We start from the raw sequence: 230686 nt of genomic DNA on the forward strand, positions 1-230686 counted from the left end.
TTTCCGGTCAAATCTTCCAGATCAGCCTCTGTTGAATTATAAAGTATGGATTCTGATAAAGCTGTTGATTCGGAAAAATCGATTACTATGATGCTGAGAACTTAATTCCTCTGTTTTGTACCGAAATGTCAAGGATAAAGTGACGCACAATGTAACCGTTCAGTCACGCGGGGTAGACAAGATCTTCTCCTGTAACCATGATATCACTGACTTCCAAAATCCCCCTAACCCCCATATGCTAACTTATCGTGTTTTTGGTCGTTTGTTCCGGAGGAACAGTCTGACAATAGGCCGGCGATTCATCGCCGGTTAAGGAAAAACCTAATGATTTTCGAGTCCCGGAGGGACGGCTGATACACAAATTCCCGGCAATGAATTACCGGGCTATTTTCTTTAGTCCCTACGGGTCAAAGAATTACGACAAAGTTAGCGCCTATAAGGGAAGGGGGGATTTTTCCCACGCATAACTAAATGGAGACGATCGTCACGTTTATCGTCTTCAGGTTCGCGAGATATTTTGGTATTATTCCATGGACGACTGATCCTGTGACCCTCTCTAGGACGGAGCCCTCAAATTATGACGAAGGCATCCGGAAACGACCAAATTCCTGCAGAAATTTTGCGAATAATCCCTCCGGCATTCCGGCTGTTGGTCCAGGAAAAGAACGGCCTACGGGATTTTCCGGCTGGCGAGACCATTCTTGGCCCTGGGAAGCACAATCACGAAATTCTCTTGTTGCTTTCAGGGGAGGCGAGTGTCGTCTTACGCGATGACGATGGTCAGCGCATCTCTGTAGACACATTGGGACCCGGAGATGTATTCGGGGAGATTCACTTCTTCACCGGTATTCCCTGGAACTCGGATTCGGAGCTCGTTGCGGATGAATTCTGCCGTGCTCTGGTGATAAGTGAGCAGGATTTCGAGCAGACAATGCGAACAGATCCGGATTTTTCGGTATCGCTTGTTAAGAATCTGGTTCGCAAGGTCATGCGGCTCGACCGTTCTATTTTGAAGATGAAATTGAGAAGGCGCGCTTTACAGAATCTTATTAGTCAAAGAGATCATATATTTCAGGATTTTGTGACGGGCAATTACATTCAGAAGCGACTGGCATCTCGTGCAGAGGAATTTGCGCATTCAGACGGTCCTGTAATAATTATCGGCGAGACAGGCGTAGGAAAAGAGGTGCTCGCGTACAACATTTTCAGCTTAAGCCATCACTGTAAGGAGGTTTTTCTCAAAGTCGACTTGCTCTCGACCCTGGACAGTCGATCCGCGGACGTAACAAACGAATCGAATAAATCCGAACAAGAGATGACTGAAGCACAAATCAGACTCTTTTTCGGATACGAAGAACCTAGCGGAGATGGGGGCACGAAGGAGATCCCCGGATATTTTGAGCTTTCCGAAGATGGCACCCTGCTGGTACGGGGAATCGAACGGCTTACCGCGGTGACGCAGATGAAACTGTTGGAATCCGTCGCCACAGAGACTTTCCGTCGTCACGGAAGCATGCGCCTGCAAAAAGCAAAGGTCAGGTTGATCGCGACAACGAGGCTCGATCCGTCTCAGATCACCCTTGAAAGGCATCCGCTTATTTACGCGTTATTGGATCGCGCACTTACCATTTCTCCACTGCGCACCAGGCGCAAAGAGATCCCGGAGCTGGTAAATCATTACATCAAAAAATACAGCCTGGAAATTGGTAAAGAGCGTCCGAAGCTTCCAAAAGAGACTCTGAAAGCCCTGGTGAATTACTCCTGGCCCGGAAACCATCTGGAACTGGCCACGACTTTGAAACGGGCAATCCTGGTCGCCGCGGGCGGTATCATTCATCCTCATGACATCTATTTCCATCTGAAGAAGATTGAGGGGAGTGGGCGGTTCAATCTTCTGAGATTCCCCCGAATTCGCCAGACGCTTACCAGTCCTTTGTTTCCTGCTGTTTTACAGAGTGCTGCAACCCCGCTGTTCTGCATTCTGCTGATAATGCTTTTTCTCGGCCCCAGCGATCCGCTCAAAAATCCTGCTGCACTGTTCAGTTGGGCTCTGGGATGGCCCATTCTCATGATCGCGGCCTTTCTCTTCGCGCGCTTCTGGTGCTCGGTTTGTCCCATAGGTACCGTAGGCGAACTTGCCAAGAAGGTGTTCTCCCTGGAAAAACCGTTTCCTGTTTTCCTGAAACATCACAGTGATTTCTTAATGGCAGGGGCTGCTCTTGCAGTAATTTGGTTCGAGGCTGTGACGGACATCAGGAATTCTCCACTAATTCTTGCACTCCTTCTCGTTACCATGTTGGCCTCTGCAGTAGTAATCTCGATGATTTTCGAACGACAGTCGTGGTGTCTCTATTTGTGCGGACTGGGTGGAATGGCCGGAATTTTTGCCAAAATATCTATGGTGGAGCTGAGAGCCGATCGAAACGTCTGTATTTCGCAATGCGTGACGAACGAATGTTTTGTAGGGACCAGCACTTCGGAAGGGTGCCCATTTGGACAAGCCGGCCCGAGATTGCATTCAAACAGATTGTGCAAACTCTGTGCTTCATGCCTCAAGAATTGCCCTCATGGTGGAATAAATTTGAATCTGCGGATACCGGGTCAGGAACTCTGGGAAGAACGAAATTCAAATACCGGCACGTCGTTTCTGGTAGTAGGACTCATTGGCGGCCTCTTTAGTGAGATGGGTCGTAGAATGCCGTTATACGACTGGTTTGCAGGCTTCGTTCCGGGTCCCGATATTCTTCATTTCACTATCTTCTTTATAGCAAGCCTGATTTTTGTAAACCTCGTGGTAATCGCTGCATCTCTGGCCTCGAGCCGGGTATACCGAGAGACTCTGACGGAGAATTACACTCGCTTCGGACTTGCATTGTTGCCACTGGCATTTGCATGCTTCTTGGCATTCCATATCTACTATTTGCTGAATTTGGGAGTTCAACTCCCCATCCTGGTGAGCACCTATCTGGACTTTTCGGTTTTCAGGCAATTGGTCATTAAAGTTGTTCCAGAGACTACGTTTCTCATTCAGCAGATTCTCATCTGGTGTGGTTTCGCAGGGACCCTCGTTGTTGCATTCAAGTTGGGGAACGGAATGCCACAGGAAAACACAAAGAAGATGTTTGGATCGGTTCCTCACATGCTGGCGGCATTGATCTTTGCGTTACTCCAGATCCAGGCCATATGGTTTTACTTCTTTGGGACCCAATAGCCGGCATGCGCAGAAAGTATGGGTTGGAATACCGATTCGTCTTTCTTCTCATAATCTGAGGGCTGGAGGTATCCTTCGCTCCGGAAGCAAAGCCGTCTAATCACTCCGCTCAGGACACCCCAGCCTTTGCTATCTTGCGTGCACAACTGCGAAATGGCATTACAGCAGTTGACATAATCTCTGACCTTTTGAACACGCTTCTTTTAAAAAGGAACGGTAGGGTCCGGCGTCTCTGCCGGACCGAACTGGTGGATTTATCATGAAAAATGTGCCGGCACGGAGGCACGGCACCCACCGATCTTCGAGAAGCGCCTTTCGCAATCGGACAAAAGTTCTGACATTTACCATTAAACGAGCGGAAGGTATCCATTCAGTTACGTATGGGAGAGGTTTCTTCAGCCCCGAAGAGGCTATCCAACAGTAGCCGTGGGTGCAAACCCACGGAAGCGATACGACAAATCCTTTTGTCTTCAGGACCCTGGAAGGGTCCACCAATGACATTTGGGAATCATTGCCTGTTGGTCGACCCTTTCAGGGTCGTTGGACCATGCTTATGGACATGGCGCTGTCCACGGGTTGACGAAACTGTCTCAAAACTCCATTTTGGGCTCGCGATTTGCCAAGAGATGTACTAGAAAGGAGAGGAATTCAACAACCACGAGGCTGTCATGGGCAAACAGATCCGGGCCGATTACGAACAGATCTTGATGTTTCCGCCGTCAGTGGAAGACTGGGTGGCTAAGGATCACCCGGCGCGCTTTATCCGAGATTTCGTGGATTCCTTGGATCTGTCCGAGTTGGGAATCGAGGTTCCCGACAGCGATACAGGACGTCCTCCGTATGCGCCAGATCTTCTGTTGAAGGTGTGGCTTTTCGGATACTTCAATCGGATCAGGAGTACCCGTAAGCTTGAGAAGGGTTGCCTTGAGAATATGGGGCTGATTTGGCTGACGGGGATGAATGCTCCGGATCATAATTCCTTATGGCGATTCTTCAAGGCGAACAGGAAATCATTGAGGCATCTGTTCAGACAGTCGATTCGTGTTGCTCTGAAGGCCGATCTGATCGGTCTAGCTCTTCATGCCGTGGACGGGACCAAGATCCAAGCCGTCTCATCCAACGACAAGGCTCGGGGTCGTGAGCACCTGGAGAGGTTCTGGAAAGTGTTTCGGAGAGATTGGACCGCACGATTGCCGATGCGATGACTGAGATAGAGAGAGCCGAGCGGGAAGAGACCGGTGAGTATCGCCTTCCGCAGTCCATGCAAGACGGATTGAAACGGAAACAGCGGATACAAGAGGCTCTGAAGGAGTTGGATGAATCGGACAAGAAGTCAGTTCACCCTTCGGAACCGGAAGCTCGCTTTATGAAGAATCGCCGGACCAAAGACTTGTCGTACAACGCTCAGGCGGTTGCCGACCAAAAGAGCGGCCTTATCGTGGCCGCAGATGTGGTCACGGATGGGGCCGACAACGGGCAATTGGTCCCCATGCTCGACAAGGTGAAAGAGAATCTGGGCGCTGTGGCAGAGGAAAATGTGGCGGACGGGGGATATTTTTCCTCAGGGCAGATAGGTCTGGCCCATGAGCGAGAATACGGCATTCTTATCGGGAAATCGTCAGGGGAAATTGTTTCCGAGAGAGGTGCGGATGAGGATCTCTATCACCGATCCCGGTTCGTCTTTGATCAGGAGCGTGATTGCTTCATATGCCCTGAAGGGCGCTTGTTGCCTTTTCATCAGCGGAAAATTAACGGCAAGAACCACAATGAGGTTCGCAGGTATCACTGCAAGGATTTTCTAACGTGTCCCAATCGCTGGAAATGCTCCAAGAGCAAGAACGGACGCCTCATAGACCTCAGCGTTTACGAGGCGGCCCTAGAACGACACCGCAGCAAGAGGGAAAACCAGAGAACAAAGAGCGCCTGAAGACTCGAAAGAAGATTATCGAGCCACCGTTTGCCTGGATCAAGAGCGCATTAAGCTTTCGGCGATGGACCGTGGCCGGAATCGACAACGTAAAGGCCCAGTGGGACCTTATTTGCACGACCATAAATCTCAGGAAGCTCTACCACCATTGGGTATCCGGCGAGGTGGCATTCACGTAAGCAGCCGGAGGGAGACCATGACCTTATAACGGACAGTACACTCGGATCGAACCTCGCCTGATCTTCACTTGACGGGACTGCTTTTTTCCCAGAAGCAGGTCCTCCCGTCCGGCTTGCGTGATTCGCCGCAGTGCGCAGGTTTTGAGACGCTTTCTGACACCCATGGCTACTATTGGGCCGCCCTTTCAGGGCGCAGAATCCTTACTGCCCGCTCGTAACTGAACGGTTGCAGCGGAAGGCTTCAGAAGTGCCTTTACGTCTCATGAAGTCCCGAAGGTGCCTTCCATAAATCTTTGTATCGGATGATCGGGATCTTTTCTAATTTCCGAAGGCTTACCATGAGCAACAATCTGTCCCCCGTAAAGCATCATAACTTCCTGAGAAAACTCCAGTGCCCTCTGTACGTCATGGCTCACGAGAACATAGGTAACCGGTCGTTCAGAATGCGTCTTGAGAATAAGATTGAATATTACCGTGCTGGTGACCGGATCGAGACCTGTAGTGGGTTCGTCGAAGAATACTATGTCAGGATCGAGCGCTAGAGCCCGGGCCAATGCAACACGTTTTCGCATGCCTCCCGAGAGTTGTTCCGGGGTTTTGTCCTCTTCTCCCGAAAGGCCGACTCCGGCGAGCTTATCCTGTACTATGTTCTGAATCTCTTGTTCGGAGAGTTTCAGATGTTCTCGAACCGGAAAAGCTACATTCTCTCCCACGGTAAGAAAATCGAAGAGAGCTGAATCCTGAAAAAGCACTCCGAAGCGTCTGCGAATTCTGTTCAACTCGGATTCCCGCATGCCGACGATGTTATCGCCGTCAATGAGAATTTCTCCGGAATCGGGTGGTTCCAAGCCGATCATTAATCTGAGGAGAACGCTCTTGCCCTCTCCGGATCCGCCGATTATGGTGCTGACCGAATTCTTCTTGATCTCCAAGTTGACCCTGTCCAGGACAACTTCTTCACCATATTGTTTTCGTACATCCTTTATGCTGATCATGAGTGCCAACCATCCTTTACGTGCTTGGCGCAAACATGAGCGCAGTCATAAAGTAATCGATAATCAGAACCATGACGGACGATGTCACAACGGATGTAGTGGTCGCGCGAGCCACTCCCCGTGCTCCAAGGGGAGAATAATAGCCCTCACTGCACCCTATAAGCGAAATAACCAGACCGAACACGAGAGATTTGAAGAGTCCGTGGGTAATGTCCTCGAGGGAGAGATAGGCCTTTATTCCGGTCATAAATGTGCTTTCATCGATTCCCAGGGAGTGCATGCTCATGAAATAGGCGCCCACCATACCGGAAAAAGAGAAGAAAATCGATAAAACCGGCAGCACGAGAATCATGGCTATAACCCGAGGTACGATCAAGTAATGCACAGGGTTGATGGCCATGCTCCGGAGAGCGTCAATCTGCTGAGTGGTGCGCATGGTGCCGATTTCTGCCGCCATTGACGAGACCGTACGCCCGATGATCATAAGACTGCTCAATACCGGACCCAGCTCACGGGTAAGTCCCAGGGCAACGGTAGCTCCTACCATGGAATGCGCACCGAATCTGCTCACGCCGTTGTACGTCTGAAGAGCGCTTACCATTCCTGTGAAAGCTCCCGTAAATACAATGAGCGCGACCGATTGTACCCCCAGAAAGTCCAACTGCCGCATTAGTTCACCAAAGCGGAAAGGGGGCCTGAAAGCAAGAGTAACCACTTGCCAAAACAGGATAAGCACTCTTCCCAGATCCGCGGCTATTGATAAGGCGCTGGAAAGAATTTCCGAAAACGTGGCTTTAACTATCTGCGAAGGTTTCAATGCGACTCATCCTCTGCAATTCTCAGAGATTATGGGAAAGCAGCGAAAATGGTGCGACCGAAAGTCGTTTGCTCGGACCGTCTTACACCGGCTCAACGTCTGCTCTTCCGTTGCGCTTCAAAGAGCAGCTTAAGAACTGTCGCCCCGATAACAGACTGAAATCTATCGGCGGGCCGGACAAAAGTCAACCTAAGAACCCGGGGCCAAAGAGGTGTGAAGGAAATTTGAGTTTCGGCGAATGTTGCGAGCAACCCCGACCGCAACATTCAAGGCAGGAAATTGGGGCGGTTCATAGGGTTTGGTGAATTCCTTCTTCGGCTTTACGCACGGACTCGTGCGGATCGGAAACATTTTGAGTTTCTCTTTCGAAGTGATCTGGTTCTCCTGTCCATTGAATCAGCTACATCCACACGGGGAAGACAATTCCGAGGTAAAATTCGATTCGGGAATGGTCCACCAGAGACAATTCATGTACGGGGAGACCCCTGACGGTTGGTGATCGTGAGTAGGGCACGAACACTGAGACTCTGAAGGGTAGAGTACTGTCACGCCCGGCGTTGGTGGATCGTTTCTGAAAATCGCCTCGCTCGTACCCTGTCCGGGGGATTCGCCGAAAAGCACGCTCAAGGACCTGATTTCTCTGTCTGGACTTTCCTGGCAGGACCATTCACCGGAATCCGTGTACACGTGCTCGAATCCGAACGATCTCTCAAGAACCACTTTTGAAGGCGATTTCTTCCCGAAATGTGCCCACAGCGATACGATTCTATCAAACAAGAGATAGCTTACGTCCCAGGCCTGTATGGACCTGCCCACATCACCCGAGCAGTAAAACCGGCTCAAATCGATGAGAGGGTAGTCTTCCAGGATTTCAGCCTCATATCGCGCTCGCATCAAATCCTGACTTTCCAGAGTAAATAGAGACCATCGATTTTCCCGATCGAGCACGCATTCTACCGCACCGATCACGAAAAGAGAGGAGGGGATTGAAGCTCTGTGTTCAAATTGAGGCGTATTTGTTGCATCGAAAAATTTGCTCGTGACTAGCTCGCGCTCGACAAAGGAAAATCCTGCAAATTCTTCGCGTCCTGAAAACGGATAGCATTTCAAAGAAAACAGGCCGTGAAGAGTGGAGGCATTCTCCGTTTTCTCAAATGCTTCTTCCAGAACCAGGGCGTAAACTCCCGGAGCTCCGTCGATCCAGAAGTACCATGCGGGCACATCGTCCCACACAGGGCTCACTCCTGTTATCCCAAGCAGTTGTTTGAGTTCCTCGGTCCACGATGCCGTGGTGAGCAGGCTGTCGATCTTGTTCCTGAAGACAGATTGTATATCTATGTCAAAAACCACCTTTCTTCTGAAATAACTCCTTTACAATATCGATTTTCTCACGACCTTCGCAAGCAATACCTTCGAGTCTGGCTGTTTCAAGCAGGATATCATCCGGATAACAGAGAGTTAAAGCATAACTGGATTCATACGATTCAAAGAATCGGTCCACGTCTTCAGCGGGTTTGGCTTCCTCAGCTTTGAACGCTGTGGTTGCATTTTGCACCACTTCACGGAAGAGACTCTTGAAGAAACCTCGTTTGGCTTCATCTACCATGTGTCACCTCTGACACTTCGAATGTTAAGACCAGGAGGAGTCTTCTGTGTGTGCAGAAGTCTCCTCTCGGTATCCTCCCTATAAACCTGAGGCACCTGCAACTCTCATCTTGGCTTTCGGAATTTCATTCGTCCGAGCAGTTTTTCTCGGCAGCGGCCAATATTGGAAGAAGTCCGCCTGAATCATTATGACGGTCAGGTAGAGCAGTGTCCACACCAGGGGAGTGTCATCGGGCTGTGCAATTCCGGGCACTTTTCCCAGCAGGAATGTTGTCGCGGACGAATAATAGAAAAGGTAGATGCAAAGTCCGCCGGCAATCGCTATCAAGGTCCTCAACAAAGCTCTTACGAACAAGCTCCCGAGATTGGGGAAGTTGTTGAAATAGACCGCCAGGATAAATGCTGCAAGGACGACGAATCCACCGATCTCCCCTGTATGCAGATAACGAAAATATGGAGCATCCGTGTACTGGCCGCCTTCAAACGGTTCCATCCAGTAGACGCTCATAACCTTTAGCAGGATTACGAACGTAATTGCTCCCAGGATCAGGGTCCCGACAATGGCTGCAATGCCTCTCCCCAAAGAGCCTTCTCCATCCCGGTCGAGAGACTTCCAGGGGTAGCCTTCCCACAGTAGATCCGAAATGATGATCCAGGCTACCGTACACAATATCAACCCGAGGCTGAAATAAGCGCTTGCGGTCCCCGCAAAAGAAGACCACCACGGTTCCACTCCTGCCTTATTCTGCGGAGGATAGAACAGATAGCAGACATGAGGATGGAACAGCACTGCAAAGGTGACAGTTGTAAGAACAATTACTGCGAGCATTCTGGACCATGATACGACTGACGCTGTATCACGATTCCAGGGCCATCGACCGAAGCCGACATTCCATGCCAACGCCCACCAGAGGAATGCCGTGAAGAAATAGATGAGCGCTGTGGATGCGTTTTCTCTGGCATTGAAAGGTTCAGCACCGGTGCCTCCGGAGGCGACTATTGAATCGGGACTGAAGTACGCAATTCCGAATGTTCCCAGGAATCCTCGGAATATGACAAACACCGTGATCAGCATCAATAGTACTGCAACCACAGTGAGGATTATTCCTCTGGTGAGACGAGAGGAATCTTCCGGAGGAGGCGCAGCATTGATATCCCAGACTTTGGTCAACATGACAACACTGGAGAGAAAAGCGACCACAAGCGAAAAACCGTACATGGGCGTGTAAAGCTTCATTACTCCGTTTGGATGCATGAACACGTACCATAGCAGCCAAACGACGAAGAAAATAACAATGAAGTTTATTAGCCCGAGAACATAGCTGAAGTGTTCACCCGGTCGAGAAGGCTCCGCCATTGTCCTGACCTCCGGAAGCAGAAGATTCGAACCAGTTTCATGAAGTACGAATAGTGTCTCGAGAGAAATCAGAACGTGACACTATCCCCGTTCGTCAGAAACACGTTGCTGGCCTTTGCAACTGAAGAAAACTTCTTGTACTCCTTGTATTTGTTGGTGCCTTTCACTACGGGGACACCGGCTTCGGCAGCTTTTTCCGCCCATATCCAGCCCGTGCAGTGGTTGCAGCCCACTTTCTGGAGCTGGAATGACTTCACCCCTTTGATGATGTCGTCGAATTTGGGCTCCCAGTTCTCGAATAGCGTGATATGGAGCCCGCCGTAGCATCCGTACGGCTTGTATCCCTCGAAATTCGATCGCGCGTAAGAGAACAGGGAAAGAATACCTGGATGACAACATCCTGTTACCGTCACGATTCCCTTATCTTTTACATTGAAATACAGAACGTTCTCCCCGCGGACCCTCAGCAGAATGGGCACATCAAACATTCTTATGGCAACACCCGGCATGACGCGGTAAATACCGTCCCCTTTATCCCCGCTGGGGGTGCATTCAACGAGTTTTCCGGTATGCGGAACGTCGTTTTTACAGATGGGGATTTCCTTGCCGCTTTTGTCTTTGGCTTTGTGATGGGCCTTTTCTCGCAGCAATGCGATATCTTCGGGATAATGCGTCTGGGGAGCATAAATGGTGATGTCGGGCTTGTTCTTGAGGGTGGATTCAATGCCCCAGAGATGATCGAGATGCCAGTGAGAAAGCATCATAAATTCGATTTCACCGCTTTTCAGCATTGATGCCACGTTGCTTTTTTCGTTGAAGATATAATCCATCCATTCCGTATTCCATCCCGTATCCATGAGGAATTTTCGTTCCTTATCGTCCAGCCCGGTGACGGTAATCAGAGCGGAATAACCTCCGGCGTTATCCCATTCCCAAGGAATAGTGTACTGATTTGTCATGGCCCCGCCGTAGTCCATGAGCGTCTTCTTAAAGATGTCATTGTCAAACCAGCTCGTCTCCGTCAGCACGTCCACCTTTACGCTTTTCACTTGTCCAAAATCGACTTTGCCTGCAGCATGGGCCGGTTTCGGAATTACTCCGGTTCCAGCCACAGATGCAGCCGCTCCCGCCGCTGCCATGGATTTGAGAAACGATCTCCTGTCCATTGCTTCCTCCTGTGATGTATTCGCGATGGGCCTGTCGTAGCCGTAGTATGGACTGTGCTGCTACCGAGATGAGGGGATTCTCGGGGCCACACGCTTGAGGGAATGGATCGGGATATGACGGTCAGAGCACCACGGCAATTATCCCGGATCTTTTTCCATGCCTCTTCGCAGATTATAGAGAAGACCGCCTACGAGTTCGGTTTCTTTGGGAGTGAGTCCTAACCCGTAGCCATGCATTGTCTCGATGACAAGGAGCCATTCGTCCCGAGTACGACCGGGCTTCTCGGGATCTGCAACCGAATCGTGACATTGCAGGCACTTTTGTTTGTAAATCGCGTACGCCTTCTTGTGATCGATTTTCTTTTTGTCGTCGGCAGAAGGTTTTTTCGTCTCGGCGAGAGCGAATATGCCGCCGAATGCGAGGAACAGGACGCAAAGCATCACGAAACAAATCTTCCGAACAAATAGGGATTTGTCCATGATTTTGTGCACCTCCTCCCAGGCAAAGCATGAGGTCGGTTGAAAACTAAGAGGTTTGCACCGCTTTAAGCAATTTTCGTGCTAACGCAGTGCTACGCCGTCGCTTCTTATAACGGAGAGGGATGATTGATCTTTTAGGATAGCTTTGCACTACAGAAACTCAGTTGCTCTCTGGTAAGAGCTGCAAAATGCAATATCGAGAAGTGCGCAAATATGCAAAATGCAACTACAGGAGCCCGGGTTATGTCAACTCTTATCGTAAAGCCGCCAGGAAGAATCCGCAGTGACGGCCGGTCCAGACAAAGACCCGAGAGAATGAGTCCGATTTATGGAAGAAATGTGTTGACTCCTTACTTTTCAACATACCTTACCGCATGCTCCGCGGTCAAGCTTGATCTCGAAGATTGAGGAGCCTCCATCGATTAGAAAAAGTTTAATCGCCGGAATCAATGGGAGGAGCAGAACGAAAAACAATATTCATGAACGGTGCCCCGCCTTCCAGGTTAAAGACAGGTAAGAAGAATCCCTTGTATCATGATTCACCGATGATCTGCCCGTGAAAGCATCGGCAGAGATTTTCTAGGCAGTCATTGGACGGTGAAGCAAAATAATGGGGGGTCGTGACGGGAATGATCGGAAGGCTTCCATCTATACCGTCGAGTCCTATTTCGCCTTGCCGAATCGAGGTGTTCATGGTATTTCCACCTCGTGCCGAAAGGCTATCCTCATCGTCACTGCGATGAATTCTCTTTTCGATGGAACTTTTGGAATGTGAACGGCGCCGAAAGGCGCTGTCATTGCGATAAAAACATCAGTAGGGAAAGAGGCTATCATAGAAGCCGGCTACATCGGTTTACCGCCAGTGGGTTGTCATTGAATGTTGCTTAACATTATGTTTCGAACAAGAATTGGAGGTCGCCATGCCTTCTTATGGGCCTAAGATAATTCGAGACCCAGTCCACGACATCATACCATTCGCGAATGACGAGACCGACCAGCTTCTCTTGCGTGTGATTAACACCAAGGAGTTTCAGCGGCTGCGCCGAATTAAACAGCTAGGGATGTGTGATATAGTCTTTCCTGGAGCTAGTCATAGCCGTCTAGCTCACTCGCTAGGAGTTATGCATCTTGCGAGAAGAGTCCTCGACCAGATTAAGCGTGTTTACCAAAAAATGGATGAAATACAGCGACGTGTGGTTCTTTTGGCAGCACTTCTACACGATATTGGACATGGACCCTTCTCTCATGCATTTGAGAGAGTGTCAGACTCAAGCCACGAATCTTGGACGGGACGGATTATTTTAGACGAAACGACAGAGGTCCACCAGAAACTTAAAGAGCTAGATCCGACACTACCTAAACAAGTTGCTGACTTTCTTCAAAGCAAACCTGTTGACGGAGTGCCGACAGTTTTCTCACATATCGTCAGCAGCCAGCTTGATGTAGATCGATTCGATTATCTGTTGAGAGACAGTCATGCGACCGGAACCAATTATGGTGCTTTCGATTTGAACTGGTTAATTCAACATCTTTTTTTGACGGACACGGGTGATCGTTTCTACCTCGATCGGAAAGCTTATTGGGTTGCAAAGGCTTACATATTTGCTCGTCACAATATGTATCAAACAGTATATTTTCACAAGGCAGTGCGGGCCACTGAAGTCATGTTTGTTGAACTCTGCAGTCTATACAGGAACCTTGTCAAAGAAGCGGCTGATCTTAAGCAGAAGAAAGCTATTGCGCCGAACGTTTCCCCGGTGATTGTGTCTATCTTTTCCGAAGACGCCATTTCATTAGACGATTATCTGACTCTGGATGATAGTACATTGATAGAGTTTTTTAAGTGTTGCGCCCATTCAAGCCATCTTGCTCTTGCAGCGCTTGGATTGGGGCTGATTAACCGTAAGCTATATAAATGCATTGACATTACTATGGAAGACAAGGGCCGCGATCGGAACTTCGTAGCTGACGTCTCATCCTGGTTGACAGAGAATCACATGGATTGGAGACATGAGTTCATCTCCGATTCTCCAGCGAACACACCCTATCAGCGCTATATGCCTGAGAAGGAAAAGCCAGCTCAAGCAATCTATATAGAAAGACCTGATGGCAATCAGGTCGAGATTACTGAATATAGGCTTCAGAGCCCTATAGCAGCTCTTGCAAAAGAAAACATTTTAGCACGTTACTATTTTAAAGAAGCAATCCGTGATAAGGTGGACGAACTGGCAAAAGCCCATGGATTGAGGAGGGCATAATGAGCTATGAGACAGATCAAGTTATGAATTATCAATGGCTAGCGAGTGTGATTGCAGAACATCCTGACGCAACGGTTCGAGGCAGCGTTCGTCTGCAAAACACAATATGGTTGCTTCAGCATGTCGGATTTCCTTCTCGCTATAATTATAGGAAGTTTTTCGACGGGCCCTACAGTGAAGCAGTTCGAGCAGACATCGAATTACTGTCGAGCTTGGGCCTGATAGAAGTGGAAAGCAGTCCTGAAGGAATGGAACCAGGCTATACTTTCCGTGCTATCGAGAAATTGCAGATCAAAGAACTCGAAAAGTTTATTGAGCAGATACGAATCATCAGTGAAATGGAAACTTTTGTTCTCGACTGTGCAGCTACATATGAAGCATTTAGGGACCTCGGGTTACCTGATGAAGAAGCCTGGGTTTCCGTTTGCCTTAAAAAGGGGAATCTCTGCGATGAGATTACTACAGAGCACGCCAAGAAATTCTTGGAAAAGCTTGGGCTACTCCCGTGATCTGTTAGGAAGGCAGTATGAAAAAAAAAAAGGTACCAGCACTGACTTCGACCAATCTCGCTCCACGGACACAAACTTGAGCATATGATCCGAGCATTCATGTAGGTCGATTTCAACGGATCAAGGAAATCGAGGAGCGAGAGCATTGTCAAATAGAACGTGTGGGAAAAAACAACGAAGACTGAGCCCACATGAGAGAAGGCTAGAAAAAATCGATGAACATCTCCTTGTCAAGAATCACTCCAGACTGTGATATAGGATTGATCCTTAATCGAGATTCGCTCAGTTTGTTGAAAAACAGTCCTTAATTCCTTTTGCCATAACAAACCGAAATACGAAAATACCATTAACTCAACGCATGAAGAACCAGCCTCTGCAAATCGGCGCATCCATCCCACGTCAAGACGCTTATTCCAAGGTTACCGGGCAGGAGAAATTTGCAGCAGATTATTACGGAGAAAACCTCGTCTGGGCCGGAGTGAAAAGAGCGGGAATAGCTCACGGGATTCTCAGGAAAATTGATTGCGAAAAAGCACTCCATGTTCCTGGTGTCGTTTGCGTGCTCACCCATGAGCACGTTTCAGGCACAAATCGGCAAGGGGTAGTCAGAAAAGACCAGCCTGTGCTCGTCAATGACAAAGTTCGCCACTGTGGCGATGCTGTAGCCCTGGTTCTGGCCGATTCCGAAGAAGCTCTTAAGAATAGTCTAGCCCTTATCCAATGCACCTTTGATGAATTGCCGGGCGTCTTCGATCCTGAAGAAGCAATGAAATCTGGCGCACCTCTCATTCATGACGATATTGCTCAGAACGTGCTACTCCACGGTGAAATCAAGACCGGCTCTGGAGTTGATGCAGAAAAAGAGTGCGACATCATTCTGGAAGCTTGCTTCGCTACTCCTCATCAGGAACACGCGTACTTGGAAACAGAGGTTGGATGGGCTTGCGTTGAAGCGGACGGTAAGCTGAAAATCGTATGCTCGACGCAAACGCCGTTTCGTGACCGCATGGAAGTTGCGGAAGCTCTCGGATTGGAATTCTCCGGTATCCGCATTGTTGCGCCCTATGCAGGCGGCGCTTTCGGAGGAAAAGACGGAGTCACTGTTCAGACGCTTTTGGGATTGGCGGCACTCAATGCCGGCGGTCGGCCTGTGAAGATGCACTGGAATAGAGAGGAATCCTTCATTTCGGGCACAAAGCGCCATTCTGCTCGAATGTATTACAGGCTCGGGGCCAAAGCTGACGGAACACTGCACTGTCTTTCCGTCAGGCTTTACTACGATACCGGTCCTTACGATCATCTGGGCGGGGTGGTTCTCACGCTGGGGCTCGAACACTCGGGTGGAGCGTACCGCATTCCGCACGTTTATCTTCGCGGCTGGGCGGTTTACACGAATAATCCCATTGGAGGCGCTTTTCGGGGGTTCGGAGTTCCCCAGGTAAACGCTGCAATGGAACAGATGATGGATACGCTTGCAGCGAAGCTGAATGTAGATCCGCTCGCTCTACGAATAAAAAACGCTTTGCGAAGGGGCGACAAGACCTCTGTTGGGAAAACGCTGGTGTGTTCGACCGGCCTTATCGACTGCCTGCAAACCGTGTCCGGCCATCCTCTCTGGAAGAATCGGAATGCATGGAAATCCGAAGCTCCCCATTTCAAGCGTCGTGGGATAGGCATAGCCGCCGTAATGCAGGGTTCGGGTTATGGCCCGGTGGTGCCCGATTACGCGAATGCAAAGGTGGAGTTGACCGTTGAAGGTACCTTCCGTGTGTATTGCGGCGTAGTTGACATGGGGCAGGGCAACGCCTCCACGAATGCTCAGATTGCGGGAAGCATCCTGGGGCAAAATGCAACATCGATTGAGCCGGTGCTTCCCGACACGGATCGAACTTTGCCCAGTGGTTCGGCTTCTGCGAGCAGGTGCACGTATACCTTTGGAAACGCTCTCATTGGAGCTGCAGAAGCGTTGCGCAAGCGAATTCTCCAGCGAGCAGCGGATCTCCTCATGATTCCGGGAATTGAAGAAATGGTGCTTGTGAACGGGGCTGTCAAGCATCTGACCACAGGTCGGGAAATTAAACTGTCACAGATTGCGCAGTTCCTGAACGACTCGGAGCGCATCTCAGTTCATCATTTCAGAGCACCGGTAGCACAAGAGGATCTAGGCATCGCCGCAAATTTGAGGCTTCACGGCATGCCGCACACTCTTTTCTCCTTTGGCGCACACCTTGCGGCAGTAGAAATCGACGAGTTGACAGGAATTCTTCGGATTGAGCGCTACATGTGTGCAAGCGATTGCGGTAAGGTGATAAACCCTCAGATCTATGCACAGCAGATCCACGGCGGAGTGGGGCAGGGAATCGGGTACGCAATTTCCGAGGAACTCAACCTGAAAAACGGTACAATTCTGAACCCGGACCTGTCTACGTACCTCATTCCCACAACCGAGGACATTCCTGACATTGAATCTCATGCTGTCGAGTTATACGAGCCCACCGGACCCTTCGGGTTGAAAGGAGTCGGTGAAGTCGCAGTGAACGGTCCTTTACCTGCAATTGCCAATGCTGTGGCGGATGCGTGCGGGGTACGTATTCACGAATCACCTCTCACGGCTGAACGTATTCTGAAGGCTCTTCACAGCAAGAATCGAGAGAACACCGAGTGAACATACAATTCACGCTGAATGGAAAGACTGTGGAAATCGAAGCTCCTCCCGACCGCCGGGTTGTAGATGTGCTCCGGAAAGATCTTGGACTCACTGGCACCAAAGAATCATGTTCAGCCGGAGATTGCGGAGCATGTACCATACTGGTGAACGGTGAGACTCGTCTCTCGTGCCTCATGCTGGCAGCTCAGTTGCAAGATCGGGATATTACGACTGTCGAGGGGCTCTCCGATCCGGATTCTCTTCATCCGGTGCAAGTTGCTTTCGTCGAAAACGGTGCAGTTCAATGCGGTTTCTGCACTTCGGGAATGGTCCTCGCTACAGTCGATCTATTAAAGAGGAATCCCCATCCGACCAGGTCGGAGATTCGTGCGGGACTTGCTGGAAACTTGTGCCGATGTACAGGATATCACATGATTGTCGATGCTGTTGAAAAAGCCGTGGAAACTCTGGCATCCGGAGAGGAATCGTGAGGCAGGTCTTCCTTCCCCGAAGCCTGGAGCATCTCTGGGAGCTGCTGGATCGAGAGCCTGAATCGGCATTGTATGCAGGTGGAACCGATTTTCTCGTTCACATGAGATCCGGGAAAGTGAACCCATCACACCTTATTTGTCTGGAGCGAATTCAGGAACTCCAGGGTATACGGAATGACGGTTCTGAAATTTTTATAGCAGCCGCAACAACTCACGCGACAATCCTGGACAATCTTTTCATCAAGACACACTTTCCCGTCTTGAACCGGGCGATTGCCGTGCTTGGCTCTCCTCCGATTCGGCATATGGGAACTATCGGCGGGAATATCGTGACCGCATCGCCTGCGGGAGATTCATTGCCTGCTCTGTATGCTCTTTCTGCAGAGGTTGAAGTTCGCTCATGCTCTGGTCCGAGACGTATCGCTCTTTCGGATTTTATCCGGGGACCGGGCAAAGTTGCCCTCTCTCATGGAGAAATAGTCTCGGGAATATGGTTGCAGAAAGACGCTGATTGGACTGTCCAGCATTACGAAAAAGTCGGAAAACGGCAGGCTCAGGCATGCTCTGTCGCAAGTCTCGCAGCGCTGCTTCGTGTGGAAGCAGGTATCGTGAAACGTGCAAGACTGGCTTGGGGCAGTGTGGGACCGACTGTCGTGAGATCGGACAAGGTGGATGACTATCTTGCAGGAAAGCCTCTGAACCTGGAAGTGCTGCAATCCATGGGAGAGATCATCGAAGAAATCGTTTCTCCAATCAGTGACATACGTGCATCCGCGGATTATCGCCGTATGGTCTCCAAATCGCTTGTACTGAGACTCTCTCTTTACAACCAAACCAAATAACATGGCTCATGCCGATGCGTTTTCAAAGCAGTAAGACTCGGGGAACCATTTTCTGTAAATGGATTATGCACTTAGCTCAGGTCCGAATTGAAAGCATTGCCTTCATCAACTGACAAATATGGTCTGGGTATTGCGAGCGCAGCCGCTGTAGGGGTCCCGCGAACACGCGGGATGCCTGCCTTTCTCGGAATGACCGGCACGGAGGCCGGCCACTACCGGGCACCCACAAGGAAAGTGTCTCAAAATTCATGAATAGACAAAGAATCGTGGCACGATTCTCCATCCGGGTAGGGGCAGACCAATGTGTCTGCCCTGATTTGGGCGGACGCTCTGGTCCGCCCCTACAGTCAGGCCGGAACGATGATGAGAATTTCGTGCCACGATCCAGGGTAAATTTTGACTTTTGAGACACTTTCCAAGGGGCGCCCTTACTGATCCGCATTGACCGTGATCCGCGGGATAATCCATTTGCGAAAAAGGTTTCCCGAGTCTTCCTTCTTTGATTGCGAATCGTTACAAAATCACATCCGATCATAAGAGAGGCAATAGTTTGGGTGTCCCAGAAAAAACCAATTTCTTGTTTTCAAGAGAATTTATCACGCTGAATGCAATCACGTTTCTGACCTACTGCAACATTGCCGTCTTTTTTCAGTTTCATGAATATCTCGGCACGCTTCCTATCGCCCGGGACCGCTTCGGAATACTCATCTCGTTATTCGCACTTTCCGCGGTAATAGCACGTCCGCTGGTGAGCCCGTTTCTTAATCCTTCTAATTCCGGCAAATGGATAGGAATAAGCTCTGTACTCGTAATAGGCTCTCTCTGGCTGTACTCGTTTGCTGATGATTTCTTCACAATGGCCTGCGTCCGTTTATTACATGGAGCAGTTCATACGATACTTGCCGTTGCGGTGCTCAGTCGTATGGTGGGATTTATTCCCAGAGAGCGCAGCGGTCAGGCGTTCGGTTTGCTTTTCGTAGTCGTGCTTCTGCCGTATGCAGTCGTTCCGCCAGTACTGGAACCACTCACGCGTGGGCTTGGCGGATTTGGGCACGTGCTGGAATTTTCCGCTGCCTGCATGGCTCTCGTATTTCCTTTGCTCTGGTTGGGAAATCGGAAAAGTCCGATTACGACTCTTCCTGCCGCGGAGTCAATCAGTCTTCGGGAAACGCTGCACAACCTGAAAGACTTCAGGCTCCTGATGGTATTTTTGATTGCGGTGATTGTATGGACCGCATTCACGCCGGTTTTTTATTTTCTCAAAGGCTTTGGAGAGAAACTTGGAATCGATAATCCGGGCTGGTTTTTCACGTTATCGACACTAACGGAAATTTTCGTTCGCATTACGGCGGGTTCCGTTTTCGATAAATTTGATAAGGTGAAATTGCTCCTCGGATCGCTTCTCTGGACCGGACTGGGGTATGCCGTTCTATCTCAGGTATCGGGAGAATGGGGCTTGTATGCGCTTGGTCTCGCTCTTGGCATTGGCTGGGGAATTTCCATGCCCTTGCTGAGCAGCCTGACGTTCGATTATTCGCAACCTCGATTTCGAGCGGTGAATTCTAATCTCACCATGCAAATGTTTCAGCTTGGGTTCTTCTTGGGGCCGGCGCTGGGCGATGCAACCCTTGTGCACTGGGGATATGAAACGCTTTATCTCGTATGCTCGGGAGTTATGATTATCGGAACGGTGGCGGGCTTGATGCTCATTTGGCATCCGAAAAGGTTCGCATTGGAGAACCGATAAACAATCGATTTCTTCAAGTGTCGAAAAAGAGAGAAGACTGTATCCGATGATCGATACCATTTCGCAGTTATGCGTATAAGATAGCGAAGGCTGGGGTGTTTTGAGCGGAGTGATGAGACGGCTTTGCGTCGTCCGGAGCGACGGATACCCCCAGCCTCTCAGATTATGAAAAGAAAAGCGAATCGGAATGAGATCGGATCTGACGGAGTCGCCATGAAATCAACAACGATTACTCTGGGGATCAGGAAATTCCGGGTGCCTGAGGAGAATGCACGGCTCATCAATCTCATTACTTCGCGGTACGAGTCGGCAGGGATAGGTTCATGGTTGATTGTACGTCATTTGATCGGGTTCAGTCTTTCAGATTTGCTTGCGTTCTTGAATTGGCAGGCAACCGGTCAGAAAGATCGGACCCGACGATTCGAAAGCTCCAAAGACTTTGAACACTGGAACGAAAAATTTCATAGGATAGCAGCGGAAATCAAGACCGAATCCAAGCTCGGAGTAACCGACATGAACCATTGAGCCTTTACGGACGCTTGCTTTGTGCTTTCAGCCGCAAATCCTCATCAATGTGCTATTATTCCAAAACGAAATCGGCGTTCGTGTCGGCCGGGGTCAAAGTTATTGGCTTCAGGAAAGGACTTTGGTCGACAGCCGCGGTCGCAAATACCAAATTTCAGGAATCGTCAGTGTTTCTTCAAACCATCCTGGGACGTTATGTATTCCGGGAAATCTCGGTATCGTTCCTGTTCTGTTTTTTGGTCTTTCTCGTTACGGGATTGATAGCAGGTTTTCTGCCTCTGCTTCAAAAAGGTTTGGAAGCAGGGATGGAATTGACGCTGATCCTGTTTCAGGTGCTTATTCACGCATTACCCGGAACACTCGTGTCGGTCCTCCCTCTCTCGCTTACCGTAGGAATACTTCTGGCGCTCGGAAGGTTGACAGCGGATAACGAAGTAGCCGCGATAAAATCAGCCGGAATTTCGGTATCCAAACTTTTTCCACCTGTGCTGTTTCTCGCGTGCATAGGGTTCAGCCTCAGTCTCTTGTGCACGCTCGTGCTTATCCCAAGCGGGATAACTGCCGGCAAAACACTTATGCAGGAAGCGGCCAAGAAACGACTCGATGCAGGAATAGAAGAACGTATCTTCTTTGATTCACTGAAGAACCTCATCCTTTATGTTGAGGAAAAGGACGGGGCTACAGGAGTGATGAGTCGGGTGTTCATCAGAGAATCATCCGATCCTGACGACATAAAAACGATTATTGCGCAAAAAGGAAAAATGGCCCCTGATCCGGAAGGAAAAGCGCTCATCCTTGAGCTGCGCGACGGAACGATCATAAAAGAAAATCAGAACGGAGATTCAACTGGAAGCCTTGCTTTTGAAAGCTACGTATTCAAGTACAATCTAGACAAGAATCCCGGAAATGAAAGTCACAAGACTTTTGAAGAATTGCCGATTTCCGCTATTCGGAAAGAAGTGAATCTGGCTGAAGAGCGCAAACCGACTGCAGACCCGGTAACGGCGGGGTATTACAAGAGAGTTATGCTCATGGGCCATATACTCATTACTCAGCGATTCACTCATCCCCTGGCGTGTCTTGCCCTTGCACTCGTTGCGTTTCCCATAGGGTTGCTCAATCTCGGCAAAAGCAGGTTAAACAACGTGTCTCTCGGGCTGGTTATCATTTTTGCTTACTACGCTGCAACCCTGGCCACGGAAAGAATGGCCCGGTCCGGAATCGTTCCTCCAGAAATCATTATGCCGCTCCCAGGCGTTTTTTTTGTAAGTACCGGATTTCTTCTTACGCGTTACGTGCGGTTGGAACGAGTACCAGATCTTTTGCACCTTACTCGGCGATTGGCATTTGGTATTCAACGAACCAAATCCTGATTCAATGAGACGCGAACTGATTCGCAGCCCTTTTCTGTCCCGCGATGCTCGCAGATTAGAGGAATTGCTAAAATTAGTGTCCGATTGAGGATGTAGGAGTATTGGTGGGTGCCGGCCTCCGTGCCGGGCACATCTTCAATATTATCAATGATATGTACAAAATGGGCTGGCAGGTAGAGATTGTCTCAAAAGTCGAAATTTGTCTCAGATCGTGGCACGAAGTTCTCATCGTCCTGATGGGCTGATTGTAGGGGCGGGCCTAGTGTCCGCCCAAATAAAGGGTAGGCACTAGGCCTACCCAACAAAGATGGCGAATCGTGGCACGAAGTTTTGTGGATTTATGAATTTTGAAACAGTTTCGGGGCGCCGGTCCCCACTGATATCTTGTATGCGAGCGGAGGATAAACGTTAGAACTTCTTGGCAATGGCTCTTAAGACATTCTGCTCTTTCCGAGTAGCCCTTGTTACCGGGAAAATCCTGGGTCAACAACCGATCCCGAGTACTCGTGCTGTAATTGTATTCTGTAATAGAAAAAGAATTCGGAACATTATGAGGAAAATAGCACAATCATAATGAACAACATCGTTTTGATCTTTGTGAAATGATTCTCAACGAGTCTTAATTATTAGTTAACTCAACTATCCTTAATTGTCGCCAAACGAAATTCCGCTAATTGCTTTTCGCGATTTCCTCAAGGCCAAAGATGTTTAGACTGCACAAACCATCGTTCAACGCGCATCAGTAAAGGGAAAAGGTGATTTGAATACCAAAAGTTGTCGCCATTATTCTTGATTTCAGCCGCTTAGCTATGCTATACTCCGTAGCGAACACCTTTGAGAATAAAACGGTAGCAGTCCTTAATAGAAAGGCCTTTTTATTAAGGAACTCTTCATGAATTTGGTCGCCAAATTCATGGTTTTGCATTTTTTGACCATGCAGAAGTGACGTTTGATGGCTGAACAGAACCCCATACAGCCTTCGTGAAATTTTGAGAGAGGCGGTCTCCACTCATACAATGTTATGCAATGCGCACGATGATCTCACGGCCAACAATGTGAGAATCCCGGGCGGGACCGAGAGGAAGAACACTGAAGACGAAAGATTTCTCAAGTTCTGCAGAAACGCCCGGATCTGATTATTCGGAAAACAATCATCCGGAAGACCTTTCGGAAGTGATGGATTTTTCCAGTTACGACCTGCGAACAACCATCCGTCTGATCGTGCTCAGCGGTGAATCAAGAAGAATAGACGTGAAGAAAGGTAGCCGAGAAGGCGCCATTTATGTACGAGAGGGCGAGATATCCAGGGCCGTTGCCGGAACTCTCCTTGGTGACGAGGCGTTCTTCGAGATTTTATCCTGGAAGAACGAGACTCATACCGATTCTCTTAATACAGAGGATATGGGCAAAAATGTCCGAATACCGACCACAATCTTGGTCGACCTGCTGAAAGGTCGATCTATAAGCACGGATCGTGATTAGAGTGCCTGTTTCTCCACGTAGTAGAAATATGCCGTACCCGCAATGCCTCTTTGTGAAGGAGTTTCCTGTTGACGGAGCGCAGGGTCCTCATAATAGAACCTGAAGACACCCTCCTGAAAATATTCCAGGAATATTTTTCACAATTAGGGGGTGGCTACCTGATTCAACAGGTTCATACTGTTTCAGCCGCACTGGATCTGGTTCATCAGAATTCGATCGAGGTGGCTGTTCTGGATCATCAGGGGCCTGGGCGGCTTGATTGTATAGAGTTCCTCCGCGTTTTGAGAGACCACAAATGTTACACGCAAGTTATTGTCATAGCTGACGAACAGTTCAAGCCTCTCATGCTTCCGGTATTGTCACTCGGCGCTACCAATTTCCTTTTGAAGCCCCCCGACGCGAGCCTGTGTGAATTGGTGTTTCACATGCTTCAACCGCAGCAGGGATTCATCGGCCGAGTTGTGTCGATGAAACTCGAAGATGTGATTCAAATGTTCTGTTATCGAAAGGAAAGCACACTTCTTTGGGTATTCCATGAACGCGCGAAAGGAATGATATACGTTCACGACGGAGGCATCATTCACGCGGAGTGTGACAGTCTCAGTGGAGTAGAGGCATTTTATGAGATTCTCGGTTGGGAGGGTGGAGAGTTTCTATCCCAGGTGGCTCTTTCCGTACCCGAGAGAACTCTCTTCATGGATTGGCAGAGTCTGCTCATGGAGGGCATGCGACAAAAAGATGAGATTCGTCATGCCCTTGGCCCTATTTCGGAGATACCCGGTTCGGCCGCAAAAGGGAACAACTCCCGCCCGGGTGCTATGGAATCTGTTCAAGAAAGCACCGGACCTGCCAAGCGGGTCATGATCGTCGATGACTCTCGGTTCATTCGGAAAATAGTGCAAGAAATACTGCAGTCGGATCCAGGGGTAATCGTGGCTGGATATGCGACGAATGGACAGGAAGCTCTCGCCAAAATTGACGAGTTGAAACCCGATTTGATTCTCCTGGACTGGGACATGCCGGTCATGAAGGGAAGCACCACATTGATGCACATCATGATCCGCAGCCCTTGTCCCGTCGTTATATTGAGCGGGTTCGTCGGCGGAGTGGGTGCCAATCCGTTCGACTTATTATGTCTGGGAGGAGTGGATTTCCTGAGAAAACCTCAGAACAACTGGCGAATGGATGGGCGTGCCGACGATCTTGTACGACGCATAAAAGAGGCAAGCCTGATCAAGTTTGAACGCATACGGCGTGTGAAAATCCCGCCGGCGATCCAGAAAGAGGTGTCTGAAGAAGCCAAAGGAAATCCCAGCAATTTCTTGACAATTGTATGGGCTTCTACGGGAGGCTCAACCGATTTGATCCGAACCATACCTCTGTTACCGGAAGATCTACCGACATGTTTAGTGGTTTTGCATGATATGCAGCAAGAGGCAATAGGCGCATTTATCGATTACCTCCAAAGACGGAGCAGAATAAGAGTTCGGCCTCTTGTATCGGGTTTAAGCCTGCTAGACGGGACCTGTTACATACATCCGTCTACAGTTCCGGTGGAACTTATGAAGAACGGAAATCAATTTGTCTTGAAAGTCGTTCCGGAACTCAGGGGCATACCTGTGCTCGATCATTTCATGGTTTCAGCATCCAAAAGTTTGGGTGGTAATCTTGTGTCGGTAATGCTATCAGGCGGCTCGGACAACGGAATTGAAGGTTTGCGAGCCGTGAAACAGGTACAAGGAATTACCGTGGTCCAGGATCCCATGTCCAGCATGGACCCGAGAATGGCCGAAGCAGTCCTCCAGGAAGGGCTTGCGGACTACTCGTGCCCGGCGGATTCTCTGGTAGAGACACTGACGAATATAATCCGGCTGGCGGTGACGTCCTGACGAGGTACTCACGAGGAGGAAAATTCCCATGAACGGTAGGGACCAGTATAGAAAGACAGCTCCGGAATCAGAGGAAAACGTTCAGATGATCAGTTTTTCCATTGGATCTGAACGTTTTGGTGTACCCATTCTGGTGGTTCAAGAGATCATCATGATGTCGACAATTACGGAAATTCCCAATTCCCCGGACTTTGTCGAGGGCGTTATCAATCTCCGGGGAAATATCATCCCGGTAATTGATCTGAGAAAACGACTTCGCCTGAGAGGATATGCTAAAGAAGTTTCAGCCACCCCGAAACCGGGAACCCGTATACTTGTGGTGGAGATAGAAGGCAATGTCACGGGTTTTATAGTGGACTCGGTTGCCAAAGTGATCACGATTCCCGCTTCCAGGATTGCCCCTCCGCCGGACATAATCGTTGCAGGGGTCCAAAGCCTGTACATCAGTGGCGTGGTCCACCTGGATCAAGGGATTCTTGTCATACTCGATTTCAGAAGAATTCTTTCCATGGAGGAAAGGGATGCGCTGGAAGGTGTAGCGCGAGCCGTTCCTCAAGCAGTGGAAAGCATAACACGATAAAGAGACTGCCGTTTGTCATGATAATCGGTTTTCCCGGTGATCGAGATCACCCCTAGGAGGAAGGGACATGAAGGTATTAAGATCATTTTCTCTCGGAGGGAGCCTCAGGAACAAACTTCTGATTTGGTTCCTTTTGATTGCTATTGTACCTTTTACTGTATCCGGCTTGATTGGTTACTGGACCATTACTACTGAAGCGGAGAATTCGGCCAAACGCGAGCTGAAAGCTATTGCCGAGTCTGCCGCAACATCACTGAACGTTTTCATGAACGACCGCGTCACGGACGTGTTGGTCTGGGCCGACCAGAGGCTTATGAAAGAGGCGCTCGAGGTTGCTGAAGTCCGGGAGGACGCCTCGGAAACAATGCGTGAAATGGTCAAGCTCTATGGATCGTATATAGCGCTGTTCCTTGTCGACACACGGGGTAACTGTATCGCATCGAGTTGGCCGGCTTCCGTCGGATCGGACTTGTCCGGTCTGGAAACCTTCAAGAAAGCTAAGACGGGCAAGCTGGATATTACTGATGCACATTTCGACAAACTGGCAGAACAGATAGATCCGAAATCCAAAGGGTGGACACTCGGAATCGCTGCTCCCGTTAAAATCGGTGGCAATGTAACAGGGGTTGTTTTGGCGTTTCTGAATTGGGCACCGATCGAGCAAATCGTTCTCAGTACAAAAGTGGGAGGCTCCGGTTACATTTGGGTTACCGACAAGAAACCTACCCCTATAGTTCACCCGTCTCGAGATATTTACGGCTTGCCTGTCGGAGGGCCGAAAATCGGTCTCCCGACACTTGAAAAGGCAATAAAGAGTAAAGAGACTGAGCACACGTATTCGTTCACAAACGTCAAAACCGGCAAATTGGACGATAAATTTGTCGGTGTAGCGTATCCGGGAGCATATGGAAACTTTCCCGGCCTGGGGTGGATAATCGGAGCCGGCGCTGATAAATCGGAACTTATGTACTATTTGCCGATCATCGTAAGAAATAACACCATCATTGCCGTCATCGTTCTCATCGCGGTCTTCATGATGGCCCTTTTCGTTGCGGCTACAATTTCCCGGCCGATCACCAGATTGGCGGGTACTATGGCCCAGGTAGGCGACAATCTCGATTTGACCTTGCGTGCTCCCGTGGGATCGAAAGATGAAACGGGTAGAGCCGCCGAGACGTTCAACGGACTGCTGGAACGGCTTCAAGGAGCATTTTCCACGGTGCTTGACGGTGTCTCCAGGGTGCGGCAATCGGCCGGAAACGTGAACCAGATCACGCAAAACATCGTGGTGAACGCAACCGCTCAGGCCGAACGAGCTCGAAACGTTCTCGACAGAATCGCGTCCATGGGAGAAACCGCGGCGCAGGTTTCGACGAATGCTCAAGATACCCTGCGTTCTGCAACAGTCACGCATGATTCGCTCCAGAAGATGTCAGGCGAAATGGAAGGCATGGCACAAAGTGCCGGTGAGCAGGACCTTCAGAGCCGTGAAGGTGAGAACATCGTTGATGCTATGGGCGCAACTGCACGTGAGGTTGCCGGAAAGGCCGGCGAGCAGTATTCCGCAGCTCAGGAGACAGCCGAAGCCGTCAAGCGTATGGTGCAAACCATCGATGAAATGGCCAAAAGCGCAGTTGAAGCAGCACGTCAATCTGATATCACTGACCGATATGCCCGTGAAGGAGGTCTGGCCGTCGACAAAGTGGTCGAAGGTATGAAGGCCATTGCAGAGAGCTCCGAGCAGATCAACGAAATCATGGTCGTTATTTCGTCCATTGCAGAACAGACCAACCTTCTCGCTTTGAACGCTGCAATCGAAGCTGCTCGTGCAGGTGAACACGGAAAAGGTTTTGCCGTCGTTGCGGATGAAGTCCGAAAGCTCGCAGAAAGAACGGCTGAATCTACCAACGAAATCGCAGACCTCATTAAAGCCAGTAATAAGAGAGTCGAGGAAGGAGAGCGGCTGTCCGCCACAAGTCGTGAAGCTCTGAACCAGATTCAGGACGCTGTGGCCAGAACCAATACGCTCATTTCGGGTATTACAGAAGGTACACTTCGAGAAGCGGACGATGCGGCCGGCGTTCAAAAAGCTATGGAACGACTGACAGGTCTGGCCCAGGACATTCTCGGACTCACAGGAGAGCAGGGCAAACGTAGAGAGCGCGCTGCTTCCATTATGGGTGAAATTCGTCAACTCAGCCGAAACGTTCTGGAACGTGCCGGAAGCCAGGTGGAAGCATCTACTTCAGTTACGCAGGAAATGGAAGGTGTTACGTCCCGAGCTGAAAACATTACCAAGTTGACCGGTCTTCAGACGGAGCGTGCTGCGGTGCTGAAACAGATCATGGCCGATATGTCAGACGTTGCAACCATGAACGCGAAAGGAGCGGCTGGCGCATCTCAGACAACTGAGGAACTCGCCCGAGTTGCAGAAGAACTGGGGCAATTGGTTGAACAGTTCCGAATTAGCAGAGAAATTTAACTGACATCTTTGTTATTTTTGACACGCGGGTGTTTTGAGAGGTGAGGAATGTCTATGCGGGTCCTAGTAGTCGATGACTCCGGATTCATGCGAAAGAGAATAATTGAAGAGTTGCGTTCTCACGGTCACGCGATAGTAGGAGAGGCAAAGAGCGGTGATGAGGCGGTCGAGCTCTACAGGACCCTTAAGCCCGATCTGGTGACGATGGACATCACAATGAGGGAAAAGGACGGGATAACCGCGGCCAAAGAAATTCTTGGAGAAGATCCCAAGGCCAATATCCTGTTCTTGACCATTCTGAATGACGACAAGTACAAATCGGAAGCTGAGAGACTGGGTGCCAAAGGGTTCGTCAACAAGACCGACACGCCTTCTATCACCAAAGCGATCAAGGAAATCGAAGAGAAGCAGTAGACTCTATGGCAATCCATCAACTCAGATCCGGGGCATCTTCCGCGAAAAACGTGGATGAAGCAGGCGTAAAATCGCCCTTTCGTGTAATAAGCCGATATAAGCTACTGGCGTTGTTTTGCCTCTTGGCTTTGTTGGCTATGGGACTAAATGTGGGGCTTATCGTGGATTTGAACGGAGAAATAGGGAGAATCCAGGAGTTGCTCGGACCCAATGCCGGCGATACTTCGGGAGGAAACCTGCTTCGGGAGATCGAATCCTTGAGAGCGCACAAAATACGGATGATAGTGCTCCTGGGAGCACTCGTCATATGCTTCGGGACCATCATCTATCTTTTCTATAAAAGAATAGCCGCTCCGCTGCAAGAGCTCACCGGAGCAGCAAGACGCATATCGCGTGGAGATCTGAGTGCATCCGCTCTGGTACATTCGAAGGACGATTTTACCGAAGTGGCACAGGTCATCAATGACATGGCGGCAAACTTCCAGGAAGTCCTTCTGTTGCTGGGCACGACAGTAGGCCATTCGCAAGTCGTTCTCGAGAACATGGAATTGCGCTTGGGTCAAGAGCACACGGCAGACAATTTGGACGAACTCCGCAACCATATCCGCATTATTAAGAAGGATCTTGAACTGCTTAGTGGTGTAGTGCGGGAATTCGAGTACTATCAGACGAGATTTGACGGACGTAAAGTGGTCCCGACAATCCCCCTGACGGACTGAGTGATTTGAGACGTCCTCTCGTGGCGAGAGCCACTGTGCCGGGTGGAAAGGAAAAAAGATGATCGACACTGAAATTCTTCAGGATTACAGCAGTGAGGCACGCGAGCTTCTGGACGAGATGGAGAACAGTCTCATGCGTCTCGAGAAAGAAGGAGCCAGTCCCGAGCTGCTGAACAATATCTTTCGCGCCGTGCATTGTATCAAAGGTTCTGCCGAGTATATCGGGCTTGAACGGAGCAGCACCCTTACTCATGGTGTGGAAAATTTGCTGGATCGCATGCGGGAAGGCCTTCTCAGTCCGACACCTGAAATCCTGGAATTCTTGTTCAGGGCAAAAGACCTGATTCTGACTTTGATCGGTGAGGTCTCCGAGACGCAGGAGGAGAAAACCCCTATTTCCTCGGTCATGAGTGAGCTGGAATCGTTTCTCGAGGGCAAACCCGCGCCCATTCCTTCAATATCTGAACCTGCTCCGCAAGAGGAAGAAGCCCCCCCTGCAGAGACGACTCTATCTCAAGAACCTGAAGAGTTGAGTCCCGTGGCAGCCGCAGAAGAACTCGATTCCGCTCCGGAAGAAGAGTTTATAGAACCGTTCGAAGCTCAGGAAGACCAGACGATTCACCAGTTCGAGCCTACGGAAGAACTTGCGCAGAAGATGGCAAGTGAGATAGACGAAGAAGAAGATTGGGAAGTGGCGCCGGACTCATTCCCTGAAAACGTATCTGAAATCGTAGATGAAAACGCTGAAGAACGACTCGCTGCAGCTCTCGAAGAGCCGGAGCAGCCCACTGCGGATATTGAAAGCACTGTTCCACATCTCCTGAACATTTCTTTGTATCTTGACGATCTCCAGGATGGGCTGAGCCCTGATAACGTGGTTTCGTCACTGTTGGAAACGCTTGAAATTCTATCGGAATCTTACCGTGCGTTACAGCTATCCGAGGCTGTTGAGACTCTTCAGTCGCTGGAAGCAGCGGTTCTCGCCATCGATCTGGACAAAGACGCATTGAGCCACGAGGAAATCGATTCGCTGCGCAACATTCTTTACAGCTTAAGATCCATTTATCCGGAAGATTTGATGGTCCCCATTCGTGAATCTCTGGGACGAACAGAAAAACCCGAAGCGGATTCAGCTCCTCCTGTCACTGAAAAGCCTGTGACTCCGCCTACTTATCCGCTTGCAGCGGAACTGGAAAACGTTCCGGGAATCACTCATGAAGCCATCGCGTCCCTCTGCGAGGCAGGATATTCCACTGTAAGTCACTTGTATCAAGCGGATAGGGATAAGCTGCAAAATCTGCCTGCAATGACAGCGGAGTTGGCAACTTCCATTCTCATTCATATAGGCAGAGAAACCATTATCGCGCAACCCAAAGACATACAGAGGAAGAAAGATTCTCTCCTGGCGGATATTGATGACGAATTGTTGAGTGAATTCCAAGGATTATTTGCCGATTCAGGGCAGACAATCCTCCAGAGCACGAACAAATTTTATCCATACGGTGGAAAAGCCGCCGATTTGCTTCAGGAGTTGGATTCCATCGGAGAAGAAGCAGATCGAGAGATTATGGAGATATTTCTCTCTTACGGCTGGGAAATTCTCGATAAGCTGAAACCCTATGTAGCGAAGGTGAAGAGCGGGAAAGTCACGGGTGCGGATTTGGATGCCTGTGCCGAGTTGATCAAAGCGATCAAATCTTCATCGACTTACATGGATTACCAGAGTCTCGCTGGATTCCTGGACGAATGGTACGAATGGACGATCTATAACGTGCAGAAAGTAGACGCGGAACCGCTGGAAGATCTCGATTTCATGGATGAAAGCCTTTCAAAATTCGAGGATTTCCTTGGCGGCTTGGACATGATCCTCCATCCTCCATCGTCACCGGAGTTGGTTCAGCCAAGAGCCGTACCGGAACCGATTCCAGAACCCTGGGCCACGAGAATTCCCGAGGTAGCCACAGAACCTGTAGTCACTCAAACGTCTTTTTCACCTCCGGCAAGAACCGATCAATCCGGGCAGTTGATGAGCGATCCGGTCGCAGAAGTAGAGACAACAGCACCGGAACCGGTAATTACGGCAGAATTGGAAGGTCCGGTAGACGAAGCCCTGGTGCGAACAGGTCAGGATGCTCAGGCAGGTCCGCTCGTCAGGACCATGCGAGTGGATTCAGCTAAGGTAGACGTTCTCCTCAATCAAGTGGGGGAACTGGTCGTCAACCGTTCTTACGTAGAGCAACTCGCTACGGAATTGAAAAATTTCCAGCGAGAAATTGCTTCGAGAGGGGATTTCGGTAAAAAAGCGATTCAGCAGATCAAGGACCTGACGCTGAAGGTGGGCGAGGCAAGCATCTCGTTAGGACGTGTTGCCACTGAGATTCAAGAAGGGGTCATGAAGCTGAGAATGCTTCCGGTCGGTCAGTTATTCAACCGAATGCCCAGACTGATTCGCGATCTTTCCCGAAGGGTGGGAAAGACGATTGATCTGGAAGTCCACGGCGGAGATACGGAAGTCGATAAGCGTGTTATAGAACAGATATACAATCCTCTTGTTCACCTTATCAGAAACGCCGTCGATCACGGCATCGAGGATTCGGATACGCGAAAGAAGTTGGGAAAGAAAGAGCAGGGCTCTATCGTTCTAAGCGCGTATTCTCAAGGAAACCAGGTCGTGATTGATGTGGAAGATGACGGAAGTGGCATCAATGCCGATTCGGTCCTGAAAAAAGCCCTGGAGAGCAAATTGATCAATCCTCAGGATGCGGAAAGCGTTTCATCGCAGGAGGTCTACAATTTGCTTTTTGTTCCGGGTTTTTCCACGAGCACAAAAGTGACGCGGACATCGGGTCGCGGCGTGGGAATGGACGTCGTGAAAAAAGATGTGGAAAAGATCAACGGACATGTGGAGATCGATTCCTGGAAAAATCGAGGCACTCGCATTTCGCTAAAAATTCCGCTCACACTGGCAATCATTCAGACGCTCTTGATACGTTCCGGAATGCATGTATTTGCAATTCCTTTGACGGCTGTTCGCGAAATCATTCAAGTTGCGTCTCACGAAATAACCACCATCGAAGGATTTGAAGTCATCAAATTCAGACACGAGACCATTCCTGTGTTACGGGTAGACGAAATCTTTAAACTTAAAGAACCGCAACCTGCCAACAATCCGAAGTTCCTCGTGCTTGCTTCTGCAGGATTGAAGTCGGTAGGATTTCTCGTTGAAGAGTTGATCGGCGAACAGGATGTTGTGATAAAGCCTCTCGCGGATCACGTCTTCAAGAGCCGCGGGCTTGCTGGGTCCACTATTCTGGGTGACGGCACTATAGCGCTGGTACTCGACGTCCTGGAAGTAATAGAGGATGTCATTACCAAACAGCGCCAGTTGGCCCAAGCCCATGCAGCAGCCAGAAACGCAAAACTCGAACGTCGCGGCACACATTTTACCGTTCGAGATACCGCCATAAGAATGGACGTATAAAGGGAGTCCAAATTCATGGGCCAGCTCATAGCGATCGTCAGCCAAAAAGGCGGGGTCGGCAAAACCACTACTGCAGTGAATCTCGGAGCGTGTTTATCGGCTATCAAACGGAAAGTTTTGCTGATCGGCCTTGATCCGCAATGCGGGCTGGACAAATGCTTCGGGCTTGACCCTGCAGATACTTCCGTAGGAGTGTTCGAACTACTTCAGAATGGTGCGTCGGCAATTGGAGCCACCTATCGCGCCCATCCCCGTTTGCCGCGGCTCGACCTGATGCCGACGAATATTCGCTCCATGGCTGATGAGGCTCTCTATGCTGAACTTCTCCAGAAAAACGTTCAGTGCCTCAATCAGTTTCTCAGTCATATCAAAGATAAATACGATTATATATTCGTGGATTGCCCCCCAAGACTGGATAATCCAACCTTTGCAGCGCTAATAGCATGTGATTCATATCTCGTCCCTATTCAGTGCGAATATGCTTCCATGGCTACTGTAGGCAGAGTGCTCCGAACTGCCTTGGAGGTAAGAAGATTTCATAACACCAAGCTGGGTATTTTCGGCTTTCTCCTCACGATGGCCGACAAACGGGCAGGCTTTACAGTGAAAGTTGTCCAAGAGGTGAGGCAATACTTGAAAGAGCACGTGTTTAGAACCATTATTCCGCGAGACCCGAAACTCGCCGAAGTGCCTTCCCGCCAGCAGCCCGTAATTGCATATGATTTGGAATCACCCGGAGCCAGAGCTTACATTCAGCTTGCCAGAGAAATTTTGGCGAGAGAGGCAGGCCTCAAGGGCAAATAACTATGACTCGCGACGGACAGGACAAAATCCGAGTGCTTGTGGTGGACGACTCTGCGCTGATGAGTCGTCAGATAGCAAGCATTCTCAGTGAGGATGACAGTCTTCACGTAGTAGGACGTGCCAAGGACGGCCTTGAAGCGCTCACCATGGTCAAGGAGCTTAGTCCGGATGTAGTTACCATGGACGTTGAGATGCCGAGAATGAACGGAATTACGGCTTTGAAACACATTATGGTCAAGTATTCCGTTCCGACGGTCATGATCAGCGCACTTACAAAAGAAGGGGCCAGGACTACATTCGACGCCCTGAAATATGGCGCGATCGATGTGATCGCAAAACCGTCCCGGAGAGAAGACGAAAACCTGGACGCTCAAAAAGCCGACATAATCGGCAAGGTGAAACGCGCGGCAGCTATTCGTTCGGGTCGGTCCAAGTACATCAAGATGTCTGCTCCCATACGCCGAGACGAGAAGGTCCCCAAAGGCAGCATTCTCGATTCGACTCGTTTTGTGATCATCGGTGCCGGAACAGGCGGTTATTACAGCCTTCTGCGCATTATTCCCGGCCTGACTTCGGAATTTTCGGACGTGCTCATAGCCGTAATTCTTGTTTCCGACCGCTATTTGGAACCGTTTGCAGTGTACCTGGATGCGCACAGTGTTGTCCCGGTACAGGCAATCACCGGGCCTTTCATACCTGAAAGAGGGGCTTGCTATTTGTGCTCGCGAGATCGACTCTTGGAAATCCAGAGCACTGACGGAACTCTAAGTCTTGCACCCTCTTCCGCGAACGGAGATGAAGGAGCAATCGATCACGTGATGAAATCCGCTGCCCACAACCTGGGGGAGCGTGTCATCGGCGTTGTGATGAGTGGAGCCGGAAACGACGGAGCGGAAGGAATCGCGGCAATTCACGAGGCCAAAGGAACGACAATGGTACAGGATATCAACAGTTGCATGGATCCATCTATGCCGATAGCCGTACTGGAAAAATGTTCCGTACATAGAATTCTTGCGGATTACTGTATCGCAGATTACCTGTCGAAACGACCGCCATCGGAACAATCTGAATCTGACACGTGATAAAGACGTGCTCTGCTCAACCCGACGAATCTCATAACCAAACAAGATCTGGCATACTGGTCCAGAGGATTGATCTGCCTTGCGGGAGGGCGAAAATCCCGCATCCGATCGGCTCTCATGCAGAAGCAGTCCGATTTGGCAGGAATTGCTCTCCTGGAATTATAGCGGTTATCGAAAGTCTTGACGGAATCCAATGCCTGCAATGAGAAGAATCAGTAGCGCCGGCGTCCCTGTCGGCGAGAACTTATTGATTTGTTTGGTGAATTGTTCGCCGGCACGGAGGCCGGCGCTACCAATTGCTGGGAACTGCTCTTCACAATCCGTGATTACTTTCGAGAATCGGTATAAGAGAGGTCGCTACCGGGCACCACAAGGAATGTCCCTACCTGATCCGCCGGACCAGGAACAGCCATCACCAGAATTTCTGACTATAGCGGTTCTCGAAAATAATCACGAGTTGATTGCGGGTGCTACGTAATCGCTTAGTTGCGCCTGGCTCAACAGATTTTGCACCCTGAAAGGGTCGACCAACAGGCAATGATTGCCGAATGTTGTTGGTGAACCCCTTCAGGGTCCTGAAACAGAGGATTTGGTGTGTCTCTTTCCGTGGGTTTACCAAACTGTCTCAAAATTCTCGAATGCACAACACATCGTGCCACGATTCATCATCCTTGTAGGGGCAGGTCTCGTGCCTGCCCTTCCGCAATGACCGGCACGGAGGCCGGTCACTACCGGGCACCCACGAGGGGCGCCCCTACAATCAGGCCGTGAAGATGATGAGAATTTCGTGCCACGATTTGGGATGAATTTCGACTTTTGAGACAGCTTCTGACACCCACGGCTACTGTTAGGCCGCCCCCTTCGGGGCATAGAGGCCGCGCCGCCGCGTGAGTGAAATTGCAGGGCACTTCCATATTGTCCGATTTCAATCGCAAAACGTCAGAACTTTTGAGAACATCTATAACTCTCAGATGAACTAGCATCAAGATGAGATTTTCATGAACACAAAGACAATCTATCCTTTCGCAGCCATTGTCGGTCAACAAAGAATGAAGCTCGGGCTCATTCTCAATGTTATCAACCCTGCAATCGGTGGTGTGCTCATACGCGGCGAAAAGGGCACAGCCAAATCAACGGCCGTACGAGCTTTGGCAGATCTGCTGCCACTGATCGAAGTTGTTCGGGAGTGTCCTTTTCAGTTGTCTCCTGAAGCAGCTCACGAAGTATGCCTGGAATGTTGGAAGCACGATTGCCGCCGCATTCGCCTGGACGGCGGGCGTCCTGATTCAGATCTTCGCAAAACGAGAGTGATCGAACTCCCTGTCGGAGCCACAGAAGACAGGCTTATCGGCACTCTGGACCTGGAGCATGCGTTAAAGAAAGGCGAAAAACGTATCGAACCGGGAATTCTGGCGGAAGCTCATCGGGGAATTCTCTATGTGGACGAGGTGAACTTACTGGACGATCACCTCGTGGATGTCCTGCTGGATTCCGCAGCAATGGGAATCAACACAGTTGAACGAGAGGGCGTCTCTTTTACCCATCCGGCACAATTCACGCTCGTGGGCACAATGAATCCTGAAGAAGGGGAACTCCGGCCGCAACTATTGGACCGCTTCGGCCTGTGCGTTACCATCGAAGGAATTCGCGACAGCTCGTCCCGCGTGGAAATCATGGAAAGGCGTCTCAGATTTGAGGAAGATCCGACAGGATTCGCACAAGAATGGGACAACGAATCTGCCGCTGTTGTGGAAAAAATCCGGAATGCTGTGGATCTGTATTCCCGAATAACCGTCGATCGATCCATCCTCATGGAGATTGCACGCTATTGCCTGGATGTAGGAGTTGACGGTCATCGTGGCGACATAGTCACTTTGAAAGCCGCTAAAGCACTGGCAGCGTACGACAACCGTACAGACGTTACCGTGGAAGACGTGAATGCGGCAGCAGAGCTCGCTCTTCCACACCGGGTTCGCAGACAGCCGCTCCAGGATGTTGCTGTCGATGTGAAGGTGCTGAGAGACTCTCTGAGCAAACAACATTCATGAAATTGTCGCTTCAACTAAGGAATATCGATTATGTATCTATGCACCGGTAGCAAGTGTGCCGCCGTCCACATAGATAGTCTGTCCTGTGATGAAACTCGCTGCATCTGAGCACAGAAAGAGGACTGCACCCACGATATCCTCGGGTTCCGCAATCCTGCCCTGAGGGATATGACTGACGAGTTGACGCTCCAATTCAGGATTGGTCCAGATCGGCTGACTGAAATGGGTTCTCGTTATACCGGGGCCGACTGCATTCACAAGAATATTCATGGATGCCCACTCCGTAGCCATGCACATGGTGAGCATCTTCACGGCGGCTTTACTGGCAAAATATGCGCCCATCATAGGACCGCCACGTTCAGCGCCGACAGTAGTAACATTCACTATCCGCCCGCCTCCGCGCTGCATCATAATCTTTGCTGCCGCCCTGCTGAGCAGAAATGTACCCTTTACATTCGTATCGAAAATCTTATCGAATCCATCTTCCCTGAGGTCGATCAACGGTCTCAAAAAACTCCTGGCTGCATTGTTGACCAAAATATCCACACCTCCGAAGACGTTGACTGCCTCCTGGACAAGTGCGTCTATCTGATCGCTCTGCGTAAGATCCGTCATTTTCGCGTGAGCCGATCCCCCTGTAGACCTGATTTCGTCTGCTACCGCTTCGATTTCCGGGACGGTTCTTGCCGCAATGACCACCTTTGCCCCGCATTTGGCTAATCCCAGAGCAATTGCCTTGCCGATACCTTTTCCTCCGCCTGTTACGATAGCGATCTTCTCTGTAAGATCAGGTACATACGACATTCGATACCTCCCTCGAGCGTGGTTATATTTCACCTGATTTATTTGCCAGTATGTGCCGGAATTCGTTCTCTGCCTCCAGGAAGATTTCCACCAATTCGGGATCGAAACGGATACCTTTATTTTCGATGATAGACTCCACAGCCTCTGCGTGAGAAAGCGGCTTTTTTTCGCCGGAGTTCGAGGTCATATGCTCGTACGCATCTGCAATCGCAAAAATTCGGGCTGCAAACGGTATTTCACGATCGCGTAATCCAAACGGATACCCGGATCCATCCCAGTGCTCATGGTGGTAGTAGGCGATTTCCATTCCGACCGAAAGAAAACTGTCCCTGCCGAGCCGGTTTACTGCTTCCTCGAGGGCGCGTCCGCCGAATACCGGATGCTGTTTCAACACTTCACGATCCGACCATTCAGTCCCATAAAGTGCCGCATCCGACATGGTCGCCTTTCCCACATCGTGAAGAATGCTCGCGCGTACCAAATCCTCAATGTACTCTGCCGTCAAAAGATCCCGAAATGATTCCTGTTCTGACGCACATACGCAAAGAACACGACAATAATTGCGAATCCGTTGCAAATGAGACCCCCGGCCTTCCCTGGATTCCATCAACTTGGCAAGAGCGAGAATGGCGTTATCCTGTGCTTCTCTTATCTGTTCAAAGGCTCTTACGGTCTTATCATGTGCAGCAATCAGAGCTGCCCCCGGTTTGGAATGCATGAGCTCGGCATGTGTGAGAGCTCTGCGGACAGCAAAGACAAACAGTCCCGCGTCGACGGGTTTATCGAGTAAATCGAAAATTCCTTTGGGAATTCCCTGTAATGCACGTTCTCTCGCTGAACTGACCACAGCGAGGACAGGCACAAAACGCCTCAAGCGCCTCAGGCTCGAAAAAATGTCCTGCAAATCGCTCTGGCCCGGATCCAAATCTGCAACGACGACCTGCGGTTGAGCCCGCTCAAAAAAATCAGAATCGGGATCGATACTTCCGAAAACTTGTATAACTTCTATTTCCAGCAACTCCCGTACGTTTATGAGCAAGGAAGGGTCTCTGGAAATAACCATGACAGCCAACTCGCGAGCAAATGTTTCCGATTTTTCGGGCCTTACAGGAATGGAGAGATCCAGGACGATAGACGTATCGGTCTCCGACATTCTCGTGTCGAGTTCGCGTTGTGTCAGGATGCCCGCTGAGATCAGTTTTCGAAAAAGACTCTGAAGCCCTCTGGCCGATAGAGCATATTTCTTCATAAGCGCCGCGTCATCGAGACCGGCTCTCACATCATCTGCAGCACTTTGGGCGTCAATAGCTGCTTTCGCCATATGGATTCTCTACCTTCAGGTGTGAATGTACATGAAAAAGAGCCACCTGGAAACTTGTTTGTTGCACGGTTTCCGGGCAATACCGACAATTCGTGTTCCTCTTGTCATTTAACCGGCCCACAGAGTGAAGATCTTCCTGAACATTGCTAAAATGTTTCTGTGTGATACAGATAAGATCTTCAGTGAACAAGGAGGCACGATTCTCCATATGACGATACACGCAACCGATTTGATTGAGGATACCCTCGCGGACAGTGGAGGAGTCAGAGAATACACCCTATCTGACAGCAGTACACGAATTGTCAGGATCAAGACTTTTTGCCCTGACTTGATCGGTCCCGGCCCGACAAACGTGTACCTTATTAAGAACGAGACCACGGTCATGGTGGATGCGGGAATCCCGACGAAATTTGCAAAGGCGTTCTTCTATAATTTGCGAAATCAGCCTATGCCCGGTGAAGTCGAGGGCCTGGAACCGAATCACAGCGAAAACGAGTTGACTGACGGGCTGGAGGCAGCAGGAATATCGTTCTCGGATATCAAGAGCCTGCTCTTTACTCACGGGCATCCGGATCATTTTCTCCTTGCGCGGTTCTTGCTCGATCGCACGTCTGCATCCATTTCTGCCCATATTCTCGATACACCGAACATATGTAATCCCTGGAGCATGCTTTACAATTGGGTTTCTCGTCAGGAGCAAATGGAAGCCACCGGAATGCCAAGAGCGATTTCAGCACAGCCGGGAAACAGGGACCGGATTTTTGCAGGGCTCGACTTGGAATCCCACGGATTATCAGTTCCGGTGGATGAACCCATTTTCCGGAATCAGTATCTCGAGGTACAAGGGAAAAAGATTCCCGATATCCGAATACAACACCTGCCGGGTCACTCTCCCGGAAGCATTGGAGCGATCGTCGGACCTGAGCACGGAAAAAAAGTGCTTCTGTGCGGAGACGTTTTGCTCAATCCCATAACCCCGCATCCCGATGACCTGCTCGTTTATCTTCAGACACTGGAAGAGCTTGCGACATACGATGACATTGAACTCGTGCTACCTGCGCACGGGGAAGAAATTACGGACCTGAAGTCCCGAGTAGCTTTTCTGCGGGAACACCATAGAGATCGTCTCGCATTCACTTGGGAAGCGTGTTCTACTCCGAAGAGCGTCTGGGATATTGCCACTACGCCGGGATATTTCGATACGTATGTAGACCCGGAAAAATTTAACTTCCTTGCCGGAACAGAAGCATTGGTTCATATGCAACTGCTGTTCATGGTCGATGGGCTGCAACGCTTCCGTATCGAGGATGGAGTGCATTACTTTATGAGAAATCGGGAAGATTTCGATCGGGTGTACGACAGGATCTGCCAACTTATTGCAGACAAAAAGAACAAACCCATCATGAAGTATTAGCAGATCCGTTCGCGGGCAGGTCTCAGCAGTATCCGAAAACACTGTGAACTGGGTGCACCGAGAACGAGCGATCGAATCGTGTCTCTGTGCTCGCTCTAAGTTGCGAGAATTTTCTGGACGTATCTCCAATTTGCGGCTCACTTGACCGTGGATCGGGCATGACAACGGGGAGGGTTAACGAATGACGGATTTTAAAGAAGTTCTGTGCAAAGTATGTTCTGCCTGCAAAGGAGTAAATCCCGAAATATTGGAGCGTGTTCTGCTGCTTGCCGTGGAGATTGCTCGGGAAGGTCGCGAAGGCAGACGCATCGGTACTATCTTCGTCGTAGCCGATACTCAAGAAGTTCTGAAGAACTCGAGAAGTCTTATTCTGGATCCTCTTTTCGGGCATGATCCCGAATTGAAGCAGATACACGATCCTAACGTGAGAGAGACCATAAAGGAACTCGCTCAACTTGATGGCGCTTTCGTTATTTCCGACCAGGGCATTGTGGTCTCTGCGTGCAGGTATCTCAACGCTTCCGCTGATGACATCCGGATGCCTTTGGGTTTGGGTGCGCGACATATGGCGGCGGCATCCATCAGCCGGGCTACGAAAGCTGTAAGTGTTGTAGTCTCGGAAAGCTCGATTGTGCGGGTTTTTGATAACGGCGAGATGGTTTCAGAAATAATTCCTGAGTTGTGGCTGTTCAGCCATTACAGCCGTAATGCACAAATAGCCAATCTGGGCACGCAGATTTCTGACTTTTCTTCTTTGTCGTGCACATGACTCAGTCGGTATGTATCGGGCTATCGATTGATGTTACCGTGAATTCCGCGGAATACTGACTTGCCGATTCGGCGATCGCAAAAAGCCAACGACCATCGGTTTGCCAATTTGAAACCGAGTCGAACGCCAGACAAACGCAGTGTTGAGATCAAACCGCTCTCCAGAGCATTCCGCACGTACTTTCTGGGGAAATAGCCTTCGTGCGACCATGTAACAATACGATTTTGATTCGACTTGATTGCCCGCGTGTCTTTCCATAGTATTCCGGTAGGTGAAATTCCGTCGGGCGAGTTGATGCCGTCCAACAAGGTAAAACTTGAACCCTCTTTCTTCAGAATAACAAGGCTGTCGAGGGAAACGGGCTGGTTGATTTTCATCCCGCGGGTTACGAAGCCCTTTTGAGTGACGATTGCTTGCTGGAACACCGTGTTAGGCCAGATGCACCTGGTGGGGTACAGAAACCAGGCATTAATCGCTTTTTCTCCGTACAACATTCGAACCAGTTCCCGCAGTCCTCCCCAGCCTCGAAAAACAGCAGCACGTCGATGGCTGCTATCCAAATTGAGGAACAGAAGGTTTGTCCCGGGTTTCACTTCGGGCACTTCACTGATAAGGCTTTTCACGAGATTATTTCTGATCTGGGCAGCTTCCTGCCAATCCTTTCGAAGGCCTGCGTGGAACAATACCGCCAATCCAACGAACACTACCACTGCGAGACCGGCGACTCGTTTGAGCAGCAGGTTACGCGGCAAGGTAGCCAATAAGGCGATGAGAATTGCCAGTCCGAAGCTCGCGGAAGAATAAATCCTGCTGGACCAGTTAAAATTGAACCATGCTGTATTGCCGTTAGGAATGAACCCCCATTTAGCCAATACCGTCTCTTCCAATCGCGGGATAACGCTTCCATAGCCCGCGAGTTGGTACGGCATCATTCCCAGCAGCAAAATTACAATTCCCACCAGCGCGATGTAACCGTTTCCATCCACCCAGGAACATGAACTTCGAGACACTGAAGCGGACCGGAGTCCAGAATAGACTGCAATGAGAGCCAATCCCATGATAGCCGCAGCCAGGATGAACTCAGTCATGGAAACGGGCAGACTGGCGAAAGGGGCTGCGAGATAATATGGCAGCAATGCAAGATAGGACCACAGAAGATCCACAGGGGGCAAGAGATGTCTGTGTCCGACAGCGCCACCGCTCAAGATGGTGAACCTGATACTAATTGCTATAACCAAGGCCATACAGACTGCAGTGCCGAGTTTAAGGGCAAAATCTCGGTTCGACGATTCCGATGCAGAGCGAGTATGTACGGGCAAAACCAACAGCGGAATCGCAAAAATCAGGAGAGTCGGAGCTTCATACGTGAGAAATGCCGCAACGTAAATAGCCACTGGAGGCAGAAGTCGCGGCCAGGACTGCGGGCCTTCGGCCCATTTCTGAAAAGCCAGAACGCATGCCCAGAAAAGCAGCATACTGAGGCGCCCGTTATCTGTGGCCAATACGTATGTCAGGCAAGACAAGGTGGGAAGGAAAAAGGCTATTAAAACAGCCAGCGTTGAGAAATTCTTACGATTCGGAAATGCTTTCGCAAGTGCGAACCCCATCAACAGGGAAGCACCCGCCAAAAGCAAAAGTGAAAATAGATGAAACACTATCTTGTTAAAGCCGAACAGCTCAAAAAGTCCGATCCAGTAAACGCCCTCAAGTGGTCGAAGCGATTCTCTCGCGTAGATCCAGACCGATTTGGGAAACTCATTCCAATATGGCCAACTGAGTATCCACCAATCGTCTCCTTCGAATCCTATATCTCCTGTTATCGCCGTAAGAACAAAACAGTAGACGACGAGGCCCGTTCCAGTTATCCACAAGAGATCGTATTTTCGAACATGCATGTTCTTCTAACCATACCGAATAGCAGCGGTTAAGCCGATCTTAATCGTATAGAATACCAGAAACCGTTCTTAAAAGAAATAGTAAAAGACAGAAGAACCGAGCAATCAATCAATTCTAGAGCCGTTTTGTCAATTCCTCATCATTTCTTCGAAGCGACTTTGTTTCCACGCGCGCTCACAATAAGAAGACCCATGGTTTCGATCTCTTGAAACGACAGGTCTTAAGCACGACACACCAATTTGCATTCACTCCCTTTCAGCCTATGGCCGGTGAGCATCCGTCAACGCACCGATCTGCAGATGATGCCCGATCTCCCGATTCAATATTTCAGCAACAATTTTATTCCCTGCCGGAGTCGCATGCCCCCCGTACCATGCTTCGAGTTGCTCCTGATTCGGATTCATCTCCCACATGCAGCGAATGGCATCAATGCAATGATAATTTCTTCTATCGAGATACTGTATAAATTGGGCCATTCTACTGATTTTACAGTCTTTCAGTTCATTCACATAATCCTTGTGCGGCATGAGTACGATTATCGGTTCTTCACCCCGTTCCTTCGCAATCGCTACGAAACGATCGGCTATATAGCACATGATTGACAGAGGACCCGCTTGATTGAAGAGATCCCAGACATGCGGTTGATGATACTCGGCAAGCCAGGAAACTCGTGAGCTAAGCTGACTGAATACGGACTCGCTCCATTCAAAAAATGCAAGGGAATAGGGAAACCTGAACCGAGGCAAGTTTCGATCGAGCTGGTACCAGTAATCCAGTTTTCCGAGAGCCTGGAGAAACGAATCCTGGTCCAGCTTGGATAATTCAGCTATGCTGGTTACGGGATTGGGGACCAGGGTTATTCCCTGAGCATCCGCCATGAACCTTGGTTTCGTGAGCTTCAAAGGATCGTGGTAGGTGTAGAAGGGCCTGTAGATGTTCACTACCCTGTTGATATTTTCAGGGAAGATGCAGAGAAGTACTATCTTCGTTGCGTATTGCCCGTTGTTTTCATATTTCAGTAAAGCCTGATCCGTACCGTAACCTCCTACACCAAAATTGAGCACGTTTGTGCCGAGCTTCCTGGCGAGATGAGTCTGCCACGTATCTTCATCGCCCGCCTCGGCACAATAGGTGAAGGAATCGCCATATGTAGCTATCATTGTGGAATCGAAATTGGTGCAGGTCCTGCGTTCGCCCATTTTTCCATGAGTATAAACAACAGCCTGCGCGTCTGCATGTACCAGCTCCGGGGGATAATCCCAGCCCAAAATCGGATGAAACAGGAGAAGTCCGGACGATTCTCTTGCAGGGGCCGCAGCTTGAACAAATTTGGGTCGGTTCTGCGAGTAGTCAGGAGTGCCGGGCTGGATCCGCCGGCTTAACTCCGCTCTATAGAGAATTCGCGTGGGCACACTTTCCTTGACGGATATGTAGGAGGCCAACTCTATTACGCAGAAGACAGGTAATAGTAAGAGAATCCAGAAAAAGAGTCGTTTTGCAAGATCGGCACAGCAATGACAGGATGCATGCAGAAGAGAATGGTAATCACTTCCTTGTTGATAGGATTCGCAATGCTGCAATTCTGCCCCCTTACCCTGAAAGGCCTGTCACGAGCCCGAACAACAGTTCGCGCTACGGACGTGCAGGGCGATGTATCAATTCTTTTTCGTATGGCAACTATTTTCTACAATAATGCCTTTTAATGGCACGATTACCGACTATTATATCCAAAAAATCAGGTATTACCTTTCATCACAACACAATTTACGGTCAACCATTCACGTTATCGCCAAAATTCTTCGGTTTAGAGGCATACCACTACCACATTATATCGAATATGACATATTTCTAGGGGGGATTGAAACCATTTTTTTTGCCGGAATGTAGGGCTTCAGTCTCGGGCGGTGGTTTGAGAGTATTTTGTTTGAGTACGTAGGATGCCGGTGAGCGAAGCGAACCGCATCATTGATGCCAGAGCGTTCGAATGCCTGTCATTGCGAGCGTAGCGAAGCAATCCCCTGAAGGTGCAGGCAAGTATCAGGAGATTGCCACGTCGCTCCGCTCCTCGCAATGACATGGCCTCCAGCTTCTCACCTCCGTGGGTAACTGAAGGAACACGCCGGATGAAACTTCATGTGATTGCAATCAGAAAAAATACCAGAAAAGAATCCCGCGCCATCTAACCGGCAGCGAGGGAGATTCTCCGAATACGATCAGCTTCCAAGATTCACGACAGTGCGGCCGATCTGCTTTCCCTGGAGAATCATGTCTATGCGTTCCCCCAGATTCTCGAGAGAAACCTCTGTGGCAATCTTTTCCAGTTGGGGCAGCTTCCATTCACCGGCAAATCTGTTCCAGATTTCCAGCCGCAGGCCCTTGGGACAATTTACCGAATCAATCCCGAGAAGGCTCACCCCTCTGAGAATGAAAGGATACACCGTCAATGAGAGTACAGGAGAAGCAGCATTGCCGCAGGAGGTCACGGTTCCTCCGTAGTGGGTCGAGCGCAGGGCCGTGGACAAGATCGGCCCTCCCACCGTGTCGATGACTCCTGCCCAGCGCGCCTTAAGCAACGGCTTTTCAGAGGTATCTGTTGCATCCTCGATGCTGAGGACCTCTTTCGCTCCCAGCTCCATGAGGTATTCGCGGGCATCCTGCTTTCCATTCACTGCAGCTACCTGGAAACCCGTTTTGGCCAGGATGCTGAGAGCAATACTTCCTACACCTCCAGGCGCTCCGGTTACGAGAACCGTTCCTTGATCGGCCGAAACTCCATTTCCCAGGAGTTTGAACACGGACAGGCCCGCAGCAAATCCGGCAGTTCCATAGATCATGCTTTCTCTGAGGGAAAGGTTCGGAGATTTTCTCACCACCCACTCTGCCGGGACGCGAACGTATTGTCCGAAACCGCCGGAGGTGTTCATTCCCAGATCGAATCCCGTTACGATAACTTCGTCACCGGCGCTGAATTCCTTCACTGCGCTCGTTTCGACAATTCCGGCTGCATCCACGCCAGGCGTGTGGGGATACTGCCTGGTCACTCCTCGATTCCCGATAGAGGAAAGCGCGTCTTTGTAATTGAGGGATGAATAACGCACTCTTATCAGAACATCGCCTGCCGGCAATTCAGAGACGGAACGATCCACAATTTCTCGCGTGAACAAGTTTTCGGAAGATTCAGTGACCAACAGTGCGCGAAACGTTTCTTGGTTCATACCATTCCCTTTTATGAAATGAGATGCTGCTCTCCATAATATGACAGCTCAGATGCAAAAAACGTGACCGGCGGAAGACCAATAGTATAAGAATGGGCAAGATTAGTGTCCGATAGAAGATTAGGAGTATTGGTGGGTGCCGTGCCTCCGTGCCGGCACATCTTTAATATGATCAATGATATCGATAGAATGGACTGGCAGGGACGCCGGTCCCCACTAATATCTTGTATTCGATTGTGGGATGAACTTCAGAATTCTGCTCTCATTTGCTTTTATCAATCTAATTCGGCCGGCACGGAGGCCGACCGCTACTGGCTCGTGTTTAGGCCGGCGTCCGTGCCGTGCCACTCGGTTACCCGGTGTGTTGGCGAAGTCGTTGGAATCTCGATCAATAAGGTTCCCCGGAAACTCTCTTTCATATGCTCACATTTATCTCAGGAATACTTTTCCCGATAGCGCCCCAATGCTGCCACATGCTGCTTTTCCTGTTGTCCTATTTTAAACAGGACGTCTTTTGTTCGGTTGTCCTCGGCTTTATCCGCAAACCGGAGGTATAGATCGAGCGCCTGTGTTTCCAGCATCATGGCCATGTCCAGAAGTGAAGAAACCTGTGTCAAAAAGCGCTCGTTTTGTTTGAGGAAGTCGTCCATGCGAAATCCTCCCTCAAGGATTTGAGATTCCGGACGCTGGGCAGTCAATTCTTCTCGAGCAGCAGGCTCGGCCTCTTGGAGCAGGTCAATGAGGTAATCTTTGTGCTTCTCTTCAATTGACGCCAGATTATCGAGAATGCCAATTATCTCTTTGTCTTCGGTTTTCGTTTTCGCAATCCTGTAAAAAGTTCCGAGACTCTCTTCCATTGAATAAGCAAGTTTGATTATCTGCGCGGGAGTCTCGTCACCCTTTATCAAATCCATGTTTAACTCGACAGGTCCTTCGGCCTCGAGACCGTTCCACGCGTGAATTCCTCCAGAAAGGTTATAAACATTCTTGAAACCTTTTCCGACCAGCATCTGAGCCGCAACTCGGCTCCTTCCGCCTATCGCTCAATACACAATGACGGGCTTCTCGGGATCGAGTTGGTCGATGGAATCTGATAACTCTGCTACAGGAACCAGTTTGGCCCCCGGAATGTGTGTTTTCTCGTACTCTCCCGGCTGTCGGACATCGAGAAGAGTGAACGAGCCTTCCTCGTGGCTGTTGACGTAGTCTTTTGCTTCATCCGCGGTCATGGATTCCGCGGGAGTAAAATACTGTTTCAGCTTTTCAAACATGTGATCCCCCTTTTACCAATTTTCCGCATCTTCGGCCAAACGCGTGCCAAAGCTTACTATATGGATGCGTACTTTTTGACTGGGCCGATTCCCACCAGGTAAAGTAGCTTCGAGACAGAATTCAGGCCGAGCAATTCCGATGCTTCATAATCATAGAAGGCTCCGATTCCGCAACAACCGATTCTCATGGATGCAGCGCCGACGTACAGCCTCTGGCCTAAACGGCCTGACGCCAGGAATGCGTGTCTGTACCCGCGAGGACCCCGCGTTGCATTGAGTACCTGGAGATTGGCCATGAAAAGCACATGAATTGAGCAATTCGCGAGCCACTCCTGATCCACGCAGACGTGAGCCATGCGTTCCATGAACAATCCGGGCGCAACCAGGGAAACAGCCGCCGCCTTTCGATCCAGAAGATAGAATCCCGGTTCCAGCCCAGTCGATTCATTGGCCAGAAAACCTACCGCGATTGACCGGCTGAGTCCTGACGGCGCATCTTCACGCGAGCTGTCTTCAGAGCACAAGATCTTCAAGAATCCCGTGAATATTTCGGCCTTGAATTCCCCTTGAACAAAATTGCGCAACGATCGTCGTCTGAACACTGCCTCCGGATACGTGACCAGCTCGGGCCATTTCTCAGGAAGCATGATCTTTGTTTGCTGTAGAGGTTTCAATCCGAGGTGATCGATCATTTCAGGCTGCTCCATCGTGTCGAGAATTGGCGTGGACAACCTGTGCAGTTTTCTGATCGCGGGATAATCGGTCTCAACATGCGCGACCTGACTGGCCCGCATGGCTTCGTGCGGAATTCTGGCCGGCTCTTCTTGCGTCTCGGATTCATATTCTTTGCCGAGAGTACAGGCGATTGCCAGGCACACCTCACGTTTTGGATTAAGCCCGAGCAACTGATTGATCACCGTATCGTCGAAATCATAGTACAGCGTGTACGGCGCTCGCATGGCTTTGAGCGCAAGAGTGAGATTCTCGAGCATATGTCCGCTGTCCAACAGATGATAACGGTACGCGCGGGTACGATATTTCCAGGCGCTACGGAAAAAGATCGCGGTGATAAAGAAAACCGCCGTAGGTCTGGTCGCTTCCGAGAGTTGAACCCCGCGGGCGAGTTCCGGCAAAATACTACCCTTCCCCAGTACTGCCAGACTTTGCAGTCCTATCGCATGGTGGTAAATGCCGTCATCCAGACCGGCAATATTTGTGGCTCCCACATAGAGTTCAAAAGGATACAGAGCGCCTGCAGATGCGATACTGCGGTAGAAGAAATCTTTATCCTTATACCGTGCTTTGGCGGTCATTGCGTGGGTATTATTGAGAATAGTCGACAGCTTGGTAAAGTCCATCTCGAAATGATGGTCAAACTGGAGGTTTTCTCCTAATAGATCGGAAACATAGTCTTCCGGGCCGTTTGCTGGATGAATCAACGAAATGGTTTCCAGCCCGGGATAAATTTTGAATGCATCAGGTTCATTGGCCCAGTCCAATGGCGGCCCTGCTATCTTGCCGCGCTCATAACTCGTGCGGCGATGGAATTCCTGTACATGATCCGTCATTACTTGCTCCGTCTCCTTTTGAACGCAAACTGTTCGCTAAAAATTGCGCTCCGACGAACGAGACTGGCCCTATTTTCGGAATATCGTGGCAATTTCACGCCAATTGCCGCAAAAGAGGCAGGATTTTTGAGTGGTCTTCTCGAAGGCCTGTTCTTGTTCGAGAAAGGGGACTTACCGGTGAACTGCGTGCACAGACCATATACAATCGGACACTCTTCAGATTTCAGCCGCCCCAGGGCATGTTCGCGTAGACTTCCGATAATTTGTCGCGGAACTGCCGGAAAAATCTCTCATGCTCCTGCTCCCATCTTGCCAGGAGTTCGAGAGCCTGTCGAGCTTTGCCATCCGTCTTTTCAGCCATTCGTCCATAGAATTCGCTAAGATCTCTTTCGATCAGCCATGCTGTGTAGAATACCGTCACGTTGGGAACCATCGATCCCTGAACACACTGACCGGCGAAACAAAACGTTACCTGCGAATTTCAAATGCTGATGCAATGCGATTACTATAATGCGGGACTTCTATTGGTCAAGAAAATACGACTTTGCCCTGGTTGAAACGGGTCCAAATCTTGAACAAGACGGCTAATCATAAGCTCTCTTCACGAGTCTCGGCCCGTCTCCGTATCGGGATCCTGTCGTGATGTACAAGCGTTTTCCGTCTGATTGCACAGTAATAGCGCCGTCCCGCCCTGTGATAAAAACGTGTGCTCCTGCGGACTGGAGTCTCTCTATGATTTCGTGATGCGGGCCGGTTCGTGTCATCGGCGATTCCCCGGATATAATGGCGATCCTTGGCTTGACGGCTTCTACAAACTGTCGCGAAGTAGACGTTCGTCCTCCATGATGCGCAACCTTCAAAACTGAGGCGCAGAGATTGAGGTCGGACGACAGGAGCTCTTCTTCCCCTTCCCGCTCCAGGTCTCCTGTAAAAAGAAACGAAATTTCCCCATAGTCCAGTCTGGCGACGACAGACGCGTTATTCAATTCTTTTCCGGACATTCGGGTTTTCTGCGATTGAGCCGGATTGAGAAACGTCAATACCGCCCTTCCGACCTGCACTCCGGGGTGTTCTCTGTTTGCGCTCAAAACCCGATCGGAGGGAAAATGGCCGATAATGTCTGCCAGGTGTCTCGGCCTATCTCCGACAGGGTTCCAGAAGAGCGATCCCACCGGTATGAGCTTCACAACCGTGAGCAAGCCCCCCATGTGATCCATTTGAGGATGACTGATTAGCACCGCGTCAACGCGCCTGGTTCCCTGCCACTGGAAAAAAGGCAAGACTATGCTCCTGCCGGCATCGAAGTATGAAGTTTTGAGTCCACCATCCACAAGCATTCCCCCGGATCCGGGGGGTTGAACGAATGCAGCATCCGCTTTGCCTACGTTCAGGAATACTGCTTTGAGTTCCGGGTCTTCTGGGCTGAACAGTATGGAGCCTCCCAAGATCAAGAAAGAGGCCACTCCTGCCAAAGCAATGCGTACGCGGCGTTTCGAGGGATTTCTCAAGAACCAGAGAAAGAATAAACACATAGCCCAGCACAGTATCAGTTGATTCAGGGAAAGGTGCGGTACGTAAAGCGGGCTCCCCGGTATGTAAGCGAAAAATTCAGCGACTCCGATCACAAACCACGAAAATACATCAGCAACTGCAATAAAACAGGCCCCCACAGATGAACTCAGAAGGGCCGCTCCTGGCGCCACAAGGCCGCAACCGAGGATGGGAAGCAGGGCAAAGTCTGTGATGAGATTTGCAGCTAAGGTCCAAACGGGAAATGAGTGAAAAAGCTGTAGCAAGATCGGAGTGATCGCCAATGTTGCCGCCAAAGACGTCACCATTATCAGGACGAAATACCAGCATACTCTTCGGATAGCTCGAGCAGACCACGATCTCTCGGAATCGAAAGGACCCTGCATTGCCGTGAGGTTCCGCGTGAACTCCGGCACAATCAGAATTATCCCTCCCACGGCCAAAAAGGACAGTTGAAATCCCGGAGTGAACAGGGCCAGCGGATTGCCCAACAATATGATGAGAGCAGCGACTGCAAGCGTATTCAGGGAGTTCCAGCGCTTGCTCATCAGGATCCCTGCTGCAACCACCAGAGCCATAATGCCGGATCGTACCGCAGGAACCCGAGCTCCAATTAACGAGCAATAAAAGATGACTGCAGGAATTGAGAAAATTGCCCCGGCAACCCGATATGGCATCCAAAGAAGTGCTTCAGGCCATAGATGAAAACAGATTTTCACGAACAAAAAGGAAATCGCCACAACAATCCCCACATGGAGACCGGATGCGGAGAGTACGTGCACAAGTCCCGATGAGGAAAAACTCTGCTGTACAGAGTAGTCGATTTCACCTTGATCTCCGAGGAGTATGCCTTTTACAAAACCGTGAACTTTGGCTTGTGTGGCTGACGAAAAATAGTTTGGCAAGCACGCTGAGAGGATTTTTCCGCTGTGAAGGTCGAGGAATTGCGCAACGTAGTCACGAGTCTTAAATACCGCCGCGCTCGGGCTCAAGCCGGAGGCACGACTTATTATGGCCAAGGAATCGGGTCCATCGGCCGATGCGAGCCACACGATATTGTTGTGCTTGCATTCAATTTCCCAGTCGTATTCTCCGGGGTTTCCTCTGTTCAGCGGCTTACGAAGCCGAGAACGGAATGCTATGCGATCGCCGGAACAAAGGGGAATGTCATTATTCCTCACGACCAGCCTACCTCTTCCCGGAAGGTCGATTCCGCGCTCTGCATCGAAGCCATTGTCCACGAAAAATGTCCTGAATCTCTCACCTGAAGCCCAGAGCATTCCCACTGAAGCATGGATGACTGTTTTACTTGCAGGAGCGGTAAAATCGCGGCCGAGTTCCAGTTGCTTGTGAGTAATTTCTCGTCCAATCAGGAAGAATATGAGTGCAGCCGCGATCCAGGCAAGTACGACACGATCGGTTCTCACAATGGCAAACACGAGTACAAGACCGGGGACGAAAGCAATGAGCGTCCAGTTTTCCATTCCCACTGCGTACGAGGATTCGCATATAATACCGGCCATGAGAGCGGCTACCCCGAACACTGCGGGAAATGCCAAAGCCCCCAATCGAATTCTCTTGAGAAATGAATCACACATCGCCAATTAAAACTTGATCATCTATGCCCGTGGTGGTAATCCGATTCAGTGTTTGGTACAAGTGACCCGTGGAACATCAATGGGACGCTCATGCGATAAATCCTGATGGAGCCTGCTTCTTTTTCCCACAGGTTCGTGAGGTCGACAAGAAAAATGAGCGGAACTGCTAAGGAAAGCTGAATCGAAAAATGGAATCTTTCGGAAGGTACTTGAAGGGTCTTCGAGAAGACAAGGGTAAAACTATTGAACAAATTGCCGAAAGCACCAAAATTGCTGTGGCGAATTTGGAATCTCTCGAAAGGGATCGGTTCGATTTGCTTCCGCCGCGCGTTTTCGTAAAGGGATTTATAAGATCCTATGTCCAAGAGCTTGGCCTCAATGCTGACGAAGCAATCAATCGTTTCGAAGAATTCAGCAAACAAGGCGAGCTACCGGATTACGGATCGGAAGATCACCCGGTTTTTCATGCAAAACCGGCGAATCGTTCGTTCATCTCGAGTCCCGTGTTCACAATAATCTTAACCGCTGCCGGGGCAGTTTCTCTTGCGATTCTTTTACTAACCGCGGGCAGTCGGCTGTTCTTCAACTTCGATCTTCATACAACCTCCGGCGGTCCTTCCGTCAGTACCGTGCAGCCGGTATCAAGAACCAGCAACGGTGTATCCGATACTATTGTTTCCACAGATTCGAATCGGCCCAGCTCCGGAAAACGGACCCTGGAGATCAGAGCGCTCGACAGCACCTGGATCAGAATAGAACCGGACACCGGTCCCGCAGAAGAGTTGATGATGTCAGCCGGGGATGTTCAGGTGTTCACTGCAAAACGAAGCTTCTATCTGCAAACCGGAAATGCGGGGGGAATTCGTCTGACTTTTGATGGCAAAACGTTACCCGTTTTGGGGAAAGCGAAGCAAACGCTGTCTTTGACTTTGGACTGATTCGGTCCGAAAAAATTAGATGGCAGCCTCAATCAGTTCGGGTCTTTATTGCCAACGCTAATTGTCGTAGACTGATGGGGGTATCTCGGAAGCGACCCCAAAATGATGAACCAGTGATGATATGTATTGAGGAGCTATGATGAAGGAATTCGTGACAAAACTCTTACTTGTGATCCCAATCCGTAATCCGGAAGATCTCCTTCCTGTTGTGGAATCGGAGGGTTGGCATACGGTAAAGGACCTGTTCAGAAAGACAAACACTTCGTATAACAGCCATTGGAACGGGAATTACGTTTTGGATCAGGATGAGATTCCCTGGAAAGCTTCCCCGGAAGAAATTGATGCACTTCAGCAATCCAAGGGAAGAGTGGTGGTTCTTTCCGGAACCAAGTACGCGATATCTGACAAAATAACTCTGTTTTCCGACACCGACGGTTCCGTGTACGTTCAAGAAGAGGATTTAGAGCAGTTTTTCGTCTAACCGGTGCTTTCAACGAGAAGGGCGGCCTTGCGCGCCCACGAGCAGGGATCATGAGGCACAACAAACCGCGATTTCGCTTATCAAGGGTAATTCACGCTCTGCGACGTCGCAGGAGAGCCGTAGAATTTACCGCCGGGTTTTCGGCCGAGCCTTTTTACTATTTGAGAAACAAATCGCCCCTCAAGAGGACGTCGGAAAATACGCAGCAGCAGTCTCAACGAGAGACCGACCTTGCAACCGACTAATAGGATTTCCGCCACTCACTTTCCTTACAAGCCCCATCCTTCTCCAGATGCAGCGCTCTTTGCAGCCGCGGCTTTGGCTCACGACAAACATCTGGATCACCATGCTCGAATTCACATTATTGCGAATCTGCAAGAATCCCCACCAGACCGGAGCTTTGATGCCTTACATCTTGTCCGTACTCTCGGGGAATCGGCAAAGAGCATCGGTTTCTCTCCTAATATTTCAAGGTATTTGGACAACGAGAAAATGGAGTCATGCGCCCTGCAGGCTCAGGATTGGATACAGCAGGGCGTTACGGTCTTCGTAAAGAATCAAAGCGAGGTCACGGAATTTGCGGAATCCCTTCCGGCATTATTGTTCGCTTGCGGCGATCTCGCACTGTTGCAGGGCACTCGAACCGCAGTTTTAAATTCGAGAACCGGTCGTTCGCCCGACGATCTCTGGATACGCTCTCTGAAATCGGCTCTTGAAAATGCAATGACAGAAGACCCTGTTTTCGTGTCCAGTTATGGAACATGTACCTATGAACTTGTATGCGTTATAGCAAGGAACGCAAAATTAATCATCGTCTGTCCGGACCTGCTCCCGTGCATGATGGAGGAATCCTGTCGAGCATCTTTCGACGCAAAATTCGGGGATCTTCTTGACGCCGACCAGGCCCTTATGATTTCTCCCTATGCACCCGGATCGTTGCCCGATTCACGCACTTGTCGCATCCATCGCGATTTCACGGTTGCCGGTATTTCGGATGCTCTTTTGGCTGGAAATATACGACGCGGGGGCACTATGGATTTCATTCTGAGAAAGGCCCAGGCAGAGGGTGTACCTGTGTCGCGTTTTGGAATTGACGATTCGGGCGCACGGCCGATTCCAATGAAACCGGCTCTCCCCCGGCATGATGAACCTGCGCCCGCGCCTGTTTTCGACACGTGTCTTGGAAAAGGGTCTTATCTGATTCATTACACACGATCTTGCCCTGGACCGTGGCCCGGCCAATCCAGGAAAGCCTATTATGAATCGCTCATTGCTGAAGAGCCGACTGCAAAGCATACGGGTTTTGACACGCTTTGCAGAATTCTGTCCGAGCGCAAGATCAGAGCAAGCGGGAGACTCATCCGCGGAGGATACCAGGTGGTTTCGTTTACAGATTGTGCTCCCCCGGAAATCTCTCACATCGCGCAATGGAGGCCGGGTCTCCTCAGGTGGTCATTTGAGCCTTACGGCCTGGCATTCGGAAGAGACGACCTCTTCAACAGGGGCGCACGGCCGGTCATCTATTCGGTAGAATCAGCCTACGATGACTTGTCACCGGAACTGCAACATCTGTTTCAGATTCAGGAATGTACCGGAAAAGAGTGGTACCGGGAAAGAGAATGGCGAATGAGCGGCGATCTTCAGATAACGCCTCAGTTAGAAGCTGGTATGACAGTGATTGTCCCCACAGCGCAAGAGGCATGCCGTATACGAGAAACTTACGGGGTGAAATGTGCTCTTGCCGAAGTCCGGCCGTTGTGGGAGAATGCCTCGAAAAAAGTTTTACCGGTGGATTCAGAGACATAGCGCATGGAATTTGAAGTAGACCTGATTTTGGTCGCAGCAGCTTTCGCGTTTGGCGCTTGCGTGGGAAGCTTTTTGAATGTCATTATCTTTCGACTACCCGAAAATCGTTCTATAGTGTTTCCCTCATCCCGGTGCCCTCAATGTGAGCAGGAGATCGGTGCCTTCGATAACATTCCGATCCTCAGTTACTTTATACTCAGGGGAAAATGCAGGAACTGTAATAATCCAATTCCCTTCAGGTATCCGCTCGTTGAATTCACCACAGCCATACTCTGTACGGCGCTCTTTCTGAAATTCGGACTGACTACTGAATTTGGCGTCTTGTTCGTTTTTTGTGCCGCGCTGGAAGCAGTCTTTTGGATCGATCTGGATCATATGATTATCCCGGATGCTATTTCTCTTTACGGACTGGTCCTTGGTATTCTCGTGGTTTCCGCGGGTTTCGTCCCGGGGCTGCAGTGGGTTCAATCTGTGAGTGGCGCGATTTTGGGAGGACTTATACTTTATGTTCCTGCTTACATTTATGAAAAAGTCAGGCACGCTGAAGGACTTGGAGCCGGAGACATCAAACTATTGGCGATGATCGGTGCATTTACCGGTCCCTATGGAGTTATATTCGTGCTTTTCTTCTCGTCACTGGTGGGATCGCTCACTGCGATTGCCGGGATGTTCCTGCGTAATGTCAATTCTGGCACGCCCATACCGTTTGGACCTTTCTTAACTGCCGCGGCAATTGGGTACGTATTCTTCGGAGCGGACATTCTAGACAAATTTTTTGAATTGAGCTCCCTCATAGGTGATTAGAAACCTCATTTTTGAAGCATTCTAGAGCATCTGAACGAAGACCTCATTAATTTCTATTTAAGATCTAACCGATTCCTAACACCAAACCATCATACGTACGAGTACACTGAACTGTAGATTGGCGGGGCGACATCGGTTTTGTACCAATTTGCATTCAAAATCCCCCCATTCCCCCCTTTATAGGAGGTTAGAGGCATAGACGTTAAAATAAGAATTCGGCGTAGCGATGTGATGATCAAAGCGAAGAGCATCTTTTTTTGCCAATGTGTCTGAATGACTGTCATTGCGAGCGAAGCGAAGCAATCGCCTGAAATTAAGCGCCTGAGTGCCAGGCGATTGCCACGTCGCTGCGCTCCTCGCAATGACAACGATTAAGTTAGTTGCTGAATGGTGGATTCCTAGCTGTTCGCGGACGTTTTCCGTCAACATGGGTCGGCAGAGACGCCGACCTCCACCAGGAAAGTTGAAAGTGGATGCTCTTATTTTAACGCCTATCGGGGTTAGAGGGGATTTTCGTCAAACTTTGAAAGCAAATCGGTATTATGCATGTATAAAGTGCATAATATCCGGAATTCTTGTTCCTCTCGATCGGGGAAGGGATTGCTCGATTCGGAGATTCGTGAGCTATGAATCCCGTAGGCGGTGTGCGTGCTACGCAAGAAAGTTCTGTTAGAGTAGAAACAGGTGAAATCGGCTCTGTAAAACAACCACACGATCATGCTCCAGCACTTGCCTTGTGAATCCTGACAAACGTATTCGCTAAAAGTGGGTGAGAAGCAACATACAGAGGACCAGTCTCGGAGAATTGCCATCTTTTCCATCAATATACAGAGATAAAAAAATGAATGAACTTGCCGATCCAAAGCAACGGGGTCCCAAAAAGACCAGAAAATGGGTGCTCATTGCAGACAAAGTCTCGGACAGAGTCATAACCGTCGGGGGCATCCTGGTAATTGGCGCTGTTTTAGGGATGATGGTGTTCCTCGTTTGGGAGGTATTACCGCTGTTTAAGAAAGGGACTATTGAGTCCCAGACGTTCTTCAAGCCATCGGCAGATCCGAACCCAACTCTCGCTGCCGCGATTGATGATTATGACACCATAGCCGTTTCCATAGATAACGACGGCAAACTGGCCGTTTGGCATCCTACAACAGGAACTCCCCTCCAAGGACGTGCGTTTGATTTCAATGGTAAGAAACTCTCTTCTTTTGCCACAACACTGGACAATGTTCATTTTGCTTTCGGGTTCTCGGACGGAACCGTGCGGTTCGGGCGTATTTGGTTCAAGAATGACATAATTGCTAATGACGATGTACCGAAGGACCTCAAAAAACTTGACGAATTCAGCCGTACGGATGGAAATGCCGTTTTCACGAAGATTTCCGCCGGTCAGTCTCGTAAAGTCTCTCTTCAGACTGAACTGGAAGAAGAGATAAAAGTTTCCGAAGACGGGAAACCGATTTCGCACCTTGATTACGACCTGAGCACAGTGGGGGAGCGCCCGAAAAAAGTCGTAGCTACTCTGGATGCAGATGGAAACGCGACTGTAAGCATCTCAGAGACCAAAATGAATCTTTTTACTCAAACGACTTCCGTCAAAACGGATAAGATCGTTTTACCGTCACTTCCACAGGGTACCGAGATTACCAATGTCCTCACGAACGAACGAGGCGATCAGGCTTTCTTCATTGATAAGAAAGGAAAGATTCTACGCTATAACATCCAGGATTCCGACAAACCTTTTTTGGCCGAGACAGTGCAGATAGGTAAGGAAATCACTGCCAGCACTTTTTTAATGGGTGATACATCACTGGTCATTGGCGGATCGGACGGTTCTGTTTCCATATACTTTGTGCTGCAAAGGGATGTATCAGGCAGCCGCGATGGGATGACCCTCGTCAAGGCTCGCGAATTCTCTCCCCATACATCGGCTGTTACCCGGATTGCAGTGAGTCAGAGAGGTAAGACGTTTGCCACCTGTGATGCACGCGGAGAAATCTGGCTCAGGCATGGCACGAGCATGAAAACCATTTTGAAGGTACCGCCCAGGACCGGCGATGTGTTGTGGGAAGCTTTGACTCTGGCTCCCAGGATGAACGGATTGCTGGCAGTCGCGAGTGACGGAGTGGCGGGCTTCTGGCAATTGGATGCAGCCCACCCGGAAGTATCGCTGCATACCTTGTTCGGAAAAGTGTGGTACGAAGGATATCCGGAGCCCAGTTACACGTGGCAGTCCAGTGGTGCAACCGATGCATTCGAGCCCAAGTTGTCTCTGGTTCCTTTGATTTTCGGTACGCTGAAAGCTACCCTGTATTCACTTTTGTTTGCCATACCTATAGCGTTGCTGGGGGCAATCTATACGTCCGAATTCCTTCCCAGTAATGTTCGGGGCAAAGTGAAACCCGTTATGGAGATCATGGCGAGCATCCCTTCGGTCGTTCTGGGATTTGTGGCGGCTCTCGTCCTGGCTCCAATTGTGGAAAACTGGATTGCAGCAGTACTGTTATCTTTTCTCGTGCTCCCGATGATGCTCGTGCTCGCAGCATTTTTGTGGCAATTGGCTCCCACCTGGATTGCTGTGAGACTCGATGGATTACCGAAATTCGGTGTAATGTTTCTTGTGGTGGGACTCGGTCTATACGTCACGTATCTGATGGGACCGGTCATGGAGAACCTTTTCTTTGACGGGAGTTTTAAATTGTGGCTCAACGGATCGGGCAGCCCGGTTCCGATTCTTTTTGTTCTGTGTCTTCCGTTCACATCGGTTTTCATAAGCTGGTCTTTTTCCCGGTTTTTCGGATTTCGCTTCAGCGGCTATATGCGGACTCTTGTGGAGTATAAGGCTGCTCTTTTGGATCTTTTTCGGTGGTTGGGTATCGCCTTTCTTTCTGCAGCCCTGGCGTACACTGCTGCGCTCATTCTGACTGCACTGGGAGCGGATCCTCGTCCCGGACTGCTCGGCACATACGTCCAGAGAAATACGCTGATTATCGGTTTTGCCATGGGATTCACCGTGATTCCCATTATCTACACACTTGCCGAAGATGCGTTGAATGCTGTGCCCGACCATCTGCGTTCTGCGAGTTTCGGGTGTGGTGCCACTCCGTGGCAAACAGCCCTGTGGATAATCCTCCCCACTGCTTTAAGCGGAGTTTTCTCCGCCATCATGATTGGGATGGGCCGTGCTGTGGGCGAGACGATGATTGTCGTCATGGCTGCCGGGAACACGCCACTTATCGACATGAATATCTTCAGCGGCTTGAGAGCACTTTCTGCCAATATTGCCGTTGAATTACCCGAAGCCCCCAAGGACGGCACTCTGTACAGAGTTCTTTTCTTAACAGCGCTCGTGCTATTTGCCATGACATCGGTCATCAACACGGCTGCAGAGTTGGTACGGCTCCGATTCAGAAAGCGAGCCATGTCGCTTTGAGGAAGAATGCATGAACATCATAAAATCTGCCACGGCATTTGAGGACCGAAACACCAGTGCCGTGACCGAACATGCGGGTCCGGAGACTCGGAAAGTATCGATTCCCACAACGACAACGAAAGACGGCGGCTCTGAGGATCGTATCGAACCGAGAGTCCCGAAGCGATCGCTGATATGGGATTTCAAGGCCCGAGGAGAACCGTTCCTTTGGGGACTGGGTGGGGCGCTCGCTATCGGCATGCTTATGATTGTCGGCTTCATCAGTCTGATTCTCTATAACGGGGTGCCGACTTTCTACCCGAAGCCGATTGAGGCCGTAAGACTCAAGGATGGCACAGCAGTAGCAGGAGAAATTACCCGCTGGGAAACCTTTAAACCGGAACCCGAGTTTCTGGCTAAGCTGGACGAAGAAGCAAAAGCAAAGATCGCCGCGTCCGGCGGTATGATGAAGCGGATTCTCTTCAGGACCGGCAACTTTGATCTGTACAACGAAGATTTCAGGTGGGTTCTTCAGCAGGATATTGCCGAAAAAAGCAATCCTTCAGACATCTTCTTTGTAGAGCGGGTCGAATGGGGGCCTTTTATCGGCACCGTGGAATCCATGAACCTCAATGGCAATGAAATTGACAAGCCCAACATTACGAGAGAATTACTGAATGAGCAGCAGGCCTTAGCAGCAGGCCGTCGTGACCGCATTCGAGATATCGAAAGAAACGAAATCGGCTCCATCAACACTTTGCTCGAAAAAGAAAGACTCAAGCTCAGAAAAGCCGAGTTACGATTCGGTAAGGAAAGTCCCGAATACCATAGGGCGCGAGACGTCTATCAAAGGGAGGCGCAAAAGCTTGAGACTCAATACAGGGATTTGTCCAAAGAAGCTGTAGTAGTAAAAGAGAAAGATGCCAAATTCACGATTACGTTCGCCGATGTTTCCGGAAAGAAAGTTACCATGCGTCTGTCGCAAATCGTGAATTTGTACCCGGCTAATATTCTGACGACAGGCGAAAAACTCAAAGTATACTTTGCCAGATGGTGGGAATTTCTGACTCAAGAGCCTCGGGAAGCAAACACGGAAGGCGGAGTCATGCCGGCAATTTTCGGGACTTTCTGCATGACCGTGCTCATGGCCTTGGCCGTTGCTCCCTTTGGAGTTATTGCCGCCCTATATCTGAGAGAATACGCAAAACAGGGACGTCTGGTATCTATTGTGCGTATCTCCGTTAATAATCTCGCCGGAGTACCATCCATTGTGTATGGCGTGTTCGGGCTCGGATTTTTTGCATATCTGGTTGGAGGATCGTTAGACAATCTTTTCTACCCCGAAAGACTCCCTTCACCCACGTATGGCACGGGAGGACTCCTTTGGGCGTCACTTACTCTCGCTCTCCTTACGGTTCCTGTTGTCATCGTCGCCACAGAGGAAGCACTGGCCGCAGTGCCGCAATCCATGCGAGAGGGCTCACTGGCTTGTGGAGCTTCCAAATGGCAGACGATCAAATGGATCGTCCTGCCGAGAGCTATGCCGGGAATTATGACCGGTCTCATCCTGGCCATGGCAAGGGGGGCCGGTGAAGTCGCCCCATTGATGCTGATCGGAGTCGTCAAAATGGCCCCTGAATTGCCGATCGATCACTTCTTCCCATACATACACCTGGAGAGAAGCTTTATGCATCTCGGCTTCCACATCTATGACGTGGGCTTTCAATCCAGGAACTCTGAAGCGGCAAAACCAATGGTGTTTGTGACCACGTTGCTGCTTATAGCTCTGGTATTTGCGATGAATGCGGCCAGTATCATGATCAGAAACAGGTTGAAACGAAAATTCTACGCGGGACATTTTTAGGAGACATTCATGATGGGACGATCGGACGATAGCAACGGGACTGTGTACCATGTTCGTCCCGGACCTCAAGGGTCGTTGCTGTCAATTGAGGATTTCTCACTGTGGTACGGCCAGGCGCAGGCTCTTTTCGACATAAACATGAAGGTTGAAAAGGGTTTGGTAACTGCTTTGATCGGACCTTCCGGATGCGGAAAATCAACCCTGCTTCGCGCGATAAACCGGATGAACGACCTTATTGCAGGACTCAGCACCGGGGGCAACATTTATCTGGATTCTCTTGATATCTACGGCAGGGACGTGGACGTGATCGGTCTGCGCAAAGTAATGGGGATGGTTTTTCAGAAACCGAACCCGTTTCCCATGTCTATTGCCGATAATGTTTCGTATCCATTGAGAGTGGATGGTATTCGAGACAGAAGAACTCTCCTGGAAACCGTGGAAAAAGCCCTCAAAGGAGCGGCTCTCTGGGACGAAGTCAAAGATCGACTGCATGAAAACGCTTTGGGGCTGTCAGGCGGACAACAGCAACGCTTGTGCATAGCTCGGGCCATTGCCGGAGATCCCGAGGTTCTGCTCATGGATGAACCATGCTCTGCACTGGACCCGGTGGCTACGTCAAAGATCGAAGATCTTATCGATGAACTCAGGGGCCGTTATTCCATAGTGATTGTCACGCACAACATGCAGCAAGCTGCGAGAGTATCAGATAATACAGCATTTATGTACCTCGGGAAATTGATCGAATACGGGGAAACTTCCGTTATTTTCACAAATCCCAAGGTCGAAAAAACCATGGAGTACGTTACCGGCCGTTTCGGTTAATCGGGAGCGGCTCGATCAAGTTATAGCAGTGCCAAAATTAGTGTCCGATTGAAGATAAGGGATATTGGTGGGTGCCGTGCCTCCGTGCCGGCACACATTCAATATAATCAATGATATCAATAGAATGGATCGGCAGAGAGAGACTGTCTCAAAATTCTCGAATGCACAAAAGGCGTGCCACGATTCATCATCCTTGTAGGGGCAGGTCTCGTACCTGCCCTCCCGCAATGACCGGCACGGAGGCCGGTCACTACCGGGCACCCACGAGAGGCGCCCCTACAATCAGGCCGTGAAGATGATGAGAACTTCGTGCCACGATTTGGGAGAAATTTCGACTTTTGAGACACTCTCGGGACGCTGGGACGCCGGTCCCCACTAGTATCTTGTCTTGGAGCATGGGATAAACGTCAGAATTTTCGGCAACCCCCACAGCTATAAAGCTACAACGAAACATAAGAATCCTCTGCAACCTCGCCCGTGGCTTCGCCTCGGGTGAAGTAGAGGCTCCGAGCACATGTTTTTGTCTATTGGAGTGGGCGACTTATCTCCCCCTCCAAGCCTCCCTCATCGTGTCCCGAGAGATACCAATGCGCTTTCATACGCGTAACATCGGGAAGCCGATCAGTCGCCCACTCCGATGGATCTCCTCCGCTACGCACGGCGTAGCCTGACTTCGCTGAGGAGACCCGCCGGAGCGGGCTTCAGCATTGTGGTATGAAGTAGGCGCAGGCCGGCCCCCTCTACTTGTCGTGACCGATGATCTTGCTCAGGCTTTTATCCAGGATGACTACTGCCGTTTGCTCCCAGGAGTCCTCGCCGGGCTAAAGCGCGCCGCACATTGTTCCCATGGGTCCCGACCAAATCCCCAATTTCTTTCCAACGGAACCCTTTTTGCCAGAGGTTTATGGCTCTATCCAGGTCCCATCGCATGTTTGGAGTGGGTCTCGGGTTGTGCAATTTATGGCGCACAAAATGATGCCTGACGGTTCCCGGAGACAACCCCAATTTCTTGTCAATTTCGACCCATTTGAGTCCTTGCTGCCGGAGTTGCTTGGCAGTCCCCACATCCCAGGTCACATGCCGACCGCTTCTTGTGTTTAACGGCCGCCAGCCCCTGTTCTTGAATCCCGAGCGGATGAGGTCTTGTGGCAAGTTCATAATTTGCGCTATTTCGTAAATAGCCTTGCCCTGATCTGCCAAGCTCTTGGCGCGATCCATATCCCAGCGCGGTCTGAAGCCACGCCTGTCAGGAATAATTTTGAAACCACGGCAACGAAGAGCATCATATACCTGCTCACGTTTGAGATGCATGATTTCCGCGATTTCACGACATGTTTTGCCTTGGTTGAGCAGTTCCAAAGCGCGATTCAGATCCCACTGGAGTTTTCTACCAAAGGTCATGACTAATAACTCCATTCCGTTTAGTTTTTCGTGAATACACGAATAGAAATGACAGTAGACATTATGTTAGCCCACCAAAGACGTCGATAAGTCTTCTTCCCCAAGCAGTCGATTCAATAAAATAAATGCGAAATTGCACATTAGTCGTAAATTCAGTGTGGTTGCTCTCACCACAAATATGAAATTAAAAGTTAGCGTATCTTGAAATGTTCTGTCAACAGGAACTTTTGGGTTAATTAACAAGTGAAAACAGTAAACTGCTGCATAATAATCCGCTCATAAAGTCGGGAGGCGTATTTCCGGATGCATTTTTTTTGTAACTCCTATAAGATCGTTTTTCTACATTAATTATTGCACAAGCTGCGTCTCTGTTAATCCTCCTTTATCTGAGATTACCTTAGGTTACAGTTCAGTTTCCCCAGGGCGATGCTGTTCGGAATGGTTGCTGTGTTGCTTCAAAAATCTATGCACGTCCCAGGATTTTCCTGCAGCAGCCCAATCGACAGCACTTTTTCCTTTGTTATCCGTTAGATTGAGGTCTGCCCCATGATGTATAAGCAGATTCACAACGCGTGCATGACCTCTGTAAGCAGCCTTCATAAGTGCAGTGTTTCCGAAGATATTCTTTTGATTTACGTCAGCTCCCGATTCCAGCAATATTCTGCTCAATTCAAATTCCGAGATGAAAGACGTTTTCATGAGCGCCGTGTTACCATATTTGTTCCCTGCATTCGGATCCGCCTTCCAGCGTAGCAGGAGTTTGCACATACCTACATTGCCCTTATTTGCTGCTTTCAAGAGCGGGGTGTCACCGACACTATTCTTTTGATTAACATTGGCGCCGCTCATAAGCAGAATCTTGGCAATAGACTTGTTTCCCAGATCGGCTGCAATCAGGAGCGCACAATTTGAATCAATGTTCGCGGAATTCAAACTGGCTCCTTTTTTTATGAGGAAATCCACCATGTCGATTTGTCCGGCGATAACGGCCCCAAGGAGGGCGGTATTGCCATGAGCATTTTCAGCATTGATATCAGCACCCATCTTCAGGAGCAATGCAGTGATCTTCAAATGTCCTTTGAAAGCAGCTCGCATCAAAGGAGTATTCCCGTATTTGCTGCGCGTATTTACATCCACTCCGGCCTTGAGTAGCAGTTCAACCGCATCCAATTTGCCTTTACTGGCAGCTTTGAGCAGCGCGATGCTCCTGGAATTCGCCTTTATCGTCAAGTCCCCCGATACGAATTCAAATAATCGAGTACTCTCGGCAGACGGTTCACGAAGCAAGTTCGTCACAACAGGAGCATCGATCTCCACGGTTCCTATTCGATATGAACCGCCGGTATCAGGAGAACCGGAGTTTCCGTTTTCCTTCTTGTTCAAGAGAAGTTTTACAATCTCTTGATGACCTCTTTCTAACGCTTTCGTAAGAGCCGTGATCCCTTCCCCATCACGAGCGTCAGGATCGGCACCTCGTTCAAGCAATAACTTGACTAATTCGGTTCGTCCTTCCCGAGCAGCAACCATCAGCGGAGTAGTTCCGTCGGCATCAGCCCCATTTACATCGATTCCTTTTTCCAGCATATTCTCGACGTCTTGAAGAGAGCCTTTGTTACAGTAAACGAGGAGGTCGTCGACACTGATGGATCGAATCGAAGTGAAAGGTTCATCGACTTGAGTCTCGTCGACAATCTCGGAAACAATTTCGAGGGATTCTATAATTACTTGATTATCGACTTGCTGATTTATGACTTCACAATTTGTGCATTCGTCCGCATGAGCAGGAATCGTCTTGCCGCATATGGGGCATTTGAAAACGTGGTCGTGCTCCTCGAAAGCACGGTGCATATCGCTATCCGAAAGGGTCGTTCGCTCGTACAACTCCAATTGGGTTATAACATCCGCTTCACAAAGCCTTCTCAATATATACTGGAGTGCATCGGAGCTGAGTCCGTATTTCTGCTCCAGTTCTAAATCAGTCATTCCCGAGCGGATATCGTCTACAATGCTTCGGGCGCTGATCTTGAGTTTTTGCATTGAAAATCTCCGGACCGATTCTCTAAAAATCGGCATCAGGTCAAACTGCTCGTCGTAACCTCGTACTATTCCCCTCCAGGGGTGAGAACTGCGTTCAATGCTTTCGATAATTCTTCAGCATTATAGGGCTTTTCCAGAACCCCTTTAAAACCGTAGAATGCGAATTCCGCCATAACGGGATCGTTAGAATATCCGCTTGAAACAATTGCCTTCACCTGCGGATCGATTCTCAATAACCTGCGAATTGTCTCTTTTCCTCCCATGCCCCCCGGAATTGTGAGATCCATGATGACCGCGGCGAATGGTTGTCCAGACCTCAGGGCATTCTCAAATATAGCAATTGCCTCCGTGCCGTCCTTTGCCGGCACGACTTCGTATCCTGCCACCATTAGGATCTGGATGGCCAAATCTCGAATGAGTTCCTCATCATCCATGATGAGGATTTTGCCTTTTGTATTCTTGACGGATTTTTCGTCTTCACTGTTAGTTTCAGAGACTCTGCCGGATACCGGCAAATAGAGATCGAACGTCGTGCCTGCTCCCACCTCGGATTTCACATTGATATAGCCGTCATGCTTCTTTATCACCGAGTAACAAGTGGCCAGGCCCAGACCGCTTCCTCTCTTTTTTGTAGTGAAATAGGGATCGAAAATCTTATCGATATGCTCCTCGGGAATACCCGTGCCTTCATCCACAATGGAGATTTTCACGTACTTCCCGGATTTCAGCGGTAATCCCTGCCCATCGCTTACTACGGTGTTCATGGCACGAACCTGCATGGTTCCGCCATCAGGCATCGCCTGAACGGCATTTATCACTATGTTGTTCACTACCTGATTTATCTGCCCCTCATCCACTTCGACGGACCAAACGTCCAGAGGCAGATAAAACTCGCAATCGACATTCGACCCCCTCAGTGCAAAACCGACTGATTCCTGTAAAAGCTCGGGCACACACGTAGGTTTTTTGATTGGAGCGCCCCCCCGGGAAAACGTCAGGAGCTGTCGCGTCAAATCTTGCGCCCGGACCGAAGCTTTCGCTGCATAATCGAGTCGTTTGTGTGAAGTGTGGTCCGGATCGATGAGCTTCTGCGCAAGAGTGATGTTTCCCAGTATACCGGTTAATAAATTGTTGAAATCGTGAGCAATACCTCCTGCTAATATACCGAGAGAGTCTATTTTCTGAGCCTTTATGATTTCTTCTTCATTTCGTTTCTTCTCGGAGATATCCTTCTTCAACCACCAGAAACCGTAGAGTAGGCCATTATTGATGTTCCCGATCAGGGTATTCTCGAAATAATGGATTCCTCCCATGAGCATGGTTTCTCTTGTTTCAAAAGATCGAACCGGGAATCCTGCGGCTATCCACTTCTGGTACAGCGATTTACTCTTGCCGCGGGAAGGAAAGATCATATCGAGTCGAACGCCCTTGAGTTCTTTGAAATCACGGCGCTGGTACATATGGGCAAATTCGTTATTTCCATCTACCACGCGTGAATTAAGAATGGATTTCAGTAGAACGTCCGTCGAAAGACCGCACGAAAGCGGCGAAGGAGTCGCCAATTCGACTATCCCAAGTGGAAATACATTCACGAGTTTCTTGTACTTCTGTACAGTGAGGAGTTCTTTTTGCGCGGTTAAGTTTTCTATCTGCACGAGAACGAGTTCTTCGTCATCATTACGGACAGTAAGCAGATGAATACGCGCCCAAATTCGCGTACGGTGAATTTGAAGCACTTTTTCTCGGATCTCTTGTTTTCGTTCGTTGAATACTTTTTCAAGAAGTAACTGAGCCTGGCGTGCATCCAGAGGATTTGAAAAGAGTGAGGAGAAAGTCAAATTCTTCGTATGCAAACGACCGTTGGTGAGTTTCGCAAAGGCTGGATTAGCGAATTTGATTGCATGAGATCTGGAGATAAGCAGCGTTGGAACGGACAGAGCACTGAGCAACTTGATGAACGCGGATTTCTCATGCTTCCATGCCGAATCCATTTCCTCGCATGCAGGGCACGGGAAGATCATCTTCAGGTCAATAGTATCTGTCGGGCTGTCGTCTTGTATCAATTCGAATACTTCCCCAGAGGTTCCCTCAAATGTTTCTTTGTCCATCGCCCCCCCATTCAGGCGATTTGCCTCTCAACCACTTCCCCTTTGATTTATCAATTAATGTGACCTTTGGGGATAGCGGTAATCTACAGTATACTTTACATTCATTAGGCACAACGGTCAATAAAAAAGAAAGTGAAAATCATGCCGGCCGCACAGTACGAATTCGATTAGTCAGTTTGCGTAAGCTGAGTTGGTCTCACAATTCCCTGGCGAACGATCGTTTGGGCCGGAAGTTGCGTGTCTCATTTCTTTTCTCCTTCAGAGGTAGTGCTCCGCAAATAGCTGGTGAGGTCTCCTTTGTTTCCGGAGAGCCCGAGTTTTCTCCTGATCTTGGCTCGATAAAGAAATACCGTGTGCGGAGAAATATTTAATATACATGCTATTTCCTTGGAGCTGAGCCCCGAACCGATCATTTCGCAGACTCGCAGCTCTCGAAACGTCAGGAGATTTCCATTGTCAATGGCAACATCTCTGGACATAGCAAGCTTTAAGTTATCGATGTTGTGGCGGAGTAACAGTGTGAGTTCTCGCACCTGATCCGGAAGATTCTCTATTTCCAGCCGGTTGATCAGGGGGCTGAGCTTTGACGAAATATCCTGCACTATTTTTTCCCGGATCTTAGCCTTCTGTTCCTGAACACCCGCTATAAGCATACTGAGTGCTTCTTCCACCTTCTGCAGGTTGCTTTTACATTTCTTCACTTCCTCTTTGGATTCCTGATGTTTCCGGGTTGATTCGCGGAGCAATTCTTCCAGTGAATTCACGCGCTCCCGAAGCCGATCGTTCGCTGAAATCAGTTTGTCTTGTGCCGCCTTGAATTCCGATAGATTGGTAACCGTATGGAGTACTGCCTCCGGATTGCCCGAACGATCGCTAATAAGAGAACTCAGTAAGAGAGCCGGAAATGTTTCCCCGCTCTTTGTAACGTGCAAGACCTCTCCCTCAAAGCTGCCGAATTGCAGCACCTGGCGCGTCGCACTTACAAGAGTGAACATGTCCTTGGGAGAATGAAAAAACGATTGATGCTTGCCGAGAATTTCATGTTCCCTGTAACCGTGCATGCGGAGAAAGGCCGAATTTATGTAAAGCACTCGACTGTTCAGGTCCGTGACGTACATTCCTTCACAACTTTGTTGGAATGCGTCAGAGAAAAAAGAGAGTCCCGGATATCCATCCGACACCCGCGGCGATTGCACGACCATGGTGAATCCCGTTTCTCCCGAAGCCAACAGCATGGGAATCAGCGTTATCATCATGGGAACCAGGCCGGTGCCGGTCTTCAACTTGGCTTTGAGATGAAGTGGACCGCGTTCGGAAATCGGCAGATCATCAATTGATAAGGAAGCTCCATCTTCGGAGTAAACAAAATCGTCGAATTGTCCACCAGACACATAATCGGAGAATTGTCCCAAAATACGATGGAAACCATCATTTGCAGCTATCACGGTTCCATGACGGGAAAAAATCACGATAGCGCCATGTTCGAGCACAGTTTCCATGGATGTTCTCTTACTCATTTCCGTGTCCCGGACAGGAGATGAAGAAACATTGCGAGTAAGCTCATTTTCAATCTGTTCCTACCCTGAACCGGCTCTTCGTATGCAATGTTCCCACATTGCTATCAAGCAATTTGGATTGCCGGCTCCGCATACTCTAATTGTAATCGTCATATTACAGTCGAGTAACCATCATTGAACTAACTTTTTAACCTTGTTTCTTTTGGTCGATTGCAGTCTCTGAAAGCCCATTTTTTAGATTATAATATGGACTTGATATTTGTAAAGCTTAAATTCCTTGAATTCAATCTCATGAGGTTTATCAACTATTTGACTTCATTCAAAAAAGCCTCTCTTCCTGTTGCCGTAATTGTCTTGACAACATCTGCAAGCCTGATTATGGTAGATCATTTCCTGACAGTCAGAAAACACCACATAACCATGCGTGCTCATTTATGATCTCGACTTCGATTCGGCTAAACCGAATTGGATTTTCATAGCAAATGTCCTCAAGAATGCACGAGATACTGTTTTGCATCAGTATGTAACTGGTTGCCTGAGTGTACCGTAGGCTTTGTTTCTAAACATGAGGTTTGGGGAAGAAAATGGTCTGTAGAACGTGCGGGCGATCTATTGCAAGGAATTTGTCTGTTTGTTTGCACTGTGGTTCGGCAGTCTTCGTGGAATGCGAACACTGTGGACATCGCAGTTTGCCTCAACATTCGCAATGTCCGCAGTGTGGAAAGAGCATATTTCAGCGCCCTACAGCTTTCGGTCAGGTAAATCCTGTGGGACGACAATTCTTTAGACTGATCGCTGGCCGTATTTTCGACCAGAAAGGACCTACACAATCTGAGAAGAAACTGGTGACTCTCCTCTTTGCAGATATTTCCGGTTATGAGGAGCTTTCCAAAATGCTTGCACCGGAACAAGTATTCGCTCTTTGCGAAATGTGTTTCGCAGAAATGACGAATCATGTTGTCTTTTATGGAGGAACGGTCGGCCATCTCGAGGGAAAGGGTTTTTGCGCTGTATTCGGAGCGCCTCTGGCTTTCGAGGATCATGCACAAAGAGCCTGCTGCGCAGCTCTGGCGATTCAGAATCCGGTTGGGCGGAAGGAAAACCCGGTTGCTGCACAGTACGGACTCTCGGTTGAGATCAGTCTAGGCCTGCACTCGGGACTTATGTTGATGGAAGCGTCAGCGCACGATCCCGTGAATGAACTGTCGGATATTGAGAGTACGTGTGACATTGCGTATCAGGCCAGATGTTTGGCATCTCCCGGTAAGATTGTGGTTTCCGAAAATACTCGGCGGCTCGCTGAAGGATTTTTCATATTTTCGGATATAGGAACGGAATGTTCCGCAGGTTCTCTTCAAGTCCCTTTTTACGAGCTGGCCGAACAGGTTCCTATTTCAAATGCTTTTGACGCGAGAATTCAGAGAGGCCTCACCAAATTTGTGAATCGGAACGAAGAGCTCCAGTTTCTTCAGGAAGCGTACGAGACATCAACGCAAGGTATGCTGTTCTGTCTGTCTATTGTTGCCGATGCGGGTGTCGGAAAATCCAGGCTGTTATACGAGTTCAGGAAGAGATTGGAAAACGGCAATCCAAGGTACCTGGAGCTGAAATGTCAATCTCAGGGCAAAGAGACTCCCTACTATCCATTTATACCGTTTGTCAGGCAAAGCTTCAGTATCTCAGGAAATGATGAGAGTAATGTCATCAGAGCAAAGGTGACACAAGGGTTGGCACCGACACTCGATAACGATGCTTCCGTAGTACCCTGGATCCTCGAACTGCTTTCCGTGACGGAGAGCGGCATTGAAACGGTCCCGGTGAGTCCCGAGTCAAGAAAATACCGAATAATGGACATTCTGAAGCGTCTTATCCTGTGGTACTCGGGTTCGGGTCCTATGGTTTTTGCTTTAGAAGATCTCCATTGGATCGATGCGGGATCGAAAGAGTTTTTGAATTACCTGATGCAGGTTGCGCACGATTCCAGAATATTTATGATCCTGACGTATAGACCTGAGTTTATCGCGTATTCGAATGGGCTTGTCTGCAAGCAGCGTATCGATCTCAAACCTCTTCTTGAAAAAGATAGTAGAAAGATGACGCGAATATTGTTGAATACCGATTCTATCGACCCAAATCTCGAGGACTTGATAATTGACAAGACAGAGGGAGTTCCGTTCTTCTTGGAAGAATTTCTGACTTCTGCAAAAGACCTCAAATTTATCAAGAAAGATCGCGGTTCGTACAAATTGGCCCCGGATTTTTCGGGTGTCTCATTACCTCTGACAGTGAACTCGGCAATTATGGCAAGAGTCGACAAGCTTCCCAGGAAAGCGAAAAAGGTTTTGCGAGCGGCGTCTGCAATTGAAAGGGAGTTCTCCTACGATCTGATGCAAAAGGTGACGAGGTTCTCTGATAACGACCTGGAGCACTGTTTCGGCGCACTTCAGGATTCCAATTTGATCTACGGCGATACTTCGGGACAAGAATGCGTGTACGTGTTCCGACACGCTCTCACTCGTGACGTGGTGTACGATTCCATTTCCGGATCTGAAAAAAGCAATTTGCATGTGAAGATCGGTGTGGCAATTGAAGAAGTGTACGCATCAAAACCGGCCGAAGTGTATGCCGTGCTGACTCACCATTACTTTCTCGGAAGGCAGTACGAAAAAGCTGCAGAGTTTGCCGGGAAGGCCGGCAAAAAGGCCAGACGAACTGCATCCTTTGCGGAAGCCATAGCGTACACCAGGAAGAGAGTGGAATGTCTCGAGAAGCTTACTCCGGATCCTCACGTTCAGGCGCAGTTGATAGATTCCAGGACATCTTTAGGGATCTATTTGACTCAGATGAATAACCATCTCGAAGCCAAGAAAGTCGTGGATCCGATCTTACACGTGTTGGAATCGAATGGTGTCGACCGGAAAACGGCTCAGATGAAAATTGTGATTGGAACGTACTATTGTTTTGTCGAAGAGGACTTTTCCCGAGGACTGAAGAACCTGGAGGAGGCGATTGAGATATCGGAAAACAATGGTGACATTGTTTCAGCAGTAAGTGCCTATGGCTGGATGGGAATAGCGCTTTCCGCTCATGGCGAATTTTTTCGGTCCCTTGTATTCCTCGAAAAAGCACTGCATACGAACCAGTCGCTCCAGGTGTTATGGGGTGTTTCTATGGTCAAGAGCCTCATCAGTTCCCTCGTGTACAATTTTACCGGTGAGTTGAATCTCGGTATTCGCGCTTGCCGGGAGGCTGCGCGTATCGCCGAGGAAAGCGGTGATAAGCTATCCAAAGGTATGGCTTTCGGGAGCCTCGGTATGGCTTACTATTATAAAGGGGACCTTGGGGCGGCGAAAGAGATGCTCTCGCTTGCTGCCTCGTCATTGGAAAGAGCAGACTACTATTACTGGGAGGCATGGGCTCATTTCTTCCTCGGCTCGGTTCATTCCGAATTGGAAACCTATGACACCGCTGCTCATCACCACGAGCGCAGCATCTCAATAATGAAGGCAGTACAGATAATGCCGTCATGCGTAAAGCTCAACCAACTGGCCCTCGAGCTTATTAAGGTAAGATCCGGCCATACGACTGTCGATGTAAAAGAATTATCGCGCCTTTTCTATGAGAATAGGTTCAGAGCTTTGCAAGGCTGGATGGCCAGGATCATAGCGGAAATCCTCTTGGAAGCCGATACCCCCAAGGTCCAGGAAGCCGAAATGTGGATCAGAACCGCTATTATTGCCGATAGTGCTACAGGCATGAAGCTCCACCATGGTCGAGACTATGTCGTTTTCGGAAGAATCTGTTCCCGAAGCAACAGGCTGGCCGAAGCTCGCGACTATTTTCACAAAGCCGCAATCATCTTTGGTCACTGCGAAGCTACAGGCGACCTGAAGAGATTGCCCACGGTGTGAATATCAGAAAGGAAATCGGGGGAAACGTTTTACATCTATTTGCTTTCAGAGTTAGACGAAAATCCCATCTAACCCCCCTTTATTAAAGGAGGAATGGAGGGATTTTGAACGCAAATTGGCATCAAAAGCGAAGGGGCCCTGGATACCACAAACGTGGTTCCCAGGTCTGTGCAGATCTCGAAGCGATCTTTATTGTCCGAACGCGAGCCGGAATCCCCCATCGAGAAGTCATCAAGGATTGGAACATCTTCTGAGAACGATCACCCTCCCTCTAGGGGAGAAATTTCAGAAAACCGTTAGAGAAATAGAATACTCCCACCAGCCCCACGAGAGATCCTACGAGCCAAAGAAGTTTTCTCCTCATGAGAGCAGACAGTGAGCACAAAAGTATCGACATCTGCAGAAAAATAACCGCCATACCAAACGTATCCGCTCTCCATTGGGCTTCGTCCCGCATTTTTTCATACTTCCGCGCCTCCGCGGATATCTCCTTTTTCTCCGCATCGTAACGCGCAATGTCTTTCGCGTACGATTGTATCAGCTCATCATATCGAGCTGCCTGAATTCCACCGGAAGCGTTCTGCCGGGCTTCACGATCCAGGGTGAGTTTCTCCTTCTGCATTTCATACAGGTAAGTTTTGATACTCTTTGCCTGATAGTACGACCATTGATTCGCAGCTTGTGTCTGATTCAGAACCGAATCAACCGAGTTGTTGCCTTCCTTGAAAGACGACAATGTGGCACATACCGCAAACAATACTGTGGTGAGCGCCAGGAATGATAACCACTTTTCATTTTTGTTCTTGGAAAGAAGTTCTTCTGCTACCTCTTCCCTGACTTCCTCCAGTTCCACAGAGACCTCCGCATTCAGCGATTCACTATGTTTTGATTTCGGCGGTCGGATTCTATTGAAGGAAGTTGTGTCCGGCAAGTTAAATTAGAGTCATAATCCAGATATTTGAATGGATCTAAAGTTTTCTCATGGAAACATTTCCCTGTCAGATTTTCCGCTCGTCACACGATGTATCATTGTGGGACAATGAATAATCGCGAATGATGGAAACAGCAAAAATTTTTCGCATAATCGGTGCTTGACCTGAGACTCTGTGAGGTGTAAACAAGGAAAGTTTAGCGATAAGCTATTCGGTGACAAGCAGGCAGTCTGGAAAGCCGCTCTGTCGTCCGATGTTTATCCCAGTCCGATACATTGGGGGACGGAATATGATTCCTGTCTGCGAGCCTGTGCTTGATGGCCGAGAGTTAAAGTATGTGACTGAATGCCTGGAGACCAATTGGATCTCCTCCGCTGGTAAATACATTTCACTTTTTGAAGAGAAATTCAGCGCCTATGTAGGGATGCCGTACGGCATAGCCTGTACGAATTGCACAACTGCTCTCCATATGGCGATGGTCGCGATGAATATCGGGAGTGGTGATGAGGTCATTATTCCTGATTTCACACTTATCGTGTCTGCTAATACTGTTATTCAAACCGGAGCAAAACCGGTGCTGGTGGATGTGGACCCCAGAACCTGGTGCATTGACGCACAGCGTATTGAAGAGAGAATTACACCGCGGACCAAGGCTATTATGGTCGTGCACATGTACGGGCATCCCTGCGACATGGAAGCGATCGTGAAGATAGCGGCTAAACACAATTTGTATGTGATCGAAGACTGCGCCCAGGCCCACGGTGCTGAAGTGAACGGCAAGAAAGCCGGAAGTTTCGGAGACGCCTCGTGCTTCAGTTTTTACGGCAACAAGATACTCACAACCGGCGAAGGCGGTATGGTTCTCTGTCGCGACCGCGGACTTGCGGAAAAAATGCAGCTTTTGCGCAATCAGGGATTCACCGAGCCTCGCTTTGTCCATGATGTCGTTGCTTTCAACTATCGCATGACCAACGTACAGGCTGCTATCGGTGTAGCGCAGACGGAAATGGTGGAAGAGAAGATTGCAGCCAAGCGCCGGATTGGCGAGACGTATAACGAGTTGCTCGCGAATGCCAAGGATTTGACACTGCCGTATGAAGAGCCCTGGGCCAAGAACGTGTACTGGATGTATGGGATTCTCGTGGGCGATGGATTCGGGTTGAGCAAGGACGATCTCATGAAGAAGCTTCGGGAAAAGGGGGTGGATACCCGATCCTTTTTCTGTCCCATGAGCATACAGCCTGTATTCATGAACGGGAACAATCCGGCATACCCTGACGTTTCCGTCAATAATCCCGTATCGGTGGACTTGTGGAACCGAGGACTTTACCTGCCATCCGGCCTGGGATTAACCCGTGCTCAAATGGAAGAAGTCGCAACCAAGCTCATGGAATGTCACACCTCTTAGCCAGGGTGGATATCAACGCGATTTCGCAGCCGTAAAACTGGGGAGACCCTTCTTTTAAGAAGCGTTTCCCTGACCTTCCAAGAGGCTCGATGCTTGATCGAATTCTGCTTTTTTCGTGAGAAAGATTCAGAATTCGATCAAATATCAAAAGTTTCTTGGGAGGGCTTGGGGACCTTTTGACAAATGGATTGTTGACTTAGCTCAGATCTCAATCGAAGCAATAGCTGCATGTGTCCTCGGTATTGCGAGCGCAGCCACGGTAGGGGCAGGCACGAGACCTGCTCTTTCTGGACGGCCGGCTGGAAGCCGGTCGCTAATGGGCACCCACAAGGGATGCCCCTACGATCGCATAGGCCATGATCCACCGGACCAGAACAGCCATTATCAGCTCACGTAGGATGTGATGAGCGCAGCGAATCCTACGCTGGCTGAGCTAGCGACGTAATCCATTATAAAAAAGGATCCCCTAAATCTTGCTTTTTTGGTTCCGATTATGCGGATAAGAACTGTTTTTGGGAGGTATTTCCTTGAACCAAGATGCGCAGGTTTCCATTGTTCTGGCCACATATAACGAGCGTGAAAACATTCTCGACACCATCAACAGCATTTTTGAACATGTCAAAGATCCGGTGGAAATTATCGTTGTAGACGATAATTCTGCGGATGAGACCTGGAAGTTGGTGGAAGACCTGAACGACCCGCGGGTCGTGCTCATTCGGCGGGTGGATACTCGTGGACTCGCGTCTGCATTCAACAGAGGCATTATTGAATCCAGAGGCCGGATTGTGGGATGGATGGATGCGGATATGTGTATGCCGCCTTCCATGTTGCCCGCGATGATCAAAGAGCTTGATGAATACGATATTGTTGTCGGTTCTCGCTATGCTCCGGGAGGTCTTGACGACCGGACTCCATTGCGAGTGATCTCGAGCCGTCTCATCAACGGTCTGGCAACCCTGGTCCTCGGATATGGGATTAAGGATTATGACAGCGGGTTCGTGGTTCTCCGGAGACGGGTATTCGATAAGGTATCCATTATTCCCACCGGGTACGGCGCATATTTTATGGAATTCCTGTATACTTGCCGCAAAAAGGGTCTGACAGTGCTCGAAATGCCTTACGTGTTCAGGGATCGAGCCAAAGGGATATCCAAATCAGCGCCGAGCATCCTAAAGTTCTTTAAAACGGGAATGCAGTACGTACTCCGAATCTTTACGGCCAGATTACGCAGGATTGACTGATGTCTCACGAAATACTGAAACCGTCGTTCGAGAGAAACGACGAGCGCGGGCACTTCCAGGAAGTACTCAATGACGGACACTGGGAAAACCTGATCCGGGGCAGCATGAAAGCCGACGCGGTAATGGGGAATCATTACCACAAAAAGACGGTGATTTTCTTTTATATCAGCCGCGGGTCAGCAACGATCAAAACAGTGAACGTGGAAAACGGAGAGCGCGACGAATTCCGCGTGGGAACCAGCCAGGGTGTAATTCTCAAAACGAATGAATCCCACGCCATAAAATTCCTGGAAGAATCCGACTTCATCATGCTCAAATCTCTCCGCTACGATGCGGCGGATTCGGATACGTTCAGCTTTCCCGTTGAGGATTGACGCTTGGAGTCTCACGAATACCAGACTCTTTTCGATCTCGAGCCGACATACTGGTGGTTTAGAGGACTCCACTCGATACTGCTGGACGCGTTGCAGGGGTTGAATATCAGGCGTGACGCAAGGGTACTGGATGCAGGGTGCGGAACAGGCCAGAATCTCTGGAATATTACCCAACATCTCACTTCCGATGCGTACGGATTCGATTTATCGCCTGAAGCCGCGGCATTTTCCAGGAAACGCGGCCTGGAAAGAACCTGCAGGGCTTCGATCAACGAAATACCATTCGGTTCCAATACATTCGATGCAGTCACTTCGATAGATGTGCTGGAGTGCACCGCTGTTTCAGAAGACGCTGCGTACTCGGAATTGCTGCGGGTGCTGAAACCCGGCGGTCACTTGATACTGATCGTACCGGCATATGATTGGCTGATGACCCCTGAACACCATAAGGCAGTCGGTGCATGCCGCCGGTACACGCGAGCACGGGTACGAAAGCTCCTCTCCCGGGGAAATGCTGAGATCCTTCGCATAACCCACGTGTTCGGATCGGTATTTCCTGCGGTAGCCGCATATCGGCTCGCTCTGCAGGGCGGTGGACACGTTGAAAACGATACCCCTAAATCCGAGCTGAAAGAAATGCATCCTGCTGTAAACGGATTTCTGTTTCAGGTCATGAACCTAGAACGGAAATTTCTCCGCCGATGGGATGTTCCCTTTGGGAGTTCCATCATGGCAATTGTTCGGAAGGCCGGCTGAAATATGGCAACAAAAGCATGGCAGCTCGGCTCTCCGGAGACTCTCGTGTATCGGTTTTTCGACTGGCTCAGAAACGGCCTGAATTCGAAACTTGCGGAGTACTTTGTGACCCGCGGCATACATGGTTCAGATGCGGTGGTGTTGGAAGCCGGATCGGGACCTGCTTTTGCTTCATCCATACTGGCGCGTCATCCGAAAATCGCGTTGAGTGTCGCTGCGGATATCGATCTGGAGGCGCTGGAACAGGCGAGGCTCAGGGACCCGGCACTCTCTCTGGTGGTCGCGGATTTGAATCATCTGCCGTTCCGGGACGAAGCTGTGGATCTGTGCTGGAACAGCAGCACGCTCGAACATTTGCCTGACCCGTCAAACGCATTGTCCGAAATGGCACGTGTCGTGAGAAAAGGCGGGAATATTTTCGTCGGCGTTCCCTATCTCTTCGGGCCGCTTGGGTTTCAACGGCTCATCCGCAACACCTCGCCCGGCATATGGATCGGCGAGACTTTCAGCTTGAAAGCCCTTCGAAATATGATGATCGGGGCTCGTCTCGTTCCTGCCCACCAAATCTTCTATTTCTTTCGTTTTTTCGTCGGTGTCTTGGCGAAAAAAGAAAAGTAGGATGCGGTGAATGAAATGAACCGCATCGGTCGCGAAACCAACAGATGACTCGATTGATGCGGTTCGCTGCGCTCACCAGCATCCTACGTAAGTCCCTTCGACAAAGAGGGAGAGCAGCCGCAAGCTTTGATCAAAGAATCTTCAAAGCTCTCTCTTTTTCGCTGAAAACACACCCGCAGTACTTCTGTCTGTAGAGTCCCAATTTTCGGTATTTCTTCACGCCGTCATTCCAGCCGGTGCGCCAATCAGCGTAGTGAAAAGGAATCCCGTGTTTCTCCGAAACCGCTTCACAGATCTGTTTCAGAAGATCGTGTTTCTGGAAACGGCTGTAAAGCAGTGTCGTTGAGAACGCATCGAATCCTTTGGCTTCGGCAAAAGCGGCAATAGCATCCATACGCAGGTGGAAACACACACGGCAGCGCTGAGCCTCACGGAAACTGACTTCTCTGAACCACTCTTCCATTCCGGCATCGAAATCTGCGGTTACGGTTTTTACCTGATTCTCCTGGGTGAAAACCGTGAATGCATCCAGTCTCCGCAAATATTCGGTGTACGGATGGATGTTCGGATTGAAGAATATCGCTGTGACATCATGACCTTGTGAGCGCAGATCTTCCAGAGGATGAACCAGGCAGGGTGCGCAGCACGCGTGTAACAGTATTTTCATGAAAAAGGTTGTCTCCTTTCCAGCGTCATGGTAAGACTTTTGGGCATTGCGGAACGATTCCGCACCGGTTTCGTGTCAATCAGGCAAAAGGACATCTTACTACAATTATCACTTAAACCGAATTGCTCATGAAAAATCTCATTCTTTTTTTCAGTTTAGGTCTTTTCATCATAGCAGGACCGGCCCAGGGCTCTGATCAGGCTGTGTTTCTCAACGCTTTCGGCGAAACTGCAACCGCATACCTGAACGATTCTTTCCTCCTCCTGGGAACTACTGCCGATGGATTTGTGGCAAATATCGTGTCCAAGGAAACCGCGAATGAGATAGTCAAGAACGTGCAGAAACGGGTCCGTGTTATCAGGGCCAAACTCAAGGCAGTATCCAACACCCGCATTTCCGATGTGGACCGGAGACTGATAGGTCTCCTCGAACAATCGTACGCGTGCATGGATCATCAAGCTTGGGCATTGATGAAATACCTTGCAGAAAAGAGCCCCGATTCCGCCAGACGTTTTGAAAGCCAGCGGACTGAATGTCTTCAAAAATTGAAACGAGTCGCAGAATTCTATTCCACCTTGCCGCCTTCACCGGAGCTTCCCGAACCTCTCAGCACTCGCTGATCGCCCACTCGCATGGTGAATCGCTGCCTGTCCAAATACTCCAGGAGCGGAATGTTAAATTTTCGCGAAGACTTCGTTATTTCGGCGAATTGAGATGGAGTGATCCCGCCCTCACGCTTGATGAAGTCAGTGAGTTTCCTTTTGATGTCGTCTACGAAATCTTTAGAAAAATAGAAATCTTCACTAATCCGAACCACTCGACCTTCTTTTTCCAAGATGCTCATAAGATTGCGCGTTTGCTTCTGGTCCACTTTCGCAGCGGCTACAACTTCCTTGAAAAGAGGAGGCGCGTTGCCGGCCTTTACTATCAGCGCCGCAAGCCTGTCTTTGATGTCCTTTTCATTCTCGTTGAGTTGGACTTTATGAGAACTCAGGCGAAGGAGATTTCCTTCATCCGCTATTTCAGCTTTTGAAACGAGAAAATCCATAACAGCTTTAATGAGTTTTTCCGAACCGGGCAATGACGAACGCACTTCCTGCTTTGACATGCCTTCTTTGAGGGGATGTTCGGCATGAAAAGCAGTCAGGCGCTTCAGAATTCTAGTTCGAACTATTTCAAAAAAGTCCTTGTGGACCATGCGGTTTTCTGTGGGATCGAAACGGATTATCGTCCTTGAATTACGCAGCGTTTCCAGTGTCTTATCAAGACGTTTAACAGAAAAACCCGAGAGGCCGAGCAGCTCGTTTCGTCCGATGCCCATTATGCCTGCGCTGCGAACCAGGGAGATGATAATGCTGACGTCGTCCCCACGGTCCAGTTCCAGAAAAGTTTTCGCGGACCTCGCCCGCAGCTTTGCCGCACGGGGGTTCATGACCACCCCGCCGCCAAGGGTAATGGACGGAGAGAGCGCTCTCACAACGAACCGGTCGCCTGCAGCAGGCACCACCGGCTCTGACGCCCGCAGTTGTGCGAGCACTTCGTGACCCGGCTCAAGGACATCCATATCGGGCAAAATAATACGCGCCTCAACTTCCGACGTATAATGGTGAAATCTGACTTTTCTTCGATTATTCAAGGGAATGGGTGACCGCGCCAGAGACCTGAGTTTCACGTCAACAATGTAAGAAGGCTTGAACTGGCCCGGATGAGTGAGGACTTCGCCACGGTGCACCTGCGCCTGTTCCAATCCCCGGAGATTGACTGCCACTCGCTCTCCGGGAAAGGCCTTTTCCTCCTGACGGTTGTGGGATTCAAGCGAGCGTACCGTTGTTCTCAAGCCGCTGGGAAGAATCTCGATTTCGTCGCCAACGGACATGGTCCCGGAAATCAGTGTGCCGGTCACTATCGTTCCGTGCCCCTTCAGGGTGAATACTCTGTCTACCGGCAATCTCATGAGACCGTGAACCGGCTTTTCCGTAATCTTGGTTGCCATGTCCGTCAGGACTTCGCGAAGGTTGTCCAACCCCTCGCCGGTTTTGGAAGAGACTTTGACAAAGGGAGCCTTTTCGAGAAAAGTTCCCTTTACCGAATCCCGAGCATCCTCCTCCACAAGGAGAGCCAATTCTTCGTCAACCAGGTCCGCCTTTGTGAGCACAACCAGTCCCATACGAACATCCAGCAGGTTCAGAATGTCCAGATGCTCCACGGTCTGCGGCATTACTCCTTCGTCCAGAGCCACAATCAGCGCTGCGATATCAATTCCGCCCGAGCCCGCCACCATCTGTCGGACAAATTTCTCGTGTCCCGGAACATCCACGATGCCCATCCGGATATCATTGCCGAGTTCGAGAAACGCGAAGCCCAACTCTATGCTAATGCCGCGTTGCTTCTCTTCTTTCAGACGGTCCGTATCGATTCCGGTCAGCGCGCGTACAAGTTGTGTCTTGCCGTGATCGATATGTCCGGCGGTTCCTAAAATTACTCTTTTCATTCAATGCTCTTTGATGACGGACTATTCCGGCCAGATTTCTATCGTTCTCTTCGCAGGTAGCGGATGTGGTGCATCCGGCCCGAACCATTTATCGTAAATCCTCTTCCAGGTTCCGTCTGCAGCCATATCTTGCAGAGCAAAATTGACCAGATCTCGCCAGGCGGAATCATTGGACGGGAGCGCTATGGCGACGACTTCCACCGAATCCCCTGCAGGGATGAGTTCGAAGCGACCGGGACTCTTTGCAGAGTATTCCATCAGTGTCATACCGGAATCCAGCCAGCCGCCAATCTTGTCTTTGCCGAGAGCCATGAAACAAGCAGGTCTATCGGGGTACGAGACCACGTTCTTCTGCGCAGCATCGTCACCCGTCTGTCTCAACAGGCTCATAGCCGTTTTCTCGAAAATCGATCCCTGGACTGCCGCAATCTTCTGACCTTTCAGATCCGAGACTGCTTTGGAGGAACCTTTAAGTACCAGAACTTGTGGTGAGTCAAAAAAGTACGGGACCGAGAAGTCGAATTCGTTTTCCAGCGATCTGCGATGAACTATTCTGCACAAAGCCGCATCTATTTGCCCTTTCGACAGCATAGAGCGCCAGGTCTTCTCATTCACTTTGACCAGATCGAGTTTAAGATTCATGTGTCTGGCCAATTCCGCGGCAAGGTCCACTTCAAAGCCTGCCCATTCACCCGAAGAATTGAGAAACCCATGTGGAATAATGTTGTAGGGCGCTCCCAATCGTACAGTGTTGCTCCCCACCACTCGATCGAATGTTGCTCCGCTCCAGGCATTCGAATGGGGGATCAACAACACGATCAGAAAAAAGACTATCCCGATGCGGCGATTCACTGCACTTCCTCCTCGAAACGGACAACATTCGCGGACTTACCAATCCAGTTCCGACCCGGTTTCGCCTTTGTGTGCGATATTTTCAGCCTCGTTACTGCCGTCCGGGTCAGTTTCCCCCTTCTTCGAGCTGGATGAACCGACTTTTACAATTTCGCTTTTGTTAACTTCAACTATCGTCTCGTCCTGCAACTTAACGAATACCGTCTCTGCGAGAGGATTGTGTTTCAAAACCAATCCTTCCCCCTGAGAGGTCGTTACAGCTTTACCCACCCGCGGCAGACCTTTCTTAAACTCTTCGTACACATCGTGTTCGTATGCGAGACAGCACATCAATCTACCGCACACTCCCGATATCTTGGTCGGATTGAGCGACAGATTCTGGGTTTTCGCCATTCGCACCGAGACCGGCCTGAAATCGGTCAAAAACCGGGCACAACAGAGCTCCTGGCCGCAGCAGGCGAGGCCACCCGTCATTTTAGCTTCGTGCCGGACTCCGATCTGGCGCATCTCAATTCGCACAGGGAAACGGGCAACCAACAGCTTGACCAGCTCGCGAAAGTCTACACGACCTTCAGCCGTAAAGTAGAAGACGTACTTGGAGCAATCGAAGAAGCATTCAACTGATACGAGCTTCATGGGAAGATCTAAAGTCTCTATTTTCTCGAGACAATACATGTACGCTTCGTACTCTTTTTCCCTGCATCGATCTTTTTGCTCGAAATCAGACGGACAGGCTTTTCGCAATATTTTCCGCAAACCTTCGAGTTGAACCGCGTCAAATTCCCGCTCGAACGGGGGCAAAGCGATGAGCCCGAGTCCCAACCCTTTTTCGGTCTTGACTACCACCCAATCGCCTGCACTCAGATTCATGTCGCCGCAATCGAAATGGTAGATTTTTGACGCGTACCCAAAGCGTACCCCCACGATCCGAACCAGTGTCTTGGTTGGATCGGATTGTTCCCAGGCCCCTGTCGGGTGGGGCTCTTCAAAATCTTCCTCTAACTGGTCGGGAACAGCGCCCATTCGAGGACATCTGCGATCTGCGCAACACCTCTTGGCCTCTGTCGATTCCGAAATTGTTTCCTCGGTTTTCTCGATTTCTTCCGATTCAGAGACTTTGTAGTCTACATGCTCTTCAATTTTGGGCTCTTCGATTGCAGGCTCTTCGACTTCTTTATGGTTTTTTTCCTTAAAACCTGCCGAACCCCACGATCTCGGTAAGTACGAAATATCTTTTTTAGATTTATCAGTGGACATGCAATTATCCGTTCGCGGGGACCACTCCAAAGTGAGGCCCCTCAAGAATACGCAAGGTTTTCAGCATCATCGTGTCTGTGACAAGATTCGGGTTTACGTTGATCTCCGCTTCAATCAGTTCCGCTGCTCTCACAAGCTGATCGTACAGAGAAATGAGTCGATCGCTATCCTGACGATGGGCTGTGTCGGAAATTTTGTCAAGAAAATCCACATGAATCATCTCCGAGGAATGCGTGCCGATCTGTTCGAGGAGAAGATCGCGAATCCACGTTGATGCAATCTCGATCGCCTGTATGGCTGTTGCGCGATCCGATGAAATTGTCGCGGAAAATTCAAGTGCTCCACGCAAACCAACAGAATCTGAATGGGAAAGCACAGCAATGACTTTTTCCCTGAGCTTCATGTATTGTGAACTTTCCATTTTCAAGGCACGTCCTGCGCTGCCTGACGCAAGTCGCGCCAATACTCCCGCCTCACCGGGCGCAATACCGTTATCTCGTAAAATACGGACAACCGATTCTGTGGACAAAGAGCCGAATCTCACTTTCCGACAACGAGAGCGTACGGTAGGTAACATCAAGGAAGGCCTTGAGCTGATCAGAATCAGAATCGAATAATTCGGAGGTTCCTCAAGGGTCTTGAGCAACGCATTCTGAGCAGATCGATTCATCAGGTGTGCGTCATCGATAATAACGACCCTGTACCGGCATTCAACAGGAGCATACCGCAATACAGACTGGATCTCCCTCACCTTGTCTATCCGGATCATGTTCTTTTCCGGAAGAGTTATCCGAATATCCGGATGTTTTCCTTCCACCATTCTTGTGCAGGTTGAGCAGGAATAATCCGCATCCGTAGGCGAGGGGCAGTTCAAAAAGCAAGCAAACCGCAAAGCAACCAGCTTCTTGCCCACACCTTCTCTTCCTGAAAAGAGATATGCATGGGCAGGCCGGTCATTCTGAGCGGTCAGTGCAAGAAACGAGAGGATTTTCTCATGTCCTTCAAGGACGTGCATAAGTTCCAGTCGCCCGGATCAGCCGCGTTTTACAGGCAAGAACCGATCCAGTTCCAAAACAAGAGCTAAAGCCACGAATATGGAAGAATACGTTCCGAATATTATACCCACAATAAGAGCCAAAGCAAAGTCCTGCAAAACGGGAGTCCCGAAGAAAAGCAGAGCAATTACCGAAAGAGTGGTAAAGCCGCTGGTGAGAATTGTCCTGGACAGGGTCTGATTTATGGAAACGTTGAAGATATCTATCAAGGGTTGTTTCTTCATGGTCTTCAGGTTCTCTCGGACCCTGTCGCATACCACGATGGTATCGTTTATATCATACCCGACTACGGTGAGGAATGCTGCCAGAATAGTCAGATTGAACTCCAATCCGGTCCACACAAAGAATCCATAGACCATTGCCAGATCGTGCAAGAGGCAAGCAATGGCACCCAACCCCATAGTGAAGGTAAACCGAAACGCCATGTAGACAAGAAGCATTCCAAGCGCTATAACAGTAGCCCAGATTGCCGACTGCTGAAGATCTTTCCCCACCTTGGGACCGACCATCTCAAGGCTGCGGATTTCAAAATTACCCTTGCCGAACTTCGCCTCCAGCAATTGGGAAATCTGTTTATTAAGCTGATCCGAGCCCTCCTCACCTGTTTCGAATCGAATGATGAATTCTTCCACACCAACCAGCTTTTGCACAACCAAACCTTCGCCATATTGTTTGAGAGCATCCCTGATCTCATCGGTATGGACGGGTTTGTTGAACTTCACCTGCACCAGTGCGCCCCCGCTGAAGTCGATTCCGAGGCGGATGTGGCCTTTAATGGGGATCGATATGAGAGCCGCCACAAATAAGAGGAGAGAAAAAAGATAGGCATAATGACGTTTGCCCATGAAATCAATGTTCGTGTTCGGTTTTATGAGTTCCACGCTGAAATCCTCTTTAAATCGAAGGAGGCGTTCACGTATGACCGCCTCCCTGTTTCATCAGATGTCATATGCTTATTTTCTTGATGCCTTTGACCTGGAAGCCATAATCAAAGATCGTGCGGGTCACGAAAAAGGCAGTGAAAAGCGAAATGATGAGACCGACACACAAAGTGACAGCAAACCCTTTCACCGGCCCGGTCCCGAACTGGATGAGCGGCAGTGCCGCAAGGATGTTCGTCAAGTGCGTATCGATGATGGTCAGGAAAGCTTTGTTATAACCTGTCTCCATTGCCGCTCGGGGTGATTTTCCTGCTCGCAATTCTTCACGAACTCTCTCGAAAATCAGGATGTTCGCGTCAATGGCCATACCCATGGTCAAGGCGACTCCCGCGAGACCCGGCAGAGTCAGGGTAGCCCGCAGACCGGGAGAAACCATTACTGCAAACAACAGGAGCGGGTTCAGCACCAGAGCAATGTCGGCCACGACTCCGGACCATTTATAATAAACGGCCATGCCGATTACGATGAGCACGATTCCGACGAGAATCGCGTTGCGGCCGGACCGAATGGAATCCTCTCCCAGGGACGGTCCGACAGTCCTGTTTTCCAGTATCTTCACCGGAGCGGGAAGCGAGCCGGCTCGAAGAACCAGAGCCAGGTCGTGCGCCTCATCCGGAGTAAATGCACCTTCAATGATTGCCGAGCCTCCGGAAATGCGGTCTTTTATTACCGGAGCAGAGTAAACCCGATTGTCCAGAATGATCGCGAGTCGTTCCCGAACGTGTTCGCCGGTTATACGCTCGAATTGTCTGGCGCCGATACTGTTGAACTCCATGGCAATGATCATTCTGCCCATCTGGTCAGGCTGTACCCTGGCATCGGTAATGACGTCTCCGGTCATGAGCGTCTGTTTCTTCACCAGGTATGGCGTCCGGGTCACAGCATTCGTTCTCGGGTTTTTGTCTATTTTGTAGAGAACTTCGTCGCCTTGCGGGACATCGCCTTTGAGGGCGGCAGTGAGATCTCCCTTTTCGTCTATGAGTTTAAATTCCAAGCGGGCAGTTTGCTTGATAATATCGATCGCGCGGTTGATATCCTCTTTGAGGCCAGGCAACTGAACAATAATCCTGTCCTGGCCATGGATAACCACGTCAGGCTCCGCAACACCGAATGCGTCTACCCTATTGCGGATGGTGTCCACGGCCTGGCGAACCGCCTTCTGTTTGATAGATTCTGCCACCTTGGGATCGACTTGGAGTTGAATTTCATATCCCTTGTCTGTGGTGCCGGACGAGACTTTTCTGAAGCTCGGAAGCTTGTCGAGAATCTTTGCATCAAACAGCGATGCCTGGTCTGCATCTTTCAGAATTACCGCCAGAGAATTGGGCGAAGTCCGAATAGCGTCATTGTAGCGAATCTTCTCGTCCTTCATGAGAGACAGCACTTCAGAAATGGTCTGATCGACCATAGTTTCTACAGCCGCCTCAGCCTGAACCTCGAGTACGAGATGCAGACCGCCCTGAAGATCCAACCCTAACCGAACAGGGCTGTTCGGAAGGTACTTCTGCCAGAATTCCGGGACTGGGCCAACGGAGGGGTACAGGAGAAAAACACATGCGACAAGTACTATGGCTACAGTAACTATTCGCCACCTGAGGCTCTGGTTCATTTATTCGCTCCTTACGGATTTTGGTCGATGCCTGCAGGAGCCAAACCGGCAATATGGGCTCTGGAAATCTTTACCCGGACTTTGTCCGCAACCTCCAGGGTTACCACATTGTCCGAGACACTGACTATCTTCCCGTACAAGCCACCCTGCGTGATAATGGCGTCGCCCTTCTTGAGTTCGTCGAGCATGGATTTATGCTCTTTAGCTTTCTTCTGTTGCGGCCTGATCAGCAGAAAATAGAAGACCGCAAAAATGAGAATCATGGGCAAGAATGCGATCAAAGCGTTGTCACCGCCACCTTGCCCTGAGGGCGGGGCCATTGCATAAGCGATATCAATCATCGGTCTCCTCCATTTGTACCGAGAAATCTCGTGCGAGAGAGTGTAAACGATTTTGCGTAATTGCTATCCTTATATTTTCCATCATATGATAATAAAAGCTCAGATTGTGCAAAGTCGCAAGCCGGAGACCGAAGATCTCTCGTTCCTGAAAAAGATGCCTTAAATAGGCTCTGGAATAACTACTGCACAACAGGCATTGGCACTGGGGATCTATCGGGCGGGGATCGTCACGATATCGGGAATTTCTGATGTTAACCGATCCGTGCGAGGTGTAGAGCGTACCGTTTCGGGCATTTCGCGTGGGGAGCACACAATCGAACAGGTCGGCCCCCCGCAGGACCCCATCTATAATGTCCTGAGGCTTTCCGACACCCATAACGTATCGAGGAACCGCTTCAAAAATCAGAGGCAACGTCACCTCAAACATTTCCACCATAAGCTCACGGGGTTCCCCGACGCTCAATCCGCCGACGGCATATCCATCCAGATTCAGGTCGGCCAAGCTCTCGGCGCTCAACCTCCTGAGGTCCGGGTACATCGCCCCTTGTACTATGCCGAATAAGGCAGGGTCAACCCTTTTTTTGGCTCCTAAGCACAATGCCGCCCAGCGGGTCGTCCTGAGAAGCGCTTCAAGGGCTTCTTCTCGAGTTGCCGGATATCCCCGTACATCGTCAAGGCACATAATAATGTCGGATCCCAGAGCCTCCTGCACCTCAATGCATAGTTCCGGGGTGAAAAGGTGAGAGCTGCCGTCTATGTGCGATTGAAAAAGCACCCCCTCGTCCGTGAGTTTCCTCAACCGCGCAAGGCTGAACACCTGAAACCCGCCGCTATCCGTGAGAATCAAACCGTCCCAATTCATGAAGCGATGCAATCCCCCAAGCTGCTCCACCAGTTTGTGACCCGGACGAAGGTAGAGGTGGTATGCATTGCTCAGAATTATCTTGTATCCGAAATCCTTAATTTCCTGAGAAGAAAGGGTCTTCACTACGCCCCGGGTACCAACCGGCATGAAAGCAGGAGTCGGTACCTCGATGCCGCGGATCGTCATTCGACCCAGCCGAGCCGCACTGCCCGCGTCACGATGAAGCACTTCAAAAGCAAAGCTCATTTGACTTCCTATTCAGTTTTCTCAATCAAGAAAGGAAAATCGGGGGGGAACTTCTTCTAATACCGTTTCGCCAATAAAAGAACAAAACAGAGAGGTCCGGCAGGGACGCCGGACTCTACCAGAGCCGGTAGCGGCCGGCGTCCCTGCCGGCCATATTATGTTCATAAAAGCGAATAGGTATAAGAAGTTCCCCCCCAATATTATCTTGATTGGGAAATCGCATGAGAACAGAAAACGCGAGAGCCGGAGGTGTTCCGATTCTCGCGTGTTGCTATTGTTGAACTATCTATTTGCCTTCTTCAGGTTGAGCGCATCCTGGGCGATGATCATTTTCATGATATTTGTAGCGCCTTCAAGGATTTTGTACACTTTTCCATCTCGAAGTATGCGCGCTATGGGGTATTCATTGGAATATCCGTAGGCGCTCAGTACTTCCAACCCGAGATTTGGCACTTCATCTGCTGCTCTGCATGCGTAGTATTTCGCCAGGACGGTCTCTCGCATATTGTTGACGAGGCCGCGATCTTTTTGCATTGCGCACCGCCACACAAGAGCACGGGCAGCTTCGGTTTCGGCTACCATGCGTGCGACGACTTCCTGAACCATCTGAAATTGTGCGATGGGTTGTCCGAATTGCTGACGTTCGGTGGCATACTTCACTGCTTCGTCCAGCGCTGCCTGACACGTTCCGACTGCTCCTGCGGCCGCACTCAGCCTTGTGCTGATCAGTTCCTGCATGAGCATCCCGAATCCTTTGCCTTCCTCTCCCAGGAGGTAGCCGGCAGGGACACGGACGTCTTCCATGATGATTTCGCCGGTCGGGCAGGCCCAAAGCCCAAGCTTTTCTTTAATGCTCAGGGTGGATACTCCCGGCATATCCATATCCATGACAAAGGCGCTCATACCTTTGTGCTTGGCCTTCTTGTCAGTCATGGCGAATACCACTGCCATGTCTGCTACAGGAGCCCAGGTTATCCACATCTTGCGACCGTTTAATACGTACTCGTTTCCGTCTTTCACGGCAGTTGTCGTCATAGCTGCGGTATCGGATCCCGCGTCCGGTTCGGTGATTCCGAAGCATCCCAGAAGACGCGCCGCCATAAGTTCAGGAATGTACTTGCGTTTTATCTCTTCACTGCCCCATTTCAGAATCGAAACCGATGTCCCCATGGTTTGCATATTGAACGCCACGCGAAGAGAGCCGGAAGCGCGACCGATTTCTTCGGTTACAATTGCATGGGCAAGGTACCCCATGTTGTTTCCGCCGTATTCCTCAGGAACAGGACATCCGAAAAGCCCCAGTTCGGCCATTTGATTGACCAATTCCCTCTGGAAGCGATGCTCGTTTTCATCTTTATCCACCACAGGCGCAATTTCTTTTTCCGCAAACTTACGCACCATGTCTCGGAGCATTATGTGCTCTTCGGTAAGTTCAATATCGTATTCGCTCATGGACTCATCTCCTCCAATAAAATGTCCGGAACCGGCTGGTCCGGTGAGGCGAGGAACCGCGCAGCCGTTCAGGGTCGGGGTTCTGCACTCGGATGGCGCAAGGACGTGACATAAATAGCAAAAGGCTGAACAACACGTCAAGCAATCATGCAGCAGAATCCGGGTTATGTCGAGGTTTTTCAGAAAATGCACCGATACAAGAGTTCAGTACACCGATTTCATGTTCATCGGGAAGCGCCTCTACCATTTTGCCTTCAAGATACTATAGCAACTCCCAAAATTAGTTTCCGATTCAAGATGTAGGAACATTGGTGGGTGCCGTGCCTCCGTGCCGGCACATCTTCAATATGCTCAATGATATCGATAGAATGACCGGCAGGGAGGCCGGTCCCCACCAGTATCTCATATTGGAGCATTGGATAAACGTCAGAATTTGTAGCAATCGGTTTAACTGCATTGACCTGGCTTCGCAGGTCAGTTGCACCCTCGTATTCCCGGACCTGCCCAGTAGGTTCGTGTTACCGCTTCAATGCAATCGAACGATTTTTCGCCGTCACGTTCTCCCGGATCTTAACCTTACTGCTGATACGGAATCCGGTGCACAGCGTTTTTCAGACGATCCACAACCCGATCTTTCCCGATGGCTTCAAGCATCTCGAAAAGGCCGGGTCCCACTGAGGTGCCGGACACTGCGGTCCGGGCGGCATTGATAAGGAGTCCGGCTTTCACGTTTTTCTGTTCGGAGTACGAGCGGAAGACGTCCTCGACAGAATGTGTATCGTATGTTTGCAGCTTTTCTATGAGCGATGCCATCTCGGGCAGATATTCCGCAAGTTGGGGATCTTTCCCCAGATTCTTCTTCACCGCGGCTTCGTCGAACTCGAATTCGTCAGCAAAATAGCACCTGCCACGAGTGGAAAAGTCTTTGAGTGTCAGGTATCTGGCTCGGATCAGGTCAACGGTGTTCTCGAACCATTGCTTGTCGCTGTTCTCGAAAGAATCGTGCCAGAGCCCGGCTTCAACGAGTTCCTGTTTCACGTAGGGAATCAGCTCCTGAAGCGGCAGAGTCCGAATGTACGTAGCATTGAAATGAATGGCTTTCGGGTCTGTCCAATTACGAGGATCTCCGGGAACATAGTTGAATGTGGAATTGGAACGGTTGATCTTGGAAAGCTCGAATGTTTCGATCATCTCTTCCGGAGAGAAGAATTCACGTCCATCACCGGGAGACCAGCCGAGCAAGGCCATGAAATTACAAAGCGCCCAGGGGAGAAATCCTTGCTTGCGATAATAGGATACGGTAACCACCTCGCCGTGACTTCGTTTGGAGAGTTTGGCTTTCTTATTATCCAGAGTGAGAGGTATGTGGGCAAACGCGGGTGGCTCGATTCCCAAAGCTCGGTATATGAGCACCTGCTTGGGAGTATTGGCGAGATGATCCGCACCGCGTATCACATGCGTGATGCGATCCAATGCATCATCGACTGCATTGCTCAATATGTATAATGGGCGTCCGTCCGATCTGAGAATGACAAAGTCCTCTAAATCCTGCCCCCTTTTTTCGATTCTGCCGTACACGAAATCTTGAAATGCCACTATCGCGGACGGATCTCTGGGCACTCGAAAACGGATTACGTACGGCATTCCCTGAGATACTCTGCTGTCTATCTCTTCGGGTGTAAGCCTTTTACACCGTCCATCGTACATAAACGCGACTTTCCGTGCCTCTGCATCGTTTCTCTGAGCATCCAGCTCTTCTTTTGTGCAGAAGCACCTGTACGCGTGACCGGATTCGAGAAGTTTGTGTGCAGCCTCCACGTGTTTTGAAAAATTATGGGTCTGAAAGAAGGGACCTTCATTCCAATCAAGCCCGAGCCATGTGAGTCCGTCAAAAATCTCCTGCACGGACTCCTGGGTAGACCGTTCGGTGTCGGTATCTTCTATCCGGAGGATGAATACGCCCCCGGTTTTCTTGGCCCAGAGCCAATTGTACAGAGCAGTGCGGGCACCGCCCAGATGCAAATATCCTGTGGGTGAAGGCGCGAAGCGCACCCTCACCTGATCTGTTGTCGATCTTGATTCGTTCATAAATGCTTTGTCACCTTACCTACTGTGTAATCTCCAGAACCACTACCGGCGATTTTGCAGAAGTTGCAAAAGCTTTAGAGTCCTTCTCCGAGCCCACAATATCGCCCCAGTGCATGGGAACTGCAACTCTCGGGTTTATCTTGGATGTGGCTTCCCCAGCCTGAGCTGCTGTCATCGTGTATGTGCCTCCAACCGGCAAGAGAGCTACATCCGCACATACTTTACTCATTTCAGGAATAACATCGCAGTCTCCCGCATGGTATACCCGAACACCGTCAATTGTAATGACGTACCCTACCCAGCCGTTCTTTTTGGGATGAAATTCCTTGTCCGTATTGTACGCGGGAACCGCTTCCACCATGACGTCTCCCACTTCCACGCTCTGACCTGGAGCAATGGATTTGAACGCGTCGCCGAAACTTGCTTTGCAGTCAGGCGGCCCGATAATTACGGTCGAGGGCTTTCTGATTTTTTGCACATCTTCTTCCGAAAGATGGTCATAGTGGCTATGCGTGATACAGATCACATCCGCGGGTTTCGGCTCTGCCAGTTTCCAGGGATCGATATACACCGTGGTTTGCGATCCTTCTATACGGAATGTAGCGTGACCTAACCATCGAATTTTGTCTCTTACGAAAGCTTCTGCATCCATGATCTCCCCTCCGGGTGTTTGAATAAGCTATTCGCGATGGTTCCCGTGAGACCGACGATCATCGGCAAACGGGACAGAATTCCTCTGTGCTTTCCGATGCGGGCACAAACTTTCATACAAACCTGTGGTACCGTTATATCTTAAAGATCGAGCCGGGGGGCAAACCGTTCCCCTTTTCTTGTTCATGTGACGATGCCCGGCGAAATTTCATTGACCGGTTTTCACATTTGCATTGCCTTTCGTGTTCATTCACTTGAGCCTGCCTTCAACAATTGAGTCCTCATCTTATACTACACTCGGGGCGAAAAATGCATTGGCTCCCATGACACACGCCACAGTTTCCTGTATAATCCTCTTTTCCGGGAGGATGAAACAACAATGCCTTTGCAATCGAGAGCGAAAAGAAGTCCGGAACTCAGCAAAACGAGAACGAATAGTGATTGGATTATGATTATTCTCGGCATTTTTCTCGTGCTCTTCTTTTCGATGGCCGGTTACTTCTCTTTCGTCGAGACCCCATCCGAGGTTCAGTCCAAGGCAAGGGGGCCTGTGAAAGATCCAAAGGCTGTGCGACCGGAAGCTTCAGTTCAGGGCAAGTCAGCACCTGATTCGGCACCTGAGCAGACAGTGTGGCATGGAATTGGCGGAGCCCAATAGCCTCGATAACTCTTGAAATATAAGTCTGTTCCGAAAATATAGCGCGCAAAATCCCTCCAGACGGGCTTACGGGTTAATCCACGCCGTTTCCTGAAGGGATTTTTAAGAAACTCCAATGCCTCATCTTATATCATTGCAACGAGAGCGTGCAAAACAATTCGACAGGATGTGCCGATTAGAATCGTGGAAAATCGGGCGTCCACATATGATACCGATTCGCTTTTCTTCTGATAATCTGGGAGGCTGGAGGTATCCTTCGCTCCGGACGACGCAAAGCCGTCTAATCACTCCGCTCAGAACACCTCAGCCTGCGCCATCTTATATGTATAATTGCGAAATGGTATGGGAACCGGAACCTGACGGGAGAGGGATGAATGCGACAAGCAGCTAGCACATTCGTGCGGTTTCTTTTGACAGGTTTGGCAACTCTGCTGCCCTTCATTGTGACAGTCTTCGTGGTCGGCTGGATAGTCAGAATTGCCGACGCGTATATAGGGCCGAGCAGCAGTTTCGGGCTTTTCATCCTCCAGATAGTAGGAGACGCAAACAAATATTCAGGATACCTGGCCGGGTATCTTGTAGTTGTGTGCTTGTTGGTCCTCCTCGGGTTCCTCGTTACACGCGCCACAGTCGCGAAAATTCACGAAGCCATAAACGGCATGGTGGCAAGAATACCCCTATTCGGAAAGATTTACGCGGGGGTCGAACAGGTAGTGGAGATTTTCGGGAACAACAGAGGTGAAGGCCTGGACCGGTTCGGTGGAGTCGGATACGTGAAGTTGGGCAACGTGAAAATGTTGGTTTTCTTGACCTCCGGTCAAAGCTATACGCTGATTGACGGAGTGAAACACTACATGGTGTTCGTTCCGAACTCTCCGATTCCTGCCACGGGGTTCAACGCGTTAGTCCCTGAGGAAGATTTCGTGCGGCTGGACATGCCTCTGGAGGATATGGCCAAGCTGTTGATGTCCTTCGGCCTCTTGGGTGGACAGGTACTCAGCCGACCATTGGAATTGTCTCAAATAGTGCGGGAGAACCATGAAAGAAAAATTGCACCGTGAGCTGATAGAGCTGTCAAAGTCCGAGCCGTACGGTCGGCTGCTGGGAATGGAAGTGACAGACGTCGGGTCTGGGACCGCGACTGTGCGAATGAGAGTGAATTCCGACATCCGGAACATGTTCGGTTTCACTCATGGGGGAGCCCTGTTTTCCCTGATAGACGAGGCCTTCCAGCTTGCATGCAATACACATGGGGTACTATCTGTTGCACTTAACGTCAGCATAACGTACGTATCTGCGCCAGAATCCGGCTGCATGCTCGAAGCGAAGGCGACAGAAATGCACAAGACCCGCCGCACATCGAGTTATCTCTGCGAGATACGAGACCTTGACGGTAAGCTGATAGCCACTGCCCAAGCGCTTGCCTATCGCACGGGAAAAGAAATCGACAAGTTGTGATGCCAATTTGCATTCAAAATCCCCCCATTCCCCCCTTTAATAAAGGGGGGTTAGAGGCATAGGCGCTAACTTATGGCGTTTCGGTCGTTTGTTCCGGAGGAACATCTGACAATAGGCCGGCGATTCATCGCCGGATAAGGAAAAACCTAATGATTTTAGAGTCCCGGAGGGACGGCTGATACACAAAATCCCGGCAATGAATTACCGGGCTATTTTCTTTAGTCCCTGCGGGACAGAGAATTGCAGAAGAGTTGACGCCTATGGAGGTTGGAGGGGGATCTTCCTCTCACTTTAAAAGCAAATTGCTGTGATGTCTCCTCTTTGTGTGGTCCGTGAGATGCCAGAATGCTGTTCGATTCCGATTCTCATTCATTTTCTTCAGGGGGTATCGCTTGGCTCCGAAAAAGATCTCTGCAAAAGAAGTTATGCTTGATATTAGGGCGGGATTGTCGAATCACGAGATCGGAAAGAAATATGGGCTTTCCGAAAAGGGCATTCAGAGCTTATTTGACAAACTTTACGGCGCAAACCTGTTGACCGAAGAAGAGCACTCCCGACGACTGGTGTCTCAAATTCGGGACACTGGCAGCGAAGGCGATAACGGTGGACCTGCAGTTGCCGAGCCAACGATCACCCGCGCCGAGGCACCTTTGACTAAACCTCAACCTCTCAGAACATCAGGAAGTAGCGATAAGGCTTTGCACACCGAATTAAACGGTGAAAAATTCGAAGAAGCTGTTCCCCAGCCGGGTGCGCACGAATTCCAGAGTATGGCAGATGGGAGCAACGGTTTCATGCATGCAGTTCAAATACGCTCTGTCGGCAAAGCGCAACGCCTGCTTTTGTGGGCTGTTCTTGCGTCTTTTTTGTGTTTTTTTGTACCTTTCTCATTTGTCCTGCTGGCTCCTTTTCAACTCTACTGCGTCTGGAATCTTGCAAAGTCGCTCGACTTGAGTACCGGAATCAGCGTTCTTTACCTTCTTCTCATGTTCATTCCTATTATTAACACGATCGCTTTGCTGATGCTGAACAACAAGGCGACACAGACTCTGAGAAAAGCAGGAATCAGGGTTGGATTAATGGGAGCCCGTCCGTCCGACCTTCCGGCACACGAGATTAACCCGTGGGGAGAAGAAGTAGAAGAGCCTCCCACACCTATTCCCACTGACTTTATTGACGTGTCAAATTACGGGAAGAACCAGTGGTGGCGTTACCTGGTGAGTATAGTTTTCATAGTGGTTTTTTCCGTCTCCCTGTGGGGCATACTAGTAGTGGTATGGGCACCACAGGCAAGCTTCGATAAGGCAACATCCGATTTCATCGGAATCAGTCCGTTGAAGAATTACGTCCTGCAGAATGTGCTTTTTGTGTTCATTCTCTTCACCCTTTTCTTGGCCATACGATATGAGCACAAGCGTCCGTTTCTTAGCCTAATTTCTCCAAATCCATCTGTCGACTGGCTGAAACTGGCAAAAAGTTTCGGCCTTTTTTTCTTCCTTATTCTAATTAGTCTGACTCTGGGATATGCTTCGGAGCCTGCCGGCTACAGGTTCAATTCCGACTTAAGCCATTTTTTCGCTTTCCTTCCGGTAGTGCTCGTCTTAACCCCGATTCAGACAACGGTTGAGGAACTCTTATTTCGCGGCTACTTCCTTCAAATGATAGGGTTGCTTATCAAGAATCGCTATCTGCTCATAGTGGTTTGCGGTGTGTTATTCATGTTGCTGCACCTGGGGAACCCGGAAATGGCAGTAGGCCCGATAATCATGGCATTGAACTACTTTGTAGTCGGGGCATTCCTCACGTTTGTCACCTGGAAAAGCAACAGCTTAGAAGTGGCAATGGGCATTCATGCAGCAACAAATTTGTCTGCCGGGTTGATTGTGAACTACGAGAATTCAGCTCTGAAGACTGAATCCCTGTTTTTTTGCACTACTTTGGATCCTGTGGCTAGCCTCGTGAGTTTTTTCGTTATAGCAGCGATTTTCTACTTCTTCATGTTTGGGGGACGGATAACGATGCAAAAGCCGTGGCTTGTCTGGGCAAGGACGGGATAAGGCGCGGGTACGGGGCACAGGCATCAGCTTACCAGCACGCATCCTTCTTTTTTAGAAGGGGCAAGGGGGATTTTGACTTAACACATTGAAAATCCCCCTCAATCCCCCTTTAGAAAAGGGGGACTTCATGCAACATCCGGGCTAATTTTAAATGTATCGAAAATGATGTTGGTTGCGACTGCCCTCGCACCGTGAGCTACTGCATCGAAGATGTCAGCATCGGCCCATCCCAAAGAGCGAAGGTTATCCACATCGGATGAAGTGACTGCCTGCGGTTCGTCAGTAGCTTTCAGAACGAACAATAGTAACGCCTTGTCTTTTGCATCCAGCGGAGCTTTCTCCGGATCGGTACGTGCATCTTGAATTTGCTCGGGATTGAAGCCGAATTTTGATAGCAGACCTACGTTGAACGAATCGCAGTATTCAGATTTGCAGGCTCTTGAAACCAACATCCTGATCATTGAGAGCAAAGGAGCACTCAGGCTTGGATGCTTCATAAAATATTGAGCAAAGTACAACTGATTTTCCAGCACTTCCGGGCTGACTCCCAATAACTGAACATTATTGGGGACCATTCCGAAGAACTGCTCGGCAGACGCGTACAGCTCTGCAAGCTTTCCTTCTGCCTTTTCAGGCGGTGTAATCGAGACGATAGCCATTACAAAAACCTCCTTGCGTTGCGATGCGTGGAATCTGTGCCGATTCCGTGGAATAGACCGGTCTACTAGTTAAACCGGCAAAAAAATTATGGCTTCAACAGACTGTTGAAAACCATGTTCTCGAAAACCAGCAAGGGCTCCAGGCTGTTTTCAGCCTTCATGCGGAGCAGCGCCCCCTCCCAACTGTTCAGCAGGAAGTCGGCAGTTTCCTGAGGATCGAGCGATTGCCTCACTTGCTTCAATTCCCTTGCTTCTTTCAGGCATTGCGCTATGTTCCTGCTCATTCGCCTGAACGCTTCCTGCATTTTGGTGCGAAACGCTTCATTCTGATCTGCCATTTCCTGGGCGAGATTTCCGATAGGGCAGCCTCCTTTGAATCCCTGTTCTTCCGCTGCGCTCATCATGCTTCTGAAAAAGCCTCTGAGCCGTTCGATGGGACTTTTCCCGGTTAACGACAGTTGAGATTGCGCCATGGAGTCTATGAATTGCGTGTAGAAATCGATCAACTGCAATCCGAAATCGTCTTTGTTTTTGAAATAGAAATAGAATGAGCCCTTCGGAACTTCAGCCGCGTCGAGAATTTCCTGTATGCCTGTGTGGTTGAATCCTTTCTGATGAATGATTCTGGCACCTTCGGTCAATATTCGAAATTTCGTAGTCTCTTTCGCCATTTTAGATCAAAAATTCCTTAGAATCACAGTAGACCGGTCGTCTAGTTTTGTCAAGGCTCTTTTGATACCCGGAAATTCTAAAATTTTATGGCAAATGTCAGAATCTTTGTCCAATTGGGAAAGCGCTTCTCGAAAATCGGTGGGTGCCGTGCCTCCGTGCCGACACATTTTTGATCAACAAATCGACCAGTTCGGCACATACAAGAGACGCCGTGCCCTACCGTTTCTTATAAAGGATCCGGTGTTCAAGAGGTAAGAGATTATGTCACTACTATGAATGAGTTGCAGATCACGTGCCCACGGGCAGCAGAACGGTCTCACCGTAAACCGGCAGTCAGGCGAGCATCATTTCTTCTTGAACATTCCGGTGATACTGAACTTTGATCTCTTTTCGGTCGCGACTTCCTCGGGAGACTGGGGCGGTTCGTCTTTGCGCTCGACCTTCGGGGCGGCTGGAGTGTCCGATGGTGCCGGCTGAAATGCGGTGAACATTCCCGCCAATTCGATGGTATCCAGGAATTCTCCGTCTTCACTTTCTATCCTCGGTTTTGGCGCGGGTGGAGGAGCGGGTTCGGGTGGTTTTTCCACTGGTTTCTTGATTCGATATTTTAACCCGCGTCGAGCCATGTCACTTTCGGAAATCAGCTTTCGTTCATAGAGCTGTCTGATAAGATCCGCGAACCCGAGCGCGCTAATTTTGAACCGAGCCATAATCTCGGCATTGGTCATAGGTCCGCGTATTGCCTCGATGGCAGCTCTTGCGCCTACATCTCTGCTTGAAGTTTCTTGTGTCATGATGAGAAAAACCCTGGTCCTATTATACTGCACACCGAACTGGAGGGAGAACTTTTTGGCTCTAAAAAACTCATTTTTGACTCTGTTAAGAATCGGCATGGATTCGTACCACCCAGATTAGCAATCTGTTTGGAAAAAATAAGAGGTGCTTCTGATTGCCGGCGGTTTCCATTCTTCGGGTATTCGGGTACATTTTTGCGGTTTTTTGATTCGATAGTCTTGGGTTTGATACGGGCTTGCGCTCAAGATGATCTGTGGTGCCGCTGGCACCACAGATCATCGGCACGGACCTGCCTTGCAGGTCAGTGGCACCCAAAATCGACCTTAATCCCTGGGTACAGGGGGTGCCACTGACTTGGCTCCGCAGGTCAGTGGAGCAAGCATCTTGAATCCAAAATCGTATGACACACCACGGGAGATCGTTTGAAGCTCAACAAAAAACTCATTCTCGTTTCTCTGTTGTATTTTGCCGAAGGCTTTCCCTTTGGGATCATTGAACAATCGTTTCCGGTTTATTTTCGGCTACATGGAATGTCACTCGGTCATCTGGGACTCTTGAGCCTTGTCAGTCTGCCGTACGCGCTGAAATTCCTGTGGGCGCCTGCGGTGGATCTCATAGGAATGAGACGTCAATGGATTGCTACAGCACAGTACTTGATGGCCGCTTTGCTAGTTCTGCTCCTGCCGCTGGATCCTGCACAACCCGGTTTCTTGTTGTGGGCCTGTATCGCTGCCATGGCGATCGCGTCAGCAACTCAGGATATAGCCATAGATGCATATTCGATAGAATTGTTGAAACCTTCTGAAATGGGGATTGCAAACGGATTCCGGCTGGCCGCGTACAGAGTTGCGATGGTCGTGGCAGGAGGTCTGTTCGTTGCAATAGGGGGCTGGATAAGCTGGCAATTCACTTATATCGTTGCAGCGGCAGTCCTTCTCGTCTGCGGCCTGGTATCATCCCGACTTCCGCCAATCGATGTACAAAGACCGGAAGTCTCGGCAAAAGCGCTCTTTGCACCGGTTCTGGATATTCTTGCGCGGCCCGGTCTCATTCACGTTATCCTTTTTATTTTGCTCTACAAACTGGGTGACTTGGCTATGGGGCCCATGGTTCGTCCTTTCTGGCTGGACCGCGGCCTTTCAACAACGGAAATAGGACTTATCACGGGGAGTCTGGGAATAATCGCCTCAATCATAGGCGGACTTGCCGGCGGGCTATTCATGGTTCGCTACGGTATCTTCCATGGAGTGTGGTTCTTGGGCCTCTGGCAATCCGTAAGCAACCTGACATACGTCTGGGTCGCAGCATATCCGGAGTCCGGACACTGGGGCATCTATGTTGCGTCTTTTGTCGAATCATTCTGTGCCGGGCTGGGAACATCGGCATTCCTGGCTTTCCTCATGAGCATCTCGAAAAAGCAGTTTTCTGCAACACAATACGCCATCTTTTCAGCATTGTTCAGAGTAACCGGAATTCTCGCAGGCTCCTCCAGCGGATGGATCACTGAAGGCCTGGGGTACTCACAATACTTCCTGATTACGTTCTTCCTCTCGCTTCCCGCATTCCTCTTCATCTTCCATGCACGAAGATGGATTCCCTCGGACAATGCAACCCCTGACCTCAAATCGTAAAGGCTTCTTTTGCCTGTTCGCAATCCAAGAAGTATACCGATTCTCGAAAGTAATCACGGATTGTGAAGAGCAGTTCCCAGCAATTGGTAGCGCCGGCCTCCCAATGCTGTTGAATTAAGGAAAGGGTTCTTGATTTTTCACGTTTAACCTCCGAGAATTCAGAAGGAATTGTGTTGACATGCGGGTAGTTACGCGCGATAAATTCTTTCAAAACAAGCTGCTGAAAGGATTTTATTATGGCACGCATTATGCTTTGAAGAACCATGCCAACTTAGCGCGTACGCTGAAAAATTTCTTCACATTATTCCCGGACAAATCGACCCTTCCAAGAAACGCTCGCCTCAGGACTTTACTCGAAACAGAAAACTCGCCTTTGGAAAGCTTATCACCTTCATCTTGTCCATTGCCGCCAGTGGAAAGGGTAAAGGAGTGGACATGAAATCCGGTGAATTCTTTCGACATGCCAGAATTCTTGGCCTTTGGCCTGACGCCGAGGCGATCCATCGAAGCGCGCTCACCAAGGCGCGCAAAAAGGTGGATTGGAGGATCTTTCGGCAAATACTCGATGATGCGGTTGGTCTGGCTTATGAGTGTTGGCCTAAGAGCCCGAAGGACGAGTGGCATGGTATGTCCACTCATGCGATAGATGGCTCCGACTATACGCTTCCAGCCGCCGATGAGCTCAGGGCCGAGTTTGATCCTGAGAGCGGACTTGGGCAAGCGGGCAAAGGACATTATCCTCAGTGTCTTGTATGCACGCTCTATGACGTCTTCAGACGTCTGCCCATCGCAAGAACTGTGGTCCCGGTGAATTCTTCGGAGCGGGACCAAGCCAAACATCTCCTGCCCCTCGTGCCTGAGGGAAGTGTCTTGCTCCTGGATCGAGGTTACCCAGGATATGAATTTCTCAGCTACCTTTTGGACAAGTTCAAAGGCTATTTCGTGATACGTTGCCCCGCAACGTCCACCTTCGCCACAGTAAAGGAATTCATTCGGAGCGGGAAGAGCGAAGCCGAAATCGTGATTCCTCCGACATCGAACTATCTCAGCCAGGTGACGGCTGAACAACGAAAGGCCGCCAAGCCCATCAGAGTGAGAGTCATCAGACTGTCCAATCCTGACGGAACCCTCTCGGTTCTCCTGACGAATCTTTACGACAAGGTGGAGTTTCCGAGACAGGAGATCACTGACCTCTATTTCAGGCGATGGGAAATCGAGAGCTATTTCCGGGATGAAAAGATTGGGCTCGAAATCGAAAAATTTCATGGCAAAACCTGCAACAGCGTCCTGCAAGAACTCTTTGCAGCTGCGATCATGGCTGTGATCTCAAGAACTCTCATGGCCATTTCCACCCAGTTACTCGGTGGAGAGCTCGGAGAACCTCAGTTCAAGAATGCGGTCATGACGCTCGCGTCTGAAGCCGCCGTGCTCGCCGCAGACGATCCTGAAAGAGCCATCGAAATCTTTCAGGATATTCTCAAAGAAATCTATCGTGTCAAATACTATCGACCAAACAGTCAGCGACCACCCCAACCAAGGGTGAACAAGCAAAGCAAAAACAAATGGCTTTACCGCAGGTACAAAAATGTCCCCGCAGCTTAAGTCAACAGCATTGCGCCGGCCTCCGTGCCGGCGAACAATTCACCAAACAAAGCAATAAGTTATCGCCGGCAGGGACGCCGGCGCTACTGATTCTTCCCATTGCAGGCATTGGATTCCGTCAAGACTTTCGATAACAGCTATAAAATCGGGAAAACCCTTCTTGTAAGAAGTGTTTCCCCGAACCCCTTCCCAAAAACTTTTAACACTGGTCTAATGCACTGTTTTTTTTTGACCAAAAAAAACAGTGCATTAGACCAGTGTTAAAAGTTTTTGGAAGGGTTTGGGGAACCTTTTTACAAAAAGGTTCCCCAGATCTTACTGCTTTGAAAGCGCAACAGGTAAAAGAAACCTTCAGGATTCATCTACCCGATATGTCGGAGGCCTTCGGCTATTCCCATACGTCCGACCCTGATAGCTGGAATCAGTGCTGCAATGAATCCAACGGCCAGGGATACAATCAGTATGATGAGAATTGTGGAGTAATTGACTTCAAAAACCGGCAGAAACGATTCGAGCTGTTTTTGGAACATTCTGCCTCCAGGAAAGCTCAATGCTGCTCCGAGCATGCCCCCGATCAGTGAGATGGCCACGGATTCTCCTGCAATCAGCAGAAAGAGAAAGCGCGGTCTGAATCCCAGTGTTTTGAATACTGCGTATTCAGCCCAGCGTTCACGGGTCGTCATTGCCATGGTATTCGCGAGAACAATGAGAATGATAGCGATCACCACCATGGAAATAATCCTCACTGCGGCAACGATGGCTTCAGTCATTGCCACAAACCCCATCTGGAACGCTTTCTCGGTTTCCGTGAGGGTCTCCGCAAGGGAGTTTTTGAAGAGAGAGTCGATTTCTTCCGTTATTTCCGCGGATCTCTGGGGATCGTTTATCTTGACGAGGTACCATCCCACCTTGTCGGCCCGGTCAGGGTTGGTTTTCTTCAGCACTTCGTTCAGGTATTCGTAACGGAAGAAGAAAGCGGTCTGATCCACACTTTTCCGTGCCCCCGTGTAGATGCCTTTGAGGACTAATTCAATACTCCCCGGGTATATCGTTCCTTGGAGGGGAATCACGTCACCAATCTTCCAACCGAAGCGCTCTGCAATGGTTTTTCCTGCTATGGCTCCGTTTCGGTCCCGATCGAAAGCTTTCTTCTCGTCCTCGGTAAGCAGGAACTCAGGATAGAGGTTAAAATAGCCGGATCCACTTACTGCAAATTGCGCGAAGAAATTCTTTTTTTCCTTGTAAACGCCCCCATACCAGCTTCCGTATTCGACTCCCGTTACTCCGGGCACTTGCGCGATACGATTCTTGTACGAGATGGGCAGCGCATAAATTAACGAAATTTTGTTCCTGGTGATAAGACGGTCAGGTGAGGATGACTCCACTCCTATGTACCATGCATCGACCAGAGTGCGTAGGATGGCGAATGCAAGCATTGCCACTGCCACGCCGAGTATGGTCAATATCGAACGTAAACGGTGCCGAAACACATTCCTGATTATCAGTTTCAGCACTTCCATGACTAAAGCGCGCCTTTGAGTTGATGGGAAAAATAGGTATGTAGCTCATCCAACTTGTGGATGCTGTGGTCAATCCGCTCCAGGAGAGCCGTCGTGTTTGACGTGACCTGCGTTACGGCTGCGTCGAATTGTTCGTCTATGAGATCGATCGCCCGGGATGCGAGGCGCCGCGTTATCCTTTTCAGGCTCTTCAGTCTCCGTGAAGCCAAATACCAGATCAGGAACAATTCACATAGCATCAGAGCTGCTAGGCCGGTCAATCCTTCGGGACCGAAGATATTCGTCAAGAAAGCCAAGACGATCTGAACAGCGCCATTGACGGTGGGATAATCAAGCCAGAGTGAGATTTTTTCGGGTCCGGCCAGTCTGATCGCAAGTATGAACGCCGGAAACCACAGAACTGCCTTTTGCCAAGATTTGCGCCATGTGGCCTTGAAACCTGTCAATGCAGAACGCGTGGAATTCACCTCACCGGCAAACGTTGCAGATGCCCGAGCAGCACTATCGTCCATTACAACAGACGGTTCGATTACCATGTCGCCACTCGTGTGGGTTAAGGAAAGCAGAAGCTCCGAGCGCACGTTTGCGGAAATCTTTTCCAGAAGCATTTTTCGGCTCTTGCCTACATTCCGGGCTGCTTCCTCGAACGTTCTGTCCAATTCGACTTGAACGGACTCTCCCTTAAATGAGCGACCCACGGTCAAGAGCCTCATGCCCCATGTCACCGGGACAATAGAGTCATCTTCCCTTACAAAAAGAGCAAAAAGCGATTCGGCTATTCTCTCTTCGTGCTCAATAGATAAGAGACCTTTCTGTGTCGGTTTGCTTAAATTCTCTCCGGCAAGGCTCCTCAATGCACCGCTTAAGACCAGCTTCTCGACAGGATTTGCTGCCGAATCGATTTCACGAGTGATCTGGCGCAGTTCCTCAAGGAGATTGATCGTTTTTACCGATGCGATTTCTTTCGCATCGCGTTCGGCCATAAGATAATCACGAAATTTACTGAATTCCTGCAATAAGATGGGATCGGAATCCCCCGCGAATTTCTGAGCTGCTGAGACACTGAACAACCGAGGCAGCTCTATGTTTGCATCATGTTTCAGACGAAATGCCAGATCGCCGAGCACTTCTTTGAGCTTTTCGTATGGCCGTGCGGAATCGTCATGGATCAATTCGTCAGATTTGTTCAAGATGAAGGTGAAATTCTCGCGGTGAATGACTGTACGGTTCAAAAACCTGTAAAAAGCAGAATCCGCATACTTTTCCGGAGTCACGACCCAGATTGCGGCATCCAGGAATGGCAAGATCTTTTCTACAACGATGCGATTTCGCTCTTCAGTGCTATCAAAATCGGGCAGATCCAGAAGAATGAGATCCCGTACGGATTCGGAATCGTGAAGCGCGTCGGGATCGCGCACGAGCCCTGCTATTTCGTCCAACCCTCGTGCAGTGTTACGGTGTCTATAGACTACAGCGCGGTCAGTATAGGGTCTTCTGTCTGAAGACTGAGAAATCTGTTTCCCTGCAAGAGCATTAATCAGTGTGGATTTTCCCACTCCTGTACCGCCAAGAATCCCGACATACAGTGCTTCGCCCGGTTTTTCTGCTTTTTCCCTGAGCTTTTCCGTTTTTTCAAGGAGAGACTCGCGGGTAGGCCGGTCGATGAGTATGGCCCCGTCCTCTGAAAGGAAGCGGGTAATGTGCCCTAACGCGTCCAGAATTGAGGTACGGTTCATGCCGCCTCACGCTAAGATTCGTTCATTGCAGTTCCGACAATTTTTCGGAACCGCTCGGACAATCATAACAGATCTCTTGCGTGCGGGCCTTTTGTAAGTGAGCTTCCGGCACAAACAGTTGTTCTTTTTCGTTATGGAACAACTTTGGCAGGTTCGCAGTTGCCGCATTCCGCGTCAATAGGCCTGAGCCACGGAAACCACACCGGAATGGGCTTCAGCGAAAAGCATGGGGCAGTAAACTGAATCGCTTTACCTGTCCACGGGATGCACACTTGCGATTTCCCCAGACTTACCCACGGAAGGATATGGAATTCAGTCTTAACCAATGTAGGCCAGATGGGAACATCAAAAGGGAGAGACATTGAGCCCACGGTCTCGGGAGGAATAGGCCGGTCGGGGAGGCATTGACTGGGGCCTTCACCACTCAGGCATGCAGATCCTGAAACCAAAAGCATAAACGCAGCCACTAGTATCACAACGATATTCCGTGTTTTCATAGTCTTCCTCAAAAGAATAAAAAATACCCGATTCAGATTGCAGCATATGACGCATCGATCCTATCATCCGCTTCTTTTGACTGTCAAGAAATGAGTAATGAAGGCGGGACCGCCAAAGAGAATCGGCGGCCCCCAACGGTGTGACATGACTACTTGTCGTAGCTCTTCTCGAGCATAGTCGCATGTGCTGCAGCGAGCCTGGCTATGGGGACCCGAGGACCGGAGCAAGAGACATAGTCCAGCCCTGCATGATGGCAAAAACGGATTGACGCGGGATGGCCACCGTGCTCGCCGCATATCCCGATTTTGAGATCGGGACGCACGCTGCGACCACCCTTTACGGCCAATTTCATGAGATTGCCGACCCCTTTGACATCCAGGGACTCGAACGGATTTTCCGGGAGAATATTTTGTTGCTGGTAGTACGGGAGGAATTTGTTTTCAGCATCTTCCCGACTGAATGAGAATGTCGCCTGTGTCAGATCGTTGGTTCCGAAAGAGAAGAATTCTGATGCGCCGGCCAGTTCGTCTGCGGTTATACACGCTCGAACAACCTCCACCATGGATCCGAATTTAAAGTTGACCTCAACTCCGTGAGATTCTTCCACTTCTTTTTTGACTTGATCTATGATCTTCTGGACGTATTCGAGCTCGAGAACCGAACAAACCTGAGGAACCATTATCTCCGGATGAACCTCAATCCCCTCCTTTATGCAATCCGCTGCGGCCTCCAGTATGGCTCGTATCTGCATCTCGTAAATTTCCGGAAACGAGACGGCAAGCCGCACTCCGCGATGGCCGAGCATGGGGTTGACTTCCTTGAGGATTCTTGCCCTCTGGAGCATCAATTCTTTCTTCGCCAGTGCGGCATCGATCAAAGTCAGATCGAGACTGGCAAAGAATGCGGGGAGACCCTGCCGTTGGGCCATATAGTTGCTGTGCAGCATAGGATCGATCAACTTGAGACTTTCGACGTTCTTCTCGGTGAGTCGCGCAGTGTCATGCAAACGCCGAAGATCCTCTATTTGTACCTCCAGTTCGCCTTCCGAGGGGAGGAATTCATGAATCGGCGGATCGAGAAGTCTGACGGTAACCGGATACGGCGCCATTGCTTTGAGAATACCGGAAAAATCAGACCTTTGAATGGGAAGGAGCCTATTAAGAGCTTCCTTCCGCTGCTCCACCGTATCGGCAAGAATCATGTCAATGACAAGGGGCAGTCGATCCACGGCATTGAACATTCTTTCAGTCCGGCACAGCCCTATGCCTACCGCTCCGTAATTACGAGCCTTTTCCGCAGCTTCCGGAGTATCTGCATTGGCCATGACACCGAGCTTTGCAGATTCATCGGCCCAGTCCAGAAGAGTATGCAAATATGAGCTGAATTCCGGTTCGATGGTGGGGATTTCACCGAGATATACATTTCCTGTGCCACCGTCTATGGTAATGATGTCGCCTTCGTGAAGCACTCGGTCACCGACTATCGCAAGCCGATGCTCCGTATCCACGTGGATTCCTTCAGCTCCGGCGACACACGGTTTACCCATGCCTCGGGCGACGACAGCAGCATGTGAGGTCTTCCCGCCTCGACTGGTCAATATACCTTGAGAGGCAAAGAACCCGTGAATGTCTTCCGGTTTGGTCTCTTCACGGACGAGGATGACTTTTTGGCCGGCTCTTCCAATTCTTTCGGCACTGTCTGCATCGAAAATACATTTTCCTGAAGCCGCTCCGGGAGAAGCGGGGAGCCCCTGAGACAGCGGTTCAGCTTTGAAATTAGGATCGAGTCCGGGATAGAGCAGTTGCTCCAGGTGCTCCGGGTTGATTCGCAGGAGACCTTCCGGCTTGGTGAGCAATCCCTCGTTGACCATTTCAACAGAGGTCCTCACCATTGCTGTCGCGTTCATCTTGCCGTTGCGCGTCTGCAAGCAATAGAGAATACCTTTTTCAATGGTGAACTCGAAATCCTGGACTTCACGGTAATGCTTTTCCAGACGATCCCGGAGTTCCTCGAGTTGGTGGTAGAGATCCGGCATTTCCTGAGCCATGGCTTGGATCGGTCTGGGTGTCCGAATACCTGCCACCACATCTTCACCCTGGGCATTGACCAGGTATTCTCCGAACATTTTGTTCTCGCCGGTCGCCGGATCGCGTGTGAACCCTACTCCGGTTCCGCTATCATTACCCATGTTTCCGAAAACCATGGCAACAATGCTCACAGCGGTTCCGTTTGCCTGGTCAAGAGTGATGTTGAATTGTTTGCGGTAGTCCACCGCGCGCTTACCCGACCAGGAGTTGAATACCGCTTTTATTGCGATATTCAGTTGTTCCCAGACATCTTCGGGAAACGGCCTGAATTTCTGTTCTTCCACCACATTATGGAAGAGCTCCACTATTTCTTTGAGGTCTTCAATGGTAAGGTCCACATCAGAAATGGCTCCCGCCCGGACCTTGATGGCATCCAGTGTTTCGTCGAAATACTGGTCAGGAATTCCCATAGCGACCTTGCCGAAAATCTGGATGAATCTGCGGTATGCGTCGTAAGCGAAACGCTCGTTGGATGTCTGTCTTATAAGTCCGTGAAGCGTCTGGGAATTCAGTCCCAAGTTAAGGACAGTGTCCATCATACCGGGCATGGACATGGCAGACCCTGAACGAACAGAGACAAGGAGCGGGTTGTCGGGGTCACCAAATTTTTTTCCGGTTGCACGTTCAATATCAGCCATATGGACCTTCACGGCATCCAAAAGACCTTCAGGAAGCTCGCCGTTCGGCGCTTCCAAATACTGGACGCAGGCTTCAGTAGAGATAACAAAACCGGGCGGCACATTGAGGCCGATCTGCGTCATTTCGCATAAATTAGCCCCTTTTCCTCCCAGAAGTTTCTTATTCTTGCCGTCACCTTCGAGAAATGAAAAAACATGTTTTACCATCATGCCGGTCTCCTCAAATAAAAGTCATTAACAGTCCCAAACTGAAAGCAGCCTTTCCTTGTGGCGGACAAGAAAACCCTCTCATGGAATACCCCCGCTTTTCATGCGTAAGGGGGTGAAGCAGGACAAGGTCAATTTCGGCTGCAATTCAGGGCTGATATGCACCAGAAAGGCCGTCAACCGCTTTTTGGGCGTAATTATACATTTTACAGAAAGAGTTCTTATAACGCAATATTCAGCCCAAGGAATTCCGGTGTCCGTCCAGGTTTCGCAATTTGAGCTTTGCCGGTCCATTCTATCGATATCATTGATCATATTGAAGATGTGCCGGCGCGGAGGCCGGCACCCACCAATACTCCTATCCTCAATCGGACATCAATTTTGGCAATTGCTAATACTGATTCGCTTTTCTTTTTATAATCTGGCAGGCTGGAGGTATTCTTCGCTCCGGACGACGCAAAGCCGTCTGATCGCTCCGCTTAGAACACCTCAGCCTGCGCCATCTTATGTGCATAATTGCGAAATGGTATAACATGTCATTTGCCATCATGCCCCGACACCCATGACCGGTCGAACCGGCTTAACAAAGCGGATGATATGCTTCGTGTCAGCTTGACGTGGTTGAACGCTACCGATAATTTAACGGCTCACGTTTTTTCTCTCCGGACATGATTCAAGTGCCGAAAGCATGAAGAGAGAATTTGTTCCGTCATGTGTGAAGCTGTTTTTGCAGCACTGCATAATTCAAATGTGGATTGGATCGCCCATGAAAAAACGCGTCGTGAACAGGGAAAGAGTCGATTTCTTGAAAATGGATTACGAGCGAGGATTCATACAGTTCTGCGGATATGAAGCAGTACACGCGGAATGGGGGAGATTTCAGGCACGTGTGCAAATACATGAACATCACAGACAGCAAGACGGATTCATCCACGCAGGCGTCATGGCTACCATGGCGGACCATACCGCCGGCTATTCGGCCTTTACCACTGTTCCAGCGAGCATGCAGATACTTACTATCGAGTTCAAGATAAACTTCTTGCGCCCGGCATTCGGTTCCATTCTCCTTTGCTCTGCACAGGTAATCAGGGAAGGAAAGCAGGTGATCGTGTCGGAATCGGAGGTGTACGATGTTCGGGAAGATGCGGAAGTCCTCGTAGCAAAAGCAATGGTCACGCTTATGGCAGTTCCGAAAGAGAAGCTAACCGCGAAGTGAAATCCCCGAGATAATCGTTATATTCCAAGACACGAAAATTACAGGATGATTCGAATCCAGTCAGTTGACTCTTTCAGCCCGGAGTGGTACCTTAAAGACCGACTGTAAGAACTCTGAATGGAGACTACCCATGTTAGGCCCGCAGGAATTAATCGTGATCCTCCTCATCGCCGTCCTGATTTTCGGAGGAAAAAAGATACCCGAAATTATGGAAGGAGTAGGAAAAGGAATAAGGACTTTCAAAAAGGCGATGGATGGTGAAGACCAAACCGTTCCAGCTCAGCAGGCGCCTCAAATCGAGACCCCACCGAAAAAAATTGAAGGTCCTGTGGAAAAAAAGGCCTGATTCGCATACGGTTGTAAGCTACCGTTAGGCGATTCCACTCTTACATATTACTAGCCCGATCTTCCCGATTACGTGAAGAAGCCCTTTTTCACGCTCTTGACATGCCGCGCCCCAGTATCCATATTGGGGCGACGGATTCGCTTTCAGCAGCACAGACTCGATCACCTAAAGGATGCAATGTGAAACCCTCTTCGCGGGACAAACTCGATCTCGCTAATAAGAATTTTCTGGATATAATCGTTGACCGACGCAGATTGTTGGTCACCCTTATTACTGTAGCCACAATCATACTTGTGTGGTTCGTGCCCCAAATACAGACCGACCCCACCCTAGAGTCAGGGGTGGATAAGTCCACACCGGCGTATTTGGATCACCGTGAATTTACCCGAATCTTCGGGAATGAAGAGTTTATTCTGATGGCCTTGAAGAGTCCCGGAGGGGCCGGGGATCCCGAAACTCTCAAGGCTCTCGACAGAATCACCACCACACTTCAATCCTTGGACAAGATCCAGGAAGTCGTCTCCCTTTCAACCATCAAGCTTTTCCAAAAGAAGGGTGAGCTTTTCGGGAATTACCCGATTTTACGAAAGAACGGCGACAATCTCGCCTTGCCTGCGGAACCGGAACTTGAACAGATAAAGAAAGCTCTCCCGGTGACAGATCTTCTCATTTCCCCGGACCGGAAGACTATCGGCATCCTCCTCAGAATGCAGGACAAATGGAAATTCGATGTAGATGCGGCAAAAGTACTGCGCCGAGAGCTGAATGAGATCATCAAGAAAGAAGCCCCCGCGAATACGCAGTTCAGGATGGTAGGGCCTCCCTTCATCAGGCAGGCAATAGTCCGGTACAATATTCAAACCGGCATTATCTTCGGCGTGCTCTGTTTACTTATCGGCACAGTCGTATCGGCCTACGTTTTCAGAAGCATCCGAGTAACAGCTATCACCAATGCGATTCTTTCCCTCTGTGTGCTCTGGATACTTGGATTCATGTCCCTGTTGGGGATTCCTCTTAATTCTACCACTGTTCTTTCCTTCGGCTTCATCCCTATAGCGACGATTGAAATCGTCATTCATATGGTCGTCCGGTATCACTTTTTTCACCAATGTACAAATGAGAAAGAGGGAGCAATCAAGCAGGCGGTTCGTTGGCTTGCACGCCCTTGCTTCGTGTGCTGCGCCACTACTTCGATCGGGTTCGGAACACTGATGGTCAGTTCCATTCCCATGGTGAGACAACTCGGGTTCATCATGTCTGTGGGAATCATGATTGCGTACGGTCTGGCCATTATCCTGACACCTGCGTTTTTCATGCGTTTGAAGCAACTGGATGCTTCCGAGCAAAATACCGTAATTAGAGGCTGGCTTGACAATTCTCTCGATAAACTCGAGGGGTCTATCTTCAAGCATTCTCGTTTGTATGTGATGTTCGGGCTTCTTTCGGCAGCGATTTTGCTTTGTGGTGCGCCTCTGATACGCAGTGACACGCAAATTCTGCGGATGCTCAGCTCAAATACTCCTGAGGTCCAGGATCTGCATTTTGTGGAAAGCAATCTGACTGCCGTGAATTCTGTCGAGCTTATGCTGTTGGGACAACCCGGCGAGTTCAAGAGTGCAGCCGCGTGGTCGAAAATAGCCGAGCTGGAGAACAAACTGAAGAGTATTCCCGAAGTGGCGGGAGTTGATTCGTTGCTCCCTCTCCTGGATTATCTCAATACCCTGCTCAGCGATTCCGAGACGAGAGAAGAGCTCCTCGCGAACCATTCAAAAGTTCCGCAATTCCTAGCGCTCGTGAACATGGGAACTGAAGGAAAACGTGTGAGCAGGCGCTTTGTCAATGATGCTTACGACGTCGTCCATATATCGGTACGGATAGTGAATTCGCCGGATCACCCCATTGGAGAAGTCATCGACAAAATTCAGGCAGCCGCTGATTCGGTGATGCAAGATAAAATCAAAGCGGTAGTGACCGGGGACCTGGTGGTAGTAGCGAAGCAGACTTCGGAACTGATAAGGGACCAGATCAGATCGATGTTTTTGGCGGGATTGCTCATCACGATTGTCATGATGATCCAGATGGGCTCGGTCGTCCTTGGTCTGGTGAGCCTTATACCGAATATTCCACCGGTTGCTGCAGTATTCGGTATCATGGGATGGTTCGGAATCGCACTGGACGCGGTAACCATCTTTGCAGCCACCGTAGCCGTCGGCCTTGCCGTGGACAATACTATACATTTCCTCACACAGTTGAAACGGGAAATTATCCTGGATCCCGATCGAAGCGTGGAAGAATCGGTAAGAAGCGCATACCGGTTTACCTCGAAACAGATTTCCTCCTGGTCCACGATCACCCTGCTCGGTTTTCTCGCGCTTATCATCTCGCCATTCCGGCCGGTAGTATTTTTCGGCATCCTGGGATGTGCATCTCTGTGCCTCGGGCTGTACGGCGACCTTATCTTTGTTCAGTCCTTAATCCTGTCCTCAAAGTGGTTGAAATCTGCTGTTCGCAAAGTCGCGGAAGCCGAGAATGGTAAGATAACGAGCAGCGTGGTAGAAATTGTGCAGGTTGGATCGTCGATCGAAGCTTCGTGCCGAGACAGCTCCGAAACGAGACGAAAAATCGGTTAAGTAAACAAAAACTAAATGGTTTTCTGTATGAGAGATCACATTACTTCTTTGATCCCGAAGTTGCAGAGGGAAAACCAGTTTCCCAAACAGACCCTTCAGAAATCTGTTTGTTGCGTCTGAACAACCATGGAGGAGTAGGTTTGGGGACTGACCAAATCCCCAGCTTTTGGCGGCGTGCCATAATTTCGAATGTATATAGATCGTAGCGTTTTCTCGCGTACGATCTGTACCACCAGGCAAGGCCTGCTTTGACCAGTTCCTTGTTCAGGCTTCTTCCATCCACTGATACCCAGGCGACAGCCCTGCCGTATCTGTCCTTAGCCGCTGGAGCGACATCGACGATTTTTCCGAACACCATTTCTGAAGTAAAGTCTTTTGCGGCTGCGAAAAAATCCTGACCGTGTTCCGGAGCATCCACTCCGTAGAGGCGAATTTTCTCCGGTTTGGATTCTCTGAGCACTGTAATGGTGTCTCCATCACTGACGCTGATGACCTTTGCCGTCCAGGCACAACACGTTTCTATGAAGATAAAAGGAATAATACACGCGAGTGTAATTGCGTACGTAGTCCGTGCGACCCCATGGACGTATATCCATCTGTTATGCGGCACTTGCGAAGTTGCTGCCGAAAGATGTGCCGGCAGTGAATTGCGCCTCATGCGCTTCGTTTCTGATGATAGCGATTATATCCGTAGTAATAATGGTACCGGGAGCCCAGACTTTTGTGCTCCGACATGTTCACCACGATGCCAAGAAGCCGTCCCCTGCCCCTGAAGACGGATTCTTTAGCCTGGACAAGCACGTCCATGGGAGTATGACCTGATTTGGTCACCAGGATGAGGCCATCTGAATAACCCGAGATGATAGATGCATCCACCAACCCTATAATGGGAGGAGCGTCCAAGATGACAAAATCGAATTCTCGCTTACATTCCTCAATGATATTCTGCATTCTCTCCGACTTGAGCAATGCGACGGGATTGTCGGAACGCGATCCGGAAGTCATGTAGAAAACCCCAGGAACATGGGATCTCCGGACAGCTTCCCGCAAATCGACGCATTTCCCTGTGATCAAATCCGCAAGACCGGGACTTTCGTTCTTGCACTTGAAGACTTCATGTATTCTGGGTCGCCGCATATCGCCATCGATAACGAGGACTCTTTTCAATTCCGAGGCGATAACTGTGGCCATGACAACGGAAATAACAGTCTTACCTTCGAGAGGAAGAGCGCTTGAGACGCACATGCTCACCCCGGTGTCCGTCAAAACCGAAGAGGAGACGCTATTCTGCACGATACGTATTGAATCCGTGAATGGAGACGTGGGAAACCGATGCGCCAGGAACTCCAAAGAAGCCTGGGGTTCGTCTTCGCCATAGTCTTTCTGAGCGACTCGGGGCACCTCCCCAAGGATAGGTATATTGAGATGCCGTTCGATTTCCTTAGGACTATGAACGGAGCGGTCGAATGCTTCGAGAAAAATCGCTAAACCTATGCCTCCGATGAGGCCTATTACGGCCCCCAGCAGAATAATCTTGCTCTTTACCGGATATACAGGCGAAAGTGGCAATGAAGGGGGATTTGCAATGAGAATGTTGTGTCCCATCACCCCGTTATCCAGCTCGGCCTGCTTGGATTTCTGAAGCAACATCACATAAAGCTGGCTATTGGCATCCACCATCTTTCGCAAGATTTCATACTGGACCGCCAGCGCGCTCATGTTCATTGCTTCTTCTTTGGACTTCTCGTACGCCTCATTGGAAACAGCTTCCCTCTTCTTCGCAGATTCCAATGCCGAATCGAGAGTGCTCTGCTCTACCTGATTTATAGCTTCCTCAAGTGAATGAATCTTGTTTCGCAACAAGTTCATTTTGAAATAATCAGGTGAATAAATCGCCTTAAGACCGGTATATTCCGATTTGAGCGAGGCAAGCTGAGTTCTCAAATTCTGAAGGTACTCATTCGACATTTGAGGCGGCAAAGGGTCCTTTTCACTCCGGAGCGCCTCAATATTCTGGCGTGCATCTTTTGATCTGTGAAATGTTTCCCCGGCCTTTTGCAGAAATGACAAAGACTGATTAGGCCCCTTGTCCAGAAACACCACGCCGTGGGTTTTGCTGAACTCCAGGAGGTTGTTCTCGGATTCCTTTAACTGCTTCTCGGTTTCAGTAAGCTCTTTCTGAAGCCATTCACGGACCTTGTGGCCGACCTCCATCCTTTTTCGGCGATTCTCCTCGCTGAACGCTTCCAGGTATTTTTCCAGCATCTGCTTTGCGAGAACAGGAGTTTCAGCACCCATGTCCACTTGAATGAGCTGAGTTCCTTTAACAGGAGCTATGGTTATTCTCGAGAGAATCGAATCCGTAGCTGCAGCAATTCGCTTTTCCTCTTCAAGATTGCTTTCGCCGGTTTTGCCGATTTCCTGACTGCCATCTTTTTGTGTAGATTTATCCGATGAACCGGATTTGTCCCACACCTTCAGAAAACTCTCGGCCAGTCGCCTGCTCTTAAGAAATTCAATCTGTGTTTGGTAATAAAGATCGAATTGTCCGAAGAAGCTGAACAGATCATTCATATTGGCAGCGCCGGGATACATTTTTTCTACTTCTATTGTGGCTGTGGAACGGTAGAACGGAGTGGCCAAATAGGAGTACAGCCCGGCTGCGGCAACGGCAAGCACAAAAAAACCTGCTACGATCCATTTGCGATTGAGGACTGCATAAAAATATTCAAGGAATGTATCTTTGTCGAATCGTGATTGATAGTCGTTCAGAGAATCGTCGGGATTCAAATACTGCGGACGCAAAACTCGGGCGTCAACAGGCACACTGCTTGCGTCGTAACGGGTAACGGCTCCGGGACCGCTTTCCTTTTCCATATAAAACCTCTCAGACCAGCCCGGGAAAATCTCGTTGTTTCATTCTAATCATAAAACCGCGAGATTACAACCTTGCCACACCGGTCTATGCCTTTGGTTTCCGACGCGTAATTTTGCGTGCTATAATTCTATATGGACATTCGTTAGCTTTCAAGGCATTTTTTACAAAAAACGAGCCTTTCACGAAAACAGTTCACATCTTTATTCCATAAATCAGGCTAAGAACTGTCCGGTGCAGTATATCCGTTAAGTTGCCTCGATTAATGCCGATTCGCTTTTCTTTTCATAATCTGGGAGGCTGAAGTATCCTTCGCTATCTTATGTGCATGCGAAATGTTACAAGATTTGTTCGACCCAGCCATGACAAGCCTTTCTGTCACGGATCTTTTGGATCTATCCCGGGTGGGATGCTGCGAGCCCGGGTGGCAGCAGGCACGTGCTAGAGATAAAGAAAAATGCTTGTCCGATCGGCACGTGTTATTTTCTCATTTGATGAAGACGTCTTCTCATTCTAGCTTGCCTCATGTTGGGTTTTGTGGAATCCGCCAGTGGCAAGCAGGACGTTCTCGGAAGGTTGAGAGCGTTCTTGAGCCGCACCTGTTACCGGGGTTTGAGGTGCGCTTCTGAAGAATCGTACGAGACGAAATGCCTGATCCACCCCATATTTCCAGAGCACCACGAGGAAAATTCCCGTGCACCCGACTGCGAACAGAGCCACGATGAGAAGAATATAGCCGATCCATCGGGAGGCGATACTTTCGGGACTCAGTGGTATTACGAGGAGAAGTATCAGGAAAAAAGATTTGGGCAAAGGAGCTAGAACGGTAAAAAGGGTCTGAACACAGTCAAGAAATTTTAGGGTGATCTTCAAAGTTATCCACAGTGCTCCACAACCGAACACAACAAAGACAAACAACCGAGCTATCAATATGACCGTGGTAGAAGTCTCCATTCCGCTGAACAAGAAATTGAGCTGAAAGAAACTTTGCACATAAGGAAGAGCAAGTGCGAGTGTATCCATATTTCTCTCCTGAAAATGCCTGGATTGCAGTGGCCGGAAAGGGGCTTGGGAGCAATCCATACACAATTCGTATTCTTATCTTAGCGAGTTATGTAGAAATTCTCAACCGAATTCTTAGACGGTAGTGGCTGTCATTTCGCAAGACCAAGAATGCGGATATGGTTAGCATCGGAATTGTCCTCTCAGCATTGCTTTCAAATAGTGTCATTGCGAGAGCTGCAGCGATCCCGCGTTTGCGGACAATCACCTGACTCAAGCGGACTAATTTCAGGAGATTACTTCGCTTCACTCGCAATGACAATTATCAAACTCATCCTGAACAGTTTGTCTATTGCTGTTCGTGCACGTGTTCAGTTAACCATGTTCGGCAGGGACGCCGACCGCTACCAAGAAAGTTGTAACTTGTGTGCCTATTTTGACACCTTGTACCGCGGTCAGCCGATTTCAGGCATCAGGATCGAACTGAGGTAGAACTTAGAGGTGCTGGAACGACCGAAAATATTCGCTGCTTGCAAAGCCGCTCGAGCCATGGGATATTGTTCATGAAATTCTTTGCAAGGTTTTCCGCATGCGCTTGCTGCGAGACAAAATTTCGGGCGCCATCGACCATCCGGTCAAATTAGGGGTTGTGCTGAGCCTCATTTGTCTGTCCGTAGCACTGTATTGGTTTTTCGGGCGCTCGCCAGACCCTCTGGATCATGCCCGAGAGTTGATCAACAAGGGCGAAACCGGACAGGCAGTTGCGATCCTTGACGGGATCATGCTGAAGAATCCGAAAGAGGTTTCGGCTCTGGTTCTCAGAGGATGGGCGAAAGAGAGACAGGATGAGTACGATTTGGCGCTTCACGATTATACTGCGGCAATCGATCTCGATCCTGATTACGGTTCCGCATGGGAGATGCGAGGCCGTCTTCTCGCACGAATGGAAGATCATGAAGGCGCTTTACGCGATCTCAAGAGAGCAGCGGAACTCCAGCCTCATGCTGCAGCAATCGTTGCTTCCATGGGATTGATGCGTTTTTTCGAGCAAGACTATGACGGAGCCCGAACGTATTTTGATAAAAGCTCCCAACTGGACCCGAAGGAAGAATCTGCCTATTTCGGACGGACGGCCATTTACCTTGAAAAGAATGACTTTACTTCCGCAATAGCCGAAATGGACAAATTGTTGCAGTTCCAACCGCAAAGTGCTCAGGCTTTGTTCCGTAGAGGCTTCGCTTATCTGAAGTCCGGTCAACCACAGAAATCACTGGAGGATTTCGACAAAGCACTTGAGCTGGACCCTGAGATGAAAGAGATCTACTGGTACAGAGCAGATGCGCACCGCGCGATCAATGCCCTGGACAAAGCTCTCAAAGATTATCAAAAAGCAGCATCTATAGACCCTGAGGATTCCATACTTCTCTTGAACCAGGCCACCATTCTCATGATGATGGGCAGGTACGACGAAGCTCTGGAAATGCTCCGTCAGTCCATTCTCCTGGAACCGGACAACCCGTTGCCTTACACAAACCGTGCTCTATTGTACCTCGGCACGGGAAACTACCTCGGCGCCCTCAAGGACCTCAATAAGGCTCTGCAGGTTCAACCGGACGATGTATGGTTGCTCATCAAGCGTGCACATGTTTTCAAAATGATTGCCAGAGGTGATAAGGCGTTGGCTGACTTGGACAGCGTTATCGAACTCGATCCTGAAAATCATGAAGCCCGATTGATGCGAGGAAGCCTCTATTTTAATGACAAACAGTTGGAGCGGGCTATTCAGGACCTCAAGATAGCCATCGATCTCCTCCCTGAAGATGCAGCAGCATATCAACTTCTGGCGGAAGCGTTTCTTAAGAAAGGTGACACACCTGAAGCTCTGAAGATGATCGGTCAAGCTTTGAAGAAAGAATCTTCATTTCCGGCGGCATTCGTCACGCTTGGTGAGATTCATATGGCCGATTCCCACATGGATCAGGCCCTTGAGGCATATTCTAGAGCTTTGACAATAGACCCGAACAGCTTTGAAGCACGAATGAGAAGAGCCGAACTCTTCATTGAGTTGAACAATTATCAAAACGCTGTTCAGGATCTGGAACACGCTGCAAAATCAAATCCCTACAGCGGCAAAGTGTACCAGCTTCGGGCAATGTGTTACGAGACTCTCGGTGATAAAGAAAAAGCACGGCAAGATCTCTGGAAAGCTCGAGTATTCGCCCACAGGTGATCTGCACTAATACTATTTTAAGATCAAAGAAGTAAGATCGGGGGGACATTCTTTACAATACAAAAAAGATTCCTCAACCAACACGCAATTTTAACCTGCGACTTTCAGGAAAGACCGATCCTTACAATGAAAAGTTTGAAGTGACCATAGGAATGGGAAATTTCCCAACTGGAGGGTATGGTTACAGACTTGTGACTTTCTATCCACACTATAGTGTTTCTCAAAAGTTTTGAAGCAATCCGATACCAGCACTGAAGAGTATCAGTAGCGCCCGGCGTCCCTGCCGGGCAAAACTAGTTGATTTGTTTGCATATTGTCCACCGGCACGGAGGCCGGTGGCTACCAAATTCGAGGAATCGCTCTTCGCAATTCGCGATTACTTTTGAGAATCAGTATAAAAACTATAGTTTCGCCCTTTTTGTATTCTGGACGGTTAGATGGTGAGATAATCCTTGAAAAAATAAGGCGTTCCGCACATACCCGGTTTTGTGAAAGATTCTGGGAAGGAGGAACGCCAGTTGAAGAGATCTATACCAGATCCGTTCGGGATTGACGAGATTCATTTCAGAGCGTGTTTCAGCGCACCGAGTTTCCGTATCTTCGTTGCGCTGGTGGTCGGTTGGGTGCTCACTATGGGCAAGCACACTATCAGCCAGGTGATTCTGACCATGAGACTCCATGAATCCAAGCACTTCGCCAGCATCTACCGATTCCTCGGCAAGGGACGATGGGAGACTGACTTTGTCTCCTATTTCGTCTTCAGAATGTTGGTAGAAACGCTGATTGCAGAAGGGATCGAGATCCTTGTGGTGATTGACGACACCTTGAACAAGCACACTGGCAAGAAGATCTGTGGCGCGGGCTGGCAGCATGATGGTTCACTCCCAAAGCATACTAAGCAAAAGGGGTATGGAGTGTGCTTTGTCATCATAGGACTGGCGATTCGCCTTCCCGGCATCAGCGATCGCATGTTTTGTCTGCCATACGCTGCCCGCCTTTGGTGGCCGCCAAAGGCCAAGTTTAATCCCAAGAGCCTGCCCTACAAGACAAAACCCGAACTTGGATTGGATCTTATAAATCTGACTCATTCATGGCTCCAAGAGGGAGAAAGACTGAGAATTGTGTTCGACCTGGGATACTGCTGCGATACCATCCTCAAAGCACGACCCAAGAATGTGCACATTACAGGGAGGCTGAGAAAGGATGCAGCTTTGTTCGCTGTGCTGGAACCTGCTCCATTTACAGTGATGGGCAGACCTCGCAAGAGAGGCGCTCGACTGCCCTCCCTGGAAACGATGTTCCAGGACCCCAATCTGGGGTGGAATGAGATTAGGGTCTTCTGCTATGGAAAACAAACTAAGCTCCTGATACATCAGTTCACGGCGCTATGGTATCATAGCGCAGGGCAACAGCCTCTTTCGATCGTGTTGTGCCATGACCCGGCCGGCCACCATGCCAATATGGTGTTTTTCGATACGGACCCTCAGGCTGCACCACAGCAGATTATCGAGCGCTACGCTGCACGCTTTAGCATTGAGATGACCAATCGAGAGACCAAGAACCTCCTGGGTGCGGCTGAACCTCAGTGTCGGAAAGAGACCTCGGTAACCCGTGCCCCTATGTTTGCTTACTGGGCCTACTGCTTTGTAGTGCTTTGGTTCGTTGGGCAATTCGTCACTGCAAAGAACCTCGTTGCCGACCCGGCTCCCTGGTACTGCCGGAAAAAGTCGTTCACCTTTTCAGACATGCTGGCAGCAGCTCGAAGGAGTCATTTCTCGCTGAGAATTTATTCGAAAGCCAGCCGAATCAATAAGTTCGAAAAACTCAACGGCCCGCGCTCCACGCGCGGACTCGACCATGCAAGAATCGCGAAACTATAGATAAAAAAGAAAAAGTCCATGCTCATCGCAGCTCCCTACAGGACCCGCAGCTTGCGTCGCATATGTCCGCTTGCATGGACTTCCACTTCTTGTGAGCATCGATTCTTGGATCGATGCCCTCCGTACATGACACACTTTATCAGACAATATTTCGTTCAATATTTCGTTGTCAAGGTTTCAAAGAAAATTTATCGAGTTTCTGCTGGATCTATCCGTAATGAAAACCAACGTTACCTAATGATTTCTTGTTGCTCTACAATATCACCTTCTTTCTCTCTATCTCTATCGCATCTCGCACTTTGCACGTTGGAGAATGTGCCGACCGACCGAACAACTATTTCCTAATGCTTCCCAAATAGTTATTGCACAGTCCAAAATGCCTTGGTAACATGCATCTAACATGCAAAGAAATCGTGAGCAATAGCAAACGTACTCACTGAGGAGGGGGTTATGAGAAAGCTTGCCAAAAGCCTGCTTTTAATTTGTTTAATCAGTGCCCTGAGCGGAACTTCATGGGGGGAAGTCAAACTCGGAATGCTGGCCCAGAGAGGGGCGGAAACCGCTCTCAAGGAGTGGGGCGGTATTGCGGCCTATCTCAGCGAGCAGTTGGGCGAGCAAGTCACTATAGTACCTCTTCCGTTCAGCGAATTCATGGATTTCTGCGATGTAGAGCGTTCTGCCTTCATTTTTACCAACCCCTGGTTCTACGTGAAAGCCAAAGTGAAAAAGGATGCAAAGGCGCTGGTCACAGTGAAGTATCAGAAATCCGGCAGCATGATGGGCGGAGTAATCTTTACACGGCGGGACAGCGGAATCAAAAACCTTGCCGACTTAAAGGGAAAGATCTTGATGTGTCCCAAATTGTCTTCACCCGGCGGGTGGCTGTTCGCTAAAGGGGAAATCGTGAAATCCGGAATAATACCGGAGAAGGATCTCAAGCTCCTGCTCGAAACGCCTAAGGAATCGCACGACGAAGTAGTTTATGCCGTACGAGACAGAAAAGCGGATGTGGGAACCGTCCGCACAAATTTGTTGGAAGCCATGAACCGGGAGGGAAAGATCAATATTGACGATTTCCTGGTGCTCAATGAAACCCGCCATGAAGGACTCAATGAACGATGTAGCACTCCTCTCTACCCTGATTGGCCGGTAGCATCCCTCGGCAACACCCCTCCGGAGCTCGCCGTAAAAATGAAAGCGGCGTTGCTCGGTATGCAGCCGGGCAACCCCGCCCTGGAGCAAGCGCGAAAGATTGAACGATTCGTAGAAGCTCTCAACTACGGACCTATGGAAGAGCTCTGCCGTAGGCTCAATGTAGAGCCTTTCAGGAAAATGCACTAGATGGTAGTCAGAATGTTTTCAAACCTCGCTTGATCACATATCTTATACCATTGCGCAGTTATGCACATAAGACAGCAGAGGATACCTCCAGCCTCCCAGATTATGAAAAGAAAAGAATCGGTATTAGTAATAAAACACGTATTCTGCGAAAACACCGGAGAGAGTGACATCAGCGGTCTGACCGGCGGAACTGAATTCTGTAGCCGTATGACGCCATCCTGCCCTGACTGCGGAACATCCCAGTATGGTGTCCGGCAACTTGAGTCCCCCGGCAACTTCGAATTCATACATTTTGGTCCCGGTTTGGATCGGCCATCGGTATCGCGCTTCTACTACTGGTGAAATACCACAGGTGAAACGAGGATTGTACCAGCCATGAACGCCGAATGTTACAGGTCGCTGCCCGACAACTTGAAAAGGGCCCAGTATCGGATCAGTCACACTCAAAGTCGGATAGTTGGTCGTGAAGTCCAAGTTCACTCCGAGCCGCCATGTATCTCTCTTGAACACATCGACATCTGCACCGATTCGGAGTTCCGGCCAATATAAGTAGCCCGACCCCCTGTAGGCTCTCATATAAGCATCGTACACTGCGCGAAGGGAGTAGCGTGCCAATTGGAGTCGTCCGGCAAATTCAACAGCGGATACGTTATGCGGAAACAGAAGATCGTCTTTCAGATCCAGCGCGATTCCACGTTCAGGAAAGAGGAATTTCCCGTTTATCATGTTGTAAGAAAGCCAGGTGACTCTGACTTCTCCTCCTATTTGAGGCATGTGAAGAAAGGGATATTTTGAAAGCGTAGCTCCCGGAAAATCCGATTCAACAGCACGTCCCAGCAAGGGAACCGACTGGAATAACTGAGCGAATGGATCGGCCTGTGCTTCTCGATCGACCGCAAGCATGTGAAAACAAAGAATGAGGAAGAATAGTAAATATATTTTCTGTACGGAACGGAAGCGCATCATGTTTTGGGGGCCTCTTCTACTTTAACAACTGACGATATCTTACTAGTATTAAAGATCAAAATCAAGAGAATTATGGGTGGGTGATGTAATCATTTCGTAACTGAACGATGGTGATTCTTCCGAAAACTGGCGGAATAGTACCATTCCGCCATCGAGCAGCGGTGGGTAAGTCACATGCACATTTCAAATCAAAAAACTGCGCAAAAGTCGAATATCATTCACTGTGAAACTTCAGAATTTTCCACCGGACTCGGGTGAGTTCCTTTCCAGGGATTTCCGATCCCAGTTTCCGAGATCTGCTGCAGCTTCGTACGTACTCTGTGAAAATTTCAGGAGCATATCGTCCGGGTTTTGCGACTGACGCACGGCGTCGTAGGGTAGGATGAATTCGCTCATTTCTGCGCTGTAGAACGCTTGTTCAGGAATGATTGAAACTTCTTTGAACCCGGTCGGTTCGGGATAAGCATACGCGTAGAAGGCGGGCTCCAGGACTGCCCCACCTCCAGGCCAGAATCCGCAACTGCTCACTTCATGAGAATACGCTTCTTGCACCACGAAATCGGCTAAAGCAGGGACTCCACCGGGATGCATCGGAGCTGCACGCCCTGAAAAGCGGGTTACTGCCATGTCGAAGGCGCCCCAGAAAAAATGAACCGGGCTGCACTTTCCGATAAAACCCGACCGAAACTGCTTCAATACGCGATCTGTTTGTACCAAGATCTGCCACAGTCGTTGCACATGTTGTGAATCGTAGGATGCGTGCGTGTGATCCTCTTCAAACAGAATACGTTCCGGCACTTCCACCGGTTTCGTCCATATCTTCACATAAATTTCAAGGGAATGGAGAACGTCCATGAGCTTTCGATAAAAATCAGCGACTGAATTTCCGGCCAGAGCAAATGTCCGTTGACCGCCGTCGTTAGTTCGAACGATGAGCACATGATCCATGAAATCAAAGTCGATCTCAAAGGTTCTCGTACCGTACGGGATTGGAGACGTAGTCAACCCCCGAGCGTTCACGTACAGCACTACCTGCCACCAGTGGTTCACATGCGGGCTTTGCATCAGTTTTATTTTGCCGACAACCTGAGTGCACATGTGAAGCGTAGTATATGTATTCTGCCATTCCGCCAAAGGCAATTCGGGCCAGAATGGATTGCCCGTATTTGACATGGAATCCTCCTCTTATCAATTTTCTGTGGATAGCGATTCCGATGGATCCGCATTTTCAAACAAAACATGATAAAAACAATTGAGCGTGTGCATTTCAAACACTGTTAAATTACTTCTCTTATACTCACTCTGCACTTCATTATTCTGAATCAACTTGCCCTGGAGGTCAACAGCATGAAAACTGCAGACTTACCCCAGGACAAGATCTGAAATCACAATTTTCATGTCAACAATAAGTATTGATGCGTTGTGGGGCCAGTGAAGTAGAGACCCCTTGAGTTAATGTTCTCAGCATTGGTGAACAACAGTCCGCACCAATCAGGTCCGAAGGGAACTGAATACCCGTTTTCGCAAGTATTTTCTCCTGATCGGTATGGTTTGCGCAACCACTTCAGAAAAGGTTCTCCATGTGTTCTCTTGGGCAAATTGGATTCTTCCTATCTCATCCATCACGGGACTCGGAGAAGACGACGGCAATCGCTCAAATTCAATGGGAGAAATGCTGTTATTTTTTGTTTCCTTGTACATGTTTATTGCTGCCACGTTGAGTCGATCGTCTACTAGAACGATAGATCCACCGTGTAAAGGATTGGGGTCGAGTGTGTCCACTACCCATCCGCCTGAATTGTACACATCTACTCCATCTTTATATCCGGCAAAGGCTTCATGATGCATATATGGTTTGTGCGTGTGGCCGAAAATGAAGGTAGTCGGCGGGGCAACTTCTCCTTTGAAGAAATCCGGTTTGTCATCTTTGTCCTTGAGCTCGTTTTTCTTCTCTCGAATAGCGAGGATCTCATAACGAATCTGTGCGTGCAGCGGGCCTTCCATATAGCGGAAAAGTTGCTTCAGACCATCCGGGCTCAGAGGTGCATCGCTGTGGCCTTTTTCAGCACCTCCAAAACCACGGTAGATGAGACTCAGAAACTTATCGATAACAGCCCCTTCGAACCAGTCGAACGTCCGTGTGCCGACCTCCTTTGCCAGTCCTGCCGAGAAATTAGCGATTACCTGCCCAAATTCACGATTATCGAGCGCTTTCTCGTAGACAGTCTCTAGACCGGGCCCGCTCTGACCCAGAGCAGACCAGGCGAAGTCTATCCAGGCGAAATTTCCTTTTTCGATGTCCCAGGGATACTGACTCATGTCTTCACGTTCAAAAATCCATCCGTTTACCGTGCTCATTGCAGAATAGATCCATTCAGTGAAATGCCCGTGATGAAACACGACACACTTCTTCGGGTCTTTATTCCGTCCGAGTGTTTTTTCTGTTATGAGCCCATAATTCGGGTATGCGACCTCCAGTTTCATGTCCATTTTTAACGGAGGGCGCTGAATCATATCCGTGAGGTAATGACTGATCGGATTGTCGTCAGGTCCTGCGAACATTTTGGTTGAATGCCATTGTTCGGGCAGTTTGACGACTTCAGGATGTCGCTGCAGGTAATCTCTGTACTGATCTTCACGAGTCATCTCCCACAAATGATGGTCATGGTTGCCTGGAACCATCACGATTTTATCGAATGGAAATCCCTTGTCCCCGTGAAGCTCACTGATAAAACACTGGAAAGCCATGGTAGCCTGATGAATGGGGCACAGTGCCAGTTCGAGAGTGTCGCCGTTCAAGACAAGGATGGGCTTGCGTGTACTCCCACAAAACTTACCTATGAGATCTTTGATGCAGGCTGCCAATTCCTTCAAAACCGGGCCTGGTACGCATGGATCACCGTCAACTCCGTCCTCTTTCATACTCGAGAGAATGCTATCCTCCTCACCAAGGTGAAGATCCGACAAGCAAATGTACTGGATTTCCGACATGAGCAACCCCCTTCGTTATCATTGTTGTACGGACAAACGTCCTTCGACGTGCAAAGAATTAGTTTTGAACCGAGACAATTTGATCGGCGTACGTTTTGTTCCCCCCCTTTTTTCCTGGACGAGAAATTCTATCCGAGATCTAACTCAAAGTTCAGGGTCTCGCAGCCAACCTTATTCAGGTGAACTCATCGGAAGAGGGACTATTTGAAATAGCTGGCACCAATGTACATGTCTTGTCCATGTACTTTTTTAACGTAAGCTGATTTAGGAAATTCTCCCTGTTCTCCAGGTTTTGGCCAGGTATAGTCCACCCATCCTTCACCTTTTCCATTGACGACTTTCTTGAATTCCTGAAAGACGAATTTCCCATTACTGTCCTTATGATCGGAAAAATTCTTTCCTATAAGGCCGGGATTAAAAGGGTGTGCCAGCATGACATTGTCCATAGACAGAACAAAAATGTACAAATCTTTATCCACAAAAGGGCTGTTGCGGGTAGAAAAGACTTTAAGAGCGTATTCCACGCCTTTTTCCCGAATGAATGCCTCGGCATTCGACACCATCATAATACAATCGTTTGCCTGGTTGGCTGCTGCAACCCCTGCCAGGAGGCAGACGGCAACTGAGGCGACGAATACTAAGCAAATTACGCGTGCTTTCATCGTGTTCTCTCCTGATTCAGATCGATGTTCAGAAATGCAGTTATGAAAGAACCAGTCGAAAATCCGCCGCGTTATATAAAGACTGACTCAGAGCACGTCAGGTCAGAGGATGCTTACGTTTGAAGGCAAGCCAGCGCGTGAGCGAGTAACCATCGATATTGTAGCTGAATATTGATTAAGAAGGCATCACCACTAGGACCTCAATATACAGCATTGATGGCTTGTAAAGCAATCAGAAACTATTTTAATTTCGACGCAGAACGAAATTGTCAGGTAAGAAATGTTGAGAATAAATCATATCATCGCATAGATTTTGTACTCTGTTGAGAAGAAGTATACGGTTTGTGGCAGAACGCCAATAATTTTACAAATGGAGTTCGGGGGAAAACCTCTCGCATGAAGTTTTCCCCCGAATTTCGTTGTTTTTCATGAGACAGCACAAGCGTTTGCATCTTCTGTGATCATATTTCTGTTTGCAGCACCCGGAGGTACCATAGGATAGACCTTTGCGCCGCTATGAATAGGTGCATGGATGAGACAGGGGCCTCGCTCCTTCAGGGCAGAGCAGAGCATTGATAACGGATCGTCCGCGGTGGCCAGATCCCGGGCTTGCATGCCGAAACCTTCGGCAATCCGGATGAAATCCACCTGTCTCTGATACCTCGAGGCATAAATCCTGCCGCCGTAAAACAGATCCTGTTGCTGACAGACCAACCCCAGAGAACTGTTGTTCATGAGGATTATCTTGATATTCAAATTCTGATCCACAGCAGTGGCCAGTTCCTGAATATTCATCATTATGCTGCCATCACCGCTGAAGCAGACCACTCGCTGGTCCGGGCAGGCAAGGGCCGCTCCGATAGCCGCAGGCAAACCAAAGCCCATGGTGCCCAGCCCGCCTGATGTGAGCCATCGCCGGGGGCGACGGAATGGATAGGTTTGTGCCACCCACATCTGGTGTTGACCGACATCGGTGACAATGACCGTATCGGGGTCGAGCACTTCGGCTGCCTGCGTGATGAGACTGACAGGATTGCGCAAATCTCCCGAATTAGGCTTTCGCGGGGGATGCTTCTCCCGAAGATCCGATATGAATGACAACCATTCGGCACGAGGATTTTCGTCAACCATGGGAAAAAGAGCTTTGAGCACATCTCCGATGTCGCCCCGGATTCCCACATGAGCTGTCTTGATCTTGTGGAGTTCGCATTCATCTATGTCGATATGAATGATGTCGGCTGTCGGGCAAAAAAGCGTCGGGTTTCCCGTGGCACGGTCGTCAAAACGCACTCCGGCGCCGATCAGTAGATCGCACTCTTCCAGGACCATATTTGTGTATCGAGCTGCATGCATCCCCAACATACCAATCGATCGAGGATGCTCAATGGGCACTGCTCCCAATCCCATTAAGGTCATGGTTACTGGAATCGAAGCTTTCTCCGCGAGGAGCGTTGCAATGGCGGCAGCTTCGGAATGTATTACGCCTCCGCCAAGATACAGCACCGGTCGCCGCGATGAATTGATGAGCTCTGCTGCCTGTGAAATATCGTTGTCATTGACAGTCGGAGCAGGATCCGCTCTGCCGGGTTCGGGCCATTCCGAGAATTCAACACTTTCGGTCTGAACGTCTTTCGGTATATCGATGAGTACCGGGCCGGGCCGGCCTGAGGTGGCTATGCGAAACGCGTCGGGGATCACCTGAAGCAGTTCGGCAGCCGATTGCACAAGGAAATTGTGTTTCGTAATGGGAATGGTCAGGCCGTACGTGTCCACTTCCTGGAACGCGTCAGTGCCGATGAGAGATCGAGCAACTTGACCGGTAAAACATATGACGGGAATCGAATCCAGCTTTGCGTCTGCAAGAGCGGTCAAGATGTTGGTCGCCCCCGGTCCTGAGGTTGCAAAACACACCTGAGCGCGGCCGCTCACGCGGGCCATCCCCTGCGCGATAAAACCTGCTCCTTGTTCGTGGCGTGCCAGGACGTGAGAAATTTGAGTGCTTTGGGAAAGGGCGTCATACAAAGGCAGGTTCGCGCCGCCAGGTATTCCGGTTATAAGATGGATATCCTGACGTTCAAGTAATCGGATGGCTATCTCTGCGCCGGTCATTTTCATTTTGAGGGTACTCTCCTTTCATTCTCTTCCCCTTGCTGTTGGACCGACGTGGATGCTTAAAAATAGCAACCCCCGCCGGTGCCTTGCTCCAGCGGGGGTGTATGTGCTTTCAGATTGGCAGATCCCGCTAGGGCGCACCGACGACGAGGCCTAGAACGACGACGACAACATTAAGGAGGACTTTGCCAATCTCAAATTCTCTGGTTGTAGTGCCGTCGTGCTTCATAGCGGAATACCAAACTCTGAATTACAGAACTGACTTATCCTAGCGTCTGTCTACAGAGCTGTCAAGATATAAACGAAACACATTGCATGTCCATGTCATTGTCTTCGATTCCGAAAGCCCTGCAAATAAATGGAGGAAGCCTTCATGAGAAAGACTTCCTCCATAAATTCATCCTATATTCTCGAACATGTTAACGACGGTGACCGCCACCTCCACGATGTCCGCCGCCGCCATGAAAACGATGATGTCCACCGCCACCATGCCAGCCGCCATGCCACCGTCGGCCGCCACCCCATCCGAATCCTATACTCGGGCCATAGCCATAGTAATAATCAGGGCCGTAATAAGAGGTAGCAGGCTCCTGCCAGAGCGAGGAGTCATCGAATTCTTCGGACGAATACGTTCCTCCGCCCGTGCTTCTTCGTGCCTGACTCTGCACTCGCGGCTTATTGGGCGCATCTATCTGGTTGCTGAACACCCAGCCTTCGTCCGCAAGTTTCGCCCAACGACCGTCACTGCTGTACCTGCCGCTGAGCTGCAATTTTTCTCCCATTTTGACGCATCCGATGATGTCGGAAGAACTCGTTGCGTCCGCTCGAATACGCAAACATCCATCCGGCTTATCTATTCCGGTAACCGTGCCCTGGATGGTTTGGGGTTGCGTGCTCCGGGATGCCGGATCTTTGGTGGTAGAACCCGCAGCCGCTCTATCCATAGAACGGGCTGGTTCTCGCTGTGTATCCTGACGGCCTGCTTGAGCAGGAACCGAAAAATCATAGTCCTCTTCTAAGGCCTGGTCCAGGACCGCACCAGGACTTGTCATCCGGGTCGAATCGCCACGGTCTCCCATCTGGGCCATGACTTTAGCCGGCATAAATGCCAGCATCGCAATAAAGAACACTGCTAGTCCAAAGAACAATTTCCTACACATAAGTTGTCACCTCATTGCCATTTCCCGCGATCGAATTACGCGGCTGATTATGGATAATCTGTATCAATTACTCCATCCGGCTTATTAAAAGGTTGAGCACAGTTCAATAACTTGTCAAATTAAGGAACAAAGCTCACCGGGCGGGCATAGGCCTAATTTAGAGTCATGGCTGCCCGAATGGGCAGCTCCGAGAGTCAAGAAGGCCATTAATGTCCCCCTTTTCTAAAGGGGGATTCAGGGATTTCAGGGGCTTAGATCAAAATCCCCCCTTGCCCCCCTTTATGAAAGGGGGGAATACTCTGGTGAGTTTGCGCCTATGCCTCGAGCGTGAGTAGTCACTCCTCTCCATGGAGCGAGCTGTAGCTTCAGCCGGCATTCGATAAGAGGTGATTGGTGGAAACATATTGCGCCCACCGGCTTTGTTCATTTCATTCTACAATCTTGTAACCTGCCGATTGCAGGGAGGGTCTGGTGTAAATGAAGATCATCTCAACCGGTTCGTCAAAGGGATTATAGAACCAGTGAACTGCACCGCGCGGGACAAACATGGTGTCTCCCGGCTGCATCTCTACCTCTTTGTTTCCGATGCCACTCAAACCTTTGCCGGACAAAATGTATATGACTTCTTCAGCATCCTTATGGACATGCCTCTTGTGTGTAGATGTTTTAGCCTCAAATCTGCAGTAGGCAAAGGTTATGTCTTCTGCACCGACCGTATCTTTATCAACGAGAACCACTCGTTTCGCGTTGTCGAGATCTTTGATCGGTTCATTTCGTCCTTCTTCGAGTTTTATGACATACTTGCTATCTAGAGCCATTTTGCTATCTCCTGTGGAAAATTCGGGGTCTGCCCTTAGATACCTTTATACCTCCTATGAGTCAGTTGATGGTATACCGAAAAGATCGGCGGATCTTCCAGAACCCAATTTTCAAACCCCGAAGTGGAATTGGCATGTTTCTCTATTTGAGATTATTTTTTCCGCACGTCAACTGTCGCGGAGAATACAGGCAGACCCGAATTTGAATTGACCCAGGCGCATGAGGCAGGGTATGTACCACCTGGAGATTTTATCAGTCTAGGTACCGCTGTTTCTTGCGGCGCGTGTGCTGCGCTATATTGCTGCAATTTCAAGTATGATTGGAAGAAACTCGCCAACAAACCGCTGAAAAAGTCTGTGACTGGCTCGCTTGAACTCCACAGGCTGAAGGGATCCTTTGATGCTTGCTGAAGAACATTTCCGAGACCTTGTTGATGATATCAAACCGGTCATTCCATGTGACTTGAATGATTTGCAATCTTTATACGCCCATTACAATCTGCCAAGTGATGGTTACTTTTCTACCAGCGTAGTTTCGGATCATTTGTCCCAGAAAATTAGCCAAATCCTGTTGGGGGCTGTCAATGGGAGCATGAAAGGGCAAGTAAGCATAGAATTATCCTTCCTGAAGAAACAAATCGTCATGCGCTATTTCCTTGACGAGGTGGATTACCAGCCATATTGGGCAGTGCTCAACTTTATTTCGAGTTCCTTATTTTCCCTCTCAGACGATACCCTTTTGACAGATGATGAAACTGCGTGGAGGTCGGCGATTGAATTTGCACGGGAAAAGGCTTTGCTCAATCCTTCTATCTTCGATGATCCTCCCGACAGGCTGACCCGACTGCATTCCCGGGAACGTGCAGTGGCCGAAGCGGCACGGTATTTTCGGAACCGCAAGTGCCAGCTGCATTTGGACATGGGAAAAATAGTTATGGATGACAATGAACTGGAGCGGATCACTCAGGAATTGGATTCGAAGATAAGAATTTACGGAGGACGACGATTTGCGGAATACTTGTTTGACAAAATGAAACCGATTTTTTGTCCGTCGCAAGAACGGTACCATCTTATACGGCGTCCGACAACTGCCCCATCACCTAGCCAAAGACAGACGCCGTTCGGGTATCTGATCAACCTTAGCGTCAAACATCTGGAGAGCCGGCGCATAGTGCTTCCAAATCAAGCTAAAATCTTGAATGAAATTCTTGAGACGGCAACCATGCTAGCAGGACTCTTTGACGTTCAGCCCTACCATTTTGCGGAGAACATCCAGATTCCGCCCCATCGGTTTATTAGCGCTGTGAGCGAACACGCGTTATTTGATCGTATATTTGCCTTCCCTCAATGGAGACCATCCGACCTGACAGGGATTCTACGCGGATTGTTCAAATGGGTTGAGGCAGATCCAGGAAGTGCTGTCCTTGATTGGACAATAGAGGATGCTGCAACCTTAGTGGAAAGCATTATCCGACTCTGCAAGGGCAACAACGAGCCCCACTTTTTCCATGTTTCTCTCTTGCGTAGAGAACTTGCGAACATGCCCGAACAAACCCTTCAGGCTTTGTTAACTGTCTTCTCACACGACGCGTCAGAAGTAAACCACGGATTCCTAAGCCCTGTATGTGTCCCTCAACGATGTCGAGATTTCATGTTCAAACCGCTTGTCAAGCTCAATGCCGGAGAATATTGCCTAATGAGTTCTTCAGGGTGTGCACCGGCATTTTATGAGGCAATAGCAATGGCTTTGCGCGACATATGCGGCCAGTCTACTGACAAGAAGATTGGGGATTCTTTGGAGCAGTATGTTAGGCAAGTTCTCGTGAAGAAAGGAATTACCCTTGTACACGGAGAATACCAGTTTCGGAGCATTCCAGATGGCCGTTGCGCCAAAGATAAGCACTTGAGGGGTGATTGCGATTTAGCGGTTGAGACTGCAGACACAATCATACTTTTTGAGGTTAAGAAACAGCCCTTTACGAGGCCATCGCGAGCAGGGAAGAGTGGTGAACTCCTTCATGATCTAGCCAAGGGTTTCGTTCGCGGACACAAGCAACTGGTCAGGCAAGCGATAATTCTGAAAGAAAGTGGGAGCTTGGTGTTGCAGAGCGACCAGGGGGAATACGAACTCCAATCAAATGGAAGAGCAGTCGAACGCGTATTCGTCACGCTTGATGATTATGGCGCTTTTCAGGATCAAGTTCTTGCGAATGGTCTCTTGGAGTTCATGACTTTTGTGGGAATTTCGTCAGAGGATCAGGGCTTGCAAAAGAAACTAGAAAAGGTCAGGTCCGAATGTCTCGAGTTGAGAGAATGCCTTATGCGATTGCTTGGCCCAAGCGAGCGTCCGTTCGATCGCCCTTTTTTCAACTGCAGGTTCATTTCGCTGCCTCAGTTGCTTGTCATGCTTGATGAAGTAACCTGCAACGAATCTCTCCGACAATCGCTGTGGCGTACTCGGTCCGTTTCCTATGGCACTCGTGATTTCTACGCGGAACATTTTTATAACCAGCAACTTCGAAGACAGCATGATAATCGTATGCGACCCTCCCTATCTAGCAAGATATCTGATCCCCATGCTCCATGAGCAGTTACGATGACGGCTTTAGAGGCACTCTTTGTTGCAAGGGATTCCGAGAATTCTCCCGGGAATTCTCGGAATTCCCCGTACACCATAGTCATTTATGCATGAACTGCAGGAAAGCATCGTTTGCTCTGCGCTGCGACAGCTTCCCTACAATCATTGGAAACAGTCGAGAAAAGCTGTGTTAAGCTATATTCGCCAAGTGCCTAACACTAGACAGCTTCCCTCAATCTGTTGAATTTTTCGACCTCCAGGCGTTTGAGTTCTCGCTTCAAGATCTTGCCTGTTGCGGTTTTGGGTAATTCGTCAATCGTGGTGAATTCCACCTGACGGGGTGCTTTGTATGCAGCCATATTGCCTTTGGCCCACTGAATGATTTCTTCTTCCCCCGCGGTCTGACCTGGAGACAGAACAATAAACGCTTTCGGTATCTCTCCTTTTACTCTGTCAGGTACACCGATCACAATTGCCTGCAAGACTTTAGGATGTTGACTCAAGTAGCTTTCAACTTCACTGGGATAGATGTTGTATCCGCCACAAACCAACATATCGTCCTTGCGATCCACAATGAACAGCAGACTGTCAGCGTGATCTTTCCCGCGCACGTAACCCAAATCGCCGGACTTCCACCAGCCGTCACGAATCTTGTTTGCGGTCATCTCAGGATCGTTCCAGTATTCTTTTATTATTCCCGGCCCCTTACAGCACAATTCGCCTATTTCGCCCTCGGGCAGTTCTTTGCCGTCGTCATCCACGATCTTGATTTTCCAGCCGGGAGCAGCCCAGCCGGGAGTTCCCGGAATGAAATGGTTGAAACGTGTGTGCGTCACAGTGCTCGATGTCTCTGTGGAGCCATAACATTCTACGAGTCCGATTCCGAAAACCTCCTGGATTTGCTTTGCCAAATCCGACGGCAACAGAGACCCCGCACATTGGCCGAACCAAAAGCTGGAAATATCGTATTGCTGGCTGTTCTTCAGGTATTCCTCGATAAGATAAGCCCACATGGTAGGCGTGCCCATGAAGTGTGTTCCCTGATACTTGGTTATCAATTCCAAAGTCTGTTTGGGAAAAAACCTCTGAAGCGTGACAACGGCAGCTCCCGCATAGAGTGTAGGTAAGACCGTAAACACTACGTACACGTGAAAGTAAGGTGCGCCGGTAAGTATACGGTCTTCCTCAGTCATCGGTACCACATGCGAGGCATTCATAGACGCCTGAGCAAGCCAGCTTCCATGTGTCGAAAGCGCGCCCTTCGGCTTACCCGTAGTTCCGGACGTATAGAGCAGACAGAGTCCATCGTTCTCATCCATGTCCATTGCGGCAAATTCCGTTCCATTGCTTGAGATAAGATTCTCGTACTCCAGCACTTTCGGATGAGTTCCACCTCCTGCCACTCCATGGACGGAAATTATTTTTTCCAGTGATGGAAGATTGTCCCATATGGGCATTACGTTTTGGTCGGTTTCTTCGGTCATCCCGAAGAGAATTCTGGCTTGACTGTGGTTCAGGATGTACTCGATTTCCATTTTTTTCAGCATGATGTTGAACGGAACAGAAATCGCTCCAACTTTGGCGATAGCAAGAAACGCCACAATGAACTCGGGCACATTCCGCATGTAAAGAGCAACTCGATCGCCTTTGTCTATGCCTAAGGATCGTAAGGCATTGGCCATGGAGTTAACTTTTTCGTTTAATTCCGCGTAGGTGTAAATAACACCACTGTGTCCGTCGATAATCGCGGGTCGGGTTGGGATGCGGCGAGCGTTTTTTTCAATGCATTCTTGACTCAAGTTCATCACAGTGCTCCTTTGCTCCACAGACGATAGGCCTTCATGGATCTCTGAACGAGAGGTTGAGGCGTGTCGGTCAGACTGAGCAAAGTTCATGCCCAAGTAAGTTTGCATCTGAAGTAAGTAAAGAAACGCTGCATCAGCAGGCGAGAAGGATTATCCCCGTCACGTGTTAGGAGTACAAAGGTTATTAGATGGGAAGTTTCTTTCCAGGACTGGAAACTTTCTTACCGCTCGGTCAGTCGGACGGTTGAATTATCTCATGCCATATTGTTTCAGACGCTTGCGCAGTGTGGGACGGGAGACTCCCAGAATTCGAGCGGCAGCAGACAAGTTACCGTCTGTTTCAGACATGGTCTTCAAAATATGTTTTTTCTCAAGCTCATCCAGAGAAGTACTTGCATCAGTTTCCGGAGAATCCAAAGGAAAAATACCGATGGCAGTTTCCACTGCATCCGTAAGTAAGACCGCTCCCCTGGATTCCAGAACCGCTTTCGTGAGCACATTTTTCAACTCTCTCACGTTTCCGGGCCAGGTATAGCCTTTCAGGATGTTCATTACTTCTCGTTCGATGCGGTTTATCCTGGAACCCAAATCTCTATTGATGCCTGCAATGAAGAAATCTACCAGGGCCTGCAAATCGTCCATACGTTCACGCAATGGCGGCAGCGTTATAGTAACCACTTTCAGGCGAAAGAGAAGATCGCGTCTGAAGAGACCTTTTGTAACCAGATCGCTCAAGTTGTGATTGGTTGCAGCAATGATGCGTGCTTTCGAACAAAGAGTCTGGGTGCCTCCGACTCTCGTGAACTCCCGATACTCGAGGAAGCGCAGAAGCTTCGCCTGTAAAGAAAGCGGCAAGTCGCCAACCTCGTCCAAAAAGATGGTGCCCTCACCGGCTAATTCCAGCCGGCCTCTCTTCATTTCGCCCGCACCGGTAAACGCGCCTCGTTCATGGCCGAAGAGTTCGGATTCGAAAAGGCTGTCCACCAGCGTGGTGCAATCAACCGTGATAAAGGGCTCATCATTGGAACTGGAAGATTCGTGTATTACTCGCGCGATAAGCTCTTTACCGCTGCCTGTTTCTCCTTCAATGAGAACAGTCGCCCGATTCCGAGACAAGAGTCCAATTGTCTTGAAGAGGCCTCGCATGACAGGAGTATGCCCGATTATCTGGTGACGACCCGCTGCATGGATAGCTCTTCGGATTACCTGACGACTGGATGTGGCAGTCTCCGCGATCCGGAGACTTTTGGTAACTGCGTAGTCCAGTTCGTCCACATCAAGCGGTTTGTGAATATAGTCGTAAGCACCGTTACGCATCGCCTCGATAGTTGTCTCCATATCGTGGTAAGCCGTAATCATGATCACTTTGGCATCTGCATCCACAGCCATTATTTGTTTGAGGACCTCAAGGCCGGAGATATCAGGCAAGCGAATATCGAGAACGATTACTTGCGGTTGAAATACGAGGTACTGCTCCAAACCCTCCGATCCGGTACCCGCAACGCAAACTGCGAGACCTTTTTCACGCAGAAACATTTCGAGAGATTCTTGAATCGCGGTCTCATCATCAATGATGAGGATTCTCTTCACGCCATGCATGGTAACCTCAGGACAAAGATCGCTCCTTTTCCTTTCTTACTGTGGACTTCAATTTCACCGGAATGCGCATCGACAATGCGTTTGACGTTACTGAGACCGAGCCCGCACCCGAGACTTTTCGTAGTATGAAAGGGGGTAAATATATGCTTCATGTGATGCTGTTCGATTCCGGTTCCGGTATCTTTTACAGCAAGTTCCAATACACAGGCACCATTAGTCTTCGCAAGGCTTGTCCATACTTTGATATTGCCGTACTCGGGAGTAGCCTCTATTGCATTCAACAAGAGATTTATAACCGCTTGTTCCAATCTACCGGCATCGATTTTGGCGAAAGGTAATCCGGGGGAATAATGCTCGGCTATCCGTATTTGCTTTTCCTGAGCTTTTGGTCTGAGCAAATCCACACAGCCTTGTGCGAGAGCCGATAAATCCGTGGGTGCTGTTTCAATGGTTAACGGACGCGCCAGATCGAGCAGTTGTCGAAGGATGTTCTCCAGGCGGGAAACTTCATGCACGGTTATCTCGAGTCGCCGTTGATCGTATCCATCCAGATCGAGTTTTCTCGAGAGAATTTGCAGGTTCATCTTAATCGATGAGAGGGGATTTCTTATCTCATGAGACAACGAAGCCGATAGATGCCCCAAATAAGCCATTCGCTCATGTTCCCGCATCTTGGATTCCATGGCGAGACGTTCACTGATGTCGCGACAGATCCCTATGATGACAGGCCCTTCACCCAAATCCACGGATCTGGCTCTGACTTCCGTGGCTGCTTCGTTTTCCGGGACACCGATTCTGGTGTATTGTAACGGCCCCTGAGGAGGACGATCTTCCAACACGCTCGCGTAAGCAGCTTGCAGGCTTTCGCGATGATCCTGAGACACGAAATCCAAGAAATGGCGTCCAATGATATTGTCCAGGAGAGTGCCGTGCATTCTACAGAATGCCTGGTTCGCAAAAATAATGCGCTCGTTCTGGACCACGAAATAGCCGTCATTAATCTCTTCAACCAAAGTCTTGTATTTGCGTTCGCTCCTGCGGAGCGCTTCTTCGGATTCAAGCCTGTGAGTGATGTCTATGAGAGACCCTATTACTGAAGGAGCGCCTTGATATTCCATGCGAGACCCGTACGCCTCGATGTAAATCACGGTTCCGTCTTTCTTGATGCCTCGAAATTGATAGTTCATCGCATCAATTTCACCGGACAGACGCTTCGTCAAGTTCTCCTCCAACAAAGGCCTGTCCTCATCAAATACCAGGCTTGAAGCTGTCGCTTTGCCGATAAGCTCATGCGATTCGTACCCGAAAATTTCCGCTAATTTAGGGTTGACGTACTGAAACACCCCATCCTGAATGAGGTAAACCCCGACTACGGATTTCTCGGTGAGGGTTCTGAATTTGTTCTCTGATTTGTCGAGAGCCTGTTCTAAAATCTTGCGATGTACTTCTGCAAGCTCGAATTCAGCAATCCTGCATTTTAATTCCAGAATCTCTTGTTCCAGGTCTCTTTTGGTTTTAGCGCGAATCATCATCCGGATTGTATCCATCTTCCTGGAGAGGAAAGCCAAAGGAACCTATCTAAATTTTCACATCGGTTGGATTATATTATCATAAAGTTGATGAGCAAAACAGATGTCGTCGACAAATACCCGTGGCGAATTCTCTGCAAATTATTTCCGATAGAATGAAAAGAGTGTTAACATACCAGCGGTTACGCTGCCGCACGCGGGAACGTGAGGCAGCTCGCGATGTACCGTGGATCGTTCAGAAAAAGAGATAGGGCTCCTTTATGTTCACGTGTGAAGCCGACGGCAGCGTTGTTGGATGTGCAGGCTGTCTTGTTTTCGGTAAGTATGATGACAAATTTGAGGCCATCCGATGGACAAAATGAAATACGTGGAGAAAGTCTCCCCGGGTGATATCTGGCGCTCATGTCTGGGGGCATTTCTTGGAATAGCCGGTTTGGCACTGGTGGACCCCGGTATCCCCAACGGTCAAGACGCCTGGGTGCTCATAAGCGCCTTTGGTGCTTCGGCCGTTCTCGTGTTCGGCAACAGACGGCATTCCTTTGCACAACCCCGCAGTCTTATTGGAGGACACCTGCTCTCAGCTCTGGCCGGGGTTGCATCGTTCAAGATGTTTCAGGGGTATCCCTGGCTCGCTGCCGGGATTGGAACTGCCGCAGCACTTGCGATTATGCAGGTGACAAATACTCTCCATCCTCCCGGCGGAGGCACAGCACTCTTCGCAGTCATAGGTCCCGATCGAATCCACGATCTGGGATTCCTCTACATCATTGCTCCAGTGGGATTTGGAGCTCTGTTTCTTTTAGTTGTTGCACTTGCAGTGAACAATATCGCGAGCAGCAGGCGTTACCCGGAATTCTGGTTTCATCGAGAGTAAATATTAGATGAGCGTCACCTCAGCCGTCGCCATCTTATATGCATAATTGTGAAATGGTATCATTGATCATTGAGGCAGATGAACTCTACGAGAGTCCCTTTAGAAATATGTTCCACTCCTTCAGGTATCAGGAAAAGGCCGTCAGCAGTAGCCATGGAACGCAACCGTTGCGTTGAAGCGAGAGGTACTAAACGAATCGAGAAGTCTTGCTTCTCTGCTCGACAATGAACTACCTGCGTCCAGTCTTTCTGACCTCTTACCTCTTCTGTCAAAATCCCTGTGAGTCGACGATACGGAGACCCGGTGTACCCGGCCAGTTGAAGCACCAAAGGCAGCGCTATCAGGAGAAACGCCGCCTCATTCGATGGTGGACCTCCAGGCAAACAGACTACAGGCTTTCCCTGGAGGAATCCCAGAGCCACAGCTTTTCCGGGCCCGAGCCTGATCCTGTGAAAGAGCATATTCCATCCAAGTCCGTCGAGAACCTTCACGATCAGGTCGCGATCTCCTTTCCAGGCCCCGCCTGAAGTGAGAATGATGTCACATTCATCGACAATCGACTCAAGTGCGGTCTTTAAGCCCGGAAAAGAGTCTTCCGCTTTTTCGATAACGCTGGAAATGGACCATGATCGAAGCCATGCATCCTGGAGCGCCAGGTTGCTCGCGAAAAGCTTCCCTGTCTCCGGCGGTTGGCCAGGCAGGAGCACTTCATTTCCGGTGGCCAGAAGACCCACTTTAGGGCGACGAAAGACCCACGCTTCCTGAATGCCTCCTGCGACTATTAAACCGATTTTTGCTGGAGTGAACACCTCACCCGTCCGGACGAGGATCTCTCCCTCTTTCACTTCGGAACCTTTTGCAAGGATATTTCTTCCCTGCTCCGAGCACGCCAAGGCTCTGATATGACCGTCTCTCTTTTCAGCGAATTCTTCTGCAAGAACAGCTTCAGCTCCCTCGGGAATAGAGGCACCGCTGAGGACTCGAACGGTTTTTCCAGTGCTCACCGACATAGTGCAGGGATCGCCTGCGCCAAGGGTTCCGACCACCTGGAGTAAGACCGGATTCTGCCGGTCCGCACGTGCTATGTCCCGAGAAATTACTGCATATCCATCTTTGAGAGATGAATCGGCTGACGGGTAGTCGATCAGAGCAATCGCCTCCCGTGCGCAGACTCGGCCCGAGAGGCCCGAGACCGGTATCTTCTCCGCTCCCAAAGGTGTGATATTGTTCCTTGCCAATTCGCAGGCCTGTTGAAATCCTATATCGTACATGAACTTAAGCACCTGACATAAGTATGATTAATGATACGGATGACAGATCACGCAAAACTCTTCCGCTATATCCATTCACTTACCCGTGGAAGAGCTTTCTACAGCCCCATAGGGGCTGCCCAAGAGTAGCCGTGGGTGCAAAACCCACGGAAGCGATATGGAAGTCCCTTGTCTTCAAGACCCTGAAGGGGTCTGCCAACGCCATTTGAGCGTTATTGTCTTGTTGGTCGACCCCTTTCAGGGTCGTTGAACTATGCTTATGGGCCGGCCGCTCCACGGGTTGACGAAACTGTCTCAAAATTCTCGAATACACAAAAATCGTGCCACGATTCATCCTCCTTGTAGGGGGCAGATCTCGTGCCTGCCCTCCTGCAATGACCGGCACGGAGGTCGGTCACTACCGGGCACCCACGAGGGGCGCCCCTACAATCAGGGCCGTGAAGATCATGAGAACTTCGTGCCACGATCTGGGATAAATTTTGATTCCTGAGACACTTTCTGACACCTGTGGCTATTGCTGGGTCGCCCTTCCAGGGCTCAGAATTCCTAGTGCCCGCCTACAACTGAATGGTTACCTTCCGCCTCACTGGACTACTTTAGCAGAAATTGTGAGATCTTGACCGCATATTCTCCATGACCCTGTACAAAGATTTCAGTTCCGGTCGACGTGTTCCTTCAGTTACCCACGGAGGTGAGGTGCTGGGGGACATGTCATTGCGAGGAGCGGAGCGATCCCGCGTCTCGCGGGACAATCTCCTGATACTTGCCTGCACCTTCAGGGGATTGCTTCGCTTCGCTCACAATGACAATTCAAATAATCAATTTGCTGAATTTCAGGAGGGCAGTCGTTCCGGTACTAAATTCTCATACTTCGTCAAGATGCTTTTCCCACGAGACTTGCATCAATGATTCGAGGCACAACATCCGACCATCCAAGTGGCATGAAATGTACTCCCTGAGTCATTGGAGCTACCTCTTTGAAGAATTCGGATGTCATCTCCACGCACAAATCTTTTGCTTTTTCTGTGGGAACATCCCCGAGCCTTTTTACCCACCTGTCGGGAACCGTGATGCCCGCGATGTTGCGATTCATAAACTCAGCCATTTTGGCGGACTTAATGAGAACAATGCCTATCTGAATCGGCACTCCGAAGCCTTCGGTCTTCCGAATGAACTTCTCGAACAAAGCCGCATCGTACACTGTTTGCGTCTGGAAAAACTGTGCTCCTGCAGCTATCTTCTTCTCCATCTTGATCAATTGCAGATCCAACGGCTCGAAATTCGGATTGACAACCGCGCCCAGCGCAAAATCAGTGGCTTGAGTGAGTTGGTTTCCGGCCATGTCGTATCCGTTTTTCATCTGTGTTGCAATGCGCAGAAGTTGAACTGAATCCAGATCGAACACGGGTTTTGCAGAGCGATGGTCTCCAAGAGTGGTATGATCTCCGGTTATGACCAGCACGTTGTCGATTCCCAGAGAACAGGCATTCAGGAGTTCCGATTGCAGCGCGATTCGGTTCCGGTCGCGGCAGGTTATCTGGTAAATGGGTTCGACGCCGCGTTCTTTCAATCTCACCGAAGCCGCCAGAGAACCCAGGCGCATGACGGCACTCTGATTGTCCGTCACATTGATTGCGTGAACATGGTTTTTCAGGATGTCCGCTTCTTCGAGACAACGAGGCACCTTGCCGTCCCCGAGATCTCGCATGCATCCCTTTACGGGACCGACTTCACTGGTAATGACGTATGTTCCACCGGCAAAAAGTTCGGTTATTTTCATGACAGTTTCCTCATCAGGCTAATTTCAGAGATCGCGGTTTGTTGAATTTGGCGTAGTCTTTCGGTTCCCTGTATATGGACAATGAACCCAGTTCACCAAGTGCTGCCAATCGATTGTAGATAAGTACCCAGGCACAATCACGATCGCGATCCACCTCGCATTTGCCGTTTTCTGCCCCGCCACAAGGACCGTTCAACAGATTCTTCGCACATTTTGTAAACGGGCAAATGCCGCCGGTTTCGTTGAGCACGCAATCACCGCATTCCTGACACTGCTCGAGTGCAAACGCTCCGGCTATGGTCGTGTCCATATGTCCGACCGAGTTCAGTCCGATCTTTACCGGAACAGTCATTCCCAATTGTTCCGTCGCTTGCCGCACAATCTGCACTGCTCCGCCACACCCGAGCACGAGAATTGCGTCGCTTTCCCGGAGTTGCTCTTCTTTTCCTTCGAATGCTGCCATGGTGTGATTGATGTAGCAGGTACGCTCCGGGACAACCTCGAGGACGACTTCTTTGCCGTTCTTGCGCAGTTGTTCGGCCATTACGGGGACTTGCGCTTCGCCGCCTGTCTTGCAAGCTTTCGCACAGCCATTGCAACCGGTCACGATAATTTTACGGTATTTGCTCAATGCTTCCAAAATCTCAGAATCCGACTTTCTTGCGGTCCCGATCATCAGTTCCTCCTTCTGTTGTGCTTCGATACGAGCCGAAACGAAGTAGTGATTCTCACAGATGATTCTTCTTTCTTATGAAAATACGATCACACCCTTGCGAAGTTATAAATCCGAGAAACTCGTGTCCCGTCTTCCTGGCCCAGGCTGAGATGTCCCCTGGAGCCCCCGGATCATGGGATCGGATTTCCAGTACATCTCCCTCCTTCAGGTGGCCGATGCCGTCCTTTGCCTCCAGAAGCGGGCCCGGACATGGAGTCCATCGGGCGTCGATCACTCTTTTTGGTTTCAATGCTGTCAATCCCGCTTTGTCCATGTCGGTACCCTCGGGTTCGTCCTTTTCCGGCTGTGATGAAGCAACGCCTGTGCCAAAGTTCGTCAAATCCGTAGCCACTGAACAATAGATTCTCGTTGCTATTGAGAGGCATCTTCTTCTCGTCAACGTCAACCCTGGAACCGTAAACCGGTTGACAATTGTTAAGTGATTGGTTAACCTTCAGTTGACGTCTTATACGAATGTGCGTTCAAAGAAGTAAAGTCTGGCAAATCCGGTCCCGGCATGTCTCCGAAGCGAAGTCAGGCCGTGCCGTTCGTAACGGAGAAGATTTGGCGGGACGGGCCAAGAACAGATCTCTCAATATTCCCTCTATGGAAGCACATTGGTATTGCCCCGGAGGTCGCGGCAAATGCATCGCGAAAATATGGTGAACTTCTGGAAAACCATTGTAGAAACCATGATGGACGGCTTGATGGTCGTGGATGCGGATGGGATGATCGTCTCCGTGAACAAAGCTACAGAAGCGCTGACCGGCTATACGAGAGAGGAACTTATCGGAAGTCCCTGCACGATTCTTAACTGTGACAACTGCTCTGCACGTTGCGGAGAAGACAATGGTTTTTCCTGCGATCTATTCGAGACGAAGAAGGTAGAACGACGAAAATGCAACATGAAAAGGAAGGATGGAGCAATCGTACCAATCATGAAAAATGCTTCGGCGCTTGTGTCCCATGACGGTAGGCTTATGGGCGCTGTAGAGACGCTTATGGACCTGAGCGAAATTGTTGAACGAGACCGGCGAATTGCGAGACTCAGCTCCATTCTGAAAGGTAAGGACCGCTTCCAGGGCATGATCGGAAAATGCCGTGCAATGCGAGATGTCTTTGACCTGATCACCGATGCTGCTCAGTCGGAAGCACCTATCATCATCCATGGAGAAAGCGGCACCGGTAAGGAACTCGTGGCTTCCGCGATTCACAATCTGGGAAATCGCAAATTCGGTCCTTTCGTCAAAGTCAACTGCGCTGCTCTGAGCGAATCGCTTTTGGAAAGCGAACTCTTCGGACATGTGAAAGGAGCGTACACAGGCGCGGACAAAATGAGAAAAGGTCGATTCGAGATGGCCCACAAAGGGGACATCTTTCTCGACGAGATCGGTGATATCCCGCTCTCCATGCAAGTGAAGATCCTCAGAGTGCTTCAAGAAAAAGAAATAGAGCGGGTAGGGGACAGTGTCCCGATCAGAATCGATGCAAGGATAATCTCGGCGACCCACAGGGATTTGACTGATATGATTGCAAAGGATCTATTCCGAGAAGACCTGTTCTATCGCCTCAATGTCATACCTATACGGCTCCCTCCGTTGAGAGAACGAATGGAAGATCTGCCTTTGCTCGTGGAACATCTCATAGAAGAAAACCGACTCAAAACAGGTAAACGTATTCGTGACATAAGCGGTGAGGCCATGGAGACGCTGATGCATTATCAGTGGCCGGGAAATATTAGAGAACTCATCAATGCATTCGATTACGCGTTTGTGGTCTGTAGAACTCAGTGCATCGAGCTTTCCCACTTGCCCGACACATTAACCGGAGTAGAAAAGATCCTGTCAAAGCCGTCGCCGAGCACTCGGGATGAGGTAACGTCGGTTTTGCACGCATTGAGCCGCTCCGGCGGCAGCAAGAGTGAGGCGGCGAAAATCCTGGGAATCAGCCGGCAAGCGCTCTGGAAGAAAATGGCTAAGCTTGGGATCAAGAACAATTTTCATGTCATCCGCTAGGGTTCCATCGTATTTTGTATGCTTCAGTCATGCGTGGGAAAAATCAGCGGTATCATGATCACAGGAGAAGATCTTCTCTACCCAGCGTAACTGAACGATTACCGCATTTCGTAACCATTCAGTTACACGGGGTAGAGATTTCTACAGCCCCATAGGGGGCTACCCAACAGTAGCCGTGGGTGCAAACCCACGGAAGCGATACGGGAAGTCTTTTGTTTTCAAGACCCTGAAGGGGTCGACCAACGACATTTGAAAATTATTGCCTATCGGTGGACCCTTTCAGGATCATTCAATTATGCATAGGGGCGTGCGGCTGTCCACGGGTTGACGAGACTGTCTCAAAATTCTCGAATCCACAGAACATCGTGCCACGATTCGCCATCGTGGTAGGGGCAGGTCTCGTGCCTGCCCTCCCGCAATGACCGGCACGGAGGCCGGTCACTACCGGGCACCCACGGGGGGCGCTCCTACAGTCAGTCTGGAGAGATGATGAGAAATTCGTGGCACGATCCGGGATAAATTTTGACTTTTGAGACAGTTTCTGACACCCGTGGCTACTATTGGGGCCGCCCTTCCAGGGCGTGCCCGGCTATGACTAAATGGTTACGCATTTGTAACGATTCAGTTACGCGGGGTAGAGAGAATCTTTTCTCGGATCACAGTCCTTCCAACTTTCCAAATCCCCCCAAACCCCCCTTTACTAAGGGGGGAATTTCGGGTTGCTTCTTTACCCCCCTTTTATAAAGGGGGGGGGAGGGGGGATTTTCCCCACGTATAACTGAATGGATACACGCATTTCACCGTTTTTGCTTGACAAGGCTCGCTGTTGCGGGCACTCTAAAGAAAAAAGTTGTGCTCTTGAAGACATGATACTGACGGAACACGGTGCAATTCCGTGGCGGACCCGCCGCTGTAATCGGTGACGAAGCTCGCATAGCCACTGTTCGGTTCCAACTGAATGGGAAGGGCGAGCGGAGGAAGACCCGAAAGCCAGAAGACGAGTGTCAGGTCTTGGGAAAGCTGATGGTAAAAGCAACCCCTACCTTTGAGGTAGGGGTTTTTTATTGAGCAATCACAGGGAGGACGCAATGAACACAGCAAAAGCACTCACACAGGATGGTCGTTCGCTAACGTTTACGCGGGTAGATACTGAATCTCTCGTTGGCGCGGTGCTGTTCGGTCTCGTCTTTGTGCTCGTGCAACAAGTCGCACATCGCATCGATGCTGTCATCAACCCGGCATGCGTCATCGTTGGTGGAGTGACTTGGGCAACCATGACAGCGCTTGTCGCGCTCCTGTATCGCCAACCTGCAGGATTTATCACTGGCGAAGTCGCTGCTCTCGTGGCTCTCGCGACGGGATTGTCACCATTGGCGCTTTTCTTCATCCCCGCAAATGGCCTGGGCTCACTGGTTTTTTCGCTGGCTGTTCGTAATTGCACCGACATGACGTGGTCAAGGATTCTCCTGGCCCAAGTATCCGCAAATGTGGTGGGAAACCTTTGTGTCGCTGTCGGTCTCAGGACGATTTTGAATCTGCCTTACCCTGTCATTGGAATTGCTGCGGCTATAACCTGCGTTGCCGGCATAATCGGAGGGACGATCCTCACAAAATTGATCTATGGAAACCTTGTACGATCCGGACTGACAAAATAGTGTTCGCCTGTATTTGTAGAGAACATCGGGAAGACTGTCTGTAGCGTAGAAGATTCATCGACTTTTGCCCGGGTCCGTACCGCGGCAGGTTAGGATAATGTATGAGTCAAGATTGGCGCGATTTCATCAGATTGTACGAGCAGAACAATCCTCGCGATGTTCTGCGTATTACGGAAGAGCTGAATGCCGTATGGGAACCGACTGCGATCATAATGGAGTTAGAACGTATGCGGCGATATCCTCTGGTGATTTTCGAGAAGATTTCAGGGCGGGATTTTCCGGTGGTGGCAAATCTCCTGGCTGGCAGGGAACGGCTTGCACGTGCTCTGGGGGTAACTGCAGAAGAGATAGGGTCTTCTTTCGCAGATCGCATTCAACGGTCAATACCCGTCGAGATCGTCGAAGCGCCGGCTTTCCTGCAAAACCAATTTGTAGGTGCAGAGCTGGATTTGACCAAATTACCCATCCTCACGCATTTTCCTATCGATGCAGGTCCGTACATAACTGCAGGGCTAGTAGTAGCTCGAGACCCGTACACAGGGGCGGAAACCTGCGGTTACCATCGGATGCAGCTAAAAGGAAGAGATAAGCTTGCCGTCAGTCTCCATTCCCGGCAGCGTCTATGGGAATATTTCCGGAGGGCAGAGGAGCAAGGGAGAAATCTGGAAGCAGCCGTTGTTCTCGGTGTACATCCAGCCATCTCATTGGGATCGATGGCGCTTGTTCCCTACGATGAAAGCAAGTACCCGAGAATAGGGGCGCTCCTGGGACAACCCATGCAGGTCGGCAGATGCAGCCACATAGACCTTACAGTTCCGGCATGGTCCGAGATAGTGATCGAAGGGGAAATTCTTGCAGGCGTAAGGGAACCGGAAGGACCCTTTGCGGAGTTCACGAACTATTCCTGTCACAGAAGCACCGAAAACGTGTTTGCGGCCAAATCGCTTTCTCACAGAAATGGAGCGCTCTACCAGTGCATTACACCGGGAATGTGTTCAGAGCACGTCACTATCGTTGCGATTCAACGGGAAGGCGACGTGATGCAGGCACTCAAGCAGTCTCTACCGAATGTTTCTAAAGTGCATGCTCCGTTGTCTGCGTGCGGACTCTTTCACTGCTATATATCCATGAAGAAGATAGCGGAAGGTCAACCCATGCAAGCGATAATGCGCGCGTTTTCGGTGGATCACAATCTGAAAATGGTCGTAGTCGTGGACGATGACGTGGACGTATTCGATGAAACGCAGGTCTTGTGGGCTATTGCCACTCGTGTGCAAGCAGATCGGGATGTCCATATCATTCCTCAACACCTCGGAATGGGCTGCACTCTCGATCCATCCACCGACGAACTGAGCCGAACTGCAAGAATGGGAATTGACGCAACCAAGCCACTCAACGGCTTTGCGGATAGCATTACCCTGGATACCGAAGCGCGAACCAAAGCACAAAGCATACTGGCCAAGCTACTTCCGTAGCTTGAAGGAAGGAAATCGGGGAGGAACTTCTTGTAAGAAGTTCCTCCCCGATTTCCTCCTCAAGAACTTTTGATACTCGCAGGAACCCGAATTTCCTGGAAGGAAATTCGGGTTCCTGCGAATGACAAAAAATCCTTAGAGAGAGTTTTGAGGGAAATTTTCCTTACAGAGAATACCCACGGCGCTTTCTTGATGCAAATGGCAAGACTTATGACCTTGAACCTGCTTGAAGTCGACATTCGAACAGTCGCCTACCCTGATGCAGAACACCCTGCGTTGCAGGATATTCATTTGTGCATCAAGCAAGGAGAGTTCATCGTTCTCGCAGGCTCCAGTCTCGCGGGAAAGACCACTCTGTGCCGATGCATTGCGGGTGTCATCCCTCATTTTGAAAAAGCTGTTCTGGAAGGAGACGTGCTGTTCGAAGGCTCAAGTCTTACGGGAATGCGACTTGCTGAATTGGCCGGAAAAATCGCTCTCATAAGACAAGATCCTTCGGACCAGCTCTTTTGTACAACCATCGAGCAGGATGTGGCCTTTGGTCCGTGCAACCTCCTGGTTTCCCGAAACGAAGTCCGAATCCGAGTGCAGGAATCCTTGGAATATGTCGGATTGCAGGGCTATGAACAGAGGAGCCCTGAAACGCTTTCCGGCGGCGAAAGTCAGCGTGCTGTACTGGCGAGCTATCTCTCGCTCCATCCGACCGTCCTGATATTAGACGGAGCGGCGGATCAGCTTGATTTTCAGGGCCGCCGAAGCATCTACATGCGACTGCTCCAGGAGTGCCGTTCAAGAGGACTCTCTGTAATCGTGGTGGACAACAAGATAGCCGAATTGGGTATCGAGGCGGATCGAGTTATAGTGCTGGAGCGCGGGAGGTTGGCTTCAATTACCACGAAACTGGAATCCCGGCCGAGTGGTACTATTAGACGCATCTTTCCTCTTTGTAGGGATGTCATCGATTCGACGCAAACGACTTCGCCTGAATTGCAGAGTGGAACTGCTTCATTCTTAAGAGGAAATGGCGATGAAGAATCTGCTGCCCCCATCATATCGGTTGAAAATCTGTGCTTCAGCTATGGAGCGTCCCAGTTTGGGCTGACAAACGTTTCACTGAGAATTTATGAAGGCGAATTCGTTGTCCTGGTAGGCGAAAACGGGTCCGGCAAGACAACTCTGGCCAAGCACTTGGTTGGACTCTTGCGTCAGCAGTCTGGCACGGTGTTCTTCAAGGATATTGACACGAAATGCCTGACCACCGCAGAATTGGCTCGCTATGTCGGTTATATGCCGCAAAATCCCTATCTTCAAGTCTGCACCGGCTCAGTGAGAGAAGAAGTCGGCCTCGCTCTCCAGGCTCAAAAGCTCGATCCAAACATCATTGAGGAAAGGGTTGCCCATTGGCTTGCAAAGCTGGATCTGAGCGAAGTAGCCAGTGTACACCCTTACAGACTTCCTGGAGGAATGATGCAAAAGGTAGCTTTTGCTTCCCGGCTGATACACGAACCTGAAGTCCTTGTTCTCGATGAACCCACGTCACATATGAGCTTCCCGGACGACTTCAAGACCATGGAGCTCCTGACTCAACTCAGGGAAGAAGGAAGAACTATTATCGTGATCACCCACGATCATCAAATAGCCCTAAGCTTTGCTTCCAGATTTATATTTCTCGAAAGAGGTAAGATCCAAGCCGAATTGAGCCCCGAAGAGATATGTTTGACTTCTCATGGGACAAGATTCGCATGAAAGAGATAAAATATGAGAAATCCTTCTTGTAAAGAAGGCTCACTTAAGCTTTCGCAAGAACTTCCAGCAGTCGTCCGAATCCTCGCTTTTTCATCGAAAAACGAGGATTCGGACGAGTATTAGAAGTTTTTGGAAGGGTTTGGGGAACCTTTTTGAAAAAAGGTTTCCCAAATTTAGTGTCTTTGGCTATGCAGCTTCTGGTAAGTTACAGTAGAGATTCGGCGATTAGTCGGTTAGACCCCAGAGTGAAGATTCTGTGGCTCATTGGCAACGCCATATTCACTGTCTGGGGTTTGAGCCCTGGTCTGGTCGCGTGGAACTTCTTTGTCGTACTGTTCACCATACGATTGGCAGGGATCTCCTTGAGGAATCTGTTGCCGTTCCTCAAAATCATGGCAGTAATAGGAATCCAGCTCATATTGTTACAGGGTTTGTTACGGACGCAAGGCAGCCCGGTTTTCCATCTCGGACCAGCGACATTCTACAGTGAAGGTCTCCTATTGGGGGCAATGGGAGTGCTCACGCTCACCAGTCTTTCGCTCCTGTTTCTGCAGTTCATTATGTGCACAACGCCTGAAGAGATGACTCTTCTGATGATAAATTGCAGACTGCCCGCTTCGTCGGCCGTTCTGGTAGGGCTTGCATTTCGCTTCCTGCCGCTCCTTGAACGTGACCTCCGTGAAATTCACGAGAGTCAGGAATCCAGAGGAATCGCTCTAACCACAACCTGGCAAAAAGCAAAGGGAATCGTCACGGTAATCCTTCCACTCATTTTAAGAACACTCCGAAGAACGCATGAAGTGTCCCTAACGATGGAGTTGAAGGGTTTCCGATTGCATGATACCCGTACGTTTCTTGAGGATTTGTCCTTCAGGAGGACCGACCGGTTGGCTGCAGCGGCAATCGGAGCCTATTTTGCTGTCGTGACTGCTGTTCTTATTCTAATGAGCTCGCTTTAATTCTTTGACTTTTGTATATGTCAGTAATATACATCTTAAATAAGACACGAGAACTTGGTGAGACGTGCAACAGGACAAATTATCCAAATGCACCACATTTGAGTGGGACCAAGGAAATTCAGACAAGAACTGGATCAAACATGGAGTGTCCCAAATGGAATGCGAGCAAGTTTTCTTAAATGTCCCGCTGGTCGTTGGGGACGATTCGAAGCACTCGCAGACGGAAGAACGGCACTATGCATTAGAGCAAACCGATGATGACCGGTATTTGTTCGTGGTGTTTACCATCCGCGGCGAAAGCATTCGTGTCATTTCAGCCCGTGACATGAACCGAAAAGAGAGATTGATTTACGATGAAAAAACAGATACCGAAATTCGAGAATGAAGACCAGGAACGAGATTTCTGGGCAAGCCACGATTCGACTGTGTACGTGAAGTGGGAAAAAGCCAAACGAAAGAAGTTCCCGAATCTGAAGCCATCTACCCGCACCATCTCTATCAGGCTTCCCGAATCGATGCTCGAAGACTTGAAGATACTCGCAAATAAGAGAGATGTGCCTTACCAGTCGCTGCTGAAAATGTTTCTCGCAGAGCGCATTAAACAAGAGCTTGGGTAACCAAGCAGTGCAGATGATATAATCCAGCACTGACCAGCGAAGTAGGTCCGCTCTAGGACACATGTAATCTCCCCGCTTTCATCAATGATCTCCAGATCTCCATTCTCCTTCGGGACCTTGGTCAGGAATAACACCTGCTTCTTTTTTCCTTGCCGGAAACGCCATAGGAATCTCTATCCAGGGCATTCGCTCATCAGCCGGATTCATTGAATAATTTTCCCTGACAGTTTGCCTGAATGTTCTACAGCGATTCGGCTCAAAAGCGCTGTGGACGGGTTGGGATTGTTTTTTCGTACTGTGTTGAATTTTTTTCTTGACTCTGATTTGTACGATTGTAGACTGTAGACAGACGACACAAGACAGAAGACAAAAGGCAATAGACTAAAGGCATACCCCGCGGGACGTTTCAAAGAAAGAAAATGAGGGATTTCATGCTGGTAGAAATCAAATCTGTTTCCGAGACCGTGGTTGATTACCTGAGAACACAAATTATTACGGGCAAGTTGAGCGCCAATCAGAAAATTAACGAAAACGATCTCGCAACCAGTCTCGGAATCAGCAGGCCTCCTATTCGCGAGGCTTTTCGCATTTTGGAAAACGAACATCTGCTCGTCAGTATTCCGCGAAAGGGGACCTACGTTTCTGACGTATCAATTGAGGATTTGACGGGATTATTCCAGACACGCGAGATGATTGAAACCTATGCCTTCGATCTTCTCAAATCTCTTGAACATCCGGACTTCTCCAAGGTTGAAGCCACTTTTGAAGATGCTGTCGGCCTGTCGTTACCTTCTATTGAGAATCCCGAAGAGATGCTCCATTTCCACCAGGTCTTTGCCGGATTCCATACCAGATTGGTCGAGCTGACCGGCAATTCCCGAATAATACACTTTTACAAGACTATTTCTCTAAATCTGACACGTTATCAAGTCATGTATCTGTTCATGCCAGGGTCGGTAGATCAATCACTGGAGGATCATCGGGAGATTTTGACCCTGATTCAAGAAGGCCAATACGATCAGGCCAAGAAATCTCTCTTGAAGCACCTGGAGTTCGCTTCAAAAGTACTCAAAGACCGAATCGAGCAAAACCTGACCCAAACGAAAAACGACGTTCTCAACTCAACTCAGCAAACCGGTATGTTTACAGGAGAAATCAAATGAAGTTCTATGGATATCCGAGGCCTGACGGCAAGGTGGGGGCTAGAAATCATGTTATCATTTTGCCCACCACCGGGTGCGTCAATGCGGTCTGCTATCACATTGAGAAGCTCATCAGAGGAACAAAGGCGCTACCGCATCATCAAGGTTGTCTCCATCCACCCCAAGACACCGAACAGGTTACCCGAACCTTAATTAACCTGGGCAAGAACCCCAACGTAGCCGCTGTCTTACTGGTGGGGCTGGGATGCGAGATGGTGCTCTCCGAACAGGTATTGGAAGGCATCAGGGAGTCGGGCAAACCTGTTGAACTGGTCGTGGTTCATCAGATCGGCGGGATGCTGGATACCGTAAACAAGGGCGCCAAAATTGCCGCTGAAATGGTGCTCGAAGCAAGCGCCATAAGGCGAGAGGAAGCCGGCCTCGACAAATTGTGCTTTGGCACCAAGTGTGGCTCGTCCGATACCACTTCCGGGCTGTCATCAAACCTCGTTGTCGGTGAAGTCTGCCGGATTATGACTGAGAAGGGCGGCAAGTTTATCCAGGGCGAAATATGCGACATCATGGGTGGTGAGTACGCTCTGAAGAACCTCTGCGCACAAGAAGAGCATGGCGAACGGATAGTCGATTTCGTCCGCGATCTCTATCTTCGCGGAGTCGCCGTAGGAGCTGACGTGAGAGGATCGCAGATGACAGTCGGTAACGTAGCCGGAGGCCTGACCACTCTAGTCGAAAAGGCATTGGGAGCAAACGCCAAGGGAGCGGATGTCCCTATACAGACCAGCGTGCGGTACGCTGAAATCCCTGAAGGTCCGGGAAGGCATATTATGGACATTCCCGGCCATGGGTTCGAGAATCTCGTGGGGCTGGCCGCGGGTGGAGCAATGATACATCTCTTCACGACCGGTAGAGGGGCGCCTAATGGTAATCCGCTTCTTCCCACCGTAAAAGTGTGCGGAAACGCGAAAACCAACGTAACTATGCGAGAACACATCGATGTGGATGTGTCGTCCATAATAGACGAAACCGAAACTGTCGCGGAGGCGGGCGAAAGATTATACAAGTACGCCATCGACGTGGCCAATGGGAAGATGACCAGGGCGGAAATCCTCAATTTCGATGGAACCATGGAGATTCTGATAAAGGGACCCGTTATCTAAATCGGAGGGACTGATATGAAGCGAGCGAAAATCGTTAAAGACGGAGACAATGTGGCGACAGCTCTGGTCGATATAACAGCCGGCGAACAAGTGACATCCAAGTCTAAAGGAAACGATCTCATTTATACGTGCAACCAGGATGTTCCATTCGGCCATAAAATTGCCATCGTCGAGATCAAATCCGGCGACAAAGTGTTGAAGTACGGACATCCCATCGGAAGTGCAACGCAAGATATCAAGCAAGGTGATTGGGTCCATGTCCATAACGTGAGAGACGATTACAAAGTACTCGACAAAGACGGCAATCCTATGCAGGGCCAGGATAATTAGAGCGAACCTGCCGATTTAAAAGTGAGACGAACATGATTCTCTCAAGCACTGAAGAAGCAATGGCCTGTGGAAAATGCGGTCCCGGGCTAGAAAAATGCATGAACATCCTGATCAAGTTCGGTGAGGCCATGGGCGCCGAGAAGATGGTACCCATTTCCAGTGCACATACGATACCGAGGGAGCCACCGGATCTGCTCATGGAGATGACCGAAGGGGTCGAGCAAACGGGCACTTTCACTACACTGCACGCTCTGATGTCCGCGTTTGACCCTCACCTTTGGCAAAAAATGGGAATCTCGGAAGAATATGCTTCAAGAGAAATTCCTGTATTAAACCAACGGCTCGATATTTATCGTAAACTGGGGTTTTATGAAACGTACACCTGTCTACCGATGCTGGTGGGCAATCTTCCGCGAAGAGGCGATTTCATCTCTTGGATTGGATCGTGTGCACAGCTCTTCGTTAACTCGCTTCTTGGCGCACGAACGAATAGAGACGGTGCGGTCGTCAATCTGGCTGCAGCAATCACCGGAAAGGCTCCTTACAGAGGACTGTTTCTGGATGAGAATCGGCACGGGCAAGTATTGGTGGAACTGGAAGGAGTAGACCCGTACGGGATAACGTACACGGACCTCAGTGCCATCGGCTACTACGTAGGATCTCGAGCCCAACACCGAAATGTAGTCGTAAACGGCCTGCCTCGGGAACTGAACATTTCTCACTTGTTGGCACTTATGGCACCGCTCCCGGCTTCAGGATCGGTTGCCATCTGTCACATCGTAGGATCGACTCCGGAAGCACCGACCCTTGAGCAGGCTTTGGGAAATCAAAAACCCGCCGATGTCATAACGGTGGATAAGAAGGCTATTGAGGAAACAAAGGCGCTCCACGCATTGAACAACTCCGAAACGGTGGATATGTGCATCCTGGGGTGTCCCCATTGCACGATCCAGGAAATCCGAAGTATCGCGGGAAAACTCACCGGAAGAAAACTACGCGACGGAAGAAGACTCTGGATAGGTTCACCCTATCAAACCTACTATCTGGCACAGACTATGGGATACTGCCGCACCATCGAAGATGCGGGCGGAGTCGTTTCCAGTTCCTGTATGGCAACGATCCCGGACTCTCCCATACCGGATGACGTAAAAACGTTGGCAACGAATTCCTTCAAGGCGGCTCACTATATCTCCAGACTCACCAAAGGACGGGTAAAAGTTGCTGTCATGGAGATGTCAGAGTGTATTGATGCCATTTCCGCCTAGGCGGCAGTGGAAGAGACAATTTTACGAACAGCACGTTACGTTTAGCTCGGGAGCGAACATGACGAGTTGCGCCTGAGAGTCGAGGACAATCATGAAGATGAAGGGCAGAATCGTGAACGGCGGAAATGCATCAGGTCAAGCGGTGGTCCTGGATGTGCCCTTTTCATTTATCGGAGATTTCGATCCTAATAGTGGAAAGATCACCATACCAAACCACTCCATGTTCGGACAAAGCATCGCCGGCAGAATCCTGGTTTGCCCCACCGGAAAGGGAGGCACCATTGCTCCCTTTATTGCCTACGAAGCAATGAAGAAAGGAAACGCACCCGCGGCGATTCTCTGCCGGGAAGCGGACCCGATCCTTTGTGAGTCGGCACTGGCAATAGACATTCCTATGTTGGATTCTTTCGATGAAGATCTTTACGGGATGATTGAGAACGGTCAGTCCGTATCTATCGAGAATGATGACGTGTCGGTAAACGAATAGATACCATTTGGTGTTTTCTAACGACCCGCATGACTCGTGTCGGGAAAGAGGTTCGTCGCATACTGATGTGCGCGGGGCAGGGGTAGGACTGTCAGTCGGTATATGAACATTCATGCTGAATAAGAGATAAGGACTTTGGGAGGTACAGGAATATGAGAAAATCGATGTTGGCATTGATTTTGGTTGGCGTATTCGCGATCAGTCCCTTGGCGGCTTTCGCCGATATAGGCGCAGAGTATGCTCCGAGGGGGAGCGGCAATGTTGTGGTCGTTATTCAGAATGGCGACGCAGAGATCATTTATTTCGGCCTTCTCTATGCAGCCAGAGCTATCAAAGGCAAATGGATGGACAACGTGAAAGTCGTCCTCTGGGGCCCGGCGGAGAAGACAATAGCTGGTCTTCCACCGGATAGCGAGCAAATCAAACTGATAAAAGAGATTCAATCCTTCGGCGGGAAAGACGGCAAGATCTGGTGCTGCAAAGCTTGTAGCGATCGGTATGGCATTACGAACAAGATGCTGGAACTTGGATGCGAGGTCTTCCATACGGGTGAAGCCACTTCTTATCTGCTTAAGATGGGTTACCGTATGTGGAACTGGTAAAGGATTGACTAAATTGACCCTTGGATGGTGATATTTTTCCCGACTGTCCCTACCAACGCCCCTTTTACAGTGGAAGTAAAGAGTCATCGGATACTGTAAAGCCGAAAAGAAAGGTGACGAAAATGGAAAGCAGGAGAAAGTTTTGTGCAACCGTTGGAGCCGCCCTCGTAGCCGCACCGGTGGTTGCCTCGCAGGCAATATCAAAGGCTGAAGCCGCAGAGGAAACTTGGACCTGGAAAGGTCAAGCGTTTTGTTCCCGGGCCAACAGGCTTTATGAGCTGGGTGAAGATTTCGGGGAGATGATCACGAAGTACAGTAACGGACGGGTCAAGATCCAGTTCCATCAGGCAGGTGAAATGGTGCCCGCCGGACAAGTTTTCGACGCTACAGGGCAGGGCATAATCGACTTCGGCCAGGGGTGTCCCTGTCTTGCAAAATCCAAGGCCTATGCCGCTCAGTGGTTCTGCGATGCTCCAGGCTCTCAGAGCCCCATTGAAAAGATCATCTGGTACTACAATGGTGGTGGAAAGGAAATCCTCGAAGACATTTTCCACAAGAAGTACAATTCACACCCCCTCTTCATGATCGCCATAACTGCGGAAATCTGGCTGTATTCCAACAAGAAGATTAACACCGTGGATGACCTCAAGGGTCTGAAGATGCGTGCTGCGGGAGTCAGAGGAGAAGTTCTCACCAAGTTCGGTACATCCGTGGTTGTTCTCCCCGAAGGAGAAATGGTTCCCGCAATGGAGAGAAAAGTCATAGATGCCATGGAGTATTCAAGCATCAACTGTACGTATCCGGTCGGATTCTGCGATGTTACCAAGTATCTCTATATGCATCCTACCAAATCTACTTCGCCGATTAATATCTGGGCAATCAACCTGGATAAATGGAACAAGCTTCCCGCTGATATCAAGAAGTCTATCGAAAAGGCAAGCAGAGACGCCACGTTGCGCTCTCTCGCCTGGGGTATCGAGCAGGATACGCTGACGCTCAAGAAAGCTGTAGAGGAAAAGAAGTCTGAGGTTTTGGTACTCCCTTCGGACGTGATCAAAGCATTCGACGAAGCTTCAGCCGACTACTACTACGAGAAGGCACAAAAGGATAAAGATCTTGCACGCATTCTCGAATCCTGGGCCAAGTTCAAGAAGGATTACGGCAAATACGGCAAGTGGATGGACTACTTCAATATGACCGGAGACCACATTGGGCTCGTAAAAGGCGATTCATAACAGCCGATTTTCGGCAGTTTCGGACAAGTAGCAGGGCTGGGAACAATCCCCGCCCTGACCGGCACAGTTTGGCGCAAGGTTAACGTCTCGGGTCGTGCGACCTCGTTGCTCTGTGCCTTCTGTGCCCGATGGAGTTCGAGAGAGGAAGGGACATTATGAAGTTCCTAGACATGATCGATGGTATTAGTATCTGGAGCGGAAAAATAGTGCGATGGCTGGCCATGGTCCTCAGCCTCGTTGTGCTGTATGAGATAATCGCACGATACGTGTTCAATGCGCCCACAATCTGGGCTTTCGATTTGGCCATGATGATCTCTTCCACAATGTTCCTCATGGGTGCGGCTTTCATCCAATATCAGAAGGGACACATCAGGGTTGATGTCATTTTTAACATGCTACCCGCGCGGGTGAGATCCATTCTGGACATCATCTTTTTTCTTCTCTTCTTCTTCCCCTTTATCGGAGTGATGATCTGGTGGGGGACTAAGATTGCCTACGGCGCATGGATAGCGGAAGAAATAAGCAACACGAGCCAATGGGGCGAGCCGGTGTACCACTGGAGATTTGTCATTCCGCTTGCATTCCTATTTTTCGGACTCCAGGGGGTAGCTGATTTTGTCCGGCTTATTCAGTCACTGTTTGCATCTCCGGATAAGAAAAACGAAATTCCCGTTTCCGGGGAAGCAGAGAAAGTGGCGTGATCATGCTCGCCTTACATATGAAATGAGAGGGGCGCCTGCTCCTTTTTTCACATAACAGTCATTTTGGCGGACCTGTATTAAGGAGAAATAAACAATGGGCGCCGAGACTTACGCACTGATAATGTTGGGAACGATCGTTTTTGCGATTGTCATCGGAGTGCATGTAGCCATAGCACTCTCCGCCATTCCTCTAATTTTTGGACTCATCTTCATGGGAGAACGAGTGCTCCCCATGTATCCGGTTCAGGCCTTCGGGATGATGTCCAATTACCCGTTTGTGGCGGCGCCCCTGTTCATTTACATGGGTGCACTCATGGAGCATGCCGGTGTCGCCGAAAAGCTGTACGACGCCTTCTATCAGTTGCTCGGGCCCGTTCGTGGCGGCCTGGCGCTTGCCACCATCGGGATGGCAATCATTTTCGGCGCCTGTACAGGGATCGTGGGAGCAGGCGTGATCCTCATAGGATTGCTCGCCTTGCCATCCATGCTTTCACGCGGCTACAACAAGACCCTTGCAACTGGCTGTGTCATGGTAGGAGGCGGTTTGGGTGTCATGATTCCGCCGAGTATCATGCTGATCCTTTACGGTTGCGCAGCAGGAGTATCCATTTCGCAACTCTATATAGCTTCTGCAATTCCCGGAGTGCTTCTCGGCCTCATGTACATGGCGTATGTGTACGGATGGGCTGTTGTGGACCCAAGCATTGGAAAGCCGATTCAAGAAGATGAGAGGATCAGAGGGAAGGAGCTTCTGAACCTGGTTACAAAGTCTCTTGTACCTCCGGTCGTGCTGATCCTGGCGGTGATGGGATCCATCTTCTTCGGTCTGGTAGGTCCTTCGGAAGCAGGCGCCATGGGTGTATTGGGTTCGCTTGGACTGATCGTACTGGCAGGCAGGATGAATCTGGAAGTTTTGACCAAAGCTACCACGTCCACCCTTAAAATCACGACCGCGGTCCTTATGATCTGTCTCGGAGGCCAGCTCTTCACAGGTGTATTCATATCCATGGGCGGTGATGCGGCCTTGAGGAAAATCATACTGGGCTTTCAGTTCGGACAAATGGGAACCATCATCATCATGCTCTTGATCGTATGGCTCCTCGGATTCGTGATGGACTGGATAGCGTTGATATTCATTCTGGTTCCGATATTTTCACCTTTGATCGCCACACTGGGCATTGACCCTCTCTATTTTGCGATACTCTTCTGCTCGACTCTGGAAATCTCGAACATGACACCGCCGTTCGCGTATTCGGCTTTCTATCTGAAAACGATAGCGCCTGAAGACGTTACAATGGGAGTACTCTATAGAGGTTGTATACCTTTCTTCTTCGTGAATACGGCAATGGTCATCTTGCTGTTGGCATTCCCGTCACTCATTCTGTGGCTCCCCAGCCTGATGAGGTGAGCCCACAATCCGGCGAACAATACATTTCGCCGAGAACTCCGGGGCCCGGCAGGAATGTCGAGCCCCGGATCGTCAACCAACGGCGACCTGTCTCCATGCAGGCCAATTTAGGCTAAAGACGCAAATGCTTACAACGGGGTTTTACAGAGTCGATTGGGGGAGAAACTTCTTGCAGGAAGTTTTTCCCCGATTTTTCCCCTTTCCTGACGAGATCGTTTATAGCTGTTATCGAAAGTCTTGACGGAATCCAATGCCTGCAATGGGAAGAATCAGTAGCGCCGGCGTCCCTGCCGGCGATAACTTATTGCTTTGTTTGGTGAATTGTTCGCCGGCACGGAGGCCGGCGCAATGCTGTTGAATTAAGGAAAGGGTTCTTGATTTTTCACGTTTAACCTCCGAGAATTCAGAAGGAATTGTGTTGACATGCGGGTAGTTACGCGCGATAAATTCTTTCAAAACAAGCTGCTGAAAGGATTTTATTATGGCACGCATTATGCTTTGAAGAACCATGCCAACTTAGCGCGTACGCTGAAAAATTTCTTCACATTATTCCCGGACAAATCGACCCTTCCAAGAAACGCTCGCCTCAGGACTTTACTCGAAACAGAAAACTCGCCTTTGGAAAGCTTATCACCTTCATCTTGTCCATTGCCGCCAGTGGAAAGGGTAAAGGAGTGGACATGAAATCCGGTGAATTCTTTCGACATGCCAGAATTCTTGGCCTTTGGCCTGACGCCGAGGCGATCCATCGAAGCGCGCTCACCAAGGCGCGCAAAAAGGTGGATTGGAGGATCTTTCGGCAAATACTCGATGATGCGGTTGGTCTGGCTTATGAGTGTTGGCCTAAGAGCCCGAAGGACGAGTGGCATGGTATGTCCACTCATGCGATAGATGGCTCCGACTATACGCTTCCAGCCGCCGATGAGCTCAGGGCCGAGTTTGATCCTGAGAGCGGACTTGGGCAAGCGGGCAAAGGACATTATCCTCAGTGTCTTGTATGCACGCTCTATGACGTCTTCAGACGTCTGCCCATCGCAAGAACTGTGGTCCCGGTGAATTCTTCGGAGCGGGACCAAGCCAAACATCTCCTGCCCCTCGTGCCTGAGGGAAGTGTCTTGCTCCTGGATCGAGGTTACCCAGGATATGAATTTCTCAGCTACCTTTTGGACAAGTTCAAAGGCTATTTCGTGATACGTTGCCCCGCAACGTCCACCTTCGCCACAGTAAAGGAATTCATTCGGAGCGGGAAGAGCGAAGCCGAAATCGTGATTCCTCCGACATCGAACTATCTCAGCCAGGTGACGGCTGAACAACGAAAGGCCGCCAAGCCCATCAGAGTGAGAGTCATCAGACTGTCCAATCCTGACGGAACCCTCTCGGTTCTCCTGACGAATCTTTACGACAAGGTGGAGTTTCCGAGACAGGAGATCACTGACCTCTATTTCAGGCGATGGGAAATCGAGAGCTATTTCCGGGATGAAAAGATTGGGCTCGAAATCGAAAAATTTCATGGCAAAACCTGCAACAGCGTCCTGCAAGAACTCTTTGCAGCTGCGATCATGGCTGTGATCTCAAGAACTCTCATGGCCATTTCCACCCAGTTACTCGGTGGAGAGCTCGGAGAACCTCAGTTCAAGAATGCGGTCATGACGCTCGCGTCTGAAGCCGCCGTGCTCGCCGCAGACGATCCTGAAAGAGCCATCGAAATCTTTCAGGATATTCTCAAAGAAATCTATCGTGTCAAATACTATCGACCAAACAGTCAGCGACCACCCCAACCAAGGGTGAACAAGCAAAGCAAAAACAAATGGCTTTACCGCAGGTACAAAAATGTCCCCGCAGCTTAAGTCAACAGCATTGGGAGGCCGGCGCTACCAATTGCTGGGAACTGCTCTTCACAATCCGTGATTACTTTCGAGAATCGGTATATAGTCAGTGCCAAAAATTCTGTCGTTTATCCCTCGTGTAAATTACAGGATATTGGTAGGGACCGGCGACCCTGCCGGTCCATTATAGCTATATCATGGATTATATTGAAGATGTGCCGGCACGGAGGCACGGCACCCACCAATCTTCCTAATCTTCAATCGGTCACTAATTTTGGCAACTGATATAACATTTGAAAAGGAGCATGCAAGTGGAAGTCTGTCGAAAACTTGAAAACATTCCTTGGGCGCCGCACGCCATTGCTGAAGGAGTCCTGATCAAACCGTACATTTCCCAAAGAGACGATGGTCTGAACGTAACGTGTATGCTCGTGAATATTCCGGCTGGAAAGGAAGTGGCGGAACACATTCATCCTACTCAGGACGACATTCTGTATCCGCTTTCCGGAAAAGCTACTATGTGGGTTGACGGAACCGGCGAATTCACCCTTGAGCCGGGAATAGCGGTCAGGGTCCCGAAAGGAACGAAGCACAAGATTGTCGATGTTGTAGAAGAGCTGCTTGTTCTCGATGTGTTCTGTCCGGCGCTTCTGTAATTTGCCTATTAGTTTCCGGAAAGAAAATTCTTCGAGCGCTCCGACTCAGGCCAAGGGGATTTCAATAGTGAACATCGTCCCTTTCGCAAGATCGCTGCAAACCCGGATGTCTCCCATGTGCAATTTCACTATAGAGTAGCTGATTGATAGTCCCAATCCTGTTCCTTTTCCCCAGGATGACTCTGAAAAGAAGGGATCGAAGACTTTTTCGAGGTGCTGGTCCTTTATCCCATGGCCTGTGTCCGCAACCTCGACTATGGCGTTGGCTCCACTCTTGTTCACGTGAACGCTGAGTGTTCCTCCGTTCTCCCTCATGGCTGCGAATGAGTTCATAAAAAGATTCAAGATTGCCTGGGTGAGGAGTGAAGCATTTCCCTTTACATGCAAGGGGCTCGGGTGCAAGACGAAATGTAGTTGGACTCGGTGACTTTTTGCCTGGTCTGATATTGATGTCTCCAATTCGCGCAGCAGCCAAACAATATCCACATCGGTCATGCCACAGTCCGTTACGGGCCTTGCAAAAGTCAGCAGGTTTTCGATAATCACTGAAGCCCGTTGTATTCCCGAAACAATCTTTTTTGCACAATCTTTTCGAAAAGCTTCGGAGACATTGTCGTCCATGAGCAACTGTGCTGCCGAAGAGGAGATTGCCAGAGGATTTCTGATTTCGTGAGCAACTCCGCCTGCCAAATTGCTCAACGCATCCATCTTCCTGGCATTCTGCATCTGCTCTTGCGAAAGCTTATACGAAGTGATGTCGTGGATGATCCCCTGAGCTTTTACGATTTGCCCATCCTGTGCTCGGTGGAGGGTAGCGGTCAAAAGGCATTCCATGGAGGCGCCACCCTTTTTGTACAAGGTCATCTCACGATTCTTGACTGAGCCGTGCTCCAGAAGCTCGATCTGGAACTCTCTCCATTTATGAGCGTTGAGGAAGATTTCTCCTGTCATTCCGACTACATCTTCTTTCATGCAGTCGAACAGGGCCAGGAAAGAGCTGTTGACATCGGTAAAATTACCGTGACCGTCAGTAATGTAAATTGGATCTCGAGAATCTTCGAATAGGCTCCTATACCTTTCCTCACTCTCCATGAGCTGTTCCTGAGCCTTTTTGCGTTCGGCAATTTCAATCTCAAGTTTCGCATTGGCAGCTTCCAGAGCTTCCCGCCTGGCCCGCTCTTCTTGAAAAACCTCCGCGAGGTCTCGGGCGTAGCTCAACAACTGCTCCATAGAGAGAGCTTTGTCGGGAACAATCTCCTTCGGGTCAGATCGATCTTTAATGTCAGGCATGGACGGAATGTCTTTCTTGGCCGCTCGCGTGCGTCGACAGTGCAGTCAATCAAAACAGATCATCTATTATAGGGGAGTGTGTTTATTCGGCAAAGCGATTTTTGAAGCGTGATGTTCAGCGCACACTTTCACTTGCTGTTACCAGGGCTTTGAGCGTTACAGATGGTTTCTGGCACAGATCATGCACTATAACTCCCTGTCGCCCCTTCTACTTGGTTTGGGTTCCTTTAATGATGCCGTGGCCTGCATAGGGCAGGCTACGGCTACGTTTTAGCTAAGTTCAAATTTCAAATGCTTCACGCATGAATTCCTGGAAAGGGGCAAACACTCTAGACACTCTGGGCTAGCCGATCGCCATATCAACAAGCCGAATAAGAGAGTGGCCCTCTATGCAGAAAATTGTCGCCCGATCACACATGAATTTCAATCTTCTCAGGAAATCAGTGTTCTTAAGCCTATTTCTTCTCCCTATTGCGAGCCTCGGATTAGGGAGCAAAACCCCTATGTATGGAATGCATTCTATGGGAGCTCTTCCATAGTCTCTTACTATTGATTGCCAGGACACCAGTATGTGTGAATCAGTTGGACTACATTTTCGCACCCTCATCTATATTCCCATAATACATACCCAGGCTGACATGGGCGCACTTCAAAGCCAGGTGAAGAAGGCTTCGCTCAAGAAATTCGGCCTAACGGGATGGAAGAGAAAAATCACACTTGTGGATAAATACTGGACGGAAATAGAAAAATACATTGAAGGACTGTCTCTTCCCCCTGGCGGGGTGCGTATCTATCAGGATGCACTACCTGTTTCCGGCAAAGAACGCACAATTGTCGAGGAACTCGCCAAATCCGGTAGTCGCAATCATATATTACTCCTGAATCTGATGGACAAGGGAGCCATTTTGACAGGGACCGAATCTCTGGAACTCCTTTTGGAGGAGTACAATCATGTCAAAAGAACGCTTGAAGGCCAATCAGATGGAACCGGAGATGCAGAGAAACGTATAAGCGCCTCGATCCTTGAACGCCGAGACAGATTCATAGCAATGCGCATTAACGAAACGCTTTCTCCCGGTGAACTCGGCATAATCTTCCTCGGTATGCTCCATTCTTTGGAACAATGGTTGGACAGCGATATCCAGGTGGCTTATCCGGTTCATGCTCGAATCGATCCAGGTTCCGGACGGTCTTAAACCACTTTCCCGATGACATTCTATGGTCATTATTGAAATAAATGACCCAAACTTAGTGCAGATGTTAGTCGAAAAATCCCCCTATCCCCCCTTTAATAAGGAGGGAATTAAGATGTTGCCTCTTACCCCCCTTTTGTAAAGGGGGGCTGGGGGGATTTGAATCGGATAAGACTCTTGGCAACACTATGAATCACGAGCGGAGACATTCTCATGTCTACAGGCCAGGCCCGAATCCTTATAGTCGATGATGAAAAGGATTTTTGTGAAATACTGTTTCACGTGGTGAGAAGGGAAGGATTCGCACCATTAATTGCCCATAATGGTGAAACAGCTCTTGAAATGGTTCGTGTCGGGATGCCTGACGCGTTGCTTTTGGACGTGAAAATGCCGGGAATGGACGGGATGGAAGTCTTGAGGCGATCGAAAGCGATCGATCCGGATCTTCCCGTTCTCATGCTTACTGCTTACGGTGGTGTAAACGGCGCAGTGCAGGCAATGAAAGAAGGAGCATTCGATTATTTGGCAAAGCCTCTCAACAATAATGAACTCATAGAAAAACTGAAAAGAGCTTTGGAAAACAGGTCTCCACGTCCCAAAAAGCCTGTTGCAGGGAGCAAAGCATGGAGTTCCACTAAGGTAAGCTTGCAGGAGATCATGGGACCCAGCGATGCAGTGCAGAAGATCATTTCCGACATTAAGTTGGTTGCCGCCTCAAATTTCACTGTGGTAATCCAAGGTGAAACCGGCTCTGGAAAAGAGCTTGTAGCGCGGGCAATTCACAAGGCAAGTCTGCGACAAGAGACCCCCCTGGTTTCACTGGATTGTGGGGCTATCCCGGAGACATTATTCGAAAGTGAGTTATTCGGATACGAAAAGGGAGCTTTCACCGGAGCCATCAGCCGGCGACAGGGAAAGTTTGAGTTGGCACAAGGTGGAACCCTGTTCCTCGATGAAATCACCAACATGCCTGTCAGTTGCCAAACAAAACTGCTCAGAGCGATCCAGGAGAGATCGTTTTTCAGAGTAGGTGGCTCAGAGCCGGTCAGTGTAGATATCCGACTTCTGGTTGCCACCAACCAGGATCTGAATATAGCTGTTTCACAGGGCAGATTCAGCCGCGATCTGTTGTATCGTTTGAGCGAATTCAACGTCTTCATTCCTCCCTTGCGAGAGCGAAAGGAAGATATACTGCATCTCTCCAATCGTTTCATCAAAGCTACCAATACCGAGTTGAACAAGAAAGTGAAAGGTCTCTCCGATGCGGCCCTGCAGATACTGTTCGAACAAAAGTGGCCGGGAAACGTTCGTCAACTGAGAGCCACCGTACGAAGAGCCGTACTTCAGGCGGAAGATCTAATTGGACCTGAACATCTCATCATTGACGGCTCGCCACCAGTGTGTGCAAACATCGCATGTTCCGCTGCAAATGCATGGGATGGTTTAACCCTTAAGGAAATCATCCGCAAGAGTTCGGAAGATCTGGAGAGACGTGTGCTCGCGTGGATGCTTGCCAAGACAAAAGGTAACAAAGCAGAAGCGGCCCGCTTATTGCAAATAGATTACAAGACAATTCATTCCAAACTGAAACAGTACTGCATCAAGTACCATCCGGAGGAACAATATGGCCAAAAAGAGTAAGGGCGTCGACGATCGCACGTCCGGTGGAGGTCTTGGCGGCTTCTTGGGCGGATTAACCGAACTGGTTGAAAAACTCAACGAACTCGCTGAAACAGGAAAACAGCTATCCGGCACTGGAGAAATTCCGGATTTGGGCAAACAGTTGAAGGGTGTGTACGGATTCAACGTGAAAGTGGGACTGGGGGACGACAAAGTAAAAGTCGAACCGTTCGGGAACATCAGGAAAGACACAACATCAGGGCAGACAGTGGTCCAGGAGGTCCGAGAACCCCTCGTTGACGTGTTTGAAGAGGAAGATCACACCCTGATTGTCGCAGAAATGCCGGGAATAAGCACGAAAGACGTGAAACTCGATATAAGAGATGACGTGCTGACCATAACTGCCCAGAGAAAAGATAAGAAGTATCATAAAGAGATTCTGCTGCCGAAGGTTGTGGACAAAGATAAAGTCGTATTTTCATGCAATAACGGAATGCTTGAGATCAAGTGCCTCTATTAGAGGCGGAGACGGATACATGGGAAAGACACCTGAGTCAATTAAGCTTAAAGTAACCGAAGCACTCAGTAAGGACATGGGGAGAGCCTACGCTCGAATGGGCCCGGAAGACCTTGAGAAATTGAATGCTTCCATAGGCGACATCGTAGAGATCAAAGGGAAGCGGACAACAGTCTGCAAAGCTATGCCTGCCTATAAGGAATTGAGGGGACAATCCAAAATACAACTGGATGGTCTTTCGCGACAGAACGCAAAAGCAGGACTGGATGAAAACGTTGTAGTGACCAAAATTTCGTGCCGGCCCGCTGAGCGTGTGGTGCTCACTCCTACGAATGTCACCCCCTCCGAACGCGATCTGAAATACATTGGCGGTCTGCTCGACGGGTTACCGGCTGTAGAAGGTGACACCATCAGAGCATCGCTCTTTGGCAGCCGATCGGCTGATTTCAAGGTTGAAAGCACTGTCCCGAAAGAAGCCGTCGTCATCGTTCCCACCACGCAACTTGTGGTCGGTAATGCGGACGAAAGCGGCAAGGCTCGGATCCTTTCGTACGAAGATATAGGCGGTCTCAAGAGCCAATTGCACCGGATACGGGAAATGATCGAACTTCCTTTGCGATATCCGGAAGTCTTCGAGCGCCTTGGGATCGATGCTCCAAAAGGGGTTCTCCTTCATGGGCCTCCGGGATGCGGGAAAACACTTATTGCGCGATCCATAGCGAATGAGACTGAGGCGAATTTCTTCACCGTGAGCGGACCGGAAATCGTCCACAAGTTTTATGGAGAGAGTGAAGCTCATTTACGAAAGATTTTCGCGGAAGCGACTGCAAAAGGCCCGAGCATAGTTTTCCTCGACGAGATAGACGCTATTGCGCCGAAACGGGAGAAGGTGGTCGGGGATGTGGAAAAAAGGGTTGTAGCGCAACTCCTGGCCTTGATGGATGGTTTGACCAAGCGCCAAAACGTAATCGTTATTGCAGCTACAAACATTCCCAATGCTCTTGACCCTGCTTTGAGACGACCCGGGAGATTCGACAGAGAGATCGCGATTCCCATTCCGGATCGTAACGGACGGCTGGAGATACTTGAAATCCACAGCAGAGGCATGCCCCTCTCGACCGACGTGAACATGGAGCATCTGGCTGAAATCACGCATGGGTTTGTGGGAGCCGACCTGGAAGCACTGTGTCGTGAAGCTGCCATGATATGTCTGCGCAGGATCATGCCTGATATAGACTTTGCCATGGCCGGGATTCCGTACGAGCAGCTCAAGAAGCTTGAAGTGCACATGCATGATTTTCTCACGGCTCTGAAGGATGTGGAACCGTCGGCAGTCAGAGAGGTCTTTGTGGAAGTGCCTGATGTTCGCTGGGAAGATGTGGGAGGTCATGCCGGCCTGAAGACGCGGCTCATTGAGTCAGTGGAGTGGCCGTTACAGTATCCGCATATCTTTGAGCGAGCGGGCACTAAGCCACCGAGAGGAATCCTACTGGGAGGCCCTCCGGGTTGCGGCAAGACTCTCCTGGCAAAAGCAATAGCCAACGAGAGTAAGGTCAACTTTATATCGGTAAAAGGTCCGGCTTTGCTTTCCAAGTATGTAGGAGAATCGGAACAAGCAGTAAGAGAGGTGTTTCGGAAGGCAAAACAAGCATCTCCGTGTATCGTCTTTTTCGATGAGATCGATGCCCTGGTTCCTGTCCGAAGTAGCGGATCGAGCGACTCCCATGTGGGAGAAAGGGTTCTCAGCCAATTCCTGGCGGAATTCGATGGCATTGAAGAGTTGAACGGTGTCCTCGTCCTTGGAGCGACCAACAGGTTGGACATGCTTGATCCCGCAGTGTTAAGGCCGGGGAGATTCGATGAAATAGTCGAGATTCCTATCCCTGAAGAAGCAGACCGAGAAGAAATTTTCCGAGTGCATCTGCGAAGCAAGCCTGTGGAAAAGGGAGTGGATCCTGCGAAATTGGCCAAAGAAACGGAAGGTTTTTCTGGAGCCGAAATCGCTGCGGTCTGTAACAAGGCCGCTCTGGCTGCGGTCAGGCGTTGTGTCAACGCTCTCAAAGGCAGCCCGGACGAAGAGGTGCATGTTCTGGTGCTAATATCCGATATCGAAACGGCTCTTTCCGAAATGCGTGAGGATTGACATGTCAAATGTGCTCTATCTTTTTTGCCTCGCACGAACCGGCCTCGTGGACCACATTGAAGGAACCGGGATCACGGGTACCGAAGACTTAATCCTGAAAAACTTTTCCGGTGTCACGGCCGTAACCTGTGAGGTGCCGGAGGATGACTTTTCAGGAGAATCGGCGGAAATCAAGCTTCAGGATCTTGCATGGGTAGGACCTAGAGCGGTTCGCCATGATCGGATCATTGAAGAAATTATGCAATACTCACCAGTCTTTCCTGCTCCCTTCGGGAGTCTTTTTTCCTCAGAGAAACGTCTCGGGACTTTGATCGAAAGCAATATCGATGCAATCCGGGAGTTTCTCGATCACACGGCGGACAAGCAAGAATGGTCCGTAAAAGGACTGGTATGCAAGAGCAAGGCCGTGGACGAGATCTTCACGGGGAAACTAAAGATATTGTCAGAGACTTTATCTTCGTCTCCGGCCGGGATGCGCTACTTCAAAGAACGCCAGATGCGATCGGAAGCGGAAAAAGAGCTGTCGGGGAAAGTGAAAGCAGCCTGCACTGTAGTAGGAGAAAAACTGCTTGCTTGCTCCAACAACTTTCGACAGCGAAAGAACATCAGTTTCGGAAAAGCGGAAGGTGACAAGCAACTCGTGGTGAACTGGGCTTTCCTGGTGGATCATTCCCGGATCTCGTACTTCCTGGATCAGGTCGAACATGCCAACAGCAATTATCAGGCCGGCGGTCTCGCGTTTGAATGCTCGGGTCCCTGGCCGCCATACAGTTTCTGTCCATCTCTTCATATGGAGCCGACGAGATGAAGTTTTTGATGTACTGCATATTCACCGAAAACTCCATAGAACCACCTCACAGTCTGGTAGGGGTGAACCGCAGCCCGGTACGCATCATCTCGTGCGACGGGTTGGCGGCAGCAGTTTCGGTTATCACTCAGAAGGAAATCCCGAGGGATCCTGCAACCGGTCTGGATTATCATAAAGTAATTCAGTGGTTCCACGAGCGAATCGGTGTGATTCCGCTACGTCTTGGAACCTGTCTGGGGCATGAGTCGGATGTCGTCCAACTACTTCACAGTCATGGAGCACGCTATAAGTCCCTCTTGAAAGAGCTGGACGGTTGCGTTGAGATGGGAATAAGAGTCATTCACGATCGTCCCGGACCCCAGGAGTTGGCGTCCAAATCACCCTTCATTTCTCGTTTTAACGGTACGGAATCCGGAACCGATTACCTCATGAGGCGAAAAGTACTCTTTGATGCGGATGAGTTCGCGATTTCAAGAAACCGGGAGATCGTTGAACGGTATCACTCCCCATTCACCGGTCTATATGTCAGTTTCAAGGCGCAAACGTCGAAGTTCTCGCCTCTCGGAACGGACCGGAACTCTGTCCTGACATCTCTGTATTTCTTGATTCCGAGGCAATCCGCAGACTCTTTTCGTGCGATTTACGGCGATCTGAGATCGGGGCTTCACGAACGAATTATGCTGAGCGGTCCTTGGCCTCCGTACAATTTTGTCCTGCCGGAAGACTGCTTATAGAGCAAGAAACTATCGCTTTTCATCCCACGCGGAAAAGCCGGCTTTTCCCGATATGCTTCGGGGGACTATGACGAGATGAGGAATGCAATGAATACGGAAGTTGGAGAAAATCTCAACGAGACCGCCAGGGATCGCCACGAGAAGCTGTTCGAGATGCTCCTTGAAACAATACCGTCCTCAGTACTCCTGATCGATCGTGACATGAGGATTGTCTCCGCAAATCGAAATTTTCTGCAAAAGAGTCGAAGATGTCGAAATGAAGCTATCGGACGCAAATTAGGAGAACTCCTGCCTGCTGCCATAATAGAGTTTATGGATATTTCGAGCAAAGTGCGCCAAGTCTTTGTAAACGGGAGGGCCACAAGAGGGGAACGGCTTGTTTACCGGGCTCCAGGAATACCCATGACCATTTACTATTACAGCATTCTCCCATTTTCGTGGAAAGGTCATGTGGAAAATGCAGTTCTACTCATGGAAGATGTTACCGAACAGGTCCGTTTGAGTGAAGAAGTCCGGAGAGCGGAACGTCACTTGGCAAGCGTAGTGGAGAGCGCTACCGATCTTGTGCTGTCAACGGATGCCAATGGAAGAGTCCTGACCTGGAACACTGCAGCAGAGCGGCTTTCGGGCAGTACTCTCGAGGACGTGCAACAGAGACTCTTCCTCGATTGGTGTGCACCGGAACATCGCCAGGAACTCAGAGAAGTGTTCAACCGGTTCAGATCGGGCGCAAGTTCGCAGACCGGCGAATGGGATATGGTAGCGAGTTCAGGCAAGCGGATACCGATTAGCTGGGTATTTTCTCCAATGAAGGACGAAACGGGGCTGCTCGTGGGCATGGTCGCAGTCGGGCGTGATTTGAGTGAACACAGGAAGCTCGAACGACAGCTCAGGCAGTCACAAAAACTTGCAGCTTTGGGAGTCATGGCCGGGGGAATTGCGCACGAAGTCAGAAATCCACTGGCAATCTGCTATTCTGCTGCTCAATTCCTCAATGAATGCACGTTTGAATCGGAGTTTCACGCGGAGTGTGTTGAAAGGATTCTCGCCAACATACAGAAAGCGTCAGTCATCATCGAAAACCTCTTGAGATTTGCGCGACCTTCCGCAGCCACGGATATGACGATTGTCGACGTGGTGGCAATCTGCCAGGATACCCTGAAACTTATCGATAATCAGGCTAAAATCCAGAAAATATCCATATGTGTGAACCTGGACGTGGAGCAAGCTCTGGTGCGCGGCAATGCAAGTTTACTCCAACAAGTATTTCTCAATCTGTTTCTCAACGCGATGAACGCAATGCCCGATGGCGGCACTCTCAGTCTATTCCTGGAAAAATGCGGTGGCGAGTTTCTCCTGGGGATAGTAGACACCGGCCATGGAATACCGAAGGATGACATCGAAAACATTTTCGATCCCTTCTACACGCGCGCTCCGGTAGGGAAGGGCACGGGACTAGGGCTTTCCATATGTTATTCGATTCTGAAGCAGCATTCCGGGAGTTTGCAGGTCGAAAGCGTCCAGGGAAAAGGTTCCACCTTCACCGTAAAACTAGTAAGTGCTGAGGATTAGTCGCCATGGTTACCGAAGAGCAATTATTTCTGATCGTCGATGACGAACCCGATATGTGCTGGCTGCTGGAACATCTGCTGAAGCGCGAAGCCTATTCCGTGATGAAGGCATCCAGCGGGCGGGAAGCAATGAAGTTGATGGAGACTCACAAGTTCTGTTTGGCGTTTGTCGACCTCAAGTTGCATGACATAGAGGGGCTCGAGCTGGCGCGCTGCTTTAAGCGCGTCGATCCTTCTCTCCGAATAATCATGGTATCAGGCTTCTGTTACAAGGACGATCCGACTGTTCAGGAAGCGCTTTCAGAAGGGCTTATATGCGATTTTATCCCCAAACCGTTCCTGCACGCGGACATCGTGCGATCCATCGAATCAGCGCGCTGCGTGAGAATCGGATCTTCCAAAATGATGCACGGATTCCCTAAATAGGGAAAGCATTCCATAGCAACTACGCCACGAATTCCCATCTTCTCGAGCTCGCGTTCGTCCAAACCGGACTATCATGCCTCTCACAATCTCTCCATACCATACCAGCCGCACTGCAACAGGGAGCCCTCTGAAACTTAACATATTGAAATACCATAAGAACTGTGACGACTTATTCCGATTACTACTTCATTGTTGCCTCGAAGAGATCTCTGAAAGGTTAAATCCGGATGCGCTGAACGGAATGACGTTCCGCATCCAGGTTGGCATGGATCTAGCAATAACCCTGATTAGGCATGCCTAAGATCAAAAAAGCCAGTTGCCTGGCATACATCAAAAAAGCCAACAGTGGCGAATAAGAATTCCGAAAGTGGAGGATTAAAATGGCAAAAATAGCGAAGTCTACCGATTCTTCCAGTCTTGCAGAGGTTGTGGACAGGATTTTGGACAAAGGTATCGTCATCGACGCTTGGGCCAAGGTGTCGCTCGTCGGAATCGAACTGCTTTCCGTAGAAGCCAGAGTGGTTATAGCCTCAGTCGAAACCTACCTGAAGTATGCCGAGGCGATTGGTCTCACCGCAAGTGCCGCTGCGCCTGCATGATAGCTGTGTCGAGAGGGGTTTTTCGCAGGTCCGGGGGGCACTAGCCCCCCCCCCAATTTCCTTGCGAAGGATCCTGCTGCACGGCTGACCGAGAGGTCACTTGGAGCGCCTCACCAGGCGAGGAGAGGCAATGAATAAACAAAGGAGGAGTAATGGGTACTCTGACTCAAGATATTGCCCGGCTTTGCGGAGAGATAACCAACCTGCGAGGAGCTCGCCAGGCGTTCAATGAGGACGTCGCCAAGCAGACCGACGCTATGAAATCGGATGTGGCAGCCATGCGGGCAGGATTTCGGGACTCTCACGCAAAGATGGCAAACGGAATGAGAGCTGATCAGAAAAAGTTCGCTTCAAATCTGGTAGCCGAAGTCTCGGGGATGATCAATGGATTTCAAAGAGCGCATACAAAAATGGCTACTCAAGCCAGAAAAGATCGTACCGAGTTCATGGCTCACATGACAACCGACGTGCAGAATATGCTCGCGGGTTTCAATAAAGCGCACGGTGAAATGGCCGAGCGTACACGAAAAAACGGTGCCCAATTTGTTTCCGCAATGGCGAATGATGTCTCCGATCTGCTGAAAGGGTTCAAACTGAATCGTACCTCAAGAAGCAAAAGTGACAAAGCAGCGAGAAAACGATTTGTATCCGAACTCAAGTCGACAGTAGGAGATGCGAGAAAGGAATTTGCCGACGATCTGGCGGGAGCACGCCAGGCATGGGCTACCCTTTCGCCTGCAGGACTGCGTGCTAAGGTTGAGGCTGAAAAACGAGCAAAAGAACAGGAAGCAGCCCAACAAAGGGCCAGAGCCGAAGCGGAACTGCGTGCCAAGGAAGAGGCTGAGAGAAGAACCAGAGCCGATGCAGAGATGAGATCGAGAGAAGAGAACGAAAAAGAGAGAGACGGCCACTCTTCAGCCATGGGAAAGAAGAAGGACAAAAAATAAGTGCCGAATGTATTGGCCATGAACCAGGGGACGGATATGCCTGAGCCGACGACTGAACGGACAGGAATGGAAGAGGTGACTTGCTCTTTCTGTAGCGGCACGGGAACAGATCCATTCGGGATCATGTCCTGGATTTCCAAATGCTGCATCTGTGGAGGCACGGGCCGCGTGCTTGTGAGGACGCCACATGTCCGATGTGCCCACTGCAAAGGGACTGGAGCAATCAAGACTCTCACGTGCACCGTTTGCATGGGAACAGGATTTGTTCCGCTCCCCTCAAAACCGACTGTAGTATGTCCTGAATGTCATGGATCAGGGGACGATCAGTCGGCATCTGCGATGGCCTGCCTCAAGTGTCGCGGCCGAGGGTTTGTCATCAAAGAATAAAGTAGCAACCGGCGTTGGCAAAAGGTAATCCTCGTCAACGCCGTAACGATTTTTGTGAGGCTGCCCTGACATCAGCTCGGGGGATCACCAACTGGAGCTAAATAATCATGAACGGCGCAGAATTGAGAATCGCATCAATCGAGACTGAAGTCATCACCGCAAATAACGAAAACATCGTACCCGAAGCGGGAGACCGTTTCGTGAATACACCCCATGTAGAGGAACTGACCGCTCGCGCAATGGCCTACCTTGAAGTAGGTTATTCGGTTCATTTCTCAGGTGTTGCGGGAACGGGTAAAACCACGTTGGCTTTTCATGCTGCAGCAAAGTTGGGAAGACCTGTCATTCTCGTTCACGGAGACCACGAGTTTGGCAGCTCCGATCTCATCGGCCGAGATGCAGGTTACAAGAAATCACGTCTCGTAGACAACTTTATTCATTCCGTCGTGAAGACTGAAGAAGAAATGCGGAGCCTATGGGTGGACAATCGCCTCACAACAGCATGTAGAGACGGCTACACACTGATTTATGATGAATTCACCCGGTCGAGACCCGAGGCGAACAATGTCCTGCTCAGCATTCTGGAGGAGAAAATACTCAACCTCCCCAGCTTACGCCGAACCGGCGAGGGGTACCTTGAGGTGCATCCGTCGTTTCGCGCTATCTTTACTTCAAATCCTGAAGAATACGCCGGGGTTCATAAGACTCAGGATGCACTCATGGATCGTATCATAACCATCAACGTCGATCACTATGACAGGGAAACCGAAATTGAAATAACCCGGGCCAAGTCGGGTGTATGCAAACAAGATGCGACAGTGATAGTGGATATCATAAGAGAATTACGCCTGCTGGGGGTTAACAATCACAGACCGACAATACGAGCTGCAATCGCCATAGCCAGGGTTCTTGCACACACCGGAGAACACGCGGACCAGCACAACAGCGTGTTCCAATGGCTGTGCAAAGACGTATTGAGCACTGATACGGTAAAAGTGAGCCGTGGAGGTAGCCCCTTGATGGCAAAGAAAGTGGAAGAAGTCATTCGCAAAGTATGCGGGCGAACCGGCGGAAAGAGATCGGGCAAGCCGGTCGGCAGCAAGGAGGAGACTTCAGAATGAATATTCGCATGAAAGGGAACTCTCGAGGCCTTAGAGATATACGCACGCACTCGGGGAAAGTCGACAGAGTCGGTTTACCATATATGGCATATATGAGCATAAGCTGTCTGGAAATGGAGAAAGCGAGAAGAGAGAAAGAGCGTCTGAGCGCATTGACCAGAATCAAAAATATCGAACAAAGAATTCGAGAGATCGAAGCAGAAAAGGACCTTCTACTCAAAGGTGTCGGTGAACGTACCAGGACCGATTTGCAGAAAGCTTCAACCCCGAGAGATCAGAGCGCTCAGTGTAAAGGTGGATTCAAGATCAGATATTGAATCCTATCTGCAAAGCCTTTCGATTATTGTGCCAGGTGATAGCAATGTCAGGAATTAAGAGCTGTAGTCAAATCAGAACAAGCAACAGCATCAGGAGTTTCCGTTCGTGCAATCACATGACCGGAAATCCGGTAAAACTCCTGGATGAAGGGCGTGTCCATATGGGAGAGAAAAAACGCCTATTCGCGAATGCGCGAGCGCTTTGGCTGTTCTGCGCCTCCAAGCCTGAAGTGACATTTGGCCCTACTGCGAGAAGCTGCCGTTTGTCAATCAAGCCCAAAACCGCCCAAATTAGAAAGGAAAGCACTCTGTAGACCTCCGCGAAATCTTCTCCAGAGTGCTTTCCCATTTTTTCTGGAGCATCTGCAACAAGGGAATGTGAAGGAAACACCCATGAAAATCAACTGCATTTCTTGTGGACATAACCTGTTTGTGGACGACGCATATGACGATTTTGAAGGTTTGTTCAAGTGCTACATATGCGGCGCCTTATTAAAGGTGAAAACGGCTGACGGGAAAATCAAATCCGTGAGTCCGGTGGAACTCAAGTCGGGGACAAACCAGCCGGAAACAGACCTGAAATCAGGCCAGCACATTTGCGGATAGCCGAACTCAGGAGATCTAGCAAACTAGATCCATTCACACCCGAGGTAGAAGGATGGAAAAAGCGACAATAAAAACTACTGGTTCTAATGGAAGATACCTCTATGCCGTCGTACCTGGGTCGCAGGAAAGAGTTTATGGGTGCCTCGGAATAAATGGAGGAAATGTCTACACCATCGCGGCAAAAGATGTTGCTGCTGTTGTCAGCGATGTCCCGCATCAAAAAATACGTCCCGAACGCAGGCATTTCGCTGCTCACCAGGCTGTCTTGAAGAGGGTAATGCTGGATGGCGATCTCCTACCTATGTCGTTCGGAATCATCTCTCAAGGTCCCAAAGCAGTCAGGGCCATTCTCTCGCGCAATAACAAATCAGTGCAGCAGCAACTGAAACGGATTTCAGGCAAAGCGGAAATGGGAATAAAAGTGACATGGGATGTGCCGAATATTTTCGAATACTTTATCGATGTCAACCGCGAACTCAGAGAAGCTCGGAACAAACTGGTGCAGCCCAACTATTTACCCACGCAGCAGGAAAAAATAGAGATCGGCCGCATGTTCGAGGAAATTCTGAACCTCGAAAGAGAGCGCCACACCAAGCAGGTCGAACGGGTAATGAGTAAGCGATGCTCTGAGATAAAACGATCCAAGTGTCGAACCGAGATCGAAGTAATGAACCTTTCTTGTCTTGTGGATCGCACTCTCCTGAGCGACTTCGAAGCTGGCGTTCTCGAAGCGGCATCCCACTTTGACGACAGCTTTGCTTTTGACTTCAACGGTCCCTGGGCCCCGCATAACTTTGTCGACCTGGAAATAGACGTATGATCCGAACGGATGGAGAGGTATACTATGTTCCTTTTAGACGACATTTTGTTCCTTCCGATGAACGGAGTTCTTTGGATATGCAACGAAATTCACGATGCAGCCGAGCAGGAACTCCATAATGAATCAGACGCCATAACAGCGCAGCTCCAAAAACTGTATACACTCCTTGAAGCAGGAGACATCGGGGAATCGGAATTTGACGTTCTGGAAGCCGAACTTCTGGACCGATTGGATGCAATTCAGGAACGAGGAGCACTTCTCGAAGCCTGAGAGTCTTCAGACGAAGACCAATGCCCGGATGGAAACCCCGTTGGCGCGAGTGTCACAGGAAATTCATCGTAACCGACCTGGCCGATTGCTGGAGCATACAATGCATGACTTCATGATGGATGAAGAAGAGCACGTTTCTCTGTGCGAAGCGCTTGACCGCGTGTTGAACAAGGGAGCCGTAATTGCTGGAGAGGTGACTATTTCAGTTGCCAATGTGGATTTGATCTACCTCGGGCTCCAGGTGGTTCTGGCTTCCGTCGACACTATACGCGGGAAGCGCAACGAATTGCTCCGTCACGATGTCGGTCTGCATTTAACGGCGGATAATGCCTGATATGCCTGAAATTTATCCGTAGCGACCAATTTGCATTCAAAATCCCCCCATTCCCCTCTTTATAAAGGGGGGGTAGAGGGGATTTTCGTCAAACTCTGAAAGCAAATTGGTATCAAAAGATCGGACAAGCATTAACGACAAAGGGCCGAGTCAATGAACCCTATGAATATAGCGAAAGTAGAATCGGACTCACTGGGCGATTTCGCGGAGATAATGCAAACGGATTGGATCTCAAGTTTGCATTCCGACAAAGAAGAAAAACGCCTGAATCTGAATCAAGACTCCGTCAAGAACGGGTTGGGACAACTTGTCCTAACCCTGGTAAAACTTCTTCACGATCTACTGGAACGACAGGCTATCAGACGCATGGAAGCCGGTACTCTCACCGATACGGAAATTGACCGACTTGGTACAACATTGATGATGCAGGCGCAGGAAATCGAGCGACTTCGAAGTGAGTTCGGTCTGGAAGAAGAAGACCTGAATCTCGATTTGGGGCCTCTCGGGAAGCTCCTGTAAGGAGTGAGAAAATGTCAATTCAAGCATCGACGCGACATTCAATTCAAAGCACTAATCTTGCCGATCTCCTCGAACGAGTTCTCGACAAGGGAGTTGTGATCGCCGGTGATATCAAAATCAAGCTGGTGGATGTGGAACTGCTTACGATTCAGATCCGGCTGGTTGTCTGTTCTGTGGACAAAGCAAAGGAAATGGGAATGGACTGGTGGACTAACAATCCAGCATTCCAGCCGGCCTTGGCTCAAATTTCCGAATAGGATTTCTTTACTGTGCAAGAGGGAGGGCCATGAAAGAAACCGAACTGCCGAGTTTTGACGTCTCTGAAGAAGGAGAAGCGACCCCCTTAAGCGGTCCCACTCTGTCGATTGATCTTAGTACTCTGTTTACTCCGAATGTTTACTCATCAGGAACATTCGATTTGAGCGCCATAAGTTCCTCTTCCATAGGGCGCTTGTTAGATGCTCTCCCGATTCCGGTCCTTCTGATAGACCAATGGTTTCAAGTCGGGTTCGTCAACCGCGCGTGTGGAAAAATCAGCTCCGACTATCAAAAGATCAAGGGAGTGCCATTTGCCAACCTCGTCCCTCTCCCCACCGATGTCAGCAAAGCTCAATCTCTGGCTCAAAAAATTCAGGCCCTGATCGAGAGAGCTTTTGCGACGCGACGACCGCAGATCAGTGAAGCAATTCTTGAGATAGAGAATAACAGAATATGGGCAAGGCTTCATCTGAGATCCGTCAGAATCGGACTGGAGAGACACGTTCTCCTCATCATTGAAAACCTTACGCACGAAAAGACTCAACTGATACTCACCCGAAGAAACGATGAAAAGTACCGCAAAGCAAACTTCGAACTTGGAAAACGCATTGACTACCTGACCGAAGAGGTTCATAGGCTGACGAAGCAACTCGAAATCCAGACGAATCAACACATGCATACTCTGGAAATATTGAATGGAGAGCAACAGCGAAAGGAAGAACTTTGGGAAAGGGTTCCTCTGAGCCTGGCCATAGTGGGTGATGACGGTTATATCAGGCAAATCAACAGCAAATTCAGCAAAACGTTCGGTTATCGTCAGAGTGATTTGAACGGAAATTATAACTGGATTGGCGGTTTCAAAGGTGCTTCCGGGGCAGGGATTGTTCAAAATCGATCCGATTGGACCGAGTTTCTGCATGTACTGGGGGACAACGGCATCAAGTCCGTCGAAATCGCATGCAAAGATGGAGGCTCCCGCACGGTGAACCTTACTGCCATTCCGATGGTAAACCAGGAATTACTGCTGATTTTTGACGAATGATTGATCCCAGCGGGAAGCGTGGGTTCCGCGGTAATAGATTCTCGATGACTCTGTAAATCCGGAAAATGGATTAGACGTCGAGAACTATCCCATCAAATTACTTGCCCAGTACCATCTGGTTCCATTCGGAATTGAAATCCGGCAGAGAAGTGGGATAGCTAGACTGCGCAATCGAGTTCCACAAGAAGATTCTCAACTTCTTGGATCAGTTTCAGTGGGCTGAAGGGTTTTGAGAAGCAACTATGGGCCCCTGCTTCAAGGTAGTTTCGAAAATTCTCCGAGGTGCACAGGCCGGTCAATACGATAATGGGACACTTCTCAGTGGTAGGGTCCCCTTTTAGGAGTCGTATTGCCTCAAGCCCGTTTATCTTTCCCGGCATCGCTATGTCCATGATGACCAGATCAGGCTTTTGCTCTTTTGCAATCTTGACGGCGTCGAATCCGTTCTCGGCAGTTAAAATGGTGTATTTAGCCCTGAGGAGGGTTATCTCAACCAATTCCCGGACTTCCTCAAGATCGTCAACAACCAGTATCTTTTTCATCTGCGTCCTTCCTGATTCTGATGAATCGACAATCGCGCAGTGAGAATAATCTGACCTCATGAAATCTTCAACACCCGATTGACTGCTCGCATCAGTCCCCACCCCTTCCGGACGACTCCTGAAACCTGTCACCCTTGCTCTTCATTTGCATCCCGGAGTATGAAATATATTGCCCTGACAGGCTGCAACGAACAAGGTCCTCTGCAGAATCCTATGCTTAGATTAAAACATTTCTTCAAACTCTGACAAGCATTATTTTGCAGATTCAAAGAGGATTTCTGAGGATAAGGGATATTGTGCCAGGTTCTTTGGAGTGACAATTGGCAACCGAGGAGATTTGGGCACTGTTCCGGATTGGTTCTTGTCCGAAGGAGTCATACCAATTTGCATTCCAAATCCCCCCCATTCCCCCCTTTATAAAGGGAGGTTAGAGGGGATTTGGAAAGTTGGAAGGACTGTGATTCCGAGAAAAGATTCTCTCTACCCCGAGTAACTGAATTGTTCCCTACCCCTATAGAAGGGCTGAGCATTAATTCAAAACTACGGTCCGTCAGATGGGGTCGATCATTTCATATCCTGAGCCTGCACCCATATGACAGCGTCAACGCCCATTGGTTTGCCCTGATTCTTCACCTCTCCGCCAGCTCCCAGAGCAGAAAAACCCCACCAACCGGCTTTGGGTAACGCGTAGGCAAACTCCCCCTGAGCATTGGCCTTGATAGTCTGGGTAACAAAGGCATCCTGCGGTGCCTTTACTTTCTCCTGCTTAGCGAAGGCATTGCCTTTGATGTCGTGATTCAGGAACTCAACCTCGATCTCAGCATCGGGAACAGGAACCATCTTGTCCCCTTCCTTCTTCATAACGACTCCCCGGAACAGGTTGCCGGTCCACAGTGCGTAAGGCTTGTCCAGAGGGACTATTTCAGCATCCAGTTCAACGGCTTTGTCCCAAGCACTGGGGGCTCCGCCACGGTTCACGATCACTTTCGTAATTTGGCGCATGTAACGATCTTCAGTCTTGTCGTAGTATGGGGCGGGATCGAGATAAAACACAAAGTCACCTATGCCCCCGATTTTGTGCTCCAGTGCATAGCCCTTACCCTTGTTGGTCAAGCTGGTAAACTCGACGGGTTTGAGCTCCTTGAGCAAATCGGTCTTTACCATTTTATCTGCCTTCTTATCGAAGGTCATGACCCCAAAAGCCGCGGGAGGAGTGATTTTTCCTGACTCATCCGCACCCATGTCCATTGTATGCCCCGCTTCAAAGGGGTGAGTGAAAACCACGAGCAGATTTATCTTGCCGGGTTCATCTGTTGTCAGAGCCGATTTAGGAGTATAGATCATCTGAAAGTGCGCAAAAGACACTCCACCAACCAGAGTGATGGAAAGAAGAGCAATCAGCAGAAAAACGGTTTTATTAAAGATCTTCATACAAACCTCCTCAAGGCGCCTTTCTTCGACGCCGGAATTAAGTTTTTCAAGAAAGGGCTTAATTGGCCTCTGTGTGATTTTGAATAGTTGACGTTTCGCGATGTCACATGCGCATGTTCCGTACCGGTCACAGAACATGGGGTTTGTAGATTGAGGGAGGGATATCTCTTGAAGCAACCTCGACATGATGACACCCCTCCGCACGTGACGGTCATTGGAGTTGGACCGCCACATCAGGGCTCAAGCCGGCCGGCGAGTATCCCAGGGAAAACCTCGCGCTGGTCCGCGAGGTGGAGGCCTTTCGCCAGGTTAGTACCGGCCTTTTTGAGCGTCCGACATGACCTCTGATTCTTCTTTGTCCGGTCTCTTTCACCTCCTATTTGGGTTGAGCCGCGGCATTTCTTTTACCCACAGTGTATCCGGCGAAGTATGCCAACGCGGCCAGCAGAATAATGAGCGCAGTCGCTGTTACGATTTGCGCGGTGATCATCATTTTGAAAGCCATCATAACCCCCGGACTTATCTCGGTAGACACCTGGGCGACCCGAACCGGCTGTGCCGCTGCTGACAGCTCAACTGAAGAAGCCATCGGTTGAGCTTGTTGAACTGGCGATGTCTTTACTGTCGATTCGGCTGCCGGTGTGAGAGACTCTACCTCGCTCTTTGCAGCAGCGGTTTCAGTTTCCGAACCGCCGGGAGCCGGTCCTGCTTTGACTACGATATGGCCTTCGCCTGCATCGAGAGTGACGGTATAGGGCACATTAGGCTTCTTTAATTGCAGAGTGCCGTCTTCTCCTACTCTGTGTTCTGAAATGACTGCATCCGTTTTTTCTTCCTTCAAAATAATCTTGTGCCCTGCAGCAGACGAGCCATCTGAAAAGCCCGCTTCTATAGCGATAGTTCCGTCCTGATTGTCTCCAACTGACAGCAGGGGTTTGTGAGCGTGTGCTACTCCGCTCAGACACAGCAATATTGTTCCCATCAGGATGGCTTTAAGGGCCGTGATCCTGTTCATAGGGCATTCCTCCTCTCTTTTGTCATCTGTACCGTCAGAAAAGAACACTACCTAATTGAAATACGAAACAGGCCAGGATGAAGCCGATAACAACAGGATAGACTGCCGCAAAAACCATCCATTTTGTTCGGCCGGTCTCGTTCTTGATCGTCATAAGTGTTGCCAAACACGGCGGAAAAAGTGCCATGAACACAAGAATCGCCAATGCGTGTCCCAGCGTCCATCCTCTTTCGGTAGATCTGATGGAACTGCCGAGGTTCCCGGGAGTGCTGCCATGCTCCACGCTATAGATCGTGCCAAGTGTTCCTACCAGGCTTTCCTTGGCAGCAAACGAGCTGATGATTGCTATGTTGATGCGCCAGTTGAAGCCTGCCAGATGAGTGACCGGTTCAATGGCTCGTCCGAATTTGCCTGCCCAACTCTCGTGAATGATTTCTTTACGACGTTCCCGTGCAGCTTTTCTGATCTTCTGGTCGAATTTCCTCAGTGCTGTCGCTGCTTTTGCTGCGTGCTTGTCCACAACTCCATTCAATCCTTCGCCCTTGTTTGCTATTATGAAGAATGCCGGATTTTCGGTGGCGAATCGGTTCGCTATTTCTTTCAAACGACTTTCATTGTCACCGGCATCCTGCACGGCCTTTGCGTAACGGTCTCTGAAGTGCATCAATGAGACCAGATCGGGACCGGAGAGAAGACTTAGGTAGGGATTTGCGGTCCCTGCATCGCGCTGAAGTTGTTCTTCGGCCTGTCTTTCCAGAGAGTCGTAATAGAGTTCCCTCTCCAGCCCAATTCCGGGAAAGGTGACAAAGAACCACACCACAATCATGACTGCGGCTACAATTGTCACAATCTTCTTAACGAACAACCAGGTTCGCTCGATGGCCCGTCGAATCACTCCATCCACGGTTGGCAAGTGGTAAGCAGGAAGCTCCATCACGAAAGGGGCGGACTCACCTGTCACCAGATAGCTGCTGAAGATTTTCGCCATTGCCAGAGCCATCATGAAACTGAATACAGAGATACCGAAGAGTACTACTCCTTGATAAGCAGCAAAAAAGAGCCCTACAATGAGGACATAGAAAGGAATTTTTGCGAGGCAATTCATCAGCGGCATAATCAGGATAGTCACTAATCTGGCTTTTTCGTCTTTCATGGCTCGAGTCGCCATAATTCCGGGTACAGCGCAGCCTCCAACGACTACTCCACCGAGAATCATAGGCAGAGTCGATTGTCCGTGGAGCCCAAATCCCCGCAAGACTCTATCCATAATGAATGCCACACGGGCCATATAGCCGCTGTCCTCGAGGATCGCTATGCACGCGAAAAGAACCAGAAATATGGGGAGATAATAGAGTATTGCAACAACTCCGCCGACAAGACCATTGACGATGAGAGATTGCAGGAGCCCTTCTCGCAAGAGGTCCGCTGACGCAGGAAATAGCTGCGCTACAAAAATCTTGATGCTTTGAAAGAACGGAAAAGCCCAATCTGCCAACTTGGTGCCGTACACCATAGTGACCTGATAGAAAGTGAGAAGAATAGCTGCGAGTAGGATCGGCGCCAGAATCGGCTGGAGAAGTATTGCATCGATTTTGTCGGTGAGGGTTTGCTCAGATCCATAGGTTTTCAGCAGCGACTTTTCGCCAATTTGTGCAGCGAGACGATATCGGCCCGCAGCAATGGTTTTTTCAGGGGATTTCCTTGTGCGTTCTATAAATTCGTGTCGCAGCTCTTCCGCGTATTGGCAGAGCACCTTGCCGCCCGAACCGTTGTTGCAGTCCCAGTGTTGGAGAACGAGCCTCTGCGCTTCCGGATCGTTCTCCATCAACTTTACGGCAAGCCACCTACCGGGAAAGTCTTTAGCAAAATGGTTACATTCGGTCAGGCGATCCGTCAGTGTTTCCAGTGCAGGTTCCAATTCGGATCCGTACGGGAGCCTCCAGTTGGAAATCTCCCGTTCCGGCTGCGAAGCGATCTGTTCAACAGCTTCCTTTAATTCCTTTTTTCCTTTGCTTTTCTTTGCTACCGTAGGAATGACAGGTATTCCAAGTTCGGACGCTAAAAGTGGCAGGTTGATTTTAAAACCGCGGTTCTCGGCAACATCCATCATGTTTAGGCAAAGAACGATAGGTACCTGCAACTCCATGAGTTGGAATACCAGATAAAGGCTTCTTTCGAGATTCGCGGCATCAACAACAGCAACTACGGCATCCGGGCGGTCCAATAGAATGGAATCTCGCGCAATCCTTTCCTCTTGCGAATACGAGGTGAGACTATAGGTTCCGGGGAGGTCGACCACTTCTACTTTATAGTCATCCGAGGAATAGCTTCCCCACTTCTTCTCGACAGTCACCCCGGGATAATTGGCCACATGTTGCCGGGCACCCGTGAGCATGTTGAAAACAGTGGATTTTCCGCAATTAGGCTGGCCTGCGAGAGCGACAAGTAGGGTACGACGGTCCTTCTTCATGCGATTGCGACCTCCACGCCCATGGCCTCGTTTCGTCTTATTGCCACGAGGTACCCGCGGATCTCGACATCGAGAGGGTCAAGAAGCGGAGCATTGCGAATCACCTTTATCAAAGTGCCTTCGATAAATCCCATGTCAAGAAGTCGCTGGAGCTGGGCTCCTTCGAGACTCACATCGCAAACTCTGCACTCCTGGCCGGGGGTTAGCTGATCCAGTGTCATGTCATCCTCCAATTTCCTTAAGCCCGAACTAGGCAGGATCTGCGGCTACCATAATCTGGGAAGCCATCCCGTAACCGATTGCCAGGCGTGTTTCGCCTGCGGCGACTATTGCAGGATCATCGACGTGGGAACAAGGGAACAGAATTTCCACTTCTTTGCCGACATGCAGCCCCATACTGACAAGACGGTGCTGAAGTTCGGTTCCGCCGTTCAGTGCCACGATGAAGGCTTTTTGCCTGGGCTTCATACTTGTAAGTGGTTTAACTGTGGCTTCACACATTGTAATCCTCCATACTTCTCAGAAGAGCGTTTTTAGATCATCTAATCAGTTAGTTATGGGAAAATCCCCCTGCCCGTCCCTCACAAAAGGTGGGGTAAAAAGGCACATGCAACTCCTCCTTTGGCAAAGGGGGAGGGGGATTTGTAAAACCATTACACCAGGATCACTGGAGAAATCTTCCTCCAGCTCGCGATGACTGAATGGTCACTGTTTAGGAATGAGCTCTTATGCGAGCTTGGGAGCATCCCACGTACGGTCCCATCCTTCTACTTCTTCTTCCTCATCTTCCTTCTCATCCTCACCTTCCTCTTCATCTTCTTCTTCGTCTTTTTGGGCGATTTTCATTCCTGAATCCGGCATCCCTGCCTTTTCAAGTGACAGGATTTTCCTCTCCGGTCCTGACACTTTCCCGGATGTATCGGCGTTTCCACAAGAGCGAGAAACAGGTGGAATCGTCTTTATCACCGTTGCCGCCGAATGAGCGGAGAACTCCGCTTCTTGCATGCTGAAGGAGACAATGTGAAGACTCTGAGACGGCCCATGGGACGGCGCAAAGGAGGCGTTGCACACCTGAACGGCCGTCAACGTCAAGGGAACCATTACCAACAGTATGAACAATGATCTTTTCATCATAATACTCCGCAAAAGAAGTCGCTTAACCATGTCCTGGCTGCCGCGTTAGAAGTCAAATACCAGCGAGAATTCGCCGCCAATGATGGGATCGATCGCTTTGCCTGGGCGAGTTCCAAAATTGTTGGCTGCAGTTCCTGCTTCCCATCCGGGAACCGATCGATCCGCACACGCATAATTGAACCATTTGCCGGGTTGCCAATAGCCTACGACTACTCCTGCGGTCCAACCTTCCAGAAGCTTCCAATCCAATCCTGCATTGATCTCGTAACCAAGAGCAGTATCAGGGATGTTGGGAGAAGTCGGATAGCGGTTAATATTGAAGCTCACATTTCCGTCAGGAACATTGCCGAAATCGCCAACACCTGCATTGGGACCGAGTGAACCCCAGCTATATCCGTTGGAAGTCCTGTTAGCGTAGAAGAAGGTTCCGAATACATTGAGGTTGGATGCAACGGCATAGTCGGCTCTGGCTGCAAATACCGAAGCATCTCTCAGGTATCCGTCACCGGAAAGGTTGTAAGCGTTCAGCCCTCCGCCGTAGTTGTAACTGAAAAGATAACTATAGGGCCTGAACACATCGAAATTGCCAAGCTGAACATCGTAGTTCGGGTGCCATACGAATGCAGCAGGCTGCTTACCGATTATGAGGCCCGCTCTTCTGTCAGGACCTGGAGTCCAGGCATGAAGGAGGCTCACCTTGGCAGGCCCCGCAATCGCTCCCAATTCGACCATGTACCTCCATTGTTCGATGTAGAGAGTGTTCGGCGGAGTGATCTGTGCACCGGGGTCTGCATGGAAGCGATCCGTCCAATAAAGCCATGCCGCCTCTGCATTGAGGAAGAAACGTCCATTATTATATTTCATGAAAACAGATCCGTGGGTGAGCTCGCTATCCTGAGCCACAAGAGGAAAGGCCGGAGGATTGGCAGGATCGATCAACTCTGCTTCGGGGCCGATGTGATAAGCGCCGTAGGACCCGAGTATACCTGCTCTGAACGGACCTCCGCTGTACATGACGAATGCCAGGAAATCTTTTGAGAAGCTGCCGTTTCCGTCTGCCCAGCTAAAGTATTGTCTCGTCACACCATCTGGTGCTGCCGCATATGCTGCGCCGGGATACGGGTACAAGGAGATGCTGTACGGATCGTAGCCGCCAAATGCGGCTATACTGGAGCTTCCTGCAAATCTGTATGGGTAAAAAGCGATACCGATATCTAAGGGCCCATATGGAGCCGTGAGTGTTATTGATTCAGTACTCGCTGCGTCTTCGCCGTCATACTGTAAAGCGTTTCCGAAGGACCAGGGCCTTTTCCCGATGCCAAATACACCGATCGGGGTCTGCGCCGTCACCCAAAACAGCGTCCACTGACCTTCACTAAAAGCCCTGCTCGTGCCCGCCGCATCCTGGGTGTGGTAATCAGAAGCAAGCGGGTCTCCATATGTTCCTAACCGATAAAGACCGGTCATCTTAATCGCAGGATTGATCTTGATGACCGGCTCGAATTCCACGTTGAAGTAAGACCATCTCGCCATGGCCGAAGTGGTTATATTCGTGTCGAACTGGCCGCCGTTCCAGAAGTTTAAGTTGGCAGCTCTGGTCGCTCCGCCGTTATCCACATTGTATTGGCCGAAAAAGCCTTTGTGACCGGTCTGGTTGTACCACTCGTACGTCCAGTTAAAAGATCCAGCCAACTCGAATTCCCACGCCAATGCCGGAGAAGTAATCAAAGATGTGCTTCCCACAAGCATCAGGACGATTAACGTAAATGCATGAATTCGTTTCATAACCCTTTCATCCTCCTTACATTCAAGGTCGGCACAGCCGACAACGGAAAAAAAGAAAGCGAAAAAACGCGTGCCGCAGGCACACGTCAGTTAATACTCCCTGTGCGAGAGACAAAATCCAGACACTCAGTCGTACATATTCGCAGTTATCTCTGGCATCATTCCTTCGAGCAACAATTGAGAGTCCGGAAAGCGACTAATCTCGTACAGCTTCTTCCTGCACCGTTCGCCTTGACCGGGACTGCTCCCGATCGTGCATCAGGTGAGAGATCACCTCGTAAAGGTGAACGTCCAAATCTTGAACGTCGGTCCGCAAGCCGGACAAACGAGAACTCTCTATCCGGTGTTCTTTCAGGTACTTTTCCAGATGCTCGATATTCTTGTATATACGTTCTATGTCAACATGTAGATGCTGTACATCATCTCTCAGCAGGCCCTCCGAAGCCTCCTTTCTCATTGATTGCAGGGGCGCAACACGCCCAAGGGGACAAAATGTCGAAGCGCACTCCACAGTCGGAAGAAAAGCCTGGCACGTTGTGCCCTTCCCTGGAACACTCTTAACGGTGATAGCTCCTCCATGACCCTTTACAATGCGACTGACTACTGCCAGCCCCAAACCGCTTCCTTCGCCGTTTGTTTTTGTCGTGAAGTAGGGTTCAAAGATGCGTTCCATGATATCCGGGTCAATACCGCACCCGGTGTCACTCACGGTGATTTGCAGGTACGAACCCGGTTTAAGGGTGGGATGGATATCGGCTGCCATGCCAGGATCAAGTTCTACACGGCCGAGTTCCACATGCAATAAGCCGCCGCATTCCCGCATGGAGTGCACTGAATTGGTGCATAGATTGAGCAGAAGTCGATGAATTTGCGTTGCGTCAGCAAGGATAGGGCGCATATCCTCCGATACGCCGAACCGGATAGAGACAGTATCGGGAACGGATGCACGGAGTAGCCCGATCGTTTCTGCAACGATGGGCACGATATCGATCTGTCGCATTGCCTGTTTGTCCGGAAGCGAAAGGGTGAGCATTTGACTCACCACTTTCTCGCCCCGAGTGGCTGCTTCGATTACGGTCTGCAGATGCAGATGGGGCTTGCCATCTTTACGAATCGACTCTATCGCGAGTTCGGTGAATCCCTTGATAATTATGAGAATGTTTTTGAAATCATGGGCGATCTCTTTTATCAAGATTTCGTTATCATGCATTTTTTCCGTTTGCAGCGATCGATGTTTTCTTATCATAGTGTTTGTCATGTCAGACTTGGTCGCCGCCCGGAAACCCATCGGATTGACTGTTTCCTCGCTGCACGAGGATGAGGAGTTGTTCATCATGAAATTCCGTTCCTTTCTCACCGTTTCACAACAGGCCTGAAGAGGACGAACAACCGACTCAGAAGGCCGCAAACGAACACCTGCCTCGCTATATGACCACCCTCTCTGCCGTCCATGACGAAAGCTGGGCATTAAAAGGATTCTCTTCTGTTTCTCTGCACTCTTTTTCATCTCGGACCGGGTTTTGAAATGAACTACCGTATTTCTCCTCACGAATGACTTACCGAATTTTTCCACTGGAATAAGAGCCATACTTTTCTTCATCAAACGTGCTGCCTGGGGCGTCGGCATTGTTGAGGAGATCGTTACAGCAACTGCCGGAGCGTCCCGACGAGCATTCGTTTCCGCATGAGCCCCCATGTCCGCACGAGCACGTAGTCTTGTTACTCGTCAGATTTCGTTGAAAGGACCAAAGCAGACCAGTGGCGGCTATCAACACGATTCCAATCACCAGCGCAGTCTCCATCATAGATACTCCTCAATAGACTTTTGAACTCTAATTCAATTAGCTCCGGCTAATTCTACGTCCAAAAAAACATGACACCCTGACCTCAGGAAGGGAGCAACCCCTCTTTTCATCTGCAAGCGTTTTGCAGAACACGGGTAGCGAGGGGCTGCCCTGTGGAAGGCTGAGTCGAAATAATGTGATTTTGCGTTTCATAGCGTTAATAAGGATTCAAGTAATTTCGGACGCATTATGCTTCGTCCGTAAAAGCTACTCTCAATGAACTCAATCAGTAGACGTGTTTCATCCGACGTTCATCATAATGCGTCAAAGCGTCAAGCAACCTCGGATTCTGCGAAATGTTCTTCGATGGCTGTTCTGAAGCCGCTTAATCCTGCCGTACGCGGAAAACAGCACGGGACTCCGTATTTCTTGCAAAGCTTTTTCACCGACTTCACAGCGTTGTGACTGTTCACCTCTACCGGACACACCACCAAGTCAGCTCTGCGGACGCAATCGTGAATGAGGCATTCGCCTGCCCGACAATCCCCGTGATGGCGATGGAATGTGCCACCCAGATGCTCTACGAGCTGCCGGTAATGGCTCTCCAAGCTATCTATTCCTCCCACCATGGCCACATGCTTCTGCTTGAGGAAATCTCGGCAAGGACATGAACAAGGAGCGTCTTGTTCATTTTCAGGAGACTCGTCGCAAGCCTTACGGCAAATGTCGCGTGCCAGCACATCGATATCTGCACGCAGCCTGGTGCATTCTTCTTCAAGATCCTGATTCCGGGAGCGCGCCTCATCCAGCAACAATTGTAAACGTGCGATTTTGTCTGTCTGATCGATTCTCTGAGGACCAACCCACGCCGCCGGCTGCCTCTCAGGTTCTGCATTGGCTGGTGGTGAGTTTCTTGCGTCAGCAAGCTGTAAGCGAAGCTGTTCAATGACCTTTTCACGGCGATCCAATTCAGCCTGAGCATCGAGCATTTGTCTTTTCAGTCGAGTCAATTCCTCTATAGCGTTACTCTCTTCCTCACGTTCCTGGGTCTTTGCCGCTGCGGATTTCCAGAAATCGCGGACCAATCGGTGCTCGAGCATATGGATGAATCCGAAGAGTGCGGTTTCAACTGAAGCCCTGTCCGCCGATTCTCTCGTCGCGAGATTCCACAGCACTGCCCAGAGGGGAATATCCGCATTTCCTTTGCCTTCGGTAACCGCTTCGATGAGCTCGCGCGCGTCCAGAGCCGACAGTCGCCGGGAATACCGGAGATACTTGGATTCTATCAATTTCTGAATATGCCGAGAGACCTTGTTATCACTGCTGCAAAGATGCACTGCAGTCGAATGAAGCGCAAATTCATGATCCACAAGCGGATCGGTTTGAGAGATACCGAACTTCCTTGCTAATTTCTTGAGTTCTCCCAGGTCGAATGCCATGCCAACAACCTTGCAGATTGTCTGGTGCTGGAGTTCCCAAACTTTTCTCCGGGCTTTCATGAATGTTCCCCAACCAGGTGGTGCTGTTTCGTCTGATTCGCACCGCCAATAATCACGAAAATAGAATGTTAGGCTTGTCTACCAAACGTAGAGAAACCTGTCAAGCATTTTTTTCACGCGATTATCTCAACACGTCTATGCTTCACAGAAGCCCATAATTAGCTTTGACTACCAGAACAGTTCCACACAATCACTCAAAAGAAATTGACATTACGTCGATTTCAGTGATAACCTCGGACCGACAACCCTGTGATGGACTCTTTTTGAAATAAACTTGGGATCATGAAGGAAAGACTAAAACAAATATGTCACTTGGTTCTTGTGAACCGCTGGGAATCACAATGGCTCACTCCAATCCAGGGAGAGTTCCTGGAAATCGAAAGATCGCTTTTGCATCGATTTTACCAGCCTGAACTTGCTGAATACAGGGAGATTTGATGCAGCGTTACGGAAAACCCAGTTTGCCGTTATTAAAACACAAACGAAATTTCTTTGAAGAGAACGACGAGATACTCGCGGAGCAAAAACGAGTCCTGAAGTTGTATGCTGCTCAACCAAGGAGATCCCAATGCAAGAATTGCCACTGCAAACTCCAGGAGATTGCGTTTTCGAAGCTTGGAATCGATTATCTGATATGTCCCAATTGTGGTCACCTCAACGGGGGACATGAGGACACGGACGCATTCGTAGCGCAATTGTACATAAACGCTGATTCGAAGAGTCTCGCATCCGTCTACAGGGTAGAGGATATCGAAGCTTATCAGCGACGGGTCGCTGACATTTACCTGCCCAAAATCGATTTCCTGATCGAAGCACTTCGTGAAGAAGGATTGTCCCCTCTGGATTTGTCTTATGCAGATCTGGGCGCAGGCAGCGGTTACCTGGTTCAGGCGTTCCTGAGCCGTGGGGCTGAAAAAGCGATCGGGTATGAAGTGTCACTGTCTCAGGTAGCTTTCGCAAACGCGATGATTCCAGGAGAGAGGATCAGACTTCACAGTCTCGATGAAATCAGCGAAATCGCCAAGGCTCTTTGTGCTGACGTGGTCACGCTCATAGGAGTTCTTCAGCATCTTCGGCATCCGGAGTTATTGCTACGATCTCTGCAAGAGAACGCTAATGTGCGTTACCTTTATTTCTCAGTCCCGATTTTCAGTCCGTGTATATTCTTTGAAATGGTTTTTTCATCCGTGATGCAGCGCCAGCTTTCGGGAGGTCATACTCATTTATATACAGAGTCTTCTATCGATTGGTTCTGCAATAAGTTCGGGTTTAAGCGTGTAGCCGAGTGGTGGTTTGGAACGGACATGTTCGATCTCTATCGTTCAATCGGTGTTTCTTTGCGTCAGGCACCTGAGACGGGGAGCATGTGCGAACGATGGTGGGAGATCATGAAGTCGGCAATCGACGAGATGCAGCTTGCCTTGGATCGTCGGCGACTTTCCTCGGAGGTCCACATGCTCGTAAAGCTGAAGCGCTGAGCGGAAATAGATGTTTTGGGATCGGGATTTATTCTTTGCAGTCCCGAAAAAACAAAGTGGTTCACTTGAGCTGAGGAGTGCGATGGATCAACCGCTGGACAGAATGCGTGAATTCGTGAGGAGATTCTGGAAGCTTAATCGAACGGCCGTGAATGAAGATTCCGATCGACTCGTGAATGACATCCGTCAGAAAGTCGATTGTAATATCATTGAATTACCTTCAGGGAGCGAATGCCTAACATGGTTGGTTCCTAAACGATGGCACGTGAGAGAAGGATATTTAGCCCGGCTAAATGGAACCCGCATTGTCGATTTCCAGGACAATCCACTCCACTTGTGGACACACTCCATCCCGTTCAAGGGAACAATCAAGCGTCAGGATTTGGAAGGACACCTGTACCACGACGCTAAAAACCCTCAATGGGTTCCTTATCATTATCGGAACGGATACCGATACGACGCCCGGGAATGGGGGTTCAGCCTTAGTCACGAAGTCTACAAGACACTCTCCGAAGATGAATACATCGTCCGGATTGACACGGATGTTGACGATGAAGGGTCTTTGAAAGTCATTGACTACTGGTTGAAAGGGGAGCAGCCGGACACTATCTTCGTGGCAGCACACACATGCCACCCGGGGCAAGCGACAGACGGGTTGACCAACGTGGCAGTAGCACTTGAACTATTTCATTATTTGAAAAGCCTGGATTTTCGCAGAAACTCATACCGTTTGATTCTCGGCCCTGAGTATTTTGCTGCTGCAGCATTTCTCTCACGGACTCCGCAATCAGAAATAGATGTGTTGCGTGGAGGCATATTCCTGGATATGTTCGGTTCCGGCGAACCTTTCGGGTTTCAGTTCTCGTATAACGGGAATTCTCGATTGGATCGTGCGGTGGCAAACGTCTTTTCACACCACGTGCGCAATCATATACGTCGGCCGTATCGAAAATTCCTGGGGAATGATGAAATGTTCTATAACGGCCCGGGCTTTCTGATCCCCACAGTAGGAATAGGGTGCGATTTGCATGCTGCCTACCACTTCAGTAAAGATGATTTCGATTCTGTCAATTGGCATCAATTGACCAAAGGTTTGGAGCTGTGCAAGAAGATCATTGAGGTCCTGGAGACGGATTTCATTCCCGTGCCGCAGTTTCGAGGCCCACTCTATCTTTCGAGATTCGACCTCTATATCGATCCAAAAGTGGATCGAAAAGGGTATGATGGTCTGGAGCACATTCAAATACTCATGAATGGAAACAGAAGTTGTCTGGATATCGCTCAAGAGCTGGACATCAATTTCTTTTTTGTGCGCTCGTTTTGCGAGAAACTGCTGGAGAAACAACTGGCGGAAAGAAAACCGGCCGAATTTTGAGAAGTTCGGGGAGGAACTTCTTGTAAGAAGTTCCTCCCCGAACCCCACCTCAAGAACTTTTGGCACTCGCCGGAACGCGAATTTCCTTACAGGAAATCTCGAGTTCCGGCGAATGACAGAAATTTCTTGAAGAGAGCTTGACGGGACATTCTGGCAAAAAAGACCCCGACTACTCTTCGGAATACAAAATGGGACAAGAAATAATTGTCCAGTCACGAGCAGCTAGGGAATCTGCGCCCTGGAAGGGCGCTCCAACAGTAGCCACGGGTGTCAACCCGTGGTGGACAGCGCCATGTCCATAAGCATGGTTCAACGACCCTGAAAGGGTCTACCAACACAATGATTCTCAAATGTCATTGGTGGACCCTTTCAGGGTCGTTAAGACAAAGGATTTGCCGTATCGCTTCCGTGGGTTCGCACCCACGGCTATTGTTGCGTAGCCCCTTCGGGGGGTAAGAAATCTCTCCCATCCGTAACTGAATAGTTGCGATAGAAGATTTCAATACAGACCGCAATGACCGTAATGAAATACATATGGTTTCGGTATAGATAGTTGCTCGAAAGAATCTCCAAAGTACTGGCCTACTTCGGGTCCGATCTCGGACTCAGAAACGGTCCCAAGTTCCTCAAGAATGCTCACAGACAAGGTTATGGTTTGTTGGCTCTGGATTCTCACGCGATGGCTTTGGCTTCCAGAGCGGGTGTTCCTTACAGTCTCCTCGACGATTGGTTGGAACCTGAGACAATAGTCAGGGCCATAGATCTTGCCCAGGAATGCGGAAGTCGCTGGTACGAATCCGCCAGGCAAGAATTCACCGTGGATGGAATCTGCCTTCCTCAGGTTGACAGATGTTCCATGGATAAATTTTGGCAAGATGCCATGCTGGCGCTTGAGCTGGCGCGGAAGATAAAGAATAGTGACTGCCAGGAATTCAGATACTTCACAAATCTCTTTCCCCGGGCTGGAGTAGCTCTGAACGGCTCGGACATCTGCAACAGGCTTTGGATGGCTGAGCTGGGCAAACGTTCCAAGCCGCTGCTTCGCTTTGGAACGTTCGGCTCCGGTGAAGTGTTGTCAGTCGTGCGCAAAGCAGCAATCAGGTTGGCAGATTCAGTCTTCAACAAGCAAGCGACTCCGCCCATCCAGCCACGTGCTTTTCCTGATAAGGCTATAGCACTCCTGATGAAATCCGAGGAGGTGTTCCGCCTGCAGCATGTGGTGAAAACCTTGCTTGCCGATTTCCCGGATAGAATCGCCATCGTATTAGGAAGCCATAAATCAGGATCGTCAGAAAATCTGTACGAGTCATGGGGTATTCCTGTCTATTACGGTGAACGGTGGCCTGCCGCTTCATATGTGTCGGCACTTCCTCTCAGACTTCTTCCGAGAGTAGATAGAGATCTGGAAGAGAAATTCTTCCAGGGGTATCGGGTTGCTCTGGAGAAGTCGGCGGGTCAGCCCTGGCAAGAGACCCTGGAGGTGGCGAAATTCCATTTCAACTACTACTGCAGATATCGTTGGCCTACGCTTTACAAGCATAATTTTCTCTTTTGGAGGGAGTTGTGGGAGCGCATGCGACCGTCCTTGCTGCTCATAACAGGAATGCCTGAAGGCGTAATGGTCTTGGCATCCGAAGCAGCCAGGCAGTGCGACATTCCCATTCTCGTATTACCCCATGCATGCGGAGCTATTCGCGTAAACTGGGACGGTCTTACTATGGGGTGCACTCTTTACAATAGTAGGATGCAAAAGACCAATTTCGTGGAGACCAATATCCGAACCGAGAATCTGAGGCCTTGTCGGGACCTGGTGGCCAAGAACGAGTATCCTGTCCACGCAGTAAAAGCCTTTTCAGGAATCGGTAAGTGTCAGCTCCTGGCGCTCACCGAAACCACTGTCGAAGGTCCGCACCTGAACACGTATGTCAGCCCGAGCGCCCAGTTGAAGGCTCTCCTCGCGCTGGTGAATCCTCCTGCAGACTTGATCGACAAAGTAGATGTGGCAGTAAAGGCGCATCCGCAGATTTCCGACCTTGAAATGATAGAGGCCGCCGGTCCCGCTGTCATGAAAAAGCTTATGCCCAGAGCATCCGAGCTTGAGGCTGCACTTCACGAGACGGATCTTGTCGTGGCGGTGAACTACCGTGGAGGAGCCCTGGTTCACGTGTTGAAAATGGCTAAACCAGTCGTTTATTTTCTCACGGAAGAAGAGGCCATGCTCAAGAGATCGGATTATCCGTATGACACGTTCCAGGGAGGAACGGCAGTCGCCCGAACCGCGGAAGATTTCTGGAGTCTGGTCCGGAAATTTATCAATGATCCACGTTTTGCAGCAGACCTGCGGTCCAGAGCAGCGGAGTTTGCCTGGGAAAACCTGGATGACGATTCGTATCCTGCTTTGTCTGAAATTCTGAAAGATTTTGCGAGAGTATGATGACTGGACATGCCCCTGCAGAAGCTTCCCGAAAGTCTTGAAGGAATCCGACACCTGGGAATTCCGGGGGAATTCCGGGTACACCATACATAATTAAGGAAGTTGGCATTCTGGACAGATAAAGTGTGCAGAGCGGCATCTCCTCTGACACCGACGACAATAACGCTGCTATATTAATTATTGCTTAATTGGAGACTTTTATGACAGGTGGACGCATTCGCGTGGTTATAAGGCTGCGATTCGTTGTGCTTTTGATGCTGATCTTGCTGCCCTGCGGTTGGACAGCACGGGCGACAACCGCTCTAGATTCTCAGCTCATAGAAGCAGCGAAGCAAGGCGATCTCACGCTGGTCAAGAATCTTCTGGACGAAGGCACCATAGTAAATGCAAAGCTCAAGGATGGTTCAACTGCGCTTATGTGGGCAACTATACCCGGAAATATTGAACTAGTGAAGCTGCTACTGGACAAAGGCGCAGATGTCAATGCGAAGGCCGATGACGAGTCCAGCGTTCTTATGTGGGCAGCTATCATGGGGCACCAGGATGTAGTGAATCTGCTCAAGTCGCGTGGAGCAGAAATGACTTTGCACATCGCCGCAATGCTGGGGGACAAGGCAGAGGTGCAACGACTCATAGAGGCCGGAGTCGATGTGAATGCAAAGGACCAGAACGGCTGGACGGCTCTTATGAATGCCGCCCAGAAAGGGCATACTGAAATCATGAGACTGCTCATGGAAAGGGGGGCTGACGTCAACGCATGCCGCAACGATAGTTCCACAGCACTCCTGGATGCAATTGGCAGTGCACGCATGGACGCAATTGTGCTCCTCCTCCAAGCAGGCGCCGATATTAATGAAAGGCGCAAAGGCGACGAGAATTTCCTGTTGCCCACTCCCCTTATGCACGCTGTCCTGTGGGAACAAACTTATGTGGTAAAGTTTCTCGTGGACAGAGGCGCTGACGTCAATGCGGCAACCCCTTGGGGAACGACAACCCTCATGTTCGCAGCCGGGAGCGGTAATGCAGAGATTGCAGAATCGTTACTTGCCAAGGGCGCTGAAGTCAACCTTCGCCAAAAAGATGCATGGACAGCACTGAAGATAGCTGAAAAAAATGGCGACAAGAAGATGATCGAGCTACTCAAGGCGTATGGCGCTCGGCATTATAAAGAGATTTCCCCGGAGAGAAAAAAGTGAGACGTCTCCTTGCGCTCTTTGTGTACTTGATTACTGGGACATTCATCTGTCCAAATCCCGGAATAAGCGATATGAGATCGGTTGTCCCACTCGCGAGAGGCGGAGCCGCTTCGCCGAAATCTCCCCATGCAACTATCCGCATGGATTCGGAACAAGTGATAATCCGACTGAAGAAGAAGACTTACACCGTCGATGCCCTATTTCATCTCTTCAACACCGGAGAGACCACCACGGAGTGGGTAGGGTTTCCGAAACAAAGATATGATATGACAAAGAGTATGCCAGGTTTTCCAGTGGAGTCGGACTTTATTCGATTCGACACGTGGATAGATGGTACGAAAATAGAGGTGGAGGAAGAGAGCAATCCTGAGTCGAACCCTGAGCCAGGTATTGTCAATAGGATACTTTCAGCGTTTAACAGAGTGTTGTTCGCCTCCGGCCTAGGCTCACTGCCCCCCATAAAAGAGCGCTGGTTAGTGCACCACATTACATTTCCTGGCCATACCAGAACGACAATTCGCACAAGCTACGAGTCACATTATTCTATTCAAACCGAAAGAAAAGCATATTACATAATCGGGACAGGCAGGCTTTGGAAAGACAACATAGGTAAGGCTGTCTTTATCATAGACAGTTTAGACGTGGGCGGGACAAACAGGATCAGAGTGAACTTTCCGGTAGCTCCAGGACCGAGGCTATTGGGGAATAACCTGCTAAGATTCGAGATAGAGGATGCACAACCGAGACCTGATGCCAGGCTTATCATAGAAGTCGAAGAGCCTGCGACCCCTCAGCCGCGACATGGCGACATTCTACGAACAAATCCTCGCAAAGAGAGACAGCCCTGAGGGAGACACACACAATGAGTTTTATGGATTACATGCCTTGGTGTTGGTGGAGAGAATACAAGTGTCCGGACGAATCGCGAGAGGACATTCTTGATCATGCGGAAGATGAATATTACCATCACGAAAGGAGAAAGTTCTACGAATTTGGTCGTTATGATATAAATGGGAAAGTGGCTGACGGAACACATGATTATCTAATTCCGCGAATTCCGGCGAATTCCGGAATTCCGGGTACACCATACATAATTAAGGAAGTTGGCATTCTGGACAAATGAAGTGTGAAAGATGAGACTAAATCGCACGAATAGCGTTAGGGCCTACCCACACCACATTACTCAAAAGAGTAATCGCAGGCAGCAGACGTTGTTTTGCCTAGAGGACTATCAAGTTTAGAGAGATTTGATGTCCGAGTGGCAGTTCATGGCATAGAATGGATATATGGGGGTATCGTTCTCGTGCCTGATCACGTGCAACGCTACAATTCCTGCCGTCTCAGGAGTTGGGCATTGATTGCCACAATCACCGTGCTGAGAGACATGAATACCGCTCCTATGGCAGGGGAGGGGACAATACCCCAGGGAGCGAGAACTCCGGCAGCCAGGGGCAGAGCCACAACATTGTACCCCGAAGCCCAGGCAAGGTTTTGGACCATCTTTCTGTAGCTTGACCTGCTCAGCGCGATGACGCGGGAGACATCCAGAGGGTTATCGTTCACGAGAATGATGCCTGCAGACTCCACAGCTACTTCCGTGCCACTTCCGATTGCTATTCCAATATCCGCACGACTCAATGCCGGAGCGTCATTGATCCCGTCTCCAACCATGGCAACGAGATCGCCACGCTCTTGTAGCTCTACAACTTTTTTGTCTTTGTGCTCGGGAAGAATTTCTGCGAAGAATTCATCAATGCCCAACTCCCTTGCCACTGATTGGGCAACCGCATGGCTGTCTCCCGTGACCATGGAAACCTTGATCCCCATTTCGTGGATTCGCTGAACAGCTTCCCGGCTTTCCGAGCGGATCACATCTGCAAGACCGAAAGCAGCAACAGGCTTTTCATCTTGGAGAAGGTATATAATCGTCCACCCTTTCTCATCCCCCGTGTTTGTGAATTCCTCGAGTTCAGGGGGCAATTCGGCATGGAGCATTTCCATCAGACGCGGTCCGCCCAAATGGATCGTCTGATTCTCTACAGTTACTTTGACGCCCCGGCCTTTTATTGCCGAAAAATCAGAGGCCCGGGGAGGATCGAGACCCCTATCTTTCGCAGCCTGAAGAATCCCTCGTGCTACCGTGTGTTCCGAATCCGATTCCGCAGATGCAGCAAACATGAGCGCTCTTTCTTCGGTCCAGTCGTTCACGGTTGCCACCCCGACAACCCCGAATTCGCCTTTTGTCAATGTTCCTGTCTTGTCGAATATGATGGTGTTTACGGATTTCGCCTTTTCCAGGGCAACTCTATCCCGCACAAGTATCCCTTTTTGAGCCCCCAATCCCGTGGTTATGGCTATGACGAGCGGAATAGCAAGTCCCAGAGCGTGCGGGCATGCAATTACAAGGACTGTGGCTACTCGTGAGATAGTTTCGACGCGGAAACCAACTACTATGGTCCATGCAATACCGGTGAGTATCGCAGTTCCCAGAGCAATATAGAACAGCCACCCCGCAGCTCTGTCGGCAAGTAATTGCGTTTTGGACTTGCTCTGCTGCGCTTGTTTTACCAACCGCATGATGCCCGCCAGTGCAGTTCCTTCCCCTATGGCGGTAACTTTTACTCGAAGGCTTCCATCCTGGTTTATGGTTCCTCCAATGACTTTCGATCCGGGAGTCTTTCGGACGTATTTTGATTCGCCGGTTACCATGGATTCATTGACGTCCGATTCACCTTCCTCAATAATGCCGTCTGCAGGAATGGTCGCTCCCGGGCGCACTAAAACGCGATCGCCTTCTTTCAACCGATCGATAGGAATCTCTTCCACTTCACCATCTTCAGAAAGCCGTTCCGCTGTGTCGGGTCGCAATTTTGCCAATTCATCGAGCGCTCCCGAGGCCTGGCGAATACTGCGCATTTCAATCCAGTGCCCGAGAAGCATGACGTCGATCAGAGTGACGAGTTCCCAGAAGAAGGTTTCCGATTTCAAAAACAATGCCGCCAGACTGTACAGGAAGGCAACCGTTATGGCCAGCGAGATCAGAGTCATCATCCCGGGTTTGCTATCCAGGATTTCCGGTTTTGCCATTTGTAGAAAAGGCAGACCGCCATACAGGAAGACGATCACGGAAAAGAATGGCGATATAAGGTTGCTTCCCGGAATTTGAGGCATACCGAATCCCAACCAACTCTGCAGCATCGGGCTGAAAAGCAGCACTGGTGCGCTCAAGACAAGGCATACCCAAAATTTGCGGCGGAACAAGACCTCATGACCGGTATGATCGACATGATGAGCCGGACCGGCGTGTTCCTGTTCGTGATGCTCCTGTTCAGAAGCTGTATCCGTTTGCTTTGCTGAACTGTTTTCGTGGTTTTTATGCATGTTCTTCAATTCTCTTGCTCTCTCGATCGCGATTCATAATTTTCTGAACATACTTTTTTCGACAATTAAGAACTGCAATTTCCTGCTTTGTTTTACTGCACTGCTGTCCGTGATGTATTGGACACCCTGTCACCGGAGAAGGCACGAATTGTGAGTTATGGCTGTTGATTTATTGAGAAAATGTGCCGGCACGGAGGCACGGCACCCACCGGTTTTCGAGAATCGCTTTTCGCCATCGGAAAAGAATTCTGACATTTACAGGAGAATTTAGAAGAAGAGTGCCGGGCAACGGGGAATACCGTGTGGCGAAAAAATTCCCTGAAAACAAAAAAGGCCGCAAATGTGCGACCCGAGATTCCGGCTGGAGGCGGCTGGCGGATTTGAACCGCCGTATAACGGTTTTGCAGACCGTCGCCTTACCACTTGGCTAAGCCGCCCCTTTTCTGATAGTGATGGGAATTGTAGTACAGCCGTAGACAGATTGTCAAGCACCATGGGTAACAATGCATGTATCAGTTTGAAGGAGCGTTCAAGTATCCTATCTGCCCCGATCCTCAGGAAACCGGTTTCCAAGCCGGGCAATCGGTTGCACTCGCCCTGTCGTCCGGAGGCGCGCGGGGTGCATATCAGATCGGATGTTGGCGCGCTTTAAAAGAATCGGGATTTTCATTCTGTGCTGTTTCCGGCAGTTCCATAGGGGCCCTCAATGGAGCGCTGATTTGCCAAAATGACTGGGAAGCCGCTTACGGACTTTGGATGCAATTGACGGAACGTTCGTTGGTCCGTGTGGATTACCGGCGCATAGGTAAGCTTGCTTTGGCCGCAGCTACTGATGTAGGGCTCTTGTTCCTGCCTGTTCCCAAATTTGGATTCCTGAAATACGCGTCATTCGTGTACAAGGTTGCGTCTCGACATGGCGCTTTGGGATTTCTCCGTAATTCGGGAGTCTTCGATCTGACCGACATCAGGCCGTTACTCGGTGAATATCTCGAGATGGAGAAAGTGGTGGAAAGTCCCATACCTTTTTTTGTTTCAACCTGCGGCCCTCCTGATACTCTGGACCCGTTGGGCCCGCTGTGCCTTTTTCGAGTCCAGGAATACGGTGAGGAAGAAGCCTGGCGGATCGTGACAGGGTCCATGTCGATCCCTTTCGTTTTTTCGAGCATTTCAATTGGGGGAAAATTGCATAATGATGGAGGGCTGAAGGAATCCTTACCTTTATTGCCGTTATATCAAATGGGAGTCAGACGTATTATCGGCGTTAGCATGCGGCCCGACATGAAATTCAAGGCCCAAGACTATCCCGGTACTGAAATCTCCATCATAAAGCCTCGAAAAAGCTTTGGACGATTTCCGCTTGCCACGTTTCGGTTCACGAAAAAAGCAGTCCTGGACTGGATGGATCAAGGCTACGAAGATGCAATGAGGTTCTGTAAGGAATACTCCCCGTGGTCATAATCTGACTGAGCCGAACATGTACGGCGGTGCACATCCGCTCGGAAGATTGGACGATTCCTTGTCTGCTTTGGTGTGTCCGTTACCACAGGTGACCGACAAGGCCATTTGGGTTTTGCCATTCTCCCGTAATTCTGTTAAGGGTTTACCTTTGCAGGATTGATCTTCCAAACCAGGTTCTCACATTCCCGAAGAGGTTCACATCATGAAAAAAATCGTGGTCTGCGTTTGTTGTTTTGTCCTTGGGTGTCTTTCAGCACCGATGATCGCAGGGGCTGAAAAGATCACCGCGAAGTACGGCCATGTGGCACCTCCTTTCCATGGTCAGTCCAAAGCAGCCGATACTCTGGCAGATTATGTGAGGGAAAAAACGAATGGTGCAGTGGATATCAAGACGTTTCCTTTCGGTCAGTTGGGAGGAGAAACATCTCTTGCCGAACAGGTGCAAACCGGAACCCTCGAAATAGCAACAGTTTCCTGTGCAGTTCTGTCGAATGCGGTTCCCCAAGTGGCAGTTCTGGATCTTCCCTTTCTCTTTCCGGACAGGAAGACGGCATATGCAGTTCTTGACGATCCGGAAGTACAAACCAAGATCTTTTCTTACCTGCCTGCAAAGGGATTTGTCGGGATCGGCTGGACTGAGAACGAATTCAGAGACATTACCAATTCTAAAAGAGAAATCCGCGCACCTGAGGACCTGAAGGGACTCAAAATCAGGGTGATGAACAGTCCTATTTACATTGACACATTCAAGGCTCTGGGAGCTTCACCCACCGATCTGCCGTTCCCGGAGATTTACAATGCTCTCCAGAACGGAACCATAGATGCCCAGGAAAGTCCCCTTCTTACGTCGATTCTCATAAAAGCAACGGAAGTAACAAAATTTGCCACCAAAACACAGCATATTTTGACAGAATGCATTGTGGTGGTTAATCCGGATTTCTGGGCAAAGCTGACGCCGGATCAGCAGAAGATTTTCCGGGAAGGCGCCGCGCTCGGAATCAAGGCGAACCGTGTAGTAAACGAACAGCTTGAAGAAAAACTTCCCAAATCAGGAATATCGGTAGACCAGTACTGCAAAGAAAACAATGTGAAAGTGGTGGACCTCACACCGCAGGAGCGAGAAGCCTTCAAAGCGGCGATGAAAGTCGTCTGGGATCAGTATCGTCCCAAAGTCGGTCCCGAACTGTTCGATTTTGTGCAGGCCAAAGTGAAAGCGCATTCAGGCAAATAGAGATCTCTGGAGATAAACGGAAGTCTATGTTCAGGGACGCTGTTAAATGGATGGCCGGATTCCTGAATCGCCTGGAGGAATGGACTCTGGTCTTTATCCTCCTGGGTTTGGGACTGCTTTCGTTTGTTCAGGTCTGTTGCCGGTATCTGCTGGGGTTCAGCTTCATCTGGATGGAAGAGCTGAATCGTTATCTTGGTGTGTTAATCGCATTTCTGGGGGCCGCAATAGGAGTAAAATACGGGACCCATTTTTCCATGGATCTCGTGTATGAGAAAGTGTCGAGCAACCGTTTCAGGCATGGCCTGAAAACAGCCGTCAATGTGGCATGCGCAATCATGTTCGTGATCGTAGCGTATTACGGTTGGATTCAGGCTGTGAAGCTTAGGCAATTCGGCGTTCGCACATCGGTTCTGCTGGTTCCCAAGTATTGGGCTTATTTGCCGATACCGTTCTTTTCCGCAATCATGTCTTTTCGATTCTTCGACCTGGCTGGAAAACACTTTCAAGCTATGCTGAAGGGGCAGCCGTTTACCCGAACGTGAGGATCGCACGTGATCGCGACTATAGTCATTCTCTTTTTTCTTTTGTTGTTCATGGGAATGCCCATAGCAGTCATGCTGCTGATAACCACTACCGCTACGCTTGCCATACACACGAATACTTCTCTGGCTGTAATTCCTCAGCAACTCTTTAATGCGCTGGACAATTCCATTCTTCTATCCATTCCGTTTTTCATCCTGGCCGGGAATGTCATGACCCAGGGGTCGATGGCCCGGAGACTCATTGACGTGGTCAATTCCTTTGTGGGTTCGTTTCCCGGCGGTTTGGCCATTGCGGGAACTCTCGCGTGTTTATTCTTTGCCGCGCTTTCGGGTTCCAGTCCCGCAACTGTCGTGGCCATTGGGTCGGTAATGATCCCGGCACTGATCGAAGCAGGGTATGGAGAGAAGTTTTCCATCGGACTTCTCACGTCCGCGGGATCGCTAGGGGTTGTCATTCCTCCGTCCATCCCCATGATTCTTTACTGTCTGGTCATGAACACTTCCATAGCCGAGCTATTCATGGCAGGCATTGTACCCGGGCTTTTGATAGGAGGATCGTTCATCGCATACACTGTCTACCTGGCTCGCAAGAACGGTTGGCAGCGCTCCCGGTCCGTCACGTGGGGCGAAAGGCTGAGGATACTGAAAGACGGCATCTGGGGCGTATTGTTGCCGGTTATCGTGTTGGGAGGCATTTATGCCGGCGTGTTCACGCCCACCGAAGCCGCTGCAGTGAGCCTCGTATATTCTCTTCTGGTCGAAATTTGCATATACCGGGAAATCGGTATTCGGGACGTTCCGGAAGTCTGCATACAGGGGGCTGTGCTTTCCGGGTGTCTGCTGTTTATACTCGCGTCCGCTATGACGCTGATCTGGCTTCTCACGTCCCAGCGTCTGCCGCATCAAATTGCCGACCTGATTACTGCTCACGTGAGCAGTGGGTGGGTCTTTCTCATCCTTGTGAGTATCCTTTTCCTTATCCTCGGGACAGTGATGGACAATGTTTCCGCGATGCTGATTCTGTCCCCCTTATTCGCAGAAACCCTGGGTCGATTCGGGATCGATTACATCCATTATGGGATAATTATGGTTCTGGTCATAGAATTCGGTTTCCTCACTCCACCATTCGGATTGAACCTGTTTATAGCCATGGGGCTGACCGACAAGAGCCTGGTGGAGGTCTCCAACAGCATATGGCCGTTCCTCGCGATTCTTCTCTTCTGTCTCCTGCTGGTGACGTTTATTCCCCAGATATCGCTTTTTCTCCCGGGGCTCCTCTTGCGCTGACCGGCGCCGTAATTGACGACACTGAAAAATATATGTACAATTTGTTCAGACTACATTTATTTCATTAATTTGAGGTAATGGATCGATATTCCGGCAAAAAGGTGTGAAGAGAGCTATTGAGGGGTTGGTTGTTATTTTAATTCTATTTAGTTTAAGAAGAGCCTTAAGTCTGGAATAAAATCTATTGAAATTCACCAACTATTTTTCTATAACTTAACGTGATTGACGGCTCCGGACTCAGGCAGTTGAGCCCGATGACAGGAAGGAGGCCGGATGTGAACCCGTATTTCGGGGAACAAAAGACCCCCAAAAACCCGTTTACTGAAATGTATGCCCGCAGCCAGCCCACAAAAAAAAGGGGTTCCTTTTTTGGCGGAATGGCCCGGTTTGTGCTCCTCATTTTTATAGGCGCTTTCTTCGGAGGGATAGGCGTTGCTGCCCAGGGATATATCTTCTTTAACCAGGGCTTGCCCAGCATCGAGAAACTCAAGACGCACGTTCCGCCCACCGTCACGGAATTCTACGGATCTAAGGGCGAAATCATAGGAGAATTCGCTCATCAGCGCCGCTATGTTCTCACCATCGATCAAATTCCCAAGCTTCTTCAAGAAGCCTTTATTGCTGCTGAGGACAAGAATTTTCCGATACACGGAGGCGTCGATACGGAAGCCATCGTCAGAGCGGCAAAAAGGAATCTCACTGCCGGAACGCTGGGTCAGGGCGGAAGCACGATTACTCAGCAGCTTGCGAAAAACCTGTTGGTCGGTGGAGAGAAAAAATTCGTCAGAAAAATAAAAGAGGCAATCCTTGCCACGCGTATAGAGAGAGCATTAACCAAAGAGGAAATACTATGTCTTTATCTGAATGAGATCTATCTTGGCAGCAATGCATACGGAGTCGAAGCGGCTGCCCGTACGTATTTCGATAAGGGAGTGAAAGACCTCACGCTTGCCGAATGCGCAATGCTCGCAGGACTTCCCAAAGCTCCTTCCTCGTATTCCCCGAAAAGAAACTTGCAAGAAGCGCTGAAACGTCGGGCGTACGTTCTCGAACGAATGCGGCAGGACGGGTATATTAAGACTGAAGAAGAATTCGAAATTGCCAAAAACGAACAGCCCCACATCAGCACGAGAACAAATCCCTATTTACGAGCTGCCCCTGATTTTGTCGAGCATGTGCGTCGATACGTGGAAAAGAAATACGGAACGGATACTCTTTATAAAGAAGGTTTGCACGTGTACACCACTGTAGACCTGGACATGACGAAAAAAGCCCAAAATGCAATGGAAGAAGGATTGCGGGAACTGGACAAGCGCCAGGGATATCGCGGTCCGCTCCGCACCATGAACGTGAAGACCATGATGGAGTTTCTCGAAGAGAAAACCCGATCCATGGATGCGCCTTTGAAATTCGGTCAGATCACCGAAGGCGTGGTGACTCAGATTGATGCAGAAAACATCTACGTGCGCATGGGCAGTTATGTTCAGGGAGGAAACAGAAAAGAATACGTAGGACAGATCAAGATCGATCCCAATCCCAAATGGTGGGTTCGACAGCCATATATGCGCGCTGAGTTGCGGACGCGTAATTTTGCGTCAGGAGATCTGCCCTTTCAGGTGGGCGATTTGATTCTCGTTCGCATCACCGATCCTAATGAGAAAAGGCGTGACCTGTACCTTAAGAAGTACGGAAAAACCGATCCTGAGATGAAGAACTACAAGGAATATACTGAGGATATGGTGTCGTACTTCCCACTGGAAGTGGAGCAGGAACCAATTGCACAGGCAGCGCTCATGTTCCGGGAGAATAGGACCGGTCAAATCCGGGTCATGTTGGGTGGGTATGGCTCCGATTCACAGTTCAACCGTGCAGTGCAGGCGAGAAGGCAAGCGGGGTCGTCCTTCAAGCCGGTGATTTATGCAGCGGCTCTCAACAAAGGATTCACGTGTTCCGATATAATCCTGGATTCACCGCTCGCTTTGTCTGTTCCGGGAACTGGTGAGGTGTGGAGACCCAAGAATTATCGGGGCGGTTTTCAAGGACCCGTGACGTTCAGAGATTCCATTGTCAAATCACGCAATATCCCCACTATTAAAATTCTCCAGCAAATCGGAATCGAACATACCAAAGGTTATGCACGGAAACTCGGCTACACGTCTCCTATGGTGGAGAATCTCACCCTGGCATTGGGCTCCACAAACGTAACCCTGGAAGAACAGGTTAATGCCTACTCGGTGTTTCCGAACAGAGGGTATTACGTGCCGGGTATATCGGTAACAAAGATAATAGATCGTAACGGCAAAGTGCTTGAAGAACACGATCTTCCTGTTTTCGTCGACGATCCGGCGCAATCGGATTTGCCCGCATTGCAGAAAGTGTCCCATTCTACGATGCGAACCACAGGGGGAGACGGCGATATTCCCGACAGAGGAGCCCCTCTTGTGAAAAGACGGATTGACGAGGGCACGGCCTACATCATGAGTTCCCTTCTACAAGGGGTCATTAAGGAAGGCACAGCGACCGTTCTCAAGAAGATCGTTGGAAGACCGGACATCGCCGGAAAAACCGGCACCACCAACGAAAACGTTGACGCCTGGTTTGTGGGATTTTCTCCTGATTACACCTGTGGGGTATGGGTAGGGTTCGACACCGAGATAAGTCTTGGTGACAGCGAAACAGGGGGGCATGCTGCCGCACCGATCTGGGGATATTTCATGCGTGAGGCCCTCCGGAATGTGCCGGTGAAAGAGTTTGCTCCGCCCGGAACAGTAGAATTTCGCAAAATAGACCCGAGAACCGGATTGCTGACTTCATCGTCCGAGGGAGTCCCTGAAGTCTTCAAAGTAGGCAGCGGTCCTGCTCAGATTGAACCACGCTTGATAAAAGGTTCCAGATGGGATCACTCAGGCTCGGATCTGGACCAATTTTGATCGCTTGAATCGCACTCTTTTTCCTTCAGAAGCCGAGGGTATAATTCCTCCACGTTGATATATCAATGTGCTTTCATAAAGGGAATATTGAGAAACCAGCTATTTGCCGGTCCCGGCAAATCTCCTTCGCTGCGAACGGCACCGCCTGACTTCGCTTCGGAGACATGCCGGGACCGGATTTGCTCCCGCCGGTGGCGGGATTGCTTCTTTGAACGCACATTGGTAATACACACTTCAAAACCCATCGGACACACATGTTCGCGGTAAAATGCCCTGCTTTACACGGAAGAATCTGTGCAAAGCGCTTGACATGAGGCACATAGGGCATATATGTCTTCCTAAGGACTGTATTTACCCCGGGAATTTTGCCGTAAAGCGCGTTTTTTTTGGTTCTTTTCCCGTTTTTTTCCTCTCATAATATGGTCTAACTGGAATAGAGGTTGCTTACATGGCAGACGAAATCGAAAGAAAAGATGATTTTGAAACAGATGATCCAATGAGGGCTCAGAGCATTAACCTGGCGGATATTCCGGATGAATTGCCGCTACTCCCGGTCCGCGATGTTGTGATCTACTCATATATGATACTCCCCCTCATGGTCGGCCGAGAGCGATCGATAAAAGCTGTGGAGGCTGCTCTGGCCAAGGATAGACTGATTTTTTTGGCAACCCAGAAGTTCTCTACCGAAGAAGATCCGGCACCGGAGTCAATCTATCCCGTCGGTACGATAGCCATGGTGGTGAAGATGTTGAAACTGCCCGACGGCAGGGTCAAAATTCTCGTCCAGGGGCTTGCAAAGGCGCGGATTGACCGTTTTGTGGAAAATCTTGATTTCTTCAAGGTAGTTATTGAGAAGATTCAGGAGCCTCCGGCGGTATCAATTACCATTGAAGTGGAAGCCCTCATGAGATCGGTCAAGGAGAATTCCGAAAAAATTCTCCAGTTGCGGGGCATTATCTCTCCGGATGCGGTCGCGATACTGGATTCCATTGACGATCCCGGCAGACTGGCAGATCTCGTTGCCTCAAACCTCAAACTGAGAGTGGATGAATCCCAGGCAATCCTCGAGGTGATCGATCCCATCGAGAGGCTCACCAAGGTGAACGAGCTTCTCTCGAAAGAGCTGGAACTCTCTGCCATGCAGGCCAAGATCCAGACGCAGGCCAAAGAGGAAATGGGAAAAACTCACCGTGAGTACTTCCTGAGGGAGCAACTCAAGGCGATCCAGGGCGAGCTCGGGGAAATAGATGAAAAGACCAAAGAAATAGAAGAATTCAGGCAAAAGATCGCCAAAGCCAGACTGCCGAAAGATACGGAAAAGGAAGCAGAAAAACAGCTCAGCAGGCTTGGTCAAATGCATCCCGATGCTGCGGAAGCATCGATCATACGAACGTATCTCGATTGGATGGTAGAGTTGCCCTGGTCGAAGTCCACTCGCGACAAATTGGACATAAAGAACGCGAAAGTTATTCTCGATGAGGACCACTACGATCTCGAAAAAGTGAAAGACCGTATCCTCGAGTATCTCGGTGTTCGCAAGCTCAACAAGAATATGAAAGGCCCGATCCTGTGCTTCGTGGGACCTCCGGGTGTGGGCAAGACTTCGCTCGGCAAATCCATTGCCCGCGCTCTGGGGCGAAAATTCACCCGAATTTCTCTGGGAGGCGTACGGGATGAAGCTGAAATTCGAGGTCATCGACGGACGTACATCGGCGCGCTGCCCGGAAGAATTATCCAGGGCCTGAAAACTGCCGGCTCCAATAATCCTGTTTTCATGTTGGATGAGATCGACAAAGTTGGGGCGGATTTCCGGGGCGATCCCTCAGCAGCACTGCTGGAAGTGCTCGATCCTGAGCAAAACCATGCATTTAGCGATCATTACCTCAATGTTCCGTTCGATTTGTCCAAGGTCATGTTCATTACGACGGCCAACCTTGCAGATCCGATTATTGCAGCTCTGAAAGATCGAATGGAAATCATTGAGCTTTCTGGATACATTGATGAAGAAAAGCTCAAGATAACCCGTCAGTACCTGATTCCCCGTCAAATCAAAGAAAACGGGATCAGGAAAGAGGATTTCGACATCACTGATGAAGCGATTCTCGGGATAATCAATCAATATACCCGTGAAGCAGGTTTGCGAAATCTCGAAAGGGAAATTGCCGCGCTTTGCAGGAAGATCGCCCGAATGATAGCTGAAGGCGAGAAAAAGATACCCAGGATCACCGCTAAAAACTTGAACAGATTCCTTGGGGTTCCCCGATTCCTTCCGGACCGTGAAAAACGTAGCGAGGAGGTCGGTGTAGCGACAGGCCTTGCCTGGACTCCGTACGGCGGCGACGTGCTCCACATTGAGGCCACACTGATGGAGGGCCGCGGGAATCTTTCCCTCACCGGCCAACTGGGCGATGTGATGAAAGAATCCGGTCAAGCAGCCATGTCGTACTTTCGATCGCGTGCCGCAAAATTCGGCATGAAGGAAAAATTCTATTTTTCCAAGGACATTCATGTGCACGTTCCTGCTGGAGCAATTCCCAAGGACGGCCCGTCTGCCGGAGTAACCATGGCTACGGCTCTGATCAGTGCATTCACCGGCATTCCGGTTCGGTCCGATGTGGCCATGACTGGAGAAATTACGCTCAGAGGCAGAGTCTTACCCATTGGCGGGCTGCGCGAGAAGTCTCTTGCGGCGCTGAGGAGTCGTATCTACACTGTGATTGCTCCGGAACAGAACGAAAAGGATCTGGAAGAGATTCCCCGGCACATTCGACGGCGACTGAATTTCAAATTTGTGAAACATATGGATGAAGTGCTGAAGATCGCTTTGGCAGAAGATCCGGAGGTCCGCAAGAAAACAGATAAAACCGGAGCTCAGTCAAATGAATCAAAAAAGCCGACCCGGTTGTCCGGCAAAAGAAAAGCTCCTGAAGATGGGGCGACTCCGTGAGCTTTTGGGACCAGATGAACTATCTGACTATTATCTATGTGCTTTTGATCCTCCTGGGGCTCGTTTGGGTGGTCTTCAGAATCCGCGCGTTTCTGAGATCCCAAAAAGAACGAGACGCGATGTGGGACCGAATGTTGACCGAGGAGGAACTCAAAGCACTTTATCAGAACGCAAGAAAGAATGTTCCTGAAGGGGACGGAGAGTCTGCTGTGCAGGCTAAAGAGCCGGGTACAAACAATTAGGATATTCACCGACAAGACTGGAGCGAAAAATTCTGACGTTTATGCCACGCTCCAATACAAGATATTAGTGGGGACCGACGTCCCTGTCGGTCCATATTATCGATATTATTGATTATATTGAAAGCGTGCCGGCACGGAGAGACTGTCTCAAAAGTCGAAATTTGTCCCAGATCATCGTGGCACGAATTTCTCATCATCCTACCCCTACAACGATGGCAAATCGTGGCACGATTTATGTACTCACCTCATTACCCGGTAATCTTGGATCAGTATTTTAAGATTAGTTTCCGGTCGGCCGGCACCCACCAATACTCCTATCTTCAATCGGACACCAACTCTGGTAGTTGCTACACCGAACGGCTGTTCCGAGCAACGTTGCTTGTTCGGAACACAAATTAACCTGACGAAATTTCAATATCATCTACCGATTTAAGATCTAGCGCCTGACTGCAATTCTCTGACCTTGTTTTCCACCAATTCCGACGCATCCAGCATGTTCGATTCAATTTCTTGTCTCAATCTTTCGTAATCATCATTGGTGAGTCCCTGCGGCACAATAGTCGGTTTTCCGAAAGCCATGACAATGGTACTGAAAGGAAGCGGTAAGATCATGCTGTCCCAGGATTTGAATTGTACCTGTCGTGTCGCCCAACTCACCATGGGTACCACCGGTTGTCCTGTTTCTTTTCCTACAATGACAATACCCATTTTGACCTTTCGCGATGGGCCCCGTGGCGCGTCCACCGCGAGTCCTGAACAGTAATTTCTGTCCTTTATCTGATCGATCATTTCTGCAAGAGCTTCTTTACCGCCTCGTGAGGATGAACCCCTCACCGTGTCGTATCCCATTCTCCGGATGGAGCGATCGATAATTTCACCATCCCAGGACTGGCTCACCATGACAACTCCGGGATAGCGCCGACAGTAGTACACCGGAAACAACATGGTCCCGTGAAAGCACGCACAGGTAAAGGGTTGCTTCTTGCAGATCTGCTCTTCGTATTCTCGGTTCAAAAACAGCTTCTTGCTGGTTAGGTCAACGATTCTGAAATACAACGATACCAATCGAGGCACGAAGAACAGAATCAGCTTGAACCAGAGTTGTTCACCTTTTTCTTTTTTCTTGGGCTTGCTTTCTTCAGACACTTCAGATCTCATCCTCACGGGATCCCAACGCCTCCAATGCTTCCATTGCAGCGTCGCGCACATCCGGATCGTCATCCTGAGCTGCTTGCCGGAGCGCCGGTTCAGCAGCCTTATTTCCTATTTTACCGAGCAGTTCCGCCGTATCGCCCCTTAGCGCAACGTCGTCCTGGGACAGCAATGATATGAGATCGTCAACGATCGCATCCAGACTGTTTGGATCGATTTCCAGGGCTTCTTCCATGGCAACGAGCGCACCCATTCGGGTGGAGAATTCTTTTGCGAGATATATGGGCAGAATCGCCGGAGCAGCTTTCTTTTGACAGATCAGTCTGCCTGCATCCTCAGCCCGGCCCGACTTTATCATGGAGTCGAGCGTTTCCGTGAGGGCACTTTCATTGTCACTTTCCAGGATGCTGCGTAGAAGATCGCTTTCGCTGAGAGTGCCAACCAGGGTGCGAGCGCCGTTCACGATGGTCGTCGGAGTAGATTTTACCTTGTATTCTTCGGCAATTTCTCCGAACTGGATTGCATCGACAATGCGAAGCGTTATCAAAGGCTGTTTGACTGCGAAAGAGAGTGCAAGTCTTACCGCCTGGGGACAGTGAGGGCAGACCGGTGCGATCAGAACGAGGAGATCGACAGGGTTAGCGAGATTCTTCAGTTCCTCGAGAGCGGCCGATGCGGGAGGTTCAGATCCTCCAAGCCAGGTCAGGGCATCCAAAAAGGGGGCGAGTTCCCGGTCATCAGGAGCGGCAAAGTAATGGATCTTTCCGGAACCCGGTTTCGAGAGCGTGAGCGAAGATTTATCAGGCATGGGAGCATCCGCGGCAAACTCGAGGATCACGCGATTCATGGAGACTCCGCAGATCTGTCTGGCTGTATTGACCAGATTGGTTCCGAAAGCGTCGCCGGATGATCCTTCCGCTGCGTGCACGGTTACTGGTGATGTAATCCGTTCCGTTGCAGCCTGAACACTCATAAGTTCATGATCTGAAAGCATGTGTCCGCCCGATGTCGGAAATTTTCCGAACAGAGAAAAAATGCCGAGGCCGTATTGGATACAGCCTCGACATTCATCAAACTATTTACCTGGAATAATCAGCGCGTTCCCGGCACGAAATTGGTGATCACCTGACCTTGACCCGGTTTGACATCGTATGGAGATCCGACACCTCGAACGGGAGCTGGCATGTAGCTCCACAAATACGTTCCCACGCCGTAGACTCCATCCAGCGCCATAGGGATGAGTCCCGGGAACTGCTGTTGCTGGCTTCCCTGAGGCGGATTGGTGGGGAGCGATCCGAAAGTCGGTTGACCGTACATGTTCATTGGGCCGGCATATGCCGGGTCGTACATCTGCGCAAATGCTGATGGCGCTGCAATAACCGCGAGCACAAGTGCGAATGTGCATATGGCTTTCATGATCCGACCTCTATAATGACAGTTTGAGCATACATTATCACAGTTACGCCAGAAAATAAAGAAGCGATTTGCTTGACAAAAGCGCTAAGAATATGGGATAATTACGAACTTCGATCGTACAGGAGGTTTCGGATGATTACCTTTGTAAGAACGGTTGTTTGCGTAATTTTAATACTCGCTCTCGCAGTCCCTGCATTTGCCAATGGGGGAGCGAAGGTCAAGGAAACCTCTGTTCTCGGCAAAATCGGAAAAACCGGGACTACGGTTGTTGAACAGACAGAGGGCATTTTAACCGGTTGCCTCAAGAACTGTTTCAGTCTGTTTAATCCGTGTTTGGATTTTGTGAAGGGATGCACAAGCATAGTTTTGGCGCCGATCGAAAGACCTTTTGATTACGTTGAAAGCAAGCTGAGCAAACCCAAAGCAGCAAAGAAAGCTGCCAAGAGTGTTCCTGATCCCAAGAAACCGGAATTGCCGAAATAGAGTCTTAATTTTTTAAACTGGGGATTAGGCAGGAAGACGCGTGAGGCTTGCGGCTTCCTCCTAATACGGGAGGGGTTTATGGTCAGGGGTATCATACCCTTAAATATAATCCTGTGTTTTCTCGTTCTCATTTCATTTGCCGAAGGACAAGTTGTCCATCCGAACGGCATAGAAATCTGTTCCCAAATCATTCATGAAATGACTGAAGGCAAGATCAGTCGCGTGAAGGCCAAAGAACTCTCTTTGGCAATAGCAAACGCGGGTAATAGGCATTTTGGAAAAGTCACCTGTGGTGACATGTGGCTCTATATGGCTATCGTGCATATAGAGAGCGGATTCAGAAACAACATCGTAAACGACTTTAATTGCAGGGGAATGTTCCAGGTCCATGCTCCCTCTTGGGCGGGAAAATTCGGTATCCGTTACGCAGATCTCCTGGACCCCGATATAAACGCGGATGTGGGCATTCAGGTTTTCAAATACTATCTCCTGTTGTACAGAAATATTGCGTCCACCCTCAGCGCGTATAACAGCGACCATCCGAGAGCTGCTCTCAGTTATGCCAGGGCGGTTCTATACACCCGTCAAAAAATCAAAAAGCGCTACACCGAACTCTTCAAACACGCTGCAACGGCTCCCAGAATAGCTTCAGAGATAGAAGGCAGGGAATCTGAGCCAACAAAGTAAGAAACGCCGGACTTACGACGTGTAATCCGATACGGCTCGCGACCGCGTTGTAATTAGCGGGGAGGGCCGTACAACAGCGGGGATGCTACGGAGCTTAATACGTCCCAAGGATTCCACGGTGATATGTTGTGGTCCAGAGGAACATAGGGGTCATGGCCGGCAGGATACTTTGCCGAAACCGGCCCGTCAGGAGGGGCGGTGTACTGCGGAATACAACTCACGCAGCCTGCGGCAGCGAGACTGGCAAATAGCACCAGGACCAGCAATACTAGTTTCAATCTTCCGTACATGAAACACCGACTCCTTCTAGTGGGCGTATTCTATCGCGTTCTCACGCCGCAATCAAGCCAAATCCTACGCTAAAATATGAACCTTCTGTTTCAGGAGGGATTCCTGTAATATATCGTCGCATAAGCAGTTGACATAATTTCTGACCTTTTGAAGGCCCCACCCTTAGGGAACGGTAGCGTCCCTGCACCGGGCCGAACTGATCGATTTGTTTGGCAAGATGTGCCGGCACGGAGGCCGGCACCCACCAATTTTCAAGAAGCGCTTTTCGCAATCGGACAAAAATTCTGCCATTTGTATAGATGTCCCAGCATGGGGATGCATGTGATTAATTGATCAGAACTGAAAAAGGAATCCCGGTTAGTGGGATTCCTTTGCATTTAGCTGATTAAACCGAGTTTACTGGACTACCTGGACCGTGTAACCGAACTTCTCACCGTTTTCAGCTCTATAGTCTATTTTTACCCGTTCACCCACTGCCGGTCTTCTGAACGGGATGAATTTCGTTTTCAGCCCCACCCGTATGGCTACTACTTCAGCGCTTTCACCCTCTTCCGCGACTCTTACGGACAAGCTCTTGGGTGAAGAAGCTACCACTTCGCCGGTAAGGGATTTGAATTCCTGTTTTTCGCCGGGAGGAGCGGGTTCTCCAGGCTCTGGAGTCGGTTTCGGTTTAGGCACCTTCGCTTCAGGTACAGTTTTTTTCGCCGGTTTCGGCTCAGCCTTGGGCGCAGGCTCTTTCTTGCCTGGAACCCATCCGGGTAATGCATGAGATGGAGGACGCGTCGTACAAACCGCCCGAGGAGGGACACATCCTTCTGTCACTGCAGCCGGAGCGGCTTCCTCAGGAACAGTCCGGCAGGTCGAGCTAGCAGGTGGAGGAGGCGGATAACACTGTGCCGGTGCAGGCAGCGGGGAAAGGCTGACTACTTTCGTAGCCTTCATGTACCCATCTTCCAGAAGAAAATCGACTGCAACCGATTCGCCGATGCATGGCCTGCGGTTCGGAAGATACTTGGTTCTCCAGCCGACATTCACGACGGCGCACTGATTGCCGGATTTCACGGTCATGCTGCGCCACCCGTGATCGATAACTGTCCCACGAAACGTGCAAATGCGGTACCCTTGGACCGGAGTAACAACGAGACACAGAGCGATAAGCGCGGCCGAAACAGTTACGGCCAATGCTGAAACGACATATTTCCCGAACATGGGGGACCTCCTCACTGGGGGGGTAAGGGATTCGCTGATCAATTGGACGCTCCGGGTGTTCCGAGGGTCCTGTCACATAAAGTGCACCATACATAATAGGTTACATTGAAAATGTCAAGTAAATTGAGAAGTAATTTGTCCTCTTGGTTGATATAAAGATGCTTTGTTGAAAATACCCCCTCTGCTGCACTTGCCCCCGATCATGCTGTATGTTATCAGTACAATCAGGAGGTGTGAATCGACATGGGAATCTTCCGGGAACCTGGATCCCAGGAAATCGATATTGTAAAGGAAATGGCCGAGTCCCTTGGCAGTCAGGGAAGCAAGGTAGAGGACTTGGTAGATAAAGCGAACATTATTCTCGGGGAAATCGAACAACTCCTGGAGAATTGCCGCAATCATCCGGGGGAACGCAGACCGCCTGTAGATTTCATCAACAAAAGGATTCGAGAATTCAACGCATTCGTGGATAAAGCTGAAGACGCTCTTCGATGGCTCTTGATTCAGAGGGAAGCCTGCGGTTTCAGGACTCACAAGAACGTGAACACCTTTTATCCTATTCCCGCTAAAAAGAAGCTGATAAAGACATGCGACGCCTGACTCCACGCGTTTGTATCATCTGTTTTCTGGGATTTCTCACTGCTTTTTCGGCAATGACTGAGGCCGCGCAACATAAGAACCGCAAAAGCACAGTTTGGGCCGTGTTCTTTATGTCGCGGGATTGTGCCAAATGTGAAGCAGCAAAGGAGCTGATAGAGGTGCTGCAATTGCGCTATCCTTTGCGAGTCAAACGTTACGATATCAGCAAAGAATCCGATTACGCCGTATTCCGGGCCATGGAAGCGATTCATTCCGATAAGGGGTTTTTTGTGCCATTGATACTGGTCGGGGATAAGATATTGACTGGAGAGCACGAAATACTGGATAATTTGGAATCCACAGTCAAGAACCTCCACCTTGCAGGGGGAACTGCACGGCCTTACATCGGTCCTGTGGATAAGAAAGCGTTCCATTCCCCCGTGAAGACTGACACAGCGGAGTGCCCGACCTGTTCAAAAGGCCGCCCGCCCTCGGCTTCCGAGGAGCTCCACAAGGTAAAGAGTTTGCTTGACAAGATATTTTGAAAGGATCACCGAACGAATCAGATGAAGATTTCACGTTTATGTATTGTGGCTGGCATATCTTTGGTATTACTGAGTTCCTGTACGTGACTAAATTCGGTATCCCGGAAGTTTTCCGGTAATCCTTCCGATCAGACGAATAGCGCAAAAAGCTGTCCCCCTGGATCGCTCTTCTGTCCGCTTCAGTAGAATCGATTCAGAGTTTTTTGCATTTGGGAGTTGACTATATAGGAATATATGAATATATTTACGTGCAACTGCTTCTATTTTCGAGCCAAGAGGTATTAGTATGTTTACGATGGACAATGAAGCCAGAGATTTCTTTAAGGGAAAACTTAAAGAGAAACAGGTGCTCAGGGTATTTTTCGGCGGTTATGGTTGAGGCGGTCCCAGCATGGGACTGGCTCTGGATGAGCCGCGTGATGGCGATTCTTCTTACGAGATCAACGAAGTCCCTCTCGTTGTCGATCCATTTGCCATGAAACTTATCCGAGAGGCGGGAGGCATCAGCATTCGATCCGGCATTTTCGGGCCCACTGCCGAACTGGATAATAGTTCCTGCGGCGCTGGAGGCTGTAGCTGTTAAGGGGGCGCGCATGCCGATTTTCGAATTTAAGTGTGAAAGCTGCGGAAAAGAGTTCGAACGCTTGATCTTTGCCTCTGATACAGATCCGGTCCCATGTCCGGTTTGCGGGTCTGAAAAAACGCGCAAGGTCTTATCGGTTTTTTCATCAAATCCTGTGGAACGGCAGGCATCAGCAGGTTCCTGCGGTACCCGTCATACTGGGGGAGGGTGACACTGATTTTCCCCGCCGTGAGCGGGACATTCAGTCTCCATAAAATGAAAGCCCTTTTCTCAGGAAAGGGCCTTCATTTTTACGCGCTTTCCGCAGCAACATACATGAAGCGAATCAGTATTATTCCGATTAATCCCATTTCCGAACATCTTCAATGAGTTTCAGATCCTCCGGCAGCGATCCTGGGGGAACTATCTTCGCTGCTCCCTTCAGTTTTGCCACTTCTCTAAGAGTGCGTTCCACGGCAGCCAGCAATCCTTCTTCCGCACTGCCTTTCAGTTCCATTTCCAGGGTCATAACATCCTGATCTTTCGGCCGCTCCACCAGGAGTCTTGCTCTGGCGATTTCCGGATGACTGTCGATGACCTTCTGCACCTGCGACGGATGGACAAACATTCCCTTCACTTTCGTAAGTTGGTCTGCACGACCCAGGATGCGTGACAGCCTCGGCGATGTGCGACCGCAAGGACAAGGCTCTTCCACGATACTGGAAAGATCGCCTGTGCCGAAACGTACCAAGGGGTAGATTTTGTTTCTGCAGGTAACAACTACCTCTCCGGGATCTCCCGGGGCAAGGACCTCGCCGGTTTCGGGATTGCAGATTTCCACGATCACATCATGATGAATGTGCATGCCGGAAACCTGGGGGCATTCGTACGCGATGCATCCGACGTCCGCGGTCCCGTAGGCCTGTCTGCCGATGAGTCCGTATTCGTCTGCAAACCTCTTGCGAAGAGATTCCGGCAACATTTCCGCAAGGAGAAAGCCAATCTGGAGATTGAGTTCTTTGCGGGGATCGATACCCGCTTCCTCCGCTTTTTTGAGAATGGCGATGAGGAAACTTGGTGTTCCGATGTACCCGGTCACCTGGAGTTTTCTCATAATTTCCACCTGAGTCTCCGTATTTCCCACTCCGGTAGGTATGATGGCTCCCCCAAGCTCGGACACTCCTTCCTCAAACATGTGTCCTGCCGGCGTCAGGTGGTAAGCAAAGGTGTTCACGACAATGTCGCCGGGCCGAAATCCAACGGAGTGTAAAGCCGATTTCCATCGCCAGTAATCGGGAACTTTGCCCACCGGATCGTAAATAGGGCCGGGAGACTGGTGTATTCTTACGAGTTGCGAAATGGGCACGGTAACGTACCCTCCGAACGGCGGATTCGTTTTCTGAGCTTCAGCCAGATCGGTCTTCTTTGTAATCGGAAGTTTTTGGAGATCCTCCAGCTTACGGATTTCTCCGGGAGTAAGGCCTCGGTCATCCATGGCCTTCTTGAGCGGTGTTCCCGAGGCGTATGCATGGGCGACAACCTCATGCAGGAAATGCTCCTGGTAAGCCCTCCTGTCCTGAGGGGAAAAAGTTTCTTCTGAGTTCAAAATCCCGGAGTTTCTGTCCACGTGATGCATTCGGGCCTCCTCAAAGAATATCGGAAAGAACTTTCCAGAATATGGTTATTCCGGCGGTCTCGACTCGGACTGATTGCCCAAAAATTCTGACGGTTATCTCACGCTCCAATTCAAGATATCAGTGGGGACCGGCGTCCCTGCCGGTCCATTCTATTGATATCATTTATTATATTTAAGGTGTGCCGACACGCAGGCCGGCACCCACCAATACTCTTCCTCAATTGGGCATTAATTTTGGGAATGCTACTGGTTGGATAAATCTCATTTGGACCGGAAACACATAAAAGAGAACGGATTACAGATTTATAGTTTCGAAACAGGCGGTGCCCCTTTTCGTGGACTGCACGAAAGTAGAGGTCTGTTTTTATGCTTTCCTGTGGACACACTTAGCACCCCGGCATCAAAGAAATCAAGGAAACTCGCCCGGAAATGCCGGAAGGGGACGTAGTCCGGTTTAAGATCAACTACCGAATTCCTCATTGTCGAGAATTCTCTGAAGTTCCTCCATCGGGAGATCTTTCCACGCATCCAGTTTTTCAACGACAAGTTGGCGGCATTTCAGGGGAGAGAGTCCCTGCGTTGCAAAGTATTCGTACCGCTCGTCTGATAACCGCTTCAAGAGAGCCATTTTGTCCATGTGATACTCCTGACACATCTTAATACATGGAATCGAATACAGTGAATAGTAGCGAGTTATGTGCTCAAAAATTCTGCACCCAAGATAAAGTGAAGGTTCTCAAGAGCTTGAAGTGAAGATCCAGATCATTCCCTCAGAGAGGCACGTTTTGCTAGAGCCAAAACGCGAGGGCGCTTTCCATGTTTTAGAGTGAACCCAAGACCTTGGCGAAAAATCTCTGGCATATAACAGTCCTCACCATCCTGCAATAAAGCCCCATTTTCTTCTAATATTTTAAGATCCTTAGTAGTCAGATTAAATTCATCTGCATTAAAGGGGATCTGCCGAGAGGCGGTTTCCGTTTTTCTTAATTTCTCAAATACATCTCTAAGAGGATAATTCTCCTGACTGACTTCTTGAATCTTGCCAATACTACATTCTCTTAATGCCTTGCGAATGGCAGGTGGGGCCAAGATTCGATCAGACCAGAATTTATCTGTCACTGACCCATCAGCGGCAAGTTTCAAGAACCGGACCACGTCTCGTGCTTGAATTTGCAGTTTTAAATCGGAAAGTGCATATTTGACCCATGCTGCAGTCCGTGCCTCTTTAGACTCATTCTTACCAAGTTTGGTACCCCAAATGGGAACCAGCTTTTCTGTCAATTCCTCTTCAGAAGCATCTTGCACCCGGTCAGGGGGCATTCCGAGATCGATGCCCGAGGTCTGAGCGATCCAAACCACCAATCGTAAGGCTTCTTCTTGACTCCATCGCAGAGCGTAAGATTCATAACGCGACAAAAACTGGGCCGCATTCTGTTTTATTGAATACAAAACGAGATCTCGTCTTACGAAAAGCAAGATACCGAGAGGTCTCCCAGCTTGTTGCTGGAGCCATTCAGGAACTTGCTGCAGCAGCGCACGCAATGCATTTTGTTGCTCATGATTATCGGATATTTCCAAAAAGAGTTCTTCTAATCCATCAACTAAAATGATCAATTTCTTGTTCAATGATTTTAATTTGTTAATAAATTCTTCTCCTGCGTTTTCCTTTAAGCGTTGAAAACCTACGGCCCAAGCTAATAGATCAATCCAATGACGCCTCCACTCACCCTCCGTCATGGGACTCTTTAGCCAATCCTCAATTCTTTCTCGAATATCTGTCGAGTTCATTGATTCAGCAAAATTCATCTCTGTGGAGACTTCCCTGGCTGTCCTTGCGACCATTTCTTGAACAGAATCCTCCAGGTTTCTGGAGGCCAAAAAAGGGAAGAATTGTGCTTGGACGTCTGCAGTCTCATGCACTCGTTGGCAGAAAGTGACCCAGTGCTTCAATCGAATCAGCTGAAGGAATGTAAATGTCTTACCAGCGCCTTTAGCTCCCACTATAACAGAAATAGGAACGCGAACCCTGTAATCAGCGGCAAGTCGACTGAGTGCACCAGTGGTCAAGAACTCCTCAGATTTGGCTTTTTCAGCATACTCAAGGTCGGCCGAAACAATTCTCAGATCCGCTCGTTTCTTAGGCAACTCAGTCAAAGGAGTGATTAAATCTCCGCCTTCTTTTGGCCTCACTATACCCACCCATTCGATCAAGCTCCTGATATTTCGTGTTAATTGACTGTTACGTACTTGTTTGAGGATGTCTTCCCAGTCCTTCTTCAGGATCAACAAAGATGGATCAAATCTAGATTCGACAATTTCCGGTATCAGGGTATCAGAATTTGCCTCGGGCTCGCTTCCTTTCAACTGCTCCAGTGCTTCCTGTAGCCGGTCCTGCGCAGACAAAGCAAACTCGGACATGTTGTATTCATCGGGATATTGAGAGATAATGAGGGCCGGAATCGGCCAGTCTTCTCTTGCTGAAGGTGTACGTCTTGCCAATAGTTCTATTAGTCTACAGGTACCTTGGACGGATTGGCTGCTCAAAGTCGTTACCAACACCCTGAAGACTCTAGGGTCCAGAATCAACCCGGCGGAAAGTTCAGAAAAACCGGCTCTTAAATCCGCTACCACAACATCTACAGAAAGTTTTTTTCCTAGGTGCGCTAAAAGCATTGTTAGAGCATAAGGGTCCTCAGAGCTTTTCAAGAGGTGCTCTGGTCGAATTTCCAGGCTTGAGACCTGTTCAGGCGACCTGAATGCAGGAAGCACATATATCCCACGTTCCAATGTGTCCTGAAGCCGATGAGCGCAAATTTCAATTGCCTGACCAAAACTGGAGTCTATGTCCGAGTGCGCCAATGACAATAGATCAGAGAAGGAAACCGGGATTTCGGGCATTCGTTTCTCGAACATCCAGCTTATTCCCGGCGCTTCCAAGTCAGCGTCGACCAAAAGGACTTTTTTGCCAGTTTCCTCAACAAATGCTTCGCAGAATGCAATGGCATGGATGGTCCGCCCCACACCCCCTTTGAATGAGTGGAAAGCCACAATACTGGGTAATTCCGAACCACTCGATATTTCTAAAGGTGTTGACTCCCGAGCTTCTTTGCTCATTGGCCATATGGTAGTTGGGCGCGTCAACGTAGGTTCGAGACGCGGATTATCCGATTGTTCCTCTGAAATTTCAATATACACTTGAAGCAATCTTTCATTCGCAGCAAAGTTCTCCAAGATTATGAACCTGTCTCCCTCGGATTCTCTCAGGCGTGATTCAAAAATCTCACTTAACCATTGTACCGCTTGTTCCCCAAGATTTGGTGAAACTCCTAGTGTAAGCCCATCCCAATAGACACGCACCCATCTTAGCCAATTAGGCCAATTACCTTCTTGCTGTAGTCTGAGAAACAAATCCTCGACATCAACCCATGTGAAAAGCATTATGTCAGGTGGCAACATTTCTCATCTCCTATTTCTTGGACAGCCATTGACAAATATTCTTCAGCATTATTGAGGCGTTCTGCTCATCAACTGGATCCAATTCTTTTCCATACCGCCAAACTTGATGCAGTTCTTTCAGCGAGCACGTACAGGGGTTATTTCGATCTCGTATCTTGAACACTGATCCTCCTGTGAAAAAATTCTTACCTATTTTTGCCTCTTTTGCAAATTCCAGCAAATCATGCCCCCAAAACAGTTGTTTCTTGAGGACACTTTCTGTTCTAGCTATTTTGTAAATATCTCTCATTAGAAGCCATTTTAAGCCACATTCGGTTGCATAGAAAAGGAGCAAAAGCTTGGATCTATTTTCGTTTTGTGTCAACCGAGAGCTTTTCAGATGATCCAAATAAGCTTTCCGGAACTCGCTTACTCCAACATGAACTGACATAGAGTTCTCCTTCATAAAAAACTCGAATTTGCGAAATCTTCCTACATTCTTCGCAACGGAAACCGCATTCCCCTAATATGATTCAGCTCTCATTAGAGCTGATGAATGGATCATCGCAATATAAGATGAATGCATCCCACTTAGGATTTTGGGGCCTCCAATGATCTGTGGATCTAAATCTATCTCTTCCAATTTGGGCTTCATTCCATGAAAGTGGTTGTTGAACATGTGTGTCACATCCCATTCAATAAGCTTCCATGACTTTGATTGCCACAGATAGCTCATCTCATCCGACAAATCTGTAAGCTAAAATTGTGAATCAGCGTGGGCTACTTTTCCGCTCGTTTGTAACGCTCCATCAGTGATGTTCCTTAGCACTCCTCTAGTCTAGGACATTCATGTTGACAGTAAACTGACGAGTACCTATTATAATTGCCGTGGGCTCTTGTAGTTTTCTTTTCAGTAAATCTCAGCAAAACAACCCTGTCAAGCAGATTGATCGGCTCGATTGCCGCGGCATTTCTTCATACAACCTAAGCCATTTTTAGGAGCTTCGATGCGCTTGCCTCTCTTGAATATCACGTGCCGACAGCCTAAGAAAAAGCTCTGACATTCAAGACTGTTTTTACGGTAGCATCGCTTCTAAAGTCATGCGGGAAATTTCCTTGAATACTGTGTGTCAGGAGGATTCTTTATGACGGTAAGTAAGTGGATTCACATGGGAACAGTCCTGAGCCAACATGCGACGCATTATCCGGACAAGCTCGGCTGTCAGGACAAGAAACGTGACTTCACCTTTCGGGAGTGGAACGAGCGAAGCTGCAGGTTGGGCAACGGTCTTGCGGATATGGGCTGTTCTCACGGAGACAGATTTGCTGTCATCGCGTACAACCGGGTGGAATGGATGGAGATGTACGTGGGATGTGCGAAGGGCGGGCAAATATGCGTGCCTCTCATGTTTCGTCTGGCTGCACCCGAAATCGAGTACATCGTCAACGATTCCGGCTGCAAAGCATTCATTGTGGAAAAGCAGTTTGTCGGTCTTGTGAACAGCATTAAGAGCAAGTTCCCCATAGCCGCAGACAACTACGTTTATCTGGGAGATGCTGGAGATACTGTGCCTGATGGGTACATCGGGTATGAGCAATGGCTTGCAAAGTCATCTCCTGAAGAACCGGACGTGATGGTGGATGCAGCGGACTCCTGGACCTTCATGTACACTTCCGGAACCACCGGAAAGCCCAAAGGTGTGGTCAGAACACACGAAAGCTACATGGCCATGTATTACCTGGACGTCGCCAACATGGGCGTCCGTTCGACGGACAAGGTCATGATGGTCATGCCCATGTGTCACGTGAACTCCATTTTCTATTCGTTTCCGTACACTCTGGTGACTGCTCCGGTCTGCGTGTACAATGAAGCCAGTTTCAACCCGGAAGATTTTCTGGCCACAGTCGAAAAACACCGCATCACCTTCGTATCGCTGGTACCCACGCATTACATTATGATTCTTTCGCTTCCGGATGAAATAAAGAAGAAATTCGATGTCTCCAGCATGCGGCAGTTACTGATTTCCTCGGCCCCTGCCAGGAGAGACACAAAGGTCGCTATCCTGGAATTCTTCAAAAATGCCGAATTGTGGGAAGCATACGGCTCCACGGAAGCCGGACTGGTTACGCTCTGCCGACCTGAAGATCAACTCCGAAAACTCGGAACCATCGGGCAGGAGATTTTCGGGGTGGACAGGATCAAAGTCCTGGACGAAGAAGGAAATGAAGTGCCTGACGGACAGGTGGGCGAACTCTATGCCCGCACCCCCATACTTTTCAAGGAATACTGGCATCTGCCCGAGAAGACAAAAGAGGTTTTTGTCGGAGAATGGTTTACTGCAGGTGACATGTGTTACCGGGATCCCGACGGATTCTACGTGCTTGTGGACCGTAAAGCGAACATGATCATAACGGGCGGCGAAAACGTGTTCCCATCGGAAGTGGAAAACGCGGTGGGCGAACATCCCTCGGTGAAAGATGTAGCGGTAATCGGGATTCCCGACGAAAAGTGGGGTGAAGCCGTCCATGCAGTGGTTATCCTGAATGAAGGCCATGATGTCACTGACGGTTTGAAAGATGAGTTGAAGAGATTCGCGAAAAACAGAATCGCAGCATACAAGGTGCCGAAGACTTTTGATTTTATCGAAGATGACGATATGCCCCGTACAGGAACGGGGAAGATCCTACATAGAAAACTCAGGGAAAAATACGGCACCTGGAGCCAGAGTCGTTGAAAAATCGGGCCGACGCGCCGGTCGGCCTCACGGCGAATGAACCATTTGCCAAGTTAATGTCCGGTTGACGATAGGAGTATTTGTGGGTGCCGGCCTCCGTGCCGGCACATCTTCAATATGATCGATGATATCGATAGAATGGACCGGCAGGGACGCTCCCAGCCTTCGAGATCGTATGTGCATAACTATGAAATGGATAATACCAACTCCCATGGCGAAGAGCGCCACAACGAAGGATGAAAGTCCCTTGAACTGAGATGAGAGCATGGCTACCTGCCTAGTATGAGATGAAATCAAACAACACTAGGAGGCGTGTCATGCCCTCAAGAAACCAGAATAACACTACCATATCAGTCGTGCACGAGATATCGTGCGGATTGGACGTCCACAAAAATTCCGTGTCAGCGTGTCTGTTGTATTCAGACAGTTCCGGTACAGAGCAATCCGAAATGCGTGAGTTCCAAACATTCACAGATGACCTTATCAAACTCAAGGAATGGCTCCTGGAACGAGAGTGTCCTGTAATTGCGATGGAGAGTACAGGACCATATTGGACTCCTGTTCATAACGTCCTTGAAGATTCCGTCAAGGTTATCTTGGTGAATGCCCGACACATGAGAAATGTTCCAGGCCATAAGACCGACATCAGCGACAGCAGATGGCTAGCCGGACTCTTGCGTCACGGCCTGCTCAAGGCCGCCTTTATTCCTCCGAAACATCAAAGACAGTGGCGTGATTTGACCCGAATGAGAAGAAACTACAAAGAAGACCTCGGGGATTTCCAACGCCGCGTTCACAAGCTCTTTCAACAGTCAAACATTAAAATCGATTCCGTGGTATCCGACCTGTTCGGCGCAACGGGCCGCAACCTCATGAAACTCTTAATCTCAGGCGACAATTCCCCTACGATTTCCGAGGTTGAAAATTGTCTGAGAGGATCGCTGCAAGACAAGGCAGCGGAGCTCCATCGCTCTGTCCAAGGCTTCTTCGAGGCCCATCACCGGTTCCTGTTGTCTCTTTTGCTCAACACGATCGAAAACCTAGAGACCCAAATCTCTATCCTTGAATCCCGTATCAAGGAAGTAATGAGAGACGCTCAGGAAGCGATCCGGCGGCTCGAAGAGATTCCCGGTGTAGGCGCGGTTTCCTCCCATGCCATATTGGCCGAGATAGGCCCAACCCTGACTGAGTTCCCCACCGCCCATGCCCTCGCTTCCTGGTGTGGCCTCTCTCCCGGAAACAACCAAAGCGGTGGCAAGCGATTCAGTGGCAAGAGCCCTGTCAAAAAGAACCACCTAAAAACCATCATGGTTGAAGTAGCCTGGCCGGCAATCAAGGCACGAGGATCCTACTACCGGGCCAAATATTACGCCCTGAAAGCGCGCTTGGGGGCCAAAAAGGCCATAATCGCAGTAGCCCACAAAATCCTTAAAACCATTTACCATGTACTCAAATACGGAGTACATTTCAAAGATCTCGGAGAGACTTACCTGCTCGAAAGAAACCGAGAGGCCAAGATAAAATACCTTACCTGGCAAGCGTCTCTCATTGGGTACGAACTCGTACCCCTGGATCAACCGGCAGCAACAGCCCAAGCACCTATATTCACTTAGAAGCGCATCAAAGTCGAAACGCAAACTGAAGCCGTGAGCTCGAATACCAACATGACCAATCGCCGGCTGGCACAACAAACTGTCGGCTCCTTTCGGAGACCACGCATGGGAATCTTCTTAAACTTGCCGGCTTTCTCGAATGGAGATCAACCATGAACATAAGAAAACCTCAAACCCTTGCTGTGTAGCTCGGGACTTTCATGGGAACATGCTTTCAAAGTTGGACGAAAATCCCCTCTAACCCCCCTTTATAAAGGGGGGAATGGGGGGATTTTGAACGCACATTGCGTATAAGCTACTCGAATCGATACGCAAACTTGTACGGCCAGGTTTCAACACTCTTCCGCTTTTTCGATTTCTTGTTGCAGGCCGAGGTCTTTTTTCAACCTTGAGAGAATAGATTTGTACAGAATCTCCAGTTCTGTTTCATCTTCTGAAATTGCCTGCTCGTATCCTACCAGGAAATAGTAGATAGCCCGATCGAAGAACAGAGCTGTCCTGTTGTTCAGCGCTACGATCGACCGCACATCGAAAGGTTGCCCTGCAAAATTGCTCTCCTGGAAAAACAGCCAGATATGACGTTTGAGCAACGTGAACACACGCACCACTTCCGAGAAGCTGAGGCCGTCCGCACAGCAGCGCGCTCCCAAATGGATATACCGATCGGCGATTGCAGCGACTGAGGTCCTTTTATCGATCATCACCGTGAATTCGGAAAGAATGCTGTCCGCCAGTTCTTCGAGCACTACTCTTCCGATCTGGTATTGTGTCAGGATTTCACGTTTGAGGAAAACATCCTCAAAAAAGGCCTCTTTAATCTGTTCATGGAATCGTTCGATAAATTTTGCAAATTCCAGTTCAAATGTTCGTGGTTCCATGAATGCCCTCCTGGACGGCAGTGCGGTGTGAAAGAGTCGAATAAGAAAGGTGTAATTGAGAGTAGCGGTCCGTATTGGGGATGTCAACATTCAAATACCGAAGACGCGTTTACGAAACCCACAGGCATAAAACCATCAAAGAAACAGATAATTGTCATTGCGAGGAGCGCAGCGACGTGGCAATCGCCTGGGACTCAGGCGCCTAATTTCAGGCGATTGCTTCGCTTCGCTCGCAATGACAGTCATTCAGACATTCTGACAAAAAACGATGCGGTTCGCCTTGGTCATCACATGCTACACGGATCCTTATTTTAACGCCCATGCTGTATCCAGCCGATGCTTCAATCATTCCAAATAAAGGGCTTTTCTGCACGAAAATCAGGTATGCCCATATCCTGTGAGTCCAAATCCTGAATAAATGCGTTTTCCAGTCCCATATCCCATGC

At 49.7% G+C, this 230686-nt stretch carries 193 protein-coding genes, 1 tRNA gene and 1 riboswitch (1 of these 195 running past the window's edge); of the genes, 111 read left to right on the forward strand and 83 right to left on the reverse strand.

Features of this window, described 5'->3' with window-relative positions:
* Window positions 1-577: 577 nt before the first annotated feature.
* From DESTI_RS23790 to DESTI_RS31915, 4 genes are all read left to right on the forward strand, one after another.
* Window positions 578-3211 carry a sigma 54-interacting transcriptional regulator gene (locus DESTI_RS23790; RefSeq protein ID WP_014812525.1) on the forward strand — a complete coding sequence of 878 codons (2634 nt, stop codon included), beginning with the start codon at window positions 578-580 and terminating at the stop codon, window positions 3209-3211.
* Window positions 3212-3879: 668 nt separating this feature from the next.
* Window positions 3880-4416, forward strand: a complete 537-nt coding sequence (locus tag DESTI_RS23800) for a transposase (RefSeq protein WP_041286444.1) — start codon at window positions 3880-3882, stop codon at window positions 4414-4416.
* Window positions 4389-5138, forward strand: coding sequence for a transposase (locus DESTI_RS31910; RefSeq protein WP_169316394.1), 750 nt, complete (start codon window positions 4389-4391; stop codon window positions 5136-5138). The genes DESTI_RS23800 and DESTI_RS31910 overlap by 28 nt, the downstream gene beginning before the upstream one ends.
* Window positions 5033-5317, forward strand: coding sequence for a transposase (locus DESTI_RS31915; protein ID WP_083846866.1), 285 nt, complete (start codon window positions 5033-5035; stop codon window positions 5315-5317). The genes DESTI_RS31910 and DESTI_RS31915 overlap by 106 nt, the downstream gene beginning before the upstream one ends.
* A gap of 260 nt (window positions 5318-5577) precedes the next feature.
* On the opposite strand, the gene DESTI_RS23810 is transcribed toward DESTI_RS31915, so the two are convergent.
* From DESTI_RS23810 to DESTI_RS23840, 7 genes are all read right to left on the reverse strand, one after another.
* On the reverse strand, window positions 5578-6312 hold the full coding sequence (locus tag DESTI_RS23810; protein WP_014812526.1) for an ABC transporter ATP-binding protein: 735 nt from the start codon (window positions 6310-6312) through the stop codon (window positions 5578-5580).
* A gap of 16 nt (window positions 6313-6328) precedes the next feature.
* A complete protein-coding gene (locus DESTI_RS23815; RefSeq protein WP_014812527.1) occupies window positions 6329-7129 on the reverse strand; it encodes an MlaE family ABC transporter permease in 801 nt (266 codons plus the stop codon).
* Window positions 7130-7525: 396 nt separating this feature from the next.
* Window positions 7526-8479, reverse strand: a complete 954-nt coding sequence (locus tag DESTI_RS23820; protein ID WP_014812528.1) for a hypothetical protein — start codon at window positions 8477-8479, stop codon at window positions 7526-7528.
* Window positions 8469-8735 carry a hypothetical protein gene (locus tag DESTI_RS23825; protein WP_014812529.1) on the reverse strand — a complete coding sequence of 89 codons (267 nt, stop codon included), beginning with the start codon at window positions 8733-8735 and terminating at the stop codon, window positions 8469-8471. Before DESTI_RS23825 ends, DESTI_RS23820 begins: the two co-directional genes overlap by 11 nt.
* A 78-nt stretch (window positions 8736-8813) precedes the next feature.
* Complete coding sequence (locus DESTI_RS23830; protein ID WP_014812530.1) at window positions 8814-10091, reverse strand: hypothetical protein; 1278 nt, start codon at window positions 10089-10091, stop codon at window positions 8814-8816.
* A 68-nt stretch (window positions 10092-10159) separates the two neighbouring features.
* On the reverse strand, window positions 10160-11257 hold the full coding sequence (locus tag DESTI_RS23835) for a twin-arginine translocation signal domain-containing protein (RefSeq protein ID WP_014812531.1): 1098 nt from the start codon (window positions 11255-11257) through the stop codon (window positions 10160-10162).
* Window positions 11258-11395: 138 nt separating this feature from the next.
* Window positions 11396-11737 carry a cytochrome c gene (locus DESTI_RS23840; RefSeq protein ID WP_014812532.1) on the reverse strand — a complete coding sequence of 114 codons (342 nt, stop codon included), beginning with the start codon at window positions 11735-11737 and terminating at the stop codon, window positions 11396-11398.
* Between the two features lie 1061 nt (window positions 11738-12798).
* On the opposite strand from DESTI_RS23840, the gene DESTI_RS23845 reads away from it, so the two are divergent.
* The 18 genes from DESTI_RS23845 (at window position 12799) to DESTI_RS23935 (ending at window position 37110) form a co-directional block, all read left to right on the forward strand.
* Window positions 12799-13995, forward strand: coding sequence for an HD domain-containing protein (locus DESTI_RS23845; RefSeq protein ID WP_272913418.1), 1197 nt, complete (start codon window positions 12799-12801; stop codon window positions 13993-13995).
* Window positions 13995-14504, forward strand: a complete 510-nt coding sequence (locus DESTI_RS23850) for a hypothetical protein (protein ID WP_014812536.1) — start codon at window positions 13995-13997, stop codon at window positions 14502-14504. The genes DESTI_RS23845 and DESTI_RS23850 overlap by 1 nt, the downstream gene beginning before the upstream one ends.
* Before the next feature lie 358 nt (window positions 14505-14862).
* Window positions 14863-17169, forward strand: a complete 2307-nt coding sequence (locus DESTI_RS23855; protein WP_014812537.1) for a xanthine dehydrogenase family protein molybdopterin-binding subunit — start codon at window positions 14863-14865, stop codon at window positions 17167-17169.
* Entirely contained in the window at window positions 17166-17642 is a 477-nt protein-coding gene (locus DESTI_RS23860) for a (2Fe-2S)-binding protein (RefSeq protein WP_014812538.1), read from the forward strand. Before DESTI_RS23855 ends, DESTI_RS23860 begins: the two co-directional genes overlap by 4 nt.
* Complete coding sequence (locus DESTI_RS23865; RefSeq protein ID WP_014812539.1) at window positions 17639-18484, forward strand: FAD binding domain-containing protein; 846 nt, start codon at window positions 17639-17641, stop codon at window positions 18482-18484. Before DESTI_RS23860 ends, DESTI_RS23865 begins: the two co-directional genes overlap by 4 nt.
* A 550-nt stretch (window positions 18485-19034) precedes the next feature.
* Entirely contained in the window at window positions 19035-20231 is a 1197-nt protein-coding gene (locus DESTI_RS23870) for an MFS transporter (protein ID WP_014812541.1), read from the forward strand.
* 213 nt (window positions 20232-20444) lie between these two features.
* Window positions 20445-20756 carry a hypothetical protein gene (locus DESTI_RS23875; protein WP_014812542.1) on the forward strand — a complete coding sequence of 104 codons (312 nt, stop codon included), beginning with the start codon at window positions 20445-20447 and terminating at the stop codon, window positions 20754-20756.
* A gap of 167 nt (window positions 20757-20923) precedes the next feature.
* Window positions 20924-22129, forward strand: a complete 1206-nt coding sequence (locus DESTI_RS23880; protein ID WP_157212258.1) for an LptF/LptG family permease — start codon at window positions 20924-20926, stop codon at window positions 22127-22129.
* A gap of 1173 nt (window positions 22130-23302) precedes the next feature.
* The gene (locus DESTI_RS23890; RefSeq protein ID WP_169316395.1) at window positions 23303-23611 is read left to right on the forward strand and encodes a DUF4388 domain-containing protein; all 309 of its coding nucleotides are present in this window, start codon (window positions 23303-23305) and stop codon (window positions 23609-23611) included.
* Window positions 23612-23679: 68 nt separating this feature from the next.
* The gene (locus DESTI_RS23895; RefSeq protein WP_014812545.1) at window positions 23680-25500 is read left to right on the forward strand and encodes a chemotaxis protein CheB; all 1821 of its coding nucleotides are present in this window, start codon (window positions 23680-23682) and stop codon (window positions 25498-25500) included.
* 28 nt (window positions 25501-25528) lie between these two features.
* Window positions 25529-26080, forward strand: a complete 552-nt coding sequence (locus DESTI_RS23900) for a chemotaxis protein CheW (protein ID WP_014812546.1) — start codon at window positions 25529-25531, stop codon at window positions 26078-26080.
* A gap of 67 nt (window positions 26081-26147) precedes the next feature.
* Window positions 26148-28562 carry a methyl-accepting chemotaxis protein gene (locus DESTI_RS23905; RefSeq protein WP_014812547.1) on the forward strand — a complete coding sequence of 805 codons (2415 nt, stop codon included), beginning with the start codon at window positions 26148-26150 and terminating at the stop codon, window positions 28560-28562.
* Between the two features lie 48 nt (window positions 28563-28610).
* Entirely contained in the window at window positions 28611-28976 is a 366-nt protein-coding gene (locus tag DESTI_RS23910) for a response regulator (protein WP_085930223.1), read from the forward strand.
* A 5-nt stretch (window positions 28977-28981) separates the two neighbouring features.
* Window positions 28982-29695, forward strand: a complete 714-nt coding sequence (locus DESTI_RS23915; protein WP_014812549.1) for a methyl-accepting chemotaxis protein — start codon at window positions 28982-28984, stop codon at window positions 29693-29695.
* Between the two features lie 58 nt (window positions 29696-29753).
* Window positions 29754-33176: a chemotaxis protein CheA gene (locus DESTI_RS29395; protein WP_014812550.1), complete on the forward strand. Its 3423-nt coding sequence runs from the start codon at window positions 29754-29756 to the stop codon at window positions 33174-33176.
* 15 nt (window positions 33177-33191) lie between these two features.
* Window positions 33192-33980, forward strand: coding sequence for a ParA family protein (locus tag DESTI_RS23925; RefSeq protein WP_014812551.1), 789 nt, complete (start codon window positions 33192-33194; stop codon window positions 33978-33980).
* 2 nt (window positions 33981-33982) lie between these two features.
* Complete coding sequence (locus DESTI_RS23930; RefSeq protein WP_014812552.1) at window positions 33983-35062, forward strand: chemotaxis protein CheB; 1080 nt, start codon at window positions 33983-33985, stop codon at window positions 35060-35062.
* A gap of 998 nt (window positions 35063-36060) precedes the next feature.
* A complete protein-coding gene (locus DESTI_RS23935) occupies window positions 36061-37110 on the forward strand; it encodes a magnesium chelatase ATPase subunit I (protein WP_014812553.1) in 1050 nt (349 codons plus the stop codon).
* 36 nt (window positions 37111-37146) lie between these two features.
* On the opposite strand, the gene DESTI_RS23940 is transcribed toward DESTI_RS23935, so the two are convergent.
* Both DESTI_RS23940 and DESTI_RS29400 read right to left on the reverse strand, forming a co-directional pair.
* Window positions 37147-37914, reverse strand: coding sequence for an SDR family NAD(P)-dependent oxidoreductase (locus DESTI_RS23940; RefSeq protein ID WP_014812554.1), 768 nt, complete (start codon window positions 37912-37914; stop codon window positions 37147-37149).
* A 22-nt stretch (window positions 37915-37936) separates the two neighbouring features.
* Window positions 37937-39235, reverse strand: coding sequence for an HD-GYP domain-containing protein (locus DESTI_RS29400; RefSeq protein ID WP_014812555.1), 1299 nt, complete (start codon window positions 39233-39235; stop codon window positions 37937-37939).
* A 208-nt stretch (window positions 39236-39443) separates the two neighbouring features.
* Here DESTI_RS29400 and DESTI_RS23950 point away from each other — a divergent pair, with 208 nt between their 5' ends.
* Together DESTI_RS23950 and DESTI_RS23955 are read left to right on the forward strand one after the other, a co-directional pair.
* Window positions 39444-40649, forward strand: a complete 1206-nt coding sequence (locus DESTI_RS23950) for an MBL fold metallo-hydrolase (protein ID WP_014812556.1) — start codon at window positions 39444-39446, stop codon at window positions 40647-40649.
* 181 nt (window positions 40650-40830) lie between these two features.
* Entirely contained in the window at window positions 40831-41418 is a 588-nt protein-coding gene (locus tag DESTI_RS23955; RefSeq protein ID WP_014812557.1) for a DNA integrity scanning protein DisA nucleotide-binding domain protein, read from the forward strand.
* A 20-nt stretch (window positions 41419-41438) separates the two neighbouring features.
* Here the strand turns inward: DESTI_RS23955 and DESTI_RS23960 are convergent, their stop codons facing one another.
* From DESTI_RS23960 to DESTI_RS23995, 8 genes are all read right to left on the reverse strand, one after another.
* A complete protein-coding gene (locus DESTI_RS23960; RefSeq protein WP_014812558.1) occupies window positions 41439-43313 on the reverse strand; it encodes a hypothetical protein in 1875 nt (624 codons plus the stop codon).
* A 261-nt stretch (window positions 43314-43574) separates the two neighbouring features.
* The gene (locus tag DESTI_RS23965) at window positions 43575-44894 is read right to left on the reverse strand and encodes an SGNH/GDSL hydrolase family protein (RefSeq protein WP_014812559.1); all 1320 of its coding nucleotides are present in this window, start codon (window positions 44892-44894) and stop codon (window positions 43575-43577) included.
* A 633-nt stretch (window positions 44895-45527) separates the two neighbouring features.
* Window positions 45528-46529, reverse strand: a complete 1002-nt coding sequence (locus DESTI_RS23975) for a YhdH/YhfP family quinone oxidoreductase (RefSeq protein WP_014812560.1) — start codon at window positions 46527-46529, stop codon at window positions 45528-45530.
* A gap of 434 nt (window positions 46530-46963) precedes the next feature.
* Window positions 46964-47539 carry a ferritin-like domain-containing protein gene (locus DESTI_RS23980; protein ID WP_052316098.1) on the reverse strand — a complete coding sequence of 192 codons (576 nt, stop codon included), beginning with the start codon at window positions 47537-47539 and terminating at the stop codon, window positions 46964-46966.
* A gap of 33 nt (window positions 47540-47572) precedes the next feature.
* Window positions 47573-47800, reverse strand: coding sequence for a rhodanese-like domain-containing protein (locus DESTI_RS29405; RefSeq protein WP_052316099.1), 228 nt, complete (start codon window positions 47798-47800; stop codon window positions 47573-47575).
* 56 nt (window positions 47801-47856) lie between these two features.
* Window positions 47857-49368 carry a SagB family peptide dehydrogenase gene (locus DESTI_RS23985; protein WP_014812563.1) on the reverse strand — a complete coding sequence of 504 codons (1512 nt, stop codon included), beginning with the start codon at window positions 49366-49368 and terminating at the stop codon, window positions 47857-47859.
* A 223-nt stretch (window positions 49369-49591) separates the two neighbouring features.
* Window positions 49592-49801: a ferritin family protein gene (locus DESTI_RS23990; RefSeq protein ID WP_052316100.1), complete on the reverse strand. Its 210-nt coding sequence runs from the start codon at window positions 49799-49801 to the stop codon at window positions 49592-49594.
* 151 nt (window positions 49802-49952) lie between these two features.
* On the reverse strand, window positions 49953-52466 hold the full coding sequence (locus tag DESTI_RS23995; protein WP_041286452.1) for a DNA internalization-related competence protein ComEC/Rec2: 2514 nt from the start codon (window positions 52464-52466) through the stop codon (window positions 49953-49955).
* Window positions 52467-52684: 218 nt separating this feature from the next.
* Here DESTI_RS23995 and DESTI_RS24000 point away from each other — a divergent pair, with 218 nt between their 5' ends.
* The 7 genes from DESTI_RS24000 (at window position 52685) to pstB (ending at window position 62623) form a co-directional block, all read left to right on the forward strand.
* Window positions 52685-53434 carry a helix-turn-helix domain-containing protein gene (locus tag DESTI_RS24000; protein WP_014812565.1) on the forward strand — a complete coding sequence of 250 codons (750 nt, stop codon included), beginning with the start codon at window positions 52685-52687 and terminating at the stop codon, window positions 53432-53434.
* A 136-nt stretch (window positions 53435-53570) separates the two neighbouring features.
* A complete protein-coding gene (locus DESTI_RS24005; RefSeq protein WP_169316396.1) occupies window positions 53571-53915 on the forward strand; it encodes a hypothetical protein in 345 nt (114 codons plus the stop codon).
* A 231-nt stretch (window positions 53916-54146) separates the two neighbouring features.
* Entirely contained in the window at window positions 54147-55721 is a 1575-nt protein-coding gene (locus DESTI_RS24010; RefSeq protein WP_014812567.1) for a hypothetical protein, read from the forward strand.
* A gap of 3 nt (window positions 55722-55724) precedes the next feature.
* Entirely contained in the window at window positions 55725-56525 is an 801-nt protein-coding gene (locus DESTI_RS24015) for a prepilin peptidase (protein WP_014812568.1), read from the forward strand.
* An 841-nt stretch (window positions 56526-57366) separates the two neighbouring features.
* Window positions 57367-59958, forward strand: a complete 2592-nt coding sequence (locus tag DESTI_RS24020) for an ABC transporter permease subunit (protein WP_014812569.1) — start codon at window positions 57367-57369, stop codon at window positions 59956-59958.
* Between the two features lie 10 nt (window positions 59959-59968).
* The gene (gene pstA / locus DESTI_RS24025) at window positions 59969-61801 is read left to right on the forward strand and encodes a phosphate ABC transporter permease PstA (protein ID WP_014812570.1); all 1833 of its coding nucleotides are present in this window, start codon (window positions 59969-59971) and stop codon (window positions 61799-61801) included.
* Between the two features lie 9 nt (window positions 61802-61810).
* Entirely contained in the window at window positions 61811-62623 is an 813-nt protein-coding gene (gene pstB / locus DESTI_RS24030; protein WP_014812571.1) for a phosphate ABC transporter ATP-binding protein PstB, read from the forward strand.
* A gap of 774 nt (window positions 62624-63397) precedes the next feature.
* Here the strand turns inward: pstB and DESTI_RS24035 are convergent.
* The 4 genes from DESTI_RS24035 to DESTI_RS24050 all read right to left on the reverse strand — a co-directional run bounded on the left by DESTI_RS24035 (window position 63398) and on the right by DESTI_RS24050 (window position 69686).
* A complete protein-coding gene (locus DESTI_RS24035) occupies window positions 63398-64024 on the reverse strand; it encodes a helix-turn-helix domain-containing protein (RefSeq protein WP_041286453.1) in 627 nt (208 codons plus the stop codon).
* Window positions 64025-64426: 402 nt separating this feature from the next.
* The gene (locus DESTI_RS24040) at window positions 64427-66061 is read right to left on the reverse strand and encodes an ankyrin repeat domain-containing protein (RefSeq protein ID WP_014812574.1); all 1635 of its coding nucleotides are present in this window, start codon (window positions 66059-66061) and stop codon (window positions 64427-64429) included.
* A 65-nt stretch (window positions 66062-66126) separates the two neighbouring features.
* Window positions 66127-68169, reverse strand: a complete 2043-nt coding sequence (locus DESTI_RS29410; RefSeq protein WP_014812575.1) for a hybrid sensor histidine kinase/response regulator — start codon at window positions 68167-68169, stop codon at window positions 66127-66129.
* 242 nt (window positions 68170-68411) lie between these two features.
* On the reverse strand, window positions 68412-69686 hold the full coding sequence (locus tag DESTI_RS24050) for a PAS domain S-box protein (RefSeq protein ID WP_014812576.1): 1275 nt from the start codon (window positions 69684-69686) through the stop codon (window positions 68412-68414).
* Between the two features lie 689 nt (window positions 69687-70375).
* On the opposite strand from DESTI_RS24050, the gene DESTI_RS24060 reads away from it, so the two are divergent.
* Complete coding sequence (locus DESTI_RS24060) at window positions 70376-73597, forward strand: ATP-binding protein (RefSeq protein ID WP_169316397.1); 3222 nt, start codon at window positions 70376-70378, stop codon at window positions 73595-73597.
* A 271-nt stretch (window positions 73598-73868) separates the two neighbouring features.
* On the opposite strand, the gene DESTI_RS24065 is transcribed toward DESTI_RS24060, so the two are convergent.
* On the reverse strand, window positions 73869-74450 hold the full coding sequence (locus tag DESTI_RS24065; protein WP_014812578.1) for a DUF4337 domain-containing protein: 582 nt from the start codon (window positions 74448-74450) through the stop codon (window positions 73869-73871).
* Between the two features lie 368 nt (window positions 74451-74818).
* On the opposite strand from DESTI_RS24065, the gene DESTI_RS24070 reads away from it, so the two are divergent.
* The 5 genes from DESTI_RS24070 to DESTI_RS29415 all read left to right on the forward strand — a co-directional run bounded on the left by DESTI_RS24070 (window position 74819) and on the right by DESTI_RS29415 (window position 78926).
* A complete protein-coding gene (locus DESTI_RS24070) occupies window positions 74819-75937 on the forward strand; it encodes a DegT/DnrJ/EryC1/StrS family aminotransferase (protein WP_014812579.1) in 1119 nt (372 codons plus the stop codon).
* Between the two features lie 527 nt (window positions 75938-76464).
* Window positions 76465-77178 (forward strand): glycosyltransferase, encoded by a 714-nt coding sequence (locus DESTI_RS24080; RefSeq protein ID WP_014812580.1) that lies wholly within the window; start codon window positions 76465-76467, stop codon window positions 77176-77178.
* Entirely contained in the window at window positions 77178-77552 is a 375-nt protein-coding gene (locus DESTI_RS24085) for a polysaccharide biosynthesis C-terminal domain-containing protein (RefSeq protein WP_014812581.1), read from the forward strand. Before DESTI_RS24080 ends, DESTI_RS24085 begins: the two co-directional genes overlap by 1 nt.
* Before the next feature lie 3 nt (window positions 77553-77555).
* Complete coding sequence (locus DESTI_RS24090; RefSeq protein WP_014812582.1) at window positions 77556-78308, forward strand: class I SAM-dependent methyltransferase; 753 nt, start codon at window positions 77556-77558, stop codon at window positions 78306-78308.
* Window positions 78309-78311: 3 nt separating this feature from the next.
* Window positions 78312-78926: a class I SAM-dependent methyltransferase gene (locus DESTI_RS29415; protein WP_014812583.1), complete on the forward strand. Its 615-nt coding sequence runs from the start codon at window positions 78312-78314 to the stop codon at window positions 78924-78926.
* A gap of 130 nt (window positions 78927-79056) precedes the next feature.
* Here the strand turns inward: DESTI_RS29415 and DESTI_RS24100 are convergent, their stop codons facing one another.
* Entirely contained in the window at window positions 79057-79593 is a 537-nt protein-coding gene (locus DESTI_RS24100; protein ID WP_014812584.1) for an epoxyqueuosine reductase QueH, read from the reverse strand.
* Window positions 79594-79721: 128 nt separating this feature from the next.
* On the opposite strand from DESTI_RS24100, the gene DESTI_RS24105 reads away from it, so the two are divergent.
* Window positions 79722-80213, forward strand: a complete 492-nt coding sequence (locus DESTI_RS24105; RefSeq protein ID WP_014812585.1) for a hypothetical protein — start codon at window positions 79722-79724, stop codon at window positions 80211-80213.
* Here the strand turns inward: DESTI_RS24105 and selB are convergent.
* From selB to DESTI_RS24160, 11 genes are all read right to left on the reverse strand, one after another.
* Complete coding sequence (selB, locus tag DESTI_RS24110; protein WP_014812586.1) at window positions 80159-82084, reverse strand: selenocysteine-specific translation elongation factor; 1926 nt, start codon at window positions 82082-82084, stop codon at window positions 80159-80161. The genes DESTI_RS24105 and selB overlap by 55 nt on opposite strands.
* Window positions 82085-82105: 21 nt before the next feature.
* Complete coding sequence (locus DESTI_RS24115) at window positions 82106-82936, reverse strand: transporter substrate-binding domain-containing protein (protein ID WP_014812587.1); 831 nt, start codon at window positions 82934-82936, stop codon at window positions 82106-82108.
* A 36-nt stretch (window positions 82937-82972) separates the two neighbouring features.
* Window positions 82973-84193: a PSP1 domain-containing protein gene (locus DESTI_RS24120; protein WP_014812588.1), complete on the reverse strand. Its 1221-nt coding sequence runs from the start codon at window positions 84191-84193 to the stop codon at window positions 82973-82975.
* A 4-nt stretch (window positions 84194-84197) separates the two neighbouring features.
* Window positions 84198-85208, reverse strand: coding sequence for a DNA polymerase III subunit delta' (gene holB, locus DESTI_RS24125; RefSeq protein ID WP_014812589.1), 1011 nt, complete (start codon window positions 85206-85208; stop codon window positions 84198-84200).
* A gap of 18 nt (window positions 85209-85226) precedes the next feature.
* A complete protein-coding gene (gene secF, locus DESTI_RS24130; RefSeq protein ID WP_014812590.1) occupies window positions 85227-86129 on the reverse strand; it encodes a protein translocase subunit SecF in 903 nt (300 codons plus the stop codon).
* A gap of 64 nt (window positions 86130-86193) precedes the next feature.
* Complete coding sequence (gene secD / locus DESTI_RS24135; protein ID WP_014812591.1) at window positions 86194-87798, reverse strand: protein translocase subunit SecD; 1605 nt, start codon at window positions 87796-87798, stop codon at window positions 86194-86196.
* Window positions 87799-87809: 11 nt separating this feature from the next.
* Entirely contained in the window at window positions 87810-88139 is a 330-nt protein-coding gene (yajC, locus tag DESTI_RS24140) for a preprotein translocase subunit YajC (RefSeq protein WP_014812592.1), read from the reverse strand.
* Window positions 88132-89250 (reverse strand): tRNA guanosine(34) transglycosylase Tgt, encoded by a 1119-nt coding sequence (gene tgt / locus DESTI_RS24145; RefSeq protein WP_014812593.1) that lies wholly within the window; start codon window positions 89248-89250, stop codon window positions 88132-88134. The genes yajC and tgt overlap by 8 nt, the downstream gene beginning before the upstream one ends.
* Before the next feature lie 282 nt (window positions 89251-89532).
* Window positions 89533-90702, reverse strand: coding sequence for a glutaryl-CoA dehydrogenase Acd (gene acd / locus DESTI_RS24150; RefSeq protein ID WP_014812594.1), 1170 nt, complete (start codon window positions 90700-90702; stop codon window positions 89533-89535).
* A 576-nt stretch (window positions 90703-91278) separates the two neighbouring features.
* A complete protein-coding gene (gltX, locus tag DESTI_RS24155; RefSeq protein ID WP_014812595.1) occupies window positions 91279-92790 on the reverse strand; it encodes a glutamate--tRNA ligase in 1512 nt (503 codons plus the stop codon).
* Between the two features lie 19 nt (window positions 92791-92809).
* A complete protein-coding gene (locus DESTI_RS24160) occupies window positions 92810-93442 on the reverse strand; it encodes an MBL fold metallo-hydrolase (protein WP_014812596.1) in 633 nt (210 codons plus the stop codon).
* A gap of 378 nt (window positions 93443-93820) precedes the next feature.
* On the opposite strand from DESTI_RS24160, the gene DESTI_RS24165 reads away from it, so the two are divergent.
* The 4 genes from DESTI_RS24165 (at window position 93821) to DESTI_RS24180 (ending at window position 97614) form a co-directional block, all read left to right on the forward strand.
* Window positions 93821-94099: a hypothetical protein gene (locus tag DESTI_RS24165; RefSeq protein WP_014812597.1), complete on the forward strand. Its 279-nt coding sequence runs from the start codon at window positions 93821-93823 to the stop codon at window positions 94097-94099.
* A gap of 374 nt (window positions 94100-94473) precedes the next feature.
* The gene (locus tag DESTI_RS24170; RefSeq protein WP_014812598.1) at window positions 94474-95160 is read left to right on the forward strand and encodes a DUF502 domain-containing protein; all 687 of its coding nucleotides are present in this window, start codon (window positions 94474-94476) and stop codon (window positions 95158-95160) included.
* Window positions 95138-95557: a PaaI family thioesterase gene (locus tag DESTI_RS24175; RefSeq protein WP_014812599.1), complete on the forward strand. Its 420-nt coding sequence runs from the start codon at window positions 95138-95140 to the stop codon at window positions 95555-95557. The genes DESTI_RS24170 and DESTI_RS24175 overlap by 23 nt, the downstream gene beginning before the upstream one ends.
* Before the next feature lie 392 nt (window positions 95558-95949).
* Complete coding sequence (locus tag DESTI_RS24180; RefSeq protein WP_014812600.1) at window positions 95950-97614, forward strand: CPBP family intramembrane glutamic endopeptidase; 1665 nt, start codon at window positions 95950-95952, stop codon at window positions 97612-97614.
* Between the two features lie 125 nt (window positions 97615-97739).
* On the opposite strand, the gene DESTI_RS24185 is transcribed toward DESTI_RS24180, so the two are convergent.
* The 3 genes from DESTI_RS24185 to DESTI_RS24195 form a co-directional block, all read right to left on the reverse strand.
* Entirely contained in the window at window positions 97740-98273 is a 534-nt protein-coding gene (locus DESTI_RS24185) for a carboxymuconolactone decarboxylase family protein (protein ID WP_014812601.1), read from the reverse strand.
* An 86-nt stretch (window positions 98274-98359) separates the two neighbouring features.
* Window positions 98360-98944 carry a TetR/AcrR family transcriptional regulator gene (locus DESTI_RS24190; RefSeq protein WP_014812602.1) on the reverse strand — a complete coding sequence of 195 codons (585 nt, stop codon included), beginning with the start codon at window positions 98942-98944 and terminating at the stop codon, window positions 98360-98362.
* A 345-nt stretch (window positions 98945-99289) separates the two neighbouring features.
* Entirely contained in the window at window positions 99290-99739 is a 450-nt protein-coding gene (locus DESTI_RS24195; protein WP_157212259.1) for a hypothetical protein, read from the reverse strand.
* A gap of 423 nt (window positions 99740-100162) precedes the next feature.
* Between DESTI_RS24195 and DESTI_RS24200 the strand changes: the two genes are divergently transcribed.
* Window positions 100163-101371 (forward strand): MFS transporter, encoded by a 1209-nt coding sequence (locus DESTI_RS24200; RefSeq protein ID WP_014812604.1) that lies wholly within the window; start codon window positions 100163-100165, stop codon window positions 101369-101371.
* Window positions 101372-101755: 384 nt separating this feature from the next.
* Complete coding sequence (locus DESTI_RS24215) at window positions 101756-102973, forward strand: IS4 family transposase (RefSeq protein ID WP_237671475.1); 1218 nt, start codon at window positions 101756-101758, stop codon at window positions 102971-102973.
* A gap of 362 nt (window positions 102974-103335) precedes the next feature.
* On the opposite strand, the gene DESTI_RS24220 is transcribed toward DESTI_RS24215, so the two are convergent.
* From DESTI_RS24220 to ppdK, 4 genes are all read right to left on the reverse strand, one after another.
* A complete protein-coding gene (locus tag DESTI_RS24220; RefSeq protein ID WP_014812607.1) occupies window positions 103336-104493 on the reverse strand; it encodes an ABC transporter permease in 1158 nt (385 codons plus the stop codon).
* Between the two features lie 2 nt (window positions 104494-104495).
* Window positions 104496-106229 (reverse strand): GTPase, encoded by a 1734-nt coding sequence (locus tag DESTI_RS24225; RefSeq protein ID WP_014812608.1) that lies wholly within the window; start codon window positions 106227-106229, stop codon window positions 104496-104498.
* Window positions 106230-106360: 131 nt separating this feature from the next.
* Window positions 106361-106726, reverse strand: a complete 366-nt coding sequence (locus DESTI_RS24230; RefSeq protein ID WP_014812609.1) for a hypothetical protein — start codon at window positions 106724-106726, stop codon at window positions 106361-106363.
* 149 nt (window positions 106727-106875) lie between these two features.
* A complete protein-coding gene (gene ppdK, locus DESTI_RS24235) occupies window positions 106876-109662 on the reverse strand; it encodes a pyruvate, phosphate dikinase (RefSeq protein ID WP_014812610.1) in 2787 nt (928 codons plus the stop codon).
* A gap of 763 nt (window positions 109663-110425) precedes the next feature.
* Between ppdK and DESTI_RS24240 the strand changes: the two genes are divergently transcribed.
* The 3 genes from DESTI_RS24240 (at window position 110426) to DESTI_RS24250 (ending at window position 113851) form a co-directional block, all read left to right on the forward strand.
* Complete coding sequence (locus DESTI_RS24240) at window positions 110426-110875, forward strand: PaaI family thioesterase (protein WP_014812611.1); 450 nt, start codon at window positions 110426-110428, stop codon at window positions 110873-110875.
* Between the two features lie 130 nt (window positions 110876-111005).
* The gene (locus DESTI_RS24245; RefSeq protein ID WP_014812612.1) at window positions 111006-111221 is read left to right on the forward strand and encodes a twin-arginine translocase TatA/TatE family subunit; all 216 of its coding nucleotides are present in this window, start codon (window positions 111006-111008) and stop codon (window positions 111219-111221) included.
* 179 nt (window positions 111222-111400) lie between these two features.
* Window positions 111401-113851, forward strand: a complete 2451-nt coding sequence (locus DESTI_RS24250; protein ID WP_014812613.1) for an efflux RND transporter permease subunit — start codon at window positions 111401-111403, stop codon at window positions 113849-113851.
* A gap of 40 nt (window positions 113852-113891) precedes the next feature.
* Here DESTI_RS24250 and DESTI_RS24255 read toward each other — a convergent pair whose 3' ends face one another.
* The 3 genes from DESTI_RS24255 to DESTI_RS24265 all read right to left on the reverse strand — a co-directional run bounded on the left by DESTI_RS24255 (window position 113892) and on the right by DESTI_RS24265 (window position 117749).
* Window positions 113892-114509, reverse strand: coding sequence for a thermonuclease family protein (locus tag DESTI_RS24255; protein WP_014812614.1), 618 nt, complete (start codon window positions 114507-114509; stop codon window positions 113892-113894).
* Window positions 114506-116728, reverse strand: a complete 2223-nt coding sequence (locus DESTI_RS24260; protein ID WP_014812615.1) for a GumC family protein — start codon at window positions 116726-116728, stop codon at window positions 114506-114508. Before DESTI_RS24260 ends, DESTI_RS24255 begins: the two co-directional genes overlap by 4 nt.
* Before the next feature lie 511 nt (window positions 116729-117239).
* Complete coding sequence (locus DESTI_RS24265; protein ID WP_014812616.1) at window positions 117240-117749, reverse strand: hypothetical protein; 510 nt, start codon at window positions 117747-117749, stop codon at window positions 117240-117242.
* Window positions 117750-118317: 568 nt separating this feature from the next.
* On the opposite strand from DESTI_RS24265, the gene DESTI_RS24270 reads away from it, so the two are divergent.
* From DESTI_RS24270 to DESTI_RS24280, 3 genes are all read left to right on the forward strand, one after another.
* Window positions 118318-119958 carry a tetratricopeptide repeat protein gene (locus DESTI_RS24270; RefSeq protein ID WP_014812617.1) on the forward strand — a complete coding sequence of 547 codons (1641 nt, stop codon included), beginning with the start codon at window positions 118318-118320 and terminating at the stop codon, window positions 119956-119958.
* 518 nt (window positions 119959-120476) lie between these two features.
* A complete protein-coding gene (locus DESTI_RS24275) occupies window positions 120477-121838 on the forward strand; it encodes an IS701 family transposase (protein WP_014808181.1) in 1362 nt (453 codons plus the stop codon).
* Window positions 121839-122288: 450 nt separating this feature from the next.
* Window positions 122289-123179: a phosphate/phosphite/phosphonate ABC transporter substrate-binding protein gene (locus tag DESTI_RS24280; RefSeq protein WP_014812618.1), complete on the forward strand. Its 891-nt coding sequence runs from the start codon at window positions 122289-122291 to the stop codon at window positions 123177-123179.
* A gap of 123 nt (window positions 123180-123302) precedes the next feature.
* Here the strand turns inward: DESTI_RS24280 and DESTI_RS24285 are convergent, their stop codons facing one another.
* The 7 genes from DESTI_RS24285 to DESTI_RS24315 form a co-directional block, all read right to left on the reverse strand.
* Window positions 123303-124145 (reverse strand): hypothetical protein, encoded by an 843-nt coding sequence (locus tag DESTI_RS24285; protein ID WP_014812619.1) that lies wholly within the window; start codon window positions 124143-124145, stop codon window positions 123303-123305.
* Between the two features lie 231 nt (window positions 124146-124376).
* Window positions 124377-125318 carry a DUF5996 family protein gene (locus DESTI_RS24290; protein WP_014812620.1) on the reverse strand — a complete coding sequence of 314 codons (942 nt, stop codon included), beginning with the start codon at window positions 125316-125318 and terminating at the stop codon, window positions 124377-124379.
* A gap of 318 nt (window positions 125319-125636) precedes the next feature.
* A complete protein-coding gene (locus tag DESTI_RS24295) occupies window positions 125637-127136 on the reverse strand; it encodes a metallophosphoesterase (RefSeq protein WP_014812621.1) in 1500 nt (499 codons plus the stop codon).
* A 200-nt stretch (window positions 127137-127336) separates the two neighbouring features.
* Window positions 127337-127798 (reverse strand): cache domain-containing protein, encoded by a 462-nt coding sequence (locus DESTI_RS24300; RefSeq protein ID WP_014812622.1) that lies wholly within the window; start codon window positions 127796-127798, stop codon window positions 127337-127339.
* A 426-nt stretch (window positions 127799-128224) separates the two neighbouring features.
* The gene (gene ilvB / locus DESTI_RS24305; protein ID WP_014812623.1) at window positions 128225-129913 is read right to left on the reverse strand and encodes an acetolactate synthase large subunit; all 1689 of its coding nucleotides are present in this window, start codon (window positions 129911-129913) and stop codon (window positions 128225-128227) included.
* A 416-nt stretch (window positions 129914-130329) separates the two neighbouring features.
* Window positions 130330-131070: an SH3 domain-containing protein gene (locus DESTI_RS24310; protein ID WP_014812624.1), complete on the reverse strand. Its 741-nt coding sequence runs from the start codon at window positions 131068-131070 to the stop codon at window positions 130330-130332.
* 428 nt (window positions 131071-131498) lie between these two features.
* Complete coding sequence (locus DESTI_RS24315) at window positions 131499-131888, reverse strand: cupin domain-containing protein (RefSeq protein ID WP_014812625.1); 390 nt, start codon at window positions 131886-131888, stop codon at window positions 131499-131501.
* A 592-nt stretch (window positions 131889-132480) separates the two neighbouring features.
* Between DESTI_RS24315 and DESTI_RS24320 the strand changes: the two genes are divergently transcribed.
* Window positions 132481-134475 (forward strand): hypothetical protein, encoded by a 1995-nt coding sequence (locus DESTI_RS24320; protein ID WP_157212260.1) that lies wholly within the window; start codon window positions 132481-132483, stop codon window positions 134473-134475.
* Between the two features lie 209 nt (window positions 134476-134684).
* On the opposite strand, the gene DESTI_RS24325 is transcribed toward DESTI_RS24320, so the two are convergent.
* From DESTI_RS24325 to DESTI_RS24335, 3 genes are all read right to left on the reverse strand, one after another.
* Window positions 134685-136271: a class I adenylate-forming enzyme family protein gene (locus DESTI_RS24325; protein ID WP_014812627.1), complete on the reverse strand. Its 1587-nt coding sequence runs from the start codon at window positions 136269-136271 to the stop codon at window positions 134685-134687.
* 249 nt (window positions 136272-136520) lie between these two features.
* Window positions 136521-137870 carry a sigma-54-dependent transcriptional regulator gene (locus DESTI_RS24330; RefSeq protein ID WP_014812628.1) on the reverse strand — a complete coding sequence of 450 codons (1350 nt, stop codon included), beginning with the start codon at window positions 137868-137870 and terminating at the stop codon, window positions 136521-136523.
* Entirely contained in the window at window positions 137858-139402 is a 1545-nt protein-coding gene (locus tag DESTI_RS24335; RefSeq protein WP_014812629.1) for a PAS domain-containing sensor histidine kinase, read from the reverse strand. The genes DESTI_RS24330 and DESTI_RS24335 overlap by 13 nt, the downstream gene beginning before the upstream one ends.
* A 346-nt stretch (window positions 139403-139748) precedes the next feature.
* Between DESTI_RS24335 and DESTI_RS24340 the strand changes: the two genes are divergently transcribed.
* Window positions 139749-140273 (forward strand): HPP family protein, encoded by a 525-nt coding sequence (locus DESTI_RS24340; RefSeq protein ID WP_014812630.1) that lies wholly within the window; start codon window positions 139749-139751, stop codon window positions 140271-140273.
* Between the two features lie 59 nt (window positions 140274-140332).
* Here DESTI_RS24340 and DESTI_RS24345 read toward each other — a convergent pair whose 3' ends face one another.
* From DESTI_RS24345 to DESTI_RS24365, 4 genes are all read right to left on the reverse strand, one after another.
* Window positions 140333-141544, reverse strand: a complete 1212-nt coding sequence (locus DESTI_RS24345) for a molybdopterin molybdotransferase MoeA (protein ID WP_014812631.1) — start codon at window positions 141542-141544, stop codon at window positions 140333-140335.
* 874 nt (window positions 141545-142418) lie between these two features.
* Complete coding sequence (locus DESTI_RS24355) at window positions 142419-143324, reverse strand: methylenetetrahydrofolate reductase (protein ID WP_014812632.1); 906 nt, start codon at window positions 143322-143324, stop codon at window positions 142419-142421.
* Between the two features lie 13 nt (window positions 143325-143337).
* The gene (locus tag DESTI_RS24360) at window positions 143338-144000 is read right to left on the reverse strand and encodes a methylenetetrahydrofolate reductase C-terminal domain-containing protein (RefSeq protein WP_014812633.1); all 663 of its coding nucleotides are present in this window, start codon (window positions 143998-144000) and stop codon (window positions 143338-143340) included.
* Window positions 144001-144052: 52 nt separating this feature from the next.
* Complete coding sequence (locus DESTI_RS24365) at window positions 144053-144391, reverse strand: sulfurtransferase TusA family protein (RefSeq protein ID WP_211213717.1); 339 nt, start codon at window positions 144389-144391, stop codon at window positions 144053-144055.
* A gap of 292 nt (window positions 144392-144683) precedes the next feature.
* On the opposite strand from DESTI_RS24365, the gene DESTI_RS24370 reads away from it, so the two are divergent.
* From DESTI_RS24370 to DESTI_RS24470, 18 genes are all read left to right on the forward strand, one after another.
* The gene (locus DESTI_RS24370; protein WP_014812635.1) at window positions 144684-146054 is read left to right on the forward strand and encodes a sigma-54 interaction domain-containing protein; all 1371 of its coding nucleotides are present in this window, start codon (window positions 144684-144686) and stop codon (window positions 146052-146054) included.
* A gap of 877 nt (window positions 146055-146931) precedes the next feature.
* Window positions 146932-147053, forward strand: a riboswitch (cobalamin riboswitch).
* A gap of 89 nt (window positions 147054-147142) precedes the next feature.
* Window positions 147143-147709, forward strand: coding sequence for a hypothetical protein (locus DESTI_RS24380; RefSeq protein ID WP_014812636.1), 567 nt, complete (start codon window positions 147143-147145; stop codon window positions 147707-147709).
* A 101-nt stretch (window positions 147710-147810) separates the two neighbouring features.
* The gene (locus tag DESTI_RS24385) at window positions 147811-149184 is read left to right on the forward strand and encodes a UbiD family decarboxylase (RefSeq protein WP_014812637.1); all 1374 of its coding nucleotides are present in this window, start codon (window positions 147811-147813) and stop codon (window positions 149182-149184) included.
* A gap of 147 nt (window positions 149185-149331) precedes the next feature.
* On the forward strand, window positions 149332-150930 hold the full coding sequence (locus tag DESTI_RS24390) for an ABC transporter ATP-binding protein (RefSeq protein WP_014812638.1): 1599 nt from the start codon (window positions 149332-149334) through the stop codon (window positions 150928-150930).
* Between the two features lie 152 nt (window positions 150931-151082).
* On the forward strand, window positions 151083-151889 hold the full coding sequence (locus tag DESTI_RS24395) for an energy-coupling factor transporter transmembrane component T family protein (RefSeq protein WP_014812639.1): 807 nt from the start codon (window positions 151083-151085) through the stop codon (window positions 151887-151889).
* Between the two features lie 64 nt (window positions 151890-151953).
* Window positions 151954-152274: a BrnT family toxin gene (locus DESTI_RS24400; protein ID WP_014812640.1), complete on the forward strand. Its 321-nt coding sequence runs from the start codon at window positions 151954-151956 to the stop codon at window positions 152272-152274.
* On the forward strand, window positions 152243-152506 hold the full coding sequence (locus DESTI_RS24405) for a BrnA antitoxin family protein (protein ID WP_014812641.1): 264 nt from the start codon (window positions 152243-152245) through the stop codon (window positions 152504-152506). The genes DESTI_RS24400 and DESTI_RS24405 overlap by 32 nt, the downstream gene beginning before the upstream one ends.
* Window positions 152507-152937: 431 nt before the next feature.
* Complete coding sequence (locus tag DESTI_RS29420; RefSeq protein WP_014812642.1) at window positions 152938-153669, forward strand: GntR family transcriptional regulator; 732 nt, start codon at window positions 152938-152940, stop codon at window positions 153667-153669.
* On the forward strand, window positions 153666-154826 hold the full coding sequence (locus DESTI_RS24415) for a UxaA family hydrolase (RefSeq protein ID WP_014812643.1): 1161 nt from the start codon (window positions 153666-153668) through the stop codon (window positions 154824-154826). The genes DESTI_RS29420 and DESTI_RS24415 overlap by 4 nt, the downstream gene beginning before the upstream one ends.
* A 15-nt stretch (window positions 154827-154841) precedes the next feature.
* Window positions 154842-155156: a UxaA family hydrolase gene (locus DESTI_RS24420; protein WP_014812644.1), complete on the forward strand. Its 315-nt coding sequence runs from the start codon at window positions 154842-154844 to the stop codon at window positions 155154-155156.
* Between the two features lie 32 nt (window positions 155157-155188).
* Window positions 155189-156421, forward strand: a complete 1233-nt coding sequence (locus DESTI_RS24425; RefSeq protein ID WP_014812645.1) for an aconitase X catalytic domain-containing protein — start codon at window positions 155189-155191, stop codon at window positions 156419-156421.
* Between the two features lie 91 nt (window positions 156422-156512).
* A complete protein-coding gene (locus DESTI_RS24430) occupies window positions 156513-156908 on the forward strand; it encodes an aconitase X swivel domain-containing protein (protein WP_014812646.1) in 396 nt (131 codons plus the stop codon).
* A gap of 152 nt (window positions 156909-157060) precedes the next feature.
* Window positions 157061-157510 (forward strand): DsrE family protein, encoded by a 450-nt coding sequence (locus DESTI_RS24435; RefSeq protein WP_014812647.1) that lies wholly within the window; start codon window positions 157061-157063, stop codon window positions 157508-157510.
* Between the two features lie 122 nt (window positions 157511-157632).
* A complete protein-coding gene (locus tag DESTI_RS24440) occupies window positions 157633-158745 on the forward strand; it encodes a TRAP transporter substrate-binding protein (protein WP_014812648.1) in 1113 nt (370 codons plus the stop codon).
* Window positions 158746-158900: 155 nt separating this feature from the next.
* Window positions 158901-159446, forward strand: coding sequence for a TRAP transporter small permease subunit (locus tag DESTI_RS24445; RefSeq protein WP_014812649.1), 546 nt, complete (start codon window positions 158901-158903; stop codon window positions 159444-159446).
* 94 nt (window positions 159447-159540) lie between these two features.
* Window positions 159541-160854 (forward strand): TRAP transporter large permease, encoded by a 1314-nt coding sequence (locus tag DESTI_RS24450; protein WP_014812650.1) that lies wholly within the window; start codon window positions 159541-159543, stop codon window positions 160852-160854.
* A gap of 629 nt (window positions 160855-161483) precedes the next feature.
* On the forward strand, window positions 161484-162701 hold the full coding sequence (locus DESTI_RS24465; RefSeq protein WP_237671475.1) for an IS4 family transposase: 1218 nt from the start codon (window positions 161484-161486) through the stop codon (window positions 162699-162701).
* 290 nt (window positions 162702-162991) lie between these two features.
* Window positions 162992-163336, forward strand: coding sequence for a cupin domain-containing protein (locus tag DESTI_RS24470; protein ID WP_014812651.1), 345 nt, complete (start codon window positions 162992-162994; stop codon window positions 163334-163336).
* 45 nt (window positions 163337-163381) lie between these two features.
* Here DESTI_RS24470 and DESTI_RS29425 read toward each other — a convergent pair whose 3' ends face one another.
* Window positions 163382-164626: a two-component system sensor histidine kinase NtrB gene (locus tag DESTI_RS29425; protein WP_014812652.1), complete on the reverse strand. Its 1245-nt coding sequence runs from the start codon at window positions 164624-164626 to the stop codon at window positions 163382-163384.
* A 569-nt stretch (window positions 164627-165195) separates the two neighbouring features.
* Between DESTI_RS29425 and DESTI_RS24480 the strand changes: the two genes are divergently transcribed.
* The 20 genes from DESTI_RS24480 to DESTI_RS24580 all read left to right on the forward strand — a co-directional run bounded on the left by DESTI_RS24480 (window position 165196) and on the right by DESTI_RS24580 (window position 180858).
* A complete protein-coding gene (locus tag DESTI_RS24480; protein ID WP_014812653.1) occupies window positions 165196-165822 on the forward strand; it encodes a hypothetical protein in 627 nt (208 codons plus the stop codon).
* 210 nt (window positions 165823-166032) lie between these two features.
* Window positions 166033-167460: a sigma-54-dependent transcriptional regulator gene (locus DESTI_RS24485; RefSeq protein WP_014812654.1), complete on the forward strand. Its 1428-nt coding sequence runs from the start codon at window positions 166033-166035 to the stop codon at window positions 167458-167460.
* Window positions 167444-167959: an Hsp20/alpha crystallin family protein gene (locus DESTI_RS24490; protein WP_014812655.1), complete on the forward strand. Its 516-nt coding sequence runs from the start codon at window positions 167444-167446 to the stop codon at window positions 167957-167959. Before DESTI_RS24485 ends, DESTI_RS24490 begins: the two co-directional genes overlap by 17 nt.
* 16 nt (window positions 167960-167975) lie before the next feature.
* Complete coding sequence (locus DESTI_RS24495) at window positions 167976-170099, forward strand: CDC48 family AAA ATPase (RefSeq protein ID WP_014812656.1); 2124 nt, start codon at window positions 167976-167978, stop codon at window positions 170097-170099.
* 1 nt (window position 170100) lies between these two features.
* Window positions 170101-170907 (forward strand): GvpL/GvpF family gas vesicle protein, encoded by an 807-nt coding sequence (locus DESTI_RS24500; RefSeq protein ID WP_014812657.1) that lies wholly within the window; start codon window positions 170101-170103, stop codon window positions 170905-170907.
* A complete protein-coding gene (locus tag DESTI_RS24505) occupies window positions 170904-171641 on the forward strand; it encodes a GvpL/GvpF family gas vesicle protein (RefSeq protein ID WP_014812658.1) in 738 nt (245 codons plus the stop codon). The genes DESTI_RS24500 and DESTI_RS24505 overlap by 4 nt, the downstream gene beginning before the upstream one ends.
* A gap of 87 nt (window positions 171642-171728) precedes the next feature.
* Window positions 171729-173213 carry a PAS domain-containing sensor histidine kinase gene (locus DESTI_RS24510; RefSeq protein WP_014812659.1) on the forward strand — a complete coding sequence of 495 codons (1485 nt, stop codon included), beginning with the start codon at window positions 171729-171731 and terminating at the stop codon, window positions 173211-173213.
* A 5-nt stretch (window positions 173214-173218) separates the two neighbouring features.
* On the forward strand, window positions 173219-173638 hold the full coding sequence (locus DESTI_RS24515) for a response regulator (protein WP_014812660.1): 420 nt from the start codon (window positions 173219-173221) through the stop codon (window positions 173636-173638).
* Between the two features lie 380 nt (window positions 173639-174018).
* Window positions 174019-174237, forward strand: a complete 219-nt coding sequence (gene gvpA, locus DESTI_RS24520; protein WP_014812662.1) for a gas vesicle structural protein GvpA — start codon at window positions 174019-174021, stop codon at window positions 174235-174237.
* 152 nt (window positions 174238-174389) lie between these two features.
* Window positions 174390-175184: a hypothetical protein gene (locus DESTI_RS24525; protein WP_014812663.1), complete on the forward strand. Its 795-nt coding sequence runs from the start codon at window positions 174390-174392 to the stop codon at window positions 175182-175184.
* Window positions 175185-175220: 36 nt separating this feature from the next.
* A complete protein-coding gene (locus DESTI_RS24530) occupies window positions 175221-175571 on the forward strand; it encodes a molecular chaperone DnaJ (RefSeq protein WP_157212261.1) in 351 nt (116 codons plus the stop codon).
* A 107-nt stretch (window positions 175572-175678) separates the two neighbouring features.
* Window positions 175679-176692 (forward strand): gas vesicle protein GvpN, encoded by a 1014-nt coding sequence (gene gvpN / locus DESTI_RS24535; protein ID WP_014812665.1) that lies wholly within the window; start codon window positions 175679-175681, stop codon window positions 176690-176692.
* Window positions 176689-177009, forward strand: a complete 321-nt coding sequence (locus DESTI_RS24540) for a hypothetical protein (RefSeq protein ID WP_014812666.1) — start codon at window positions 176689-176691, stop codon at window positions 177007-177009. The genes gvpN and DESTI_RS24540 overlap by 4 nt, the downstream gene beginning before the upstream one ends.
* 393 nt (window positions 177010-177402) lie before the next feature.
* The gene (locus tag DESTI_RS24550; protein WP_014812667.1) at window positions 177403-177615 is read left to right on the forward strand and encodes a hypothetical protein; all 213 of its coding nucleotides are present in this window, start codon (window positions 177403-177405) and stop codon (window positions 177613-177615) included.
* A gap of 52 nt (window positions 177616-177667) precedes the next feature.
* Complete coding sequence (locus tag DESTI_RS24555; RefSeq protein ID WP_014812668.1) at window positions 177668-178435, forward strand: GvpL/GvpF family gas vesicle protein; 768 nt, start codon at window positions 177668-177670, stop codon at window positions 178433-178435.
* Window positions 178436-178459: 24 nt separating this feature from the next.
* Window positions 178460-178705 carry a gas vesicle protein GvpG gene (locus tag DESTI_RS24560; protein ID WP_014812669.1) on the forward strand — a complete coding sequence of 82 codons (246 nt, stop codon included), beginning with the start codon at window positions 178460-178462 and terminating at the stop codon, window positions 178703-178705.
* A gap of 112 nt (window positions 178706-178817) precedes the next feature.
* Window positions 178818-179039, forward strand: coding sequence for a gas vesicle protein (locus DESTI_RS24565; protein WP_083846996.1), 222 nt, complete (start codon window positions 178818-178820; stop codon window positions 179037-179039).
* Between the two features lie 153 nt (window positions 179040-179192).
* Window positions 179193-179558, forward strand: a complete 366-nt coding sequence (locus tag DESTI_RS24570) for a gas vesicle protein K (protein ID WP_014812671.1) — start codon at window positions 179193-179195, stop codon at window positions 179556-179558.
* 11 nt (window positions 179559-179569) lie between these two features.
* On the forward strand, window positions 179570-179815 hold the full coding sequence (locus DESTI_RS24575; RefSeq protein WP_014812672.1) for a gas vesicle protein: 246 nt from the start codon (window positions 179570-179572) through the stop codon (window positions 179813-179815).
* Window positions 179816-179844: 29 nt separating this feature from the next.
* On the forward strand, window positions 179845-180858 hold the full coding sequence (locus DESTI_RS24580) for a PAS domain S-box protein (RefSeq protein ID WP_014812673.1): 1014 nt from the start codon (window positions 179845-179847) through the stop codon (window positions 180856-180858).
* A 158-nt stretch (window positions 180859-181016) separates the two neighbouring features.
* Here DESTI_RS24580 and DESTI_RS24585 read toward each other — a convergent pair whose 3' ends face one another.
* From DESTI_RS24585 to DESTI_RS24630, 11 genes are all read right to left on the reverse strand, one after another.
* Window positions 181017-181400, reverse strand: coding sequence for a response regulator (locus tag DESTI_RS24585; protein WP_014812674.1), 384 nt, complete (start codon window positions 181398-181400; stop codon window positions 181017-181019).
* Window positions 181401-181964: 564 nt separating this feature from the next.
* The gene (locus tag DESTI_RS24590) at window positions 181965-182831 is read right to left on the reverse strand and encodes a DUF4198 domain-containing protein (RefSeq protein ID WP_041286467.1); all 867 of its coding nucleotides are present in this window, start codon (window positions 182829-182831) and stop codon (window positions 181965-181967) included.
* Between the two features lie 376 nt (window positions 182832-183207).
* Window positions 183208-183846 carry a hypothetical protein gene (locus DESTI_RS31320; protein ID WP_014812676.1) on the reverse strand — a complete coding sequence of 213 codons (639 nt, stop codon included), beginning with the start codon at window positions 183844-183846 and terminating at the stop codon, window positions 183208-183210.
* Between the two features lie 34 nt (window positions 183847-183880).
* The gene (gene feoB / locus DESTI_RS24600; protein WP_014812677.1) at window positions 183881-186316 is read right to left on the reverse strand and encodes a ferrous iron transport protein B; all 2436 of its coding nucleotides are present in this window, start codon (window positions 186314-186316) and stop codon (window positions 183881-183883) included.
* Entirely contained in the window at window positions 186313-186537 is a 225-nt protein-coding gene (locus DESTI_RS24605; protein WP_014812678.1) for a FeoA family protein, read from the reverse strand. Before DESTI_RS24605 ends, feoB begins: the two co-directional genes overlap by 4 nt.
* A 28-nt stretch (window positions 186538-186565) precedes the next feature.
* The gene (locus DESTI_RS24610) at window positions 186566-186817 is read right to left on the reverse strand and encodes a FeoA family protein (protein WP_014812679.1); all 252 of its coding nucleotides are present in this window, start codon (window positions 186815-186817) and stop codon (window positions 186566-186568) included.
* 225 nt (window positions 186818-187042) lie between these two features.
* Window positions 187043-187447, reverse strand: a complete 405-nt coding sequence (locus tag DESTI_RS24615) for a hypothetical protein (protein ID WP_014812680.1) — start codon at window positions 187445-187447, stop codon at window positions 187043-187045.
* A 48-nt stretch (window positions 187448-187495) separates the two neighbouring features.
* Window positions 187496-189235, reverse strand: a complete 1740-nt coding sequence (locus DESTI_RS24620; protein WP_014812681.1) for a hypothetical protein — start codon at window positions 189233-189235, stop codon at window positions 187496-187498.
* A gap of 196 nt (window positions 189236-189431) precedes the next feature.
* On the reverse strand, window positions 189432-190481 hold the full coding sequence (locus DESTI_RS29435) for a two-component system sensor histidine kinase NtrB (RefSeq protein WP_157212263.1): 1050 nt from the start codon (window positions 190479-190481) through the stop codon (window positions 189432-189434).
* Window positions 190482-190791: 310 nt separating this feature from the next.
* Window positions 190792-191040 carry a hypothetical protein gene (locus DESTI_RS31000; RefSeq protein ID WP_014812683.1) on the reverse strand — a complete coding sequence of 83 codons (249 nt, stop codon included), beginning with the start codon at window positions 191038-191040 and terminating at the stop codon, window positions 190792-190794.
* Between the two features lie 311 nt (window positions 191041-191351).
* Window positions 191352-192518 carry a DUF2325 domain-containing protein gene (locus DESTI_RS24630; RefSeq protein WP_014812684.1) on the reverse strand — a complete coding sequence of 389 codons (1167 nt, stop codon included), beginning with the start codon at window positions 192516-192518 and terminating at the stop codon, window positions 191352-191354.
* A gap of 437 nt (window positions 192519-192955) precedes the next feature.
* Between DESTI_RS24630 and DESTI_RS24635 the strand changes: the two genes are divergently transcribed.
* The 6 genes from DESTI_RS24635 (at window position 192956) to DESTI_RS24660 (ending at window position 200124) form a co-directional block, all read left to right on the forward strand.
* Window positions 192956-193996, forward strand: coding sequence for a class I SAM-dependent methyltransferase (locus DESTI_RS24635; protein WP_014812685.1), 1041 nt, complete (start codon window positions 192956-192958; stop codon window positions 193994-193996).
* Between the two features lie 82 nt (window positions 193997-194078).
* Window positions 194079-195371 carry a DUF4910 domain-containing protein gene (locus DESTI_RS29440; RefSeq protein ID WP_014812686.1) on the forward strand — a complete coding sequence of 431 codons (1293 nt, stop codon included), beginning with the start codon at window positions 194079-194081 and terminating at the stop codon, window positions 195369-195371.
* 553 nt (window positions 195372-195924) lie between these two features.
* Window positions 195925-197805, forward strand: a complete 1881-nt coding sequence (locus DESTI_RS24645; protein WP_014812687.1) for a hypothetical protein — start codon at window positions 195925-195927, stop codon at window positions 197803-197805.
* 200 nt (window positions 197806-198005) lie between these two features.
* Entirely contained in the window at window positions 198006-199001 is a 996-nt protein-coding gene (locus DESTI_RS24650; protein WP_014812688.1) for an ankyrin repeat domain-containing protein, read from the forward strand.
* A 71-nt stretch (window positions 199002-199072) separates the two neighbouring features.
* Window positions 199073-199849 (forward strand): hypothetical protein, encoded by a 777-nt coding sequence (locus tag DESTI_RS24655; protein WP_157212264.1) that lies wholly within the window; start codon window positions 199073-199075, stop codon window positions 199847-199849.
* A gap of 14 nt (window positions 199850-199863) precedes the next feature.
* The gene (locus DESTI_RS24660; protein WP_014812690.1) at window positions 199864-200124 is read left to right on the forward strand and encodes a hypothetical protein; all 261 of its coding nucleotides are present in this window, start codon (window positions 199864-199866) and stop codon (window positions 200122-200124) included.
* A 200-nt stretch (window positions 200125-200324) separates the two neighbouring features.
* Here the strand turns inward: DESTI_RS24660 and DESTI_RS24665 are convergent, their stop codons facing one another.
* Both DESTI_RS24665 and DESTI_RS24675 read right to left on the reverse strand, forming a co-directional pair.
* Window positions 200325-202382, reverse strand: a complete 2058-nt coding sequence (locus DESTI_RS24665) for a heavy metal translocating P-type ATPase (protein ID WP_014812691.1) — start codon at window positions 202380-202382, stop codon at window positions 200325-200327.
* A 362-nt stretch (window positions 202383-202744) separates the two neighbouring features.
* Window positions 202745-202819: transfer RNA gene (locus tag DESTI_RS24675), tRNA-Cys, on the reverse strand.
* A 70-nt stretch (window positions 202820-202889) separates the two neighbouring features.
* Between DESTI_RS24675 and DESTI_RS24680 the strand changes: the two genes are divergently transcribed.
* The 7 genes from DESTI_RS24680 to DESTI_RS24710 all read left to right on the forward strand — a co-directional run bounded on the left by DESTI_RS24680 (window position 202890) and on the right by DESTI_RS24710 (window position 213019).
* Window positions 202890-203840: a patatin-like phospholipase family protein gene (locus DESTI_RS24680; RefSeq protein ID WP_014812692.1), complete on the forward strand. Its 951-nt coding sequence runs from the start codon at window positions 202890-202892 to the stop codon at window positions 203838-203840.
* Window positions 203841-204042: 202 nt separating this feature from the next.
* Window positions 204043-205071 (forward strand): DctP family TRAP transporter solute-binding subunit, encoded by a 1029-nt coding sequence (locus tag DESTI_RS24685; protein WP_014812693.1) that lies wholly within the window; start codon window positions 204043-204045, stop codon window positions 205069-205071.
* Window positions 205072-205097: 26 nt separating this feature from the next.
* Window positions 205098-205613 (forward strand): TRAP transporter small permease, encoded by a 516-nt coding sequence (locus DESTI_RS24690; protein ID WP_014812694.1) that lies wholly within the window; start codon window positions 205098-205100, stop codon window positions 205611-205613.
* Between the two features lie 9 nt (window positions 205614-205622).
* Entirely contained in the window at window positions 205623-206900 is a 1278-nt protein-coding gene (locus DESTI_RS24695) for a TRAP transporter large permease (protein WP_014812695.1), read from the forward strand.
* A 275-nt stretch (window positions 206901-207175) separates the two neighbouring features.
* Window positions 207176-209830, forward strand: a complete 2655-nt coding sequence (locus DESTI_RS24700) for a penicillin-binding protein 1A (protein WP_014812696.1) — start codon at window positions 207176-207178, stop codon at window positions 209828-209830.
* 448 nt (window positions 209831-210278) lie between these two features.
* A complete protein-coding gene (gene lon / locus DESTI_RS24705; protein ID WP_014812698.1) occupies window positions 210279-212777 on the forward strand; it encodes an endopeptidase La in 2499 nt (832 codons plus the stop codon).
* A gap of 14 nt (window positions 212778-212791) precedes the next feature.
* Window positions 212792-213019: a hypothetical protein gene (locus DESTI_RS24710; protein WP_157212265.1), complete on the forward strand. Its 228-nt coding sequence runs from the start codon at window positions 212792-212794 to the stop codon at window positions 213017-213019.
* 429 nt (window positions 213020-213448) lie between these two features.
* Here the strand turns inward: DESTI_RS24710 and DESTI_RS24715 are convergent, their stop codons facing one another.
* The 3 genes from DESTI_RS24715 to DESTI_RS24725 all read right to left on the reverse strand — a co-directional run bounded on the left by DESTI_RS24715 (window position 213449) and on the right by DESTI_RS24725 (window position 215587).
* The gene (locus DESTI_RS24715) at window positions 213449-214165 is read right to left on the reverse strand and encodes a lysophospholipid acyltransferase family protein (protein WP_157212266.1); all 717 of its coding nucleotides are present in this window, start codon (window positions 214163-214165) and stop codon (window positions 213449-213451) included.
* A gap of 1 nt (window position 214166) precedes the next feature.
* On the reverse strand, window positions 214167-215165 hold the full coding sequence (locus DESTI_RS29445; protein WP_014812701.1) for a thioredoxin family protein: 999 nt from the start codon (window positions 215163-215165) through the stop codon (window positions 214167-214169).
* A 98-nt stretch (window positions 215166-215263) separates the two neighbouring features.
* Window positions 215264-215587, reverse strand: a complete 324-nt coding sequence (locus tag DESTI_RS24725; protein WP_014812702.1) for a hypothetical protein — start codon at window positions 215585-215587, stop codon at window positions 215264-215266.
* Window positions 215588-215719: 132 nt separating this feature from the next.
* On the opposite strand from DESTI_RS24725, the gene DESTI_RS24730 reads away from it, so the two are divergent.
* Both DESTI_RS24730 and DESTI_RS24735 read left to right on the forward strand, forming a co-directional pair.
* The gene (locus DESTI_RS24730) at window positions 215720-216070 is read left to right on the forward strand and encodes a hypothetical protein (protein WP_014812703.1); all 351 of its coding nucleotides are present in this window, start codon (window positions 215720-215722) and stop codon (window positions 216068-216070) included.
* A gap of 78 nt (window positions 216071-216148) precedes the next feature.
* Entirely contained in the window at window positions 216149-216757 is a 609-nt protein-coding gene (locus DESTI_RS24735; protein WP_014812704.1) for a lytic transglycosylase domain-containing protein, read from the forward strand.
* A 53-nt stretch (window positions 216758-216810) separates the two neighbouring features.
* Here DESTI_RS24735 and DESTI_RS24740 read toward each other — a convergent pair whose 3' ends face one another.
* Window positions 216811-217047, reverse strand: coding sequence for a hypothetical protein (locus DESTI_RS24740; protein ID WP_014812705.1), 237 nt, complete (start codon window positions 217045-217047; stop codon window positions 216811-216813).
* 397 nt (window positions 217048-217444) lie between these two features.
* Entirely contained in the window at window positions 217445-218257 is an 813-nt protein-coding gene (locus DESTI_RS24745; RefSeq protein WP_014812706.1) for a hypothetical protein, read from the reverse strand.
* A 243-nt stretch (window positions 218258-218500) separates the two neighbouring features.
* Here DESTI_RS24745 and DESTI_RS24750 point away from each other — a divergent pair, with 243 nt between their 5' ends.
* The 4 genes from DESTI_RS24750 (at window position 218501) to DESTI_RS31840 (ending at window position 220175) form a co-directional block, all read left to right on the forward strand.
* The gene (locus DESTI_RS24750; protein ID WP_014812707.1) at window positions 218501-218857 is read left to right on the forward strand and encodes a hypothetical protein; all 357 of its coding nucleotides are present in this window, start codon (window positions 218501-218503) and stop codon (window positions 218855-218857) included.
* The gene (locus tag DESTI_RS24755; protein ID WP_014812708.1) at window positions 218845-219381 is read left to right on the forward strand and encodes a hypothetical protein; all 537 of its coding nucleotides are present in this window, start codon (window positions 218845-218847) and stop codon (window positions 219379-219381) included. Before DESTI_RS24750 ends, DESTI_RS24755 begins: the two co-directional genes overlap by 13 nt.
* Before the next feature lie 391 nt (window positions 219382-219772).
* A complete protein-coding gene (locus DESTI_RS24760) occupies window positions 219773-219964 on the forward strand; it encodes a hypothetical protein (RefSeq protein ID WP_014812710.1) in 192 nt (63 codons plus the stop codon).
* 10 nt (window positions 219965-219974) lie between these two features.
* Entirely contained in the window at window positions 219975-220175 is a 201-nt protein-coding gene (locus DESTI_RS31840) for an FmdB family zinc ribbon protein (RefSeq protein ID WP_014812711.1), read from the forward strand.
* 129 nt (window positions 220176-220304) lie between these two features.
* Here DESTI_RS31840 and DESTI_RS24770 read toward each other — a convergent pair whose 3' ends face one another.
* From DESTI_RS24770 to DESTI_RS24780, 4 genes are all read right to left on the reverse strand, one after another.
* Window positions 220305-221579 (reverse strand): phenylacetate--CoA ligase family protein, encoded by a 1275-nt coding sequence (locus DESTI_RS24770; protein WP_014812712.1) that lies wholly within the window; start codon window positions 221577-221579, stop codon window positions 220305-220307.
* 460 nt (window positions 221580-222039) lie between these two features.
* On the reverse strand, window positions 222040-222216 hold the full coding sequence (locus tag DESTI_RS31005) for a hypothetical protein (protein WP_014812713.1): 177 nt from the start codon (window positions 222214-222216) through the stop codon (window positions 222040-222042).
* Between the two features lie 125 nt (window positions 222217-222341).
* Entirely contained in the window at window positions 222342-225035 is a 2694-nt protein-coding gene (locus DESTI_RS24775) for a KGGVGR-motif variant AAA ATPase (RefSeq protein ID WP_014812714.1), read from the reverse strand.
* Window positions 225036-225045: 10 nt separating this feature from the next.
* On the reverse strand, window positions 225046-225465 hold the full coding sequence (locus tag DESTI_RS24780; RefSeq protein ID WP_041286469.1) for a hypothetical protein: 420 nt from the start codon (window positions 225463-225465) through the stop codon (window positions 225046-225048).
* A gap of 694 nt (window positions 225466-226159) precedes the next feature.
* Here DESTI_RS24780 and DESTI_RS24785 point away from each other — a divergent pair.
* Together DESTI_RS24785 and DESTI_RS24795 are read left to right on the forward strand one after the other, a co-directional pair.
* Window positions 226160-227749: a class I adenylate-forming enzyme family protein gene (locus DESTI_RS24785; protein WP_014812716.1), complete on the forward strand. Its 1590-nt coding sequence runs from the start codon at window positions 226160-226162 to the stop codon at window positions 227747-227749.
* Window positions 227750-228066: 317 nt separating this feature from the next.
* Entirely contained in the window at window positions 228067-229362 is a 1296-nt protein-coding gene (locus DESTI_RS24795) for an IS110 family RNA-guided transposase (protein ID WP_014808525.1), read from the forward strand.
* A gap of 332 nt (window positions 229363-229694) precedes the next feature.
* On the opposite strand, the gene DESTI_RS24800 is transcribed toward DESTI_RS24795, so the two are convergent.
* Both DESTI_RS24800 and DESTI_RS24805 read right to left on the reverse strand, forming a co-directional pair.
* The gene (locus tag DESTI_RS24800) at window positions 229695-230240 is read right to left on the reverse strand and encodes a hypothetical protein (protein ID WP_014812718.1); all 546 of its coding nucleotides are present in this window, start codon (window positions 230238-230240) and stop codon (window positions 229695-229697) included.
* A 341-nt stretch (window positions 230241-230581) separates the two neighbouring features.
* On the reverse strand, window positions 230582-230686 hold the final stretch of the coding sequence (locus DESTI_RS24805) for a radical SAM protein (RefSeq protein WP_157212267.1). The gene runs 852 nt beyond the window's last position; 105 of the gene's 957 nt are visible here — the last part of the coding sequence; its start codon lies beyond the right edge, outside the window; the stop codon is at window positions 230582-230584.

This window comes from Desulfomonile tiedjei DSM 6799 (assembly GCF_000266945.1).
Lineage (GTDB): Bacteria > Desulfobacterota > Desulfomonilia > Desulfomonilales > Desulfomonilaceae > Desulfomonile > Desulfomonile tiedjei.

Excerpts from the sequence above, each read along its gene's own strand:
- DESTI_RS23790 (WP_014812525.1), top strand. The coding sequence starts at position 578 with ATGACGAAGGCATCCGGAAACGACCAAATTCCTGCAGAAATTTTGCGA.
- DESTI_RS23800 (WP_041286444.1), top strand. The coding sequence starts at position 3,880 with ATGGGCAAACAGATCCGGGCCGATTACGAACAGATCTTGATGTTTCCG.
- DESTI_RS31915 (WP_083846866.1), top strand. The coding sequence starts at position 5,033 with ATGCTCCAAGAGCAAGAACGGACGCCTCATAGACCTCAGCGTTTACGA.
- DESTI_RS23810 (WP_014812526.1), bottom strand. The coding sequence starts at position 6,312 with ATGATCAGCATAAAGGATGTACGAAAACAATATGGTGAAGAAGTTGTC.
- DESTI_RS23825 (WP_014812529.1), bottom strand. The coding sequence starts at position 8,735 with ATGGTAGATGAAGCCAAACGAGGTTTCTTCAAGAGTCTCTTCCGTGAA.
- DESTI_RS23830 (WP_014812530.1), bottom strand. The coding sequence starts at position 10,091 with ATGGCGGAGCCTTCTCGACCGGGTGAACACTTCAGCTATGTTCTCGGG.
- DESTI_RS23835 (WP_014812531.1), bottom strand. The coding sequence starts at position 11,257 with ATGGACAGGAGATCGTTTCTCAAATCCATGGCAGCGGCGGGAGCGGCT.
- DESTI_RS23840 (WP_014812532.1), bottom strand. The coding sequence starts at position 11,737 with ATGGACAAATCCCTATTTGTTCGGAAGATTTGTTTCGTGATGCTTTGC.
- DESTI_RS23845 (WP_272913418.1), top strand. The coding sequence starts at position 12,799 with ATGTGTGATATAGTCTTTCCTGGAGCTAGTCATAGCCGTCTAGCTCAC.
- DESTI_RS23850 (WP_014812536.1), top strand. The coding sequence starts at position 13,995 with ATGAGCTATGAGACAGATCAAGTTATGAATTATCAATGGCTAGCGAGT.
- DESTI_RS23855 (WP_014812537.1), top strand. The coding sequence starts at position 14,863 with ATGAAGAACCAGCCTCTGCAAATCGGCGCATCCATCCCACGTCAAGAC.
- DESTI_RS23875 (WP_014812542.1), top strand. The coding sequence starts at position 20,445 with ATGAAATCAACAACGATTACTCTGGGGATCAGGAAATTCCGGGTGCCT.
- DESTI_RS23900 (WP_014812546.1), top strand. The coding sequence starts at position 25,529 with ATGAACGGTAGGGACCAGTATAGAAAGACAGCTCCGGAATCAGAGGAA.
- DESTI_RS23905 (WP_014812547.1), top strand. The coding sequence starts at position 26,148 with ATGAAGGTATTAAGATCATTTTCTCTCGGAGGGAGCCTCAGGAACAAA.
- DESTI_RS23910 (WP_085930223.1), top strand. The coding sequence starts at position 28,611 with ATGTCTATGCGGGTCCTAGTAGTCGATGACTCCGGATTCATGCGAAAG.
- DESTI_RS23915 (WP_014812549.1), top strand. The coding sequence starts at position 28,982 with ATGGCAATCCATCAACTCAGATCCGGGGCATCTTCCGCGAAAAACGTG.
- DESTI_RS29395 (WP_014812550.1), top strand. The coding sequence starts at position 29,754 with ATGATCGACACTGAAATTCTTCAGGATTACAGCAGTGAGGCACGCGAG.
- DESTI_RS23925 (WP_014812551.1), top strand. The coding sequence starts at position 33,192 with ATGGGCCAGCTCATAGCGATCGTCAGCCAAAAAGGCGGGGTCGGCAAA.
- DESTI_RS23930 (WP_014812552.1), top strand. The coding sequence starts at position 33,983 with ATGACTCGCGACGGACAGGACAAAATCCGAGTGCTTGTGGTGGACGAC.
- DESTI_RS23935 (WP_014812553.1), top strand. The coding sequence starts at position 36,061 with ATGAACACAAAGACAATCTATCCTTTCGCAGCCATTGTCGGTCAACAA.
- DESTI_RS23940 (WP_014812554.1), bottom strand. The coding sequence starts at position 37,914 with ATGTCGTATGTACCTGATCTTACAGAGAAGATCGCTATCGTAACAGGC.
- DESTI_RS29400 (WP_014812555.1), bottom strand. The coding sequence starts at position 39,235 with ATGGCGAAAGCAGCTATTGACGCCCAAAGTGCTGCAGATGATGTGAGA.
- DESTI_RS23950 (WP_014812556.1), top strand. The coding sequence starts at position 39,444 with ATGACGATACACGCAACCGATTTGATTGAGGATACCCTCGCGGACAGT.
- DESTI_RS23955 (WP_014812557.1), top strand. The coding sequence starts at position 40,831 with ATGACGGATTTTAAAGAAGTTCTGTGCAAAGTATGTTCTGCCTGCAAA.
- DESTI_RS23960 (WP_014812558.1), bottom strand. The coding sequence starts at position 43,313 with ATGCATGTTCGAAAATACGATCTCTTGTGGATAACTGGAACGGGCCTC.
- DESTI_RS23975 (WP_014812560.1), bottom strand. The coding sequence starts at position 46,529 with ATGAACCAAGAAACGTTTCGCGCACTGTTGGTCACTGAATCTTCCGAA.
- DESTI_RS23980 (WP_052316098.1), bottom strand. The coding sequence starts at position 47,539 with ATGCTGGTCGGAAAAGGTTTCAAGAATGTTTATAACCTTTCTGGAGGA.
- DESTI_RS29405 (WP_052316099.1), bottom strand. The coding sequence starts at position 47,800 with ATGTTTGAAAAGCTGAAACAGTATTTTACTCCCGCGGAATCCATGACC.
- DESTI_RS23985 (WP_014812563.1), bottom strand. The coding sequence starts at position 49,368 with ATGACGGATCATGTACAGGAATTCCATCGCCGCACGAGTTATGAGCGC.
- DESTI_RS23990 (WP_052316100.1), bottom strand. The coding sequence starts at position 49,801 with ATGGTTCCCAACGTGACGGTATTCTACACAGCATGGCTGATCGAAAGA.
- DESTI_RS24000 (WP_014812565.1), top strand. The coding sequence starts at position 52,685 with ATGGAATCTTTCGGAAGGTACTTGAAGGGTCTTCGAGAAGACAAGGGT.
- DESTI_RS24005 (WP_169316396.1), top strand. The coding sequence starts at position 53,571 with ATGATGAAGGAATTCGTGACAAAACTCTTACTTGTGATCCCAATCCGT.
- DESTI_RS24015 (WP_014812568.1), top strand. The coding sequence starts at position 55,725 with ATGGAATTTGAAGTAGACCTGATTTTGGTCGCAGCAGCTTTCGCGTTT.
- DESTI_RS24020 (WP_014812569.1), top strand. The coding sequence starts at position 57,367 with ATGAATGAACTTGCCGATCCAAAGCAACGGGGTCCCAAAAAGACCAGA.
- pstA (WP_014812570.1), top strand. The coding sequence starts at position 59,969 with ATGAACATCATAAAATCTGCCACGGCATTTGAGGACCGAAACACCAGT.
- pstB (WP_014812571.1), top strand. The coding sequence starts at position 61,811 with ATGATGGGACGATCGGACGATAGCAACGGGACTGTGTACCATGTTCGT.
- DESTI_RS24035 (WP_041286453.1), bottom strand. The coding sequence starts at position 64,024 with ATGACCTTTGGTAGAAAACTCCAGTGGGATCTGAATCGCGCTTTGGAA.
- DESTI_RS24040 (WP_014812574.1), bottom strand. The coding sequence starts at position 66,061 with ATGCAAAAACTCAAGATCAGCGCCCGAAGCATTGTAGACGATATCCGC.
- DESTI_RS29410 (WP_014812575.1), bottom strand. The coding sequence starts at position 68,169 with ATGGACAAAGAAACATTTGAGGGAACCTCTGGGGAAGTATTCGAATTG.
- DESTI_RS24050 (WP_014812576.1), bottom strand. The coding sequence starts at position 69,686 with ATGAGTAAGAGAACATCCATGGAAACTGTGCTCGAACATGGCGCTATC.
- DESTI_RS24070 (WP_014812579.1), top strand. The coding sequence starts at position 74,819 with ATGATTCCTGTCTGCGAGCCTGTGCTTGATGGCCGAGAGTTAAAGTAT.
- DESTI_RS24085 (WP_014812581.1), top strand. The coding sequence starts at position 77,178 with ATGTCTCACGAAATACTGAAACCGTCGTTCGAGAGAAACGACGAGCGC.
- DESTI_RS29415 (WP_014812583.1), top strand. The coding sequence starts at position 78,312 with ATGGCAACAAAAGCATGGCAGCTCGGCTCTCCGGAGACTCTCGTGTAT.
- DESTI_RS24100 (WP_014812584.1), bottom strand. The coding sequence starts at position 79,593 with ATGAAAATACTGTTACACGCGTGCTGCGCACCCTGCCTGGTTCATCCT.
- DESTI_RS24105 (WP_014812585.1), top strand. The coding sequence starts at position 79,722 with ATGAAAAATCTCATTCTTTTTTTCAGTTTAGGTCTTTTCATCATAGCA.
- selB (WP_014812586.1), bottom strand. The coding sequence starts at position 82,084 with ATGAAAAGAGTAATTTTAGGAACCGCCGGACATATCGATCACGGCAAG.
- DESTI_RS24120 (WP_014812588.1), bottom strand. The coding sequence starts at position 84,193 with ATGTCCACTGATAAATCTAAAAAAGATATTTCGTACTTACCGAGATCG.
- holB (WP_014812589.1), bottom strand. The coding sequence starts at position 85,208 with ATGCACGTCCTTGAAGGACATGAGAAAATCCTCTCGTTTCTTGCACTG.
- secD (WP_014812591.1), bottom strand. The coding sequence starts at position 87,798 with ATGAACCAGAGCCTCAGGTGGCGAATAGTTACTGTAGCCATAGTACTT.
- yajC (WP_014812592.1), bottom strand. The coding sequence starts at position 88,139 with ATGATTGATATCGCTTATGCAATGGCCCCGCCCTCAGGGCAAGGTGGC.
- tgt (WP_014812593.1), bottom strand. The coding sequence starts at position 89,250 with ATGAGCTTTGCTTTTGAAGTGCTTCATCGTGACGCGGGCAGTGCGGCT.
- acd (WP_014812594.1), bottom strand. The coding sequence starts at position 90,702 with ATGAGCGAATACGATATTGAACTTACCGAAGAGCACATAATGCTCCGA.
- gltX (WP_014812595.1), bottom strand. The coding sequence starts at position 92,790 with ATGAACGAATCAAGATCGACAACAGATCAGGTGAGGGTGCGCTTCGCG.
- DESTI_RS24160 (WP_014812596.1), bottom strand. The coding sequence starts at position 93,442 with ATGGATGCAGAAGCTTTCGTAAGAGACAAAATTCGATGGTTAGGTCAC.
- DESTI_RS24165 (WP_014812597.1), top strand. The coding sequence starts at position 93,821 with ATGCCTTTGCAATCGAGAGCGAAAAGAAGTCCGGAACTCAGCAAAACG.
- DESTI_RS24170 (WP_014812598.1), top strand. The coding sequence starts at position 94,474 with ATGCGACAAGCAGCTAGCACATTCGTGCGGTTTCTTTTGACAGGTTTG.
- DESTI_RS24175 (WP_014812599.1), top strand. The coding sequence starts at position 95,138 with ATGAAAGAAAAATTGCACCGTGAGCTGATAGAGCTGTCAAAGTCCGAG.
- DESTI_RS24185 (WP_014812601.1), bottom strand. The coding sequence starts at position 98,273 with ATGGCTATCGTCTCGATTACACCGCCTGAAAAGGCAGAAGGAAAGCTT.
- DESTI_RS24190 (WP_014812602.1), bottom strand. The coding sequence starts at position 98,944 with ATGGCGAAAGAGACTACGAAATTTCGAATATTGACCGAAGGTGCCAGA.
- DESTI_RS24195 (WP_157212259.1), bottom strand. The coding sequence starts at position 99,739 with ATGACACAAGAAACTTCAAGCAGAGATGTAGGCGCAAGAGCTGCCATC.
- DESTI_RS24220 (WP_014812607.1), bottom strand. The coding sequence starts at position 104,493 with ATGGAAGTGCTGAAACTGATAATCAGGAATGTGTTTCGGCACCGTTTA.
- DESTI_RS24225 (WP_014812608.1), bottom strand. The coding sequence starts at position 106,229 with ATGAACCGTACCTCAATTCTGGACGCGTTAGGGCACATTACCCGCTTC.
- DESTI_RS24230 (WP_014812609.1), bottom strand. The coding sequence starts at position 106,726 with ATGAAAACACGGAATATCGTTGTGATACTAGTGGCTGCGTTTATGCTT.
- ppdK (WP_014812610.1), bottom strand. The coding sequence starts at position 109,662 with ATGATGGTAAAACATGTTTTTTCATTTCTCGAAGGTGACGGCAAGAAT.
- DESTI_RS24240 (WP_014812611.1), top strand. The coding sequence starts at position 110,426 with ATGAAAAAACGCGTCGTGAACAGGGAAAGAGTCGATTTCTTGAAAATG.
- DESTI_RS24245 (WP_014812612.1), top strand. The coding sequence starts at position 111,006 with ATGTTAGGCCCGCAGGAATTAATCGTGATCCTCCTCATCGCCGTCCTG.
- DESTI_RS24255 (WP_014812614.1), bottom strand. The coding sequence starts at position 114,509 with ATGAGGCGCAATTCACTGCCGGCACATCTTTCGGCAGCAACTTCGCAA.
- DESTI_RS24260 (WP_014812615.1), bottom strand. The coding sequence starts at position 116,728 with ATGGAAAAGGAAAGCGGTCCCGGAGCCGTTACCCGTTACGACGCAAGC.
- DESTI_RS24265 (WP_014812616.1), bottom strand. The coding sequence starts at position 117,749 with ATGGATACACTCGCACTTGCTCTTCCTTATGTGCAAAGTTTCTTTCAG.
- DESTI_RS24270 (WP_014812617.1), top strand. The coding sequence starts at position 118,318 with ATGCGCTTGCTGCGAGACAAAATTTCGGGCGCCATCGACCATCCGGTC.
- DESTI_RS24280 (WP_014812618.1), top strand. The coding sequence starts at position 122,289 with ATGAGAAAGCTTGCCAAAAGCCTGCTTTTAATTTGTTTAATCAGTGCC.
- DESTI_RS24285 (WP_014812619.1), bottom strand. The coding sequence starts at position 124,145 with ATGATGCGCTTCCGTTCCGTACAGAAAATATATTTACTATTCTTCCTC.
- DESTI_RS24290 (WP_014812620.1), bottom strand. The coding sequence starts at position 125,318 with ATGTCAAATACGGGCAATCCATTCTGGCCCGAATTGCCTTTGGCGGAA.
- DESTI_RS24295 (WP_014812621.1), bottom strand. The coding sequence starts at position 127,136 with ATGTCGGAAATCCAGTACATTTGCTTGTCGGATCTTCACCTTGGTGAG.
- DESTI_RS24300 (WP_014812622.1), bottom strand. The coding sequence starts at position 127,798 with ATGAAAGCACGCGTAATTTGCTTAGTATTCGTCGCCTCAGTTGCCGTC.
- ilvB (WP_014812623.1), bottom strand. The coding sequence starts at position 129,913 with ATGAAAATGACCGGCGCAGAGATAGCCATCCGATTACTTGAACGTCAG.
- DESTI_RS24310 (WP_014812624.1), bottom strand. The coding sequence starts at position 131,070 with ATGTGTAGGAAATTGTTCTTTGGACTAGCAGTGTTCTTTATTGCGATG.
- DESTI_RS24315 (WP_014812625.1), bottom strand. The coding sequence starts at position 131,888 with ATGGCTCTAGATAGCAAGTATGTCATAAAACTCGAAGAAGGACGAAAT.
- DESTI_RS24320 (WP_157212260.1), top strand. The coding sequence starts at position 132,481 with ATGAAAGGGCAAGTAAGCATAGAATTATCCTTCCTGAAGAAACAAATC.
- DESTI_RS24325 (WP_014812627.1), bottom strand. The coding sequence starts at position 136,271 with ATGAACTTGAGTCAAGAATGCATTGAAAAAAACGCTCGCCGCATCCCA.
- DESTI_RS24330 (WP_014812628.1), bottom strand. The coding sequence starts at position 137,870 with ATGCATGGCGTGAAGAGAATCCTCATCATTGATGATGAGACCGCGATT.
- DESTI_RS24335 (WP_014812629.1), bottom strand. The coding sequence starts at position 139,402 with ATGATGATTCGCGCTAAAACCAAAAGAGACCTGGAACAAGAGATTCTG.
- DESTI_RS24340 (WP_014812630.1), top strand. The coding sequence starts at position 139,749 with ATGGACAAAATGAAATACGTGGAGAAAGTCTCCCCGGGTGATATCTGG.
- DESTI_RS24345 (WP_014812631.1), bottom strand. The coding sequence starts at position 141,544 with ATGTACGATATAGGATTTCAACAGGCCTGCGAATTGGCAAGGAACAAT.
- DESTI_RS24355 (WP_014812632.1), bottom strand. The coding sequence starts at position 143,324 with ATGAAAATAACCGAACTTTTTGCCGGTGGAACATACGTCATTACCAGT.
- DESTI_RS24360 (WP_014812633.1), bottom strand. The coding sequence starts at position 144,000 with ATGATCGGGACCGCAAGAAAGTCGGATTCTGAGATTTTGGAAGCATTG.
- DESTI_RS24370 (WP_014812635.1), top strand. The coding sequence starts at position 144,684 with ATGCATCGCGAAAATATGGTGAACTTCTGGAAAACCATTGTAGAAACC.
- DESTI_RS24380 (WP_014812636.1), top strand. The coding sequence starts at position 147,143 with ATGAACACAGCAAAAGCACTCACACAGGATGGTCGTTCGCTAACGTTT.
- DESTI_RS24385 (WP_014812637.1), top strand. The coding sequence starts at position 147,811 with ATGAGTCAAGATTGGCGCGATTTCATCAGATTGTACGAGCAGAACAAT.
- DESTI_RS24405 (WP_014812641.1), top strand. The coding sequence starts at position 152,243 with ATGAAAAAACAGATACCGAAATTCGAGAATGAAGACCAGGAACGAGAT.
- DESTI_RS29420 (WP_014812642.1), top strand. The coding sequence starts at position 152,938 with ATGCTGGTAGAAATCAAATCTGTTTCCGAGACCGTGGTTGATTACCTG.
- DESTI_RS24415 (WP_014812643.1), top strand. The coding sequence starts at position 153,666 with ATGAAGTTCTATGGATATCCGAGGCCTGACGGCAAGGTGGGGGCTAGA.
- DESTI_RS24420 (WP_014812644.1), top strand. The coding sequence starts at position 154,842 with ATGAAGCGAGCGAAAATCGTTAAAGACGGAGACAATGTGGCGACAGCT.
- DESTI_RS24425 (WP_014812645.1), top strand. The coding sequence starts at position 155,189 with ATGATTCTCTCAAGCACTGAAGAAGCAATGGCCTGTGGAAAATGCGGT.
- DESTI_RS24430 (WP_014812646.1), top strand. The coding sequence starts at position 156,513 with ATGAAGATGAAGGGCAGAATCGTGAACGGCGGAAATGCATCAGGTCAA.
- DESTI_RS24435 (WP_014812647.1), top strand. The coding sequence starts at position 157,061 with ATGAGAAAATCGATGTTGGCATTGATTTTGGTTGGCGTATTCGCGATC.
- DESTI_RS24440 (WP_014812648.1), top strand. The coding sequence starts at position 157,633 with ATGGAAAGCAGGAGAAAGTTTTGTGCAACCGTTGGAGCCGCCCTCGTA.
- DESTI_RS24445 (WP_014812649.1), top strand. The coding sequence starts at position 158,901 with ATGAAGTTCCTAGACATGATCGATGGTATTAGTATCTGGAGCGGAAAA.
- DESTI_RS24450 (WP_014812650.1), top strand. The coding sequence starts at position 159,541 with ATGGGCGCCGAGACTTACGCACTGATAATGTTGGGAACGATCGTTTTT.
- DESTI_RS29425 (WP_014812652.1), bottom strand. The coding sequence starts at position 164,626 with ATGCCTGACATTAAAGATCGATCTGACCCGAAGGAGATTGTTCCCGAC.
- DESTI_RS24480 (WP_014812653.1), top strand. The coding sequence starts at position 165,196 with ATGTGTGAATCAGTTGGACTACATTTTCGCACCCTCATCTATATTCCC.
- DESTI_RS24485 (WP_014812654.1), top strand. The coding sequence starts at position 166,033 with ATGTCTACAGGCCAGGCCCGAATCCTTATAGTCGATGATGAAAAGGAT.
- DESTI_RS24490 (WP_014812655.1), top strand. The coding sequence starts at position 167,444 with ATGGCCAAAAAGAGTAAGGGCGTCGACGATCGCACGTCCGGTGGAGGT.
- DESTI_RS24495 (WP_014812656.1), top strand. The coding sequence starts at position 167,976 with ATGGGAAAGACACCTGAGTCAATTAAGCTTAAAGTAACCGAAGCACTC.
- DESTI_RS24500 (WP_014812657.1), top strand. The coding sequence starts at position 170,101 with ATGTCAAATGTGCTCTATCTTTTTTGCCTCGCACGAACCGGCCTCGTG.
- DESTI_RS24505 (WP_014812658.1), top strand. The coding sequence starts at position 170,904 with ATGAAGTTTTTGATGTACTGCATATTCACCGAAAACTCCATAGAACCA.
- DESTI_RS24510 (WP_014812659.1), top strand. The coding sequence starts at position 171,729 with ATGAATACGGAAGTTGGAGAAAATCTCAACGAGACCGCCAGGGATCGC.
- DESTI_RS24515 (WP_014812660.1), top strand. The coding sequence starts at position 173,219 with ATGGTTACCGAAGAGCAATTATTTCTGATCGTCGATGACGAACCCGAT.
- gvpA (WP_014812662.1), top strand. The coding sequence starts at position 174,019 with ATGGCAAAAATAGCGAAGTCTACCGATTCTTCCAGTCTTGCAGAGGTT.
- DESTI_RS24525 (WP_014812663.1), top strand. The coding sequence starts at position 174,390 with ATGGGTACTCTGACTCAAGATATTGCCCGGCTTTGCGGAGAGATAACC.
- DESTI_RS24530 (WP_157212261.1), top strand. The coding sequence starts at position 175,221 with ATGCCTGAGCCGACGACTGAACGGACAGGAATGGAAGAGGTGACTTGC.
- gvpN (WP_014812665.1), top strand. The coding sequence starts at position 175,679 with ATGAACGGCGCAGAATTGAGAATCGCATCAATCGAGACTGAAGTCATC.
- DESTI_RS24540 (WP_014812666.1), top strand. The coding sequence starts at position 176,689 with ATGAATATTCGCATGAAAGGGAACTCTCGAGGCCTTAGAGATATACGC.
- DESTI_RS24550 (WP_014812667.1), top strand. The coding sequence starts at position 177,403 with ATGAAAATCAACTGCATTTCTTGTGGACATAACCTGTTTGTGGACGAC.
- DESTI_RS24555 (WP_014812668.1), top strand. The coding sequence starts at position 177,668 with ATGGAAAAAGCGACAATAAAAACTACTGGTTCTAATGGAAGATACCTC.
- DESTI_RS24560 (WP_014812669.1), top strand. The coding sequence starts at position 178,460 with ATGTTCCTTTTAGACGACATTTTGTTCCTTCCGATGAACGGAGTTCTT.
- DESTI_RS24565 (WP_083846996.1), top strand. The coding sequence starts at position 178,818 with ATGATGGATGAAGAAGAGCACGTTTCTCTGTGCGAAGCGCTTGACCGC.
- DESTI_RS24570 (WP_014812671.1), top strand. The coding sequence starts at position 179,193 with ATGAACCCTATGAATATAGCGAAAGTAGAATCGGACTCACTGGGCGAT.
- DESTI_RS24575 (WP_014812672.1), top strand. The coding sequence starts at position 179,570 with ATGTCAATTCAAGCATCGACGCGACATTCAATTCAAAGCACTAATCTT.
- DESTI_RS24580 (WP_014812673.1), top strand. The coding sequence starts at position 179,845 with ATGAAAGAAACCGAACTGCCGAGTTTTGACGTCTCTGAAGAAGGAGAA.
- DESTI_RS24585 (WP_014812674.1), bottom strand. The coding sequence starts at position 181,400 with ATGAAAAAGATACTGGTTGTTGACGATCTTGAGGAAGTCCGGGAATTG.
- DESTI_RS24590 (WP_041286467.1), bottom strand. The coding sequence starts at position 182,831 with ATGAAGATCTTTAATAAAACCGTTTTTCTGCTGATTGCTCTTCTTTCC.
- DESTI_RS31320 (WP_014812676.1), bottom strand. The coding sequence starts at position 183,846 with ATGAACAGGATCACGGCCCTTAAAGCCATCCTGATGGGAACAATATTG.
- feoB (WP_014812677.1), bottom strand. The coding sequence starts at position 186,316 with ATGAAGAAGGACCGTCGTACCCTACTTGTCGCTCTCGCAGGCCAGCCT.
- DESTI_RS24605 (WP_014812678.1), bottom strand. The coding sequence starts at position 186,537 with ATGACACTGGATCAGCTAACCCCCGGCCAGGAGTGCAGAGTTTGCGAT.
- DESTI_RS24610 (WP_014812679.1), bottom strand. The coding sequence starts at position 186,817 with ATGTGTGAAGCCACAGTTAAACCACTTACAAGTATGAAGCCCAGGCAA.
- DESTI_RS24615 (WP_014812680.1), bottom strand. The coding sequence starts at position 187,447 with ATGAAAAGATCATTGTTCATACTGTTGGTAATGGTTCCCTTGACGTTG.
- DESTI_RS24620 (WP_014812681.1), bottom strand. The coding sequence starts at position 189,235 with ATGAAACGAATTCATGCATTTACGTTAATCGTCCTGATGCTTGTGGGA.
- DESTI_RS29435 (WP_157212263.1), bottom strand. The coding sequence starts at position 190,481 with ATGATAAGAAAACATCGATCGCTGCAAACGGAAAAAATGCATGATAAC.
- DESTI_RS31000 (WP_014812683.1), bottom strand. The coding sequence starts at position 191,040 with ATGATGGAGACTGCGCTGGTGATTGGAATCGTGTTGATAGCCGCCACT.
- DESTI_RS24630 (WP_014812684.1), bottom strand. The coding sequence starts at position 192,518 with ATGAAAGCCCGGAGAAAAGTTTGGGAACTCCAGCACCAGACAATCTGC.
- DESTI_RS24635 (WP_014812685.1), top strand. The coding sequence starts at position 192,956 with ATGCAGCGTTACGGAAAACCCAGTTTGCCGTTATTAAAACACAAACGA.
- DESTI_RS29440 (WP_014812686.1), top strand. The coding sequence starts at position 194,079 with ATGGATCAACCGCTGGACAGAATGCGTGAATTCGTGAGGAGATTCTGG.
- DESTI_RS24650 (WP_014812688.1), top strand. The coding sequence starts at position 198,006 with ATGACAGGTGGACGCATTCGCGTGGTTATAAGGCTGCGATTCGTTGTG.
- DESTI_RS24655 (WP_157212264.1), top strand. The coding sequence starts at position 199,073 with ATGAGATCGGTTGTCCCACTCGCGAGAGGCGGAGCCGCTTCGCCGAAA.
- DESTI_RS24660 (WP_014812690.1), top strand. The coding sequence starts at position 199,864 with ATGAGTTTTATGGATTACATGCCTTGGTGTTGGTGGAGAGAATACAAG.
- DESTI_RS24665 (WP_014812691.1), bottom strand. The coding sequence starts at position 202,382 with ATGCATAAAAACCACGAAAACAGTTCAGCAAAGCAAACGGATACAGCT.
- DESTI_RS24680 (WP_014812692.1), top strand. The coding sequence starts at position 202,890 with ATGTATCAGTTTGAAGGAGCGTTCAAGTATCCTATCTGCCCCGATCCT.
- DESTI_RS24685 (WP_014812693.1), top strand. The coding sequence starts at position 204,043 with ATGAAAAAAATCGTGGTCTGCGTTTGTTGTTTTGTCCTTGGGTGTCTT.
- DESTI_RS24690 (WP_014812694.1), top strand. The coding sequence starts at position 205,098 with ATGTTCAGGGACGCTGTTAAATGGATGGCCGGATTCCTGAATCGCCTG.
- lon (WP_014812698.1), top strand. The coding sequence starts at position 210,279 with ATGGCAGACGAAATCGAAAGAAAAGATGATTTTGAAACAGATGATCCA.
- DESTI_RS24710 (WP_157212265.1), top strand. The coding sequence starts at position 212,792 with ATGAACTATCTGACTATTATCTATGTGCTTTTGATCCTCCTGGGGCTC.
- DESTI_RS29445 (WP_014812701.1), bottom strand. The coding sequence starts at position 215,165 with ATGCTTTCAGATCATGAACTTATGAGTGTTCAGGCTGCAACGGAACGG.
- DESTI_RS24725 (WP_014812702.1), bottom strand. The coding sequence starts at position 215,587 with ATGAAAGCCATATGCACATTCGCACTTGTGCTCGCGGTTATTGCAGCG.
- DESTI_RS24730 (WP_014812703.1), top strand. The coding sequence starts at position 215,720 with ATGATTACCTTTGTAAGAACGGTTGTTTGCGTAATTTTAATACTCGCT.
- DESTI_RS24735 (WP_014812704.1), top strand. The coding sequence starts at position 216,149 with ATGGTCAGGGGTATCATACCCTTAAATATAATCCTGTGTTTTCTCGTT.
- DESTI_RS24740 (WP_014812705.1), bottom strand. The coding sequence starts at position 217,047 with ATGTACGGAAGATTGAAACTAGTATTGCTGGTCCTGGTGCTATTTGCC.
- DESTI_RS24745 (WP_014812706.1), bottom strand. The coding sequence starts at position 218,257 with ATGTTCGGGAAATATGTCGTTTCAGCATTGGCCGTAACTGTTTCGGCC.
- DESTI_RS24750 (WP_014812707.1), top strand. The coding sequence starts at position 218,501 with ATGGGAATCTTCCGGGAACCTGGATCCCAGGAAATCGATATTGTAAAG.
- DESTI_RS24755 (WP_014812708.1), top strand. The coding sequence starts at position 218,845 with ATGCGACGCCTGACTCCACGCGTTTGTATCATCTGTTTTCTGGGATTT.
- DESTI_RS24760 (WP_014812710.1), top strand. The coding sequence starts at position 219,773 with ATGGGACTGGCTCTGGATGAGCCGCGTGATGGCGATTCTTCTTACGAG.
- DESTI_RS31840 (WP_014812711.1), top strand. The coding sequence starts at position 219,975 with ATGCCGATTTTCGAATTTAAGTGTGAAAGCTGCGGAAAAGAGTTCGAA.
- DESTI_RS24770 (WP_014812712.1), bottom strand. The coding sequence starts at position 221,579 with ATGCATCACGTGGACAGAAACTCCGGGATTTTGAACTCAGAAGAAACT.
- DESTI_RS31005 (WP_014812713.1), bottom strand. The coding sequence starts at position 222,216 with ATGGACAAAATGGCTCTCTTGAAGCGGTTATCAGACGAGCGGTACGAA.
- DESTI_RS24775 (WP_014812714.1), bottom strand. The coding sequence starts at position 225,035 with ATGTTGCCACCTGACATAATGCTTTTCACATGGGTTGATGTCGAGGAT.
- DESTI_RS24780 (WP_041286469.1), bottom strand. The coding sequence starts at position 225,465 with ATGTCAGTTCATGTTGGAGTAAGCGAGTTCCGGAAAGCTTATTTGGAT.
- DESTI_RS24785 (WP_014812716.1), top strand. The coding sequence starts at position 226,160 with ATGACGGTAAGTAAGTGGATTCACATGGGAACAGTCCTGAGCCAACAT.
- DESTI_RS24795 (WP_014808525.1), top strand. The coding sequence starts at position 228,067 with ATGCCCTCAAGAAACCAGAATAACACTACCATATCAGTCGTGCACGAG.
- DESTI_RS24800 (WP_014812718.1), bottom strand. The coding sequence starts at position 230,240 with ATGGAACCACGAACATTTGAACTGGAATTTGCAAAATTTATCGAACGA.